This window comes from Chryseotalea sanaruensis, from assembly GCF_003990915.1.
In the GTDB taxonomy this organism is placed as follows: Bacteria; Bacteroidota; Bacteroidia; order Cytophagales; family Cyclobacteriaceae; genus Chryseotalea; species Chryseotalea sanaruensis.
The window spans coordinates 57,672-288,357 of record NZ_BHXQ01000002.1; the positions used below are offsets into that span (position 1 = coordinate 57,672).

198 protein-coding genes, 1 tRNA gene and 1 riboswitch (1 of these 200 running past the window's edge) are annotated in these 230,686 nt (G+C 39.2%); of the genes, 85 read left to right on the forward strand and 114 right to left on the reverse strand.

Translation table 11 applies throughout. The features are described 5' to 3' along the window. Positions 1–209, reverse strand: partial view of an MBL fold metallo-hydrolase gene (locus SanaruYs_RS04730; protein WP_246011843.1) — the 5' end (the start) only. 463 nt of this gene lie to the left of the window's left edge; 209 of the gene's 672 nt are visible here — the first part of the coding sequence; the start codon lies at positions 207–209; the stop codon falls past the left edge of the window. Between the two features lie 34 nt (positions 210–243). On the opposite strand from SanaruYs_RS04730, the gene SanaruYs_RS04735 reads away from it, so the two are divergent. The 6 genes from SanaruYs_RS04735 to SanaruYs_RS04760 all read left to right on the forward strand — a co-directional run bounded on the left by SanaruYs_RS04735 (position 244) and on the right by SanaruYs_RS04760 (position 9,314). Continuing rightward, on the forward strand, positions 244–1,332 hold the full coding sequence (locus SanaruYs_RS04735; protein ID WP_160118582.1) for an NAD(P)/FAD-dependent oxidoreductase: 1,089 nt from the start codon (positions 244–246) through the stop codon (positions 1,330–1,332). After that, on the forward strand, positions 1,329–4,646 hold the full coding sequence (locus tag SanaruYs_RS04740; protein ID WP_127121390.1) for a PD40 domain-containing protein: 3,318 nt from the start codon (positions 1,329–1,331) through the stop codon (positions 4,644–4,646). Before SanaruYs_RS04735 ends, SanaruYs_RS04740 begins: the two co-directional genes overlap by 4 nt. Before the next feature lie 75 nt (positions 4,647–4,721). Next, on the forward strand, positions 4,722–5,588 hold the full coding sequence (locus SanaruYs_RS04745; RefSeq protein WP_246011844.1) for a YicC/YloC family endoribonuclease: 867 nt from the start codon (positions 4,722–4,724) through the stop codon (positions 5,586–5,588). Then, a complete protein-coding gene (locus tag SanaruYs_RS04750; RefSeq protein ID WP_127121392.1) occupies positions 5,588–5,812 on the forward strand; it encodes a CDGSH iron-sulfur domain-containing protein in 225 nt (74 codons plus the stop codon). The genes SanaruYs_RS04745 and SanaruYs_RS04750 overlap by 1 nt, the downstream gene beginning before the upstream one ends. A gap of 261 nt (positions 5,813–6,073) precedes the next feature. Beyond that, complete coding sequence (locus tag SanaruYs_RS04755; protein WP_127121393.1) at positions 6,074–8,395, forward strand: prolyl oligopeptidase family serine peptidase; 2,322 nt, start codon at positions 6,074–6,076, stop codon at positions 8,393–8,395. 529 nt (positions 8,396–8,924) lie between these two features. After that, positions 8,925–9,314: a fibronectin type III domain-containing protein gene (locus tag SanaruYs_RS04760; RefSeq protein ID WP_127121394.1), complete on the forward strand. Its 390-nt coding sequence runs from the start codon at positions 8,925–8,927 to the stop codon at positions 9,312–9,314. A 127-nt stretch (positions 9,315–9,441) separates the two neighbouring features. On the opposite strand, the gene SanaruYs_RS04765 is transcribed toward SanaruYs_RS04760, so the two are convergent. From SanaruYs_RS04765 to SanaruYs_RS04810, 10 genes are all read right to left on the reverse strand, one after another. Then, a complete protein-coding gene (locus SanaruYs_RS04765) occupies positions 9,442–10,578 on the reverse strand; it encodes a formimidoylglutamase (RefSeq protein ID WP_127121395.1) in 1,137 nt (378 codons plus the stop codon). A 59-nt stretch (positions 10,579–10,637) separates the two neighbouring features. Continuing rightward, positions 10,638–10,979 (reverse strand): DUF6970 domain-containing protein, encoded by a 342-nt coding sequence (locus tag SanaruYs_RS04770; protein WP_127121396.1) that lies wholly within the window; start codon positions 10,977–10,979, stop codon positions 10,638–10,640. Positions 10,980–11,088: 109 nt separating this feature from the next. After that, the gene (gene nqrF / locus SanaruYs_RS04775) at positions 11,089–12,384 is read right to left on the reverse strand and encodes an NADH:ubiquinone reductase (Na(+)-transporting) subunit F (RefSeq protein ID WP_127121397.1); all 1,296 of its coding nucleotides are present in this window, start codon (positions 12,382–12,384) and stop codon (positions 11,089–11,091) included. Between the two features lie 173 nt (positions 12,385–12,557). Beyond that, complete coding sequence (locus tag SanaruYs_RS04780) at positions 12,558–13,784, reverse strand: homoserine dehydrogenase (RefSeq protein WP_127121398.1); 1,227 nt, start codon at positions 13,782–13,784, stop codon at positions 12,558–12,560. 21 nt (positions 13,785–13,805) lie between these two features. Continuing rightward, complete coding sequence (locus tag SanaruYs_RS04785) at positions 13,806–14,846, reverse strand: homoserine O-acetyltransferase family protein (RefSeq protein ID WP_127121399.1); 1,041 nt, start codon at positions 14,844–14,846, stop codon at positions 13,806–13,808. A gap of 83 nt (positions 14,847–14,929) precedes the next feature. Beyond that, a complete protein-coding gene (locus SanaruYs_RS04790; RefSeq protein WP_127121400.1) occupies positions 14,930–16,252 on the reverse strand; it encodes an O-acetylhomoserine aminocarboxypropyltransferase/cysteine synthase family protein in 1,323 nt (440 codons plus the stop codon). A gap of 293 nt (positions 16,253–16,545) precedes the next feature. Then, a riboswitch (SAM riboswitch) is annotated at positions 16,546–16,659 on the reverse strand. A gap of 99 nt (positions 16,660–16,758) precedes the next feature. Then, entirely contained in the window at positions 16,759–17,223 is a 465-nt protein-coding gene (locus SanaruYs_RS04795; protein ID WP_127121401.1) for a DinB family protein, read from the reverse strand. Positions 17,224–17,290: 67 nt separating this feature from the next. Beyond that, positions 17,291–17,599 (reverse strand): DUF3566 domain-containing protein, encoded by a 309-nt coding sequence (locus SanaruYs_RS04800; protein WP_127121402.1) that lies wholly within the window; start codon positions 17,597–17,599, stop codon positions 17,291–17,293. Positions 17,600–17,644: 45 nt separating this feature from the next. Further along, entirely contained in the window at positions 17,645–18,391 is a 747-nt protein-coding gene (gene fabG / locus SanaruYs_RS04805) for a 3-oxoacyl-[acyl-carrier-protein] reductase (protein ID WP_127121403.1), read from the reverse strand. Continuing rightward, positions 18,372–18,560: a hypothetical protein gene (locus tag SanaruYs_RS04810; protein ID WP_127121404.1), complete on the reverse strand. Its 189-nt coding sequence runs from the start codon at positions 18,558–18,560 to the stop codon at positions 18,372–18,374. The genes fabG and SanaruYs_RS04810 overlap by 20 nt, the downstream gene beginning before the upstream one ends. A 98-nt stretch (positions 18,561–18,658) precedes the next feature. On the opposite strand from SanaruYs_RS04810, the gene lpdA reads away from it, so the two are divergent. Further along, positions 18,659–20,050: a dihydrolipoyl dehydrogenase gene (gene lpdA / locus SanaruYs_RS04815; protein ID WP_127121405.1), complete on the forward strand. Its 1,392-nt coding sequence runs from the start codon at positions 18,659–18,661 to the stop codon at positions 20,048–20,050. 75 nt (positions 20,051–20,125) lie between these two features. Here lpdA and SanaruYs_RS04820 read toward each other — a convergent pair whose 3' ends face one another. After that, positions 20,126–20,668: a fasciclin domain-containing protein gene (locus tag SanaruYs_RS04820; RefSeq protein WP_127121406.1), complete on the reverse strand. Its 543-nt coding sequence runs from the start codon at positions 20,666–20,668 to the stop codon at positions 20,126–20,128. 681 nt (positions 20,669–21,349) lie between these two features. Here SanaruYs_RS04820 and SanaruYs_RS04825 point away from each other — a divergent pair. From SanaruYs_RS04825 to SanaruYs_RS04835, 3 genes are all read left to right on the forward strand, one after another. Beyond that, entirely contained in the window at positions 21,350–21,853 is a 504-nt protein-coding gene (locus SanaruYs_RS04825; RefSeq protein WP_306307928.1) for an RNA polymerase sigma factor, read from the forward strand. Continuing rightward, positions 21,850–22,653, forward strand: coding sequence for an anti-sigma factor (locus tag SanaruYs_RS04830; protein ID WP_127121408.1), 804 nt, complete (start codon positions 21,850–21,852; stop codon positions 22,651–22,653). Before SanaruYs_RS04825 ends, SanaruYs_RS04830 begins: the two co-directional genes overlap by 4 nt. A 291-nt stretch (positions 22,654–22,944) precedes the next feature. Continuing rightward, positions 22,945–27,132, forward strand: a complete 4,188-nt coding sequence (locus SanaruYs_RS04835) for a tetratricopeptide repeat protein (protein ID WP_127121409.1) — start codon at positions 22,945–22,947, stop codon at positions 27,130–27,132. Positions 27,133–27,194: 62 nt separating this feature from the next. On the opposite strand, the gene SanaruYs_RS04840 is transcribed toward SanaruYs_RS04835, so the two are convergent. The 5 genes from SanaruYs_RS04840 to SanaruYs_RS04860 form a co-directional block, all read right to left on the reverse strand. Beyond that, the gene (locus SanaruYs_RS04840) at positions 27,195–27,410 is read right to left on the reverse strand and encodes a hypothetical protein (protein ID WP_127121410.1); all 216 of its coding nucleotides are present in this window, start codon (positions 27,408–27,410) and stop codon (positions 27,195–27,197) included. Between the two features lie 9 nt (positions 27,411–27,419). Next, on the reverse strand, positions 27,420–27,941 hold the full coding sequence (lptC, locus tag SanaruYs_RS04845; protein WP_246011845.1) for an LPS export ABC transporter periplasmic protein LptC: 522 nt from the start codon (positions 27,939–27,941) through the stop codon (positions 27,420–27,422). Between the two features lie 61 nt (positions 27,942–28,002). Continuing rightward, a complete protein-coding gene (locus SanaruYs_RS04850) occupies positions 28,003–29,325 on the reverse strand; it encodes a tetratricopeptide repeat protein (protein ID WP_160118583.1) in 1,323 nt (440 codons plus the stop codon). A gap of 20 nt (positions 29,326–29,345) precedes the next feature. Continuing rightward, entirely contained in the window at positions 29,346–30,623 is a 1,278-nt protein-coding gene (bamG, locus tag SanaruYs_RS04855) for a BamG family beta-barrel-assembly machinery protein (protein WP_127121412.1), read from the reverse strand. Beyond that, on the reverse strand, positions 30,610–31,332 hold the full coding sequence (locus SanaruYs_RS04860; RefSeq protein ID WP_127121413.1) for a type III pantothenate kinase: 723 nt from the start codon (positions 31,330–31,332) through the stop codon (positions 30,610–30,612). Before SanaruYs_RS04860 ends, bamG begins: the two co-directional genes overlap by 14 nt. A 5-nt stretch (positions 31,333–31,337) precedes the next feature. Between SanaruYs_RS04860 and SanaruYs_RS04865 the strand changes: the two genes are divergently transcribed. Then, on the forward strand, positions 31,338–32,435 hold the full coding sequence (locus tag SanaruYs_RS04865; RefSeq protein WP_127121414.1) for an anhydro-N-acetylmuramic acid kinase: 1,098 nt from the start codon (positions 31,338–31,340) through the stop codon (positions 32,433–32,435). A 127-nt stretch (positions 32,436–32,562) separates the two neighbouring features. Next, the gene (locus SanaruYs_RS04870; RefSeq protein ID WP_127121415.1) at positions 32,563–33,789 is read left to right on the forward strand and encodes a Glu/Leu/Phe/Val dehydrogenase dimerization domain-containing protein; all 1,227 of its coding nucleotides are present in this window, start codon (positions 32,563–32,565) and stop codon (positions 33,787–33,789) included. A 52-nt stretch (positions 33,790–33,841) separates the two neighbouring features. On the opposite strand, the gene SanaruYs_RS04875 is transcribed toward SanaruYs_RS04870, so the two are convergent. Continuing rightward, positions 33,842–34,444, reverse strand: a complete 603-nt coding sequence (locus SanaruYs_RS04875; RefSeq protein ID WP_127121416.1) for a 2OG-Fe(II) oxygenase — start codon at positions 34,442–34,444, stop codon at positions 33,842–33,844. A gap of 52 nt (positions 34,445–34,496) precedes the next feature. Here SanaruYs_RS04875 and SanaruYs_RS04880 point away from each other — a divergent pair, with 52 nt between their 5' ends. Together SanaruYs_RS04880 and SanaruYs_RS04885 are read left to right on the forward strand one after the other, a co-directional pair. Next, positions 34,497–34,949 (forward strand): hypothetical protein, encoded by a 453-nt coding sequence (locus SanaruYs_RS04880; RefSeq protein WP_127121417.1) that lies wholly within the window; start codon positions 34,497–34,499, stop codon positions 34,947–34,949. Between the two features lie 109 nt (positions 34,950–35,058). Next, a complete protein-coding gene (locus tag SanaruYs_RS04885; RefSeq protein ID WP_218022374.1) occupies positions 35,059–36,786 on the forward strand; it encodes a hypothetical protein in 1,728 nt (575 codons plus the stop codon). Here SanaruYs_RS04885 and SanaruYs_RS04890 read toward each other — a convergent pair. Further along, complete coding sequence (locus SanaruYs_RS04890; RefSeq protein ID WP_127121418.1) at positions 36,783–37,412, reverse strand: hypothetical protein; 630 nt, start codon at positions 37,410–37,412, stop codon at positions 36,783–36,785. The genes SanaruYs_RS04885 and SanaruYs_RS04890 overlap by 4 nt on opposite strands. A gap of 95 nt (positions 37,413–37,507) precedes the next feature. Between SanaruYs_RS04890 and SanaruYs_RS04895 the strand changes: the two genes are divergently transcribed. After that, positions 37,508–38,035: a DinB family protein gene (locus SanaruYs_RS04895; RefSeq protein WP_160118584.1), complete on the forward strand. Its 528-nt coding sequence runs from the start codon at positions 37,508–37,510 to the stop codon at positions 38,033–38,035. A gap of 40 nt (positions 38,036–38,075) precedes the next feature. Next, positions 38,076–40,589: a M14 metallopeptidase family protein gene (locus SanaruYs_RS04900; RefSeq protein ID WP_127121420.1), complete on the forward strand. Its 2,514-nt coding sequence runs from the start codon at positions 38,076–38,078 to the stop codon at positions 40,587–40,589. A gap of 40 nt (positions 40,590–40,629) precedes the next feature. Here SanaruYs_RS04900 and SanaruYs_RS04905 read toward each other — a convergent pair whose 3' ends face one another. Continuing rightward, positions 40,630–40,917, reverse strand: coding sequence for a TIGR03643 family protein (locus SanaruYs_RS04905; protein ID WP_127121421.1), 288 nt, complete (start codon positions 40,915–40,917; stop codon positions 40,630–40,632). Between the two features lie 367 nt (positions 40,918–41,284). On the opposite strand from SanaruYs_RS04905, the gene SanaruYs_RS04910 reads away from it, so the two are divergent. Then, entirely contained in the window at positions 41,285–41,884 is a 600-nt protein-coding gene (locus SanaruYs_RS04910; RefSeq protein WP_127121422.1) for a GNAT family N-acetyltransferase, read from the forward strand. A gap of 35 nt (positions 41,885–41,919) precedes the next feature. Here SanaruYs_RS04910 and SanaruYs_RS04915 read toward each other — a convergent pair whose 3' ends face one another. The 11 genes from SanaruYs_RS04915 to SanaruYs_RS04965 form a co-directional block, all read right to left on the reverse strand. Continuing rightward, on the reverse strand, positions 41,920–42,495 hold the full coding sequence (locus SanaruYs_RS04915; protein ID WP_127121423.1) for a hypothetical protein: 576 nt from the start codon (positions 42,493–42,495) through the stop codon (positions 41,920–41,922). A 95-nt stretch (positions 42,496–42,590) separates the two neighbouring features. Beyond that, the gene (gene atpG / locus SanaruYs_RS04920; RefSeq protein WP_127121424.1) at positions 42,591–43,478 is read right to left on the reverse strand and encodes an ATP synthase F1 subunit gamma; all 888 of its coding nucleotides are present in this window, start codon (positions 43,476–43,478) and stop codon (positions 42,591–42,593) included. An 81-nt stretch (positions 43,479–43,559) separates the two neighbouring features. After that, the gene (atpA, locus tag SanaruYs_RS04925) at positions 43,560–45,134 is read right to left on the reverse strand and encodes a F0F1 ATP synthase subunit alpha (RefSeq protein WP_127121425.1); all 1,575 of its coding nucleotides are present in this window, start codon (positions 45,132–45,134) and stop codon (positions 43,560–43,562) included. A gap of 80 nt (positions 45,135–45,214) precedes the next feature. Further along, complete coding sequence (gene atpH, locus SanaruYs_RS04930; RefSeq protein ID WP_127121426.1) at positions 45,215–45,775, reverse strand: ATP synthase F1 subunit delta; 561 nt, start codon at positions 45,773–45,775, stop codon at positions 45,215–45,217. 4 nt (positions 45,776–45,779) lie between these two features. Next, a complete protein-coding gene (atpF, locus tag SanaruYs_RS04935) occupies positions 45,780–46,274 on the reverse strand; it encodes a F0F1 ATP synthase subunit B (RefSeq protein ID WP_127121427.1) in 495 nt (164 codons plus the stop codon). Between the two features lie 63 nt (positions 46,275–46,337). After that, the gene (gene atpE, locus SanaruYs_RS04940) at positions 46,338–46,583 is read right to left on the reverse strand and encodes an ATP synthase F0 subunit C (RefSeq protein ID WP_127121428.1); all 246 of its coding nucleotides are present in this window, start codon (positions 46,581–46,583) and stop codon (positions 46,338–46,340) included. 34 nt (positions 46,584–46,617) lie between these two features. Further along, entirely contained in the window at positions 46,618–47,655 is a 1,038-nt protein-coding gene (gene atpB, locus SanaruYs_RS04945; protein ID WP_127121429.1) for a F0F1 ATP synthase subunit A, read from the reverse strand. 87 nt (positions 47,656–47,742) lie between these two features. Then, positions 47,743–48,096, reverse strand: a complete 354-nt coding sequence (locus SanaruYs_RS04950) for a hypothetical protein (protein ID WP_127121430.1) — start codon at positions 48,094–48,096, stop codon at positions 47,743–47,745. A 1-nt stretch (position 48,097) separates the two neighbouring features. Next, on the reverse strand, positions 48,098–48,313 hold the full coding sequence (locus tag SanaruYs_RS04955; protein ID WP_127121431.1) for an AtpZ/AtpI family protein: 216 nt from the start codon (positions 48,311–48,313) through the stop codon (positions 48,098–48,100). Then, a complete protein-coding gene (locus tag SanaruYs_RS04960; protein ID WP_127121432.1) occupies positions 48,282–48,701 on the reverse strand; it encodes a bactofilin family protein in 420 nt (139 codons plus the stop codon). Before SanaruYs_RS04960 ends, SanaruYs_RS04955 begins: the two co-directional genes overlap by 32 nt. Positions 48,702–48,726: 25 nt before the next feature. Then, on the reverse strand, positions 48,727–49,590 hold the full coding sequence (locus SanaruYs_RS04965) for a M23 family metallopeptidase (protein WP_246011846.1): 864 nt from the start codon (positions 49,588–49,590) through the stop codon (positions 48,727–48,729). Positions 49,591–49,683: 93 nt separating this feature from the next. Here SanaruYs_RS04965 and porW point away from each other — a divergent pair, with 93 nt between their 5' ends. Genes porW through uvrC form a run of 3 tightly spaced genes read left to right on the forward strand, consistent with a single transcriptional unit; the run spans position 49,684 to position 56,328 of the window. Next, entirely contained in the window at positions 49,684–52,263 is a 2,580-nt protein-coding gene (gene porW / locus SanaruYs_RS04970) for a type IX secretion system periplasmic lipoprotein PorW/SprE (RefSeq protein WP_160118585.1), read from the forward strand. Then, complete coding sequence (locus SanaruYs_RS04975) at positions 52,214–54,541, forward strand: transglycosylase domain-containing protein (protein ID WP_127121434.1); 2,328 nt, start codon at positions 52,214–52,216, stop codon at positions 54,539–54,541. Before porW ends, SanaruYs_RS04975 begins: the two co-directional genes overlap by 50 nt. A 2-nt stretch (positions 54,542–54,543) precedes the next feature. Further along, positions 54,544–56,328, forward strand: coding sequence for an excinuclease ABC subunit UvrC (gene uvrC / locus SanaruYs_RS04980; protein ID WP_127121435.1), 1,785 nt, complete (start codon positions 54,544–54,546; stop codon positions 56,326–56,328). A gap of 52 nt (positions 56,329–56,380) precedes the next feature. Here the strand turns inward: uvrC and porN are convergent, their stop codons facing one another. The 7 genes from porN to SanaruYs_RS05015 all read right to left on the reverse strand — a co-directional run bounded on the left by porN (position 56,381) and on the right by SanaruYs_RS05015 (position 63,939). Next, entirely contained in the window at positions 56,381–57,277 is an 897-nt protein-coding gene (gene porN, locus SanaruYs_RS04985) for a type IX secretion system ring subunit PorN/GldN (protein WP_127121436.1), read from the reverse strand. A 6-nt stretch (positions 57,278–57,283) separates the two neighbouring features. Beyond that, positions 57,284–58,873, reverse strand: coding sequence for a type IX secretion system motor protein PorM/GldM (gene porM / locus SanaruYs_RS04990; protein ID WP_127121437.1), 1,590 nt, complete (start codon positions 58,871–58,873; stop codon positions 57,284–57,286). Positions 58,874–58,931: 58 nt separating this feature from the next. Beyond that, complete coding sequence (porL, locus tag SanaruYs_RS04995) at positions 58,932–59,759, reverse strand: type IX secretion system motor protein PorL/GldL (RefSeq protein ID WP_127121438.1); 828 nt, start codon at positions 59,757–59,759, stop codon at positions 58,932–58,934. Positions 59,760–59,820: 61 nt separating this feature from the next. Then, positions 59,821–60,903 (reverse strand): T9SS ring complex lipoprotein PorK/GldK, encoded by a 1,083-nt coding sequence (porK, locus tag SanaruYs_RS05000; protein ID WP_127121439.1) that lies wholly within the window; start codon positions 60,901–60,903, stop codon positions 59,821–59,823. A 91-nt stretch (positions 60,904–60,994) separates the two neighbouring features. Further along, on the reverse strand, positions 60,995–61,951 hold the full coding sequence (locus tag SanaruYs_RS05005) for a PorP/SprF family type IX secretion system membrane protein (RefSeq protein ID WP_127121440.1): 957 nt from the start codon (positions 61,949–61,951) through the stop codon (positions 60,995–60,997). A gap of 110 nt (positions 61,952–62,061) precedes the next feature. Further along, a complete protein-coding gene (locus tag SanaruYs_RS05010; RefSeq protein ID WP_127121441.1) occupies positions 62,062–62,838 on the reverse strand; it encodes a uroporphyrinogen-III synthase in 777 nt (258 codons plus the stop codon). An 18-nt stretch (positions 62,839–62,856) separates the two neighbouring features. Then, positions 62,857–63,939: a DUF4271 domain-containing protein gene (locus tag SanaruYs_RS05015; protein ID WP_160118586.1), complete on the reverse strand. Its 1,083-nt coding sequence runs from the start codon at positions 63,937–63,939 to the stop codon at positions 62,857–62,859. Between the two features lie 60 nt (positions 63,940–63,999). Between SanaruYs_RS05015 and hemW the strand changes: the two genes are divergently transcribed. The 3 genes from hemW to SanaruYs_RS05030 are packed head-to-tail and all read left to right on the forward strand — an operon-like array spanning position 64,000 to position 66,289. Further along, a complete protein-coding gene (gene hemW, locus SanaruYs_RS05020) occupies positions 64,000–65,130 on the forward strand; it encodes a radical SAM family heme chaperone HemW (protein WP_127121443.1) in 1,131 nt (376 codons plus the stop codon). Continuing rightward, positions 65,127–65,891, forward strand: a complete 765-nt coding sequence (locus SanaruYs_RS05025; RefSeq protein ID WP_127121444.1) for a cyclase family protein — start codon at positions 65,127–65,129, stop codon at positions 65,889–65,891. Before hemW ends, SanaruYs_RS05025 begins: the two co-directional genes overlap by 4 nt. A 26-nt stretch (positions 65,892–65,917) precedes the next feature. Then, positions 65,918–66,289, forward strand: a complete 372-nt coding sequence (locus SanaruYs_RS05030) for a hypothetical protein (RefSeq protein ID WP_127121445.1) — start codon at positions 65,918–65,920, stop codon at positions 66,287–66,289. Positions 66,290–66,294: 5 nt separating this feature from the next. Here the strand turns inward: SanaruYs_RS05030 and SanaruYs_RS05035 are convergent, their stop codons facing one another. The 4 genes from SanaruYs_RS05035 to SanaruYs_RS05050 all read right to left on the reverse strand — a co-directional run bounded on the left by SanaruYs_RS05035 (position 66,295) and on the right by SanaruYs_RS05050 (position 70,800). Next, entirely contained in the window at positions 66,295–67,017 is a 723-nt protein-coding gene (locus SanaruYs_RS05035) for a LytR/AlgR family response regulator transcription factor (RefSeq protein WP_127121446.1), read from the reverse strand. Then, entirely contained in the window at positions 66,995–68,062 is a 1,068-nt protein-coding gene (locus SanaruYs_RS05040; RefSeq protein ID WP_127121447.1) for a sensor histidine kinase, read from the reverse strand. The genes SanaruYs_RS05035 and SanaruYs_RS05040 overlap by 23 nt, the downstream gene beginning before the upstream one ends. Before the next feature lie 63 nt (positions 68,063–68,125). Next, the gene (locus tag SanaruYs_RS05045; RefSeq protein ID WP_127121448.1) at positions 68,126–68,374 is read right to left on the reverse strand and encodes a hypothetical protein; all 249 of its coding nucleotides are present in this window, start codon (positions 68,372–68,374) and stop codon (positions 68,126–68,128) included. 26 nt (positions 68,375–68,400) lie between these two features. Continuing rightward, positions 68,401–70,800 carry a penicillin acylase family protein gene (locus SanaruYs_RS05050; RefSeq protein ID WP_127121449.1) on the reverse strand — a complete coding sequence of 800 codons (2,400 nt, stop codon included), beginning with the start codon at positions 70,798–70,800 and terminating at the stop codon, positions 68,401–68,403. Positions 70,801–71,119: 319 nt separating this feature from the next. Here SanaruYs_RS05050 and SanaruYs_RS05055 point away from each other — a divergent pair, with 319 nt between their 5' ends. Both SanaruYs_RS05055 and SanaruYs_RS05060 read left to right on the forward strand, forming a co-directional pair. Next, positions 71,120–71,797: a DUF8737 domain-containing protein gene (locus SanaruYs_RS05055; protein ID WP_127121450.1), complete on the forward strand. Its 678-nt coding sequence runs from the start codon at positions 71,120–71,122 to the stop codon at positions 71,795–71,797. A 212-nt stretch (positions 71,798–72,009) separates the two neighbouring features. Next, entirely contained in the window at positions 72,010–72,795 is a 786-nt protein-coding gene (locus tag SanaruYs_RS05060) for a sulfite exporter TauE/SafE family protein (RefSeq protein WP_127121451.1), read from the forward strand. Positions 72,796–72,813: 18 nt separating this feature from the next. Here SanaruYs_RS05060 and SanaruYs_RS05065 read toward each other — a convergent pair whose 3' ends face one another. Continuing rightward, positions 72,814–72,996: a hypothetical protein gene (locus SanaruYs_RS05065; RefSeq protein WP_127121970.1), complete on the reverse strand. Its 183-nt coding sequence runs from the start codon at positions 72,994–72,996 to the stop codon at positions 72,814–72,816. Positions 72,997–73,141: 145 nt separating this feature from the next. Here SanaruYs_RS05065 and SanaruYs_RS05070 point away from each other — a divergent pair, with 145 nt between their 5' ends. The 8 genes from SanaruYs_RS05070 to SanaruYs_RS05105 all read left to right on the forward strand — a co-directional run bounded on the left by SanaruYs_RS05070 (position 73,142) and on the right by SanaruYs_RS05105 (position 82,029). Continuing rightward, on the forward strand, positions 73,142–74,596 hold the full coding sequence (locus SanaruYs_RS05070) for a BatD family protein (protein ID WP_127121452.1): 1,455 nt from the start codon (positions 73,142–73,144) through the stop codon (positions 74,594–74,596). Between the two features lie 68 nt (positions 74,597–74,664). Beyond that, a complete protein-coding gene (gene aroC, locus SanaruYs_RS05075) occupies positions 74,665–75,735 on the forward strand; it encodes a chorismate synthase (RefSeq protein ID WP_127121453.1) in 1,071 nt (356 codons plus the stop codon). A gap of 11 nt (positions 75,736–75,746) precedes the next feature. Continuing rightward, a complete protein-coding gene (locus SanaruYs_RS05080; RefSeq protein WP_127121454.1) occupies positions 75,747–76,169 on the forward strand; it encodes a DUF1801 domain-containing protein in 423 nt (140 codons plus the stop codon). Positions 76,170–76,440: 271 nt separating this feature from the next. Further along, positions 76,441–77,028: a helix-turn-helix domain-containing protein gene (locus SanaruYs_RS05085; RefSeq protein WP_218022376.1), complete on the forward strand. Its 588-nt coding sequence runs from the start codon at positions 76,441–76,443 to the stop codon at positions 77,026–77,028. 27 nt (positions 77,029–77,055) lie between these two features. Continuing rightward, positions 77,056–79,056, forward strand: a complete 2,001-nt coding sequence (locus tag SanaruYs_RS05090) for a PAS domain-containing hybrid sensor histidine kinase/response regulator (protein ID WP_127121455.1) — start codon at positions 77,056–77,058, stop codon at positions 79,054–79,056. Beyond that, positions 79,053–79,484: a response regulator gene (locus SanaruYs_RS05095; protein ID WP_127121456.1), complete on the forward strand. Its 432-nt coding sequence runs from the start codon at positions 79,053–79,055 to the stop codon at positions 79,482–79,484. Before SanaruYs_RS05090 ends, SanaruYs_RS05095 begins: the two co-directional genes overlap by 4 nt. Positions 79,485–79,818: 334 nt before the next feature. Then, positions 79,819–81,210, forward strand: a complete 1,392-nt coding sequence (locus SanaruYs_RS05100) for an ice-binding family protein (RefSeq protein WP_127121457.1) — start codon at positions 79,819–79,821, stop codon at positions 81,208–81,210. Between the two features lie 69 nt (positions 81,211–81,279). After that, positions 81,280–82,029 carry an ice-binding family protein gene (locus SanaruYs_RS05105; protein WP_127121458.1) on the forward strand — a complete coding sequence of 250 codons (750 nt, stop codon included), beginning with the start codon at positions 81,280–81,282 and terminating at the stop codon, positions 82,027–82,029. A gap of 328 nt (positions 82,030–82,357) precedes the next feature. On the opposite strand, the gene SanaruYs_RS05110 is transcribed toward SanaruYs_RS05105, so the two are convergent. Continuing rightward, positions 82,358–83,455: a BamA/TamA family outer membrane protein gene (locus SanaruYs_RS05110; RefSeq protein WP_127121459.1), complete on the reverse strand. Its 1,098-nt coding sequence runs from the start codon at positions 83,453–83,455 to the stop codon at positions 82,358–82,360. A 160-nt stretch (positions 83,456–83,615) separates the two neighbouring features. Between SanaruYs_RS05110 and SanaruYs_RS05115 the strand changes: the two genes are divergently transcribed. Together SanaruYs_RS05115 and SanaruYs_RS05120 are read left to right on the forward strand one after the other, a co-directional pair. After that, on the forward strand, positions 83,616–85,019 hold the full coding sequence (locus tag SanaruYs_RS05115) for a dicarboxylate/amino acid:cation symporter (protein ID WP_127121460.1): 1,404 nt from the start codon (positions 83,616–83,618) through the stop codon (positions 85,017–85,019). Positions 85,020–85,081: 62 nt separating this feature from the next. Then, a complete protein-coding gene (locus SanaruYs_RS05120; RefSeq protein WP_127121461.1) occupies positions 85,082–85,660 on the forward strand; it encodes a NifU family protein in 579 nt (192 codons plus the stop codon). A gap of 15 nt (positions 85,661–85,675) precedes the next feature. On the opposite strand, the gene SanaruYs_RS05125 is transcribed toward SanaruYs_RS05120, so the two are convergent. Continuing rightward, positions 85,676–85,891 carry a VF530 family protein gene (locus tag SanaruYs_RS05125; protein WP_127121462.1) on the reverse strand — a complete coding sequence of 72 codons (216 nt, stop codon included), beginning with the start codon at positions 85,889–85,891 and terminating at the stop codon, positions 85,676–85,678. After that, positions 85,892–86,365, reverse strand: a complete 474-nt coding sequence (locus tag SanaruYs_RS05130; protein ID WP_127121463.1) for a hypothetical protein — start codon at positions 86,363–86,365, stop codon at positions 85,892–85,894. It lies immediately after the preceding gene. Positions 86,366–86,588: 223 nt separating this feature from the next. On the opposite strand from SanaruYs_RS05130, the gene SanaruYs_RS05135 reads away from it, so the two are divergent. From SanaruYs_RS05135 to SanaruYs_RS05180, 10 genes are all read left to right on the forward strand, one after another. Beyond that, positions 86,589–88,553 (forward strand): tetratricopeptide repeat-containing sensor histidine kinase, encoded by a 1,965-nt coding sequence (locus SanaruYs_RS05135; protein WP_127121464.1) that lies wholly within the window; start codon positions 86,589–86,591, stop codon positions 88,551–88,553. Positions 88,554–88,585: 32 nt separating this feature from the next. Next, on the forward strand, positions 88,586–89,224 hold the full coding sequence (locus tag SanaruYs_RS05140; protein WP_127121465.1) for a response regulator: 639 nt from the start codon (positions 88,586–88,588) through the stop codon (positions 89,222–89,224). 162 nt (positions 89,225–89,386) lie between these two features. Continuing rightward, the gene (locus SanaruYs_RS05145) at positions 89,387–90,799 is read left to right on the forward strand and encodes a right-handed parallel beta-helix repeat-containing protein (protein WP_127121466.1); all 1,413 of its coding nucleotides are present in this window, start codon (positions 89,387–89,389) and stop codon (positions 90,797–90,799) included. Positions 90,800–91,079: 280 nt separating this feature from the next. Further along, complete coding sequence (locus tag SanaruYs_RS05150) at positions 91,080–98,708, forward strand: PKD-like domain-containing protein (protein ID WP_127121467.1); 7,629 nt, start codon at positions 91,080–91,082, stop codon at positions 98,706–98,708. 9 nt (positions 98,709–98,717) lie between these two features. Beyond that, positions 98,718–99,149: a hypothetical protein gene (locus SanaruYs_RS05155; RefSeq protein WP_127121468.1), complete on the forward strand. Its 432-nt coding sequence runs from the start codon at positions 98,718–98,720 to the stop codon at positions 99,147–99,149. 108 nt (positions 99,150–99,257) lie between these two features. Continuing rightward, on the forward strand, positions 99,258–100,103 hold the full coding sequence (locus SanaruYs_RS05160) for an endonuclease/exonuclease/phosphatase family protein (protein WP_127121469.1): 846 nt from the start codon (positions 99,258–99,260) through the stop codon (positions 100,101–100,103). A 181-nt stretch (positions 100,104–100,284) separates the two neighbouring features. Then, complete coding sequence (locus SanaruYs_RS05165; protein ID WP_127121470.1) at positions 100,285–102,705, forward strand: efflux RND transporter permease subunit; 2,421 nt, start codon at positions 100,285–100,287, stop codon at positions 102,703–102,705. Between the two features lie 186 nt (positions 102,706–102,891). Next, positions 102,892–106,365: an isoleucine--tRNA ligase gene (gene ileS / locus SanaruYs_RS05170; RefSeq protein WP_127121471.1), complete on the forward strand. Its 3,474-nt coding sequence runs from the start codon at positions 102,892–102,894 to the stop codon at positions 106,363–106,365. 104 nt (positions 106,366–106,469) lie between these two features. Then, a complete protein-coding gene (locus tag SanaruYs_RS05175) occupies positions 106,470–107,159 on the forward strand; it encodes a lipoprotein signal peptidase (protein ID WP_127121472.1) in 690 nt (229 codons plus the stop codon). Positions 107,160–107,257: 98 nt separating this feature from the next. Then, positions 107,258–108,706 (forward strand): amino acid permease, encoded by a 1,449-nt coding sequence (locus tag SanaruYs_RS05180; RefSeq protein ID WP_127121473.1) that lies wholly within the window; start codon positions 107,258–107,260, stop codon positions 108,704–108,706. 297 nt (positions 108,707–109,003) lie between these two features. Here SanaruYs_RS05180 and SanaruYs_RS05185 read toward each other — a convergent pair whose 3' ends face one another. Next, positions 109,004–109,834 (reverse strand): maleylpyruvate isomerase N-terminal domain-containing protein, encoded by an 831-nt coding sequence (locus SanaruYs_RS05185; protein ID WP_127121474.1) that lies wholly within the window; start codon positions 109,832–109,834, stop codon positions 109,004–109,006. 175 nt (positions 109,835–110,009) lie between these two features. On the opposite strand from SanaruYs_RS05185, the gene SanaruYs_RS05190 reads away from it, so the two are divergent. From SanaruYs_RS05190 to SanaruYs_RS05200, 3 genes are read left to right on the forward strand one after another with little or no spacing between them, the layout of a single operon-like run. After that, positions 110,010–111,032 (forward strand): DUF3667 domain-containing protein, encoded by a 1,023-nt coding sequence (locus tag SanaruYs_RS05190; protein ID WP_127121475.1) that lies wholly within the window; start codon positions 110,010–110,012, stop codon positions 111,030–111,032. A 2-nt stretch (positions 111,033–111,034) separates the two neighbouring features. Beyond that, positions 111,035–112,306, forward strand: coding sequence for a replication-associated recombination protein A (locus SanaruYs_RS05195; protein WP_127121476.1), 1,272 nt, complete (start codon positions 111,035–111,037; stop codon positions 112,304–112,306). A 42-nt stretch (positions 112,307–112,348) separates the two neighbouring features. Beyond that, positions 112,349–114,394 carry a VWA domain-containing protein gene (locus SanaruYs_RS05200; protein WP_127121477.1) on the forward strand — a complete coding sequence of 682 codons (2,046 nt, stop codon included), beginning with the start codon at positions 112,349–112,351 and terminating at the stop codon, positions 114,392–114,394. Between the two features lie 178 nt (positions 114,395–114,572). On the opposite strand, the gene SanaruYs_RS05205 is transcribed toward SanaruYs_RS05200, so the two are convergent. Continuing rightward, positions 114,573–115,211, reverse strand: coding sequence for a hypothetical protein (locus tag SanaruYs_RS05205; protein ID WP_127121478.1), 639 nt, complete (start codon positions 115,209–115,211; stop codon positions 114,573–114,575). A gap of 99 nt (positions 115,212–115,310) precedes the next feature. Between SanaruYs_RS05205 and uvrA the strand changes: the two genes are divergently transcribed. Further along, on the forward strand, positions 115,311–118,160 hold the full coding sequence (uvrA, locus tag SanaruYs_RS05210) for an excinuclease ABC subunit UvrA (RefSeq protein WP_127121479.1): 2,850 nt from the start codon (positions 115,311–115,313) through the stop codon (positions 118,158–118,160). Here the strand turns inward: uvrA and SanaruYs_RS05215 are convergent. The 11 genes from SanaruYs_RS05215 to SanaruYs_RS05265 all read right to left on the reverse strand — a co-directional run bounded on the left by SanaruYs_RS05215 (position 118,154) and on the right by SanaruYs_RS05265 (position 125,872). Further along, positions 118,154–118,690, reverse strand: coding sequence for a hypothetical protein (locus SanaruYs_RS05215; protein WP_127121480.1), 537 nt, complete (start codon positions 118,688–118,690; stop codon positions 118,154–118,156). The genes uvrA and SanaruYs_RS05215 overlap by 7 nt on opposite strands. A gap of 281 nt (positions 118,691–118,971) precedes the next feature. Next, positions 118,972–119,319 (reverse strand): endonuclease domain-containing protein, encoded by a 348-nt coding sequence (locus tag SanaruYs_RS05220; RefSeq protein WP_246011847.1) that lies wholly within the window; start codon positions 119,317–119,319, stop codon positions 118,972–118,974. 62 nt (positions 119,320–119,381) lie between these two features. After that, entirely contained in the window at positions 119,382–119,621 is a 240-nt protein-coding gene (locus SanaruYs_RS05225) for a hypothetical protein (RefSeq protein ID WP_174842761.1), read from the reverse strand. Positions 119,622–119,684: 63 nt separating this feature from the next. Continuing rightward, on the reverse strand, positions 119,685–119,894 hold the full coding sequence (locus SanaruYs_RS20295; protein WP_246011848.1) for a TSUP family transporter: 210 nt from the start codon (positions 119,892–119,894) through the stop codon (positions 119,685–119,687). A gap of 130 nt (positions 119,895–120,024) precedes the next feature. Continuing rightward, positions 120,025–120,258 carry a hypothetical protein gene (locus SanaruYs_RS05235; protein ID WP_127121481.1) on the reverse strand — a complete coding sequence of 78 codons (234 nt, stop codon included), beginning with the start codon at positions 120,256–120,258 and terminating at the stop codon, positions 120,025–120,027. 32 nt (positions 120,259–120,290) lie between these two features. Next, entirely contained in the window at positions 120,291–120,716 is a 426-nt protein-coding gene (locus SanaruYs_RS05240; RefSeq protein WP_127121482.1) for a hypothetical protein, read from the reverse strand. A gap of 440 nt (positions 120,717–121,156) precedes the next feature. Next, entirely contained in the window at positions 121,157–121,405 is a 249-nt protein-coding gene (locus SanaruYs_RS05245) for a hypothetical protein (protein WP_127121483.1), read from the reverse strand. Between the two features lie 103 nt (positions 121,406–121,508). After that, positions 121,509–122,219, reverse strand: coding sequence for a hypothetical protein (locus tag SanaruYs_RS05250; RefSeq protein WP_127121484.1), 711 nt, complete (start codon positions 122,217–122,219; stop codon positions 121,509–121,511). After that, the gene (locus SanaruYs_RS05255) at positions 122,176–123,636 is read right to left on the reverse strand and encodes a hypothetical protein (protein ID WP_127121485.1); all 1,461 of its coding nucleotides are present in this window, start codon (positions 123,634–123,636) and stop codon (positions 122,176–122,178) included. Before SanaruYs_RS05255 ends, SanaruYs_RS05250 begins: the two co-directional genes overlap by 44 nt. Positions 123,637–124,126: 490 nt before the next feature. Then, entirely contained in the window at positions 124,127–124,804 is a 678-nt protein-coding gene (locus tag SanaruYs_RS05260; protein ID WP_127121486.1) for a DUF4386 domain-containing protein, read from the reverse strand. 459 nt (positions 124,805–125,263) lie between these two features. Further along, positions 125,264–125,872 carry an endonuclease domain-containing protein gene (locus SanaruYs_RS05265; RefSeq protein WP_246011849.1) on the reverse strand — a complete coding sequence of 203 codons (609 nt, stop codon included), beginning with the start codon at positions 125,870–125,872 and terminating at the stop codon, positions 125,264–125,266. Positions 125,873–126,344: 472 nt separating this feature from the next. Here SanaruYs_RS05265 and SanaruYs_RS05270 point away from each other — a divergent pair, with 472 nt between their 5' ends. Next, positions 126,345–126,764 carry a TerB family tellurite resistance protein gene (locus SanaruYs_RS05270; protein ID WP_127121487.1) on the forward strand — a complete coding sequence of 140 codons (420 nt, stop codon included), beginning with the start codon at positions 126,345–126,347 and terminating at the stop codon, positions 126,762–126,764. A gap of 307 nt (positions 126,765–127,071) precedes the next feature. Here the strand turns inward: SanaruYs_RS05270 and SanaruYs_RS05275 are convergent, their stop codons facing one another. From SanaruYs_RS05275 to mltG, 4 genes are all read right to left on the reverse strand, one after another. After that, complete coding sequence (locus SanaruYs_RS05275; RefSeq protein WP_246011850.1) at positions 127,072–128,193, reverse strand: MBL fold metallo-hydrolase; 1,122 nt, start codon at positions 128,191–128,193, stop codon at positions 127,072–127,074. 76 nt (positions 128,194–128,269) lie between these two features. Continuing rightward, positions 128,270–129,247, reverse strand: a complete 978-nt coding sequence (locus SanaruYs_RS05280) for a YihY/virulence factor BrkB family protein (RefSeq protein WP_127121488.1) — start codon at positions 129,245–129,247, stop codon at positions 128,270–128,272. After that, positions 129,244–129,651 carry an acyl-CoA thioesterase gene (locus tag SanaruYs_RS05285; protein WP_127121489.1) on the reverse strand — a complete coding sequence of 136 codons (408 nt, stop codon included), beginning with the start codon at positions 129,649–129,651 and terminating at the stop codon, positions 129,244–129,246. Before SanaruYs_RS05285 ends, SanaruYs_RS05280 begins: the two co-directional genes overlap by 4 nt. Beyond that, the gene (gene mltG / locus SanaruYs_RS05290; RefSeq protein ID WP_174842762.1) at positions 129,651–130,712 is read right to left on the reverse strand and encodes an endolytic transglycosylase MltG; all 1,062 of its coding nucleotides are present in this window, start codon (positions 130,710–130,712) and stop codon (positions 129,651–129,653) included. Before mltG ends, SanaruYs_RS05285 begins: the two co-directional genes overlap by 1 nt. Before the next feature lie 195 nt (positions 130,713–130,907). Here mltG and SanaruYs_RS05295 point away from each other — a divergent pair, with 195 nt between their 5' ends. Together SanaruYs_RS05295 and SanaruYs_RS05300 are read left to right on the forward strand one after the other, a co-directional pair. Continuing rightward, positions 130,908–131,297, forward strand: a complete 390-nt coding sequence (locus SanaruYs_RS05295; RefSeq protein WP_127121491.1) for a hypothetical protein — start codon at positions 130,908–130,910, stop codon at positions 131,295–131,297. A 41-nt stretch (positions 131,298–131,338) separates the two neighbouring features. Beyond that, entirely contained in the window at positions 131,339–132,280 is a 942-nt protein-coding gene (locus tag SanaruYs_RS05300) for a hypothetical protein (protein ID WP_127121492.1), read from the forward strand. Between the two features lie 17 nt (positions 132,281–132,297). Here the strand turns inward: SanaruYs_RS05300 and trhA are convergent, their stop codons facing one another. Next, positions 132,298–132,951 (reverse strand): PAQR family membrane homeostasis protein TrhA, encoded by a 654-nt coding sequence (gene trhA / locus SanaruYs_RS05305; protein ID WP_127121493.1) that lies wholly within the window; start codon positions 132,949–132,951, stop codon positions 132,298–132,300. 29 nt (positions 132,952–132,980) lie between these two features. Next, complete coding sequence (gene era / locus SanaruYs_RS05310; protein ID WP_127121494.1) at positions 132,981–133,865, reverse strand: GTPase Era; 885 nt, start codon at positions 133,863–133,865, stop codon at positions 132,981–132,983. A gap of 219 nt (positions 133,866–134,084) precedes the next feature. Between era and SanaruYs_RS05315 the strand changes: the two genes are divergently transcribed. The 4 genes from SanaruYs_RS05315 (at position 134,085) to SanaruYs_RS05330 (ending at position 136,577) form a co-directional block, all read left to right on the forward strand. Then, a tRNA-Met gene (locus SanaruYs_RS05315) sits at positions 134,085–134,157 on the forward strand. A gap of 118 nt (positions 134,158–134,275) precedes the next feature. Continuing rightward, entirely contained in the window at positions 134,276–135,586 is a 1,311-nt protein-coding gene (der, locus tag SanaruYs_RS05320; RefSeq protein ID WP_127121495.1) for a ribosome biogenesis GTPase Der, read from the forward strand. A gap of 72 nt (positions 135,587–135,658) precedes the next feature. Beyond that, positions 135,659–135,850 (forward strand): PG1828 family lipoprotein, encoded by a 192-nt coding sequence (locus SanaruYs_RS05325; RefSeq protein WP_127121496.1) that lies wholly within the window; start codon positions 135,659–135,661, stop codon positions 135,848–135,850. An 88-nt stretch (positions 135,851–135,938) separates the two neighbouring features. Beyond that, on the forward strand, positions 135,939–136,577 hold the full coding sequence (locus SanaruYs_RS05330) for a transcription elongation protein SprT (protein WP_127121497.1): 639 nt from the start codon (positions 135,939–135,941) through the stop codon (positions 136,575–136,577). Between the two features lie 277 nt (positions 136,578–136,854). Here the strand turns inward: SanaruYs_RS05330 and SanaruYs_RS05335 are convergent, their stop codons facing one another. The 4 genes from SanaruYs_RS05335 to SanaruYs_RS05350 form a co-directional block, all read right to left on the reverse strand. After that, the gene (locus tag SanaruYs_RS05335; RefSeq protein ID WP_127121498.1) at positions 136,855–137,421 is read right to left on the reverse strand and encodes a hypothetical protein; all 567 of its coding nucleotides are present in this window, start codon (positions 137,419–137,421) and stop codon (positions 136,855–136,857) included. Beyond that, positions 137,414–138,220 carry an N-acetylmuramic acid 6-phosphate etherase gene (murQ, locus tag SanaruYs_RS05340; protein ID WP_127121499.1) on the reverse strand — a complete coding sequence of 269 codons (807 nt, stop codon included), beginning with the start codon at positions 138,218–138,220 and terminating at the stop codon, positions 137,414–137,416. The genes SanaruYs_RS05335 and murQ overlap by 8 nt, the downstream gene beginning before the upstream one ends. 132 nt (positions 138,221–138,352) lie before the next feature. After that, complete coding sequence (locus SanaruYs_RS05345; protein ID WP_127121500.1) at positions 138,353–139,201, reverse strand: N-acetylglucosamine kinase; 849 nt, start codon at positions 139,199–139,201, stop codon at positions 138,353–138,355. Positions 139,202–139,415: 214 nt separating this feature from the next. After that, a complete protein-coding gene (locus tag SanaruYs_RS05350) occupies positions 139,416–139,667 on the reverse strand; it encodes a cytochrome b5 domain-containing protein (RefSeq protein ID WP_127121501.1) in 252 nt (83 codons plus the stop codon). A 64-nt stretch (positions 139,668–139,731) separates the two neighbouring features. On the opposite strand from SanaruYs_RS05350, the gene SanaruYs_RS05355 reads away from it, so the two are divergent. The 10 genes from SanaruYs_RS05355 to SanaruYs_RS05395 all read left to right on the forward strand — a co-directional run bounded on the left by SanaruYs_RS05355 (position 139,732) and on the right by SanaruYs_RS05395 (position 155,196). After that, positions 139,732–140,976 (forward strand): dipeptidase, encoded by a 1,245-nt coding sequence (locus tag SanaruYs_RS05355; RefSeq protein WP_127121502.1) that lies wholly within the window; start codon positions 139,732–139,734, stop codon positions 140,974–140,976. A 95-nt stretch (positions 140,977–141,071) separates the two neighbouring features. Further along, entirely contained in the window at positions 141,072–144,356 is a 3,285-nt protein-coding gene (locus tag SanaruYs_RS05360) for a T9SS type A sorting domain-containing protein (RefSeq protein WP_160118587.1), read from the forward strand. A 117-nt stretch (positions 144,357–144,473) separates the two neighbouring features. Beyond that, a complete protein-coding gene (gene carB / locus SanaruYs_RS05365) occupies positions 144,474–147,290 on the forward strand; it encodes a carbamoyl-phosphate synthase large subunit (RefSeq protein WP_127121504.1) in 2,817 nt (938 codons plus the stop codon). A 338-nt stretch (positions 147,291–147,628) separates the two neighbouring features. Then, positions 147,629–148,633, forward strand: a complete 1,005-nt coding sequence (locus SanaruYs_RS05370; RefSeq protein ID WP_127121505.1) for a hypothetical protein — start codon at positions 147,629–147,631, stop codon at positions 148,631–148,633. Next, positions 148,630–149,625, forward strand: a complete 996-nt coding sequence (locus SanaruYs_RS05375) for a DUF3592 domain-containing protein (RefSeq protein WP_127121506.1) — start codon at positions 148,630–148,632, stop codon at positions 149,623–149,625. Before SanaruYs_RS05370 ends, SanaruYs_RS05375 begins: the two co-directional genes overlap by 4 nt. A 155-nt stretch (positions 149,626–149,780) precedes the next feature. After that, positions 149,781–149,912, forward strand: a complete 132-nt coding sequence (locus SanaruYs_RS20395) for a hypothetical protein (protein ID WP_262708664.1) — start codon at positions 149,781–149,783, stop codon at positions 149,910–149,912. A gap of 32 nt (positions 149,913–149,944) precedes the next feature. After that, positions 149,945–150,163: a hypothetical protein gene (locus SanaruYs_RS05380; protein ID WP_127121507.1), complete on the forward strand. Its 219-nt coding sequence runs from the start codon at positions 149,945–149,947 to the stop codon at positions 150,161–150,163. Positions 150,164–150,184: 21 nt separating this feature from the next. Continuing rightward, positions 150,185–150,961, forward strand: coding sequence for a diaminopimelate epimerase (dapF, locus tag SanaruYs_RS05385; RefSeq protein ID WP_127121508.1), 777 nt, complete (start codon positions 150,185–150,187; stop codon positions 150,959–150,961). A gap of 185 nt (positions 150,962–151,146) precedes the next feature. Then, positions 151,147–154,494 carry a preprotein translocase subunit SecA gene (gene secA, locus SanaruYs_RS05390; protein ID WP_127121509.1) on the forward strand — a complete coding sequence of 1,116 codons (3,348 nt, stop codon included), beginning with the start codon at positions 151,147–151,149 and terminating at the stop codon, positions 154,492–154,494. 186 nt (positions 154,495–154,680) lie between these two features. After that, positions 154,681–155,196, forward strand: coding sequence for a hypothetical protein (locus SanaruYs_RS05395; protein WP_127121510.1), 516 nt, complete (start codon positions 154,681–154,683; stop codon positions 155,194–155,196). Positions 155,197–155,222: 26 nt separating this feature from the next. On the opposite strand, the gene SanaruYs_RS05400 is transcribed toward SanaruYs_RS05395, so the two are convergent. From SanaruYs_RS05400 to SanaruYs_RS05440, 9 genes are all read right to left on the reverse strand, one after another. Then, entirely contained in the window at positions 155,223–156,098 is an 876-nt protein-coding gene (locus SanaruYs_RS05400) for an aldo/keto reductase (protein ID WP_218022379.1), read from the reverse strand. Between the two features lies 1 nt (position 156,099). Beyond that, positions 156,100–156,411, reverse strand: a complete 312-nt coding sequence (locus tag SanaruYs_RS05405) for a hypothetical protein (RefSeq protein ID WP_127121511.1) — start codon at positions 156,409–156,411, stop codon at positions 156,100–156,102. Between the two features lie 2 nt (positions 156,412–156,413). Beyond that, positions 156,414–157,229: a purine-nucleoside phosphorylase gene (locus SanaruYs_RS05410; RefSeq protein ID WP_127121512.1), complete on the reverse strand. Its 816-nt coding sequence runs from the start codon at positions 157,227–157,229 to the stop codon at positions 156,414–156,416. 74 nt (positions 157,230–157,303) lie between these two features. After that, positions 157,304–158,275, reverse strand: a complete 972-nt coding sequence (gene arsM / locus SanaruYs_RS05415; RefSeq protein WP_127121513.1) for an arsenosugar biosynthesis arsenite methyltransferase ArsM — start codon at positions 158,273–158,275, stop codon at positions 157,304–157,306. Positions 158,276–158,313: 38 nt separating this feature from the next. Further along, entirely contained in the window at positions 158,314–159,369 is a 1,056-nt protein-coding gene (gene arsS, locus SanaruYs_RS05420; RefSeq protein ID WP_127121514.1) for an arsenosugar biosynthesis radical SAM (seleno)protein ArsS, read from the reverse strand. Positions 159,370–159,455: 86 nt separating this feature from the next. Continuing rightward, positions 159,456–159,791 (reverse strand): arsenosugar biosynthesis-associated peroxidase-like protein, encoded by a 336-nt coding sequence (locus SanaruYs_RS05425; protein WP_127121515.1) that lies wholly within the window; start codon positions 159,789–159,791, stop codon positions 159,456–159,458. Positions 159,792–159,886: 95 nt separating this feature from the next. Beyond that, the gene (locus SanaruYs_RS05430; RefSeq protein WP_127121516.1) at positions 159,887–160,822 is read right to left on the reverse strand and encodes a lytic transglycosylase domain-containing protein; all 936 of its coding nucleotides are present in this window, start codon (positions 160,820–160,822) and stop codon (positions 159,887–159,889) included. A gap of 22 nt (positions 160,823–160,844) precedes the next feature. Beyond that, positions 160,845–161,603 carry an LOG family protein gene (locus tag SanaruYs_RS05435; protein ID WP_127121517.1) on the reverse strand — a complete coding sequence of 253 codons (759 nt, stop codon included), beginning with the start codon at positions 161,601–161,603 and terminating at the stop codon, positions 160,845–160,847. A gap of 59 nt (positions 161,604–161,662) precedes the next feature. Further along, the gene (locus SanaruYs_RS05440) at positions 161,663–162,577 is read right to left on the reverse strand and encodes a TIGR01777 family oxidoreductase (protein WP_127121518.1); all 915 of its coding nucleotides are present in this window, start codon (positions 162,575–162,577) and stop codon (positions 161,663–161,665) included. Between the two features lie 47 nt (positions 162,578–162,624). On the opposite strand from SanaruYs_RS05440, the gene SanaruYs_RS05445 reads away from it, so the two are divergent. Beyond that, a complete protein-coding gene (locus SanaruYs_RS05445) occupies positions 162,625–163,308 on the forward strand; it encodes a hypothetical protein (RefSeq protein ID WP_127121519.1) in 684 nt (227 codons plus the stop codon). A 97-nt stretch (positions 163,309–163,405) separates the two neighbouring features. On the opposite strand, the gene SanaruYs_RS05450 is transcribed toward SanaruYs_RS05445, so the two are convergent. From SanaruYs_RS05450 to SanaruYs_RS05460, 3 genes are all read right to left on the reverse strand, one after another. Further along, entirely contained in the window at positions 163,406–166,258 is a 2,853-nt protein-coding gene (locus SanaruYs_RS05450; RefSeq protein ID WP_218022381.1) for a TonB-dependent receptor, read from the reverse strand. A gap of 173 nt (positions 166,259–166,431) precedes the next feature. Then, positions 166,432–167,907, reverse strand: a complete 1,476-nt coding sequence (locus tag SanaruYs_RS05455) for a beta-helix domain-containing protein (protein WP_127121521.1) — start codon at positions 167,905–167,907, stop codon at positions 166,432–166,434. Positions 167,908–168,182: 275 nt separating this feature from the next. Continuing rightward, complete coding sequence (locus SanaruYs_RS05460; RefSeq protein ID WP_127121522.1) at positions 168,183–169,172, reverse strand: AAA family ATPase; 990 nt, start codon at positions 169,170–169,172, stop codon at positions 168,183–168,185. Between the two features lie 199 nt (positions 169,173–169,371). Between SanaruYs_RS05460 and SanaruYs_RS05465 the strand changes: the two genes are divergently transcribed. The 7 genes from SanaruYs_RS05465 (at position 169,372) to SanaruYs_RS05495 (ending at position 180,898) form a co-directional block, all read left to right on the forward strand. Then, positions 169,372–169,680: a YtxH domain-containing protein gene (locus tag SanaruYs_RS05465; RefSeq protein WP_127121523.1), complete on the forward strand. Its 309-nt coding sequence runs from the start codon at positions 169,372–169,374 to the stop codon at positions 169,678–169,680. A gap of 19 nt (positions 169,681–169,699) precedes the next feature. Next, positions 169,700–170,227, forward strand: coding sequence for a DUF1573 domain-containing protein (locus tag SanaruYs_RS05470; protein ID WP_246011851.1), 528 nt, complete (start codon positions 169,700–169,702; stop codon positions 170,225–170,227). A gap of 142 nt (positions 170,228–170,369) precedes the next feature. Next, the gene (gene prmA / locus SanaruYs_RS05475; RefSeq protein WP_127121524.1) at positions 170,370–171,200 is read left to right on the forward strand and encodes a 50S ribosomal protein L11 methyltransferase; all 831 of its coding nucleotides are present in this window, start codon (positions 170,370–170,372) and stop codon (positions 171,198–171,200) included. Between the two features lie 103 nt (positions 171,201–171,303). Next, positions 171,304–176,094 (forward strand): hypothetical protein, encoded by a 4,791-nt coding sequence (locus SanaruYs_RS05480; protein ID WP_127121525.1) that lies wholly within the window; start codon positions 171,304–171,306, stop codon positions 176,092–176,094. A 47-nt stretch (positions 176,095–176,141) separates the two neighbouring features. Continuing rightward, the gene (locus tag SanaruYs_RS05485) at positions 176,142–177,497 is read left to right on the forward strand and encodes a dipeptidase (protein ID WP_127121526.1); all 1,356 of its coding nucleotides are present in this window, start codon (positions 176,142–176,144) and stop codon (positions 177,495–177,497) included. A gap of 51 nt (positions 177,498–177,548) precedes the next feature. After that, positions 177,549–179,624, forward strand: coding sequence for a protein-disulfide reductase DsbD family protein (locus tag SanaruYs_RS05490; protein ID WP_127121527.1), 2,076 nt, complete (start codon positions 177,549–177,551; stop codon positions 179,622–179,624). A 185-nt stretch (positions 179,625–179,809) separates the two neighbouring features. Next, complete coding sequence (locus SanaruYs_RS05495; protein ID WP_127121528.1) at positions 179,810–180,898, forward strand: efflux RND transporter periplasmic adaptor subunit; 1,089 nt, start codon at positions 179,810–179,812, stop codon at positions 180,896–180,898. A gap of 56 nt (positions 180,899–180,954) precedes the next feature. On the opposite strand, the gene SanaruYs_RS05500 is transcribed toward SanaruYs_RS05495, so the two are convergent. The 7 genes from SanaruYs_RS05500 to SanaruYs_RS05530 all read right to left on the reverse strand — a co-directional run bounded on the left by SanaruYs_RS05500 (position 180,955) and on the right by SanaruYs_RS05530 (position 186,129). Continuing rightward, positions 180,955–181,620 carry a hypothetical protein gene (locus SanaruYs_RS05500; protein WP_127121529.1) on the reverse strand — a complete coding sequence of 222 codons (666 nt, stop codon included), beginning with the start codon at positions 181,618–181,620 and terminating at the stop codon, positions 180,955–180,957. A 567-nt stretch (positions 181,621–182,187) separates the two neighbouring features. Further along, the gene (locus SanaruYs_RS05505) at positions 182,188–182,637 is read right to left on the reverse strand and encodes a hypothetical protein (protein WP_127121530.1); all 450 of its coding nucleotides are present in this window, start codon (positions 182,635–182,637) and stop codon (positions 182,188–182,190) included. Continuing rightward, a complete protein-coding gene (locus SanaruYs_RS05510; RefSeq protein ID WP_160118588.1) occupies positions 182,634–183,776 on the reverse strand; it encodes a DUF4221 family protein in 1,143 nt (380 codons plus the stop codon). Before SanaruYs_RS05510 ends, SanaruYs_RS05505 begins: the two co-directional genes overlap by 4 nt. A gap of 134 nt (positions 183,777–183,910) precedes the next feature. Beyond that, complete coding sequence (locus SanaruYs_RS05515) at positions 183,911–184,144, reverse strand: hypothetical protein (protein ID WP_127121532.1); 234 nt, start codon at positions 184,142–184,144, stop codon at positions 183,911–183,913. 289 nt (positions 184,145–184,433) lie between these two features. Then, the gene (locus SanaruYs_RS05520) at positions 184,434–185,570 is read right to left on the reverse strand and encodes a DUF4221 family protein (protein WP_127121533.1); all 1,137 of its coding nucleotides are present in this window, start codon (positions 185,568–185,570) and stop codon (positions 184,434–184,436) included. After that, the gene (locus SanaruYs_RS05525) at positions 185,552–185,755 is read right to left on the reverse strand and encodes a hypothetical protein (RefSeq protein ID WP_127121534.1); all 204 of its coding nucleotides are present in this window, start codon (positions 185,753–185,755) and stop codon (positions 185,552–185,554) included. The genes SanaruYs_RS05520 and SanaruYs_RS05525 overlap by 19 nt, the downstream gene beginning before the upstream one ends. 149 nt (positions 185,756–185,904) lie before the next feature. Then, on the reverse strand, positions 185,905–186,129 hold the full coding sequence (locus tag SanaruYs_RS05530; RefSeq protein WP_127121535.1) for an HTH domain-containing protein: 225 nt from the start codon (positions 186,127–186,129) through the stop codon (positions 185,905–185,907). Positions 186,130–186,370: 241 nt separating this feature from the next. Here SanaruYs_RS05530 and SanaruYs_RS05535 point away from each other — a divergent pair, with 241 nt between their 5' ends. Further along, complete coding sequence (locus tag SanaruYs_RS05535) at positions 186,371–189,391, forward strand: efflux RND transporter permease subunit (protein WP_127121536.1); 3,021 nt, start codon at positions 186,371–186,373, stop codon at positions 189,389–189,391. 127 nt (positions 189,392–189,518) lie between these two features. Here the strand turns inward: SanaruYs_RS05535 and SanaruYs_RS05540 are convergent, their stop codons facing one another. The 7 genes from SanaruYs_RS05540 to SanaruYs_RS05570 form a co-directional block, all read right to left on the reverse strand. Then, positions 189,519–192,599 carry an efflux RND transporter permease subunit gene (locus SanaruYs_RS05540; protein ID WP_127121537.1) on the reverse strand — a complete coding sequence of 1,027 codons (3,081 nt, stop codon included), beginning with the start codon at positions 192,597–192,599 and terminating at the stop codon, positions 189,519–189,521. A gap of 74 nt (positions 192,600–192,673) precedes the next feature. Then, a complete protein-coding gene (locus SanaruYs_RS05545; RefSeq protein WP_127121538.1) occupies positions 192,674–193,141 on the reverse strand; it encodes a MaoC family dehydratase in 468 nt (155 codons plus the stop codon). A gap of 155 nt (positions 193,142–193,296) precedes the next feature. Then, entirely contained in the window at positions 193,297–196,080 is a 2,784-nt protein-coding gene (gene infB, locus SanaruYs_RS05550) for a translation initiation factor IF-2 (protein ID WP_127121539.1), read from the reverse strand. Between the two features lie 71 nt (positions 196,081–196,151). Next, positions 196,152–197,396: a transcription termination factor NusA gene (nusA, locus tag SanaruYs_RS05555; protein ID WP_127121540.1), complete on the reverse strand. Its 1,245-nt coding sequence runs from the start codon at positions 197,394–197,396 to the stop codon at positions 196,152–196,154. Between the two features lie 8 nt (positions 197,397–197,404). After that, on the reverse strand, positions 197,405–197,875 hold the full coding sequence (gene rimP, locus SanaruYs_RS05560) for a ribosome maturation factor RimP (protein WP_127121541.1): 471 nt from the start codon (positions 197,873–197,875) through the stop codon (positions 197,405–197,407). A gap of 138 nt (positions 197,876–198,013) precedes the next feature. Next, positions 198,014–199,006, reverse strand: a complete 993-nt coding sequence (locus SanaruYs_RS05565) for a UDP-glucuronic acid decarboxylase family protein (protein ID WP_127121542.1) — start codon at positions 199,004–199,006, stop codon at positions 198,014–198,016. Continuing rightward, positions 198,996–200,312, reverse strand: coding sequence for a UDP-glucose dehydrogenase family protein (locus tag SanaruYs_RS05570; RefSeq protein WP_127121543.1), 1,317 nt, complete (start codon positions 200,310–200,312; stop codon positions 198,996–198,998). The genes SanaruYs_RS05565 and SanaruYs_RS05570 overlap by 11 nt, the downstream gene beginning before the upstream one ends. Before the next feature lie 138 nt (positions 200,313–200,450). On the opposite strand from SanaruYs_RS05570, the gene SanaruYs_RS05575 reads away from it, so the two are divergent. From SanaruYs_RS05575 to hpf, 4 genes are all read left to right on the forward strand, one after another. Then, a complete protein-coding gene (locus SanaruYs_RS05575; protein WP_306307924.1) occupies positions 200,451–201,620 on the forward strand; it encodes an acyl-CoA dehydrogenase family protein in 1,170 nt (389 codons plus the stop codon). Positions 201,621–201,674: 54 nt separating this feature from the next. Next, the gene (rpsU, locus tag SanaruYs_RS05580; RefSeq protein ID WP_127121544.1) at positions 201,675–201,869 is read left to right on the forward strand and encodes a 30S ribosomal protein S21; all 195 of its coding nucleotides are present in this window, start codon (positions 201,675–201,677) and stop codon (positions 201,867–201,869) included. A gap of 99 nt (positions 201,870–201,968) precedes the next feature. After that, positions 201,969–202,847: a phage lytic cycle repressor MrpR family protein gene (locus tag SanaruYs_RS05585; RefSeq protein ID WP_127121545.1), complete on the forward strand. Its 879-nt coding sequence runs from the start codon at positions 201,969–201,971 to the stop codon at positions 202,845–202,847. A gap of 103 nt (positions 202,848–202,950) precedes the next feature. After that, positions 202,951–203,253 carry a ribosome hibernation-promoting factor, HPF/YfiA family gene (gene hpf, locus SanaruYs_RS05590; RefSeq protein WP_127121546.1) on the forward strand — a complete coding sequence of 101 codons (303 nt, stop codon included), beginning with the start codon at positions 202,951–202,953 and terminating at the stop codon, positions 203,251–203,253. Positions 203,254–203,323: 70 nt separating this feature from the next. Here hpf and SanaruYs_RS05595 read toward each other — a convergent pair whose 3' ends face one another. The 3 genes from SanaruYs_RS05595 to dxs all read right to left on the reverse strand — a co-directional run bounded on the left by SanaruYs_RS05595 (position 203,324) and on the right by dxs (position 206,928). After that, positions 203,324–204,070, reverse strand: coding sequence for a hypothetical protein (locus tag SanaruYs_RS05595; RefSeq protein WP_127121547.1), 747 nt, complete (start codon positions 204,068–204,070; stop codon positions 203,324–203,326). A gap of 163 nt (positions 204,071–204,233) precedes the next feature. Then, a complete protein-coding gene (locus SanaruYs_RS05600) occupies positions 204,234–204,998 on the reverse strand; it encodes an alpha/beta fold hydrolase (protein WP_127121548.1) in 765 nt (254 codons plus the stop codon). A gap of 1 nt (position 204,999) precedes the next feature. Beyond that, a complete protein-coding gene (dxs, locus tag SanaruYs_RS05605) occupies positions 205,000–206,928 on the reverse strand; it encodes a 1-deoxy-D-xylulose-5-phosphate synthase (protein WP_127121549.1) in 1,929 nt (642 codons plus the stop codon). Positions 206,929–207,099: 171 nt separating this feature from the next. On the opposite strand from dxs, the gene SanaruYs_RS05610 reads away from it, so the two are divergent. The 3 genes from SanaruYs_RS05610 to gwsG all read left to right on the forward strand — a co-directional run bounded on the left by SanaruYs_RS05610 (position 207,100) and on the right by gwsG (position 210,271). Next, entirely contained in the window at positions 207,100–207,879 is a 780-nt protein-coding gene (locus SanaruYs_RS05610; RefSeq protein ID WP_127121550.1) for a segregation and condensation protein A, read from the forward strand. Positions 207,880–207,968: 89 nt separating this feature from the next. After that, complete coding sequence (locus SanaruYs_RS05615; RefSeq protein WP_127121551.1) at positions 207,969–209,237, forward strand: HlyD family secretion protein; 1,269 nt, start codon at positions 207,969–207,971, stop codon at positions 209,235–209,237. Positions 209,238–209,299: 62 nt separating this feature from the next. Continuing rightward, the gene (gene gwsG / locus SanaruYs_RS05620; RefSeq protein ID WP_127121552.1) at positions 209,300–210,271 is read left to right on the forward strand and encodes a grasp-with-spasm system ATP-grasp peptide maturase; all 972 of its coding nucleotides are present in this window, start codon (positions 209,300–209,302) and stop codon (positions 210,269–210,271) included. A 17-nt stretch (positions 210,272–210,288) separates the two neighbouring features. Here the strand turns inward: gwsG and gwsS are convergent, their stop codons facing one another. The 16 genes from gwsS to SanaruYs_RS05685 form a co-directional block, all read right to left on the reverse strand. Continuing rightward, positions 210,289–211,317 (reverse strand): grasp-with-spasm system SPASM domain peptide maturase, encoded by a 1,029-nt coding sequence (gene gwsS / locus SanaruYs_RS05625; protein ID WP_160118589.1) that lies wholly within the window; start codon positions 211,315–211,317, stop codon positions 210,289–210,291. Continuing rightward, entirely contained in the window at positions 211,304–211,528 is a 225-nt protein-coding gene (locus SanaruYs_RS20060; RefSeq protein ID WP_160118590.1) for a hypothetical protein, read from the reverse strand. The genes gwsS and SanaruYs_RS20060 overlap by 14 nt, the downstream gene beginning before the upstream one ends. A 5-nt stretch (positions 211,529–211,533) precedes the next feature. Then, positions 211,534–212,196 carry a hypothetical protein gene (locus SanaruYs_RS05630; RefSeq protein WP_127121554.1) on the reverse strand — a complete coding sequence of 221 codons (663 nt, stop codon included), beginning with the start codon at positions 212,194–212,196 and terminating at the stop codon, positions 211,534–211,536. A gap of 64 nt (positions 212,197–212,260) precedes the next feature. Continuing rightward, a complete protein-coding gene (locus SanaruYs_RS20065; RefSeq protein ID WP_160118591.1) occupies positions 212,261–212,428 on the reverse strand; it encodes a hypothetical protein in 168 nt (55 codons plus the stop codon). A gap of 15 nt (positions 212,429–212,443) precedes the next feature. Beyond that, positions 212,444–212,602, reverse strand: coding sequence for a hypothetical protein (locus tag SanaruYs_RS20070; protein ID WP_160118592.1), 159 nt, complete (start codon positions 212,600–212,602; stop codon positions 212,444–212,446). A 66-nt stretch (positions 212,603–212,668) separates the two neighbouring features. Further along, a complete protein-coding gene (locus SanaruYs_RS05635; protein WP_127121555.1) occupies positions 212,669–213,007 on the reverse strand; it encodes an HTH domain-containing protein in 339 nt (112 codons plus the stop codon). A gap of 30 nt (positions 213,008–213,037) precedes the next feature. After that, positions 213,038–215,239 carry a peptidase domain-containing ABC transporter gene (locus SanaruYs_RS05640; protein WP_127121556.1) on the reverse strand — a complete coding sequence of 734 codons (2,202 nt, stop codon included), beginning with the start codon at positions 215,237–215,239 and terminating at the stop codon, positions 213,038–213,040. 284 nt (positions 215,240–215,523) lie between these two features. Beyond that, on the reverse strand, positions 215,524–216,837 hold the full coding sequence (locus SanaruYs_RS05645; RefSeq protein WP_127121557.1) for a TolC family protein: 1,314 nt from the start codon (positions 216,835–216,837) through the stop codon (positions 215,524–215,526). After that, positions 216,827–219,934, reverse strand: a complete 3,108-nt coding sequence (locus SanaruYs_RS05650) for an efflux RND transporter permease subunit (protein ID WP_127121558.1) — start codon at positions 219,932–219,934, stop codon at positions 216,827–216,829. Before SanaruYs_RS05650 ends, SanaruYs_RS05645 begins: the two co-directional genes overlap by 11 nt. Before the next feature lie 87 nt (positions 219,935–220,021). Further along, entirely contained in the window at positions 220,022–221,071 is a 1,050-nt protein-coding gene (locus SanaruYs_RS05655; protein WP_127121559.1) for an efflux RND transporter periplasmic adaptor subunit, read from the reverse strand. Between the two features lie 26 nt (positions 221,072–221,097). Then, the gene (gene coaE, locus SanaruYs_RS05660) at positions 221,098–221,712 is read right to left on the reverse strand and encodes a dephospho-CoA kinase (protein WP_127121560.1); all 615 of its coding nucleotides are present in this window, start codon (positions 221,710–221,712) and stop codon (positions 221,098–221,100) included. Positions 221,713–221,744: 32 nt separating this feature from the next. Continuing rightward, positions 221,745–222,689 carry a YbbR-like domain-containing protein gene (locus SanaruYs_RS05665; protein WP_127121561.1) on the reverse strand — a complete coding sequence of 315 codons (945 nt, stop codon included), beginning with the start codon at positions 222,687–222,689 and terminating at the stop codon, positions 221,745–221,747. After that, entirely contained in the window at positions 222,690–222,998 is a 309-nt protein-coding gene (gene yajC / locus SanaruYs_RS05670) for a preprotein translocase subunit YajC (RefSeq protein ID WP_127121562.1), read from the reverse strand. It lies immediately after the preceding gene. A 71-nt stretch (positions 222,999–223,069) separates the two neighbouring features. Then, positions 223,070–223,837, reverse strand: a complete 768-nt coding sequence (gene tpiA / locus SanaruYs_RS05675; RefSeq protein WP_127121563.1) for a triose-phosphate isomerase — start codon at positions 223,835–223,837, stop codon at positions 223,070–223,072. Between the two features lie 23 nt (positions 223,838–223,860). Continuing rightward, positions 223,861–224,865, reverse strand: coding sequence for a gliding motility lipoprotein GldB (gldB, locus tag SanaruYs_RS05680; RefSeq protein ID WP_127121564.1), 1,005 nt, complete (start codon positions 224,863–224,865; stop codon positions 223,861–223,863). A 53-nt stretch (positions 224,866–224,918) separates the two neighbouring features. Continuing rightward, on the reverse strand, positions 224,919–225,404 hold the full coding sequence (locus SanaruYs_RS05685; RefSeq protein ID WP_127121565.1) for a DUF6702 family protein: 486 nt from the start codon (positions 225,402–225,404) through the stop codon (positions 224,919–224,921). Between the two features lie 120 nt (positions 225,405–225,524). Between SanaruYs_RS05685 and SanaruYs_RS05690 the strand changes: the two genes are divergently transcribed. The 3 genes from SanaruYs_RS05690 to SanaruYs_RS05700 all read left to right on the forward strand — a co-directional run bounded on the left by SanaruYs_RS05690 (position 225,525) and on the right by SanaruYs_RS05700 (position 230,678). Further along, positions 225,525–226,112: a HupE/UreJ family protein gene (locus SanaruYs_RS05690; RefSeq protein WP_127121566.1), complete on the forward strand. Its 588-nt coding sequence runs from the start codon at positions 225,525–225,527 to the stop codon at positions 226,110–226,112. A 29-nt stretch (positions 226,113–226,141) separates the two neighbouring features. Continuing rightward, complete coding sequence (locus SanaruYs_RS05695) at positions 226,142–228,376, forward strand: M1 family metallopeptidase (RefSeq protein WP_127121567.1); 2,235 nt, start codon at positions 226,142–226,144, stop codon at positions 228,374–228,376. Between the two features lie 88 nt (positions 228,377–228,464). Further along, positions 228,465–230,678, forward strand: a complete 2,214-nt coding sequence (locus tag SanaruYs_RS05700) for a M1 family metallopeptidase (protein ID WP_127121568.1) — start codon at positions 228,465–228,467, stop codon at positions 230,676–230,678. The last annotated feature ends 8 nt before the right edge of the window (positions 230,679–230,686 follow it).

Sequence of the window (230,686 nt, forward strand, 5' to 3'; positions counted from 1 at the left end):
TGGCAATGCGTGTTTAAGACCTGCACCACCTTTAGCTTCTTTGCCTGAATAAAATTCGCAAGTTCCTCTTGTTCATTTTTAGAATAACAACCCGGATCGATGACAAAGCATAGTCCATTCGTATCGTATAGAATATACGTGTTCTCTGCTAAATCATTAAAAGTAAATCGTTGAAGTGTCAGCATAATAGGAGTCTGCAAGTTAGGCATTGCAGAAGAGTTAACAATAAGCCTATTTTGCAGAGTGAGTGAAAAAAAGGTTTTTGATTATCTGATTGTTGGTAGTGGTTTGGCAGGTAGTGTGCTGGCTTTTGAGCTTGATCAGCGCAGAAAACGTGTGTTGCTTATTGGCAACAAGCAAAATCATTCCTCTGTTATAGCTGCCGGATTGTTTAATCCTATAACCGGCAAAGTCCTTTCAAAAACCTGGCAGGCAGAAGAGATTTTTAGTCAGTTGCAACGCTTTTACTCTCACGCAGAAAGAGAAATGGGGCAAAAATTCTTTTACCCCATGCCTATTTACAGGCCATTTCTTTCAGTAGAAGAGCAAAATGAATGGATGGGTAAAAGTGCATCACCCGATTGGGCCATTTTTATAGAAAAAATCTATACAAAAAGTGGTGGGTGGTACGGTGTTAAAGATTTACTTGGGGGGCTGTTACTCAAACAAACTGGTTTCCTGAACACAAATGTTTTCATGGAGGCCATCAGGAATTATTTTGTTGAGAAACAGCAATTTCAGGAGCATACTCTAGCTTATGACAAACTGAGTATCACAACAAATTCTATTGTGTATGGGGAATACCAATCGGAGAAAATAATCTTTTGTGAGGGAACAAATACTTTTCAAAATCCCTATTTCAACTGGCTGCCTATACGCCCATTAAAAGGTGAAACATTAACCGTACAATCCAATCTTCCTGAAAACGTAATTGTTAACCGTGGCATTTACGCGGTGCCCTTAGAAAAAGGTATTTTTAAACTCGGTGCTACCTACGAAACCAAGGATTTATCTCAAGCTATTACCATAAAAGGATTAGAAGAACTAAAGGAGAAATTCAAGGAAATCATATCCCTCCCCTATAATGTGGTAAATCAGGAATGGGGTTTTAGGCCCACTACCCCCGATAGAAGGCCTATCATCGGGGAACATCCTGAATATAACAATGTTATAGTGTGCAATGGCCTTGGTACAAAAGGTGTAAGCCTTGCACCATTTGTTTCCAACCTATTGGCTGAATTTTTAGTTAAGGGAATACGTTTAAGCACATACGATGCAGTGGATGTAAGTCGTTATTATTCTTTATATTGGAAAGCTGTAAACAAGAGATGAAAAGACGTTTTTTACTAATAGGCTTCACATTAATTCTGGCGCTTGGAAGCGCTTTTGCCCAGCAATCCCGTGAAAGCTTTGGTAAAAATCGCTTTCAGTATCGTCCATTCGATTGGCAATACATAAGTGGAGAGAATTTTGACATTTATTATTATGACAATCGCAAGGGGAATGCCTCTGAGGCCCTTACTTACCTGGAGTCAGAATTTGATCGTATTACAGATCTTATTGGTTTCCCGCCTTACTTTAAAACCAAAGTATTTTTATACAACTCGCTTACCGATTTACGCCAAAGCAATGTTGGCTTAAACCACAATGCACTAAATGTAGGAGGCGAAACTGAATTCATTAAACCTTATATAGAAGTTGCCTACACTGGCACTGCACAGGAGTTTAAAGAAGAACTACTCTTCAAAACTTCTGAATTGTTGATTAATGAAATGATGTATGGTGGCAATTTGAAAGATATATTTCAGAATGCACTATTGCTAAATCTACCTGAGTGGTTTGTGCAGGGCGCAATTCACTATGTATCTAAGGGCTGGAATGCCGAGATGGACGATTATGTGCGAGATCTGGTCCAAACAAAAAAAGCACAACGTTTCACTAAACTTTCCGGAAAGGAAGCTGCACTCGCAGGGCAATCATTCTGGAATTTTATTGCTGAGAAATATGGTAAAAGCAGTGTTCACAATATTCTAAACTATACAAGGGTAACGCGCAATGAAGAAAAAAGTCTGCTCATTACATTAGGCATTAGTTATAAAAGACTGATGAATGAATGGGAAGCTTATTATAAAAAAATGGCAGACCAGGCGAACAACTCTTATGTAGTTGCACCAAAAGATAATCAGTTTACCAAACAGCCACTACATACCGTTTACTACACTTCTGTTAAAGTTAGCCCCGATGGCCGTCATGTTGCATATGCAGAAAATGATAGAGGTAGATTTTCTGTTACTGTAAAATCTTTAGAAAGTGGAAAAGAGAAAAACATTTTACGTGGTGGAACACAGGTAATCGGTCAAAGAGTAGATTATACCGTCCCGCTTATTGGTTGGTCCGATGCCAATACACTGGGAGTTGTCGGTGTTAAGCAGGGAGAATATTGGTTCTGGCTATACGATCTTACTACACAATCTAAACTGCCACGCCAGCTTGATAAGTTTAATAATATCCGAAGCATCAGCTTTTCGGCCAATGGTCGTCTTGCGATTATGAGTGCAGACTTCGAAGGCAAGAATGATCTTTACTTACTCAGCACAAGACGCGACAGAACGAGAAGACTCACCAATGATACTTTTGATGACCTTGACCCTTCTTTTATTCCGGGAACCAACCGAATAGTGTTCTCTTCTAACAGACCTGATGATTCTTTACGCTCTGGAAGAAAAGTTGCTCTGGCCGAGCTCACAAATCAATATAATTTATTCATGTACGACCTGGACAGTACTAGAAATAATTTAACCCGAATCACCAATACACTTAGTAAAGATTTTGCCCCACAAGCACTAAACAACAATGTTTTCTATTACCTGAGCGATCAAAGAGGCATTATTAACTTATTTAAGTTCGACCGATCAACGGGTATCTATTCGCAAATCTCAAATTATAATTCCAGCATCATAAACTACGATTTAAACATCGAAAACAGAACCCTTGCTTTTGTTACAAGTAAAAGTCTTGAGCAAAATATCTATGTTGATAAAGCTTTTGATTTTAACCGCCAGGTATTTACACCATCTACAAGAAGAAAAGAATTATTGCAGGCACGCACTATTCGCGAAAGAAAGGTAGCCACCGAAAATAAAAACATGAGCGTGAAAGAATTACTTAACGCCCGCCTTAAAGCTGCTTCAAGTGATACAACAAGTGTAGTGGTAGATGTAAACGACTCATTGTCAGCTAAGACGGATAGCATAAGTGTGAATCTGGATAAAAATCCTTCGTTGGCAAAGGATACAACCCCTGTAGTAGTAAAAGAAAGGCCTCTTAACACTGACGACTATACTTTTGAAGACGAAGTGATAAAAAAAGAACCAACAACTACAGAGAGTTTCCTTAGCCGCTATGCGCGTGCCCGTGAACGCGAACGTGTTACAGGCCCCTTTCCTTACGATCCGAAATTTAGTGCCAGCAACCTTGTAACTTCGCTTGTAATTGATCCTATACGAGGGCTGGGCATACAACTCGAGACGCAGATGAATGATATGCTGGAGAACTACCGAATCTACGGTGGTGTTATGCAGTCTTTCGATTTTAAAAGCGGTGATGTTTTTGGAGAATTTCAATACTTACCGCACTATATAGATTTCAGTGCCCGATTTGACAGAAAAGTTATTTATTGGGAAACCTTATCGTCCAGCGACAATGGCACACCACCCGATAATTACAACTACTCACTTAATAAACTAGAATTTGGCGCTTCGCTTCCCCTTAACGACAGAACACGTTTCACTGTAAAGCCTTTCGCTACAATCGCAAGATCTGTTAATGTTGGGCCTAGTGGTTTAAGTCTGACTTCACCTACAGCCGCTCCTTTGAATGTCTATTATGCAGGCGTAAAGTCTGAGTTAATTTATGACAACTCGATCATGACTGGCGCAAATCTTATGGAGGGCTCAAGAGGTAAAATTACTTTTACCCATCATGAAAACTTCGGCAATAATCAGCTCAATTTTAGTCAACTCTCCATTGATCTTAGACATTATCAAAAACTTTATAAAGAAATTGTGTTGGCTGTTCGTGGCTTCGGTGGAAGCTTCTTTGGAAATTCTCCTAAACAATATTTATTAGGTGGCATGGATAATTGGGCATTTAACCGTTCGCGAATTGGCGGAAGCAGTGCTACAGGCCAGGTAAACCCATTAGGTGCATCAGGCCAAAATCAGGAGTTGCTTTTTGTAGAGTATGCTACGAGTCTACGCGGATTTAACTATGCTACTTTATTTGGGAATACTGTTATGCTTGCCAACGCAGAACTTCGTGTACCCTTAGTACGTGCATTGAGCGATGGCCCTGTTGCTTCTAACTTCTTCAGAAATTTACAACTTACTGCTTTTTATGATATTGGTACCAGCTGGTCAGGCGAGCCCCCCTTCACATCGGGCAATAGTGTTAGTTATGATGTAATAAAACAACCACCGTTTGAGGTCGAGATCAAAAATTACCTCAATCCATGGTTATACAGTTATGGCTTTGGTATGCGCTCTGTTATTCTAGGCTACTATATGAAGTTTGACTTTGCATGGCCAGTAGAAAACTTCGAGCGTCAGGATCCAAGACTTTTCATAACGTTGGGTTACGATTTTTAAGGCTAAAAAGCTGTTGTTATTCATTGCCGATACTAAATAGTATCTTGCCTCTTTATTGCTCCTATGATTAAATCCATGACAGGCTTTGGCCAGGCCTCTTTTGAAGGTGGTCACTTTCAACTCAACATTGAGGTAAGAAGCCTTAACTCAAAGTTTCTTGATTTAAACCTTCGTCTTCCTAAACTCTTCACCGAGAAGGAGCTTGAGATTAGAAATCTCATTACCGAAAAATTGGAAAGAGGAAAGGTTTCTATTTCAATTGATTATCAGCAACAAGGGCAGCAAGAGCCACAAATTACCTATAACAAGGACTTATTTAAGGCTTACTATATCCAATTACAAAAATTAGCAAATACCGTAGAAGCATCTCAGGATTCTCTTTTTCAGCTTGCCTTAAACTCTCCCGGTGTAACTGAGAACAAGTTCGATGAAACACTTACAGAAGAAGATTGGAATAATCTTAAGAATACGCTTTTGAAAGCAATGGCCGATTGCGAAGTTTTCAGGGTAAAAGAAGGCGCAATCCTACTACAGAAATTTCACGAATACATCAATACCATCAGCAAAGGATTAGCTAGTGTAAATGAGATTGACCCAAAGAGGGTACAGCGAGTAAGAGAAAAATTGAAGGGTGGAATTCATGATTTTTTTGGTGATGAGGGCTTCGATAAAAACAGACTGGAACAAGAAATTATTTTCTACATAGAAAAACTTGATATACAGGAGGAGATTGTTCGTCTGGGTACGCACCTTGAGTACTTTAAACAGGTGTTGGATGACAAACAATCGAATGGAAAAAAACTCGGATTCATCGCTCAGGAAATTGGCAGAGAGATCAATACCATTGGCAGCAAAAGTAATGATGCCGACATGCAAAAAGTAGTAGTAGTAATGAAAGAAGAATTGGAAAAAATTAAAGAACAACTGAACAATATACTCTAATGGCAACAACAAAAATTATAGTTAATAATAACGGCTCACTAAAAGTAGAAGGCGATTTCGAAATTGTAGATGCGCAGGGAAACACTTACGGCCTACAAGGCAGAACAGTTCTTTCACTTTGTCGTTGTGCCCAATCGAAAAACAAACCCTTTTGCGATGGATCTCATAAAAACGGTTTCGAGCATGAGGCAACTGCTTTTGAGCTCCCGCCACGCAAAGTGTAGTGCTTCATGAAACTAAAAGAGTGCCCATCATGCGCAATGGAAATTGACGAAAAGGCGAAAGTGTGCCCTATTTGTCAATATGAGTTTACAGGTTACAGCGCTGGAATTAAATGGACTGCGGTACTACTGGTGATTGTCTTTATTCTATATCTCCTCCTCAATATCTTTTAGGTTATGCATCTCATGGACAGTTATAACTGTTCATGTAATTATGTTTAAGCAGATTGGCTACATGCTTATCTTAGCTTAAAATAAATTTGTATGCTAAAACGCTTCCTTTTCATTGCTTGCCTTTTCATTGTTAGCCTTGCACAGGCACAAACACTTGGTGAGCTAACTGTCGAAAAAATTATGCGCGATCCTAAATGGATTGGTACAGCCCCAAGCAATGTGCGTTGGTCGCTGGATAGTAAAACCATTTATTTTAATTGGAATCCTGATAAAGCAAAGGCTGATTCTCTTTACAAAATAACGCTAACTAATAGAACACCTCAAAAAGTATCGAAACAAGAGCGTTTAAATTTACCCTCTGGTAACGGCACCTTCAATAAAGCCTATACTTCTTATCTGTTTGAAAAAAATGGGGATATCTTCATTTTTGATATCATCACTTCAAAAAGCAGGCAAGTTACCAATACAATAAATAGAGAAAGTAATCCTTCATTCTCAAGTGATGAGCGTAAAATCATTTTTACAGCAGATCAAAATTTATTTAGTTGGGAAATTGCAAATGGCAATCTGACACAATTAAGCGATTTCAAAAAAGGAAAGAAAAACTTGTCTACTCCTTTAAATGAACAAGAGAAATGGTTGAAGGAGGACCAGTTGGCAATCATTCAAATTTTAAAGGAGCGCAACGATGATCGCGAAGAAACTGCGAGCATCAGAAAAGCAGAACAAGTAAAAAGACCTAAAGAAATTTATCTGGACGATAAAAACGTAGATCAGGCAAGGCTTAGCCCTGATGGCAACTTTATTACTTACAGACTAACAAAAAATAGTAGTGCCAAAAATACTATCGTACCCAATTATGTAACAACCTCTGGCTTTACTGAAAATATTCCGGCACGTACGAAAGTAGGTGCCGCCCAAAATACATCAGAACTTTTTGTATACGATATCAAACGCGATACTGTACTGCAAGTAAAAGTAGATGAGCTCCCTGGCATTACTGAAAAACCTGTTTTTGTAAAGGACGACTCAAAAGATAAGAAGCCTGTAAACAGAGCAGTTTCTTTCTTCGGTCCTATCTGGTCTGATGATGGCAAGCAAGCAATATTAATGTTGCGTGCTGCAGATAATAAAGATCGTTGGATTGTTCTATTAGATGTGGCTACACAAAAACTAAACCTTGTTCATCGTTTACATGATGATGCATGGGTTGGAGGACCAGGCAGTTATAGTATGGGTTGGATCAATAACGCAAGTTTATGGTTTATCTCTGAAGAAACCGGTTATTCTCATCTTTACAGTTACGACACAAATAACAAAACACAAAAGGCGCTTACCTCAGGTAAGTATGAAGTGCAACAAGTAGAGTTGTCCCGTTCTAAAAAACATTTTTATATTACGACAAATGAAGTACATCCTGGTGAAAAGCATTTTTACAAATTACCTGTAAGTGGTGGTAATACTGAAAAAATTACATCTGTTATTGGTGCGCATGAGGTGGAAATATCGCCTGATGAAAAAATGTTGGCTTACCGTTTTTCGTACAGCAATAAACCTTGGGAATTATTCTTTAGCGAAAACAAAGCAGGTGCTAAAACTCAACAGATTACGCAATCACTTACTACAGAATTCACTTCTTACAACTGGCGCGATCCAGTTGTCACCACTGTAAAGGCCCGTGATGGCGCTGACATTTACACACGCTTGTATAAGCCAACTAAACCAAATGGCGCTGCAGTAATTTTTGTACACGGTGCTGGTTATTTACAGAATGCACACAAATGGTGGAGCAGTTATTTCCGCGAATACATGTTCCACAATTTATTGGTTGATAAAGGTTATACTGTAATCGACATGGACTATCGAGCCAGTGCTGGTTATGGTCGCGATTGGCGGACTGGCATTTATCAATTTATGGGTGGTAAAGATTTAACAGATCATGTAGATGGTGCGGAATGGTTGGTGAAAGAGCATGGTATAGATCCTAAACGAATTGGCATTTACGGTGGCTCTTATGGTGGATTTATTACCTTAATGGGTATGTTTACTACACCTGATGCCTTTGCAGCTGGTGCGGCTTTACGCCCGGTTACTGATTGGGCACATTATAACCATGGTTACACTTCTAATATTTTAAACACACCTGTGCTAGATAGTCTTGCGTATGCAAAGAGTTCTCCTATTTATTATGCTGAGGGCTTAAAAGGATCATTGTTGATCTGTCACGGCATGATAGATGTGAATGTACATTTTCAAGATGTAGTAAGATTATCGCAGCGCTTAATTGAATTGAAGAAGGAAAACTGGGAACTGGCTGTATATCCAGTAGAAGATCATGGCTTTGTTGAGCCTAGCAGCTGGACAGATGAGTACAAACGGATATTAAAATTATTTGAGGAGAAACTTAAGTAATAAATTTCTTCTTTTAGAAAGTCAATGGCTTGTGAAATCACAAGCTCCGCTGTTCGACATGTTAGCGTAGCGCATGTCGAACTAATAATACTGCCGGATATATATCCGGTTTATTAAAAGTTCCAGATGCCCTGCGGAACATCTGGAACAGCGTAGTATTAAAATTATTTGAGGAGAAACTTAAGTAATAAATTTCTTCTTTTAGAAAGTCAATGGCTTGTGAAATCACAAGCCATTTTTTTCACCTTCGATGAAATGTTTCTGTCTGTGAAGACACAGACTAAGAAGAGTAGATCAAGAAAGTAAAAATCAACTAGAACGTTAGTATTACAAAATCAGTATACGTAATCTGTTTTAAATTTTCTTTGCGTCCAGTATCCAACCGAATGACTGCTCTAGGTGTCTATACTTGATTATTCACGTATAAGAATAGCAACTGCAGAATAATTTCTAAATTATTTCTACGAAGGCTCACAACCTATCTATACAACGTAGTGTCTATCGGTCATTAAACAAAATAACTTTAAAAATGAAAAGAGTAATTCAAAACACGCTGTCAAACCGTTTATCTATGTTGTTGCTTTTATGTGCTGTGCTATTTGTTACAGCAAGTTGCAGTGATGACGATGATGCAGTTATTATTGCTGCGCCTACACTTGGTAATACCTCTGCTATCACTGCTACGGGCTTTACTGTTAACTGGACTGCTGTGACCGGAGCTGACAAGTATTTATTAGACGTTTCTACTTCTAATAATTTTGCTACAACTGTGACCGGATTTAGTAAAAAAGAAGTAACAGGAACTTCTACAAATGTGACCGGCTTAACCGCTCAAACGAAATACTATTTCCGTTTGTATGCAAAAAAGGGAACCGCTACTTCTGTTGCTTCCACTACTAAAGATGCAACTACACTGTAGTTAAATTCAATCCTATAGGCTTTTGTGCTGCAGAACAAAAGCCTGTTTGATTATAGCCAAACAGCAATCAACTAACATAGAAACAGCTAATTATATTTCCTCTTTTGAAAACTTTTTCAATAAATTATTAAATCAATTTAGCCAACGTACTAATGTACCTTTCCGGCACCTCACCCTTTGTAGCAGCTTGGTAATCGCTATAGCTACAAGGAATAATACTATTTCTGGAATAACGTTTCTTACCATTTGGATTAGGTACTTCTAGCCACCACTTCTCACTCATCTTACTTTTATAGAAAGAAATGGTTTCAGGATCGGATGGCATAGACACTGTGTACTTTGTAAAATCGTTGCCTTTAAAATTCTGTTCATTCTTGCGGTTATAATACCCTTCAATAAAATACCAGATCATAGTAGCAATAACAGAAGCTGTCTTTTGATGTGCATCATCCAATTCAGGATGATATCCGTAAAAACCGACTGAACTCAACTTCTCATTCAACCCTGCATACCAACAAATCTGACACGCTTCTTCTCCTGTTAACCCAAAGGGTTGAGCATAACGGTTACCAGGCGCATCACTAGAACGAATAGCAGTAATATCAAAAGAAAGTAAATCGGCATGGCGAATGGCTGGTTCCATCTCCTGCATATTGGTACGCATTTGCCCGATGCGAAAAGCTTCAAAGTAAAGTTTCTCCAACACAGACACCGACAAAGGATCGATCAAATAACTCTGATAACCTAAATGAATATAATTAAAGAGGAAGTTTGGTTCGTGAAGTAATATCTTATGTACATGTCTCCGTTCAACGCTGACTTGTGGATCGTCTTCCAGATCTAAGAAAGCATCAACATTTAAAAAGCTAACCAGCTTCTCAAAAGTTTCGTAGGCTGCATATTGACCAAAGTCTAAATCATGACCTCCCCCAATAATTATTGGTAGTACGTTTTGCTCCAGCACAATGCGACAGACTTCGCTGATGCGGGTGTACATTTCATCCCGATCATGACCGGGATTCAAATTTCCTAAATCAACAATTCTGAAAGCACCTTGACCTCGTTTGAGGTTATACAATTTTTTCCGAATTTCATTAGCTGCTTTTGTGTCTGGATCACTCACACCAATTAACACAATATGTGCATCACGGTAGTCGGGCATCTTATCGCCATACACACGAATGTTTTTATAGAATGAAGAGGTAGACGAAATGTTCTCGTAAATGCTTTCGTCAACGGGTGAAAAGAAAATGGTTAAGTCCATGCTGGCCGGAATGAAGTGTGAATATAATCATTCCAAATCTGAACTTGAACACCTCCTGGTTATGACTTAAAAATTACTTTTATAAATTTCGCTTTAACCGAAAAATTTGGGCAGTCATTATAGCCCGCAATACCGCCAAACTTACATAATTCATTACCGGAACAGTCGTAGACTACTGTCATTGCATCTGCGCAACCAACACAGTTATTTACCGAAATCACAACCTGCCCCTCGTACTCATATTGTTCTATCAGTGCTTTCTGCGATCCGGATTTTTTCAGCTCCTTCACTTTTGTCTGTAACCAGTCGTTGTTATCACATGGTAAATCAAGTGAGTCTTCGCAGGTAAATGCCGAAAGCGATAGGCCAAGCGTAAGTAGTATAACTATTCCTTTATTCATATCCGTGCTTTTCATTTAGACACATATCCGTGTCATCAAGTTGGAATCTACTATCCTATAACAAAAAAGCCCTCCGATATGGAGGGCTCTTTGTATAGTTTGGTGAAGATTAACCACCGAAATCGTCAAAGCGAATATTTTCTTTTGGCGTGCCCATTTCATCGAGCATTTTCAATACCGCAGCATTCATCAACGGAGGTCCGCATAAGTAGAATTCGATATCCTCAGGTGCTGGGTGATTCTTCAAGTAATTATCAAATAAACACTGGTGAATGAAACCAACATAACCATCAGCCTCTCTGTCTTCAAGGTTTTTCTTTACTTTCCAATTGTCTTCCGGTAATGGTTCACTCAAACCAATGTTAAATTGGAAGTTTGGAAACTCCTGCTCGATTTTACGGAAGTGCTCAACATAGAACAACTCTTTCTTAGAGCGACCACCGTACCAGTAAGATACTTTACGGTTTGTTTTTTCTGTATGGAACAAATGGAAGATCTGTGCACGCAATGGAGCCATACCAGCACCACCACCAATGTACACCATTTCACGTTGTGTCTTATTGATGTGGAATTCACCGTAAGGTCCTGAGATAGTTACTTTATCTCCAGGCTTGCGGGAGAAAACGTACGAAGAACAGATACCAGGATTTACATCCATCCATTTATTGTTGGCACGATCCCATGGTGGCGTAGCAATGCGAATATTCAACATCACAATATTACCTTCAGCGGGGTGGTTAGCCATTGAATAGGCTCGGAAGATGGGCTCATCGTTCTTCATCTTCAGATCCCATAACTTGAACTTATCCCAATCACCTTTGAATACATCTTTGCTGCTATGGCCCAATTCCGGGTGAGGCGTGATGTCCATCGTTTTGAAATCAACCGTCAAAGACGGCACATCAATCTGGATATAGCCACCCGCTTCGAAATGCAATGTTTCTCCAGGAGGTAGTTTTACTACGAATTCTTTAATGAAGGTTGAAACGTTATAGTTAGAAACCACCTCGCACTCCCACTTCTTGATACCGAAGATTTCATCAGGAATGCGGATGTTCATATCCTGCTTAACTTTTACCTGGCAACCCAGGCGCACATGACCCAATTTCTCAGCACGGCTTAAGTGCCCCATTTCTGTTGGCAATACATCGCCACCACCTGATTCAACCACGCACTTGCACATGGCGCAGGTACCCCCTCCACCACAGGCAGAAGGCAAAAATATTTTTTCATTTGCCAAAGTTGACAACAAGGAGCTACCGGCAGAAACAGTGATCTCTTTTTCACCATTAATCATAACCTTTACTGGTCCGGATTGCACCAATTTAGCCTGAGCAAAAATAAGAAGCGCCACCAGCAAAAGGATAACAACGGTGAACGCCAGAATGGAAGAGGTAATAACCATAACAGGTAAAATTTAAGTCCACAAATATAAGGCAGGTCACGAATTTTTGCTTCGTGAAGCCTATAATTTTTGATTGGTTAAATATTTGATTATTAATGGTTTAAGTAAATACTAACCACAAGCCTTTACCTTCTGTCAGACTAAGTCATTTTTGCTGGTCAAAAGCGCCACTTTCAGGACGCCAACAGGTCTTCCGGGACTGACTCAGCAATGGGACTAAAGGTGGCATTTGCAGCTAATAAAACACTTACGCCATCACGTTCACTTAACGCTTTAAACTGCGCTAATGTTAAGATGCCTTGCAGTAATTGTTTACCATTTGCGGCATACCCTGACTTAAAAGTCTCAAAATCCTTAATGCTTACCGAGTGTTGATCTTCAAAAGTTACAACCGCCTCTACCCGCAAATCATTTGAAAAGGAGAGTGCTTCATGTTGTGCCCGCTTTTTGTACTCATACGCATAACCATACGTTAGTGCCGAAACATCAGATAGTACGGCCGAACCTGTCGGGTAACTCCCTGCACCTTTGCCTACAAAGGTTTGTTTTTCAGCAAAAGCACCCTCTACCAAAACAGCATTGTATTCATTCCGAATAGAGGCCAAAGGATGGTGGGCTTCAATAAACTGGGGGGCAACAAAAGCAAAAACTTTATCACCTTGCTTAAATGCGCGCGCTACAAGTTTTATTGAAAGGTTATTTTCTTTAGCATACTTCAAATCCGTTGCCGAAATTTTATCGATACCTATGTTAATGACATCTGCAGGTTTTACAAAAACACCAAAAGTGTGTGCGATGGCAATAACCAGTTTAAACTTAGCATCGTACCCTTCTACATCAAGTGCCGGATCAGTTTCAGCAAACCCCAATTCTTGTGCTTTTAACAAAGCATCGGCATAGGATTTCTTCTCTTCAAATACTTTTGTTAAGATGTAATTAGTTGAGCCGTTAAATATTCCTTCTATGGAGGTTAAGAGATCGTTATCATAATACTCTTCAAGGTTTCGGATAATAGGAATACTTCCACAAACTGATCCCTCATATAGAATTGATTTTCCATAACGTTGCTGTAATTCGTAAAACTCTTCAAGATTCTCAGCCAACATTCTTTTATTAGCTGTAACCACATGCTTACCTTTTTCTATTGCTTCTTTTACAATAGCATAAGCCGCTTCATGATCGTTGATTAACTCTACGACTATATCTATAGAAGGATCATTGAGAATTTCAGTCTTATCAGTTGTAAATAATTCCTGAGGTAAAGTTCTGGTTTTACTTTTATCCTTGATGGCTATTCGCTTTATCTCAGCTTTTACTCCATGTGTTTGGCTGAGTACGTTATAGAGACCCTGCCCTACTACACCAAATCCAAATAGTCCAATTGTCAATTTCTTTTTCATTGTTAGAATAATTTATCTCTTTTATTTTTCATTTAATACATCAGTCTCCTGGTAAAATTTGTTGATGTACTTAATCAACTGATCATACTCAATCAGGAAACCATCATGCCCATAAAGTGATTGCATAATGGCAATATCTGCATGAGGAATTTTCTCTGCCAGGAACAGTTGTTCCGTTAAAGGAAACAGTACATCGCTGTCAATACCAATAACCAGTGTTTTTGCTTTAATCTTTTTCAACGCATCCTCAGTACCTGATCTGTCGCGACCAACTTGCTGACTGTCCATCATTTTAGTTAATGTCCAGTAGGCAAAAGCATTGAATCGTTTTACGAGTTTTACTCCCTGATATTGCTGATATGTTGCAGCTCTGAAAGCATCGGTTATGTTGTTGTTGCCCTCTCCTTGTGTTTGGCCGTAGGTGTCGTATGTTCTGTAGGAAAGCATGCCAATTGCTCTTGCCGCTTTTAGTCCTTCCGCTCCTGCCAAGTAGTCGTTGTTTTTCCAAGTAACATCTGCAGCAATAGCCATACGTTGTGCTTCATTGAATGCAATGCCCCAAGGTGAGTGTGCAGCATTTGTTGCAATAGGAATAATGTGTTCAAAAACATCAGGTTCCTGAATAGCCCACTCTAAAACGTGTTGCCCTCCCAACGATCCTCCTATGAGCGTATGCACTGAATGAATACCTAGTGATCTGCGTAATAAATCAAAGGCCCTAACCACATCACGGTTAGTCAGCGTGGGGAAATCATGAAAGTAAATGCGCTCTGTTTCTGGATTAATGGAGAAAGCATTGGTTGAACCATAGCAACTACCCAGAATATTGGCGCAAACAATAAAGTATTTATCAGGACTGTATACACCTTCTTTAGTAAATAATTTTCCCCACCAATCCGTAAAGTCTGAACTTCCTGTTAATGCATGACAAACCCAGATCACATTATCACGTTCTGCATTAAGCTTACCTAAAGTGGTATATTGAAGTTGAAAGCCGGGCAAATAATCGCCCAACTCCAACTCAAAGGATTCATTGAAATAATATGTGGATGTCTGTTTCATAAAAATCGCCCCGCTCGTTCCTCATTGAAGAGTGAACGGAGATTAAAAAACCCTTATATGTTACTGTTTTTATACATCAGTGATTAGGCGTGAACCGTGTCCAGGCTAAAAACTTTTTCGAGTGCCTGAACAAAGTCGGCTTTAATGTCATCGATATGTTCAATACCTACCGACACGCGAAGCAAGGTTGGCAATACACCTGTTGACAATTGTTCCTCTTCGCTTAATTGCTGATGCGTAGTGGCGGCAGGTTGAATAATGAGTGTTTTCGAATCACCCACATTGGCCAAGTGACTTACTAACTTCAACGAATCTACAAACTTAGTTGTATGTGTTTTGCTGCCTTTTAGTGTGAAGGAGAGTACTCCACCAAAACCATTTCGTAAATACTTCTTGGCTAATTTGTGGTAGGTACTGCTTTCAAGACCAGGGTAGTTCACACTTTCTACCTGCGGATGCTGCTCTAGCCATTGAGCCAAAGCCAAGGCATTATCTACTGTGCGTTGCACACGCAGCGATAAGGTTTCAAGGCCTTGTATTAACAAGAAAGAATTGAACGGGCTAATAGCTGAACCAAAATCGCGTAAGCCTTCTACTCTTGCACGAATGATGAATGCAATGTTGGGTAACCCAAGAGGATTGTTAACACCAAATACTTCGGCAAACTTTAATCCGTGATAACCCTCTGATGGTTCAGTGAACTGTGGAAACTTGCCATTACCCCAATTGTAATTTCCACTGTCGACAATCACGCCACCAATAGAGGTGCCGTGGCCACCAATCCATTTCGTAGCCGACTCTACCACCACTGCAGCACCATGTGCAATCGGTTTGAATAAAAATCCGCCAGCACCAAAAGTATTATCAACAATCAATGGAATGTCGTAGCGTTTGGCCAATGCTGATAAGGCATCAAAGTCGGGAATGTTAAAACCAGGATTACCGATGGTTTCGAGGTAAATCGCTTTTGTTTTATTGTCAATTAGTTTTTCAAATGCTTCAGGCTTATCTCCTTCTGCAAATCTTACTTCAATTCCCAGGCGTTTAAAAGCAACTTTAAATTGGTTATAGGTACCACCATATAAAAACGAAGTGCTTACAAAGTTATCGCCTGTTTGTAAGATGTTGTTAAGTGCAATAAACTGTGCTGCCTGGCCACTGCCTACTGCCAGGGCCGCCACGCCACCCTCTAAGGCTGCAATGCGTTTTTCAAACACATCGGTGGTGGGGTTCATAATACGCGTGTAGATGTTACCAAACTCTTTTAAAGCAAATAGATTGGCACCGTGCTCAGAGTTTTTAAAAGTGTAAGAAGTAGTTTGATACAAGGGAACTGCACGTGAACCTGTAGCATCAATTTCGTGACCAGCATGTAGCTGAAGTGTTTCAAAATGTAAATTAGACATGATAATAGTATTTAGATTGTTAAAAAGATTTTGAGAAATAGTATAAAGCGATGACAGGACTTGTCAAGCCTTGAATATTGTGTTACGAAAAAAGATTAATCGTTAACAACAACAACCTGCCTGTGCGGCAGATATACGCATACAACATGTGCATGACGTATTTGCCTCCGGCTGCATGGCAACGGGAAGACAACAACAAATAATGGATTGAATAAAGTCGCGAATAGAAGTCTCAAGGCTTAGATTACCCTGCTTTGTGATGTTAATGAAGTTAATTGTTTTCATTTTCAATCGTTTTATAGTTCTCCTCAACACCTTGTTGGGAGCAGGATTTAGCACCTTTCCACATTTTGTGGCGGTTGCTAGTGCTTCTTTGAGCCTGTTCTCTCAGCACTTCTTTATAAATCGATTGGGCGAATGGCCTTCTCGACTATGATGACACAAACGTATACTGGTTTAGTAGAGTTTCCAAATACTTAAAGAAATATTTTAAAATATCTTTTGCCTTACAGCTGTTCGTTATGGTATTTCTTCAGCAACATAATCTGACCGGTGTGATATAAATCATGGTGAATGATACCGTTTAACATGACTTTAAATTTGAAAGGACGCCCCGGAACTTTTTCTTCTAATTTCTCAACAGGTGTTTGTTCGAGCAATGTTAACAATCGTTTCTGACTCGCTTTTAATTCCAGTATTGCTGTTTTCAGATTTTTTGTGCCCGGAAAATTCATTTCATCTGTATCAATATCAAAGGCAGCATTCCCTTCCAGTTTTTCGCAAACAAAATTTCTCCACGCAGTCATGTGCGCAATCAATTCTATAATACTATGCGAGTTCCCAATTCGTTGATCAGCTTGTACATCACGCAAGTCCTCCAGTGCTTCCAACACGGCAGGCCCATGCCAGGCATTCTTTTCAAAAGTATGCGATAGCGTGTCAACAAGATTTTGAATTTCAGTTTTTCTCATATATCAATAAATAAAAATGACCAGTACAAGACTGGTCATTAATTATAATTTTACGAAGTGAATAAGTTTACTCACCTACTTCAATCATTACGCCACCTACCCAACTTGCTACTAAATTATAAAGTGCCGCTGTAATTACACCTGCAACCAGCCCAATGATGCCGTAAAAAATCGGGAAGAAAATGATACTGCCAATGCCAAAAAAGCTAAGGATGGTTTTCGTTGTCTCATCACTTTCTGCCATATGCAAATTTGACATCACAGAGCCCCAGGCAGCGAACATCAAACCAATAATTACGCCCAGTAACGCATAAAGAATACCTAGTACTTTCGCCAGTGAAAAAGGATCTACTTTTTTAATTTCTCTTTTAGCCATGATCTTTTAATAATTGACAATTTACAATGGACAGTTGACAATTGATTAAGTGAGCATTCCGCCATCAACCTGCAACACCTGTCCGGTAATGTAAGCCGACATATCTGAACCTAAGAAAACACAAGCATCTGCTACATCATCAGGACTACCACCACGTTTCAATGGAATGGCATCTCTCCAGCTTTGCACCGTCTTTTCATCCAATTTACCTGTCATTTCTGTTTCAATAAAACCAGGTGCAATCGCATTGCTGCGCACGCCACGAGAACCCAACTCAAGGGCTACTGATTTTGTAAATCCTATAATGCCTGCTTTTGATGCCGAATAATTTGCCTGACCCGCGTTGCCTTTTAAGCCCACCACGGAAGTCATGTTAATAATAGAGCCGCTTTTCTGCTTCATCATTTGCTTGGTGGCAGCCTTCACCGTATTAAAGCATGATTTCAAATTAACGTTGATCACACGATCCCAGGCTTCTTCATTCATGCGAAGCAAAAGGTTGTCCATGGTAATGCCGGCATTGTTTACTAAAATATCTAATGAACCAAAATCAGCAATTACATCAGCAATCAGTTTATCGGCTTGTGCGAAATCAGAGGCATCCGAGCGATAACCTTTTGCCTTTACACCTTTGGCCGCCAGTTCTGCCTCCAGTGCTTGTCCCTGTTCCACACTTGATAAATAGGTAAAAGCCACATTTGCACCCTGCTCAGCATACTTTAAAGCAATGGATCTTCCGATACCCTTAGAGGCTCCGGTAACCAAAGCCGTTTTATTTTGAAGTAGTTTCATTGTTGGATTTTAGGTGTTTATAAAATAGGATGATAAATACGACTAAACCGACCAGTCCTGCATCGCGCACAAAAAGTCCTTCAACCATGTGGAATTTCAAATTCATGAAAGTACCACCCACTATGGCTAGCGAGCTTATAGATAAAAGTACAATGTGGACGATCTTCATTTTGTCAAAAGTAAGCAAAAGCCGTAAATCTGTTAAATTTTGAGTTTTGAAAGCGCAAATGCAGGCTTATCTTTGGCAGCGAATTTAAAAGCATAGCTATGTCTAAATATGATTTAATCGTTATTGGCAGCGGGCCTGGTGGGTATGTAGCCGCTATCCGTGCCTCTCAACTGGGCATGAAAGTGGGTGTGGTAGAAAAAGCAGAATTAGGCGGTATCTGCCTGAATTGGGGCTGTATTCCTACAAAAGCGTTATTAAAGAGTGCCAACGTTTTTGAATATATAAAGCACGCCAAAGATTACGGAGTAACGGTAGGCGAGGCCAAAGCTGATATTAAGGACATGGTAAAACGCAGTCGCGATGTAGCGGCAGGCATGAGCAAAGGCATTCAGTTTTTATTTAAGAAAAATAAAATCGACCATATTGTTGGCTTCGGTAAAGTTAAAAAAGGTGGTAAAGTAGAAGTAACAGATGCCGAAGGCAAAAAAGTTGACTATGAAGCCAAGCATACCATCATAGCAACAGGTGGTCGTTCACGCGAGTTGCCTTCTATGAAATTCGATGGTAAAAAAATTATCGGCTACCGCGAAGCCATGGTACTACAAGAGCAACCCAAAAAATTATTGGTGGTAGGTTCAGGTGCTATTGGTGTTGAGTTTGCTTATTTCTACAACGCAATAGGTACGGAAGTAACTATCGTAGAATTCATGCCACGTATTGTACCTGTTGAAGATGAAGAAGTTTCTAAACAATTAGAAAAGTCCTTCAAAAAATCAGGTATGACTATACATACCAGCGCTGAAGTAACTGGTGTAGATACCAGTGGTAAAGGTTGTGTTGCAACTGTTAAAACACCAACCGGTGAAATCAAGATTGAAGCTGACATCGTATTATCGGCAGCCGGAGTGGTGACCAACCTGGAAGGTATTGGTTTGGAAGAAACCGGTGTGAAGCACGAGAAAGGAAAAATCATAGTTGATGATTATTATAAAACAAACGTACCGGGCATCTACGCCATTGGTGATGTCGTAAAAGGCCCTGCACTGGCACACGTAGCTTCAGCTGAAGGCATTATTTGCGTAGAGAAAATTGCAGGACAAAACCCTCATCCACTTAATTATAACAATATTCCTGGTTGTACTTATGCATCGCCTGAAATTGCTTCAGTAGGTTATACTGAAGAAGCAGCCAAGAAAGCCGGATATGAAGTGAAGGTAGGCAAGTTCCCATTCACGGCATCAGGAAAAGCGAAAGCTGCCGGTGCTCCTGATGGTTTTGTAAAAGTAATTTTTGATGCCAAGTATGGCGAGTGGTTAGGCGCACACATGATTGGTGCTAACGTAACTGAAATGATTGCGGAGGTGGTGGTAGCTCGCAACCTGGAGACTACTGGTCACGAAATTGTGAAGTCGGTGCACCCACATCCTACCATGAGCGAAGCCATTATGGAAGCGGCTGCAGCAGCGTATGGTGAAGTGATTCACCTCTAGGCTTTATAAATTTATATTAATAGAAAAAGCTCACCAAAATGGTGAGCTTTTCTATTTTCCAATAGTGCTTACCAATTATTTTGGCAACACTACTGACTCTACTACGTGAATCACACCATTTGACTGGTTCACATCGAAGATAGAGATTTTAGATGTGTTCCCTTTTTCATCTTTCAACAATACATCCTTGCCACTCATCATCGCTTGAAGTTTACCACCTTGTACTGTGGTTAGCGTTGCTGTGCCCTTGCCTGCTTTAATAGCGTTCGCTACATCAGCTGCACTTAATTTACCAGCCACTACATGGTAAGTTAATACTGCTGTAAGTGTTCCTTTATTTTCAGGCTTCAACAAATTTTCAACTGTGCCTGCAGGTAATTTTTCAAATGCTGCATTCGTTGGTGCAAACACTGTGAAAGGACCAGCACCTGATAATGTTTCGACTAAACCTGCTGCTTTTACTGCTGCCACAAGCGTTGTGTGATCTTTTGAGTTTACTGCATTCTCAATGATGTTTTTTGTCGGATACATCGGTGCGCCTCCTACAGTAACTGGTTTCTGTGCATATGCAGCAACAGATAACAATAAACTAAATGATGCAATCAATACTTTTTTCATAAAATGATTTTTGTTTGTTTAATTAACATCACTTACGTACGATGGTTATTGATTGGATTTTATTAAACCAAAAAAAAACTCATCACACCGTTAAAAGGTTGTTAACGGGTGACCAGTAACATTTTAAGCACATCGAAATATTTTGTTTAACGTAATATGATTTTTTCATCACTTTATACTTTGAAATCAGTACTTAAGCTGAAAATTGAAGTAATCATCTATACACGAAAACGACACTTTTATTTAAAATCGAACTTTTGTAACATCATTCATTTTGTTTAAGGTCTACTCTATTTTGATCCATCTAACTTTTTTAACAACACTTTAGGATCCTTATTATTACGAGAACTAACGCCAATCGTTACTTCTTTGAAGTCTAAAAGACAGAGAACAAACTCGACTGTCAAACCTACTGCTTTCAATATAGACTTCGTGCAAGAAATTTTCGATAATAACTCAATGCTATGTGATAGTTAATAAGGATTTTATCTCCATCAACAATCGAGATACGTTTGGTGCTTCATTCGACATCCTAATCTATCCCGTTTAAATACCTCACTTAATTTTTAAATGCTTATCGCAAACATTCTCAATATGATTCTTTTTTAATAATTTGAGCTTTTAATCAATACTACCATCACTTTAAGGATACATATAGAGGAAGAAGAACTAGTCAGCCGCCTGCGTGCTAAAGACAAGTCAGCTCTATCATATCTCTATGATCATTATTCAGGTGCTTTATATGGTGTAATCCACCGAATTCTTAAACATGAAGACATAGCTGAAGAGGTTTTGCAGGACATCTTCCTGAAAATCTGGGATCGCATCGATCAATACGACTCCTCTAAAGGCAAATTATTTACCTGGATGCTCAACATTGCCCGTAATCAGGCAATCGACAAAACCAGGTCTAAAGAAATTTCCAAAGATCAGAAAACCAAAGGCATTGATTCTCTCGTACATACAATAGACAGGCAGGATGCTCTTGAACAAAATATAGACGGCATCGGTCTGAAAGAAGTTTTAAACAAATTAGTGGCAGAACAACGCTTTGTTGTGGAACACCTTTACTTTAAAGGCTATTCCCAATCCGAGCTGGCAGAAGAGTTTAATATTCCGCTGGGTACGGTTAAAACAAGATTGCGTTCGGCCATGCAACAATTACGATCAATAGTAGGCGCTTGAATTTAGAAGAATACATATCGAGTGGGGTTTTAGAGGCTTATGCTGCTGGCTTGCTTGCGGAAAATGAACGCAAAGAAGTAGAGCAGAATGTGCAACTATACCCAGCGCTAAAAACTGAATTGGAGCAGATAGAAGCAACGCAGGAGCTACTGTTAATGAAGGGAGCAATACAACCGGCCTCCAATGTAAAAGCGTTGATTTTCGAAGCGCTCGATCAGCAAAATGATAAAAAAGTAATCCCTTTAAAATCTACCAACAATCAAACGCGCTTTTGGCAATTCGCTGTAGCCGCCTCTTTAAGTCTGGCGATTATCAGTTCGTTTCTGGCTTACAACTATTACAACAAGTGGCGCACAACTGTTATCAGCTTCAATGATCTGCTTACACGCAACCAACAAATAGCAGAGGACTACAATACTGTAAACAACCGCATCAGTGAAATTGAAACTGACTTGCGCGTGATGAATAACCCTGACTTCAAACGTGTTGTAATGAAGGGTACTGACAATGCTCCGCAAGCTTTAGCGGCTGTCTATTGGAATGAAAATAGTCAGGAAGTGTACCTCAGCCTTCAGAATATGAAGGCGCTTTCAAAAGAAAATCAATATCAACTTTGGGCTATCATTGATGGGAAGCCGGTTGATGCTGGTGTTTTCGATGGAAATCTGGCCGGTCTTATCAAAATGAAGAATATTGGACAAGGTGCAGCAGCATTTGCAGTAACCATTGAACCAAAGGGCGGCAAATCAAGTCCTACACTTGAAACCATGCAAGTTATAGGCAACACAACAGCAGTCTAATGTCTGCCAAATGACTTAAATCACCTTGTTTTTTTGCCTTTTCACAGCCTTTTTAGACTTTTTACCTGAACAATGGTTTACTAAAGCGTATCTTTGATCATTAATTTAAAGTGAAAAAAAATCTACCCGTACAAGGCTATTACAAAAGAGCGAAAGTTTTTGGCTTGATGCTGATCGCTATTTTGGCCATTCTTACAGCCATCTACCTCTACAATTGGTATAATTCCTGATCTGATTGCCTTCAGATAAGCGCTGTTTTTTGATAATTTAGCAGACTAAACAGCTTCAACCATGAAGGCATACACTATAGGCATTTTTCTCCTTTTCAGTTTAACACTGCACGCGCAAAAGCAAGACTCAATCATGCAGGTGCAATATGCTTCTGCATTAAAAAAACTGGAGGCTAATGATTTGAATGATGCCATTCTCCAATTCACCCAACTCATTAACTCTGGCTTCAGCAATAAAGAAGTGTTTGTCAAAAGAGGCGTTTCGCATGCTAAACAACAGCAATATGACAAAGCCAGGTTAGACCTGGATGAAGCGATAAAAGCACGCATCAATACTGCCGAACTTTTTGAATACCGTGGCATAGCCAAATATAATTTGAATGATGCTACTGGTGCCGCTACTGATCTCGAAAAAGCCACAAGTATGGGCGCCAATAATTTTGATGTCTTTGCTACACTAGGTAATGCTAAATTTAAACTGGAAAGTTATAAAGATGCCATTGCTAATTACGACAAGGCCATAGCGCTTGGTAAAGCAGACCACATACTTTACAACAACCGCGGTAAGGCCAAATTCAACTTACAAGATTTTCAAAATGCTTTACCCGATTTCGATAAAGCCTTAGCATTGAAAAGCGACTATGATAAAGCCCTTGAAAACAGAGCGGCCACACGTTATGCTTTAAAAGATTGGAAAGGCAGTGTAGAAGATTTCGAAAAAATGATTGCGGCCGGAAAAACTGAAACAGAACTTTTTCAGAAAGCAGGAACAGCTAAATATGAATTGAAAGATACCAAAGGCACCATAGATGCACTCAGTAAAGTTACAGTCAAAGGTGTTCGCGATAAAGATGTATTCCAGATGCTTGGGCTTAGTTTGGCTACTTCAGGTGATTGTACAGAAGCACAAAAAAACCTGAGTGCTGCTGTTGCTATGGGTAGCACTGATAAAGATGTATTTCGTCAGCTCGGCACTTGCCAGTTTAAAAATAAAGAGTTTACACCAGCTATCGAGTCATTAAGTCGCGCCATCACAGCGGGTGTTAATGAAGTAGATGTATTTGTAATGCGTGGCCATGCTTACTTCAACACTAAAAACAATGAAGCTGCAGCTAAAGATTATGAAAAAGCTATTTCGCTTGGTGCCAAAGAGTATGATGTTTTCAAAAATATGGGAGATATCAGTTTCCTGAAAAATGATTTTCCTGCTGCCATAAAACATTACGATGCCGCACTTTCACTAAACGACAAAGATCCAATTGTTTGGAATAATCGTGGCAAGGCTAAAGCAAATACACAAGACTTAAAAAATGCCATCCCTGATTTTGATAAAGCTATTGCACTAAAAGAAGATTACGACAAAGCCATTGAAAATCGTGCTAACACACATTATGCTCTACAAAACTGGAAAGAGGCTTCTTCTGATTTTGATAAATTGATTGCCTCCGGAAAAACCGAAACAGAATTTCTGCAGAAAACTGGAACTGCCAAATACACACTTAAAGATTTTAAAGGAAGTGCTGATGCTTTAAACAAAGTAATCGCTAAAGGAGTAAAAGATAAAGATGTTTATAAAATGCTTGGCTTAAGTCAGGCACAAAATGGCGATTGTGTAGAGTCTGCAAAAAATCTGACAGCAGCAGTAAACATGGGGATTAGTGATGCAGAAACACTCAATCAATTAGGAACATGCCAATACAAGAATAAAGATTTCAGTGGCGCATTAGAGTCATTAAGCAAAGCGGTAACAGCGGGCGCCAGTAGTGCAGATTTATTCTTAATGAAAGGTCTGTCTGCCATCAACCTGCAAAAGCCAGATCTTGCTGAACCTGATCTTGAAAAAGCCATAGCTATGGGGGCCAAAGATTTTGATGCCTTTAAAAATTTAGGTGATATCACTTTCAAGAAAAATGATTTTCCAAAAGCCATCTCTTACTATAATGAAGCATCAGTGCTTAATGATAAAGATCCAGTGCTCTTCAATAACAGAGGAAAAGCAAAAATGAATAGCGGTCAAATACCCGCATCAATTCCAGACTTCGACAAAGCTATTCAGTTAAAAAATGATTATTCAAAGGCTTACTTAAATAGAGGTACTGCTAAATACAACACAAAAGATTATGCAGGTGCTTTACCTGATCTGGAAAAAGCAAAAGTAGCAGAAGGTGAAACAGCCGAATTGCTACAAATGCTTGCGCTGGGTAATTACAACATGGCGAAAAAAGATGCAGCCAAAGATTACTTGGAGAAAGCCATTAAGGCTGGAGTAAAAGACGCAAAGGTTCTCCTCTATGCCGGCTACCTGCGCTACGATACAAAAGATTATAAAGGTACCGTTGAAGCACTTACAGCAGCTGAAGTTGCTGGTGAAAAAGAAGATGGTATCTATGAAAAAAGGGGGAAGGCTTCATTCCAATTAAAAGATTATGCGGCTGCAGAAATTGATCTTCAAAAAACAATTACAAAAAATACAAACGACCTACTCGCCCACGAAAACCTTGCCCTAAGCAAACTGCAACTAAAAAAAGAAGAAGAGGCTCAACCCATACTGGAAAAAGCAGTTACACTAAACTCTCAAAACAAAGAAGTTTACTATGCAGCAGGTAATGGACGCTTCAAACAAAATAATTTTACGGGAAGTATTGAGGCTTATGATAAGGCAATTACACTAGGGCAAAACGATGAGGTGATTTACAACAACAGAGGGAAAGCTAAAGTAAATGCTGGATTAGTTAAAGAGTCACTTACCGACTTTGATCGTGCCATCGGACTCAAGAATGAATATACGCTTGCCTTCAACAATCGTGGTAAAGCACGTTACGCTCTAAATGATTTTAAAGGTGCCGGTGCTGATATGGCTATTGTTGCATCTCGCAATCAGGCCGGAACAGATGAATTCGCCATACTTGCCATCTCAAAATATAAAACTGAAGATTACAAAGGCACTCTCGATCCTGCTACAAAAGCTATTGATGCAGGTTCCACAAATGCCAAGGTGTATGAGGCCCGAGGAGGATCACAATTTAAACTAAAAACTTATGATAAGGCTATTGTCGATTTAGCCAAAGCAATTGAATTAGGCGAGAAAACCGCTGAAGTTTATTATCAACTTGGTACAGCACGCTTTGAGCTAAAAGATTTCACTACTGCACTAACTGATTTAGACAATGCCATCAATAGTGGCATTAATGATGCTATTGCATATGATATGCGCGGTGTATGCAAACTAGAAACTAAAAGATATGATGAAGCACAAAGTGATTTTACAACAGCTATAGAAAAAGATAGTAAACTAGCCGTTGCGTTCTTTCACCGTGGCGATGCCCGTTACTGGCTAAAAAATGCTACTGGCGCGTTAGATGATTACACTCAAGCCGTTACGCTTGGTCACCGTGATCCAGCACTTTATAATAATAGAGGCCGCATTTATCTGGAAATGGAAAATTATCCTGATGCACTTAAAGATTTTAACACTGCACTTACCAGTAATAAAGAATACGTAACTGCTTACCAGAACAGAGGTTCTCTTTATGTTAAAACAAATAAGTTTGATGAGGCTGCAAAAGACTTCCGCATGGTTGAAAAAATCACCCAAAAGCCTGATGCCGAACTTAATCGCCAGCTGGCAGATGCCTACTACAATGGAAACAATTATGTAGCTGCAGAAGAATATTTAGAAAGATTGATTGCTTCAGGTATTAAAGACAAAACCGTTTTTTACAGAAGAGGCCGTGTAAGTTTAGAACAAGAGATGTACAGAGAGGCCATCAAAAATTATGATGAAGCTCAGAAAGCCGGTGAAAACTCACCATTGCTTTTTGCAGATAAAGCCAAAGCTTATTTAGGACTTGACGATACAAAGTCTGCTATAGTTGAACTGGGCAACGCGGTTAACGCTGATCCTAAAAATCCTGACAATTATTTTAATAGAGCTTTGATTAAAGAAGAGATTGAAGATTTTGAGGGAGCAATATTAGATTACAACCGTGTTATTCAACTCAACCCTGAAGATGGTATAGCCTATTATAACCGAGCAACTTGTAAAGCTAACAACGATGACGTAGGTGCTGCTATTTCTGATATGGATGAAGCTATTCGTATTGAACCTAAAAATGCTTCTTACTTTAAACAGCGTGGTAACTTTTATTATCAAATGGAAGACAAACAAAAAGCTTGTGTTGATTGGAGACGTGCTGTTGAACTTGGAGACTCTAAAGCCAGATTCTCAATTGATTCTTATTGTAAGTAGGATCAGGATTGGATCAGGCTTTAAAGATTTACTGGATTTCAGAAATTCTAAATTCTAAATACTTATTTTCTAACCTTCCCTTTCTTCTTCTTAACCTCTGCCGGTTTTTCGGCAGTACGTTTACCCGTTACGCGTCTATAGATGAGGGTAAAAAAAAGAACAGTAGAGATCATGACTGCCCAATAGCCGTTTGCAAAACCAAAACTCATGATCTGATGTAGCCCCATGATAAAAAATGCTACGGAAGCGGATAAGAGAATTGCATCAACTAATTTCATAAGATCTTATTAATCCTCATTTACTTCAATTACTCCAGTAACATGTTTGATCTCAAAATCAGATAGATCTTGATTCGCCTTCATCCCCTCTCCGTAAATTACGTTTCCTTGTTCGCGAATGGTTACAAACTTATCTGTGAATATTTTCTGATCTGCTGGTGTCCAGAATAATTCTTCAGTATTTAATTGTTCATGCTTTATCACATTTTTAACCACTACGTTACCTCTACCCCGCCATTTATTCTCCTCCTTAAAATAAAAAGCGTGATCAGCTGTCAGGGTGCTTTCAAGATTGCCTGCTATATCATAGAACTCCAGGTATAAACCCTCTGGAAATTCCTTGTCATCGTTTTTAAACTCATGAACCAGTGGTGTTTTCATTTTTACCTTAACGGTACTGTTCTGGCTATAGAACATTTCCATGTCCTCCATCTCACGCAAAGGACCTTCGTAAATGATTGGCTCTCTTACCTCAGTTTTTCCACAGGCAATTAGTAAAAGAGAAAAAAAAAGAACTTTTGCTTGATTCATTTTCTATTAAATAAAAAAGCCATCCTGTGCATGCAGGATGGCTCTTATAGATTAGGTGAACTTAATCACGAGTTCTGATTGTCGTATTTTCATTAATCCAGCAATCAACTCGGATGCTTTGTCCTTGTGAATAATTCTTAAGGAAGATATCTTCTTTTGAGGGGAAGTTAGATTTCGCAGCGCTCATCTTCTGGGTAGCACCTGCTTTTGCATAATAATCGTAAGCGATTAAGTAAACAGCTCGGTCATCTGCTTGACTATCCATTTTCTTACAATCATTGAAGCTATTAAGGTACAAGTCACCGATTCGCTCAAAGGCATCTTTGTTAGATGGATCTGCTGCTGCTGCTTGTCTGAACAATTCTCTTGCGTCACTTTTTGATCCTTTTCTTGAAGCCATTGATCCTTGAAGAATTAACATTTCAGCTTTTGCAGCATTGTCTGGTGCCAGAGCAAGTGCTTCACTGAAATAGAATTCAGCCTTTTCAAAATTGTCCATAGTAAAGTAGCGAAGACCAAGATTTTTAGCAAGTCCATAATCTTTCTGACCATCTGCTGCATTGTGAATAGCCTCACCAGCCTCTAACCAAAGTGGATCATCAGTACACTTACCTTGCAACATAAATCCAAAGATTTTTTTAGCAAGGTTAATATCAGAAGGGTTTTGCTTAAACTTTGGAGCAAGTGTTGATTTTACACGGTCGCAATCAAAAGATACTAAAGTCAATAATATCGCATCGATTTCATCTTTAGTTTTCTTCAGTTTATCAATTGGTTTGGCTTCGCTTTGCGCCTTCTTAATTTTGGCATCAACCACAGCGCTTACCATATCATATTTTTCAAGGATCTGGTCTTCTGTCAGCTTCTTAAATTTAGCAGCAGAAATACGCACGGACTGCATGTAGGGCACCAACAAGCCATCCATAATATTATTACCATTCAATTCGAAGGCTTTGTCCATTACTGGTAGCACTTCAGCGCCTTTTGCTCCATTGATATTGAACTTATAGTAAGAGAGTGCCTTGCGGGCCATTACTGATGCTTCTTCACCACAGTTTTTGATACGCATATCATATATGATCATCAGCGAGTCAATAAAAATCTGCTTTTTGGTAGCATCCTTTTCTACATCAGCTAACTCATCAAATATCTCAGCTCCTTGAATGTATATGCTGGTATTGAGATTGGGTGCATTAGTTAATAACCACTGATGAGGAGCAATAGCCTGCTTATAATGCTTATTTCTAACGGCATCACCGTAAAGCACATTTTTTTCTTCAGCCGTGGCTTTGTCTTCAGGCCAAGTCCAGTCTTTGCACTGTGCAAAGCTGCTCAGGCTACCAACAGATAAGGATATTACCAGAATCGCTTTGAGAACATTCATTTTCATCTTCTTTATATTAACTAGTCAAACTTCCTTTTAACAAACCATCTGTCATTGAGTGTGACTCCCAAATAAACTTTAAGATAATTTTCTTTAAGTCCATTTTCTTGAACACTACCTCGTTGACCGGCTTTAAAGGCCAAATCAATGCTTGATTGTCCTGTTGGTAAAGAGAGGCCAAAATTAATGCCAAAATCATTAACCTTCTTACCGTTTGCGAAAAAAGGCGCCTGACTGAGGCCAATTCTATAGGTTACACGCTTAAAATAATTCAAAGAACTATAATCCGGAGTAAATTCACCTCCCAGAGACCAGCGCCATGTTTGTCCCAAATCATCATCTACAACATTTAACGAGCGGAAAGTGCTCCAATCCTGGTAGTAATAATCAATGCCAAACGACCACTTAGCATCTTTTGCAAAAGAAATCCCGCCTCCAAATCCTGAAGGAAGCTCAAGCTTACCTTTTCTGGTAGCCAACACATCATTGTCAAGGGTATCTAAAGTGCTGCCGTTAAGTCTGAAATATTCAACATCTCTTTCAGCGTTGAGACGGCCATTAAAATCGTACACAGCACCAAAGTTTAATCTATAGTTACCATTGAAAAGCGAATCTATACTATATGAAATGCCTCCACCCAATAGAAAGCCTTTGGAGTAAGTCGATTCATCAACACCAGGAATAAAAGGAACTAGCTGATTATCAAGTTGAATTTCATTTAAGGTAAGTGTATTGACTGAGCCGAAAATATAGCTGGCTTTTAGACCTACCGACAAGCCTTTGTAAATTCTAAAGCCATTTGACCAATACAACTGTGTAAGTCCCCCCGAACCCTGCTCTGTAACTTTGGTTGTATCAATTAGCTGATTGTTATTGTCAAAAACCTGCAAATCATATTGAAGACTGTAATCAACATTGGTATAAGGCATTAAACCAACTGAGGTAGTTATTTTTCTAAAAAGTACAGGAAATGCAATAGCCAGATAGTTTAGGTTACCTGAACGAATACTTTGGTTGTTAACCCCATCTGTCAGATCAAGTTGCTCTGCAACTAAACCCACCTGAAACACAGTCAGGGTGTTATATACCAACAGGGCTGGATTTTGATTATTTAGGTGCAGAAACTGTGGTTGACTAAAGCCTAATCCCCCCATTCCCTGATTGGGTGCAAGGGCATTTCCATAGCTTTCGCCAATACCAAAAGTTGAATATGGGCTTTTTGCTGCCTGCCCTAAAACATTACTGCCCGTCAATAAAACCAACGAAAAACAGAAAAAAATACTTCTACTGACTGACATTGTGTAATAAAATGCTGTTTAAACCCTTCAAAACCAGATTTGGGACCGCAAATATGGCCCCTTTCAAACTGTTTTCAAAAAAATGCGTGTCTCCTCCGCATAATATCACCCTCATTTGGGGGTAATGCTGCCTATAACGCTCAATTGTGCCTTCTATTTCAACGCACATCCCATTAAGAGCCCCACTTTGCATGCAAGATTTTGTGGTATTGCCTATAAGTGGAATATCCCCCTCAATTGCAACCTGCGGAAGTCGGGCGGTAAACTCATGCATGGCGCGTAAACGCATGTTCAGGCCGGGGGAAATGGCGCCTCCCAGATACTCGGCATTTTGATTGATGAAATCATAGGTAATGCAGGTGCCACTGTCAATCACCAGACAAGGTTCAGCTGGAAACATTTGCACTGCGCCACAAACACCAGCCAGGCGATCTACCCCTAAGGTTTCTGGCGTGGCATATAAATTAACAATAGGCAAAGGCAAATTATGCGTAAGGGTAATTATACTGGGTATATGAGTTAATGAAGGAAGGATTGTATCGTAAGTTTTACTCACTGAAGCAACAATGACGGCTTGCACCCGAACACCAAGCAGGTATTCTCTTAAAGCGGCATGATCGGCAAACACCCTTTCTTCTAACAAATTGTGCTGTTTGAAAATACCTACCTTGCTGCTTGTATTTCCAATATCCACCACCAGATTATCCATATCGTATGAGCAATATCAAAAGTAAAGATTCTGTCGCCAAGTATAAAGTAATTGGACTTATGTCAGGCACCTCTCTGGACGGGCTGGATATCGCCCTCTGTGTTTTTAACAAGCATGAAACAGGTAAATGGTCATTCTCCATTGAAATAGCGGAAACCATTCGTTATGCTAAGAACTGGCAAAAGTTATTATCAAGCGCACATCAGGTTAAAGCTGAAGAGCTTTTGATTTTGAATACTGCCTATGGTAGGCTGATTGGTGAAGAGGTCACAAATTTTATTGCAAAGAACAAAATCAAGGGTGTGGATTTCATTGCTTCACACGGCCATACTATTTTTCACCAACCTCAAAAGGGTTTCACCTTTCAATTGGGTAATGGAAATGCTTTACATCAAGCTAGTAATCTACCAACGATTTGGGATTTCAGAACCATGGATGTAGCGCTTGGTGGCGAAGGTGCGCCTTTAGTACCAATAGGTGATCAGTTGCTTTTCGCTGATTATGATGTTTGTCTCAATCTCGGGGGTATTGCCAACCTCTCTACTGAGCAAAAGAGCAAGCGTATTGCTTATGATATTTGCTACACCAATATGACGCTAAACTATCTGGCTCAAAAAAACAATAAAGCTTTTGATAAAAATGGCGGCATGGCTTCTGATGGTCAGGTTCATGTCGGTTTACTAAAAGCATTATCAAAGGTGTACGCAACATTAAGAAAGCCAAGGCCTTCACTAAGCCGAGAAATTTTTGAAAAACAAATAAAACCACTTCTCGACAACGAGAAAATTAATTTGAAAGACAGACTCCGCACCGTTACTGAAAGCATGGCAGCAGAAATAATCAGTGCTATCGGTACTGAAAAAGAAAAAAATGTGTTGATAACCGGAGGTGGTGCGCACAATAGCTTTTTACTTTACCGATTGGTCGAGCTGGGTGGCGATCAGCTAAGATTTATTAAACCTGATGATCCAATTGTAAATTTTAAGGAAGCACTGGTCTTTGCTTTTTTAGGTGTATTAAAGGTAAGGGGAGAAGAAAACGTACTTAAGTCCGTGACGGGGGCATTAAAAAATAGCAGCAGTGGGGTGATGACTGGATTCTAAACACAAACCCCTCTACTCTCTCATAAAACATTTTATAAAAAATACTTTATTGGCTGTGAGGACACAGCCCAATGAAAGTAGTGTGATGACAGGTTTTTAATAGATTTGTATTTTATTTTTTTACTTCATGAAAGATTTACTTCAAAAATTTGAAAATAAGCGACCTGAAATAGTTTTCGAATGGAAAGATCCTGAAACTGAAGCAGTGGGTTGGGTTGTCATTAACTCACTAAGAGGTGGCGCTGCGGGTGGTGGTACTCGCATGCGTGCCGGTTTGGATAAACGTGAAGTAGAATCGTTAGCTAAAACAATGGAAGTAAAATTTACTGTGTCTGGTCCGCCTATTGGTGGCGCCAAATCTGGTATAAACTTCGACCCTGCTGATCCTCGCAAATTAGGTGTTTTACAGCGTTGGTACGCTGCAGTAATGCCACTGCTAAAATATTATTATGGTACAGGTGGTGATTTAAATGTTGATGAGATTCATGAAGTCATCCCTATCACCGAAGACTCAGGTATCTGGCATCCACAAGAGGGTGTATTTACCGGCCACTACAAACCAAGCGAAGCACAGAAAGTAAATCGTATCGGGCAATTACGTCAAGGTGTGGTTAAAGTTATTGAAGATGCTGACTTCGTACCCAATTTGGAGAAGAAATACACGATAGCGGATATGTGTACAGGTTACGGTGTGGCCGAGGCTGTAAAACATTATTACGAACTCTGGGGTGGCAAACTGGAAGGTAAGCGTGCTGTTGTACAAGGTTGGGGAAATGTAGGCGCAGCTGCAGGATTCTATTTAGCTAAGATGGGGGTAAAAGTTGTTGGCATTATCAGTCGCGAAGGTGGGTTGATTAATAAAAATGGTTTCTCTCAGGAAGAAATAAACAAACTGGTGCTCGATAGAAAAGGCAACAGAATTATATCAGATAAGCTTTTATCTTTTGATGAAATCAATTCAAAAATATGGGATGAGGAATTTGAAATCTTTATTCCAGCTGCAGCTTCACGCTTAGTTACACGCGATCAGGTAGATCGCATGATCGCTTCAAAGCTGGAAGTGATTTCATCTGGAGCTAATGTTCCTTTTGCTGATCCGGAAATATTTTTCGGTTCAACAGGGCTACATGCAGATCAGCAAGTATCAATTATTCCAGACTTTATTGCTAACTGTGGTATGGCGCGTGTGTTTGCTTACTTTATGGAACGTGAAGTGAGTATGACAGATAATGCAATCTTCAACGACATCTCTGCGACTATTAGAAAAGGCTTAGAGAAATCTTTCAAAAAGAGTACAGCCAAAACTAATATTGCGCAGCATTCATTTGAGATTGCTTTGCGACAGTTGGTATAACCATTTGTTACACATCTGGCTCTCTGGTTTCACATCTAAAGGGATAAATGAGTTACATGATTTGTTGATCCAAAATCCAGCCTGTCAAACTTAAACGCTGCCGTGTAGCGGGTAACACCTCATGTTCCAAAACATCACTGCGAAAACACACCAACCTTCCGGCTACTGGCAACACATCAAATGAGTCATGGTCTGTATAGATTCTGAGTTGACCGCCTTCTTCTTCCTTCCAATTAGTATTCAAATAACAGATAACAGAAAGTTTGCGGTGGTCGTCTTTTTTAAATTGATCCAGATGTCTTTTGTAATAAGTGCCTACCGGATAAACAGTCATATGCACTTCATAATCTTTCATGCTTAAAAACAAACTTCTATTAAGATGTTGTATTAACTCATTAAGTCTGTTTAGGTAAACCATTGCGGCAGGCGGTGCGGTATTTTTATCCAGCCACAAAATATAATCTCCCCTAATCGCTTCGTTTATCTGTAGGTCAGCATTTTTACCAATACCTGCCTTTTTAAACAATTGTTCATGCTGATTAAAATGAGGTAAGGTTAGAATCTGAGCTACTTCGTCTGTTGTCAGGAAATTGTCGATAATTGCATAACTTTTGTCGACCAAACCATCAGCTACCGAATCAAAAAGTTCGTTCATGTAACAAAGTTACGCGATGTCTGTCTATACTAAAGCACTTCACTTAAAATCCATGAAAAACAGCACTAACTTTATTCTTTTCCTTTTTCTGATAATAACGCTTACCGCCTGTGGAGACTATGAGGCAGTTGAGCTTCGTCAGATTAAAAGTGTGGTGGCTGACGTTAGCGATGACCCGATGTTAAGGACGGAAGCCATTTTTTACAACCCCAATAACAAAAGCGGAAAACTTAAAGCCGTTAATGTTGATGTTTTTGTGGAAGGGAAAAAAGCTGCCATTGTAAAACAGAAGATGAAAATCAAAGTGCCAGCCAGAGGTGAGTTCAGCGTTCCTTTAATGGTTAAAATAAATCTTAAAGAACAAGGACTAATGAATACCCTCTTAAGCGTGCTAGGAGCAAAACGCTTAAAAGTGCGTTACAAAGGTCATGTGCGCATCAGTTATCACGGCCTACCCATCATTGTCCCTGTCGACCACGAAGAAGAAGTCAGAATCAGATTCTGATTATAGATTTACTAGAGTTTGAGAAACTTAAATTATCCCAAAGCCATTCATCATTGATTTATTGTTACTGAGAAAACAGCTGCTTATCTTAAGCAATAAACCAATAGATATGAAAAGGTTCGTCTACCTGTTTATGTTAAGCACTTTACTGCTTAACTGTAACCTGGAGCAAAAAAATAAAAATACTTTTAGTATCACCTTTACCGATTCACTGAGTAAAGACGTTCAAGATGGTCGTCTGCTTTTGTTACTTGCCAAAGACGATAAAACAGAGCCACGTTTTCAAATAAGCGATGGCTTAACTACGCAACTTGTTTTTGGTATTGATGTAGAGGGCATGAAACCCGGTGACGAAATTATCATCGATGAAAAAGCTTTTGGCTTTCCTATTAGAAATATCAATGATTTACCTACTGGGGATTATGTGGTTCAGGCACTCATCAATAGATACGAAACTTTCAATTTAAAAACAGGACACACTGTAAAGCTGCCTCCCGATCAGGGCGAAGGGCAGCAGTGGAACAGAAAGCCAGGTAATTTTTACAGTAAACCAGTTAAGGTTAGCCTGGATAATACTAAAACACAACATACGACCATCACACTGGATCAAATCATTCCGGCTGTTGAAGAACCTAAAGACAGCAAGTACATCAAGCATATTAAAATTCAAAGTAAACTCTTAACTGAGTTTTGGGGACGTCCAATGTTTTTAGGTGCACACGTTTTACTTCCTGAAGGCTTTGATGAACACCCGGAATCACGTTATCCTTTAATGGTATTTCACGGTCACTTCCCCGATGATTTCGGTGGATTTAGTGAGACACCACCCCCGGCAGATATGGATACTACTGATTACAGTGCGCGCTTTGGTATTTATGGTTATAGAAAATTTCAAGCGCAGGAGTCTTATAATTTTTATAAGCAGTGGACAAGTAAAAATTTTCCACGCTTTCTCATTATTGAAATTCAGCATGCTAATCCCTACTACGATGACTCCTATTCTGTAAACTCGGCTAACCTCGGCCCTTACGGAGATGCCATTATGCAAGAATTAATTCCTGAGATTGAAAAACAATTTCGCGGCATTGGTGAGGGTTGGGCTCGCTTTACTTATGGCGGTTCCACCGGTGGATGGGAGGCGCTTGCTGTACAGATGTTTTATCCTGATGAATTTAACGGTTGCTTCGCTGCCTGCCCTGATCCCATAGATTTCCGCGCGTATTGTCTGGTCGATATCTACAAAGATAAAAATGCTTACTGGTATGAAAGTGACTTTAAAAAAGTACCTATATCCTCCCACCGAAATTATCTCGGACAAATACAATCTACCATGCAGGAAAGCAATTATTATGAACTAGCACTAGGAACAAAATCGAGAAGCGGCCAGCAATGGGATATATGGGAAGCAGTGTATTCACCACAAGGTGAAGATGGATATCCGAAAAGAATTTTTGATAAGGAAAGTGGTGAGATTAATAAAGAAGTAGCTGCTTATTGGAAAGAGCATTATGATCTACGCCATATTTTAGAAAGAGATTGGTCAACACTTGGCCCAAAGCTGCAAGGGAAAATTCATATCTATTGTGGAGATATGGACAACTACTATCTAAATAATGCTGTATATCTGATGGAGGATTTTTTAAAGAAGACGAACAATCCTTTTTATGCCGGTGAAGTAGCCTATGGCGACAGGGCGGAACACTGCTGGAATGGCGATGCTGTCAATCCTAACTATGTTTCAAGGTTGCGCTACAACAGCATGTATCTCCCTAAAATATTAAAACGCATACAAGAAAGCGCACCAAAAGGTGCGGATACCAAAAGTTGGAGGTATTAAAGATCACAATCTTCATACATGCGATTAAGTGCTTTTTTTATGGCCTTTTTGTGAAGCACCGAGAGTGATCCTGTATTGACAACATGAATACCCCCTTTATTGTCATCTATGTTGGTTGCAGATCTATTTGCTCTTGCAATATTTTCGTAAATGAATTGCCTGCTCTTTACACTATAAAGCCGAAGGAGTATTGTTAATTTCATATCTGCCCCCGGTACTATGTACGGCACAGATGTATCGTGTTTATTCCCTAACTCAATCTCTCTATAGTGTTCCCACAAGTCAGCGTTTTGTATAGAGGTCAGTTGGAAAAATAAAAGGTATCCAAATCCTGCATCCAATAATCGTGTGTAGGTAGATGTATCTTCTAACACTACACCTAATCGCTTCAACTCCCATTCCAAAGATGGCTCATGATGGACACTAATTTTATCAGCTGTGCTGGGCTTTACAATATTTTCAAAGAAATTTTCATTCTCTCTAACCGTCATTGATTGCAGGGGGAAAACAACAACAGCCTTCTCTCGCTCTACTTTTTCAAAATTGGGTTTTTTAACAATAACTTTTACTGTCGTACACGCCAATAGTAAAAGAGAGAACGCAGTTATTAATATTCTAAAACTCATAGTTGGCTTAATTCTGTTTTTATAATCAAATTCTTTGCCAGAGACTATTATCCATAATAGTTGTATTTACTTATCTTTATACAAATACGAATATTGTGAATTCTCAATTAGAAAAGCATTTTCATAAGCTTGAAGAGCAGAGGACTGAAATTCTTAATAGTTTACTATCAAAGTCTGCTACGGAACTCTCAGCACCACCCGCACCCGGAAAGTGGTCTGTGCTTCAGATACTCACCCATCTTTACGCTTCGGAAAAATTATCTTTTGGCTACATTAAAAAGAAATCTTTAGGCATTCAGGATACGGCTAATGCAGACTTAAGGCAAGCCATGGTCTTAACTGTTCTTAAAATATCGCAGCGTTTACCATTTCGTTTTAGGGCCCCAAAAGTTGTGGTGGAAAACACACCTGAAACTATGTCTTTAGAACAACTTGTTAACCATTGGAATTTATTGAGATTAGAGCTAAAAGCACATCTTGAAAATGTCCCTGATGGACATTTACATAAACTAGTGTATAAGCATCCGATGGCTGGCCGATTAAGTTTACCACAAGCACTGCAATTCTTTGCCGAACACATCAATCACCACAAGCCTCAAATAAAAAAGGCCTTAAAATTCTAAAACAAATAGTAGTATTCAACCTTACAACCATCCTACCTTCATGAAAAAACTATTGACCGTCCTGTTCACTTTTATAATAGGATTAACCTATGCCCAATCGGTAAAAAGCCCAGATGAGTTTTTAGGATACACCTTAGGTGATCGCTACACACGCCATCATGAAATGATTGATTATTTCCGCTATGTGGATGCACAACTTTCCAATGTGCAAATCACGCAATACGGAAAAACGTATGAGGACAGGCCACTTATTTACACAATAATTACCTCTCAAGAAAACTTTGCGAAGCTAGAAGATATCCGAATGGATAATCTAAAGCGCACTGGTTTAGCCAGTGGCACTCCATCTGCAAATAAAATTGCCATTGTTTGGATGAGCTATAATGTGCATGGCAACGAAGCCAGTGGTATGGAGGCAGCACTAAAAACTTTGCATGAGTTGGTGAGCACAACACGAGGGCAAGAATATTTAAAAAACACTGTCGTGATTATGGATCCCTGCATCAATCCTGATGGTAGAGATCGTTTCACCAACTTCAACAATCAATACATTAATGTAATTCCGAATTCAAGTAGTGATGCCGCTGAAAATAATGAGCCATGGCCAAGGGGAAGAGCCAATCATTACCTCTTCGATTTAAATAGAGACTGGGCATGGTTACAACAAACAGAATCGCAGGCACGCTTAAAAGCATACAACCAATGGATGCCGCATATCCATGTTGATTTTCATGAACAGGGTTTTAACAGCCCCTACTACTTTGCTCCGGCTGCAGAGCCTTTTCATGCAGTGATCACAAACTGGCAACGCGAATTCCAGACAACCATTGGTAAGAATAATGCTAAATACTTTGACGAAAAGAGTTGGTTGTTTTTTACTAAAGAAAACTTTGATTTACTCTATCCAAGTTATGGAGATACTTATCCAACCTATAACGGTGCCATCGGCATGACATACGAGCAAGGCGGCCAGCGTGGCGTGAGTATTATGACCAGAGAAGGCGTGCCGCTTACTTTAGAACAGCGCTTACTACATCACCACACCACTGGAATGAGCACTGTTGAAGTTGCCTCTAAAAACGCCATCAAACTTGTAGATGAGTTTGAAAAGTATTTCAAAGAAAACCTAAGCAATCCTTTCGGTACTTATAAAAGCTATGTGATTAAAGCTGATAACAATACTGATAAAATTGAAGAGTTAACCAGCTGGATGGATAAGCATGCCATTAACTATGGATTTGTGGGAAGTTCAAAAGCAGGTAAAGGTTTCGATTACCAAACACAAACACAAGGCACTTTTACACTTAATGCTGAGGACATTGTTGTAAATACTTTTCAACCGAAGTCACGTTTTATCACCACCGTTTTCGAACCACAATCAAAACTGTCTGATTCTGTCACTTATGACATTACTGCGTGGAATTTGTTTTATGCCTACAACTTAAAAGGATACGCTTTAACGGAACGCCTTAATGCAGGAAAAGCTTACGAAAAGAAAAAAACAGATGCTCCAGCCATTACCAACGCCTACGCTTACATTTTTAAATATGAATCTGTTAAAGATGCTGAGTTTTTGAGTGAACTGCTTAAACGTAATTTCAGAGTCCGCATTGCTCAGCAAGCCTTTACTGTAAATGGTAATGCCTTTAATGCAGGAACTATAATTGTTACTAAGACTAACAACGAAGGGATAATCGATTTTGATAAAGTAGTTCAAACCCTTGCTACAAACTACAAGAGAACACTATACACAAGTACTACAGGCTTTGTTGATAAGGGCAAAGACTTTGGTTCCTCAGAAGTTGCTTATTTAGAAACGCCAAAAGTGGCAATGTTGATGGGCGATGGTAGTTCATCTCTATCTGCCGGAGAAGTATGGCATTATTTTGAACAACAGCTTCACTATCCACTAACACAAATCAGAACTAACCAACTAAAACGAACTGACCTCGATCAGTACAACGTGTTAATTGTGCCGGAAGGTTACTATGATATTTTTGATGATGCACAACTTGAGCGCATCAACACATGGGTAAGCGCAGGCGGCAAACTTATTGTGATTGGTGATGCACTTGAATCATTCTCGGATAAAAAAGGATTTAGTCTGAAACATTATAAAAATGACGAGGCTAAGAAAGCAATTGAAAAACTAGATGAAGAATGGAAGAAAAAAGACGGATTGATTCGCTATGAAGATGCCGAAAGAAAAAATATTTCTGAAAACATCTCAGGTGCTATTTATAAAATAGCCGTAGACAACTCGCATCCATTAGCCTTTGGGTTGGGTAACCATTACTTCACTTTGAAAACCAATACCATTCGCTACGACTTTATGGAAGACGCTTGGAATGTTGGCGTTTTAAAAGGTAATGCCAAACCAGTTCAGGGTTTTGCTGGTTACAAGGCCAATAAAAAAATGGACAACACACTATCATTTGGTGTACAGCAAAAAGGCAGAGGTAACATTGTTTATTTCGTGGACAATCCTCTATTCCGGTGTTTCTGGGAGCAAGGTAAGTTTGTATTCGGCAATGCAGTATTTATGGTTCTTTAGGCTTCTTTTAATATAAATTCGAAAGCCTGTGAATATCTATTTACAGGCTTTTTTTATTAACTCGCTTGGCTATTCTGTTTGAGGATATTACCCTTTGTCTTGTGCATTTAAAACGATCGACTTCTTCTACCCTTTGCGCAACGTGCTTTGTCTTACGCCCCTGAACGCGAGTACGCCAGCGTTCCCAACTTTTGCGCTGAAGGTTATTGCGCATCAATTCAATTACTTGGCGTTCGCTTAAACCGAACTGAATTTTAATCGCGTCAAATGGTGTACGATCCTCCCAGGCCATTTCAATAATACGATCTGTTTCTTCTGTTGAAAGCATATTATTACAACAGTAAAACAAAGAATTGGTTGAGTTTTATTGCTGTTTATTTAAGATTTCTTAATTGAAAAATCCCCCATTATAAATTAAATGAGCAAATGTTTAAACAGCATAACAAAATGTAAGTGGTGCAAAATATTGTTATCCTAAGCTGAAAATGACCAATGCAGAGTTATGTTCAGAAAAGAATATGAACCACAATATTTATATATCTGCCCTATACAACATATTGGTTACTTTCAATACTTTGGAAGAATTAATATTTTTCATTCCAAATTTGTTAGCACTGATGCAGAGATCAAGTAATTAATCAATGCAATTTGACTGATTACTAACAGCATAGATTCATTAAAGCTTCAATATAGCCATGACAAAAATAAATAGTAGAAATGATTTACTAAACAGCCTCAGATTCGAGCCATTAACTAAAGCAAATTGGAGTAAATTTGTTGAACTTTTTGGAGTGAAGGGGGCCTGTGGTAATTGTTGGTGTATGTCATTCCGATTAAGTAAAGCGGATTTTGACGAAGGGAAATCGAATGATGGGAACAAAGATGCAATGAAGCAACTTGTTTGGGATAACCAGCCCATAGGGCTTATTGGTTTCTATAAAGATTTACCTATTGCGTGGAGTGCATTTGCACCAAGAGAAAAATTTATCAAACTTCAAAAATCCAGAGTTCATAAACCCATTGATAGCAAACAAGTATGGTCTATTCCTTGCACCTTTATTGCAAAAGACTTTAGACGGCAAGGAGTTTCTGTTGCTCTTTTGAAAGGAGTAATAGGCTATGCCAAGGAAAATGGCATTAAAATAATTGAAGCCTATCCAACTATCCCAACCCAAGAAAGCATTCCTGATGCCTTTGCCTGGATAGGTTTATTTAAATCATTTGAAAGAGCTGGGTTTAAAATCGTTGACCAAACATCGAAAAGCAGGCCCATGGTTCGTTACTATATTGATTAGAAAAAATACCGATCAGTTTTTAGCTAGCTATAACTTTACTGCTCTTCGTACTTATCTTTATTAAGCCTGAACAAATAGCTTAAACCAAATACAATACCTCCCGGTCGGAGAAATCTCAATACCTGGATACTAACAGGGTCAAGTTGAGAGCCGTCCTTAATAGTGTAAAAAGTTGAGCTACTTATATTAGTTGAATAACCAAATTCAATATTAAAAGCATTCCCATTGCTGAATGAAAATTCTCGTATAGCTGTTACGTTAAAAAGCCCTTGTCTATTAAGATCCATAAGCACGACCTGACTATTACCGCCATTAACTTCAAACTCAGTTTCAAAATCCTTTAAGCCAGAGGCTGAACTATATCCTAAACCAAATCTCCACTTACCGTCAGCATTTGGTTTAAATAAAAAGCCCAGACCCACCTTTGTCCCCCAGGTGCCTATACCTGCCCCTACTCTTACTCCGTATTGATCATCTAATTTAAAATCACCACTAAGGCCCAAAAGACCATTGTGTTGATTAACACCTATACCAACACCCAGATAATATTTTTGAGCCAAGCAGGTCACAGATAAACATGACACGCACAACAGGAGGAGTAATTTTTTCATGATGGCTTTATATAATGATAAAAGTTAAGAATAAGTTATAAAAACAAAAAGCCCACCAATTACGGTGGGCCTTCAAATACCTGTTGTACTATTAATTAAGCTGATTTCAAAGCTTCTGCACCAGCAACGATTTCCAAAATCTCTTTGGTAATAGCTGCCTGACGTGTACGGTTATAAGTCAGTTTAAGTTCTTTCAATAACTCACCGGCATTCTCTGTTGCTTTGTCCATCGCGGTCATACGTGCACCATTCTCTGAGGCGTTAGAATCCAACAAGCCTTTGAATAATTGCACCTTCAATGACTTAGGAATTAAGCCAGTGATAATCTCTTCACGATCTGGTTGATAAATGTAATCCACCTCTGACGTTTTCTTTCCCTCTTGGGCCGGTGGCTTAACCGGTAAGAACTGCTCAGTGCGTAAAATTTGAGTAGCTACATTCTTAAATTCGTTGTAAACTATTTCAATTTTATCATAACGACCAGCTTGAAACTCAGTCATTAGAAATTCAGCGGCTTTAGCAGCTTGTTCAAAAGTAAGGTTAGAAAATAAAGTTGAGTAATCGCCTACCAAGTTTACTTTACGCTTTCCGAAAAATTCAAAAGCTTTTCTGCCAATAGGCAAAATAGTAACGTTGCCTTTATCGTACTGTGACTGATACTTTTCTGCAATCACTCTCAACACACCTTTAAAAATGTTGCTGTTAAAAGATCCACACAGTCCACGATCAGAGCTTATCGCAACAATCAAAACCTTTTTTTCTTCACGAACCTGGCTGTACCAAGCATCGCTTGAATTATCGCCTTGCGCTGAAGAAAGATTCTGAAGAATAGAAGAAAGCTTTTGGGCAAAGGGGCGCATTTGGGTAATGCGATCCTGGGACCTGCGCAACTTGGCTGCCGCAACCATTTTCATGGCCTTGGTAATCTGCTGCGTAGAAATCACAGAGGTGATTCGTCCTTTTACTTCCTTTAAGTTAGCCATATCTTCAATTAGTCGATTTGAAAATTTGATGATTTGAAAATGAATTCATCTTCAAATCACCAAACTGAAATAATTTTCAAATTAATATTTTGATGCTAAATCTGTAGCTACCTGCTTAATAATGGCCACGTCTGCATCTTCAAATTTACCAGCGCGCAAATTGTCAAGCACGTTACGGTGACTTGCATTCATCAACTCAGCAAATTCTTTTTCAAACTGTCTTACTTTATTTACAGGCACTTTATCAATAAAGCCACGTGTTGAAGCGGTGATGATAGCCACTTGTTGCTCTACAGAAACAGGTGCATACTGATCTTGCTTTAATATCTCTTGATTTCTTCTACCACGCTCGATTGTCAATTTAGTAGCCGCATCAAGGTCAGAACCGAACTTAGCAAAGGCTTCCAATTCGCGGAACTGTGCCTGATCAAGTTTCAAAGTACCCGCTACTTTCTTCATTGATTTAATCTGAGCCGAACCACCCACACGTGATACAGAGATACCTACGTTAATCGCAGGACGGATACCAGAGTTGAAAAGGTTTGTTTCAAGGAAGATCTGACCATCAGTAATTGAAATTACGTTGGTAGGAATGTAAGCTGAAACGTCACCAGCTTGTGTTTCAATTATAGGAAGAGCAGTTAATGAACCACCACCTTTTACCAAATGCTTGATAGAGGCCGGAAGGTCATTCATATTTTTCGCGATCTCATCGTTGTTGATGATTTTCGCAGCTCTTTCCAATAAGCGAGAGTGTAGGTAGAATACATCACCAGGGTAAGCTTCACGTCCCGGAGGTCTTCTCAATAGCAAAGAAACTTCACGATAAGAAACTGCCTGCTTAGACAAGTCATCGTAAATAACCAAAGCAGGACGACCGGTATCGCGGAAGAACTCACCAATGGCTGCACCTGTAAAAGGAGCAAAGAACTGCATAGGTGCAGGATCTGAAGCAGTTGCCGAAACAATAACTGTATAAGGAAGAGCACCAGCCTTTTCAAGTTCGGCAGCAACAGAAGCTACTGTAGAACCCTTCTGACCTACGGCTACGTAGATACAATAAACAGGCTGACCTTTTTCGTAAAATTCTTTTTGGTTGATAATTGTATCAATCGCTACAGCAGTCTTACCTGTCTGGCGGTCACCAATGATCAATTCACGCTGACCACGTCCGATAGGAATCATCGCATCAATCGCCTTGATACCTGTCTGAAGTGGCTCATTTACCGGCTGACGGAAAATTACACCAGGAGCCTTACGCTCTAGTGGCATATCGTAAAGTTCTCCAGCAAGCGGTCCTTTACCATCAATAGGATTACCTAATGTATCTACTACACGACCAAGCACGCCATCACCTACTTTTACAGAGGCAATTTGCTTCGTGCGTTTTACTGTATCACCTTCATGAATGTCTTGAGAATCACCCAACAATACCGCTCCTACGTTATCTTCTTCAAGGTTCAATACCAGGGCCTTCAAGCCATTGTCAAACACTAAAAGTTCACCAGCTTGTGCTTGTGTTAAGCCGTAAATACGAGCTACACCATCACCAACTGTTAGTACAGTACCAACTTCTTCAAGTTGTGCTTCAGTGCGTGAGTTGGAAAGTTGCTCACGCAATATTGCTGATACTTCTTCTGGTCTTATCTCTGCCATATGTCTTAATTCAAAATTTCAAATTCAAAATTGTCTCTCTGTTTCAAGCCTTCTCATCAGAGGAAGGATTGTGGTGAGGTTTATAGTTCTTTTATATAAGGGTTGTAGCTAAACTTCACTTTCAATGCCTTCAGTTTGTTTTTCATGCTGGCGTCAATCTGGCGATCACCAACATTTAATACGAAACCACCAATCATATCAGCATCTACTTTTTCAATCAACTCAACTTCTTTTTTGTCACTTATCTTCTTCACCATCTCGCCAAACTCTGCACGCAACGATGCATCAATAGGTACAGCTGTTGTTAAAGTAGCTTTGCCAATGCCCTTGTAAACATTAAAGGCATTATGAAACTGCTTGGAGATATCAATGAGTATACCCTCACGATTTTTACGCGTAATGATATCGAAAATAGCGAGTGTCAATGGATGAACCTTTCCTTTAAAAAGTTTTTCAAGAATATCTCGCTTCTTCTCGTGTCTGATGATCGGATTTTTGAGCATAAGCGCAAATGCACGGTTCTCGTCAGCTACTTTGGCAAACAACAACATATCGTTGTGCACTGCATCAACGGCATTCTGCTCTACTGCTAATCCAAGCAGCGACTTTACATATCTGGAGGCAACACGGGTTTCGGCCATGTGCTTAGTTTAGTTTTAGTTCTTTAATATAACCGTCAACAAGATCCTTCTGTGCCTTATCACTAGAAAGGTTCTTCTTCATGAGCTTTTCAGCAACTTCTAATGAGAACATCGCCACTTGCGTACGAACATCCTTCATCGCTGCCTGCTTTTCAATGTTAATGGCCTGACGCGCATCTTCAATGATTCTATCTGCTGTTTTTTTAGCATCGGCTGCTGCTTCATCTTTCATGCGGTTAACAGCATCTCTTGCATCTTTTAACATTTTGTCACGCTCTTCACGTGCCAGTTTTAAAAGCTTTTCGTTATCAGACTTTAGCGTAGCAATCTCCAAACGAGCTTGCTCTGCTGTATTCAATGCTTCTGTTATTGATGTTTCACGTTCTTTTAATGAAGCAAGAATAGGTTTCCAGGCTAAGAAATATAGCAATACAACTAGCGGGAAGAATATAATGGCTTGCCAAATGATCAGGCCAGAGCCGGGGGTTAGTAATTCCATACGATTTCGATCGTTACGTTGTTAAAGAAAACGAGTTCCGCCAAGTGCGGAACTCCGTTTTTTTTACTTCAAGAATGAGATAAGCAGGCAAATAACCAATCCGAAAAGAGCGGCTACTTCAATAAGCGCTGCAATAACAAGCATCGCTCCCTGAATTTTACCAGAAGCTTCTGGCTGACGAGCCATACCCTCCATGGCAGCAGCACCGATTTTACCAATGCCAAGGCCTGCGCCAATTGCTACAAGACCAGCACCGATTCCAGCGCCCATAATTGCAAGACTCATGTCTGCTAAAAGTGCTAACAACATAAACTATTTATTTAAAGTGAAACAAAAACTACTCTTAATGGTGGTCATCGTGAGCGTGCTCAGCAACAGCCATTCCTATATACAATGACGAGAAGAGCGTAAATACATACGCCTGAATACCCGCCACTAATAATTCAATTAAGTTAATGAACATCACAATCAGTGATGAACCAATACCAACATATGCACTGCCAAATACGAAAGCCAAACAAATTAAGCTTAACAATACTATGTGCCCAGCAGTAATCGCAACAAACAAACGTATAGTCAATGAAATAGGCTTGGTGATAATACCCAGAATTTCAACAGGCAGGATAACCAACCTTAAAGGAAGAGGCACACCAGGTGTCCAGAAAATATGCCCCCAATATCCTTTGTTACCGCTTACATTGGTGATCACAAATGTACCTATCGCCAACACTGCCGTTACCGCAATGTTCCCCGTAAGGTTAGCCGCACCTGGCAATAAACCTAAGAGGTTACCAAAAAGGATAAAGAAGAAAAGCGTTAATAAATAAGGGAGATATTTCTCGTATTTGGGACCAATGTTTGGCTTTACTACTTCGTCACGAACAAATACAATAATGGGCTCAATAAATGCCTGAATACCTTTAGGTGCCTTCCCTGCATTTTTCTTGTAGCCACGCGCTACTGCAGACAAAATCAAGATCATTAAGGTAGCATTGATAAACAGCATCGCTACGTTCTTGGTAATAGAAAGATCTAAAACCGACTTTCCTGAATCTGCTAGGTAAATATGATTATGATCTAGCTTGTAGCCGTTGTACTCAACAATATTGTGGTGCTCATCATAAAAATTGTGTGATGAGAAAGACTCCAAACCACGCTCGGCTGAATAAACAATAACAGGTAGATATAATGTGCCATAATGGCCATCGAAGAAATGCCAGATATGGTCGTCCAATACGTGGTGTAAAATAACCTCGCTGGCATTAAAAGCCTTGGTAGAATCGTTCGATTCAGCAGCAAAAGAAGCCTGCGATAAGCCTAAGAAAAGCACCACCAGCAAAAGCTTCGAAAACACCTTTATTTTATCGAAAAAAACGCTCATTTTGGCCTAAAGGGGGTTAAAAACGACCGCAAAGGTATGAATTAAAGCATGCTGAAAAAATGTTTTGAAAAATATTTGGTAAGGGGCTTATCTGCCCCTTTTCAGGAAGAGGTATAATACCTGTATGGTTATGAAAATCAGGCAGTTAATGAGGAAATATACAGCATTTGCCTTAATCCCTTCCTGGTCTGCATAGAATACAAAGGCCAGGTAGCCCAACCAGACCAAAAGTTGCAGGATTATGCTCACCAAATAGATAGTGGTAAAAGTTTCCGGAGCCTGTATCGCCATCAGTTTTCTTACCGACACCCAAATACTAATGGACAGTAGTAAGGTCGTTTGCAAATAATAAGAAGGCTTCCAGGTATCTGGAATCATAAACGTACTCACTAGGAGTACAGCGCCCGTAATAAAAACGAGAAGCAGGATAAATCTAAGCACTTCAGTCCTTATTTAGGGATCGGTAAATTTGGTAAAGCATACCACCAAAGGCCAAAAAGCCGAAGATGAGCATGAATGCCGGAAAAGTGATGGATAAGTATTGATCTAATGTATACCCTAACCAGCCTGCCAAACCAATACCCAGCAAAAGCTGCAAGGCAAGGTTGCTATACTTTAAATAGCTGTTAGATGGATTTGGCTTGTTGGCTGAACCCATTATCGGCCATTATCTTAATTTCCTTGATGGTAGCGCCCATTTTACAAGTCCCATTAAACACCGCTCCAGGCTCAACAATCAATTTTCCAGTGCTGATATCGCCATTAATCACGGCTGTTGCTTTAAGCACTAAGACCTCTGAAATCTCCAATCTTCCTTTTACCTCTCCCTCTATATCAGCATTTTGTGCTATAACATTGCCTTCCACATGCGAAAGATTGCCCAAGGCTACTTTAGATTTTGACTTTACGTCACCCTTTATCTTACCCTCGATACGGATGTTTCCGTAAGTCTCAATATTACCTTCCAGGTAAGTGCCCTTACCGATAGTGTTACTGGAACTGCTTAGTTCTTCAGCTGCGCGTTTTTGTTCTTTAGTGTTTAGCATGGCTTTGCAAATAGGGTTTGTTAGTTTAAAAAGTAACGAAATCCTCCGGGTTAAGGGAGTTTCCGTTGTACCATAATTCAAAGTGCAGGTGCGGACCGTTTGTCAACTCACCGCTATTGCCAACGATAGCGATGATTTCACCAGCATTAACAAATGTACCAACTTTTTTATATAGATGAGAATTGTGCTTATAAACCGAGATCAGGTTGCCTTTGTGCTGCAGCATAATAACATGCCCGCTGTCTTGCGTCCATGACGAAAAGATCACCATCCCATCAGCTACATTTTTAACAGGTTCGTTCACTTTGGCTACTATATCTACACCCAAATGGGCTTTTTTAGCATCGTACTTATCTGAAATAAACCCGTCAATCGGAGTGAAGAAAAACATGGATTGTAGTTCCTGGTATTTAACTGCCGTGTTGGTTATTAATGATAATTCCGATTGCTCAAAATTTCTTCTAAAACTCGAATCTGTCGAACTTATTGCGAGGGTCGAGGGCCTCACCAAAGGTTTATTTTCATTTCGAAGCGCTTCAGCCGGGTCGTTAAAAGTACTAGTATCACCGCTCAATACGCGTTGAAAATTAGCAATGAATTGATCTTTTCTATCCACCTCTAAGGCAAGTGAATCTACTCTCATTGCAAGGGAAACCAACTCACGGTTGGCCTGTGCCTGAGCAAATTCAGGATCGAACCACTTAGCTAGAATTGTTTTGCTAAGAAAAAGGCATAGTGCCAACAATAGCACAAAAAGTATGACTGAAAAAAGAATAACTTTAGAGCCCGTTATCCCTATGGCATGACGCTCAGCAAAGTTTTCCTCATTGCGAAGAATTAGCTGATAACGTGTGGCCAGGCGGTTAGATAGGGTTTTACGTGCTTTCACTATGCTCAATTTTTTGACAAAATTAGTTATTCCTGCTTATTAACATACTCATCTCTTCGGCCAATGCGTTTTGTAACCAATAAACGACTTCTTGTGAAGATTAATATAGCCTCACTTTGCATCGCTATTGGATTACTCCTGTCTGGCTGTTCTGCCGAAAGAAATACTGTAACCAGTAAAGCCTTTCACAACCTGGCTTCACATTACAATGGCTATTTCTATGCTGAAGAAGAAATGACAAAGGTGGAGCTGGGTTATGCCAAAAGCATGACTGACGATTATAATCGGATTTTGCGTTTATACCCAAAACTCGACTCTACTCAATCTGCATCATACGACAAAGAATTGAAAGAGGTTGTGAAGATGGCCTCTCTCGCCATTCAATACCATAAAAATAGTAAGTGGGTTGACGACAGTTATATACTAGTAGGTAAAGCAAGACTCTACGCACTAGATTGGGGTAATGCCATTCAAACTTTCAAATTTGTTAACACTAACAGTAAGGATAAAGATGCACGCCACCAGGCCATCATAAATCTAATCAGAACTTTTACTGAACATGGCGAATACAATAATGCAAAAGCTGCAGCTGATTTTCTACAAAAAGAAGAGCTTAACACTGAGAATAAAAAGCAGTTGTTTTTAGAACGCGCATACCTGGCACAAACCCAAAATGATTTAGATAAAATGGTGTTTAACCTTACTCAGGCTGCTCCCTTACTTCAAAAGAAATCAGACAGACCAGGAAGAATTTATTTCATTATTGGCCAGGTGTATCAGAAACTTGGCTTTGAAGCACAAGCCTACAATTATTATAGAAAATGTTTGGGTACTCACCCTGAATATGAGGTGGATTTTTATGCTCGTCTCTACTCAGCCCAAGTAACTGAAATCTCCAGAAGTAGAGATATTTCTACAGCCCGAAAATCTTTTAAGCGTTTGCTGAAGGATAGTAAGAACAGAGACTTCAAAGACAAAATTTATTATGAAATGGGGCTCTTTGAGCGAAAGCGTGGCAACATTGAGCAGGGTGTAGAATATTTAAATCAAGCTATTAGAATTGGCAACAACAAAAGAGTTGATGGAGAAGCCTACCTGCGTTTGGGTGAAATGAACTACGACAAAAAAAAGTACGAATTGTCGCAAGCCTATTATGATAGTGCTGTTAAAACACTACCTGTGGATTATGAAGGTATTGCCAGTATAAAAAAGCGACAAGAAATTTTGAACGAATTTGTTCAGCACCTTACCACAATACGTTGGCAGGATAGCTTACTCGTCCTCTCTCAAATGGACACTGCCGCACTACGCTTGCAAGTTGAGGCAGCAGTAAAAGCCAGCATGAAGCCTGAGTTAGAGGGGAAGAAAAAGAAAAAATCTAATAGAATTAATATCGAACAAGCACCCACATCAATTTTTGCTACAGATCCTAACGATGCCGGTAATGAAAACAGCACTTGGTATTTTGCAAATGCCACCGCAGTTGCACTTGGACAAACTGAATTTGCACGCGTGTGGGGTAATATTGCGTTAGAAGATAACTGGAGAATTTCGCAACGGGCCACCGCCAGACCTCAAGCATCTATCAATGATGTAGAGGCCCCTCAATCAAACAACAATGCAAACGAATCAACCAATAGCCAGGCAAGCAACATTGAAACAGCTCTTGTAAAAATTAAAGAACAACTCTTAGATACAGATGAGAAAAAAGAAGCGTCATTAAAGATGATTGAAGAGGCTTACTATATGCTAGGCGATATCTATTCGCTTAAACTTGAGGAACCAGCCAATGCTATTGAAACATATAACACCTTATTGAAACGGTTTCCAGAAACAGATTACAGAGCCGAAGTACTTTATCGATTATATATACTGAATAAAGAAAGTAATCCAGATGGAGCTAATGCCTTTGCGAATATTCTCAAAAGCGATTTTCCCGAATCATCATGGACCAAAATCTTGTTAAACCCTGATTACCTTACAGAAGCTGGTAAAGTGGCTGTGAGACAAAAAGCTTTATATGCTGTTGCCTACAATTACTACACAGGTGACGTTTACGATTCTGCCAATGTAATCCTTCAAAATGCAAAAATGCTTGGACTAAGCACCTTCACTCCCAATCTTGAATTGTTGGAAGCCCTTGTTAGTGCTAAAACGGAAGGTGTTGAAACCTACAAACAAAAACTGCAGACTTTTACTGAAATCTACCCGGAGCACCAACTGTATGCTTATGCTAAGAAGCTTTTAGAAGCTGCAGAAAAAAAGTTGATTTCAGAATCAACAACTACCGCAATAAAATACGAAACTGAACTACTGGGACAGCATGTTTTTGTTATTGCCTTCAATAAACAAGAAGGTCTTTCAGATGCATTACAAAATGCATTACAGGCTTTCAATAAACAGCATTATACACAGCAAAACTTTAGCATGAGCAATACTAAGCTCACTGAAGACAAATTTATATTCATGATATCTGGCATTTCAGACCGTTTAGCGGCAAAAGCGTATATCAATTTGTTTAATGAGAAGTTAGCCGCAATGAATGCACTTAAAAATTATAATTTCAATAATTTTGTTATCTCAGAAGAAAATCTTGACACACTAAAGCGAACCCAGGCACTAAATGAGTACCTCATCTTCTATAAGCAAAACTATCAAACAGAAAATCAATAGCTTCCTGCTTCTTGAAAAAAGCTGGTTGAAAAAACTATTTACATGGTTTTGGATATTGTTCCTGGCTGCTATGATAGGATTCCCTATCTACATCTATTCCGTAAGTATCGACTTATTCGGACTTTTTGGAGGTATGCCTAGTCTTAAAGCTATTGAAAACCCTGAAAACGATCTTTCTTCAGAAATCATCTCAGCAGATGGTACTTCTCTAGGCCGATATTTCCGCTACAATAGAAGCCAGGCTAGCTATCATGATTTATCTCCCGAGCTAGTAAACACACTGATTCTATCAGAAGATCATCGCTTTTACCAACACAGCGGTATGGACTTTGTAGCCTACCTCCGTGTTTTGTCGGGAATACTTACCCTTAATCCGAAGGGTGGTGGAAGTACAATCACACAACAACTCGCAAAAAATTTATATACACAGAATCCAGATATGGGTCTGGATGGTACTTTTTCAAAATTAGGAAAGTATCCACGAAGGGTAATTCAAAAAACTAAAGAGTGGATTATTTCTGTTTATCTGGAACGCAATTTTACCAAAGAAGAAATTCTGGCCATGTATTTAAATACAACCACGTTTGGAAATAACACCTATGGTATTAAGGTGGCGGCAGAAACCTATTTCAATAAATCTCCAGATAGTTTAAACATACAAGAGTCTGCAGTGCTTGTTGGAATGCTCCAAGCAGTAACACGTTTTAATCCTGTTTCAAATCCGGAGAATTCATTTAAGAAAAGGAATGAAGTATTGGCCAAGCTTTTCAGATATGGCTACATCAAAACAAGAGAAGAATACGATTCTATAAAAGAACTTCCAATAGAATTAACTTATAAGGTGCAAAATCAAAATGAAGGACTAGCCCCTTACTTCCGTACAGTTATACAAAATGATCTGATGCGTTGGTGCAAAGAGAATGGTTATGACTTATGGGATTCAGGTTTAAAAATTTATACAACCATTGACAGCCGCATGCAGCGCTATGCCGAAGAGTCGATGAGAGAACACATGACTTATCTGCAAAAAGATTTTGCACAAAGCTGGGAAGGCAGGGATCCGTGGATAGATGATAACTATGCACCTATCAAAGGTTTTCTCGATTCACGGATTAAACAAACCGAAACTTATAAAAGTCTGGTGGCACGTTATGGTGAAAACTCTGACTCCTTAAAAATAATGCTGAAGCTTAAAAAACCTATGCGTGTTTTTTCATGGAATGGAGAAAGAGATACTTTGTTTAGCTCAATGGATTCGCTTAACCATTATAAAAGGTTTTTACAAGCTGGCTTCATGTCAATGGATGCACATACAGGCGCCATTAAAGCATGGGTTGGTGGCATTGATCACAAATACTTTAAGTACGATCACGTAAAACAAGGCAGACGCCAACCGGGATCAACTTTTAAAGCATTCGTTTATGGAACAGCTATTGAAACAGGTTACACACCATGTCAACGTCTGCCCGATATTTCTCCGAGTTTCGATTTGCCGAGTGGAACCTGGAGACCATTGAATGCTGAAGGTGGTTATGGTGATGGCACACGTTACACCTTGCGTCAAGCAATGGCACGCTCAATTAACTCAATCTCTGCACAACTTATTCAAAAAGTAGATCCTGTAAATGTTGTTGACTTCGCTAAACGTACTGGCATAACAAGCCCATTAGAAGCTGTACCCTCTTTATGTCTGGGTGTTAATGATGTTTCACTTTATGAATTAGTTGGTGCTTATTCAGCGTTTGTAAATCAGGGAATTTATACAATCCCCTACTATATAACACGTATTGAAGACAAGCACGGAAATGTTATTGAAGCTTTTACACCAAAAACACGCCAAGCAATGAACGAGCAAACTGCCTATAAAATGGTTTACATGTTGCAAGGCGGTATTCAAGAAGAAGGTGGTACTTCAAGAGGTTTGCCAAGAGAGCTTAAGATTGATAACGAGATTGGTGGTAAAACCGGTACAACCGACAATGCCTCTGATGGTTGGTATATGGGTATCTCGAAAGATTTAGTATCAGGTTCATGGGTAGGTGGAGACGAGCGCAGCATTCACTATCGCTCATGGTCAAGTGGTTCGGGTGGTAAAACTGCAAGACCTATCTGGTCTAACTTTATGATGAAGGTTTATGCAGATGCATCACTTCCTTATAAAAAAGGGAAATTCAAAACGCCTGACTCGGGTATAGACATTACGTTGGATTGTGAACAATACGAAGTGGTTGAAGATCCTGAGAATACAGAAAGCTGGTCTCAAGATGATATTCGTTAACAATGAATGACGAAAGTGCAAGAGCGTTAATCAATATCCTGCCGGAATCACCAGGTGTCTACAGATATTATAATGATGTAGATGTACTCATCTATGTAGGTAAGGCAAAAAATATTCGCAAGCGAGTAAGCAGTTACTTTTCCAAAACAGCTGGCATTAGTAGAAAAACATTAAAGCTTGTTTCTGAAATTGAGCGAATCGAGTATACCGTTTCTAACAACGAGTTTGATGCATTATTACTCGAGAACAATCTCATTAAACAAAATCAGCCTAAGTATAATATATTATTAAAGGACGATAAAACCTTTCCTTATCTCTGCATACTTAAGGAGCGCTTCCCAAGAATTATCTACACAAGAAAATACATTCCACAACAAGGAGAGTATTTTGGGCCATTCTCTAGTGTTGTCGCTATGAAGAGTGTCCTGGAACTTGTCCAAAAACTTTATGCCATTCGAACATGTTCACTGTTATTGAGTGAGCAGAATATTAAATCGGAAAAATTTAAAGTCTGCCTCGAGTTTCATTTAGGCAACTGTAAAGGCCCCTGTGTAGGCAATCAGCAAGAGCATGATTATTTGGAAGACATTGCACAAGCCAGACATATTCTAAAAGGCAATCTAAGTATTGTTGCCCATTACTTCCAAGAACAAATGGAAGCTTTTGCGGCAGCAATGAATTTTGAGCGTGCTCAATTTTTTAAAGAGAAGATTTTGTTATTGGAAAAATACCAGAGCAAATCTCTAGTGGTGAACCGCGCAATCACTGATGTTGATGTTATTACCCTGGTGTCCAACGATAACACGTTATACATTAATTTCTTATTGCTGAAAGAAGGCGCCATTATATTTTCTAAAACAGTATTTGCACAGAAACGTGTTGATGAAGCAGATGAGGAAGTGTTAAGCACAGTTGCTCAGGAACTTCGTGAGCAGGCTAATAGTCAAAATAAAATTATTCTGAGCAACATACCATTAAGCTTTGTAGCAGAAGGTGTAGAGAATACAGTGCCTCAGATAGGTGACAAAAAGAAACTAATCACTTTGTCCGTAAAAAACGCACTTGAATTAAAGCGTGAAAAAGAAATATCAAAAGAAGGTCGCAAAACCAAAAACAGAGAAGTACTTGAAATTCTGCAAAGTGATCTTCAGTTAAAAACATTGCCCATTGTAATTGAGTGTTTCGACAACTCGAATTTTCAGGGTACATCTCCCGTTGCCTCCATGGTACGCTTTGTCGATGGAAAACCTGATAAAAAAGGTTATAGGCACTTTAATATTAAAACCGTAGAAGGCCCCAATGATTTTGCATCGATGAAAGAAATTGTTGGCCGTAGGTATAAAAGATTAATTGAAGAACAAACTGCCTTGCCTGACCTGATAATTGTTGATGGGGGTAAAGGGCAACTCAGTAGTGCAGTGGAGGCACTTAAAGAATTGAGCGTTTATGGACGTGTACCCATTGCAGGCATCGCCAAAAGACTGGAAGAAATATATTTACCAGAAGACACACTTCCGCTTCTCATCAACAAAAAATCGCCAGGATTAAGGCTCATCCAGCAAATGCGAGATGAGGCGCACAGGTTTGCCATCACTTTTCATCGATTGAAAAGATCTAAAGTGAATAGCAGTTCATCATTAGAAGAAATAGAAGGGCTTGGAAAAAAGACAGCTGAGAAACTATTGAAGCATTTCAAATCGCTGAAGAAAGTAAAAGCAGCAAGTGTAGAGGAGCTAACGGCACTGGTAGGGCCCAGCATAGCAGAAAAGATAAAACAAGTGCAATAAAAAAGGGAGTGAAATCACTCCCTTTTTCTTTATACCTATTATAACTATGGGATTAATACTCCCAAAGATTATGTTCCTTTTCCATTAAGAGATTTTCTTGGCGGTATACTTCATAAACACCCTCAAATCTATTTCCACCACTTGCCTGAATCATACCAATGATATCGATATCATCTGGGTTTTCAACTTTGGTAATGTAACCATGGAATAATCTTAACAAAATAGCGTCTGCGAAGTTTTTGTTTTGTGCAGTGTTTTGGCGGTTAAACCAAACTGCCTTCTCCGGATACTGACGGAACTTTGCTTCCAGGTCTTTATATCTAACAATACCTACTTGCTTGTAGAAGCCAGCTATATCATCAAACACTTGCATAGAGATTGATTGAATATCGTAATAAAGTCTTGATCTTCTTTTATCGAAAATCAAATCTTCGTTAACAACCAAACGAGTTACATCTCTGGCTTCAAAAGTAAGGGCCATACCTTGTTGTGTAACAGCCCACTCACCGTTAGGAGACTCCTCAGGATTTACACCTGTATTATCCACTTGTGCTTCGTAGTTTTTACCGTTAAACTTTCTGATATCACCCTGATAGGTAGCTTCAGAAGGATTCCATTCCGGATACTCTATCGCCTGATTTCTAACTAGGTTAGCAATTGCTTCCTCCTTTGTAAACTTAGTCTTGAGAGAATCATCTTTATAAAGCTCTAACTCACCACTCTTTACTAAGTCAAGCATAAGTTTAGTTACCTCACCATTTCTGGCGAAGAAACCTTTATTTTGCTTTTCTAATAGATCGACCTGTCTCCACACCTTTACCTTATAATGTTGCTCATAAAGCGCAATAGGGTCAAGTGAATTAGGGTTATACTGTTTTTCCTCAGGCTGCGCTAAAGCAGCACCCGAAGAAAGGGCTAGAACAGCGACAGCAAGAATTCTCTTATTCATAATTTATTATTTAACCAATATCTGAACCATGTCAGATGTATTTGTAGGAACAGTTTCGTCTCCTCCTTTGAAAGTTCTGCGTACAATAGTTTTTGGTTCTATTGAAATAACATCACCAGGACGCAATGCACCAAGACCTTTCAAGTCAATAATTTCACTTGAGTAATTAGGAAGCGTACCCACTGCAGTACCACCTCTTACTAAGTAAACATTCATCTGACGAATTCTGAAGTTAGCGTCTTTAGGAACTTCTTCCTTAAAGTTTGCTTCAGCCTCTGCGTTTACCTTAATCTGAGGTGAGTTTGCACGGATACCTTGCTTAGGATCAATATCACGGCCAGATGCGTCCTTTGCTATTACACGCGGACGTGGAATAGGCTTCGCTTCAAAATTTACTGAGCCTAGACCAGCACCACCATTAGCCACATTAACTGCGAACTTACGCTGTGAAGGAATGATAGTAACGATACCGGGCTTATTACCTTTTTGAATTTCAGAACCTGTGCTACTAAAAGTAGGATTGAAAGCTGGGCCAAGGCCACTTACTTCAAAAGTTACAGCATTACCACAGTTCATATAGAGGCGTGGAGCATTACCTGTAGTTACTTTAATGATAGGTTCAGCCACAAAGTATTCAATTGTACTAGAGAACGTAGTGTCTGCTAGTTTAATATCAGCCTTAAATGATTTTTTAGCTAAGCCGGTGGATTTATCATATCCGCCACCACTCGCTACAAATTCCACTTTACCAATTGGAATACCTGAAGCAGAAGTAGCGTTGGCCAATTTCGTGCCATCGCGATAAAATTCAGGTGTTACTGCAGATGCGGCTCCAGTGATAAACATTTCAGCTTCGTACTTAGTACCTGCTACAACTGTAGAAGACTTTGGTAATACCATTGGAACGAATTTATCGAAACGAATAGTACCAACATTAGCATCCGCTGCCAGTCTGGATAAAGCTTTACTTTCGTACTCCAATACTTCAGTCTGGATCTGGGTAACAGAAGCCAAGGCTGCAATAGGAGGTGTGTTTTCGAACATGAAAGTTCTGAAGTCTTTATTCGCATGCTTATCGTTGCCTTTAAACATATCAATTTCTTCAGGGGACTTAGTTAGTTTCTCGAATTTTTCTTCAGGACACAATGAGCTGATTTGCGCAACGTAATCATTAAGAAGCTTTTCAAAACCAACACCATGCGGTGAGCGAGGGTCAATCATCATAGTGGCCACTTTAGAACCGTGGTTATTGATGAAATTATCATCGATCTTATCAGTGCCCGAAGCCTTCAGCATTTCTGCCTTAAGGTTGTCGATGCTAGCAAGAGTTGTTTTGGTTAACTCTCTTACTTTACCTGCATTTTCCTTTGCTTTAAGAACTTTAGGGTTTTGACTTTTCCCTGCTTCTTCGATAATATTATTAAACGTAGTTTGGTTTTTAATATTACCATCAACAATAAGTTCGTCAAGTGTTGCGTGGATGATGGCAAATTTCTCTAATACGGCACTACTTACCTGGAGAGCCAAAAGGGCTGTGAGCACCAGGTACATCATACCAATTAGTTTTTGCCTCGGGGTTTCCTTACCACCTGCCATATTTAATTGAGTTTAGATCTTGTTAACTAAAAATACTAAGACAATGAGCAATGAAATATTACTGACCGCTACCTTTCATGGCAGTTAACATGCTGCCGTACACTTTATTAAGTGAAGTCAGGTTGTCAGTTAATTTTCCTAATTCGTTGGTGAACTTGGCGGTGTTATCACCTACTTTAGAAAGACCATTCATAGCACCTGTTAAGCTTTCATAGAACTTGTTCATGTTCTTAACGTGGCTATCCGCATCCTTTAGCTCCATCTCATATACTGAGTTAAGCGCTGCAAGGTTCTTGGTAACTTTCTGTACCTGAGCGTGGTATTCGCCAGTATCTTTAGAAGCATCTGCCATTGCAGAAACGGCCTTCATGGCTGATCCGTAAGAGGCATTCATATCTGACAATGATTTTGAAGCAGTTTGTACGTTTTTAGCGTAATCGTTCGTTGCTACAGCAGCATTTGCCAAGTTAGACATCTGTGAAGCAGACGTAGCCAAGTTTGTCAAACCTTTTCCAAGGTTATCCAATAAGCCTTGATCAACTTTTGCATTCTTCAGCATGTCATCTATTCTTAATAGAGCAGAATCACCAGCAGCAGGGGCACCAGCTTTACGCACAGTTGGCGTTGCAGGAGCACCTTCAAAGTCTTCAGACAATTCAGGGTAAACTTTTGACCAATCTGGTTCTTTGTGAGGCGGTTCAAAGGCGCTCAGGAAGAAGATCGCTGCTTCAACAAGTAGACCGACCATCAACATTTGGTCAGCACCTGTTAGGTGAAGAATTTTAAATAAAGCTCCGACAATTACCACGGCTGCACCAATACCGTAAACTTTGGGCATAATGGTTTTAAAGAGAAGCTCAACAAATCCGCCTTTTTTCTTGCTCATTGTAGTATGGGTTTAAATCTGATGTTTAACGTTTTTTAAATATAGAGAGACTTTTTAAATATTAAAATTCTTGTCCGGAAGAGCGACCCAAGTGAGTCATTGCGCAACGGAATCCTATGTAAGCACGTGTTGAATCTTTGAATTCGAAAGTACGTGTACCGGTTTCAAGGTAGTATGCCACATCCTTCCATGAGCCACCACGAATAACCTTTTTAGGTGCAATTTTCTCGTTGTATTTTTTACTATTCGGATCAGTGCGCTCATCAATATACTGCGGGTTCAAATCCCAAACAGTAGGAACTGAGGCAGCATAGAAATCGTCCAGGCACCATTCTGATGCATTACCTGCCATATCATAGAGGCCATAATCATTAGGAAAATATTGGGCAACGGGTGCTGAATAGGCAAAACCATCATCAAAGAAGTTACCTCTGCCAGGCTTAAAGTTAGCCAACATACATCCCTTTGAGTTACGGATGTAAGGGTTACCCCAAGGATATTTTGCTAAATCGCGACCACCTCTTGCTGAATATTCCCACTCAGCCTCTGAAGGCAGACGGAAAGCAGGCATTGGAGGCTCACCATTTGTTTTGCGGAATTCATTCCAATAAGCAGTTCTCCACTCGCTGAAATAAGTTGCTGCATCCCAGTTAATACCTACAACAGGATAATCATCGTAGGCTGGGTGCCAGAAATAATAATCCTGAATAGGGTCGCCCATGTGGTGAGCAAAGTCTTTTACCCAAACTGTTGTGTCGGGATAGAAACTCTGTCTGAAATCTTCAGTTGAGGGTGATTCAAAGCCTTCAATAGCTCCGTTTTCGTACAAATGCCAGTTTACGAACTGACGGTACTCATTATTAGTAATCTCGGTATCGTCCATAAAGAACGGACCAATAGTTACTTGTTTGTTATAGTTAATCTGAGTTGAGGCAGGGTCTTCATCAGCCTGACCCATGTGGAAAGTTCCGGCAGGAATAGGCACCATACCGAGGGGTATTACCATTGCCCAACCTTCACGGCCGGCAACGCCAATTACCTGACCTTCATCTCCTCCACTTTGCCCCAAGCCTAGCAGGCCGCAAGCTCCTGCCACGAATCCAGCAAGAATTAAAAAAATCCTTCCGAGGGTTGTCTTATTCATAGTACGCAATTTGATAGTCGAAATAAGTTGTTTCTAAATAGGTTCACAAATTCTACAAAATTGAACGAAATCCAAAATTAAAAAAAAGCACTTAGTGCCTATACCTTGGCGTTCGAACGATTTTTTTACTTGTACCGGGGCTAACGGGTAAGTCATAGCTAATCATAACCTCGTGAGATGTAGGCTGTTTAGCTGCCTGATCTTTAACCACATAGTCCATTGAGTAGCCTAATCTTAATGATTTATCTTTTAATAAGCTGTAGCCTAATAAAATAGAAACAGCTTCTGATTGCCTGAACGACAGGCCACCCCACATCGTATTTTTATAAAATGCCAATCCCGATAGATCGACAGATGTCTCGTTAAGATCCGTTTTTACCCATGTAGTGAACAGGAAAGTAAGATCGAAACTCATGTCATAGTAATAGCCACCGGTGAAATTCACGTGGTTTTCTAACGCAGCCCTTGTTGCATCAGCGCCAAAATCAAATTCAGACTTAAGCAAGTGGTTAAATCCAACACCAGCATAATATTTTTCGGAACGATAAAAAAGACCAAATCCAAGATCCGGTTTAATTTGAGATTCTTTGCCTTCGGTAATGTTTGGGTCGCCCCCATCTACGTAACGATAAATTCTGCCATTAACTGTTTGCGAAAACATGCCAACCTTGATACCAATGCTTAATTTATTGTCTTTAATACCTAAATGGTATGCATAATTAACTTGTGCTTCCAGGCTGTTTAGTGGACCGCTGATATCGTTCATGATGTAAGTACCGAAGCCACTATGTAATTTGAATATAGGTGTATTGAAGCTAACTAATTGAGAAACAGGCGCATTTCCTTCACCAAAACTTGGTTGGTATCCTAGCCATTGGCTTCTGTGTACTGCAGAAATACGCGTAACACCATCAACCCCTGCAAATGCAGGTGTTAAGTACATGTTATTAAACATGTAATGCGTAAACAGTGCGTCTTGCTGAGCTTGAACACTGAAAGCCGCAAAAAATGTTATCGCGAGAGCGGTATAAAACGACTTCTTTGACATGTATTACTAAAACAGATGCTAAAGTAAATGTTTTTTATCGATACAATCAACATTGAGGTGTTAAAGTATTTTAAAAAACACTCAATTCTAAAACACCGATAATGAATGAGTTATCGAATTCCGTTAGCCTTCTTTATATATATTTCGAGCGCTCCTGTCATGCTTGGGGCATTTGGAAGCGGGGCTTCAATATCTAAAATCAAGCCCGCATCGCGTGCTGCCTGGGCCGTTGTAGGACCAAACGCTGCAATTCGGGTGTTATTTTGTTTGAAATCAGGGAAGTTTTGAAATAGTGAAGTAATGCCTGAAGGGCTGAAAAAAGCCACTATGTCATAAAAAACCTCTTTCAGGTCGGAAAGATCAGATGCAACAGTATTATATATTATTGCTTCCGTAAAAGAATAACCATGCTGTTTAAAAAAATCAGGGATATCGTTTTTACGAATGTCTGAACAGGGAAAAAGATATTTCTCGTTTTTATGCTTTTTCACTAGTTCCAGTAAGTCGACAGCAGTTTTAAGGCCTGTGAAAATCTTACGCTTTCTGATTACGATATATTTCTGCAGGTAGTTGGAGGTCTGCTCTGATACGCAGAAATACTTCATATCAGCAGGCATTTCAATTTTTAGCTCACCACAGATGGTAAAAAAGTGATCAACAGCGTTTCTGCTGGTAAAAATGATCGCTGTATGCTGTAGTATGTCTATCTTTTGTTTCCTAAATTCCTTAACAGGAACCGGTTCAACCTGAATGAAGGGTCGAAATTCTATCTTAAGGTTAAATTTTTCAGCTAACTTAAGGTAAGGAGAATTTGTATCTGCTGGAGCCTCTTGTGTAACCAAAATGCTCTTCACTTTTCGCATTCTGTCCGTAGCAATTTCACTCATATCAACACCTGGGTAGTACTAGTAATACAGAATTTTTAAAATAATTAGAGAGGGTATTATTTCTGTGGCACAAAGGTACGAAAATAAATGGAATGGACTTATGCGAGCTTTTGCCGCGATTTTGAAAAACGCCAAAACAATCCACATAACCAGTACAGAGCCAGTGGCCATGTAGAAAAAATTAATCCAGCCTGGTCCTGCTGTGCGAGTAAGTATACTAATAGTTAATAGAGAGACGGAGAATCCAACAAATAAGAAAAATAATCTTGTCCAGTTAAAAAATTGCATTCCGGCCACATCGCGTAGCTGAAAAAGTGTGGCGAAAAGGTAGATGGTCAGCATTTTAACGCTAAAAATCAAAATCACTAACAAGCTTAGCAAAAGCCAATCACGCATAAGATCAGGTAAGGAATCTGGCTTGATTAACAGCTTATCTGGAAGATGTACAAACAAGAGAAGCAAAAAAAAGGCAATAGTGAGGCTGCTAAATCCAAAAAATAAAAAATTGCCACTGCTTGTAATCCTTGTGTAAACAATATTGTCTTCACTTTCACGCATGGAAAATATTTTGCTAACGGAAAAATAATCTGAAGCCAGCTTAGGATTGAGCTTAACAATGAGAATAAGCAATAGCAAAATGATGCTTGCTCCAATTAGAACGAAATTGGTAAGAAAAGCAGAAGGTCGTTTTTCGTAAATAGATTTTGAGGCTACCAAAGGGTATCTGACAAGCTGGGTGAGCAGCGAAGTCTTCTCTATCTTTTCTTTACTATAGATACTGATGGTGAAAGTTGTTTTTGCAAGGGCCCGTCTTAAGCTATCTATCGAAATCAGTAATGACTTTTGATCTGCCCAAAGCAGTTGCTGGTCAACAAATAGGGAAAAAGGTATTGTAGATTTTACCTTTAAATAATCACCACTTCCTAAAGAAGCCTTTTGTTGAATATGAACAGATTTTGCTTGCAGCGCCTCATCGAATTTAACATAACCGGAATCAGTGTATACAAACCAGTCCTGCTGCAAGTCACGGCTTACTTGTTCGTTTTGGGCAAACAGGCTGAAGTGAAGAAGAATTGCTAAAAACGGTAAGAGTTGCTTCATGGAATGAAGTGCAAAAATAGGACACTTTCGGCAGCCGCAAAATGCATGTAACTTTGCTGCATGGCAGGCGTTTATTTTCACATTCCCTTTTGCAGGCAAGCGTGCCATTATTGCGACTTCCATTTCTCTACCAATCAGGGGCTTAAGGCTGAGATGGTTGAGGCAATACTGCAAGAAATGGTGCTACGGAAAGATTACCTTATTGAAGAAAGAATAGACACAATCTACTTTGGCGGTGGTACACCCTCCTTACTCGCGGCAAGCGAAATTGCAAAACTCTTAGCAGCGATTCAAAAACATTTTATAGTTCTACCAGGTGTTGAAGTTACCCTTGAGGCCAACCCTGATGATCTGGATTTCGACACACTTGTTGCTTTTAAAAGCGTTGGCATAAACAGGCTAAGTATTGGTATACAATCATTTCACAGTCACCATTTACAGTTTTTGCATCGTGTACACAATGCCGATCAAGCCAAAAACTGTGTTCAGGATGCAAGAAAGGCCGGCTTCGATAATATTAGTATTGATTTAATTTACGCCCTTACCAACGAGACTGATGAGGAGTGGCGCGAGGATATTAGACAAGCCTTACTTTTAGAGCCTGAACACATTTCGAGTTATTCCCTTACTATTGAGCCTCAGACTGTTTTTGGAAAGTGGGCAAAGACAGGAAAGTTACGTGTGACTGATGATGACGTGGCCGCCCGACACCTGGAAATATTAATTGAACAACTCGAGGCTAGTGGTTATGAACATTACGAAGTTTCAAATTTTGCCAAAGCCGGATTTCAATCAAAGCACAACAGCAGCTATTGGAAAGGCGCGAAATATCTTGGGCTGGGCCCGAGCGCACATTCTTATAATAAAGTGAGTCGTCAGTTTAATGTTGCTAATAATCATGCGTACCTGCGTTCCATTAAAAGTGGGGAAGTTCCATTTGAAAAAGAAATTTTAAGTCGTGCAGATAAGGTGAATGAATATATACTTACCAGCCTGCGAACCAGCTGGGGTTGTAATTGTGACTATCTTAAAAATGAATTTGATTATGATTTGCTTCTTGAGCAGTCTGCCTATATTCAGGATATAATTAAAAATGAATACGCCCGACTTGACAATGCAGTGCTTTCATTGACCAAGAAGGGGAAATTGCTGGCGGACAAAATTGCTTCAGATCTTTTTATAAGTTTATGATCATCTCGTTTACATTTAATAACAAACACTACCGTGCAGATTTGCAGGATGGCATTGACATCTCCATTCCATTAAAGAGCGGTGAAGAAAATCCGAACTGCTATTATGCTGATACACCTCATTTTGAAGTAATCCGGGCCGGAAATTTTGTTGGTAGTGTAAAGGAAGGTGGTGTAGTTAATCACAGAAAAATAACTTTTACACCGCATGGCAACGGCACCCATACTGAATGTTACGGTCACATCGATGCGGATGAAACTGCTACAATTAATAAAAGACTGAAAAATTCGCATGCACTTGCAGCTGTTGTTAGTTTAACGCCTGTAGTATCAGCAAATGGCGATAGCATACTTACATTAGATACCTATAAAGAAAAAATGAGGTATGAAGATGCTTCCGCAATAGTTATTCGAAGTCTGCCAAATGATACCAGTAAACTAACAAGGCAATACTCAGGTACAAACCCACTCTATATTGATGCTGCGCTTGCTGCTTATCTAGCCGAAAAAGGCGTTGAGCACTTATTGCTAGATTTACCCAGTGTAGATAAAGAAGTGGATGAAGGGAAGTTGGCTGCACATAGGGCTTTTTGGAAAGCTGGTAATGAGAGTCGAAAACATTGCACCATCACTGAAATGGTGTATGTACCGAATCATGTGCAAGATGGGCTTTACTTATTGAATTTGCAGATCGCGCCCTTTGAAAATGATGCAAGCCCAAGCAAACCCGTTTTGTATAAAGTGACAGAATTTCTACCTTGAACATTACTTAGTGCTGAGTGCCCCTTATGGAAAAATCATCGGAAGAGAAGCGAGTTTATTTATTATTGAAGGCTGTTATCTTTCATTATCACGGACTTGATGAAACTGAGAAGCGAGACCTTGATAAGACTGCTGAAGATTTGCAGGCACCTGAAGAATATAAGTGGGCCTTGGATTTTGTGGCCGAAGATTACATTACCGCCTTTGATCGCGCCCGCGATTATTTGAATTTAATTATCAGCGATTACACTAAGGATAAACGTGTTGAACTCATTAACATGGTCTGGCAAGCCAATAACTTAAAGGGCTACGTAACCGAAATGGAAGCTACAGCTATGCTGAAGCTCGCCAAAGATTGGAATGTGCAGAAAGAGTTGGTTGATCTGGTGTTGAAATAAGTCCTTTACAAAGACATCATATCCTTAAACTTAGCTGCTTGTCTGCGGCTTACTTCCACTTTATCACCTCCACGCAAACGCACCATCAGGCCTCCGTTGAACCAGGGCTCTATACCTTCTACCCAACTTAAGTTTACAATGTGTTTACGGCTGGCGCGGAAGAATGCTCTTTCATCAAGTTTTTCGTCCAATGCGTTAAGCGATTTATGGATCATTGGTTTATTCGTATCAAAATAAACCTTGATGTAATTGCCGTCCGACTCGAACATGCGCACGTTGGATAAACTTACAAACCAGCAACGGTCTCCATCTTTTACAAATACCTGATCATTAAGGCCAAGCTTTTTATCACCATTGGCAATGATCTCTTTTTTCTCTTTTTCTTTTTGAAGTATTTTTTGGATAGTCTCTGATAAACGTTCAGGCTGAATAGGTTTCAGCAAATAGTCCAAAGCACTTACATCAAAAGCTTTTAGCGCATATTCATCGTAGGCCGTTGTAAACACCACCAGTGGCACTGAATCGAGCATTTCAAGTAATTGAAATCCGGTTTTGCCGGGCATTTGTATATCTAGAAAAAGAAGATCAGGATTAAGCGTTTCAATCATTTCAAATGCCTCATCAGCATTTTGCGCCTCTCCTACCACCTCAATTGCCGAATGATCTTCCAGCAATTTCATCAACTCTTTACGGGCTAGGCGTTCATCATCTACGATCAGGGCTCTCATGCGAATGCGGGATTATAATTTCAGTTAGTACAAAAGTATCGTTTTCATTCTCTATTTTGAAAGATGCATTTTCACCATAGAGCAATTTAAGGCGTTGAGCGGTATTTTTAAGGCCTAAGCCGCCCTTTCTTTTGATTCCATTTACGTGGTATTCGTGATACTGACCACTATTGCGGATCTGAACGTGCAGCTTATTTTGCTCAACAAAAGTTTTTACTTCAACAATACCTCCTTCAGTTAACTTGGCAATGCCGTGTTTAATTCCATTTTCAACCAAGGTTTGGATCATTAATGGTGGCACCAGAAAGTCTTTGGAGTCAGGATGTATGTCGAACTCTGTTTTAAGCCGCTCTTCAAAGCGAATGGTTTCCAGGCTTAGGTAGTCTTTCACGATTTTCAATTCATCATCGAACTTAGTAAGCCCGATCCGATCTACTGCCAATGAATTACGTAAAATGTTAGAGAGGTGGTTGATTGCTTGTTTTGATTTTTTCGGATTCTCATCCACCAATGCTCTTATACTATTTAGTGCGTTGAAAATAAAATGTGGGTTAAGTTGTGATTTCAGGTTCTGCAACTCAATCTCGATACGCGATGTTTCGTACTTGAGTGATTTATTATATTGCTCTACAAAATAGTAAGCGAAATAAAATACAGACCACAGAAAGAAGAAGATTGTAAAGGATGACCATCCATAAATAATCTGAGATGGATTAAGTGTTAATTCCGGATTATATTCTCTTCCGGAAATAATAAAGGCTAAGGGCTGCAATGCATACGCAAGCAGTGCCATTATCACTACAGTAAGTAGTACGCGTGGAATAAGTGCGGGGAGTGGCAGCTTCATCCAGCGAAAGCGAGAAACCAAGAGGTAGCGAAGCAGATGGGTAAGCAGCAAACATAACAATGCTTCTAACAAAAAGAAGACTATACGTTTACTGTTAATTGCTCCGGAAAAAATGGTGAAAAAGACAATCTGAAGAATGGCATAGAGTATCCATCCTCCAATTTGTAAAGTCCAATATAGTCTTTGTTTATTCACCATGTTTTTAAACCACAGTTAAAAAGGCAATATGTGTATGGTGAAATTTTATACTTGAGGATTCTATTATAGATAATTAAACTGCAAAAGGTAAAAGAAAGTAAGTCCGGTTGCAATGATAAAAATCCAGGTGGTAATGACTAAAGATTTTTTATGCTGTGCAAGCTTTGGTTCACTTGCCAGCTGATTAAAAATGAAAGATAATCCCGCCAGAGAGTATAATGTAAATTCGAGCATTCGTTGCTGATACAATTGAAATATACCAAAAGCTAAAAATATGGCTCCAAAGAGGTATTGTCGTTGTTGTGCGTTCATGTTACAAAAATACAGGTTAATTCAGATTACTTTACTTTAAGTAATAATCTGTTTTTGCTTTTTGATTCAATTGCTGGTCTGTTCATGAGCATGCCCCTAAACTTGCCTGTTGCAAACATTAAAGCCTGATCATCGTAGTGGGGGCTCATCACATTACCCGACTGACCGGTTGGCAATATTGTCTCACCATTTTCTATTGCAGAGAAGTCTGTGATTTTGCGCAAAGCCGGACCGACACTTACCGGAAAATAGCCTGTGGTGTCTAAGGAGAAGGTTAAGTTATTGATTACTTCTTGTCCTCCTTCTACTTCAAAAGGCCCTACGTTGAAAAATTTATCTAAAGGCTTAACTGTACCCAAGGGATGGTTATGTGTGAGTGTATGAATCTTACCCCAGGGCATGGCAAAATCTTCTGTTGCTCCTGCTTGGGTTAAAGCGGAAAGTGTTTTAATGGCAGCTTGCTCAAAAATATTGGCGCGTGTTTCTATAACCTCTTTTGTCAATACATTATCCCACCACGGTGAGTTTTCATTGCTGATTAAGCTCAAGTATGAGTTTTTAGGAACGGATGTTTCCATAAGTGTTTTAAAAGCTGTTTCTCCCAATTCATCCTTCATAGAGAGAAAGATGACTTGCGAAAGTAAATTGTAATAAACAGATGGAGAGCTGTTATAGCTTTCGTGGTTACCATTCCAAGTTTCCAACTGCAAAAATAAAACATCAAATTCCGGTTTATCTAGTCCTCTTAGAATAGTAGCCATTGTTTTTGCAACTTCCCCCTGTGGTTTACCCACTACGTCCAGATTTACTTTCTTCATGTCTTCTGTCGTCCACTTCTTGTTCTCTGCCAACAATTCATTCACTCTACCCGCTCGTGATTTGGGGTAGTAATATCCAGGATACAAAACGCCATCTACTGAATCGGGTTGATTGTTGCAAGAATACACATAACCCCATGGCGGGTTAATTGATTGAGGATTTTTTTCGAAGGGATAAAAACCTAAGTACTCATCGTTGCCGCTGGCACCATCTAAAAACAATTTAGAATTTACATGTGCTGGTCGTATTGGTAATTTTGCTACGGCCCACCAGGCAATATTTCCATCAACATCACCATACATAACGTTTAAACCTGGAGCAGAAAAAAGAGAAACTGCTTTTTGTGTCTCCGCAAAATTTGCGGCATGATTTAAACGGTATGCTGCTTCTATAGCCTCATTTGGTTGTTGCGTTAACATCCACCACATAGCTATTGGTTTTTCTTCAGCTGGAATATTATCGATACCCCCATTTACAATTGGTCCGTGGCGTGAGGATTTAATTTCTAATACTATGTCCTCCTCGCCTTTTACTTTAATTATCTCATTTCTTATTGATAAATTTTCCCATTGATCTTTAAACTTAACCTGATTAGCATTTTCAGGATTTAGTTCTTCAACAAAAAAATCCATGTCATCATTCTCAAACATGGTAAGTCCCCAACCGATTTTGTCATTATTACCTAATAAGCCAAAAGGGATACCTGCCAAATGGTGACCATAAAAACGAAACCCAGGATACTCTATATGTGCTTCATACCAAACAGCAGGTTGACCAAAACCAATATGGGTATCGTTGGCCAATATTGGGGATGACGAAGCTGTGCGCGAGCCCGATATTACCCAACCATTGCTGCCTTGAAAACGTGGAACTGGTAAATACTCCAAAGCTTGCTGGACGGCACTTATTAAAGAGTCCATTCCTGCCGGTTTTATTTCTCCATTAAAGTTTTTTATCAACTCAGCATTGGCGGGTGTTTGAACAGCAAGGTCTTGCAAATAGGCTGCGCCTAATTCATTTTTAATTTTCTCCAATACAGGATCCACCTGCAAAGCTTCGGCAAACCCAAACGACATAAAACCGATAGCCAGGTAAATATCTTCAGGCTTAAACTCAGTTTTTGGAATGCCCATGATTAAAAATTCGATGGGGGTATCGCCAGTTTTTATAAATTCATTGATGCCCTTTTGGTAGGCAACTGTTCCTTTCTGATAAGCACTGGTATCGCTGCTTAGAAATTGTTGAGCGCTTTCACTGGCAAACTTGTTAATGCCTAATGTCCGGAATAGTTTGTCAACTTTAATCAGGTCGGGCCCCAACACCTCTGATAACCTCCCTCCTGCTGCTCTTCGCAACATCTCCATTTGAAAAAGTCTATCTTGCGCATGCACATAGCCTAAAGCATAATAGGCATCGTGTTCATTGTTGGCATAAATATGCGGCACGCCATAATCATCATACAATACTTCCACATTTTCATGTAAACCGTTTAACGTAAGCTCACCGTTTAGTGTAGGCTTTGACACTTGTAAAAAGGTAAATACGCCAGCGAAGATCAGGATCAATACGATAAGAAGGCCGAAAAAAAAGCGTTTTAGGATTTTCATGCAATAATTCGATTTTTCAAATAGGATTATAGGTAGATGTCAATTTCTGTAAAAACGAAAGATAAGTAAATTAAGGATTCAATAGAGGGTGGGTTGTAATTGGTATTAAAGACAGTCCGGCACAATGTAAAATTTGGATACCAATGGTTTGTAAAACACAGATGATAAAACTAAGTTCTGATTAAGTGAGTTTCGGTGATCTGCGAATTTAATTTCATCAACAATCGTATTTAAACCAGCCATTGATAATTTCAAGCGGAGCAGTACCTTTAAACCATATTTTGTGTAAAGCACTACTCGCCAAACATTTCCTAAAGTCATGATAGCTCCCGTACCTGAATATGTTAACTATTTGTTCATATTTACAACTATGCTAACGCTTTGGTTTTTTTACAAAGCGAGTCAGTCGAAGCTGGCTGTATTTATTTTACTTGGCTGGATTGCGCTGCAAGGTATCATAAGCGATAGTGGTTTTTATATAATTACGAATACTGTACCACCCCACTTTGTTTTCTTAGTATTACCACCATTGGTACTGATTGCCTACGTCCTGCTAAGTAAGCCAGGTCAGCATTTCATCGATTCTTTAGATACACGTTGGCTTACATACCTGCATGTAATCAGAATACCAGTAGAAGTGACATTGTATTTTCTTTTTGTTAATAAGCTGTTACCTGAGCTAATGACTTTTGAAGGAAATAATTTTGATATACTCTCTGGCATCACCGCACCAATTATTGCTTACTTCGGATATTCAGCTAAGAAGTTGTCGAAGGGAGTTTTACTTGGCTGGAATTTTTTATGTTTGGCGTTACTCTTTAATATCGTTACAACTGCCGTGTTGAGCGCACCTTTTCCTTTTCAACAGTTTGCCTTCGAACAGCCAAATGTGGGGGTGTTATACTTTCCTTTTAGCTGGCTACCCGGTTTTGTGGTGCCCATGGTTTTGTTTTCTCATGTAGTCAGCATTCGGCAGTTGCTAAAAGTCAAACTTTAATAACCCTGTTTGTTCAACTTTGTGTAATGAGCATCATTTGCTTTGTCCATTTTTTAAAAACCACCGTTGTAAAACGTGGCGTTACTGATTCATTTGTACCTCATGCACTTAGGTTCTACTCTCTCTACTCCAACTTCCATCTTCTAACTTCTATTCTCTACTCAGACGCTAGGCTAATTTCATTTCTCATTAAAAAGCATTCTCTTTGAAGCATGGAACTCGCAGGTTATCTCGCTTCTATTTTTGTGGGTGTAGTTTTAGGTCTTTTGGGCGGGGGCGGATCCATTCTCTCTATCCCTATATTGGTTTATCTATTTAACATTGAGCCCGTTTTAGCTTCAGCCTACTCCTTGTTTATTGTTGGGATAACTTCCTTTGTTGGGGCAATACCAAAGTATCGTCAGCAGTTAGTGAATCTGCGTACTGGTATTCTATTCGGCATACCCTCTATTGCCAGCATATTTACTACACGCAAGTGGATTGTGCCCGCTATACCAGATATCATTTGGGACGCAGATGGTTTTGTGCTAACAAAGCGTGTACTGATACTGGGCATTTTTGCCATACTAATGGTGCTGGCTTCTGTATCCATGATAAGAGGAAAAAGAGAAATCAACTCAGATCAACAAAATTTCAGATCGTTGTTGGTTGTTATTGAAGGTTTACTCATTGGCTTTTTAACCGGCCTAGTAGGGGCAGGTGGTGGCTTTTTAATTATCCCTGCGCTGGTTTTTCTAACTGGTTTAAAATTTAAAACTGCCGTTGGCACTTCTTTATTTATTATCGCCATCAACTCACTCAGTGGTTTTATGGGCGATATATTTAGTTCAACTATCGATTGGACTTTTCTATTGTCAATAACTGCCCTAGCTGTTACAGGTATTTTTATTGGAAATATTTATGCTGACAAGATTTCAAGCACTGTATTACGTAAAGCCTTTGGCTGGCTTACGCTAGTTATGAGTGTTTGGATTTTAGTAAAAGAAACCTTGCTTTAAATTATGGGCGAAGTACATCTAAGTGGTGAAACAGCGTTGAAGCACCGGCTCGTATTGCTGTTTAAATTTTTGATAGCACCATTCCTTCAAAATTTCAATTTCATCATTCACCAATAGGTTTATGGCTTTGCGCAATTCCTTTTCAAAAAGGATGGCATCAAAGCTTACGCGAATCAATATGCTTTTTACATATTTTAGCATGCTGCTTGTTTTCTTTAAGAAAGCTGTCATACGTGTATTTTATTACTTAAATATTAAACTCTTGTTGTAAATTTCGCACTTACCATTGTCAGGTTGTGACACAAACTTGAGGGTGAAACGTAAAAACCCATGAACAGGGTGTGATATGAGACAACTTTTTTCGATTAGAATCCTCTTAGCTCTTTTAGTGGTGCTTTGCGCTCAAAATCTTGTTGCGCAACAGGTTCAGATTACGTTAGGCCCTGATGAAATTGGCGAAAATCAGACATGGACGGTAACGGTCACTGTTCAAAACGACCGCTTAAAGAGCTATGACAATTTTCCAGACATTCCCGGATTACAAAAAAGGGGCACTTCATCGCAATCCAGTACCAATATCGTGAATGGTCAGGTGTCTTCTTCGCAAAGTATTATTATGACATACCTGCCTCAAAAGCAGGGCACCATAACGGTACCATCTTTTACCATGACCATTAATGGAACAAAAATTAATGTGCCTGGAAAGAAAGTAAAAATTGGTGCTCCGGTGCAACGACAGCAAGCCACAGATCCATTCAGTCGTTTTTTTAACAGAGATCCCAAAGAGGATTTTTTTGGCAGAGGAGAAACTGAGTTTGTTGATATTAAAGACGATGCATTTTTTGCCTTAACCACAAATAAAGATAATGTGTATGTAGGCGAAGGTTTTACTGCAACATTGGCTTTTTACGTAAGCGATGGTAATCGTGCGCCTTTACAATTTTATGAGTTAGGCAAACAGCTTGGAGAAATACTTAAAAAAGTAAAACCAGCTACCTGTTGGGAGGAAAACTTTAATATCGAAAATATTGAAGGTGAAGGCATTCAAATAAATGGCAAAGACTACACTCAATATAAATTATATCAAGCGGTATTTTATCCACTGAATGCTGAGCGCATTGTTTTCCCAAGCGTTGGGTTAGAAATGATTAAATACAAAGTGGCAAAAAACCCATCGTTCTTCGGACAAAACAGACAAGAAGATTTTAAAACATTTTACTCTAAAGAAAAAGTGGTAAGGGTTAAAGAATTGCCACCCCACCCTATGCGTGATGGTGTGGCAGTAGGCGACTATCGACTAGATGAAAAAACGACCACGAATAATATAGAGACAGGTCAAAGTTTTTCTTACCAGTTTAATGTTTACGGAGAAGGTAACATATCGTCAATAGAAAAACCTAAACTAGGCAAGCCTGATGCTTTCGAATTTTACGAACCAAATGTAAGGCAAGACATCACCCGCGATAAAGGAAGAGTAGCGGGTACTAAATCTTTTAGCTACTTTATGATACCACGCGAGCCCGGTCAATATAACTTAGGAGATTATTTTCAGTGGATATTTTTTAATCCAAAAACAGCTAAGTACGATACATTAAGTAGTAGTATAAAACTTGCCGTTACGGGCGAAAGTCTTAAAGACGAAGCTATTAGTTCAAACGATTTGGGTAGTTTTTATGATAAGATTGGTACGGTGGACAATTCATTAAATAAAATGGGTAAACCGAATTGGCTTGCTGTATTTGTTTACGGATTTGTTGCTTTTTCTTTAGCACTATCTGCCTATTTGTTTTTTAAAAAGTAACTATTCATAAAATTTGAAATTTCAAATTCATAACTCCACCCATCTAAATTTTGATTACTGATTAAACCATGAACACATACGGCACACTTTTTCGCATCACTACTTTTGGTGAATCTCACGGACCCTCTATTGGTGTAGTGGTAGATGGTTGCCCGGCAGGCCTACCTGTTGATGAAGTATTTATTCAGCAAGAATTAGCACGCAGAAAGCCAGGACAATCAAAAATTACCACACAGCGCAAGGAAGATGATGCTTTCAAAATTTTGTCGGGTGTTTTTGAAGGGAAAACAACTGGAATGCCCATTGCACTTGTCATTGAAAATCAGGATCAACGCAGTAAAGATTATAGCCATGTTGAGAATGTATTTCGTCCTTCTCATGCGGATTACACTTACGAGGCTAAGTATGGTCATCGCGATCATAGAGGTGGCGGAAGAAGCTCGGCTCGCGAAACAGCTGCACGTGTAGCTGCGGGTGCCATTGCTAAATTATTTTTACGATCATACGGTGTTACCATACAAGCTTTTGTTTCGCAGGTTGGCGATATTAAAGCAGCGCACTACACAACATTAGATTTATCTAAAACAGAAGACAACATTGTACGCTGTCCAGATGCAACAGTGGCCGATAAGATGATTGAATTAATCGATGCAGTTCGTTTAGATCGTGATACCATTGGTGGACTTGTTACTTGTGTTATTAAAAATACACCAGTGGGTTTGGGCGAACCTGTATTTGATAAATTACACGCAGAATTGGGCAAAGCTATGCTAAGCATCAACGCAGTGAAAGGTTTTGAGTATGGAAGCGGATTTGAGGGAATTACCCTACGCGGCTCAGAACACAATGATCTGTTTTATACTGAAGAAGGACAAGTAAGAACTAAAACTAACTTTTCAGGGGGTGTGCAAGGTGGTATTAGCAATGGAGAAGATATTTATTTTAATGTTGCTTTTAAACCTGTTGCTACTATTATGCAAGATCAAGAAACTGTAGATAAGGATAATAATCCTGCAGTAGTATCTGGCAAAGGCAGACACGATCCGTGTGTAGTACCCAGGGCTGTACCTATTGTTGAAGCTATGGCAGCATTGGTAATTGCCGATTTTGTGTTGAGAACTCGAACATCAAAACTTTAAACAGAAACAGTATGGCGAAGGAACTTAAAACTAAAAAAACCGATGCCAACGTTAGAAAGTTTATTGACACTGTTGAAGATGAACAGAAGCGAGACGATGCCTATACGGTATTAAAGCTAATGCAAAAAATTACAAAGGAAGAACCAAAAATGTGGGGTTCAGCCATTGTAGGTTTTGGAACATACAGTTATAAATATGCCAGTGGGCAACAGGGCGATTGGCCGCTTGTGGGATTCTCGCCCCGCAAGCAAAATCTTACGCTCTACATCATGCCTGGTTTTGAAAAATATGATGATCTTATGGAAAAGCTGGGGAAGTATAAAACAGGTAAATCATGCTTGTATATAAAATCGTTACAAGATATTGACATGAAGATATTGCAGTCCATTATTACACAATCAGTGGACTACATGAAAGAGAAATACGGTAAATAGGATCTGTTGAATAAGTTGCTTTAGCTACTTCTTTCTCTATTACCGAAAGTATTGTGTATCTTGTGTAGTTAGATTATTGCTCCCTTCTATTAAGTTACGTTCACTAACAGACTATTTGCCTCAATTCCTCTCTAAAGGCAAGTAAAATCGACTTTAGCATAACGTTTCGCAGTTTAAGAATCTGTGATTTATGTAACATTCTGAATTCAGTGTATAACGCATTGGCCTTTTAATGTTACCAGTTTTGTCCGTTTCATTAGAAAAAATTTGCTTGAAGATATTTATTAAATACATGGTGAGCAATCGCTGTAAAATGGCGGTAAAGGAAGAGTTGAAGAAACTCGGGCTTCACTTTATTGTAGTTGATTTAGGAGAAGTAGAGATCATGGAAAACATGACCCTTGCCCAGCAAGAACAACTGCAACGTGCCTTGCTAGTCTCTGGCCTCGAATTAATGGATGACAAACGTGCTGTATTAATTGAGCGCGTAAAAACAGTAATTATGGAGATGATTCATCACTCAGATGAATTACCTAAAATGAATTACTCGGATTTCATCAGTGAAAAACTTGACTACGATTACACCTACCTATCAAATCTGTTTTCAGAGGTAAAGGGTATTACAATACAACAATTCATTATTATTCATAAAATTGAAAGAGTTAAAGAACTGTTGTTGTATGATGAGTTAAGTCTTACCGAAATTTCTTACAAACTTCATTATAGCAGTGTGGCACACTTGTCAAATCAATTTAAAAAGGTAACAGGTTTGTCACCCTCAAGATTTAAACAACTTAAATATAGAGGCCGAAGTCCTATTGAGGACATTGGAAATCTAAATGAACGTAGTGAAGCCTAATACAATTACAAACTTTAAATCGATTAAATGCAAATAGAACAAGAGTCAAGATATGCGAGAAGTCTGATAGAAGCTAGCCTTGATCCATTGGTAACAATTAACACTGAAGGTAAAATTACGGACATGAATAATGCTACCGCAAATATTACCGGCTTAACTCGTGAGGATTTAACTGGTACTGACTTCTTTGATTATTTTACTGAACCACAAAAGGCACGAGAGGTATATCAGGAGGTTTTTGCAAAAGGTTCTGTCGCGGATTCTCCACTCACCTTACGACATGTTGCTGGTAAGTTAACGGATGTATTATTTAATGGATCGGTCTATAAAAACGAGTCGGGTGATATACTTGGTGTTGTAATTGTGGCACGTGATGTAACTGAGCAAAAGCGAATTGAAAAAGAAATAATTGAGGCAAGAGTATTGGCGGAGCAAGCCACGGGAATTGCTGAAGAGGCAAAAAACAAAGCTGAGAAGGCTACACGCATTGCTGAAGATGCTGTAAAAGCAAAACAGCAGTTTCTCTCAAATATGAGCCATGAGATTCGCACTCCCATGAATGCCATTATTGGATTTACTAAAGTATTGTTGAAGACAGATCTATCTTCAAAACAACATGAATATTTAACAGCCATTAAACTGAGTGGTGATGCGTTAATAGTATTAATCAACGACATTCTGGATTTAGCCAAGGTAGATGCAGGAAAAATGACATTTGAAAAAACGCCATTTAAAATGGCTATGTCTATTGCCGCAATGATTCATTTGTTTGAAGCAAAGATTTATGAGAAGAATTTAGGATTGGTTAGAGAATACGATACAAGAATTCCATCTGTGTTGGTTGGAGATCCTGTTCGCCTACATCAGATTATTTTGAATCTCATTAGCAATGCAGTAAAGTTTACAACACAGGGAAAAATTACCGTTAGCGTAAAGCTGCTTAGTGAAGATAATGAAAAAGTAAACATTGAGTTTGCAGTAGCTGACACCGGCATAGGGATACCTGCCCAAAAATTGAGTAGAATATTTGAAAACTTCCAACAGGCCACAAGTGGAACTTCTAGATTATATGGAGGTACCGGTCTGGGGTTAGCTATTGTAAAGCAACTAGTGGAACCTCAGGGTGGTGTTATTCAAGTGACAAGTAAAGTGGATGTTGGTTCTACTTTTAGTTTCACACTTAGTTTTCAAAAAACTAATAAGGAAGCTGAAACAGACTTTGGCTTTGCGGAAATTGATGGTGCTGTTAAAAACATCAGGGTACTGGTTGTGGAAGACATAGCCTTGAATCAACTTTTGATGAAGACTTTGCTTGACGATTTCGGTTTCGAACGCGACATTGCCACCAACGGCAGAATTGCCATTGAGAAACTTGAAAAGGATTCTTACGATATCATTTTGATGGACTTACAAATGCCGGAAATGAACGGCTTTGAAGCTACTGAGCATATTCGAACCATCATGAAATCTACTATACCCATTATTGCATTAACAGCCGATGTAACAACCGTTGACTTGGCAAAGTGCAAAGCAGTGGGTATGAACGATTACATTGCCAAGCCAGTAGATGAACGAGTATTGTACAGCAAAATAGTTTCGCTGGTAAAGAAAGTTTCTACAAAAATAGTCGAGCCTGAAATTATCAGTGAGCAAATAAGTGACAGAGAGCCATGCATAGATTTGGCCTATCTTAATCAGCGCACTAAATCAAATCCGGAATTGATGAAGGAAATGATTTCACTCTACTTAATGCAAACACCTCCATTGGTAAATGCAATGAAACAAAGTTTTCTGGATAAAGATTGGGAAGGCTTATATAATGCTGTTCATAAAATGATACCATCTTTTTCTATAATGGGGATTAGTGTTGATTTTGAAAACATGGCAAAAAAATTACAAGATTATGCAAGCTCACAGCAAAAGTCTGCAGATGTTCCTGAATTAGTTAAGGAACTGGAATACATTTGCTTGCAAGCATGTAACGAGTTAGAAGAAGAGGTTAATCGAATAAAATTTGTTACAACATGAAAGCTGAAAAGATAAAAATTTTTCTGGTAGACGATGATGCATTATTCTTGAAATCACTCGAGATCGAGTTTACACACCATACAGATTTTATTGTTGAGACATTTGCAACTGGCGAACTCTGTCTTCTGCACCTGGAAGAACATCCGGATGTAATCATATTAGATTATCATTTGAATGGTGTTGATAAAAACGCCATGAATGGTATAGAAACTCTAGATAAGATTAAGGATTTCGATTCCAAAATTCTGGTGGTCATGCTCTCCGCTCAAGATAAAATTGAAGTAGCCATCAGTTGTATGCACCACCATGCCTTTGATTATGTGGTAAAAAGCGAAACCGCCTTTATGCGATTACAGAAAAACATTACAGCTTTCTTTCATTACGAAAAAATTGAAAAGGAATTAAGCTGGTATATGTCTAGAATGTAAAATTTAAATTATGATCTTCAATGGATTATTTGGAATTCCTGCACTCAGGAATGAAATTAAACTAAACTCAATTACTTGCTATGGCCTTTTCAGGCCAATTTCTGCTACACTTAATCTTAATGTGTGATAAGTGTAACTCTTCAATTCTGAAGTGTAACACCGTCCCTTTTTAAATCCCCACCTTTGATCCTCAGTTAAAAATCTGCTTCTACAACTCATAGCCTGGTGAGTGTCAATATAAGCCAGCCTTAAAAGTTTGATTAAAACTGAGGACAATAAAACAGTCGCGCATTGTCTTTTGCAATAAAAATTTTGCGATTTAAACAAACTACAAATGAGAATAATAAAAAATGTTTTTGCGGCTGTGGCCGTGCTTATGATGGCCTTTTTATCAGGTTGTGATAATGAAAAGGATCCTGGAGTGCGCCCTACAGTTGAATCAACAAACCCTGTGGATGGTGCAAGCAATGTTGCAGTAAACAGTGCCATCACTGCAACTTTTAGTGTTGCTATGGATCCTTCTACAATAAACACTACAAACTTTACCGTAACCCAAGGTAGTACGGCAGTAGTGGGTATTGTTAGTTACTCTGGTACAACAGCTACTTTTACACCAACCAATTTGTTGGCAGAATCAACACTTTTTACAGCTACAATTACAACTGGCGTAAAGAATACAAACGGTGATGCGCTTTTAATCGCTGAAGCATTCAGTTTTACCTCGGGTCTTATTCCTGATACGACTGTACCTGTGATCAGTGCAACAAATCCATTGAGTACTGCTACCAATGTGGGTCGTAACAATACAGTTTCAATCACTTTTAGTGAAGCGATGGATCCTGCAACTATCAACACATCAACCTTTACACTTAAAAAAGGCAGTACTGCTGTTGCAGGTGAGGTGATTTACTCTGGAATGGTAGCTTCTTTTAATCCAACAAACACATTAGATGCATCTGCAAATTATACTGCATCAATTACAACGGGAGCAAAAGATCTAGCTGGTAATGCGTTGGCCTCTCTTACAACATGGGCATTTACTACTGGTGGAAGTACTTCTACCTTAGCGGTAGTTGATTTGGGTGCCGCAGGAAACTATTTGTTACTGGCTAAAACCGCTATCAACAATGTATCTACATCGGCACTTACAGGTGATTTGGGTCTGAGCCCTGCTGCAACTTCGTATATCACTGGTCTGTCTTTAATAAATGCAACAGGTTTCGCAACCTCAGCGCAAGTAACAGGAAACATTTATGCAGCAGATATGGCTGATCCTACTCCAATTAATCTTACAACAGCCGTTAATAATATGACTACTGCTTATAATGATGCTGCAGGTCGTCTTTCACCAGATTTTCTTGAATTAGGTACAGGAAACATTGGTGGCAGAACCTTGACACCTGGCTTGTACAAGTGGACTACCTCAGTAACAATTCCTGCCAGCATTACCATATCAGGTGGCGCAGATGATGTTTGGATTTTTCAAATCTCTGGAGACTTATTGATGAGTAACGCAGTAAATATGACCCTATCAGGCGGTGCGCAAGCAAAAAACATTTTTTGGCAAGTAGCAGGTCAGGCCACCTTTGGCACAACCTCACATGCTGAGGGTATTATTCTGTCAATGACCGGTATCACTTTACAAACCGGAGCATCTATGAATGGTAGAGCCTTGGCTCAAACAGCCATCGTTTTAGATAGTAATGCGGTAACACAACCACAATAAGCAATTCTATTAAATAACAAAAGGAAGCTGCCTATTGGCGGCTTCTTTCACGAAAACAAAAACTGAAATATGAAAAAACTTAAATTATTTACCATTCTTTCTTTCTTGTCTTTAGCATTCGTTATCGGATGTAATGATGATGACGCAACACCCGGTGGAAACACACAGGTAATTCCAGTACAAACTACTGCTCAGGCAACAGTTGCATCTACAACTACGACAAGCTTAATTGACATGGCTATTCTTGCTGGGTCATCAATAACCAACACGGGTGCTACAACTATAACAGGCGATTTAGGTTTAAGCCCAGGTACTTCAATTGGTGGTTTCCCACCGGGAATTTTGAATGGCACGCAACATATCAACACTGCAACAGCAACTCAGGCAAAACTTGATTTAACTGCTGCTTACAATGATGCTGCTGGTCGTACCAGCACAGATATTGTTACCCTATCGGGAAATATTGGTGGGCTAACACTTACGCCAGGTCTATACAAGTCTACATCCTCATTAGCTATATCATCTGGAGATTTAACCTTTGATGCAAAGGGTAACGCTGATGCAGTTTTTATTATTCAAATTGCTTCTACACTTACTACTACATCAGGTCGTAAGGTAATATTGAGTGGTAGTGCAAAAGCTTCCAATATTTTTTGGCAAGTTGGTACTTCGGCAACTTTAGGAACTACTTCGGTTTTTAAAGGAACCATTATGGCCATGCAGTCGATCACTTTTAATACAGGTGCAACATTAAATGGTAAGGCACTTGCAAGAACAGGTGGTATTACTTTGGCCGGTAATACAATTGTGAAGTTTTAGAACCTTCGATAACTTACTGAAAAAGGTTGCTCAGAAAACTGAGCAACCTTTTTTTGTCTTTTAGTATTTGAATTTCAAATGCTTACTTACAGCATGCTCAGGCAAGGCATTATGCTATCTTTGGTCTGGAAGTGTCTGTGTGGATAGCATACAGCCTTGAATGAGTATGCGAGGCCCAGTGGCCTGAGAGCGAAACTCCATGGTTCCAGCTAACTTAAATGATTTTAATTATTCACGGGCTCTTTGTAGGTGCTGTATAACCAGAATATATATCGTTCTTAATTTATGATTAGCCTATTTGAAGCAATCAAAAAAATGTTCACTATATTTAGTAAGCCTCCGCAATGTCTAAATAAAAGCCTTGTTGTTGCTGCTTACCAAAACCCTGATCAACACGAATATTTAGTTGATCTTTTTTATTAATCATAAAGCGTAAACCAATACCTGCATTGGGTTTAAAACTATTATCTCCTACCCTATACCAACTCTTGGGTGTAAGCGCACCACCAATCCAAACATCAATACCAATAAATCTCCAGAGTCCTGCACGATACTCTGCCTGAAGAGCATACAAATTATTATACCGATAATAGCCAGTGTAATATCCGCGCATTACATTACCACCACCTATATCAGCCATATCTTTAAAAGGAACATCGCCTGAATTAATATTGATAAAAGCCTGCAGCGCTAACACATCTCGATCGCTGATTATTTTTAGAGGAATGTATTTACGTGCATCAATTCTTAGATTAAAAAACCCATAGTATCGATCTGACCATTTAGGATAAGGCATTAATACTACTTCAGCAAAAATTCCCCGTTGCGGGTAAGTCTGACTGTCACGACTCTCGTAGGTAAGCGCAGGCGCAAAGCCAATTAAATTGTATCCTTGATATCCGCGTGGCTGATCAATTTGAAATTGCCCACCTGTAGGTGAGTCGATATCATAAATTTTATTATGACGCACTGCAAATCCCGCATATAAATTTTTATTGAGCCGCCAGTAAAAACGCAAGTCAGTAGTGAGTTTATTATAAGCAATGGTGTCCTTTTTAAGGAGTGGTGTCTCTGTTTCTATGCCGTAGTAAAATTCAGGAAAATATGTAAAACTGAATTTGCCCTCGAAGATGAATTTATTTTGAGGTGAATAGTAACGAAGCTTGTTGCCCCAGTCATATTGATTATTGGCAGTGTATAAAATATAAGTTTGTGCATAGGAAGCAGTTGTGAGGGAATCGTTGGCAGCATTAAAACTGCCAGCAACCAGTGCCCCAAATCCAAAGCGCGTTTCTGGCGAATAGTAAATAACGGGCAGGGGGGTGATGCGTATCTTTTTTGGCTGCGCAGTGGTATCATGTTGAGCTTTAAGCGTAACGCTGATAAACAAAAAGCTACAGGTGTAAAGCAGGGTCGATCTGATCACAGATGGTTAGGTATAATAATTAAAGGTACATAGTTAGCACATCCCTAAGCTATCCTTTTAACCTTTTTTACAAGCCCAGTCTTGATTTTTCACTTATATTGCGAGCCTTAAACAAACGATTGCGAAATATTGTGGATTTTCGCCCACTTAGTTTTACGTTATGGAAGTGAATACGGCTCCTGCAAAAAAATCTCGTCTTACTTTATACATTATTATAGCCCTTGTGCTGGGAATCCTTGTGGGCTTCGGGCTTAACAAGAGTTACGTAGAAGAAGAGAATGAAAAAATCGCAAATTTTGATTCGTCTATTAAAGACTTTAAGGAGCTGATTAAAATAGAAAAAGACAGTGCTACGCTTGCAGGATATCATTCGACAGTAAACACGATGAACAATGAGCGTAATGCTACGTTGACTTCCCGCGATAAAAAGGTAGAACCTTTTGCATTATTAGCTGATATTTTTTTACGTCTCATTAAAATGATAGTAGCACCACTTGTATTCACCACCCTGGTAGTAGGTGTTGCTAAGTTGGGAGATATTAATTCGGTAGGGCGTATTGGTGGCAAAACGTTATTGTGGTTTCTGGCTGCCTCTTTTATGAGCTTGCTCTTGGGTATGTTGATGGTTAATATTTTTCAACCCGGTCTGGCTATGAATTTACCATTACCCACTGTTAATGAAACGGGCATACAGGCTGTGGGTCTTTCACTGAAAACATTTTTATATCATATTTTTCCTGCAAGCGTATTTGACGCGATGGCCAAGAATGAGATTCTGCAGATTGTCGTTTTCTCATTATTCTTTGGTATAGCCACAGCTGCCATTGGTGAGCAAGGTAAAATTGTGATCAAAGCCATGGACGCGATGGCGCACGTTATCTTGAAAGTGACCACCTACGTAATGAACTTTGCACCGGTAGCTGTATTTGGTGCTATGGCTGCCATTGTTGCCAAACAGGGTGTAGGAATTTTAAAGACCTACTCAATTTTTATTGGAGAGTTTTATTTCAGTCTTGGTCTCCTTTGGATTTTACTAATATTGGCCGGCTTCATAGTAGTCGGAAAGCGAATTATTACACTGATAAAAAGTGTAAGAGAACCTATCATTTTGGCATTCAGTACTTCCAGTAGTGAAGCAGCTTTCCCTAAGACTATGGAATTGTTGCAAAAGTTTGGCTGTAAGGATAAGATCGTAAGTTTTGTATTACCGCTAGGTTATTCATTTAACCTTGATGGTAGCATGATGTACATGACTTTCGCTTCATTGTTCATTGCACAATCTTACGGCATTGATTTACCCCTAGCCACACAATTTAGCATGTTGCTGGTGTTAATGATTACCAGTAAAGGTATTGCTGGTGTGCCGCGCGCTTCTTTGGTGGTGATTGCCGGAACACTTGTAACCTTTAATATTCCTGAAGCAGGTCTTGCTTTATTGTTGGGTATAGATCCATTACTTGATATGGGTCGCAGTGCAACCAATGTAGTGGGTAATAGCGTGGCTACAGCTGTAGTCAGTAAGTGGGAAAATGCCCTGGAAAAGCCTGTTGAAGAAGATTTGTAAACAGTTGTTCTATAGGAACTATTCCTGTGTAAATTTGTTCTTTCAATTCAACACAGAAGTCTATGTTAAAAGCAACGCCTAAAAACGTAAGTATATATCTGGAGTCAAATCCAAACCCTAATTCACTGAAATTTGTCGTAAACGACATGCTAGTGCCAGAAGGCATGAGCTTCGATTTTCCAGATAAGGCCAGTGCTGCCAAGGCTCCCCTTGCGCTCGAGCTTTTCGACTTCCCTGAAGTTGAGCGCGTTTTTTACATGAGTAATTTTATAACGGTATCGAAAAAAGACGGAGTTGAGTGGCTTGAAATTCAACATGCGATTCGTGACCACATCAAAAAATTCCTGGAGTCGGATAAGGCTATTATTGAAGTAAGTGATGCCGACTTTGCTCCTGAACAAGAGGAGACTGAAACCATCAAGAAAATAAAAACCATCTTGGATGAATACATCCGCCCTGCGGTTGAGCAAGATGGTGGAGCTATTACCTTTCACTCATTTATAAACGGCATTGTGAGTGTTAAGCTACAAGGCTCATGCAGCGGTTGCCCTTCATCTACCATTACATTGAAAGCAGGTATTGAAAACCTTTTTACCCGTATGATGCCCGATGAAGTAAAATCTGTCGAGGCTTTAGGCTAAGTGTAGTTATTTTAATTATTCAATAGATTCAAGGTAGAGATCCTCTACCTTTTTTCTTGCCCAAGGTGTTTTTCTAAAAAAAGTCAAACATGATTTAATACTGGGATCATACCGAAAACAATTTACGGGTATTCGATCACCTAACTCTTCCCATCCATATTTATCCACTAAAAATTCTAAAATAGCAGCTAGTGTTTTTCCGTGTAACGGATTGTTTTTCTGTTCACTCATTTATGCAATTTTTTTAATAGCTCTTGTATAATCCCCTTGTTCATCTTCAGGTAATTTAGCCAGCACACTAGCAATCTTTTTGAGTTGCTGTTGGTAAAGATTATAAAGTACAGTGCCGGTAGTAAGTGGCAGGTTTTGTGCAAGCATCCTCTCGCAAAAGTAAATGCGTATTTCCAATTCAGTTTGTGGCAAGCCTGAATATTTAATTTGCCGGTTCGCATAACGAAGTATCTTTCGCAACACCTTCTTAGCCAGGTAAAGATTTTTGTTGGCTACATCGGTAAACAGGTCATCAATTTCAGTCTTTATAGATTGAATATATCCAGCCTCATCCTGTGCTTCAAATAGCAAATAGTTGAGTAACTCCTTATTCTCCTTTTTGTAGCGGGCTAGTCTTAAGCACAGCAGCTGAATGTCTTTCGAACTTATATTAACCAGCTCCTTTCTGATATCATTTACAGATGCACTAACCATGATTTTTCTTATATTTTATTATAAAGGGGGCTTAAACCCAATGTCGTTTAGTTAAGACTTTTTTTGGCCTCACCTCCAGTCCTCTCCAAAGGAGAGGATGAATATGGAAGCTTAACTAACCGACATCAGTTTTAAACCGGGAGTTGATAAAGCGCTCAATTTAAAGAAAGGTTTTTTGTTTAAAGACCTTTTGTTAAATTGAAGTAACCAACCTGCCCCCCTCGTGAAGTATTTGTCTGTATTGCTATGCCTTTTTGTGGTGACTCATTTATTGGTTGCCCAGGACTTTAAAAGCGAAAAAACAATTAATGATTTATTAATAGCGCTACCCACCCTACTGAAAACAGATAGAGAAGCTTCTATTTTAAAGATTAATGACGCATTGCGACTTTCTGAGCGAAATGGACATTATAAATTCGGTCAACTTTGCTATTGGATGGGGGAATCATTGTTGAGTCATTCGCGCTATGATAGTGCAGGGCAATTCTATCAAAAATCAATTCCTTATCTGGAGAAGGAACAAGATGAAGCTATTTTAGGAAGAGCCTATATCGGAGCTGGCTATGTGCTAAACTTTCAAACTCGTTTCACAGAGGCGCTGGCATTTGATCTCAAAGCAGAGAAAATTTTCAGGAAACTGAATGATCAACGCATGTTGGCCCGTAGCCTGAAGCGAATTGGCGATGACGTCTATTATCATGATGATTCCCGTGCTCAAGAAGCATTGCCTTATTATCAGGAATCGATAGCGATAAGCCAAGCTGAGAAGGATACTTTAAACAGCATAAGGGCACTCAATGCCATTGTAAGTATTTATACCGAAACACAGGAGTATGCCCGTGCCGATTCAGCCATGGCAGATGCTATTCGTTTAGGCGAATTAATAAAGTGTTACCGCTGCTTGGCTATCAGTTATTCTCAATGGGGTATTAATGATCATAAGCAAGGAAAATTTGAGAGCGCCATTGCCAAATACAAGAAGGAGTTTGAAATGAACAAGCGCTTGGGAGCAGATTATGATCAGTTTTTTGTGTTCCAGAATATTGCCGAAGCATTAATTGGTCTGAAGCGTTACGATGAAGCATTAACTTACTCTGAGCAATCGTTGAAAATTGCTCAAAGCGATGTGTCCTGGAAACATCACTACGATGCCTACAAGGCTAGATATCAGGCTTTAAAAGGCAAAGGCGATGCGGCAGGAGCTCTGCTAGCCTACGAAAAGCAAATGCAATTTCGCGATTCACTGTTCTCTGAAGAAAAAGAGAAAATACTTGGCGGTCTACGGACTACTTATGACCTGGAAAGAAAGGAGCTGCAAATTGCCGACCTTGAAAAGCAAAACATCATTAACGAATTGGAAGCTACTACTGCACGACAGTGGCAAATAGGTCTCATAGTATTTCTAGTCTTATTAAGTGTTGTAGTGGCTGTTCTAAATAACCGATATCGACTAAAACAGCGAACTGCTAAAGTGCTGGATGAGAAAAACAGTGAACTCCAAAAGCTGAATGGTTTTAAAGATCGCATGTTTGCAGTAATATCACACGACTTGCGCAATCCTGTAAATGCTTTTAGTATGCTAATGGAAAGTCTGCACCAGAATGTACAACACGCAACAAAAGAAGAACTTCAGGAATTTTTACAAAGTACCTTGCAGTCAGCACGCGATTTGCAAAGCTTACTTAATAATTTGTTAGAGTGGGCCTTGGTGCAGATTGGCAGACTTCCCTATCAACCTCAGACAATTAAACTTTCAGAAGTGATTAGCGAAAGTAGCAGCCATGTTGAGTTAATGGCTGATCAAAAAAAGATTAAGATTACAAATGAAACAAATGGAGAAATTATTTTTGCGGATAAAGCTATGATTACTATTGTCGTGCGAAATATTCTTTCCAATGCTATTAAATTTTCTAACGTAAGCAGTTGTGTTAATATTAGTGTAAAGGAGTCTGCCAATACCATTAAAATGGCCATTCGCGATCAGGGTATGGGTATGATGCCCGAAGAACTAAACAAACTTTTTAAACAAGAAGAAAGCACACAAGATATTGGCAACTCATTAGAGAAAGGTGCAGGCATAGGCTTGTTGTTGTGCAAAGATTTAATGGATAAAAATAATGGAAGGATTAGTGTAGAGAGTGTGCAAGGAGAAGGGTCAGTTTTTTACCTTGAGTTGCCTAAGCCTTGATAAGCAAGAGTATTGATTGACTATTTATAAACATGAGTGCTGCCCTTAAAATTTTTTTAGTTGATGATCATAAACTAGTAAGAGATGGTGTGCGAGCCATGTTGCTGGGTAATATCGGTTTTAAAGTTGTGGGTGCAGCTGGTAATGCCGATGAATTCTTTAGTCAAATGGACGAGGCTAATCCGGATATTTGCGTGTTGGATGTGCAGCTGCCAGGCAAGAGCGGGATGGAAATAGCTGAAACCCTAAAAAGCAAACATCCTAAAATTAAAATCTTAATTCTCACTGCTTTAAAAGATGATGCCCCGGTTAAGCAGTGTCGTGATATAGGTGTAGATGGAATGATCTCTAAAGATTCTGGCAAGGATACCTATCTGGAAGCATTAGAAGCTTTAAAAGCTGGGCGCACTTTTTATGCAGGACAGTTTACAGAATTATTATTAAAAGCATCGCAAGGTAAAAGTGATGCGATGGCTTCTCTCTCTGATCGAGAATTAGATTTTGTAAGAGCCTTTGCTAAAGGTTTGTCGCATAAAGAGATTGCAGATCAGTTAAATATTTCACCACGAACTGTAGAAGTTCATAAGAAAAATGTAATGGATAAGTTGAAATTCGGTAATGATGTCGACTTGATCAAGTTTGCAATTAGAGAAGGACTCTCTACTCTTTAGTTGTTGGTGATTAGTTGTTCGTTGTTTGTGGGTTACCAATTTTCTATTCGAACAACGACCAACTAAGTACATCCCCTCATCACCTTTACGGTATTTCCCTACTACCGATGCGTAGTGTTTAAGGGCAGCTTTGCGTTACCTTATTCACTAAACCCTCGCATAATGAAATCATTAAAAAAACACCTGATTCCAGCAGGAATCTTTGCGTTGATTATTACAGGAATATGTATTTCGACTGTTTCTTTTGGACAGTTGGATAAATTGAAAAAGACAATTCCTAAGCAAGCAACACCAGCGCCAAAAGCCGAAACGAAATCGTCTGCACAGCCTAATCAGCAAACAGCAGCACCAACTGTCATGGCTGCTGGAAAAACAATTTATGTAAACCCTTCCGGGAATAACTCGAATGAAGGCACCGACAAAGCCGCCCCTATGAAAAACCTCGATAAAGCGCTGGCTAAAGCAGTAGCGGGCGATCGCATTAATATGAGCGAGGGCACCTACTTCGGAACATTTGGTGTTGGGTATTGGGAAATAAACGTGGCAGTTCAAATTTATGGTGGCTATTCATCAGATTTTTCAGCACGAGATCCATTTAAGTACTTAACTGTTTTACAGCCACCCGTTGATGCTTTTGACAAGAGCGCTAACCGGAATGTACTGGATATGAAGAAACCCTTAAGCGGTGTTGTTATTGATGGTTTGATCTTCGAAGGAGGATTAAAAGCGCCTTATAATAATGACCCCGATCCAAAAAAGTCAGGACGCTGCGAAGGTTGCGAATCTGGAATGATGCTGGTAGGGCCGGGTCAGAAAAACCCTGAAGGTGTAATGCTTGTATTACATGGTAATAATCATGTGGTGCGTAATTGTGTTTTTGTTAACTCCAGCTTTGGAGGTGTGCGTGCAAAAATTGGTCAGGCAGGTGCTGGCGATATTGAAATAGCCAATAACATTTTTGTTGGTAATCGCATGTTTGGTATTGAAGGTTTCGGTTTGAAAGGACAAAAGCCGGTGGAGGGCCAGATCAACATTCATCATAATACTATTTTATTTTCGTGGAGTAGATTGAAAGATTTAGGAGACTTTGGTTACGGTATTAATGTACAGAATGATGCAGCCTTTAAAATACATGATAACATCATAGGCCTCAATATTTCAGCGGGCATTTCATCACAACGTTTTAATAAGGATTTGTATATCGATAATAACCTGTTTATGGGTAATAAGAAAAAAGATTTTTGGTTTACACCAGCCAGCAGTGTAAACATTGTTATTGACGCAACAGAGTTTGGTGATGTAGAGATACCGAGTGCAAGGGGTAATGTTAACCAAGCCCTGAAACTACCACTGAACACGGCATATTTCAATGGTTTTATAAATGTACAGTATAGTGAGAAAACAGATTATGATCCTAATTCACAAGCTAATCAGTTGCGTGCGGCATTAGGTCAAAACAAACAAGGCACTATTCAATCTACGGTAAGTATGTTTGCCAACCGTTATCCATGGAAGGAGACGTTGAAATTAGTAGGCGTGGATGCCACACATGGAGTTCAAGCTTTTAAGGAATAGATAAACCGGCATCACAATTTTTTAGGTCTTTTCGCTTAAGTGGAGAGGCCTTTTTTTACGCCCTAATTTTCAAGGAATAGTTGGATGAAGGACTTGCTTCGATTTGAATTGTTGTTTGTTGCCAGTTATAGATTGTTCAGGGTCAATAATACGAACAGCAACCAACCAATAACAAACAACTACGTAATCGCCCCCATCATATTTACGGTTTTGCCCTACTACTCTTGTCTTTAATTAAAAGGGATTTTTACAACGCCTTATTTCACTAAACCCCTCACTAATGAAACTTTTTGCACAAACAAGATTAACATCTTCTATTAAAATGAAGCAATTCGCCCGATCAAAAATTAAGATCGGGATACTACTACTTCTACTCGTAGTTAGCAATAGAATAAATGCCCAGCTTTTGCCTGGTACTTATAATCCGGTTATTAACTCAAATGTCAATCCTGTATCGGCCGCTGGCCTCCGTTACTTTACAAATGCTTCTTTAACAAAAGGCTCTGGTAATATTGTTGTATCAACAAGCCCTGGGGGAGTATGGGAGAATATTGCTGTTTCAAGCACTTCTGTTACAATAACTCCGATAGCTAGCCCGGCAGGTTTCTACGTTGATATTAAATTTAGAAGACCAGTACCTGATGGTGTGCAGGTAAGTATAAGTATTCCATCCTCTGCCTTTAACACAAGCGCAGTTGGTGGCTTCGGAGGTATTAATGCATGGCAATTCAACACCAATCCTTCTGGCCCTATTTTATATAGTCGTACTCCGGCAATTGGTGCTCAATTAACGGCATCTCCTTCAAACATCGTATTAGATTTTCATGAGAATATCTTCAAAGGTTCTGGTTCCATATTGTTAAAGAATAGAAATTCGGGAAATATTATTCAATCAATAAATGTAACATCGTCTGATGTTACTATCCTTACAGGTTCCGGGTCTCCCAGAACGGCTGTAATCAATTTACCTACGGCCTTACCTGAGGGGTCGGATATAATTTTAGAAATGCCTGCTGGCGTTTTCAAAGATGGTGGTAATGTAAATTCTATCGCTGTAAACGATACTCAATCTTGGTTTAGAGTAGTTGACTCAACGCCACCCACGTTACTGTCAGTAACGCCAGCCCACCAGTCTACCATTAACATTACAGATCGTCAGATTACCTTGACCTTTAGTGAGCCTGTATTTCGTTATCCAGGAAGTATTTTTTTCTTCAATAGAAGCACAGGTGCAGTGATTTATCAAGCTACAGCTTCCTCACCCGATGTTGTTCAAACTGGAAACACACTGACTATTACAAGACCAAGCAATTGGCCATTAGGTATTACAATTGCTGTTCGTATTGGTTCAAATTATTTATCGGATTTAGCTGCTAATTTTTGGCCAGGGTTTTCAACTAATAATGATTATTATTTTACAACCTGCTCTCCTGTGACTCCGGGCATTTCTATCGCGCTTACTGCAGGTAGTAGCCCCGCGTGTGCCGGACAAACGCATACATTTACAGCAACACCCACTAATGGAGGGACTTCACCAAGTTACCAATGGAAAGTAAATGGGGTTAATGTGGGAACCAATAGCCCCACGTTTACAACTTCAACATTATCTGGTGGGGTGAATGGTATAACCTGCGTGCTAACCAGTAATGCAGCTTGTGTTTCTACCCCAACCGCCACATCTGGTAATATTTTTGTATCTATTCAAAATCCACTTACACCATCAGTTTCAATAACATCAATACCTGCCAACACAACCATTTGCGCAGGCAACTCAACAACCTTTTATGCAAATCCCGTAAATGCAGGTGCTTCACCGACTTACCAATGGAAGGTGAACGGAGCGAACGTTGGAACAAATCAAAACAGTTTTACAACTACTTCGTTAACCAACGGCCAGGTAGTAACGTGTGTAATTACACGTGATGATAATGGGTGTGTAACATCCACAACCGCAACCTCCAATACTATAACCATGACTGTTGGATCATTGCCTGCACAGCCTAGTGATATTGTGGGTAACACTACTGTATGTCAGGGAAGCAGTAATGCTTATAGTGTTACAAATGTGAGTGGAACTACTTACACATGGGATACGGGAAATGCAGGTACTATTACCGGTAGCGGTAACACTGTAAACATAACATGGAATTCATCCGGAGCTAAAACCTTAACGGTTTACGCTTCTAATTCTTGTGGTACAGCCATTGCCAGAACCTTGGCTGTAACAGTAGATGCAACCCCTGCACAACCAAGCGGAATCGTGGGTTCAACTGCGCCTGGACAAAATCAATCCACTCAATATTCTGTTACCAACGAGTCAGGAATAACCTATGCTTGGAATGCTGGCTCAGGCGGAACGGTTACCGGTAGCGGCAATGCAGTAAGTATTCTCTGGACAACCGCGGGAGCAAAAACCATAACAGTTACGCCTTCCTCATCGTGTGGTTCGGGTACAGCCAGAACGTTGAGTGTGACGGTTGGTGCAGCCTGTACCATCCCTGCACAACCTAGTATTATTACAGGAAGTGCCACCGCATGTACAGAAAGTAGCGGAACGTATAGCGTAACCGAAGTAGGTGGTGTTAGCTATACTTGGAATGCTGGTGTGGATGGTAATGTTTCCGGTTCAGGAAATTCAGTGAACTTAATTTGGACGTCCATCGGCACAAAGACCGTAACGGTTACACCATTTACAGATTGTGGCACAGGAACGCCAAGAACGCTGACAGTAGTTGTTTCATCATTGCCGGCACAACCGTCAGCCATTACCGGAAACACAACTGCGTGCATTAATTCATCTAACACTTATAGTGTTACTAACGTAAGTGGTGTATCCTATATGTGGGATACCGGAGGCAAAGGAACAATTACCGGATCGGGCAACAGTATTAGTGTACAATGGACTGCAGCAGGAGCCAACACACTAACTGTAATACCATCGAATGGTTGTGGTGCTGGCTTGGCACAATCTTTATCTGTAATTGTAAACACGTTACCTGCAGGTACAAGTGCTATTGCCGGATCAAATTTAATGTGTACCGGAGCATCCAGTACCTATGATGTTACGAACGTAAGTGGCGTAACTTATACATGGAGTGCAGGTGCTGGCGGAGCGGTGAGCGGTTCAGGAAATTCTGTTTCTATTAGTTGGTCAACGGGTGGTGAAAAAGTAGTACAAGTCACTCCTTCCAATTCTTGTGGTAGCGGTTCACCTACAACTTTTTCTGTTTCTGTTACGCAAGCTGTTACGCAACCTAGTACGATCACAGGTATCACTTCCGTAGATGCTGGTGCAACCACTACTTATTCCGTTACGAATGTTCCGGGTGTAAGTTATGCATGGTCAACCAGTGCCGATGGTGCTATTGTTGCTAATGGTAATTCAGCGCAGGTTACCTGGACAACCGGTGGATCAAAAACATTAACGGTTACCCCTTCTAATCTTTGTGGTAATGGAACTACCAGGAACTTAACAGTAACTGTTGCAACCCCGTGTGTGATTCCTACAACGCCTGTTATGATAATTTTGAGTGGTACTGCTAATACGCAAGTAGGGCAGACTATACGGTTTCAGGTTAGTAGTTCAATAGGGGCTACTTCGTATGATTTAGCAGTTACTCCTTCAACAGGAGTTACATTAACACCAATCGCGGGAGGAATTACCTGGGATGTTACTTTTACAACACCTGGAGCGTATTCGATATCAGGTAAGGGTGTAAGTGCCTGCGGAACCAGTGGTCCTGTATTGCTCAATGTAAATGTGTGTGGATTAACAATTGATCCACCAGCTTCTGTAACAGGTGCTACTGAAAATATTTGCCCTGGTTCAACTACCCGCTATACAGTTAACTCACCACTAGAAGGATTTTTCTACGACTGGTCATTGGGTGGGGTACCCGGAGTTACTATTGAGTACTTAAACGCACAACGTAGCATAGCTGATATAACTTGGGATACAGATTGGGGAGGTGTAAATGTTACAGTGCGTTCACGAAATGCCTGTAACAATACCAGTGCTTTAGGGACAACACTTTCTGTAAGTTTAATTGCGAAGCCACTCGGAAGAACAATTTCTCCGACACCTGTTGGGAACACCTGTGTCGGCTCAGGCTCAATCATCTATACAATAAATGTCCCTGAAGTAGGTGTTGATTATAACTGGATTTTGAATGGCGCAGGTACTGTGGCAGGAAATAAATTGAGTGCTACCATTCCATTGGATGGACAATCCAGAATTATTAAAGTGCTGGGAACGAACTCTTGTTTTGCTAATGAAGAAGTGAATTCAATTAGCTTTAGTGGAGGTACACCAGTTCCAACTCAACCAAGCCCTATTGTAGGACCTTCCACAATTGACTTTAATGTAGATGGTACCTTTACCGTGGAGGCTCAACCAGTTGGTGTAAATTTCTCCTGGGACGCAGGTCCAGATGCCACTATTACTAACACAGCATCTCAAACTTCTAAATTAATCCGCTGGTCAACTGGTGGCACTAAAACAATTAGTCTCAACACCTCAAACGGCTGCGGTATAAGTACAATAAGAAGCTACTCGCTGTATGTAAATGGTCCCTGCACTGCTCCAGAAATACCCGACCCAATTACGGGGGGGACTAGTGGCTGCGCTAATGTTGAGTATATATTTTCTGTACCCTTTCAACCCAATACAACCTTTAACTGGAGTGCAGGTGCAGATGCAACGATTACGGGAACGGGCACAACACGAAGCATTAAATGGTCAACTCCGGGAGCTAAAAATATTACAGTTTCGGCTACTAATGGCTGCACAACTTCAGCAAGTCAAACAAAACCTTTTACGGTTATTCCTACCCCAGCTCAACCCGCTGGGTTGACAGGCGGAAATCTTGCCTGCTCCGGATCAACAGAAGAATTTGCAGTGAATCCAGTAACTGGAGGTGTTATGTATGCGTGGGAAATTCAAGGAGGAACATTTACAACATCTGGATCACAAAATGAAATTGTGAGCATTACCTGGTCGTCTGCTGGCTCTAATATTATTAAAGTAAAAGCTTCGAATGCTTGTGGCTTTGGCCCTGAACGTTCCATTACCCGTGATATAAGCACTACTCCACTACAACCGTCCATCATTACCGGAGAAGCAGATGTTTGTATTGGCATCGCAAAACCATATAGTATAACCAACGTGCCGGGTACAACTTATATGTGGAATGGAGGGGCAGGTGCAACAGTTACAGGGTCAGGAAATGCGGTAACGATTTCCTGGAGTTCAGCGGGTGCAAAAACCATTACAGTTACCCCTACAAATAGTTGTGGAAGCGGAACAGCGCGTACATATAGTGTGAATGTAATTGGTGTTCCTGCGCAACCTGCAGCAATAACAGGTAATGCCTTACCCGTATTGGGAAGTGCAGTAGCGTATACAGTAACAAATGTGGCAGGTGTAAACTATGCTTGGTCATTAACAGATAAAGGATTGCTTACAAATTCAGGCAATACCAGCTCAGTTTCCTGGAACAGTTTAGGCAGCGCAACACTCAGTGTAACGGCATCTAATTTGTGTGGAGTTAGTGCGGAGCGTACGCTGGCTATAACGGTTAACAAAATTCCGCAAGCCATAACATTTACCCTGGCAAGTCCTATACTCGCGAATGAAGAGATTACACTTGAGGGTGTTTCAAATGCTGGCCTTCCTGTTTCGTATACAAGTTCTAATACATCTATTGCAGCAGTTGAAGGAAATAATTTAGTGATTAACAGCAGCGGAACAATCATGATTACGGCCTCACAATCCGGTGATGCCACCTATGCAGCTGCCACAAATGTAGTACGCTCACTAATTATCGATAAGGCAAGCCAAGTCATTACTTTTGCAGCATTATCAGAAGTATCATTTGGAGATCCAGCATTTAATGTCGGGGCAACAGCTAACTCGCTGCTCCCGATCTCATTCACTAGTTCAAATACTTCAGTAGCAACAGTTGATAACGATGGGACGATTTCGATTTTAGGAGTTGGTTCAACTAACATAACCGCTTCACAGGGAGGAGACGCTAAATATAATTCAGCCACATCGGTTGTCCGTGATCTAACAGTGACTAAGGCAGATCAAACCATCACGTTTGAGCCATTGGCAATTAAGAATATTAGTGATCCTCCCTTATTTTTAGAAGGTATAGCATCGTCTGGATTAGCTTTGACCTATTCAAGTTCAAATACTTCGGTTGCTACAGTCAGCGATAATATCGTTTTTATTGTGGGTGAAGGAACTACCAATATCACAGCTTCGCAGCCTGGAAATGAAAACTATAATGCAGCGAGCAATGTAGTACAGGAGCTTGTCGTTAATGGTAAGCAAAATCAAAGCATTGAGTTTAATTCGTTAACTACAAAGACCTTTGGTGATGAAGCATTTGATCTTACAGCTTCGGCTTCATCTGGATTGACAATTAGCTACACAAGTTCAAATACAGCTGTGGCTACTGTTAGTGGAAGTACAATAACCATTGTAGGTGCAGGATCAACAACCATCACAGCTTCACAAAGTGGTAATGAAATCTTTAACCCTGCCACATCTATTCCACAAGTTTTAACGGTGAATAAAGCAGATCAGATTATCAACTTTGCTGCAATCCCTGAGCAGCTCTTAAGCACAGGTACTCTTGTGTTGTCAGCCACCTCATCAGCTGGTCTGGATATTAGCTATAGTAGTTCCAATACCAGTGTAACAACAGTAACAGGTGCAACACTTACTTTCCACAGTGCAGGGGTAACAACTATTACAGCTTCACAAGCCGGAAATAGTAATTTCAATGCTGCCATTGCAATTGATCAGTCACTCACCATTACGACTAAACAATCTCAGACCATAAATTTTGCTTCACTTTCATCAAAAGCATTCGGTGATGCGGCTTTTGATCTGAGCGCTTCGGCAAGTTCTGATCTGCCTGTACAATTTGTAAGTTCAAATATTTCAGTGGCAACCATTGATGGTAATGTGGTGAGTATTGTTGGCGCTGGTACAACTACTATTACTGCCAAACAAGCAGGAAACGAAAGCTTTGAAGCAGCTCCAGATGTATCGCATGATTTAGTAGTGGCTAAAGCAAACCAAACAATTACTTTCTCAACACCAGCTTCCGTTAATTTCACAACAAACACATTGTCGCTGGAAGCAACAAGTAGCGCTGCGTTAGCGGTTAGCTTTGCAAGTTCGAATGCATCACTAGGCACAATAGATGGGAACATGCTCACATTTATAGCAGCCGGTACTTTGGAGATAACCGCTTCGCAACCTGGTAACGCAAATTACAATGCAGCCAGTAACGTTATTGCATCCATTACAATTGTTGACGACCGTCAGACCATCTCTCTAACTGGCGCACTAGATTTCGGAAATGTATTGCTAGGTGAAACTAAAGTCAAAACAATAACCATAGCCAACACTGGAAATGCAGCATTGCAAATAAGTGCAATAACACTTCCTGAAGGGTTTACCAGTTCAATAGAAGCAACAACAGTAAATGCAAATGCAAGCATTACAGCAGAGATAACTTTTATGCCAATCGAGCTTAAGGATTATGAAGGTTCAGTTGTTATCAGCTCCAATGCTGCTAGTGGTAATAATGCTTTAACACTAAGCGGAACAGGCGTAACCATTACTGGTTTCAATGAACCTGGTCAAGCAAGTGGTGATTTAGATGTTTACCCTAATCCAGGCACTGGTGTTTATATAGTAAAGAGTAAAATGACACGTAATAAATCAATTGCTGTAATGGATATGTCAGGTAGAGCACAATACAGAATACTCAAATCACTTGATGAAGAGTACCATGAGTTAGATCTTTTGGATTTACCCAAAGGCATCTATTACCTGAAAATAGAAGAGAAAGGTTCAGTGGCTGTGAAACGTATTGTTAAACTTAACTAAGATATGACTATGAAAAATATTCAAAGAATTTACCTATTGCTGATATTGGGTATTCTCGCTTCCTGTGGTGGCGATGACCCTAAACCACTAACAGAAGAGGAAAAGCAAATAAAAATGCTTGCAAAAACATGGAACCTTAGTACGGCTAGCGTAGATGGACTGGATGTTGAAGAATGGTTTAGTGGTTTGCAACTTTCTTTCACCGAAAGCAAATCATTTACTGTAGAAAATGCGGTCCCTCCTATCTGGATTGCTTCTGGTACTTTTGAATTGGAGAAGTCAGGATCAAACTACGTAATCAAGCGAAGCGATGGAGTCGATTTATTGATTACAACACTCAACGAAACAAGTGTAAGCATAAATATGAGTTACGTGGCAGATGATAATGCACGAACTGCAGGTATCACTGGATCTTACACTTTTATTTTTTCAGCTGATTGATAATCATATTCCCTACTTTGAAGGCTATCTCAATTTTTTTGAGATAGCCTTTTTATTTTAAGTGCACATATAAGATGCAATTTGTAATTTTAATACTTATTGTAGTTTATGCGCATCCTGATCATTCTTTCAATTCTCGCTGCCACGCTATGTGAAGCACAAAGTCAATCCTTAAAAGTAATGACTTACAACATCCGCCTGAACACCACAAGTGATGGCGTAAATAGTTGGCCCAATAGAAAAGAGAAAGTGGCAACGCTGATTAAGAAAATTAATCCGGATGCTTTTGGTGTGCAAGAGGCTTTACACGATCAGATGCAGGATCTCCTTAAAGCCTTGCCTGATTACACATTTGTGGGAGTTGGCCGAGACGATGGCAAAGAAAAAGGCGAGTACACCGCCATCTTTTATAAAAAATCAAAATTGAAAGTACTGAAGAGCGATTCATTTTGGTTATCAGAAACACCAACTGTGCCGGGCAGCAAAGGTTGGGATGCAGCCATAACACGCATGGTAACGCATGCCCATTTTAAAGATTTTGATTCAAACATGGACTTTTTAATGGTAACAACACATTTTGATCATGTTGGTAAGCAAGCAAGATTAATGAGTGCTTCATATATAGAGGGTTGGATCACTGGAAATAGTGCGCCAAAAAACAGACCTGCTATTTTGTGTGGCGATTTTAACTTTCAACCTGATGAAGAACCTTATGCTAGTCTGGTAAAAAGCACAAATCCTCGACTGATAGATGCAAGACCTGTTGCTGATAAAAACGGTACATTCTGTGGCTTCGAAAAAGACAAAATGGAATGTGTCATCATCGACTATATCTTCCACACGCCTAACATCACAATAGAGAATTTTGAGGTAATTCAGGAAAATGATGGACAATACTATCCTTCCGACCACTTGCCGGTAGTGGCAACCATAAAACTAGCCTCAAAAGATTGATATTTCTTGAGGTCTCCTTAGTAAAAATAAATGTCCATTAACTAAGCTTTTTTTCCAGGCCTCACCTCCTGTCCTCTCCAGAGGAGAGGGTGAATAAGGATGCTTAACTAAACGACATTGTATTAGAAAATCCTTAGTTTTACCCTTCATTTTTGGATATAAGGATTTTGACTGATTAACCATGTGGACATACCTCGCGCGTTTCATCATTAAATTTAAACTTCCACTCATTCTTGTAATTGCAGCCATTACGGTGGTGATGGGCTACTACGCTCAATTTGCCGAAATGAGCTACGATTTTCGTGGAACGGTACCAGCAAACGATCCTGAACAGATCTATTTTCAGGAATTTAGAAAACAGTTTGGTGAAGATGGTAACATCGTGGCTGTTGGTCTTCAAGACAGCGCTATTTTTGAATATAAGAACTTTGAGAAGCTGCGTGAGTTTTGTGTAGCGGTAAAATGGATTGATGGTGTAAAGGAGGTAATCTCTTTACCTCAAATTAAAAAGCTTGAGAAGGATACTGCCAAAACCCAGTTTGTATTAACAGATGTTTTTGCCGGAGGTAAAATTACAAATCAATATGTACTGGACAGCTTTCTGCGTGAAGCATCAAAACAGCGTTTTTATATTGGCCAGATTGTTAATGAAGAAAATGGTGCAATTGCTATACTTATTTCAATCAAGAAAGAAACACTCAATTCCTCAAAGCGTGTTGACCTCACCAACGAGATTGTAACACTCGGAGAAAAGTTTACTCAAAGTACAGGCATACAATTGCATTACGCTGGTCTTCCTTTTGTACGCTCCGTTATCGCGCAAAAAGTTGGACAAGAGTTAAAAGTTTTTCTAGGCTTATCTGTACTGATCACCGGTATTATTTTATTAATCTTTTTCCGTTCATGGCGTGCTACTGTTTTTCCGCTGATCATCATTGGCATTGTAGTGGTTTGGGTTTTAGGTTGTATTGAACTCTTCGGCTTTAAAATCACACTCCTTAGTGGCATGATACCACCGATTATTGTTGTAATCGGTATTCCAAACGCCATTTATCTTCTAAATAAGTACCACACTGAATGGGTGTCGCATCGCGATAAAGAAAGAGCCATAAGCGAAGTAATTAAAAAAGTTGGCTTAGCTACTTTCTTAACTAACCTGACAACGGCAATCGGCTTTCTTGTACTGCTCACTGCAGATATTACCATACTCCGTGAATTTGGTATCGTAGCCGGTATTAATGTAATGGCCACTTTCGTGGTAAGTCTTATTTTGATTCCAAGTGTTTTCTCATGGATGCCACCCCCTTCACCCAAGCACCTGAAACACCTCGATATAAAAGTTTTTGATAATGCTTTATCTTTTGTAGATGTGATGGTGCATCGCCACCGGATGTTTATCTATTCTATCGCTGCGGTAATAGTCACTTTTGCTATAATTGGCATGTTTCGATTGCACTCTGTTTCTTTCATGGTAGATGATTTACCTGAAGAAAGCGTAGTGAAAAAAGACCTGCATTTCTTTGAAGAAAACTTTAGTGGTGTAATGCCATTGGAAATTGTAATAAACACTGGCAAACGCAGAGGCATTATCGATGTTAAAAACCTGCGCAAGGTTGATGAGTTTGAAAGTTTTCTCGACTCACTCAAACCGGTTTCAAGACCAGTGTCTGTGGTGAGTTTTGTTAAGGCTGCCAAACAAGCCTTTTACAACAATAACCCTAAGTATTATTCACTACCGGATAGTCGTGAGCGCAATTACATTTTACCCTACTTAAAAGGACAATCAGATAATTCTGGGCTGTTCAAATCTTTTGTTGACAGCACCTTGCAAACTATGCGTATTTCTTTACAGGTGGCAGATATTGGTTCCGACAAAATGGATTCGCTGATAAACGGTGTTATAAAACCCCGTATGGATTTAATTTTTGCTGATACCGACATTACAGCAAAAATTACAGGCACAACACCTTTGTTCATAAAAGGAAATGCCTTCCTGATCGATAATTTAAAAGGCAGTTTAATTCTGGCTTTTGTGTTGATCGCCCTTACCATGGGTTTGCTTTTTTCGAGCGTGCGTATGATCATCATTGCACTAGTTCCAAATTTTATTCCAATGGCCATCACTGCGGCCTTGATGGGTTATTTTGGTGTGCCCCTTAAACCTAGTACTGTGTTAATCTTCAGCATTACTTTTGGTATTTCTGTTGATTACTCCATTCACTTTTTAGCTAAGTACCGACAAGAATTATTTTCCAAAAACTTCTACGTGCCATTGGCGGTGAGTAACACCATTCTGGAAGTAGGAAAAAGTATGGTCTACACCTCTATTGTATTGTTTTTTGGTTTCATCATTTTTGCCTTCTCCTCTTTTGGTGGTACAGTAGCCCTGGGATTATTAACCTCCACTACTTTATTGCTATCTATGGTTACAAACCTTGTATTGCTGCCTGCACTTATTTTAACATTTGATACAGGTAAATACAAGCGTGGCGATGCGCCCATGATAGAGCAGCTCGAGCCAGACTTTTACACAGAGAACGAAGACGAGGAAATTGACCTGACTAAGATCAAAATCCATAACAGGCATTCTTCAGCCGAGTAAATTTAGTTGCTGATTGTTCGTTGCTGGTTAATCGCTGGTTTTCGACCAACCAACAACTAATAACCATCAACCTTCCTACGCTCAAGTCATTTTTTTCAGCTCACATTGTCAATTGGCCATTGTTCATTGTCCATTGATTTCTCATCTTTGCCCCCTTATTATCTGTAAATCAGCATTTTTAGAACCATGTCGGCAAAGTACAAAGAGCAGAAGGATGTGAATTATGCCCAAATCGCCAGCGAAATACTGGACTTTTGGGATAAGCAGCAGATTTTCGAAAAATCAGTCAGCAACAGGGAAGGTGCGCCTTCTTTTACCTTCTATGAAGGTCCTCCCTCAGCCAATGGAACTCCCGGTATTCACCACGTAATGGCGCGTACCGTAAAGGATATTTTTTGCCGTTACAAAACACTTCAGGGTTTTCAGGTAAAACGTAAAGGCGGCTGGGATACACACGGCTTACCAGTCGAACTACAGGTAGAAAAAACCCTGGGCATTACCAAAGATGATATCGGTAAGAAAATTTCTGTAGAGGAGTACAATCAGAAGTGCCGCGAAACGGTAATGATGTACACAGACCAGTGGGATGACCTAACGCGCAAGATGGGTTATTGGGTGGATTTGAAAAACCCATACATCACCTACGAGAAAAATTACATTGAAACATTATGGTGGTTGCTAAAGCAACTCTACAATAAAAAATTATTATACAAAGGTTATAGCATACAACCTTATTCACCAGCGGCAGGTACCGGCTTAAGCTCACACGAATTAAACTTACCGGGTTGTTACAAAGATGTGAAGGACACCTCTGTTGTGGCTCAGTTTAAAGTGAAACAAGAGAAGTTAGCAGATTTTCTTTTTGGGAAAAATAAAGGTGATGTATTCGTTTTAGCCTGGACAACCACACCTTGGACTTTGCCCTCTAACACAGCACTGACTATTGGCGAGAAAATTACTTACGTTCAAATTAACACTTTCAATGCATATACCCACAAGGCAATCAGTGTGGTGTTGGCAAAAGATTTAGTTGGTAAATATTTCTCTGAAAAGAATAAAGAACTTACGCTTGAAGATTACAAAGCCGGAGATAAAAATGTTCCTTTCGAAATTGTTCAGGAATTTTCAGGTAAGCAACTCGTGGGTATCCGCTATGAACAACTCATGCCTTACCTGGAACCTTTACATGATGCCGACAAAGCATTTCAGGTAATAGCCGGAGACTTTGTTACTACTGAAGATGGTACTGGAGTTGTGCATACTTCACCCACTTTTGGTGCAGACGATTTTCGTGTAGCTAAACAAAACGGTGTACCAGCGCTAACGGTTAAAGATGAGCTCGGCAACGAAGTGCCTACGGTAGATAGAAAAGGAAAATTCATTGATGCTATTGGTGAGCGCTTGAAAGAAGGTGTCTCGAAGTACAATATCAAAACACATAAGCCACTAGGTGTTGATGATTTTTACGTTAAGAATTATACAAATGAAGATGAGGCACATCCTGATTATAAAAACACAGATGTTATTATCTCTATCATTTTAAAAGAAGAGAACAAAGCTTTTAAAGTAGAAAAATACGAACACACTTACCCACACTGCTGGCGTACTGATAAACCGGTGTTGTACTATCCTTTAGATTCCTGGTTCATCAAAACCACTGAGAAGAAAGACCGCATGGTTGAGCTTAATAAAACCATCAACTGGAAACCAGAATCGACAGGCACAGGCCGCTTCGGTAATTGGTTAGAAAATCTTGTTGACTGGAATTTATCACGCTCTCGCTATTGGGGAACACCACTGCCAATCTGGAGAACAAAAGATGGTAAAGAAGAAATTTGTATTGGTTCAGTAGAAGAATTGACAAAAGAGGTTCAGAAAGCTGAACAGGCTGGAATCAAAAACAAATTTGCAATTGACAATGGACAATTGACAATTGATCTGCACCGCCCTTATGTTGATGAAGTAGTTTTAGTTAGTGCATCTGGTCAACCGATGTACCGCGAAGCAGATTTGATAGATGTATGGTTCGATTCTGGTGCTATGCCCTACGCACAATGGGGGCTTGATAAAACCAAGTTAGAAAATAACGATCCAATGCCTTTTGCTTCGGGTTGGGAAGGTGCATATCCAGCCGACTACATTGCAGAAGGAGTTGATCAGACACGTGGATGGTTTTTTACATTGCATGCCCTGGCAGTAATGCTGTTCGACAGTGTAGCCTATAAAAACGTAATTTCTAATGGCCTGGTACTCGACAAGTCTGGCAATAAAATGTCGAAGAGTAAGGGCAATGTGGTGAACCCATTTGAAACCCTGAGCAAGTACGGCCCTGATGTTGTGCGCTGGTACATGATTGAAAACGCGCCACCTTGGGACAACTTAAAATTCGATCTTGAAGGTATAGCAGAAACACAACGCAGATTTTTCGGCACCCTCATCAATACCTATTCTTTCTTTGTGATGTATGCCAACATTGATGGTTTTGTAAAAGATGAAATGAACAATGTTCCTTTTGATCAATTAGCACCATTGGATCGTTGGATTATTACCAAAGAACAAACCCTGATTGAGGAAGTAACAAAAGCATACGAAGAATACGAGCCAACAAGAGCGGCTCGTGCTATTCAGGAATTTGTAAACGATCATTTGTCGAACTGGTATGTGCGCCTTAACCGCAAGCGTTTCTGGCAACCATCCAATAGAGGTGAATTAGGTCAGGACAAGCGTGCGGCATACGAGACTTTATATGAATGCTTAATGGTAACAGCACAGTTGATGTCACCTATTGCTCCATTCTTCAGTGAGTGGTTATATAAAAATCTGACAGATAATATTCGCGATCGTGCTAAACAACATAATACACCGTTGCAGTTTGAATCAATTCACCATACTTTCCTTATAAAGGCAGCGCCTCAGCGTAAGGATGTTGAGTTGGAATTAGCCATGGACTATGCTCAACGCATTTGTTCGTTGACACACTCTATCCGCAAGAATGCCAAGATTAAAGTGCGCACGCCATTGCAAAAAATATTGCTACCTGTGCTAGATGAAAAATTTGCACAACGTGTACGCAGTGTAGAAGACATAATTAAGAGCGAGGTAAACGTAAAAGAGATTCAATACATTGATGATGCTTCTGGTTTGCTGGTGAAAAAGGTGAAACCAAATTTTGCTAAGTTGGGTAAACAATATGGCCCTAAGATGAAAGAGGTTTCAGCAGTAATCACCACGTTTGAACAAGCTGATATTTCTGTGATTGAAAAACAAGGCACCTTAAACAAAGGTGGTTTTGATATCACGCTAGAAGATGTTCTTATTTCTTCGGAAGACATACCGGGTTGGGCTGTGGCTAACGAAGGTGGTGTAACCGTGGCCTTAGATATTACGATTACAGAAGAATTAAAGCGTGAGGGTATTGCCCGTGATTTTGTAAACCGTATTCAGAATTTACGTAAAGATCAGGGCATGGATGTCCTTGATAAAATTACTGTAGAGGTGGAAGCGGTTAACGGATTTGCAGAAGCGCTTCAGGAACATAAAGACTACATCAGTAAAGAAGTTCAGGCCGTATCATTAGAATTTAAGAATTCAATAGTTGATGCTGTTGAAGTCGATATGGATGAAGCAATGTTGAAGGTAAAAATCAATGTGAAAAGGTAGTTGATCGTTTTTGGTTGTTGGTTGTTCGTAATTGGCAGCCAGCAGTTAACAGCCAGCAGTTAACAGCCAACAACGAACAACTAGCAACGAACAACTAAATAAGAATGAAGATCTATAAATATTTTCTGATTGCCTTACTGATTATTTGTATTGATCAGGCTTCAAAACTATTAGTACATGAATATATGTACCTGGGTGAAACAGTTCATTTAATAGGAAATGAAGACTACGGTTTCAAACTACATTATTTGCTAAACCCCGGTATGGCCTTTGGCCTAAAGTGGGATAACGAATTTGGTAAACTGGCACTCACCATCTTTCGCATTTTTGCCATGTTCGGGATTTCATATTATCTGGTGCGCATGGCAAAGCAAGGTGCGCATAATGGATTTTTGGTTTGTATGGCGCTCATTTTAGGTGGAGCTATAGGTAACGTAATTGATAGTACTTTTTATGGGGTGTTTTTAGAAAATGCACCTTATGGCTCACCAACCCCCTGGTTTCATGGACAGGTAATTGACATGCTCTTTTTCCCACTATTTAGCGTTCATTGGCCGGAGTGGATACCCTATTTAGGAGGAGGAAATTTCCTATTTTTCAGCCCAGTATTCAACATTGCCGACTCTTCCATTTTCATTGGGGTTTTAATAATTCTGATCATGCAGAAAAGATTCTTTAAAGAGGAGCAGGAAATAACTACCGTTGAGCTTACGGACACACCTTCTCCGCAATCAACTGAAGGTTCGCCACCTACAGAGCCATCTTCCACTGAAAAATCTGACACAGCCGCCTAAACAAATCTTATTGGGTATTAGACCTTTGCAGTAGGCAAATACATTATTCTTGTTAGTTTTGGGGCTTATAAAATTTGTCCACCTAACCTTACTTTATAATGAGTTTGTTTATTAGAAAGCCTCTTGCGCAACTGATGGCCCAGGCCGTAGATAGTGACAAAGGGCTCAAGCGTACACTGGGAGCCGGAAATCTCATTGCCTTAGGCGTGGGTGCCATTATTGGTGCAGGTCTGTTTGTGCGTACTGCCGCTGCTGCTGGTGAAGCAGCAGGCCCAGCTGTCGTATTATCGTTTGTGGTTGCTGCTATTGGCTGTGCTTTTGCCGGTCTTTGCTACGCAGAGTTTGCATCGATGATACCTATTGCGGGTAGTGCTTATACCTACGCTTATGCAACTATGGGTGAGTTTGTCGCCTGGATCATTGGTTGGGCTCTCGTACTTGAATACGCACTTGCGTCAGCAACAGTGGCCATCGCATGGAGTGAATACCTAAATAACTTGCTGGGGGGGAGTATACCGTATGAGTGGTGCCACTCACCTTTCGAAACATCCGTGAATGGTGTAAGCGGTATCATGAATTTACCAGCCTTATTAATTCTTTTAATACTTACACTTATCTTAATTAAGGGTACACAGGAATCAGCAACAGTAAATGCAGTCATCGTATTTGTTAAAGTTGCTATCGTATTACTCTTTATAGGTCTAGGATGGAGCTTTATTAATCCGTCTAACTACACACCATTCTTTATCCCTGAAGGAACTCCTGGTCATGAAGGCTGGAACGAATGGGGATGGGGTGGCGTATTTGGTGGTGCTGCCATTGTGTTCTTTGCCTTTATTGGTTTTGATGCCGTATCTACTGCTGCGCAGGAAGCTAAAAATCCTAAGCGCGACATGCCTATTGGTATTTTAGGTTCATTGTTAGTTTGTACAATTCTTTATGTATTGTTCTCTTATGTGCTAACAGGCATGGCTAACTGGGAAGAGTTTAAAACTGCTGGTAAAGAAGCTTCTGTTGCATACGCGATTAATACATACATGGAAGGTTACGGTTGGTTAGCGACACTAATCTCTGTTGCTATTCTTGCAGGTTTCTCTTCTGTTATTCTGGTAATGCTTATGGGGCAGTCTCGTGTATTCTACTCTATGTCTAATGACGGCTTAGTGCCAAAAGTTTTCTCTGAACTGCATCCTAAATTCCGAACACCTTATAAGTCAAACATGATCCTCTTCATTTTTGTAGGATTATTTGCAGCATTTGTTCCTGGTAACGTAGCCGGTGACTTAACAAGTTTTGGTACCCTGTTCGCATTCGTTTTAGTGTGCGCAGGTATTTGGGTAATGCGTGTTAAAAATCCTGAGTTGGTGCGTCCTTTCACTACACCGCTTGTACCACTCGTTCCGATTTTAGGTATGTTGGTATGTGGTGGTCTTATCGCATCTCTTGATCAAAATACTTTATTGATTGCTTTCGGCTGGATGGCCTTTGGTTTGGTCTTGTATTTTGGATATGGAAAATCACATAGCTATTTGAGAAAAGGCAAATAGATAAAAGCTAACAGGTATTTAATGTAAAAAAGACCGCCTCAAAATACTGAGGTGGTCTTTTTGTTTTTCATTGGTCCTGTGCCCTGGTCTGTGTCCTCATAGACCTGCATCAGCTCCAAGTGTCGTCTCCCTTTTCGGGGACGATACGAATAATAAAATACGGCAATTAAAACTTGCAGATATACTCTCTACATTGGTCTGTGTCCGCACAGACCAGCATCAAAGTAATTTATATAATAAATATCTGAATGATTCACCTCACCTATTTCGGGCTGTGAAGACACAGCCCGAGGAAATTCAAGCCATAAAAGAAACAAGCGTCAACACCTGCTCACCTAAAAACTGGTCACCTTCCATTTTTACAAAAGCTCGGATATCTTCTGCTCTCCAACTTTTTGAAAACAACTTCCATGCAGCATGGCCCTCAAGCTGTACATGAGCCATAACAAGTGCTGGTTTTTCTTTTAACAATTCCCATCCTGTCTCACGCTTCACCAAAAACCAGCTGTCTACAATTTCATGTGCAACATCAACCTGAATGGCTGTATTCACAGCTGCATCAATATCTTTAAACGTAAAGGGTAAAGCACGCATTACAGTTTCCAGAAAAGGACTGAAGTACTTTTGATTCAATATGCCTGGTTTGTTAACAGCATCCCTGATCTGTTGTTGATGCAACCATTTCTCTGTGTACTCTCTGGCAATGTGAAACCAATTTTGTGATTCTGCTTCGCCCGCCCATGCAACAGAAAAAATAGCTTTTGTATTTAAGTCAACCGATTCAAAGTAAGTGCAGGTTTGGTGGCTTGTTGCTTCATGCAGCAAGATCATAACCTTCGGACTGATACGTTTGCTGGACTTTACCCAATCAGCATTTAGTTGGTTGAGCCAAGTAACAAGGTCTTGATAGGATTGTATATCACCAGGCTGTTCTCCGAAAAACACATCCCTTTGTATTGACAGCGTTCTAATATTACCATCTAATAAGTGTGCGGCTACATCTTTTACCTTCCAAAGTTTGGCCACTGTCTGTGCTTGCCACTCGTCAGCATTTAACGATTTCAGTAATTCAATAAGACTGGCATCTAAGGACCTGAATAAATGAGAAACACGAATGGGAACAGACATTCTAACACATTTAATTTTAACTACTTCGGCAATTTACCGCTTTCATTCTATCTTTAGCAATTAGAAATCAATGCCGTTTAGTTAAGTCTCTATATTCATCCTCTCCTTTCGAGAGGACTGGAGGTGAGTCAATATAAATGCTTAACTGAGCGGCATATAATTAGAAAATTTCCCCATGGAAGATCTTGGAAAATCCCTACCGTTCGCTGAAGGTTTTATTGATGCTGAACGTGCAGGCAAAAGCGCTGGTGAACAACATTGCCTCAACTGTGGTACACCATTAACGGGCAAGTATTGCGGAAACTGCGGTCAGCGTGATTTACCAGCCCGACAAAACCTTGGCGATTTGTTGATCAACTTCATCAGTTCTTTCTATAGTTTTGAATCTAAATTTTTTAAGACTTTTAAATACCTGCTTTTTTATCCAGGAAAGATTACAGCCGAGTACAATGCTGGTAAACGAGAAAGTTTTTATCACCCAGCCAGAATGTATGTATTTCTGAGTTTTATATTTTTTCTGCTTTTCTCTACAGTATTTTCAACCGATGATATGGATCTCGAAGAGAAGGGAGATTTTAAAACGGTACAAGATTCACTTAATGTTGATTCATTGGTTAGAGAAAATACCAAAGGCTTGAAATTCGGGTATCAACCTGTAGAAATAAGTACCGAAAGCAAAGTGGCAAAAACACTAGCCCAATACGATTCTTTACAAAATGCTTTACCCGCTGAAAAACGTGATGGATACATTAAACGATATTTTGAGCGGAAGGGAAGAGAAGTTGAAGCAGGAGCCACTCAGGGTCAGATAGCAAAAGCCTTCATGAATGACATGATGGAAAACACACCCAAGATGATATTTATTCTCATGCCCTTCTTCGCCTTACTACTCAAACTCTTTTATGTCAGGCGTGATTTTTACTATTCAGAACATCTGATCTTCACCATATTTTTTTACGATTTTATATATCTCATCGGATCTTTAATTATCCTTGCAAGTAAAGTAGAGTGGCTATGGTGGCTAGAATTGGGTTTATACATGTGGATTTTCATTTATCTATACAAAGCCATGCGTAAAGTATACAAGCAAGGAAGAGCAAAAACAGTTATTAAATTTTTATTGTTGAATTTCTTATTCCTTTTCGTTGTTAGTTTTGGTATTGCAGGTTTGGCCTTAATAGCCTTTATAAGATTATAATCATGTTATCAGAATCATCTGCACCATTAGCTGAACGTCTCCGCCCCTCTACGTTAAACGATGTAGTGGGTCAGCAACATTTAGTTGGTGAGAAGGGTATGCTGCGCACAGTCTTACGTTCAGGCACAATACCTTCCATGATTTTCTGGGGGCCACCGGGTGTAGGTAAAACAACACTGGCCAATATTATTGCCAACGAAGCAAAGAAGCCCTTTTACATATTAAGTGCCATCAGTGCCGGAGTAAAAGATATACGTGAAGTTATTGAAAAAGCGAAAGCCTCTCCACGTTCAATTTTATTTATAGATGAGATCCATCGTTTTAATAAAGGACAGCAAGATGCACTATTGGGTGCTGTAGAAAAAGGAATTATCACCTTGATTGGTGCTACAACGGAGAATCCATCTTTTGAAGTGAATGCAGCCTTGCTCTCGCGCTGCCAGGTATATGTATTGAAGGCATTGGAAGAAAAAGAATTGCTTCAGCTGATACATCAAGCCATTGCAAAGGATGACGTGCTGAAGAAAAAAAAGATAGATGTTCAGGAGCATGCAGCGCTCTTTCAATTGTCGGGTGGAGATGCACGCAAAGTGTTGAATCTATTGGAACTGGTCGTTGAATCCTCGGAGACGCCAGATGTTGTAATCACGGATGCACTAGTAATGAGTGTGGCGCAAAAGAAAATTGCCATTTACGATAAAAGTGGTGAGCAACATTATGATATTATTTCAGCCTTCATCAAATCCATTCGCGGCAGCGATCCCAACGCAGCCATTTATTACCTGGCTCGCATGATTGAAGGTGGCGAAGATGTAAGCTTCATTGCCCGTAGAATGGTAATATTAGCGTCAGAGGACATAGGCAACGCTAACCCTACTGCTTTAATAATGGCTACCAACACCTTTCAGGCCGTTAATGTGATTGGCTATCCTGAAGCGCGCATCATTCTCGCCCAATGTGCGGTATATTTGGCCAGTTCGCCAAAGAGCAATGCCGGTTATATGGCTATCGAAAATGCTTTACAGAAGGTAAATGAAACAGGTGATTTACCCATACCTTTATCGGTAAGAAATGCACCGACCAAACTAATGAAGAATCTTGGTTATGGTAAAGATTACCAATATGCACATAGTTATGAAAATAGTTTCGTGAACATGGAGTTTCTACCCGATGCCATTAAAGGAATGAAATTTTATGAGCCGGGTAAGAATGCGAGAGAAGAAGAAATGCGTAAACACCTTCGCACCCTGTGGAAAGAAAAATATGGCTATTAAGGTTTTTTGAAATTTGAAATATTGAATCTGAAATAATTCTTAATGAGTAGAATAATTTTTGAATCCTCACCTTTGTATTTAGTGCTGTGCCTGCTACTTGCGCTGGGTGCTGCTTATCTTCTGTATAAAATAAAATATCCCTGGAGCAAAAGAATCAATCAAGTGCTTTTTGTAACCAGAACTCTATTAATTTTTCTGCTGGCACTACTTTTATTAGAACCCATTCTAAAACAAGTCAATAATTTCTTTATCAAACCTGTTATTGTTGTATTGCAAGACGATAGCGGTTCGGTAAACGAAGTAACAGACTCCATAAAACAACAAGCGATAACGCAACAGCTAGGTAAATTACAACGTGATCTTCAAGAACAAGATTACACAGTTGAGTTTCGTACACTACAAGATCCTAACGGAACCTCCGATTTTACATCGGCCATTAAAAAAGTCAGCAACGACTACGAAGGACAAAAAGTGGCCGGCTTAGTATTTATCTCAGACGGTATTTACAATGCAGGTATTTCACCTTTGTACTCAACCTTCAATTTTCCCGTGCACACAATCGGAGTGGGCGATACAAGCAAACGCATAGATCTTTTTATTAAAAATACTGTCTTTAATAAAATTGCCTATCAGGGTAATCGTTTTCCGGTAAGAATAGAGTTGAGCGCAAAAGGATTTTTAGCTAAAATTGTTGATGTCTCTTTGTTGAACAAAGGCAAACTACTTGAAAAGAAAGCTGTCAACATTACCAATGAAGCACTGACCCGTGTGGAGTTTTTACCGCTCGCGGCAGATCAGGGGTTACAGCGTTACGAAATTGTAATTACCCCACAAGCTGAAGAGTGGAATACAACCAATAATAGAACTACGGTTTTTGTGGAAGTTGTATCCGGTAAAAAGAAAATACTGGCTTTAGCTTCTGCGCCACATCCAGACATTAAAGCCCTGAGAGCCGTAGTAGAGCAAAATGAAAATTATGAGTTTGATCTACACATACCGGGAACCACCCAAAATGATTTCGGTAAGTTGAGTAAAGAGGCAGATTTAATTATGCTCTTTCAGGTACCGGATCTTAAAGGGCGAACAAGACAATTATTGCAACAGGCACAAGCTACAAAAGCCTCTTTGTTTTTTGTGTTAGGCGAACAAACCAATTGGCAGGAATTGAATAAAGATGGAATTGTAAAAATTGAAGGAGGCATACGTCAATTCGATGATGTAGTGCCTGCTTTTAATACTGACTTTTCAGTGTTTACTGCAGAAACAAATCTTGCAGGTGTTTTCCAATCTTTTCCACCAGCCTCGGTGCCATTTGTAAAAATGCAAATTCCTCCATCAGCTACTCCGTTACTTTTTCAAAAAGTAGGAAGCTTGGTAACAGACAAACCACTTTTATACCTTGATCAGTTAGAAGAAAGAAAAGTGGCCTTTATGCTGGGTGAAGGTTTGTGGCGTTGGAGATTACAGGAATTTAGTAGAAATGAAAATACAGAAAGCTTTGACGAATTGTTTGGTAAGCTGATTCAATACTTATCCACCACCGATGATCGAAGGAAATTCAGAAGCTACCCAATAAAACAAGAGTTTCTGGATACAGAATCTGTTCAATTCGAAACACAGGTGTATAACGATATTTTCGAACCAGTTTATGGCAAAACTATTGAGATAGAACTAACCAGCGAGACAGGACAACGTAATACATACCGATATACAACCAACGAAGGAAACACACGCTACACCATTGGCGGTTTGTCGGAAGGTGTATACCGATACAAGGCTTCTACTACACTGAAAGAGAAAGAGGAAGTGAGAGGAGAATTTTTGGTAAGTCGCCAGCAAATCGAACTGCAAAACCTTACTGCCGATTTTGATTTACTAAGAAAACTTTCTGTGCAAACGGGAGGATTATTTGTAAGCGCTGAGAACATCGAAACATTAAACACATCGCTTACACAGCAAAAAGCCACTGCTTTAATCCAATCAGAAGAAAAGTATGATAACCTGATTAACTTAAAGTGGACATTCTTTTTACTCTTAGTCCTCGTAAGTAGCGAATGGTTTCTGCGTAAGTATTATGGTTCATACTAAATCCTATCTCAAAATAAGAGGACTCGTCATTGCTTCTCCCAATAAAATCGGGAGAAGCAATCCAGCTGGCTGCTTTAAATTCTCCTAAATAGATTGCTTCTTCACCCAGCACACGTTCAACGCTTCGTTCATCGCAATGACGCGATTATTTTGTTTCTAAGTATTTTTGAGATGGCTTCTAGCTAGCCAATTTTCTTTTGTGTTTTAGCATTACCCAAATAAAAGCAATAATACCTGTTGCCAACATAGACACAACCCAGGTTATTGCATAAGTGCCCCCCGAGAGTTGAAAGGCAACAGTAAAAAAAACGAAAAGCATACCGGCAGCTATCCATACAGGATCATTCATTAGTCTATCTTCCGGTTCATTACGCAAGTCCAAATAAATGGTGTGATCCTTTTTAAATAGAATGATCCATTTTTTATAATCCCAGAACACCAGAAAGATTGTGCCCAACAGCATTAAAGTGGTGATGACAGGCGTGCCTGAGCCGAAATCTACTGAATGAGTAATGAGACAGACATTAGTGATAACTGGAAGAAAGACGAGCGCTCCAATAGTCGAAAAACGCTGCGACATCAGCAAGGCTCCGGATATAAACTGCGCCCAGCCAAGGAAATTCCAGTAAAAACCGCTTTGATACATGGCTTCAAAAAAATAACCTACAGGTTCCGTGGGCGGAATCAGGGTAAAACGCTCACCCTTAATTTTAATTATAGAAGCGAATACAAAGGCAAAACCAGTCAGGTAGCGCAGGTAAATAACAAATAATCTTACCAGGAATTGCTTTTTCAGCCAATCGATGATCGTAATCATATTAGCTAAGTCGTTATTGTCAGGTTTTTGTTACAATTTTGATTTGTTCTGAAACAATCAGCCGCTCATTTTTGTATTCTTTCTTTAACTCTTTAATTAATGGCCAAAGCCACTTCTGTACTAAAAAAGACCGATGCCACAGGTCACGATAATATTGAGGTAATCGGAGCACGCGAGCACAACCTTAAGAACATTTCTGTATCCTTTCCACGCAACAAATTGGTTGTTATTACCGGTATCAGCGGCAGCGGAAAGTCATCTTTGGCATTTGATACCATCTATGCAGAAGGTCAAAGAAGATACATGGAGAGTTTTTCGGCTTACGCCAGAAGCTTTTTGGGTAATTTGGAAAGACCTGATGTTGATAAAATTAACGGACTCAGCCCCGTAATTTCCATTGAACAGAAAACAACATCACGCAACCCACGCTCTACTGTAGGCACCGTTACCGAAATCTATGACTTCATGCGTCTGCTTTATGCAAGAGCTGGTGAAGCATTTTCATATTTATCAGGTGAAAGAATGGTGCGCCAATCAGAAGATCAGATTGTGGATGCATTACTTCAAAATTTTAAAGGAAAGAAACTTACCCTGCTGGCACCAATTGTAAAAGGCCGCAAAGGACATTACCGCGAACTATTTGTGCAAATACGCAAACAAGGCTATACTAAAGTGCGTGTAGATGGTGAAGTGCAGGAAATTGCTGCGAAAATGCAGGTAGACCGTTTTAAAATTCACGACATTGAAGTAGTTATTGATCGCATTGTTGCAGATGCCAAAGACAGGGTGCGCATTGCGCAGTCGGTAAACAAAGCGTTGAAAGAAGGCAAGGGTGTAATCATGGCACTGGAAGAAAATGGAAAACTTCATCACTTCTCTAAATTTCTGATGGACCCAACTACAGGTTTATCATACGATGAACCTGCTCCTAACACTTTTTCATTTAACTCGCCTTATGGTGCTTGCCCTGTGTGTAATGGACTCGGGCAAATTGAAGAGATTACCGAAGAGTCAGTAATTCCTGATAAGACATTAAGTATTAGTCGGGGTGGCATTTTGCCATTGGGTGAGTATCGCGATATATGGATATTTAAAAAGATTGAAGCCATACTCAAACGTTATAAGCTAACCCTAAGCACACCATTAAACAAAGTACCCAAAGAGGCAATCAAAACCTTATTGTATGGTGATGATGAACCAGTAGCTGTGGCTTCAGTTAAATACCCTGGCACAGAATGGAACACTAAGTTTGAAGGGATTATTAATTTTTTAGAAAAGCAAAAAGAAGAAGGCTCTGAAAGTATTCGCAAATGGCTGGAAGATTTCATGATTGTAAGAACATGCCCGGAATGTAATGGAGCACGCTTAAAGAAGGAATCACTTCATTTCAAAATTGCAGATAAAAATATTTCAGAACTTTCGCATCTCGATATTCAGCAACTCCATAAATGGTTTGATAAGCTTGAAAACAGACTTAACGCCAAACAGAATGTAATTGCAACGGAAGTACTAAAAGAAATTCGTAAGCGTATTGGATTTTTATTGGATGTTGGTTTGGATTATCTAAGCCTAGACAGACCACTGAAAACTTTGAGTGGTGGCGAAGCGCAACGCATTCGCCTTGCCACACAAATTGGCACACAGTTAGTTGGTGTATTATATATTCTTGATGAACCAAGTATTGGTTTACACGCGCGCGACAATGTAAAACTGATTAAAGCCTTAAAAGATTTACGCGATTTAGGAAACTCAGTTGTTGTAGTGGAGCATGACAAAGACATGATGTTAGAGAGCGATTACGTTATTGACATCGGTCCTGGTGCAGGCAGACATGGCGGCCAGGTGGTTTCAGAGGGTGATCCAAAAACTTTTTTAAAGAACAACAGCACAACCGCCAAATACTTGTCGGGTAAGCTGGGAATAAATGTTAAGAAAGAAAAACGTAAAGGCTCTGGTAAAAAACTTTCCATTACGGGCGCACAAGGTAATAACTTAAAAAATGTTGACTTACATGTGCCGCTGGGTACTTTCACCTGTATCACAGGTGTGTCAGGTAGTGGTAAGTCAACACTTATTCACGAAACACTTTTTCCTATTCTCAACAAACATTTTTATCATTCCCGAACGGAGCCCAAGCCTTACAAAAAAGTTGATGGCTTAGACGAGTTAGATAAAGTTATTGAAGTAGATCAGTCACCGATTGGTCGCACACCAAGATCAAATCCTGCTACGTATACAGGTGTATTTTCCGATATCCGTGATTTATTCTCACAATTGCAGGAGTCGAAAATACGTGGCTACAAACCAGGACGTTTTTCATTTAATGTAAAAGGTGGTCGCTGCGAAACATGTGAAGGAGCAGGGTTACGTCTCATTGAAATGGAATTTTTACCGGATGTATATGTGCATTGTGAAACATGCAAAGGCAAACGCTATAACAGGGAAACACTTGAAGTAAGATTTAAAGGTAAATCAATTTCAGATGTGTTGGATATGACGGTAGAAGAAGCAGTAAACTTCTTTGAAAACCAACCGAAAATTTTACGAAAAATCGAAACACTGAATGAAGTTGGCTTGGGCTACATTTCACTAGGCCAGCACGCTACTACACTTTCAGGTGGAGAGGCACAGCGTGTTAAGTTGGCTACAGAATTATCGAAGCGCGATACCGGAAAAACATTTTATATACTAGACGAACCCACAACGGGTTTACATTTCCAGGATATCTCTCATTTGCTGGATGTTTTGCAAAAACTAGTCGATAAAGGAAATACCGTGCTAGTAATTGAGCACAACATGGATGTGATCAAATCAGCAGATTATGTTGTCGATCTAGGACCTGAAGGCGGTGGCAAGGGCGGACAGATTATTGCGCAAGGTACACCTGAGCAAGTGGCGAAAAATACAACTAGCTATACTGGTAAGTTTTTAAAAATTGAACTTCAGTAAATTTTTGTAAGGTTAACACCATTTTTTTCTACGAATAATTTCTTTCCCTCGTAGGGATCAAAGGTGTAACTATTCGTTTTGGACTCAAGACTTCCTCCATATTTAAGTTCGTACGAATCATTAACATACGCTATAAAAATAACACTTTCGTTTGGGGGAAGCTGAATATTCATCACAGAACAATTATACTCATTGTCCAGAGGCCTGTCGTTAAGAACATCTGCATAGAGTGTCTCACCAGTTTTATTAATAATAATAATACTTCTAAAGAATTTTGGCATGTAGGTATAAGTGTCCAGTTGTCGTGGATGGTTGAAAGAGTTTCCCACTCCATCAATCATACTAACACCAATGGAAGCCTGTGTATAGTTACTCCGCATTGCTTGCATTTTTTGCTGGGCAACTCTGCTATTAAAATCAAAAATGTACCGATACCGTTCGTCACCCAAACTTGTGAGTGCAATTTTGCGTGGAGAGCTGCAAGAATAAAAGCAAAGCGCTAAAATGAATAAGACTGAAACTTTTTTCATAATAAAGTATTAACAAATATTTTGCCAAGTTTGTTTACAATCACTTGATAATCATGTGTACAATGGTTAAAAATTAAAATAAATGATTTCGGCCTTATCTGCAAAGCTAATTTTATACTACGCTGATTCATTCTGTGAAGTTCGCAGCACTGTCCCCCCGCCAGAGAGGCGGGGATAGGGGGTGGTGATTGCCGTTTTAGTTTCCGCACTCTTCTTTTCTTAATAGGCTCTGTAGCATTTCGTTCTATTTCTTCAATAGTCTTCTCAATCGATTCATTAACTCAATTTATTTTCTTTAACACATCTTCATCAGTAAATCGAAGCACATGAAATCCTGCAGCTGTTAACTGTTCATCTTTTAGTCGATCTTTTTTAATTGTTTCTTCCCATGTGTGGGTAATACCATCAACTTCTATTACCATCATTAATTCTTTGCACATAAAGTCTTCAATAAAATTTAGCACCAGTCTTTGTCTTCTGAAACCTTTTCGTTTACCTGTGCGCAAAGCATACTTCCTTAAACAAGGTTCCGCCTTGGTCATGGTTTTTCTTAATTGATTGGCAAAGGGTTGCAGTTTAGGATTGTAAGCGTAAAAGTTTCTATTGTTTGCTTCTATACTGTTTTCCACACCTAGCCTCTGTGTACATCTTAAATATCGGTTATGTAGTCCTTCATCTTAACGCTATCTTTTTATAATCTACTAAAAGACATATACCAATTCCACTCCCATGTTTTTCCCATGTCTTCCGTAAATGCCTGACTCCAGATTGGATTTTCTCTGTTTCGAACATCCCAACGAAAAACCACTACAATATTTTTGGAGTTAAATGTGTCTTTAGTAAAAAAGTGAGCCACATTATTTTCAAATGAACCTACAACAGCAGGCTGGAGCACGCCTTCATTAGAATCAGCCCAATAAATACTCCACAACTTTGTTTTAGGATTAAAAAGTCACCTTCCCATATAAGGTCTGGTATAGCAGGTACTATCCATTTACGCGTTGTAAATATGCTGGCGATACTTTGGTACTGCGCCAACAAGAGAAGTAACACCAACAATAAACAACGAGTAGGCTGAAGCCAAAACAGGTTCCACATTAAAGAGATAAACTAAAATTGGTATGGATAGAATAGAACCACCCCCACCCAGAAGCCCTAATACTACACCTACAAAAACAAAAGCGAGATAACCTGCCAGTTCCATGGCTCAAAGAGAATGCTTTTTTACTGAGAAATGAAATTAAGCTAGTTGAGGGGTAGAGAATAGAAGTTCGAGGTTAGATGCTGGAGGTTGGAAGATAGAATTTAGAATATATAAATGTAAGACAGGGTTATTAAACTTTGATTTTTAGCAGCTGTCGAATGCTGACTAAATGCGCAAGCAATACCATGGGCAGCACGAAGCCGGGTAACCAGGCAAATGGAAAATACAACACACCTACATTGGGCTGTTCAAAAGCCAATTGCTGACAAGGAAAAGGTGCACTCAGCACAGCTGTAATCATGATATTAGCCAGCAGGGCAAGGCATAAGAAATTCCAGCCAAGTAAAATTCCTCTCGATAACATATACTGGCATGGATTGAACGTCTCATATTATTTTACTTAAATTCTTCACAATTTATCAATGCCCTATCATCCTGAACTAGAAAAAAGTTAATGTTAAGAGAATCACCTCTTTGTAGCTTAAAGAACTCAGTTTCAATTGATTTTTGACCAATCGATACACAAGTTAAGAAGGTCGTTTCACTTCCAGCCTTTCCTTTAATCTGATAATAACCGGTAGAATCAGGTAAAACGGATACACAAGCAATATTTATGTTTGCAATCGGAATTGAATTAAAAGAGTCATACTGTTTAACATACCCATAAATTATTGCGCTATCACCTTCAAGCAACTCGTTGCTTGTATACTTGTTAATAGTATAACCACCTTTATTATTCGTTGGTTTTAATTTAGTGTCCCTTTGAATTGTGCAGGATATTGCAAAAACAAATACGATCATGAATAAAATAAATTCTTTCATACAAATTGAGCTTCAACACGCTGTCTTTTTCCACTCTCTGCGAATCTTTACTGGTCACCTGATATTCACAGTAAAGTCATATAGGCCATGCTAAGCTACTATGTATAGTTTAGGAAATTTCAAATACCCTAACTTTAATTAATCATTCATGTACAAGCTCATCGAACCAAGTATGATAACTTCGCTATTACCATTAACTAGTAACTCGTTAAAAACTTCCCAGCATTGTGATCCGGTAAGTTTGGATGTTGAACATTTATCACGAGAAATATAAACAGGAAAAATCAGATTAAGATTTTCAGTATTAGAATAATTAACCTCACTTAGAATCTTTGACCAACTTATCCTGTTTTGTTTAATCTTTTTTGCAATAATTTCTCTCAACTGATCGTCAACCGATTTTGAAAAGATTATTGTGTCACATTCAAATGATTTTGTGTTTATGACAAACTTAATCGAAAAAAAGTTAGGTCGCAGTTAAGTTTCTTTTTATCGGCTTCTCTGATAAACAATCTTATCTCTTTTTTAATCGGATCTGCCAACTCATAGGCAATTAAATCAACAGCTTCACCTGACCATTGCGCTTTGCTTTGCAAAGGCATTAGCGTAAATAAAAGTAGTAAAAGACTATTGACAAATCGTTCCTTTGTTACCATTTGCATGATCATTATTGGTTTGTATGATTTCATTTGCTTTAGTTGGATTTGTGTTAACGACCTTAACTTAGTGAAAGCCCATTAAGCGTACTGGTTAAACAAATCAGAGGAACGATATTATCAAAGCATTTAAATACTACTTACCTAGATTTAGAATTTCACTGCTATCTAAGTTTTTAAGGGAAAACCTCCCCTTTCTTGAGCGCATAATCAAATACTTCTCGCATCCAGTTTGCGTGCTTCTTTTGTAACCCTTCGTGGTTAATTTTATGGTTACAATACTTTCATATCCGGCATAGTCAACTAATTTAAAATTTTCTTCATCACTAAGCCAAGAGCATAGTATATTATCAACATCTGTAAGTGGTGAAAGATTAATATCCACCACCCCACGCTGATCAGTAACCAGCCCTTTCAAAATTTCATTATCTTGATTACGAAGCAAAACATTAACTCCTGGCATGAAGTGTCCAATTTCATTAACAATATTTAACCTTATTTTAGTACTAAAAGTAGGGGCATTTAACAAGTCTAAATATTTAACTTTTTTCAATGTTACAATTCGGTCATCTTCAATTTTATTCACATGAAATAGCAAAAGAGTATCTCTAATTATTAAGTAATATCCAGTGCTCAGGGTAATAAGGCCGAAGTCACCTGAGTACTTAGCTGTAAATTTGTTCTGATATAAATCAATCTCCTTACAACTACTTCCAGATGGGTCACAATAAAAATATTTACCATCAATTTTCTGGCTAAATGTTTTTAAGCTTATTATCACAAGGGAAAAACATAAAATATACTTAACAGCCTGCATTATTCCCCTTTTTTGCAACAGAGTTTCCATAAAAGTCCTTGCCTGACAGTTCAACAACAATTGTATTTAAAATTCTATTACGATCTGTAACGTTGGGTATTTTTTGTAGAAACAAAGAAGTTTCGTTATTGGGGGGAGTTTGATAATGTGTCAAGCCACCCCATGCTAAATCATCATAGAATTGCCTGCTAAAGTTATAGCCTTTACTTTTTCCATAAAGCTCAAGAGCATCAGCAATTGGTATCAGGTAATTGTTTGTTATAAAATCATGTCCATAGTTGATAGCCACAGTTAGCCAATCTGGACCAAGAAGTTGAGCACGTTTGGTTGGATCGGTCAACGTATTAAAGGTAACTGCAACAACGTAAGCGTGTATCGACTCATGAAGTAAAGTCCTTGCAATTGATAGGTTAGATGCGTTTGAGAATTTGTTTGAATCGAAGATGGTTGTTACTGTCCCAGTTAATGTATTGAATTGAATTAAAGTGTTAGCATTTTCTGCACCTGGAAGCGTTCCATTTTTTACTTCCCAGTTGTAACCTGGTATGTTCCCTGAGAATTTTTGAATAATCTGCCCAACTGAACCTTGTGAAATATTCTTTAAATCTGAAATTATAATCTGCATACAGGGCTTAAGTTGTGCATCATTAATTTGTTCCTCCCATTCATTAATCGCTAATATGTCGTCAATTGATGGATATCCACTATTACCTGAACCACTACCACCTCCCTCTGGAGGATAGTCTGACCAATCATCGGAAGTTCCTCCTCCACTATAACAGGTTGTTTCTGAATATTCAAGTACACAATTAACGTAACTTCCATAGGGTGTATCAACAGCTGTACAAGAATAATATTCTATTGTTTCACAATAAGGAAGAGTTTCTGTACGAGCATTAAGTTCACCTTCGCCATTTTTTATCATCTGTCGAACTTCTCCGTTCTTATGAATGAAGCCTTTAACAAAGTCACCATTCCAGTCTTCAACCAATACAACTCCTGAAAACGCTACATCCCCAATTGCATTTAAGTAAGTACTATCGGGGATCGAGGTCACGATGTCGACTTTGATTTTACCTCCTTCATTCTTATTAAATATAAGGTATGTAAGGTCACTTAGTGCTATAGATGTTTTTCCCTTTGGGATATAGAGTTCTTTTTCAAATTTAACCGGAACAATGACGGCTTCGCCAAAGCTTAGTTGCCTGACGTTCGCCTTGTGCCACTGAGGATTCTTAATTATTTTCTTTCTGAATCCCCTAGCCTGATGTTTATTATTTTCTTGTTGCTGCTCCAACTCACTTTCAAAAAAGGATCTTGCTTCGCTAATTAATGGATTTATGTAATTTGGTTGAAAGATATCAGAATCTTGATTACATGAGTTTAGCACCACAATTGTAATAGCTGTTATTACTAAAGTAGCGAGAGTTTTAATCTTTACCTTCATAATTAAATCTATTTGATCAGTTCCAAAAAATTACAAATGAAGCTCTTGTGAGATAGTTAATCTGGCAGTCAAAATACAAACGTCATTCAATTAATTTATCCTTTTTTCTGCAAACGTTTAATTTCTTCACACTTTTCTCTGAGCCCATTCTGTAGTTATAATACCAAAATAGGTATTTTTTTTAATTCTTCAGTCAAATAAGTAAAATTGAACAATCTAATGCCTACCATTTATAACCGTTTAAGATCCTACAAAAATAGTGGATACTGGAAAAGCTAAATAATTCGTAAAAAATTTAGATTGCCTCAATCATACCTTTTTCGCATACCTTCAAAAATAATTTTAAGAGTCTTTTCGGATACTCTTAGTTAAAAAGAGGCACTATCAATTTGAATAAATTGAATATAACTTCAACAGCTACCGTGTAGAGGTCAGTAATAAAGACTTAATGATTTAGTTTTTGTAATAAACAAGAATTGAAAAAATTATGCTAGTTACTTTGTGGACGTATGCCGAAAATAAGCAGATATCCGATCATCCAGAATTCACCAACGGTAGCCGGTATGGTTAGCATATCAATCCAGGATCCACTCAATCCACCATACACTAAAAAAGCGCTGGCGATGTAACCGACACCACCTATTTGCAATACACGTCCCAAACCTATCGGCATCCGCTTTGAGCTGACAACAGCATACCCCATGGGAATGAGCCATAAGCCAAAGAAGAGGCTGCCTATCGCCCATGAACCTTTAATGAGCAGCATAAAAACCTGAAGCATGATCAGCTTTTCATTATCTGGCAGGCTTAGACTGGCCACGTTAATAGATCCGCCCATGGCTATGGCGCTAATCATAATGATGCCCGCGTTCATCATGCCCCATGCGGCCAAAGCCCATGCAGCGAAATGATTAATATCTTTGAATAGTTTGAAAAAATAAACCGCAGCCAGCGCTTGCGAAACAATGATGGCAAACTCAGCCAAGAGACGCATCCTCGCGAGGCTTTCTTGTTCTTTCAGGTTTAACAGCGTTTTTGGCAAGTCGTCTGAAACATAAATTTGTGCGTGCAGTAGTAGAAAACCGAGTACCCCTGATACTGCCAGTGCCAAATACCAAACTCCGGCTTTCCGGGCGGTTGCGACTAAGTCTGCATGTTGTTCATTCATCTTTGAGGTGTCTTAAATACTAGGACGATTTTGATGGCATAATGTTACTTCTCTAAGCTGTTGTTGGTATTGCGCATGGTGAAATTTCCACTCAACCAGTAATCCGAAACACTGTCCCTCGCCAGCGAGGCGGGGGTAAGTGGGTGGAGATAACCATTATGGTTTTCTTTGGCTTGGATAGATTACCTCCCCCTACCCCCTCCCAATGGAGGGGGACAGTGTACCCATTAAAAAATCAATTAAAGAAATACTCTACAAATAAAGTCGCTATCATCTTAATCTACTCATAATATTATTCGTAGCACTGTCCCCCACCAGCGAGGCGGGGGTAAGGGGGTGGAGATAACCATTAATTTCTTTGGTTTGGATAAATTGCCTCCCCCTACCCCCTCCAATGGAGGGGGACAGTGTACCCATTAAAAAATCAATTAAAGAAATACTCTACAAATAAAGTCGCTATCATCTTAATCTACTCATAATATTATTCGTAGCACTGTCCCCCACCAGCGAGGCGGGGGTAGGGGGTGGTGGTTGCCGTTTTAGTTTCCGCTCTCTTCTTTTCTTAATAGGCTGTGTAGCATTTCTTTCAATTTCATCAATGGTCACCTCAATCGATTCAATTACCCAATTAATTCTCTTTAACACATCATCATCGGTAAATCGAAGTACATGAAATCCTGCCGCAATTAATTGTTCGTTTTTTAGTCTGTCTTTTTCAATTGTTTCTTCCCATGTGTGGGTAATACCATCCACCTCTATAACCAGCATTAATTCTTTGCACATAAAGTCTGCGATAAAATTTAGGACTGGTCTTTGTCTTCTGAAACCATAACCTTTGCGCTTGCCGGCTCGCAAGGCATACTTCCATAAACAAGCTTCTGCTTTGGTCATGGTTTTTCTTAACTGATTGGCGAAGGGCTGCAGTTTAGGATTGTAAGCGTAAAAGTTTTCTTTATTTGCTTCCATAATATTTTCCGGCCCTCCGAGGAGGAGAACAGTGTACCCATCTAATAGATAGAGTGGAACAATATACTCAATAGAGAGTAGACTGTAAACCATGTACTCCATCTTCCTCGTGATGATTTATTCAACTCACAAATATCATTCGAAGAATTGTCCTGAGTCAGCGAGGCGAGGTAAGGGTGATGATAACCATTAAAGTTTTGTTGACTTAAATAAGAGGCCTCCCCCTCCCCCCCCCTCCAATGGAGGGGGATAGTGTATCCATTGCAAATTCGAAATGCTACACTCATATATAAAAGTCGTTGTTATCTTGATTCATTTCACCCTATTACGCAACTCGAACAGGAGGTGCTTATTATTACTCATACCCGTGCCCAAGCTAATTCTAGTATGGCACTCATCTTTTTCAAAAAAATAGCGTATAATTGAAAATACTTACATCGGTCTTCCCCTAACCAAGCGTAAGTTTTCCCAATCTGGAACAGTTAAAGAATTAAAAAGCTTTATTTATCTTGTTTTTGCCCATTTTTACTTTGGCACTTTATTCTCAATACCCTGTTTATATTACATTTCCTATATGGACTACAAGACAACCCTGACCAGCCTTTACTACCTGCTTATTTGTGCCGATGGCAAAGTAGATGAACGCGAACTTGCTTTAGGACGCAAAATGATGGAAGCGGAAGGCTTAGGCTTAGCCACCTTTGATAGTCAGCTGGAGGCGCTGAAGGCAAAAGATATTTCGGCACTCTACAATGATTGTTTGGCAGGTCTAAAAAAGCTAGACAATAAGCAACAAACCAGGGCCATTGCCTGGTTGTGTGTTATTGCCAACTCCGATGGTTTTATGGACAAGGCTGAGTGGATATTGATTTATAAAATATACCACACCGAACTAAAGCTCTCTTTAGATGAGGTAATGAAAACCCAAAAGGAACTCAACAAGATTATACACGGTAAATCTTTTCAGTCACTTGGTGTGCGGGTGGCGAAGTAAACTTTCATTAGCTTCGAGCCACTAGCCTCCGGCTGCGAACTGCTCTTCTCCTATTATACCCACTTTCGTCTACCGAAAAAAAGAAGCGTTAAACTCAGCATTCTTATTTCTCCTATTGGTCTCTTCAGAGAGACATTAATCTGTAAAATCAATTAGTTGCCTTTTTTTGCTACACGGTGCTGGCAGCTCGTAGCTCCATCCCGGACTAGTAGCTCGTGGCTGACAGCTAGCAGCTCATTGCTCTTTGTTAATCATCAAATTTTCAAATTAACAAATCAGCACATCATCATATTAGCACATCACCGAATCAACGAATCAACACATCAACTTCCCTCCACCACTTCTCCACAGGCAACGTATCCCCTAAGCGCACGGGCTCTCCTATTTTAGGTGTGGTCATTACTACTTTCCCTTCGCCACTCGCTATTAATCGCTCAATGGGTTCTGTCCAGGCGTGGTTTGATAAAGCAAACTTTGCCCAATGCACCGGTAACAATACGTTGGCTTGCAGGTCTTGAGCAGCATTTGCTACTTCTTCGGGCATCATGTGTATAAAGGGCCAGTTTTTACCATACTGTCCTGTTTCTAGCATGGCAATTTCAAATGGGCCGTATAGATCACCTATTTTTTTAAACTGATTGTCATAACCAGAATCGCCCCCAATAAAAATGTTGTGCCCCTGCAGGTTTAATACAAATGATGACCACAATGTTTTGCCCCGCGTAAATCCTCTTCCCGAAAAATGACGTGAAGGTGTAGATGTAATAATTGTTGAATCATTCAACTTGTGCGTCTCCCACCAATCCAAGCTTTTAATTTTTTCGGCAGGTACTCCCCAATGTTTTAAATGCGCATCTACACCCAATGGGGTAATAATATTTTTTACGGAAGTATGTAGTTTTATTAAAGTAGCATAATCGAGGTGATCGTAATGATCGTGTGTGATCACTAATAAATCGATGAGAGGCAAATCATCAACACTAAACACATCGGTTCCCTCAAATGCTTTTCCGAAAATACCAATGGGCGATGCATAGCCGCTCATAACCGGATCGACCAACACTGTAAAGTCTTTGTACTTTATTAGATAAGATGAATGACCAAACCACACAATGGTTAGTTTATCGGAAGCTAAATTTTTCAAATCGGTTTTTACTGTAGGCAAAGGTTTGCTCGGTTCAACTGTAGACGGTTTGTTCAGCATTTCGCGCATAACCCTAAGGGTAGAAACTTCTTTAAGCATTACCTCGGTAGGTTGCACATTTTGAAAGGAGCCGTCCTTATAATTGGTGGATTTTTCGATGCGCGCTAAATCTTCGCCTGTAGTATGCTTGCCAAACACAGGCAGTTGCATAAACAGCATTAAGCTAACAGCCAGTATGGCAATAACTACCGCAGTAACTATCATTATTTTTTTAAAAGTTTTCAAGTGCAGATATTTTTAGGGCTAGTAATGCATGCAAGCATGTAATACTGGTGGAGACGGGATAGTGGGGAAAATATTGTCAGGCATTTTTCTTTCTGGCCTCCCACAATGCTGCCTTTGTTTTTGCCTCATGTATGCTGGCATCTATTTCATAGCCGAAAAGCAATACAGTCGTCACTAGCTGCACCCATATCATTAATGCAATAAGTACACCAATGGAGCCATAAATTTTATTGTAACTACCAAAATGTGTGATGTAGTACGAGAATCCATATGAAACACCCATAGTACCCAGCGTTGCAATAAGTGACCCTAACGAAAAGAAACGCCAGTCGTAATGGATTGCCGGACCGAAGTAATAAATGGTGGCTATTGCCAAAAAGAAAACAATAAAAATAACAACAAAACGAAGCACGAAGAGGAGATACAAAGTATATGTATCAGCATTAAGCCAGGCAAATTCCGGCAGGTAAGCCAATACGTAATCTAATACTAACTGCCCTACTACGAGCAGTATAACTGCCAGAAATAAAACCAACGATAAATTCAAAGTAAGCCCTGTGGCAATAAGTCTTGTTTTTATCAAGCCTCTTTTTTCTTGTGTATTATAGCAGGCATTGAAAGCACGCATCAGCGCCATCATACCATTGGTAGCTAAAAAAAGTGCAAAGAGTACACCAAATGTCAATAAGCCTCCTCGCGAATTACCTATAATATCCTCTATAGTGGAAGCCACCACTTCATACATACTTTGTGGCATCATACTTCCCAAAAACTCCATAATGCTGTTGGTGTTCACATCTGGAATTACGCTGCTGATGTAGGGAATAAGTGTGAATAAAAAGATAATGGTGGGGAAAATGGCTAGTATGAAGTTGTAGGCTACGCCATTGGCACGGTCCAGTATATCATCTTCTTTTATATTCTTAAAAAAAATCTTGATGACACTATACAGTGAAACCTGTCGCTTCTTACTCATGTGCACGCGCCTGAGCAGGTCTACAAAGCGTTGCCCTTGTCCGTATTTAAAAAGATATTTTTTATGACTGTACTTCATTCAAAATAAGGTTTCAATACATTTACCATAGCTTGTGGTGCACGGCATGGTCGGTTGCTTTTCATATCTACAAACACCAATTGTGTTTCGCCTTCGTTAATCAGTTTTTGCTGCTCGTTAAATATTTCGTAATAAAAACGAATGCGTACACCTGGCATTTCTTTAATGGTGGTGCGTAATGTCAGCAACTCATCATACCGTGCCGGTGCTTTGTAGCGTGTGCTGTGTTCCGTTACGGGCATCATTACACCCATGTCTTCTAATTGCTTATAGGTCAATCCAAGCTGTCGCAGACTTTCCACACGTGCCACTTCGTAGTACATGGCGTAGTTGCCATAGTATACGTAACCCATCTGGTCTGTTTCTGCATAACGTACTCTAACACTTGTTTCTGATACGTACATTACTTTTTTGCTCCTGCTCTTCGCAATTGTTTTCCCTTTTCTATTTCAATTTCCAATGCTCGCTGGTAGCGTTTAGCATTGTTTATTTGCTGGCGATAATTATCTGTAAAATTGTGATATCCGGAAAAATCTTCCTTGGCACACATGTACAAATAGTTATTTACATCATGGTTCAATACTGCATCAACACAATTTACCCTTGGCATGTTTATAGGACCAGGCGGTAAACCGGCATACTTATAAGTATTATAAGGCGAATCTATTTCCTTATGCTCATTTAACACACGCTTCAAACTAAAATCTCCCGAGGCAAATACAAGTGTTGGATCGGCCTGCAAAGGCATGTCTTGTTTTAACCTGTTCAAATAAAGACCGGCAATTACTGGTGCTTCATCTTGCTTCATGGCTTCTGCCTGCACAATTGAAGCCAAAATAGAAACCTCCACTGGTGAAAGTCCTAATTGTGCTGCTTTGGCTTTGCGTTCATCATTCCAAAATATTACATACTCATCGTACATTCGTTCCATCAATGCATCGGGCAATATGTTATAATATACTTCGTAGGTATTGGGTATAAACATACACATGAGGTTGTCTTTGTTGAAACCGTATTTGTTGTTCATCGAAAATTTTACCGCTGCTGCTTCAAACTCATCGGGGCGCATGCTCAGGTTGGTGGTTATCTTCTCAGCCAAATCTTTAAGCAAGCGCACATTGTTAAAAGTAATGCGCACAGGTTCTTGTTTCCCCAAACGCAATAATCGTATAGCCTGCAGGTTGGTCATGTTGGCTTTTAATATAAAACGACCCGGCTTTACTTTTTTATCGTAGTCCATCATTCTGGATAAAAAAGCGAAGGACATTAAGTCTTGCACATAATCGCCTTCATGTAAGATCTTTTGCACAGTTTTAAAGTCAGCATCGTTAGGTATTACAATCATCCTGTCTTCTTTACCCACCAAAAAATTAGGCGTGTAAATGATCTGATAGGCGTAAAAGCCAAAGGAGATCAGCAACATGGAAAATAAAAGAAAGAAAATGAGCTTTTTCTCAGGCTTCATAACAAACATTAAAAGTCAAAAATACACAATACAACTAGTCCCGGAAACAACCTTCTAACGATCTGGTACAAAACTTGTTCCTCCAAAAACAGACTAAACAATTACGTAATTGACCATTTGGGCCTTCTACAATTACAGCATTTGGCTTACCTTAGTTGAACAATTACCGATAACTCAGCTCCACACAATAAACCTATGATCTTTTTCAAAAAAATTCTGCGCTGGGCGCTTATCATTTTCTTGGTTGGCTTTACCGCCCTTTATACTTTCTATTATTTCGCTGTATTTGAAGAGGGGGTAATGGCCGGAAGGGTATTAAGTATTACCGAAAGGGGTATGTTTTTCAAAACTTATGAGGGTAAGTTAAGTGTAGAATCCTTCGGCTCGCTTAAAGGGGTGAGCCCCATAGCTGAAACACGTGATTTTTCTGTGGAGTCGGACGAAACCACTGTTATTAAAGATCTGGAAAGTGCGGCTGCCGCTGGTGAACGTGTAAATTTGCGTTTTATAAGAAGGTACAGGACCTTTCCATGGCGGGGTGAAACGAAGTATTTTGTAATTGGCGTTGAGAAAACCAAACCTTGATTTTAGCATATTGCTAACTTACGCCCTGTCTGCCCCAAGTTATGGACTTCAAAAAATTATTCGGTGCTCATCCCTGGCTACAGGAGCTTGCTTTTGTTTGCCTCTTTGGATTGCTCTCAGCCCTTATGGGAATGGTGGAGTTTCAGATGCCAGGCTTTAGCGGTAATGCAACCGACTTAAGGGAAATTCCTATCCTGATCAGCGTTGTATACTTGCGTCATTTCATCTCCATAATAGGCGTTATACTTTTTTCTGTGCTTAGCATGCACGAAGAGGGCGCTTTTATTTCGTATTTTCTAATGCACTTTGCTGCTGCCATTTTTTTATGGTTTGCTTATCAAAAAATCAAAAGCAATCATAATTTCAACAACTTTAAAGTGGGTGTTAGCTGGTCGTCTATAACGCTTGTTTACTACGCCATCATTATTCCTGTTTACATCATATCAGAAAATATTTTCCAGAACAATTCTTTACCTTTCTATGCTTCTGTAGTATCAATGACAACTACTGCAAAGTTTGAAATCATCACAACTGGTTTGGTTACATCCTTGTATATCATTCAAAATAATATACGTAAGCAGTTACGGGAGCATAAAATTAATCTTGAACGCATTGTTAAAGAAAGAACAATGGCACTGACTGATAGCAATCAACAATTATTAACACTAAATGAAGAGCTCACTTCATCTACCGAAGAAGTAAGGGCATTAAATGAAAACCTTGAAAAGATTGTTCATAGCAGAACGGAAAAAATCAATACACAACTTAAGCAGTTGGAGAAATATGCACACATGAATTCGCATGAGGTGCGCGGCCCGCTGGCAAGGGTTCTGGGCCTGGTTGGTTTAATAAAAATAGACAAGCAAAATGGTGCCGATCCAGCGATTATCGACAAACTTGAGGTGGCAGCAGAAGAACTTGATGAGGTGGTGAAGAAAATGAATTTGCTGTTGGAGATAGAAGTTGATAGAAAGAATATTTAGAATTTAGAATTTAGAATTTAGAATTTAGAATTTAATAAATTCAGTACCGAAAAGAAGTGCAGCACACTTCCACCCAATACAAATAAATGCCACACACTGTGGTTATACTTTACCTGATCGCGCAAAAAGAAAATAGTGCCAAGGGTATAAGAAACTCCTCCCACAATTAAAAATAGAAAGCTTGTAAAACTAATGGCTTCATACAAAGGCTTAATCGCTATTATTATAACCCAACCCATCAATACATACAGAATAGTAGAGAGCCGAACTTTACTGCCTACAGAAATTGCTTTCACTATCGCACCAAGTACTGCACAAGCCCAGACTATACCAAATACTGTCCAGCCTATCCAGCCGCGAAGGGCTGTTAAGCAAAAAGGTGTGTAGGTTCCGGCTATTAACAGGTAAATAGAAATGTGATCGAATTTATGAAATAAGTGCTTGGCGCGACCAGGTGTAAAACTGTGGTATAGAGTAGACGCAAAATAGAGTAGCACAAGGGTGGTACCGAAAACTGAAAAACTGACCACGTGCCATGCTGTACCATGCATAGCCGCCATAACAATAAGCACTACTAATGCTGCAATGGCGAGTAAAGCACCAATACCGTGTGTAATGGCATTGGCGATTTCTTCACCTGTGCTCATTTGTTTATCCTGCTTGATAGCCATTTAAAACACTTTTAACTTACAATGTTATACTACTCTAAATATCCGAATTGCTTCAGCTTAAATCTTTCTTTGCGCCAGTTATCAGCAACTTTTACATGGGTTTCCAAATGGATTTTTTTCTTGAAGAATGACTCCATGTCCTGTCGTGCCTCGATGCCTACTTTTTTTAGTGAGCTTCCGGCTTTGCCAATTAAAATGCCTTTTTGCGAATCGCGCTCTACATAAATCTGTGCACGTACCCGGATAATGTCTTCGGCTTCTTTGAAAGATTCAATCACCACCTCGGCACTGTACGGGATCTCTTGTCCGTAATTATAAAATATTTTCTCGCGAATAATTTCGGCTGCAAAGAATCGCTCCGAGCGATCCGTTAAATCATCTTGTGGAAAATAAGGTGGGTGGACAGGCAACACACTTTGAACCACCGGCAAAATCTTATCTACATTTTTCTTTTTAGCAGCACTAACTGGTATCGCTTGCTGTATGTTGGTAAACTTTGTCTTCCAGAAATTAATTTTTTCTTCTACCGATTCCTCCTTTTTTGCCAGGTCTATTTTGTTAAGGATCAGCACAACCGGACATTTAACTCTATTGATCCGGTCGATCATGTATTCTTCAATAGTGTCGTCCCAGGCAATCACCAATAAAACCAAGTCAGCATCTTCAAGCGATACTTTTACAAAGTTCATCATGGCTTCGTGCAAAGCATACTTAGGTTCTAACATGCCCGGTGTGTCGCTATACACAATCTGCATTTCCGGTGTGTTGATCATACCCATAATGCGGTGCCTGGTGGTTTGCGCTTTGGGGGTAACAATAGACAACTGCTCACCTACCAGTAAATTCATGAGGGTGGACTTACCTGCATTGGGCTTACCGATAATGCTTACGAAACCTGCTTTAAATTCTGTCATGCGGTAGATTTAACAATAATAATTTGCTTAAAGTATCGAATGACTTCGCTTGCTATGTTGATCGCAAACAAAACCATTTTTTACAGTGCAAAACAAAGGTACGATTTGTTTTTGTGGGCATATCGTTCTACTTTTGTGCAACAATCGAAAGATAGTGTCCCATTTGAAACCGGGAGCCGTTCGTTAGTTATGTTTCGAACTACGCTATTGCGATAAAATCGCGGGATGGAGCAGTTGGTAGCTCGTTGGGCTCATAACCCAAAGGTCACAGGTTCGAGTCCTGTTCCCGCTACTCGATCAAAGAGCGATATTTCGGTATCGCTCTTTTTATTTTGTCAGGCTTCTACCTGCTGGGTCTGGCAGCAGTTTTAACCAAATGGTTAAAACGCTTTCAAAACCTTAATTAACTCATGGCAAACATCGTTGCAATCGTAGGCCGCCCTAATGTTGGCAAATCTACCTTCTTCAATCGTCTCATCGAAAAACGTGAGGCTATTATGGATGACGAGTCGGGCGTTACCCGCGATCGTCACTATGGCTATGCCGAATGGACTGGCCATTTCTTTACAGTAATTGATACCGGAGGATATGTAACCGGATCGGAAGACAAGTTTGAATCGCAAATCAGAAAGCAGGTAAAACTGGCTATTGATGAAGCTTCGGCTGTTATCTTTTTAGTAGACATCCGCGATGGTGTAACTGGCATGGATAAAGATTTCGCCAATGTATTGCGCACCTCTAAAAAGCCGCTTTTTATCGCTGCCAACAAAACAGACACGCCAGATAAAACTATGCTGGCAAATGAGTTTTATGAATTAGGGCTTGAAGCTGAAATCTTCCCTGTTTCGGCTGAAAATGGTAGTGGAACTGGGGAATTACTAGATGAATTGGTTAAAACTTTTGAAACCCCAGGTGTAGAAGATCCGAATGCAGGCATTCCTAAAATCTCCATTCTTGGTCGTCCTAACGTGGGCAAGTCTTCATTGATCAATGCTTTATTAGGTGAAGAAAGAAGTATAGTAACGGATGAAGCTGGTACAACCCGAGACTCTATCCACTCACATTATAAAATGTATAACAAACATTTTATCCTGATTGATACTGCTGGTATTCGTAAAAAGGGTAAGGTTAGAGATGATATTGAGTTTTATTCTGTACTCCGTTCGCTTCGTGCACTCGAAGAATCGGATGTTGTAATAATTGTGATCGATGCCCAACAAGGTATGGAATCACAGGATGTAAACCTGATCAGTTTGGCCGAACGCCAGGGTAAGGGTATTGTAATTATGATTAACAAATGGGATTTGATAGAAAAGGATTCCAAGACTGCAGAAAAGTTTAAGCAGGATATGATGGAACGCTTGGCCCCCATCGATTACATACCCATGATTTTTGCCTCCGTACTGGAGAAGCAGCGTATTTTCCAAGTCGTAGAAAAAGCCATGCAGGTGTTCGAAAACAAGAGTAAGAAAATTCCAACCAGTAAATTGAATGATATTTTGCTGCGTGAAATCCAGCATAACCCTCCCGCATCGGTACGTGGAAAGTTTGTTCAGATAAAGTACGTTACTCAGGTAAACGCACGATATCCATCGTTTGCATTCTTTACCAACATGCCACAATTCATTATGGAGTCGTATGAACGCTTTTTAGAGAACAAAATCCGCGATCATTTTGATTTTGAGGGGGTTCCGGTAAGATTAATCTTTAAGAAAAAATAATTTTTATCATTCTTTTGCATAGTTCCTTTAATAAAGGCTTATCTTTGCGGCACATTAAAATACCTGTATACTATGAAAAAATTATTCGCACTTGTAGCTGTAGCAGCTTTTGCAGTTGCTTTCACAGCTTGTGGTGGAAAGAAAGTTGAAGAAGCCGCTGCTACTGTAGATTCTACAGCTGCTGCTGTTGTTGATTCAGCTACTACTGTTGTTGACTCTGCTACTGTTGTTGTAGATTCAGCTGCTGCTGTTGTAGCTCAGTAATCAATCGACTTCGATTGCATTTCCCGGGAAGGCTTTAGAAATCTAAAGCCTTTTTTATTTTCCTAACACTTGTTTTCTTTGGCAAAACATGCCAAAAGCCAGCGACTCATCTAGCATTCAAGCTATTCTTACGCAGCACTTGCCCCCACAGGCAGTTGCTTACGCCTATTTACTCTGGCAACAAAGTCCATTTCAACTTAAGCTTACTAAAAGCAGACAAAGTAAAGTCGGTGATTTCTCTTGCCGTCATAATTCCACTCAGGTGCAAATCACACTTAACCACGACCTGAACCCTTATTTGTTTTTGCTAACGTATGTTCATGAGGTTGCTCATTTAAGGGTTTACCTGGCTCACGGAAGCCGAGCAGAAGCACACGGAAGTGAATGGAAGGATTCATTTAAACAACTGTTAGCACCGCTACTGCAAGAAACCATTTTCCCTGACGACATTTTATTGGAGCTAAGAAGGCACATGGTTAATCCGAAGGCTAGTTCTTTTGCGGACGTAACGCTAACGCAACGGCTACGCGCATACGATGCTAACCGAAAGTCGATGCCCTTGCTATCTTCTTTGCCTGAAGGGAGTATTTTTAAACTGCAGGGTCGCTATTTTAAAAAGGGTAAGCTTCGCAGAACAAGAGTGCTTTGTCTTGAAATGAAAACTAAAAGAAATTATCTGGTACCAGCAGAAGCAGAAGTAAGTGATGTGCAGTTGGCCTTGTTGTAGACCCTTGATGTTCACGGTGAGGCTAGTGTAGAGATGCAATGTTCAAAGCAAAAGGAGTCAATAAAAGTGCGAAGTGTTAAGATGCGAAGTGTTAAAGTACAATGTTAGAGGTTCGAAAAAAGCAAGACTTTACACTATGCCTGAAGCTTGTGGCCTGGAGCGTGAAGCCTTTATCAGAGGATAGAAGTCCTCGCAAAGACTACCCTTCATCTTCAAATTTTCAAATCATCAAATTTTCAAATCAATCAGCTAATCACCACATAACCGAATTAGCACATCAATTAAGTCTTCGCTGAATAAGCTTATCTACCAATTCAAAAAACAGATTGGGCTGTAATGTTCTCCACCGTTCTATTTCCAGTGTGCCACCCATGTTTATATAGCGATCAATACCATAGCGTTCCATCTCTTGCCTGATAAACTCTGGAAATGAAACAGCTGCAATCCAACCCTCTTCTACATCGTCAAACCACTCTTCGTAATAGCTGTCGTCCGAACCGTGAAAGTTGAGTATGTTCTCTCCTATCAAAATGTATTTGTTAATGCCTTCTGCTGCCAGTAGCTCAATCACGTTACGCTTCAAGTGCATAATGTCGTTGTTGATGGCATCGTTCCATTCACCAATGAACTCAACAATGGCAAAGCCTTTTTTATAACTGGCAAAGAGAATTTTTATATAAAGCGTTTCCGAGCCCATAAAATCCCAAGCCGGATCGATGTAATACCCATAAATATTTTCAGAATATACATCGTAGTTATATTCCTTGCCGTGAAATGGCGAGCGTTCATCCAACGCAGGATCATAAAGTGATAACCACCGTTCGTAAGGAAGGATGTTATGCATGCTTCTGACTTTCTATGGCTTTGCGCACAGCACCATGTTCTTTCAATAATTTTTCTGCTGTAGCCTGATCTGTCTTCAATTCATCCATAATCATGCGCACACCACGATCTACTAACTTATCGTTAGTGAGCATCATGTCTACCATTTTATTTCCTTTTACCCTGCCGAGTTTAATCATCACAGCAGTACTGATCATGTTAAGCACTAACTTCTGTGCTGTACCCGCTTTCATGCGTGTGCTGCCGGTAACAAACTCAGGGCCTACAACTACTTCAATAGGATAATCTACATGCTTGCTTAACTCACTTCCGTTATTACAAGTAATACAGGCAGTAACAACACCATTTGCCTTTGCTTCTTTTACACCACCAATTACATAAGGTGTTCGGCCAGAGGCTGCAATGCCAACCAATACATCATTGCGATTAATCAAATGCTCTTCTAAATCTTTCCAGGCTTGTTGTGCATTATCTTCTGCATACTCAACCGCTTTTCGTATGGCGCCATCACCTCCGGCAATCAGGCCAACTACTTTACCATGTGGCATGCCATAGGTTGGTGGAATTTCAGAGGCATCTAAAATTCCTAGTCTTCCACTCGTGCCTGCTCCGATATAAAATAATCGTCCACCCTGATTCATTTTTTCAACTATCACGTTTACCAGTGCTTCAATCTGTGGCAAAGCCTTTTCAACGGCAAGCGGAACAGACTTGTCTTCGCGATTAATGTTTTGCAACAAGTCTTGCACAGACATCTGTTCAAGATTGTTGTAGTGCGAGGATGATTCAGTGGTCGACAAAGTAATTTGTTTAAAGTATTTATTTTAACTGCTTTTAACTTTACTAACAATCAGCGTACCTAAAATCCATCTGACCGCTATTTACTTCCACATTCAGCGAGCTGACGGATTAGCAAATTGCTTTATCTCAAATCAATTGTTCAAGTCCTTTTTATGGTAAAGCGTTAGTCCGGCAATCGGGCTTTCCAAAATATGCTGAACCGTAATGTTTTTTTCTTTCGCTACTTGTCGTAACAAGTTACTGAAGTAAAAAGAAACTGATCCTGTAAAATGAACTTTCAGTTTTTCGTACCCCTCATACTTCATCACATTCTTTTCAAAAAAATCAGAAAAACTTTTCCTTACCAACTGGTCGCAATACGGTTCGTTCAAATGCTGAAAAATAAAATGAGAGAAACTTCCCAAAAACCTGCTCGGCATCTCCTGATTATAAACCCTGTCCAAAAACTCATCACGTTCAAAAGGAAAGCGCTGTTTAAACTGATCCCATAATTTTTCAGGTAAATCTCTTCGCAAATAATCAGCAACTATACACTTACCAAGGTATGCCCCGGAACCTTCATCACCCAAAACATATCCAAGCGATGTTACATTATCTGCAATATTTTTGCCATCGTAATAACAGGAGTTTGAACCTGTCCCTAAAATACAGGCTATCCCCTCTTCAGTTCCACACAATGCACGTGCAGCAGCCAGTAAATCGTGCCACACTTCAATGTGTGCATCCCTGAAAAACTTTTCAAATACATTTCTGATCAGCTTTCTGTTTTTATCGGATGAGCAACCCGTACCGTAATAGTAAATTTTTAAAGGATTGAATTTTACCTGGGGCATCAGCACCTCACGTACTTCTTGCTCAAATTGTTCAATTGGTTGATAGTAAGGATTAAACCCTATGGTTTGCGCTTGTTCAATTTTTCCTGAATCATCAATCAGTCTCCAATCTGTTTTGGAGGCACCGCTATCGGCTATTAAAATCATGCTGCAAAAGTAATGCTAATTTGTAATACAAAATCGCTACAGGCTTTAAGTGATACAGACCAAGTTTAAAATCACAGTGCTCCGTTTAATGTTTAGTTCTTTTGCGTTTACTATAGACCAACAGAAAGGTAGCAGTCTTAACTTAAGGATCATATTCGCGTGAAGCGTGTGGCGTACAGCCTGAAGCATATCCGGTGCAGCGAAAAGCCTACATTCATGGTTTCAGTTTTCCGATTACCACAAACTTCTCAAACACTTTCTCGGTATGCGGAGCATCTTTCAGCTCGTCAGTTAAATCTTGGCCCGCCCAATGTTCATAATGCTTACCATTTCGCCATAACCTGGATATAGTTACGTCATAAATTAACCCATTTAGGGCTACCCAAATAGCTGGTTTATCCTGCCCATTGCGTAAAGCCAATTGTGATTTGGTGTACTCTGGTAGCTCCTGTGGTAGATTACTCATGTTTAGAGTGGAGAAACTATAATTATTGAATATCTTTTGGCTTGAATTTACTAACACTAAACCGATGAAGCGAATTTTATCTTTTCTGAGCCTGGTATGTATCATGGCCTCTTGTGGAACCAAGGAAACAATTAATTATGCCAACATGGCTGATGAACAACTTAAAAAAGTTGCGGACTCTTTGGCGCATGCTTATATCATTACCGATGGACACGTTGATTTACCCTTTCGCTTAAAAGTTAAAAACTTCAGATTAGAACAAGAGTTTTTGGGTATTCCCATTAGCACCACTGAAGGCGACTTCGATTTTGAACGTGCCAAAAAAGGTGGTTTAGATGCGCCTTTCATGTCTATCTATATTCCTTCACGCTACCAATTACAAGAAGACAATGGAAAAGCACTAGCCGATACATTGATTACTATGATTGACGGTATTATTACCGCCCATCCGGATAAGTTTGGTAAAGCCGGCAGCCCTGCTGATGTAGAAGCTAACACAAAAGCCGGTAAGGTGTCCTTGCCTATGGGTATGGAAAATGCCGCTCCGGTAGGCAATGACCTGGCAAATATTCAATATTTCTACGACCGCGGTATTCGCTACATGACACTCACGCACGGAAAAGATAATCAGATCAGCGACTCTTCTTATGATACTACACAAACCTGGAAAGGACTCAGCCCATTTGGAGAAGAGGTGGTGCGTGAAATGAATCGTGTAGGTGTGATGGTGGACATCTCACACGTATCTGATAGCGCTTTTTACGATGCTTTGAAAATTACAAAAGCGCCCATGATTGCTTCACACTCATCATGTCGCTATTTCACTCCGGGCTTTCAACGCAACATGAGTGATGACATGATTAAAGAACTTGGAAAAAATGGAGGTGTGATACAAATAAATTTTGGCGCGAGCTTTCTGGATTCAGTAGCGCGTACTAACAGCAAGCTGTTGGATTCACTTGAAAATATTTTAGCTGAGAAAAAACTTACTTCACGCGATGCGGAAGCACAACCCATTATTGACCAGTTTGTAAAAAATCATAACGAACTTTTTTCTGATGTTGAAAAGGTAGCTGATCACATTGATCGTGTAAAAATGCTGGCTGGTATTGATCATGTAGGCATAGGATCGGATTACGATGGTGTTGGTGATAGCTTACCTGTTGGCTTAAAAGATGTAAGTCAGTATCCTAACTTAATTTTTGTCTTGCTGAAAAGAGGTTACACTCCAGAAGAAATAGAAAAAATTTGTTACAAAAATGTATTCCGAGTATGGAACAAAGTGATAGATGTAGCATCAACCAATTAATCGATTGAAATTATTTTATGAAGCCCCAAAAAATACTTCTCCTGTCTCTATTCCTTATTGCCTCGTCAGGCTTGGATGCACAACACATAATGTCAATGAAGCCCAAACGGCCAATTGTATGTTATGGTAAAGCTGTAACAGGAACCAGTCATATTCCCCTTTCGTCCGATATTCAGAAAAAGTTAGAGGAAGGGTCAGCCAATCGCACTAAAACTTCAAATTTTGTAGTGCAATATGTTGGTTTTACCACTGACGCACGCGAAGCATTTCAAAAAGCTGTTGATATATGGGAGAGTATATTAGTGTCCCCTGTTGATATTCATGTAAGAGCCGTATGGACCCCATTGAATAATGGGGTGCTCGGATCAGCAACTGCCGGAACTTTTTTTGCCAATTTTGATGGTGCACAGCAAATCAATACCTGGTATCCTGTTGCACTGGCCGAAAAAATAGCCAGGCAGGATTTAAACGAACCTGATGACATAGATATTTTTGCACAGTTTAACAGCAATAATAGCTTTTGGTACCTAGGCACTGACGGAGTTACGCCTTCGGGTATGTATGATCTTACCACTGTTGTGCTACATGAGTTAGGACATGGTCTTGGCTTTTTAGATTCATACAATATAGATAGCGACATTGCTTCTGTAGGACTTGCAGGTACGGGTGTGCCCATTATTTATGATTTGTCACTTGAAAATGGTCTCGGAGAAAATCTTTATCTGACAACATCTACCGGTTCGGATGATCTTAAAGATCAACTTACCGGAAACAGTCTTTTTTACAACTCTCCTTCTACTAACGCTGCCAATGGCAACGAGCCTGCGCGTGTTTATGCCCCACAAACCTTTAGCAGTGGTTCCAGCATTGCGCACCTTGATGAAGGCACTTTCCCTGAAGGTCTGGACAATTCGTTAATGACTCCGCAGATAGGTACTGGTGAATCCATATTTGATCCCGGAGAGATTGTAATCGGCATGTTTGGCGACATGGGATGGGTATTTACCTACATTGACCATCAACGCCTGCCTAATGTTGAAGATGTGAATACTTCCTTTGTGGTGAAGGCTGTTGTTACCACCGATGCAGAATCAGTGAGTTCAGTAGTGCTTGTCTATAATACTGGAGGGGCAGATACTGAGGTTGCCATGACACCAACTGCTGTACCAAACGAATATGAGGCTTCAATTCCCGCAACAGGCGTACCCGACACTTACAAATATTTCATCAGCGTAAATGATAATACCGGCAGAACTTATACTAAGCCAGGTAAGCAAAGCATACCTTTAGGTTCGCAAACGCAAGCTTATTTTGTATTCGAAACCGGTGAAGATAACAAGGCGCCTATAGTAAATCATACTGCTCCTGGTTTTATTTTGGCTGCTGACACAGAGTTATTAATCGAAGCATATATTACTGATAATATTGGTATTGCCTCGGCTGAGGTTGAATATTTTATTGATGATGTAGCGCAGTCACCTGTAACTTTTGTGATACAGGATCCTCCTCAGGATTCTGTTTACCATGCAGTTATTGATCTTAATCAAGGGCTACCAACCGGAACCGTACTCAAATACAAAATAACAGTAACCGATAACTCTTCAAACAGCAACCAGAAAGTACTTCCCGAAGTTGGTTTTTTTGAATTAGATGTACAAGGCCTCGGTGAACCCATAGAGGCATATAGCAATAATTTTGATGAACCTTCTGATGATTTTTTCGGAAATGGTTTTACCATATCAACGCCCACTGATTTCGACAATCCCGCCATTCATTCAGAGCACCCGTACATAGGCGGAGAGGGCTTTCCGAATGATGAACGTCATCTTGTTTACCAGATGAAGTACCCGATTAAAGTTGCCAGTAAAGACGCATTCATTCAATTCGATGAAATTGTACTGGTTGAACCCGGTGATGATGGTACCGTTTTTGGTGATGCCAGTTTCTGGGATTTCGTTATTGTTGAAGGATCTTTAGATGGGGGCGAAACGTGGATTCCATTTATTGACGGCTATGATGCCCGAGCTGAGTCAGTCTGGCTGACTCGTTATTTAAGTGCCTCTGATGGAAATCAAAATTCAACCGCTGTAGGCGAGCAATCTCTATATAGAAAAAGAGTTATTAATATGCTTGATGCATTTAATGCAGGTGATGAAGTTGCCATTCGTTTTCGTCTCTACATTGACCTTGCCGCAAATGGTTGGGGATGGGCTATAGACAATTTACAAATTCAAACTGATATTACCCCTCCATTGCTTCTGCACAATCATATTAACTATGTAAAAGCAGGAAGTGATTTTCCTGATCCACGTTTGCTTGCGCGGGATGACGGAGGCATAAGCAGTCTTGCTATTCATTACATTATCAATGAGGGAACTGAACTGAGTGTGCTCGCAGCAGACTCGCTTGATAATACATTCACTTTATCAATTGGCGCTCTTCAATCTGGGGACATTGTCCGCTACAAATTCTCTGCAATTGATACTACCGGAAACGAAACCACCTTGCCGCCAAATGGATACTTTGTTGTAAAAGCAATCGATTTTCAACCACCAGCTGATCATTATGCTTCGACATTTGAAACCGCTACTGATGATTTTGTTGGAAACTTTTTTGAAATATCACAACCTTCTGGCTTCTTAAACAAGACACTGAGGACTACTAGTCCGTATAGTCTTGGTTTTGGCTTAGACAGTACAAGCAACATTACCACCACCTTGCTGAGACCAATACGCATTGCCGAGTCAAATACTATAATAAGATTTGATGAGGTAGTCCTTGTACAGGATCAGGACTCTACCATCCCATTTGGCTCAGATGCATTCAATGATTTCTGTATAGTTGAGGGGTCAAAAGATGGTGGCCTGACATGGCAGCCATTTACAACCGGTTATGATGCAAGTGCCTATTCAACCTGGGTAAATGCCTTTAATACGAGCGGAGTTGGTTCGCAAAATCTATTTAAGTCCCGTTTAATTGATCTAACTGAAAATGAAAACTTCTTAGCAAATGATGAAGTCATCATTAGATTCAGGTTGTTTACTGATGCAACAATTAATGGTTGGGGATGGGCTATAGACAATTTATATATTCAAGATCCTGTAACAGGGCTTGAGTCAAAAACGCTATCAACAATATCAGTGTACCCAAATCCAATTAACGATTTTGTTAACATTAGCAGTAGACTTGGTGCAGGAGAAAAGCTGTCACTTCAATTAATGCAACAAAATGGGCAAATAATAACGAGTGAAGTGCTTGGCGGAAGTGATGGTGAAGTCAACCACCGATTAGATTTATCACATCTGCCAAATGGTATGTACCTACTCAGGATAAGTAACGGTGAAACTAACGAGGTTCGAAAAATAGTGAAACTCAACTAACAAAAAGCCCCGCTACTTAGCGGGGTTTTTTATTTCCTGAAAAAATGAAAAATAAGGCTGCAAATCCAAAATTCAGGACTTACTTTTGCCCAATTTTAACCATAGCACTTCAGCCTTATGCCACGCGACAGAAGTATTCGCTCCGTACTCATTATCGGTAGCGGCCCAATTATTATCGGTCAAGCTTGTGAATTCGACTATGCTGGCTCTCAAGCCGCCCGTTCCCTACGTGAGGAGGGAATTGAGGTTATCTTGATCAACTCGAATCCGGCCACCATCATGACGGACAAAGTGACAGCTGATCATATTTATCTTAAGCCGCTTACGAAAAAATCGATCCGCGAAATTCTAGAAAAACACAATATAGATGCGGTGCTCCCCACCATGGGAGGACAAACAGCACTCAATTTGTGTATTGACTGCGATAAGGCGGGAATTTGGCAACACTATGGCGTGCGTATTATTGGTGTAGACATTAAAGCCATTGAAACTACCGAAGACCGCGAAAAATTCCGCTTGAAAATGTTGGAGTTGGGTGTCGGTGTTTGTAAGGGCCGTACAGCCAAATCCTTTTTAGAAGGCAAAGAAATAGCACAAGAAACAGGCTTCCCACTGGTTATCCGTCCTTCATACACACTGGGAGGAACAGGTGGTGGCTTTGTGAATACGCCAGAAGAGTTTGATGAAGCCCTCAACAGAGGCTTGCATGCCTCTCCCGTTCACGAAGTGCTTGTAGAGCAGTCCATTTTTGGCTGGAAGGAATATGAACTTGAATTGCTCCGCGATAATGTAGGAAACGTCATCATTATCTGTTCGATCGAGAACTTTGACCCGATGGGTATACACACGGGTGACTCAATCACAGTAGCGCCTGCCATGACTTTGCCTGACACTGCTTATCAGCGCATGCGCGACATGGCCATTAAAATGATGAATGGCATCGGGCAATTTGCTGGTGGCTGTAATGTACAGTTCTCACTCAACCCTGATAATTACGAGGAGGTTATCGGAATTGAAATCAATCCACGTGTGTCGCGCTCATCAGCACTGGCCTCTAAAGCAACCGGTTATCCCATTGCTAAGATCGCGGCTAAACTCGCTGTTGGTTTTAATTTAGATGAATTAAAGAATGCCATAACTGGTACAACCACCGCATATTTCGAACCTGCGCTTGATTATGTAATCGTAAAAATTCCTCGTTGGAATTTCGATAAGTTTCAAGGTGCCGATCGCAGACTTGGTTTACAAATGAAATCGGTAGGTGAAGTAATGGGCATCGGCAGAAACTTTCAGGAAGCTTTGCAGAAGGCCTGTCAGTCGCTCGAGATCAGAAGAAACGGTATTGGTGCAGATGGTCAGGAATTGAGAAATCAGGATGAGTTGTTGCACTCATTGGCCAATCCAACCTGGAACAGACTCTTCCACATTCACGATGCGATTAAAGTCGGTATTCCTTTAAAGACAATCGGTAAACTTACCCGTATTGATAAATGGTTCCTGAAACAAATTGAAGAGCTGGTTCAAATTGAAGAACAACTTGAAGAGTACGATATCGGTAATATTCCTACAGATTTGCTGCGAACAGCTAAAGAAAAAGGCTTCGGTGATCGTCAGATTGCGCACTTATTACATTGCTTTGAAAGTGAAGTCTTCAATAAAAGAAATGAACTTGGCATCAAACGCGTCTACAAATTAGTTGACACTTGTGCGGCTGAATTCGAGGCAAAAACACCTTATTACTATTCAACTTTCGATACAGAAAACGAATCAATTCCATCTAATAAAAAGAAAGTAATTGTATTGGGATCCGGCCCGAACCGCATAGGTCAGGGTATTGAATTTGACTACTCTTGTGTACATGGTGTATTGGCTGCAAAAGAAAGTGGTTATGAAACCATCATGATCAACTGTAATCCAGAAACAGTTTCAACTGATTTTGATATAGCTGACAAACTATACTTCGAACCTGTTTTCTGGGAACATTTGTACGACATTATTCAGCATGAAAAACCCGAAGGTGTAATTGTACAGCTAGGCGGACAAACCGCCTTGAAGCTGGCGGAAAAACTGCACAAATACGGTATCAAAATAATTGGCACTTCTTTCGATTCACTTGACCTTGCCGAAGACCGAGGCAGATTTTCCGAATTACTGAAAGAGCAAAACATTCCTTATCCTGAGTTTGGTGTTGCTACCGATCCAGATGTGGCACTCGAAGTTTCTAAACAAATCGGTTTCCCTTTATTGGTTCGCCCTTCATATGTACTTGGTGGCCAAAGCATGAAGATTGTGATCAATGAAAAAGAACTTGAGTCGCACATCATCGACATCTGGAAACACTTACCAGATAACAAAGTACTCCTTGATCATTATTTGGATGGCGCTATTGAGGCCGAAGCAGATGCCATTTGCGATGGTGAGAATGTATACATTATTGGTATCATGCAGCACATAGAACCTGCCGGTATCCATTCTGGAGATTCATACGCAGTGTTGCCACCTTATAATTTGGGCGACTTCATCATCAAGCAAATTGAAACTTACACTACGCGTATAGCACAGGCATTGAAAGTAAAAGGTCTGATCAACATTCAGTTCGCCATACAGAAAGATAAGGTATACATTATTGAAGCCAACCCACGCGCTTCACGTACTGTTCCTTTCATCTGTAAGGCTTACGATGAACCGTATGTTAACTACGCAACCAAAGTTATGTTGGGCGCGAAGAAGGTAACAGACTTCAAATTCAATCCTACTAAAAAAGGGTACGCTATTAAAGAACCTGTTTTCTCTTTCAATAAATTCCCTGAAGTAAACAAAGAGCTTGGTCCTGAAATGAAATCTACAGGCGAGGCCATTTACTTCATCGATGATTTGATGGACGATTACTTCTTGAATATTTATAATGAAAGGAATTTGTACTTAAGCAGATAGCATTTCCCAACAATACTAAAGGTGCCGCAACGGATTCGGTTAAACAACCGTTTCCTTTGTGGTGCTGCTAAAGATATTCAGTTAGCAAACAACGTTGTGCTGATGGCCAAACAGGCAAACAAGAATTGGCAGGGGCCGATGCTTCTCAACCTATTTAAGTGAAAAAGGAAATGGCGCATTTTAGAGAACCAAAAACTGGATTTTTGAAAATGACCAAAGTTTCTTTAATTTCCCAAACTACTTATATAGACTTACCAAAAAAAGAGAACATCAACTATTTAAAGATTAATTAGAAGTAATAAGTAAAATTGATATCTACGTAACAGAATTTTTTCAAAATGATAGTTTTTGGGCACAACTCGTTTACACTAAATTCATGTAAGCCTTCTCAACTCGGGCTGCCGGATCACCTCGATGCAGAATTCACGATTGAACGAAGACAACGATACGCGCACATTTTCTGGATACCAACGTTTGGCATTGGTAAGATTTGGGCATTACGAAAGAAAAATAGCGACAATCTTTTTCAGCCAAGCCCGGAACTGGCGAGTTTCTTACAGTCTTTGCCGCTGCAAGAGAAAACTCCCTGGTATACTTTTTCATTGCCTCTTCTCATCGTTGCTGGATTCATTTTATTTAGCATATACATACCTATCGATAGTTATCTTTCCAAAAAAAGAGCGGAAAAATATCTGACAGAGAAAATTCAAGGACTTGAAAATGCTATTAATAATCCACTGCCAAGTCAATATTTTGAATTAAGCTATCCCGAAGGGAAAACTTACCTCAAGGTGCTTAGTCATACACCAAATGATCTTACCTGTTTGTTCAGAGACGTAACAACTGGTAATTACTCTGATGATCGAATACTAGAGGCATTTGCGTGGGATACTACCTACCAATACTTTGATACAGTTAATATCAAAAAGAGCGAGCTTCTATCAGCCATCAACAGGAATGATTCTTATAGTTTTAAAGGCTCAGATTTCAAAGACTTAGGAAAAGAACTCGTTTTGCAGAATGCTGTTACCTACTCTTTTCCGGTTTTCAAAAAGTTAGAGACAGGATACGAAGAGGGTCGTTTTGTTCTATTGGTGCAAAATATTGGTGCAGCTGGGCAAATCAAAAATTTATCTACAACCAAATCGAATGTCATTTTTTCGCAGGGGTTATTTCCTATATCCGTTGAAACCAGACAACAGATTCTGTTAGTTGGAACGTATGATGGGATCGAGCCTTCCCTCTCCGGTAAGGTTAGCGTGTTAAACGCTGAGGGTGATTCCGCAAAATATAGTGTTCGCATCAGCGGGTTAAGGTTTTATCTTGAACAAGACAAGAGATGAATATCAAGAAAATAATACTTCTAGGTGTCTGCGCACTAGTCATTTTGATTTTTTGGGTCATTATTCCCATAGATGTTTATGAGAATAACAGTCTTTTCTTCAGCTTTTTATGTGGTGGTCTATTCTTTGTGTTTTTGTTTTTGGCTTTAGGCGATTTTGAATCTCTAGAAGAAATATTCGAGAATAAGAAAGTGGATCAGGGGACTCATCCAACTCGGTACCTAGCGCCTTTTGCGATAATCCCTGGTGTAATCATAGTTTTTCTATTGACTTTCCATCAATCGAATCGTAAAAGCAAAGAGTTGGAAGCAAATGGTGTTTTGACAAAAGGTCGTGTGATTGATGGTCAATCACAGAAAACAACCAGACGGTTTCAAACCAATACATCGTACAGCATAAAAGTGCTTTACCAAGATAGCAAGAAAACAAAACATAAATTTGAAGCAAGCGTAAGCTCATCAACATTTAGAAATGTGTATAAGGGTAGCGTAGTTGATGTTGTCTATTCTAAAAACTATCCTGGTCTTGCAAAAGTGATTTCTGATATTGATGAACTTAGTAAATACAAATACATACCAAAAGAAACGGTAAAAGCCGAAAATCTAATCGCCATTTTAACCAGTAAGATTAGACCCGATTCTGTTCTTCAGTACTTAAATTCCATAAACTATGAATGGGAAAAAGGGAAAGAGGCAAATTACTACCAAAATGAACGACTGAATCTTGCTGTTAAAATATTCCCAGACGAAGGAGAAATTGTATACGTTGAGCGAACACTTCTTCTAATGGCTAATCAGTCTGAAACGTTTGAAAACTCATTAGGTAAGTCAGGCTTTAATAAAAAAGCACAAGAGGTTAATGGTAAGAGTGAAGAAGTTTATTATAACGATAAATACTTAATAACAAAGGAACCCATGAAATCAGATATCAATAGTGCTGACTTTTTATCCTCATCCTCATTTATGGTTTATCATTTAATAAAACTGGAGTGATTCTGACCTCTTCCTTATACACTAACAACTTACTGGGGCTTGAGTTTAGCACAATATTTCTTCTCGACAAACCGACTTAATAGCTAAAGGAACCTCTTTCACTGCTTTTTCCGTTTAAAATATGGATCTTTGGAAAATCATTAAAAACCAAAAAAATGAGCACGATTGAAATACGAACATTTGCGGAGAAGGCAACGCATGGTTTTAATCTTGCGAACAAAAGCTCATTGAATTTATTAAGAAAGAAGATGGAGAGTTGGTTATCACAAAAGATGGCAAACCTGTAAGAATAAAAGCCCGTGATTTAAAATAGAGCATCATGTTTAAGTTTCTTATCATTTGTGTTTTGGTTGGCTACGTGTTGTATAAAATCGCCAGCTCAATTAAAGTGTTTGTGCACACTAATAATTATCAGCGTCCGCCACAGTACAAACCTCCTGGCAGCAATGTTAATATCGAAACACCACCACCTTCTAAGAAAAATGATGGAAAAGATTTTAAGGGCGGGGAGTACGTTGACTACGAAGAAATAAAATAATGTTTATTCAAATCTGAAATTTTGAATCTAAAATTTACCAAATACCAGGCAACAGGCAACGATTTTATCCTTATCGATAATAGAGATGGAAAAATTATTTTGTCGCAACAACAGATCGTACAGTTATGCGATCGCAAGTTTGGTATTGGTGCTGATGGTTTAATTCTCATTGAACCTTCTGATGTAGCTCCCTTTAACGTTAACTATTACAACAGCGATGGCTCCCAAAGTTTATGCGGTAATGGTAGTCGTGCCGCTGTAAGTTTTGCCGCCAGCCTTACGTTGTTAAAAGATAAAACGTCCTTTATTGCATACGATGGCCTGCATGATGCCGAGTTAATGCCTTCTGGAATTGTTCGTTTGCGAATGAATGATACAAACGCTGTTGATGCAAGTCGTGAAGATTTGTTCGCTAACACGGGCTCCCCGCATGTTATTCGTTTTGTAAACAACATTCAGGATTATCCCGTTTTTGAAGAAGGTAAAAAAGTCCGTTATAATGATGCTTATAAACCGGGAGGCACGAATGTGAATTTTGTTGAACTGCAAGACAACAATGCCCTATTTGTTCGCACCTACGAGCGTGGTGTAGAAAATGAAACACTGTCGTGTGGAACGGGTGTAACAGCCGCTGCATTAGCTGCCTCTACAAAGGGTTATACTTCCCCTATCCAAATCAAAACACTAGGCGGAGAGCTTTCCGTAACCTTCAAAAAAGGTGTTAATGGCGAATTTACCGATATCTACCTGATCGGTCCCGCCCAAAAAGTATTCGAGGGCGAGATTGTATTGCCATAATTGGCAGCAATCAGGCCATATTTACCTCTCCTTTACTGCCAAAACTGTGCTTAAGTGCTTAGAGATGCTTCTGAAGCCAATTGGTGCTATAATTGACACGATCATTTCCCAAAAACAGATTAACTTTAAAGCCATTTTGTCGATGATGCGAATCATTGATTGGGCAAACTGACCATTGTTGTTTTATGTTAAAATTAATTGCTAAAATTTTCGGTACTAAGTCTCAACGCGACATCAAATCCATTGAGCCCCTTGTAAAAGAAACCCTTCAGGAGTTTGATAAACTGGCTGGTCTTTCCAACGACCAATTGCGTGAGCAAACCCAGCAGGTACAAAACGCCATTAATGAGGCATTGTCTTCTATAGATTCTGAAATAGCGGCTTTGCATAAACGCATTGCTGATCAGCCTGAGATGGACATCAATGAAAAGGAGGCCGTTTTTGCTGAAATTGATAAGCTTGAAGCTGATCGCAATAAAGACCTTGAAAAAGTATTGCTAAAAGTATTGCCAAAAGCATTTGCGATTGTTCGCGATACAGCAAGACGCTTCAAAGAGAATGATTATCTGGAAGTAACCGCTCTAGATTATGATATAAAAATTGCCGCAACGCACACCAACGTTACCATACATGGTGATAAAGCCAGATGGGCAAGACAATGGATGGCAGCTGGTAATATGATTACCTGGGATATGATGCACTATGAAGTGCAGATTATCGGGGGTATTGTTTTACACCAAGGTAAGGTTTCTGAAATGGCAACTGGTGAGGGTAAAACACTGGTGGCTACCTTTCCTACTTTCTTAAATGCACTTGCTAAACGTGGTGTTCACCTGGTAACAGTAAACGATTACCTTGCTAAACGCGATAGTGAGTGGATGGCGCCTCTCTTCCAATTCCATGGCCTCACAGTTGATTGTATTGATAAGCACGAGCCTAACTCTATTGCCCGCAGAAATGCCTACCGTGCCGATATCACTTACGGAACAAATAACGAATTTGGTTTCGACTACCTACGCGATAACATGTCGCGCGAAACGGATGAACTCGTGCAACGCGGCCATCACTATGCTATGGTTGATGAAGTTGACTCTGTACTGATTGATGAGGCACGTACGCCCTTGATCATCTCTGGACCTGTACCTAGAGGTGACCAACATGAATTCTACGATTTAAAGCCTCGCATTTTTAAATTGGTAGAGGCACAGAAAAAATTAATTACACAATACCTGGGTGAAGCCAAGAAACAACTGGAATCAGGAAATGAAAAAGATGGTGGCCTTTCAATTTTCCGAGCGCATCGTGGTATGCCAAAATACAAACCGGTTATTAAGCTCTTAAGTGAAACTGGTATCAGGGCAACCATGCAGAAAACAGAAAACTATTATCTGCAAGACAATAAGAAGATGATGCCGGAGGCAGACGCTCCGCTTTATTTTATTATTGATGAAAAAGATAACAGTGTAGACCTGACCGAAAAAGGTATTGACTTAATTACAGGAGAAGGTGAAGATGCTAAATTCTTTATCCTCCCTGAAATTGGCACTGAACTTTCTAAAATAGAAAAAGACAACAGCATGAGTGATGCTGAACGTCTTGCCAAAAAAGAAGAACTTATAAAAGACTATCAGGTGAAGTCGCAACGCATTCACAGCGTGAATCAGTTGTTGAAGGCTTACACTATGTTTGAAAAAGATACTGAGTACATCATTGTTGATGGAAAAGTAAAAATAGTTGATGAGCAAACTGGTCGTGTGCTTGACGGAAGACGTTATTCAGATGGTTTGCACCAGGCGATTGAAGCAAAGGAAAATGTAAAAGTTGAAGACGCTACACAGACCTACGCTACCATTACCTTACAGAATTATTTCCGCATGTACCACAAGCTTGCAGGTATGACAGGTACAGCTGAAACAGAAGCAGGCGAATTCTGGGACATTTACAAACTTGATGTTGTTGTTATTCCTCAAAACAGAACAGCCGTAAGAAAAGACTCCGATGATTTAGTTTTTAAAACCATTCGTGAAAAATTTACAGCGGCAATTGAAGAGATTGTAAAACTTACGGAAGCAGGTAGACCAGTGTTGGTGGGTACAACTTCAGTTGAAATTTCAGAATTGATAAGCCGCATGTTACAAATGCGCAAAATCAAGCACAATGTATTAAACGCTAAGCAACACCAACGCGAAGCAGAAATTGTTGCTGAAGCTGGTAAGCCAGGAACTGTAACAATCGCGACAAACATGGCAGGTCGTGGTACTGACATTAAGTTAACACCAGAATCGAAAGCTGCCGGTGGTTTAGCTATTATTGGTACTGAGCGCCACGAGTCAAGACGTGTAGACCGTCAGTTGCGCGGTCGTGCAGGACGTCAGGGCGATCCAGGTTCATCGCAATTCTACGTATCACTTGAAGATAACCTCATGCGTTTGTTCATGCCGGAGCGTATTGCACGCATCATGGATAGATTGGGCTTGAAAGAAGGTGAAGTAATTCAGCATTCTATGGTAACAAGCTCTATTGAGCGTGCCCAGAAAAAAGTAGAAGAAAACAACTTTGGTATTCGTAAGCGCTTGCTGGAGTACGATAACGTGATGAACTCACAGCGTGAAGTAATTTATAAGAGAAGAAAGAATGCGCTTTTTGGAGAACGTTTAGAGTTAGATATACTCACCATGATCTTCGACACAGCAGAAGAATTGGTGATTAATGCCAAAAATGCTGCCGACTATGAAAGCCTGCGTTTAAATACCTTAAGCACTTTCGGCATAGATTACGAAGTATCTAAAGAAGATTTCGATAAGTGGGATCAGGCGAAGTTGACTAACAACTTATACGAAAAAGCACTTGATCATTATCATCGCAAAAACAAAGCAGTAGCCGCAAAGTCCCTTCCTATTGTAAAAGACGTTTATCATACAAGAGGCGCTACTGTAGAAAATATACTAGTTCCTTTTACAGATGGCGTAAAACAAATCGGTGTTGCTGCAAATCTTGCCAAGTGTGTAGAGTCTGAAAATGGAGAGCTGATTAAATCAATGGAGAAAATGATTGCTTTGGCTATCATCGATCAATTATGGAAAGAACACTTGCGTGACATGGATGACTTGAAGCAATCTGTGCAAACAGCAGTTTACGAACAGAAAGATCCTTTATTGATTTACAAGTTCGAAGGCTTTGAAGCTTTCAAAAAACTTGTGGCCAGGGTAAATGAAGAAACGGTTTCATTCTTAATGAAAGCAGATATTCCTGTGCAACAATCAGATCAGGTACAGGAAGCAAGAGCCAGCAGAGCGAGAGTACGGTTAAATGAGAATAAAGAAGAATCTAAATCGTTATTAAGTGGTGGCGGACCGCAGCCGCAAGCTAACCGTCCTCCACAAGAAAAAATAATGCCTGTTAAGTCTGAAAAAATTGCCAACAGAAACGACAAGGTGAATGTTCAATATCCTGACGGGCGTGTTATGCGCGATGTTAAGTACAAGAAAGTGGAAGATGATATTTTGAACAATCGATGTATTGTGATTGAATAGTCTTTAAGCATATTTCAAGGTCTATTCCTCGGTCTGTGTCCGCACAGACCGAAATTACATTAGCAAAATGGTTTGTGAAGACACAAACCATGGCGTGAAAGCTGAAAACAAAATTTACTAAACAACTAAATACAGTATTGGCTTTACTAAACGAAAACGACTTAGTGGAACTAACTGGATAAAGCGATGAAAAGAATGTTTGAGTTGTCACACTACCTGGTTTACATGATTATGATGGGCTGTGCCTCTAGTCAGGTGAGCACCTCTGCTACACCAACACGTTATACCGAAGACCTCACTTATTTACGTCCATCTTTTGAAGAGGCAAAACCAAATCCGGAAACAGATCCGAATGAGAATGTAACGAAACCTGTATATCAGGAACCGCGCTATGCAGTAAATGAACAACTGCACGAAGTGCTGGATAGCATTGATCGTATTAATCTTAGTAAAAAACTAGTGGACGGTTTTACCATACAAATTTATGCGGGTCAAAAAAGAGAAGATGCGCTAAATACTAAGCGAACAATGGATTTAGCCCTACCAGAATTAAAAGCAGAAATGACTTATGTTCAGCCCACTTTTCGCATCAAAGCAGGCAAGTATTATACTCAACTAGACGCGCAAAAAGACTACGTAGCAGTAAAACGTCATTTCCCTAACGCTATTCTTGTCCCAGATAAAATAGCCGTTCCGCATTGATTTGAAATTTGAAATTCTGAATAGTCTTACGCTACATCAAATCCTTTGATGATCTTCAGCATCGCAAACCAATCTTGTTGGCCTAGCTTTACATCCAAAGCAGCAGCGGCCTCCTGAATACGCTCAGTTTTTGTTGTACCTGTAATGGGGAAAAGATTTGCAGGATGCGCAAGCAACCAAGCGAAAAGCAATTTAGCAGTGCTCACTTTATATTTATCTGCCAACACGCCAAGCGTTTGCATTTTTTCCAAGTCATCAAAATATTTTCCATTGCCTAGTGGTGACCAGGCCATAATGCCAACATGATGTTTCATCATTACATCACTTACACCATTAAACAAGTAATCACTTTTAAATAAGGATACTTCCAGCTGATTGGTGACCAAAGGCATGGGTAAAAACGATTGCAGCATTTCAAATTGTGTGCTGGTGAAATTCGAAACACCAAAATGCAAAACCTTACCCTTTTCATATAAATCCTCAAAGGCTTTTGCTACCTCCTGTGGGTTTAACAAAGGATCAGGTCTATGTATTAATAATAAATCAATTCTATCTGTACCTAAATTTTTAAGTGAAGTTTCCACAGACTGAATGATGTGTTCGTAGGTTGTATCGTAGTGTTTAATCCTGTGTTCAGGCTTGTTATCAACTTTTAACTTAATACCACATTTAGTAACCAATTGCATTTTATTACGCAAACCTGGATGTTGCTTGAGGATACGACCAAATAATTCTTCTATGGTATACCCACCATAAATATCGGCATGATCAAATGTTGTAATGCCACAATCTAATGCTGCTGCAATGCAACGTTCATTAATAGTTTCGTCAGCCCAATTCCAAACACCCGCTATGATGCGCGAAAACTCCGGACCTTTAGGATGAATCCTCTGATATTGCACCCTATTTAGCAGTTTGGTGTTGGTAACACTTCTTTCCCTTACTTGCTGTCATTCGCTTGCAGCGCACTCCCTCTTTTGTTTTTCCCTCGCACTGTTTTAACGCAGCCTTTCCCAATTCATTAGGTTTGCAAACATCACAAGCTTTTTTTCCAGCCTTCTTTGCCTTATCAATGTTAATACCCTCCGCATCACCTGAAAGACGACAATCTGCAGTATGGTATTTTTCTCCCTTTGCAGAAGAGTAAACAGTTTGTGCTTGGGCAGCAAGTACGAATCCAAACACCAGTAAAACACTCATCAATAGTTTTTTCATATTCATAATTGTTTAATCAGTTCAACATATAATTCAGTAAGCTTCGCTTCAGCCTTACCTGCTATTTCAATAATTTCTTGAATATTAGCTGGCTGAAGATTATCTGGGTCGCAATCATCGGTAAGCACAGAAATAGCACAGCATGGTAAACCAGTGTGATTTGCTACTATAACTTCAGGCACGGTGCTCATCCCTACAGCATCCGCTCCAATGCGATGTAAGAAACGATACTCGGCCCTGGTTTCAAGATTAGGGCCCATCACACCAACATAAACACCTTCATTTAATTTTATACTCTTCTCTTTGGCGATTGCTTTTAGTTTTTTATTTAAAGTTAACGCATATGGCTGACTCATATCCGGAAAACGCGATCCCAACACCTCATAGTTTGTTCCCCTCAAGGGATTATCCGGTTGTAAGTTAATGTGATCATCAATCAGCATAAGTTCACCCTTTTTCCAATTCAAATTCATATTGCCTGCTGCGTTGGAGATAAGCAGGTTTTTTACGCCCAACATTTTCATAACGCGCACAGGTAGTGTAATCTGTTGCATGCTGTAGCCCTCATAATAATGGAAGCGACCCTGCATGGCCAACACTTTCTTCCCCTTAATCTCACCGTAAATCAATTGCCCTTTATGAAATTCAACCGTTGATATTGGAAAATGCGGAATCGAATTATACGGGATTTGAATTGGCTTCTTAAATTCCTTAACAAATAAATTTCCTAACCCAGTGCCTAGTATCACTCCTATTTCGGGCGCCTCAACACCTCGGCTTCTAATGTAGTCGCTTGCTTCTTGGATTTCTTTTAACATAAAAATAAAATAGAGTAGTGAAGGTAAAAAAAGAAGCCGGAATTACCCGCTTCTTTTCAAATTGTTGTAGTCAACTAACAACAACCACCTCCATCATAAAAATACGTTGAAGGTGAAATGAAAATATCCTGCCTGTTAAGTGCGGCAAGTGCACCTGCTGTTTTATCGCAAATGGCAAGTGGTTGGTTTTGCATAAGTACATGTCCCTTCTTATCATCGAAGTACTCATCACCACCAAAATAAATTGCTGTTCTTCCTGTAAATACACATGCACCATCTGCCGGCATGGGGTCTTTAATGGCACAAACTTCCACGCTTTCAATGTAAATCATTTTGTTGGTTTGATAATGTGCAGGATCTAAAATTCGATAAGGACGCTTCGCACGAATTTCTACTGTGCCAAAACCTGTATCTGTAATGAGCTTAATGTATTCTTTTAATGGAAGTGCCCCGCTTAAACATAGCGCGCGTAGCCTTTCATCTTGTTTCAAGGTTTCCGGCATTTCAGTCTCGCAAGTAGGATCAGATAAGACTAGGCGACCATGTGGTTTCAATATTCGATACATCTCCGCCAATGCGGTTTTTAAATCTTCTTGAGTAAAAATGTTAAACAAACAATTTTGAGCTGCAACATCTATCGAGTTATCTGGAACCGGAAGATTAAGCGCATCACCTTTTCTAAGGTCAATAAAATCAGGCTTAAACCATGGATTTTGCTTTTCAGCCTCAACAAAATTTTCCCTACTCGCCTGCAACATCTCATCCACTACATCAATACCTATTACGCCACTACTACGTCTGCTGAAATAGGAAAACTGTAATAACTCCATGCCTCCACCAACACCAACATAAAGAATTGCAGGATCATTAACTAGATCTCGGGGATTTACGGTGCTGCCACAACCATAATTCATGTCGAGCATTTTCTTTGGAATTTTTAATCCTGGCAGTTGCCAGACAGGTGTTGTTGTGCAACACAATCCTTTTTGTGGATTTTCCGCTGCTTCTTTATAAACGTTACGGGTGGTCTCTAAATAAGTTTGCATGAATTAATGATTTCAAATTCCAAGTTTCAAATTCAACATTAAGCTGTTGCTCCCTGGCAACTTGAGCCTGCGCCTGCTGTGCAAGCATAACAATGCTGGCTGATGACGATATCGCGTGATTCCAATTCAACAACATTAAATGTACTAATATGTTGCCCTTTGCGTTCATCTGTTTTTAAACCCAGCATTTGATTAAAATCGCAATCATACAAAAATCCCTGCCAGTCGATAGAAACAGTATTACGACACATAACACCACTCACTGCCATCGGATTAAAAGCAGTGATTAATTTCTCCATATACTCTTCGTAGTTTCCACTTTCAATTAGAAAATCCAAAAAGCGGCTAATAGGAATATTGGTAATAGTAAATAAGCTGTTAAACTCAATAGAGAAATGCTCTTTCAATTCTTTTTTAAAATCTCTCTCCAGCTGACCTTGATCGCCTGGTAAAAAAGCACCACTTGGGTTGTAAACTAAGTCTAAAATTAAACCACTCCCTGATTTTCCATAACCAACTTCATTAAGCATTTGTAGCGCCTTTATTGAAGTTTCAAAAACGCCTTCTCCACGTTGGCGATTTGTTTTCTCTGCACTATAAAAAGGTAGGGATGAGCAAATGCGCACCTTGTGCTCTTTAAAAAATTGCGGCAGATCATGATACTTAGGATTAGCTAAAATGATGGTTAAGTTTGACCGAACGATGATCTCTTGCGCACCTCTTTTTTTTGCTTCTGTTACAAACCATCGGAAGTCAGGATTCATTTCAGGAGCGCCACCAGTAATATCAAGTGTGTGAATTTTTGTCTGCTCCAAAACATCCAGACATTGTTGCATGGTTTCACGCGTCATGATTTCTTTGCGGTCAGGACCAGCATCTACATGGCAGTGCTTGCACACTTGATTGCACATGTAGCCAATGTTCATTTGGAAGATTTCAATCTTCGATGGTTTTAAAGGAAAATAACCAACAGCCTCAATCTTGGATTTAAATGTTGGAAGTTTACCTTCCTTAAAAATCCCATTATTCAAAAACTCAACTTGCTTTTCTTGTTGAGCTAGTAGGTGATGGCGGGCATGCAAGCTTTTAATCATACGTAATAGTTGTTCGTTGATCGTTGTTGGCTGTTCGATAAAGTTTTCGAATAACGAAAAAACAACAACCAATAACGATTATAAAATCACATCGATAACTTTTTGGCCTTGTTCATCATCATTACACCATGTACAAGTGAAGCACCACCCCGTATAGCTGCGGCTACATGTACTGCCTCCATCATCCCTTTTTCAGTGGCACCTTTCTCAAGTGCATCTTGTGTGTAGGCATCAATGCAATACGGACATTGAACAGTGTGCGATACGGCTAATGCGATTAATGATTTTTCACGGGCTGTTAATTCACCATCTTTAAAAACCTCTCCATAATAATCGAAAAATTTTGCAGCAAGCGTTTTATCCCACTCTGCAATGTTTCCAAATTTTTTAAGGTCTGCGGGGTTGTAGTAAGTATTTTCCATAGTAAGATTTACGGTAATATAGTGGTTTTACATGAGGTGAATAATCGTCCTCACGACAAAACAACATACCTACGAATAAAGTTGCGACTGCGGATTTAAGCAGGAAGGGCTATTCTGTAAATTTTGCCCTTTTTTATTTTGAGGTCTTCGTCTCGTAACCAAGGATTGAGGCGCTTAATGGTTTTGTAATTTGTACCTTTTGATAATGAAAAATCAACCAGACTTTTAATTGATTCTTTTACTTCCACATATTGGACTTTCTCTTCGTTGTAGAGTTCTTCTTCAGCTAATACAAAGCCGTACTTTAACGGGTTTTGCATTATCTCTTTCATGGCAATGAGTCGGAAGATATAACGTGAGGTTTCATCATTCAAAAACAAGTCGTAATAGGAATCAACCTTTTGATTATCTAATGCTTTTTGCATGCCCGTCATTCCTCGATTGTATGAAGCTGCAGCAAGCGTCCAGTTACCAAATTTGCGATGGGCATCTTTAAGGTATTTACATGCAGCATAAGTAGATTTAATAGGGTCGTAACGCTCGTCAACCTGCTTATTAATTTCTAACCCGTAAGCTTTGCCCGCATCGGGCATAATTTGCCAAAAACCAGTCGCTTCTCGGGGCGAAACCTGATTCAGCAATGCGCTTTCAATCAAGGGCAGATATTTAAAATCATCAGGTATACCATTCTCTTTAAGAATTTTCTCCATTTGTGGCAACCAGCGATTTGCCCGTTTAATAATAAATAATGTGCTACTGTGTAAGTAGCTGTTTACCTGCAACTCTCTGTCTAAGCGCTCGCGTACATCATTGATATGAAGTGGCACTTCTTCTTGTGCAAAATCCAGCTTTTCCGGAATACGAAATGGTTTTGCTACAAAACCAGAAGGAATTTCGGCAACTAACGCTGTTGCATTATCTGAAATGGCCTCTACAGCTACGTTACGACCCAAACTGCTTCCATTGTAGGTTATATAACCTAACAAAATGACTAGTGTAGCTACTGATACATATATTGAAAGATCCTTCATCCCCACATCCGGTAAAAAGTGTTTAGAAATTTGGCGAAAGTAGATACTTCGAATAAAAGTCATCAATCACTTTCACTGCCTCTTCTGGTGTATCTACAACGCTGAATAACTCAAGATCTTCTACGTTGGCATTCTTTTCTTTTCCAATCAACACCTTGGTAACCCAGTCAACAAAACCCTTCCAATATTCCTTGCCAACCAATACAATAGGAAAGCGACCAATTTTTTTGGTTTGAATTAGGGTAAGTGCTTCAGTTAATTCATCTAATGTTCCAAATCCACCTGGCATTACTATAAAGCCCTGTGAATATTTCATAAACATTACTTTGCGAACAAAGAAATAATCAAAGGTTATTAACTTATCAGGGTCAATATAAATATTACCCTTCTGTTCAAATGGTAAAAAAATATTAAGTCCTACTGATTTACCTTTGGCACGATGCGCCCCGCGGTTACCCGCTTCCATAATACCGGGCCCACCACCTGTAATAACACCATAACCATGCTGCACCAATTGATAAGCTATATCATCGGCCATTTTATAATAAGGGTTGGTGGGCTTAGTTCTGGCAGAACCAAATATGGTTACACAGGGACCTATTTTGGCCAGCTTTTCAAAACCTTCAACAAACTCACTCATGACTTTAAAAATCACCCATGAGTCTGAGCTTTTTATTTCTGCCCAATCTTTATCAACAAATGCCTTTCTTATTCTGTGCTCTTCTTCAATGGCTTGCTTAAGCAGGTCATCATCCACTTTTTTTAATTTCTTCTTTGCCATAACAATACTAAAATTACAACAAGGTAGTAAAACGATGAGAATTACAAATTAGTTGTAGTTTACTTCTTATCAAGTAGATTTTGCAAACTTTCTTCCAGGGTATTAAACTGAAACTGATAACCACTGGCTTGTATTTTTTTTGATGAAACATCACTTCCGTAAATGATCAGGTTAGCCATTTCGCCTAATACCAGCTTGAGAAAAAATGCAGGAACTTTAGGAAGGAAGAGTGGTCTCTTAAGCTGCCTGGCTATGGCTTTGGTAAAGTCTTCATTACTTACAGCATAGGGGCCTGTACCATTGTAAGCACCTTGTAACGATTCATTCTCTACCAAGTGAATAAACATATTACAAAGGTCGTCTATGTGTATCCAACTCAACATCTGCTTACCCGATGCCAGCGGAGAACCAACAAATAATTTTACCGGAACAACCATAGGCTCCAATGCTCCGCCTTTATCACTTAACACTATGCCTATGCGCAATTTAGCTACACGCAAAGGAAGTTCAATTAATTTGTCAATCGACTCTTCCCATTGCCGGGTGACCGAGGCAAGGTAATCCGTGCCTGGCGCACTTTGCTCGTCATATAATTCGCCTTTTAAGTCGAAACCATAGTAACCAATGGCTGAAGCTGAGATAAAATGTTTTACCTCATTATTTGTGTTTTTTAGTGTGGCCTCTAACAATGCTGTCGATTGAGTACGACTTTCTAAAATCTCTTGCTTGCGCTTTTCCGACCATCGTTTGTCGGCAATGCCTGCACCAGCCAAATGAATAACAGTATCTATACCTTTAAGGGCACTTACATCCATTTGCATTTGTTCTACATTCCAGACAAAAGATGGAATCTCACCCTTTTTTGCACTTCTACCTAAATGGGAAACGTTGTGCCCCTTTTGTAATAAAAATTCGGTAAGCCTTTTGCCTATAAGTCCGGAGGCACCCGTTATTAAAATGTTTTTTTTAGTCACGGTGCTGATTTTAGTAGTTTTGAATACAATTAAGAAACATTATTGCTATGAAAAAGTTTGTTCTACTCGCATTTCTCCTGATCTCTGTCATGTCTTTTGGCCAGACGGTGATGGTGAGACAGGAAAAACAGAAAATAAAGAACGACAATATTTACAGCTTTGCCACTACACTTGATGCCAGTGTCGAAGATGTAAATGGTGCGTTGTTGAAGTTTTTGAAAAATTACGGTAAGCCAAAACAACAGGATGAAGCCATTGTATTAGCAGAATGCATTGTGAATGGGAAAGCTTTCAGCAAAGCACTATATGGTAATACTCGCCAGGCTGGCGCTGCAACATATGCGTGGATTGGCGTAAATCTTAATGAGTGGGCAGCAGACTCTGCTATGGTTGTTGGTCGTCTTGAGGCTATGGTAAAAGAATTTGGCGTTAACTTTTATCGCGATAAAATACAAGTGCAGATTGATGAAGCGCAACGTGCGGTGGACATCGTGAGCAGGCAGCAACAACGAACATTGAATGAACAGCAAAGCATTCAGCAAAAAATTGAGAGTAATAAAAAGGAATACCAGCAATTATTAAAGGCCATACAGAAAAACCGTAGCGACTCCGTTGCATTGGTGTTGCGCCTCAATAAAAACACAGCCAGTACAGACTCGCTACGCACTGTGGCTGACAAAGTAAAGCAAGCAGTTGTGTTTCAGAAAGAAAGACAGGGGAAAGTTAACTAATTTGAGCTATGTGTGTTGAAGATCAATCTGGTAGAAAGTTTTATAAAAAAGAAAGGCTGTTCTCAGAACAGCCTTTCTTTTTATATTCAACTATTACTTAGTTAAGATTATATTTTAATCCAAGACTGATGGATCTTCCTGGGTTTAGTCTGCTGTAGTATTGATCCTGAGCATTAAAGCCAACAAAGAAGTTTTCCCTTACATCATCTAAAATATTAGAAACATTAAAAGTAATGCTGGTCTTTTTATCGGGGCCAAAACTTTTGCTTAAGTTAAAGTTCAAGCTGTTGAAAGGTTCAGCATAAACATCTGGGAAGAGACCTCCACCAACTACAGTAAGCGTAGGACCATTAACATTGTAGAATAAACCGCCATCAAAGCCGTTTTCAGGATCTTCGTAAGACAAGCCTACATTTATGATGTAGGGTGCTTGTCCTGCCATTTCTCTTGTGCGCTTTAATTCCTGACCATTTTTCTGATAAGCTTTGCGCACATTGTACTCCTGATCGGTCATATCAATTCTTGAGTCAACAAATGTTAGGTTACCACTTGCAAATAATTTTCTGAAAACTGGTCCGGCAAAGTCAAGCGACTTTCTGAATTCAAACTCAGCACCAAGAATTTGTCCATCACCTACGTTACGTGGTTGGAATTCGTTCGTAGTTTGTGCCACTGAAAGTCGTACCAGTTCTATTGGATCAGCAAATTTTTTGTAAAACACACTAACTGAAAACAACTCACCCTTCTTCATGTACTTTTCCCAACGGATGTCGAAGTTGTCTATCAAAGTTTCTCTTAAGTTTCCATCCCAATCAGGAAATTTAAACAAACCACCATTAAATGTTCTGTTCGATACAGGATCAAGAATCTGAGCGAATGACAACTCTTTGAATGAAGGTCTGGCTATAGTTTTAGAATAAGAAAGTCTCAGGTTCTGATTATCTCTGTAGTTATAGATAAAATTACCGGAAGGGAAGAAATGAAGCGCATCAAGTACTATAGCGTCATCAAGATTTCTTCCGTTAACAACATCTCCATTAGCATAAACACCATCACGTCCGGTATGTCTTTGAACAAAATTTTCAGCACGCACACCAATAATTGCTTTAAGCTTATCGATTATCTGAAAATCGTTTGAAACATAAAATGCTGTATTGCTTACTGTAGAGTTAAAGCTGTTAGAATTTGGATCAGGGTTACCCGAAGAGAAATACACAGAACCATTTGGGTAAAGAAACTGATCATCCATGATTACGTTTGAGTTGCCGTTGAACTCTGGCTGTGAGCCGAAAAACTGCATGTTGTAAGTAAGGATCTCAAAATCTCTTTCCTTAAAAGTATGGCTTGCACCAAACTTAAGCGATGCCGCCTTATTGAATAATTGGTAATTCTTTTTGAAATCTACTTTTGAAACAAGGTTGATTTCATCAAGGTATCTCCAAATACGTGATGGATTGCCTGCAGCACCTGAACTAAAAACAGTATCAGAAGAAGTGTAGGTAAATGCAGTTTTTCTGATGTCTGGTTCAACAATTTTGGAAATCGTTGGCGATACTTTCCAATCAATGCTCCAACCTTTATCAGAAGTGTGGTGTTCACCACTCAATAAAATGTTGGTTACACCTCTCTGACTAAATTCAAGGTTTTCGGATCCGCCAAAGAAACCAGACTTACCAACAGCAGAACCGTTGTCGTCAATAAAAAATCTAGCCGCTCTCTTCTCACCGTTTTGAAGATGAAGAGCTGACAACTTATATTTTGAATTTTGTGTTTTGTAAGCTAAACCTGCTAAACTTCCCCATAAGGAGTTTCTTTCAGTAATTGCTCCCTCTTGAGTAGTGGCATATATTAATTCATATTCGTCAGCAAAAGCCGGGCGCTGATATTCTCCGTAAAAGGCATCGTCATAGAATACAGTTGAGCTTTTATAAGTTGTGGAAAAAATATAGCCTAGACTTGTGCCATTGTCAAAGTTCTTTTGGTTTGCTGACGAAATACCAAAGCTATAATCCATTAAGCTTTTTTGATCTTGCGTACCCATGGTCTTATTGAAGCCCTTTAGAAAACTATTTACATCTTGTGAGGTTACACCTGGAGCACCTGGACTAGGGAAAACAGAATTGGTTGCACCAGCAGGTAATTGTCTTGTGCCGTCATCAAAACCTAACCAATCGTTCTTACCTCCCTTATAGGTAAAATGATCATCTCTAAAGTGCATGGATGGGTTATAGCCAACACTTGCCGAAACATTGAAGGTTTTAACTTCTGGAAAATCTTTTGTTTCGATGTTTACTACACCACCAGTAAAGTCTGCTGGAAGATCTGCAGATGATGACTTAAGCACCATCATGTTCTCAATAAGACTGGTTGGGAAAATATCTATCTGAATACTGTTTCGATCTGGATCTAGACCGGGAACATCCACTGAATTAAGGGTTGTTTTTGTGTATCGATCACCAAGTCCTCTTACGAAAACATACTTACCTCCCTCTACAGAGACACCTGTAACACGTTTAACTGCCTCCGAAGCGTCCGAATCACCGATTTGACTAAACTTAGCGGAGGAGATTCCATCAACTAAAATTGGAGCTTTTCTTTTTACGGTAAGTATGGCAGATTCCGAATTGCGTATGGCTTCGGCTGTTACAACAACACTCTCTAAAGTTTGCACGTCTTCTTGTAATCTGATATTCTCTACCAAGGTTACACTTCCTGATTTAACCTCAACACCGGTAACAGTAGTTGTCCTATATGAAACATAGGAAATTATCAAATCATAAGTGCCCGGAAGAATGTTGATATTAAATTTACCGTCAAAGTCTGTTACTGACCCTGAGGTATTGTTTTTTACCTGAACAGTTACCCCAATCAGGGCCTCTCCGCTCACATCATCGAAGACGGAACCTCTGATTGTACCCTTTTGATCTTGTGCATTTGATGAAAAACTCAAACAACATAGGCTTAAGCTCAACAAAAACAGCTTTTTTATCATAATTTTTGCGTTTTCGGTTAAAAGGACCGGGTTTGATTGGCCACGCAAAAATAGATAGAGCTTGCCCTATGTCAGGGGCAAGCTCTATTATCAAATTGTTCAAGGTCTATTATCAAATTGTTACGTACTTTTTACAGTCCGATACCTGCCAAAGCGCCTGATTGACGAGCCCAAGTCCAGGTAAAGGAAGTAAGGTTAGCACCCAGGGTATTGGCGTTAGCGGCTACAGCCGTTAATTTATCTGCAGGAATACCAGCAAATACAGTTGCCGCGGATTTTTCAGCAGGCAAAGTATATTGGAAGCCGGCAACGCTGCTTGTGCTGTTGGCAAAAGCAATCATGGCAGCATACTCTTTAACGTCAGTATTATTGGAAATACCGTAGAAGTAGATATTGCTCATCTGCACATTGGTGTTTGCGTCAAAGTCAATAAGGTCGGCTATGTTAGCACCTGCATACACAGTACCATTCATAAATTTATGATCACCATCCTTATAAGTTCCTTCAGGACCATCTAACTCAAAGCCACTACCGGTATTTGGAGCAACAATAACAAAGTTACTAACTGTACCATTATAGGCTTGATCAGTATCTAAAGCATCATCAAAAGAATTCCAAACAAGTGCATTTGTTACGGAAACAGTACCACCAAAAAACTCGATACCGTCATCCTGATTAGCAACTACCTCAATGTTTTCAATAACTGTGCCTGAACCTACTCCACCAAGTGTTAAACCATTGATTTCGTTACCTGATCCAATGTTTGCACCGCCATGGCGTATTGAAACATAACGAATAATTCCAGAATTATCGGTCTTGTTGTTACCACCATATAAACCATTGGCATCAGTTGCTGGTATACCTTCAATTTGAACTTCTGACAACTGACTTCCTGAGCTTGAAGCTGAAATAGGTGCACTACCTAAAACAATAACCCCTCCCCATAAACCATTTACTGTAGGCTCCAGGTTAGGGCTTACAATTTGGCCTGGTTGTAATTCATCAGCAACAGATGTAAAAATAATTGGGCTGGCTGCTGTTCCTTCCGCCATTAGTTTTCCACCACGTGCTACCAATAATGCAGTGGCATTTGCGCCTGTACCTGCCTGACCTTTAATTACAGTACCCGGCTCGATAGTTAATGTTACACCATTGATTACAGTAATGCGGCCACCAAGTACATAAACAACGCCTGTTTTCCAGGTTGTATTTGCTGTAATATTTGAAGTAATCGTTACCTGATTACCTTTTGTAACAACAACTTCCTTTAAATCTTCTTTATCGTTATTATCAATTACCGTTAAAGAGATGGTTGCATCACCTGCCTCTTCGTTGGCGGCAAAAGTAACCACGATGTCTCCAGAAACTGCTCCGGCTGTCAAAGCGGCAGAAACCTCCGCTTCACCACCAGTTGCTGTAACGCTTGCTGATTTAAAACCACCAGGAATAGAAACGGTAAAAGTTAAATCAGTTGATTCGCCAATAAGTACGTCCAAAGCAGCAGGTGCTGTGATGGTAGGGCGATCTGGTGTAGCTTCTTCATCATCGCAAGCCCATGTAAACGCTAACACGGAGGCGATGGCAATCATTGATAAGAATTTTTTCATGATTAATGTTTTTGGTTTCGAAATTTAATTCTGCGCCAAAGGTGAACATCTAATGTTATCTGAAGCGATCGTGTCTTTTAACAAATTGTTAAAGAGGTTAGGGACTATGTTACTTCAATATTAAGGCTGTCTATATTATAAAGAACGAAAACAAGCTTTGCATAAGAAATGAAATAGCGGAAGATCATTTACTAAGATATTGGATTCCCGTAGTGTCAAAAAAATAACCTGGCCGCTTCGTGCAACCAGGTTATCTATACCATTATTAACTTCAACTATTTTGATATAGGCACTTTGTTTAAGATGGCCTTTATGATATCGGTAGTCTTCACACTATCTGCCTCCGCCTCATAATTAAGAATGATGCGGTGGTTCATCACATCTAATGCTACTTCCTTAATGTCTTCTGGCAATACATAATCCCTGCCTTCAAAGTAAGCTACTGCCTTAGCGGCCAGATTCAAATTTATACTGGCGCGTGGTGAAGCACCAAATTGTATGTATTGTGCCTGCTCATCCAGTTTATATTCTTTTGGTTTGCGTGTAGCAAACACCAGTTCTATAATATAGCGTTCCAACGATTCGCTGATCTTCACTTTATTCACCTGCTCACGCACTGAGAAAATATCTTCTTTAGTAAGCACTGTGTTCACAGTGAAATCAAATTTCATATTTGAAATCCTGCGCATCACCTCAAGTTCCTGCTCTTTTGTAGGGTAATCAACAGAAACCTTCATCATAAAACGGTCTACCTGTGCTTCCGGAAGTGAATAGGTTCCTTCCTGATCAACCGGGTTTTGGGTTGCCAACACAAGGAAAGGTTTATCAAGCGTAAATGTTGTCTCACCAATAGTCACTTGCTTTTCCTGCATGGCCTCCAACAAAGCGGATTGTACTTTGGCTGGCGAGCGGTTAATTTCATCTGCCAGAATAATATTCGCAAAAATAGGCCCCTTCTTTACCTCAAATTTACCTTCGCGCTGGTTGTAAATCATCGTTCCAACAAGGTCGGCAGGCAAAAGATCGGGGGTAAACTGTATACGGGAAAAATCGAGGTGCAACACCTGCGCCAACGTACTCACGGTAAGCGTTTTCGCCAGACCTGGCACTCCCTCTAACAATATGTGTCCATTAGTAAATAAGCCCACCAGTAACCGATTCACCATATACTCCTGGCCAACCACTACTTTGCCTACCTCGTCTAATACTTGCTTAATTTTGGCTTTATGTTCCTGATGGATCTCTGAAGAAGCTGTTAATGACATATAAAAAAGTTTTACAGACCAATTAAACGACAATTTTAATGAATCGGGGTCAATTTTTGTGATGAATCATGATCATAGTTCTTTCGAAGGCACTTTATTCAGTTTGAGTTGTTCTTTTTGTACCTTATTACGGATTATGCTTGTTAAAAAACGTTAATTTTTTGATTTTGCGCACCCTCAACTCTAATTTTGATACGATATGAGCAAACACAGCGGAAACACGCTATTAGCCTTTTTACTGGGCGCAGCTGCAGGAGCAGCCATCGGCATACTTTATGCCCCCGAAAAAGGTTCGGTTACACGCGAGAAGCTTTCATTTAAACTGGATAAGTACCGCAAAATGCTTCAAGATCTGGTTAACGACCTTATCGAGGGCAGAGAAACACCACTGACCAGCGAGGCAAAAAGTCAGGGACAGAAGGTGGTAGACGAAACTAAAAATAAGGCTGAGCAGTTATTGGATGACGTAGACACTTTGCTTGAGCAGTTAAGAAATTCAAAAGGTTAAGATTAAAAAAACAATTAATATGAAGTTGATTATGAGAAATGTGGCCCTGGCATTATTAGCGTTAGCCTCTCTAACCGCTTGCGGAGATAAAGACGCAGAGAAAAAAATAGCAGCACTTGAGGCGCGTCTTAGCGAATTGGAAGGTAAAAAATCACCTGCTGCTTCACCGGCTGTTCAAGCACAACCCGTGGAAGAAGTAAAGCCTGAAGGCCCTATTGCTGCGCTTCAGTTTGAAAAAATTGAACATGACTTTGGCACTATTAGCGAAGGGCAAAAAGTTTCTTACACCTACAAATTCAAAAATACGGGTGATGCTCCTTTAATCATCCAAAGTGCTCAGCCATCTTGCGGCTGTACAGTTCCTGAGTGGTCTAAAGAACCAATTCCTGCTGGTGGTGAAGGATATGTAAAGGCTGAATTTGATAGCAAGGGAAAGCCTAATGCGCAAAATAAGACTATAACTGTTACTGCCAATACTTTCCCGAAACAAACCACACTGCGCTTTAAGGCCATGGTAATTCCAACTGTAACCGCACCTGTGCAATAAGTTATAAAATAAATAGCTATAAAAAAGCCCGAGCTTCAAAGCCGGGCTTTTTTGTGCCTAATTCGTAATTTGCGTATTAGAACTTGAAGCTAAGAGCTTGTGGCTAGTTGCTAAAAGAGAAAAATTAACCGAATTCACTCCCATGTACCATACCCGCCTTGTTGTTATCTGTGAACCTGATTTTTCTGAAATACTGATGGCCGAAATAGCTGAAACCGGTTTCGATACCTTCATGGAAAATGATAAAGGCTTTGAGGCATATGTTGAAACTGAAAATTTTGACAAACAAATGCTCGAGGCAATACGGGAACGCTACAGCCAGCAGACCTCCGTTGTATTTTACCAGGATCGGATTCAGAAAAAGAATTGGAATGAAGAATGGGAGAAAAATTATGAGCCTGTAATAGTTGATGATCAGTGTATAATCCGGGCAAGTTTTCATCAACCAAATAAGCAGTATCCTTACGACATCGTGATAACGCCTAAAATGTCATTTGGCACAGGGCACCACGCTACAACTTATTTGATGGTTAAAAATCAGCTCGATATTGATCATACCAATAAACGTGTAATGGATGCCGGTTGTGGCACTGCCGTGCTCAGTGTAATGGCATGCAAACGAGGCGCAGCCTTTGTAGATTCTTTTGATATTGACGCATGGAGCATTGAGAACGGAAAAGAAAATGCTGAGGTAAATAACTTTCAGAACATTCGCATCCGACAAGGCAAAATAAGCGAACTGAAATTTGATGAGCCCTTCGATATTATATTGGCAAACATCAATAAAAATATCTTACTCCTCGAAATGCCTTATTATTTTGCCTACCTGAAACCAGGTGCACTATTGCTATTAAGTGGTTTTTATGAACACGACATACCAGACTTACTAGCCAGGGCTGAAAAAGAGGGCTTGAGCAAAGTAAAGCAAGTCGTGCACGAGACTTGGGCTACGTTACTGCTACAAAGAAAATAAGCGCCTTAAAATTACCCATATTGTTTACCGACTCCCCATCGTTATACAAGGGCAAAACCAAAATCTTGATTAACTTGTCTTCATTTTAGTAACACGCGAAAACTTGAAACGCATATCGGCATTCGTACTCCTTTTTATGTTGCTGTCGGCATCATTGCTGGCGCAGCAGACAATGCCAATTCCATTTCAAGACAGTGTGCGAAATGCACTAGCAGCATCCAAAAATGTTGAATCTATTGCAATAGGTGACGGTTTTGTTCAGGTCTGGTCTTCTTATGGCATGACAGAACAAAACAGCATTAAAAAACAAATTACATTAATGCGTAAAAAGGGCTACAAATTACGACCACATGTAATACAATACGTGAGCGCTCTAGTGCATGCTAAACAAACTGAAAACGCTGATAATCCTACCATCACTTCCTTTTTAAATACTGCGCAAAAAGTTATTGAGAATTATAGTGCCACTCAGGCGAATAATTTTTTAAACGCCAGTAAGATTTTTTTTCAACACCACGCCATTCATTTTGATAAGGGCTTTCAATTATACAGTTCCAATGATACTTACTTCTTTGATTTCATTGAACCACCTAAGCCCATTGAAATTATTGAAGACGAAACTCCTTCACTAGACACCATCCCAACTGATTGGGGTGATGACGAGTACACTGACGACACACAACAGGATGACTGGACTGAGGATTCTTACAGTCAACCTCAAAATAATAACCCAATTTGGATGAACATGGTACAGGCTCCGGTTCCGCCAATTGTTGAGGGGCCGGTTTTAGTTTTCGAAAAGGCTACTTTAAACTTTGTAACACGCTACGATTCTGTTTTTCTACAAAACACTAAAGGTTCTTATGCCTTCAACCTTGACACTTTCATAGGTGAGGGTGGTTCTTTTGATTTCACAGCAGCGCTGCTTGCTGCTGATTCAATTTTTTGTGAACTACCTGTTGGTTATTTTTTTAAGGCGAACAAGGCAGAGTTAAAATCTGAATACACTAAACTAACTTATAAAGGCAAGTTAGACGAGCCAATTTCTGGGCGCTTCGAGTTTAAATCAGTTGCTCATGCAGATTCAGTAGCTTCTGTATATCCTCGTTTTACATCTTATGAAAACACCATTATTTATAAAGGTGTAGGTTTAAGCAACACAAGTTTTAGTGGAGGCTTTACACTTATTGGCAATAAAATATCAAGTGCTTCTGTATTTAATGGAAATTCAACACTTCAGGTTAGCAAAGCAGGTAATCCATTATGGAAAGCCACCTCACCAGGCTTTAACATTTCAAAGGATATTATCACAACGGAAAATGCAAGAATAACCATCTTTCAGGAAAACGATTCCATAACACATCCTATGGTTCGTTTATCTTATAAATTTCCAAGCGATAGCGCACAACAGCTTCTATTACTGAGCTCCAAAAGTTACATGCGCTATGCGCCTTTCTCTTCTTCATTCTTCAATGTCGATTTTATGGTAAACAAAATCGATTGGAGATTTATGAGCGATAGCCTAAATCTTTCTATAGAAGGTAACCGCAGTACTGTACCCATGATTGTGGAGTCGGCCAACTACTATGATCCGGATGATTACCATGCCCTGCAAAGTGAAGCTTTCAATTTTCATCCCCTTGTAGTTGTCGCTAATTACTGTTTAAAAAATAACGTACGTGAATTTTATGTGGGTGACTTAGCCTTATATACTAAACGTGAAGTAGCTGAAATGCAAAATGCAGTCGACTTCCTCGCGCAAAAGGGAATGGTGGTTTATTATCCGCGACAAAACTTTGTTCGTGTTAAAGAGAAGGCAATACAGGTTTATAGATCACAACAAAAGAAAACTGATTATGACAATTTAAAAATTCATTCTGTTATTGACACGTTACCAAATGCCACATTGAATTTTGCTAAAAGAGAGATGACCATTCGAGGTGTGGAAGGTTTTAATGTAAGCGACTCACTCAATTGTACAATTATACCTGATAGTTCAACAATAGTGCTCTTGCAAAACCGCGATTTAAAATTTGATGGCCGAATCAGTGCCGGTAATTTTGAAATTGTAGGTAAAGAGTTTACGTTAAAATATGATAGCTTCTTTATCAGCATGAAACAAATCGACTCCATCGGTTTTTTTGTGTTAGAGAAAAATGCTCAGGGTCAGACGGTACGCAGGCGTATTGATAATACTATGCAAGGTGCCGACTCTGTGCATGCTGCAGCAGCCGGTATCACGCGTGTACGTAGCTCCGGTGGCACACTATACATCAGTAGACCAAACAATAAATCCGGAAGAATAAAAACTGCCGACTACCCAAGACTAGATGCCACCAATGGTGGTGTAATCTATTTCGACAGAAGAGAAATTTTAAATGGCGCCTACGACCGATCGGTTTTCTTCATGGTACCACCTTTTAAACTCGATAGTTTAAATGACGCGGATCCATCCACCATTAACTTTGATGGTACTTTTGCCAGCAATGGTATGTTTCCGAATTTCCAAGAGAAACTGCATACTATGCCCGATAAAACGCTGGGATTTGAACACACTATTCCTGGTGATGGCTACCCGCTCTTTAAAGGTGATGGTAAAATTTATGGTAATATTCATTTAGACAAACGCGGTATCCGTTCTGCTGGTAATATTGATTACCTCGCTACTAACATCAGGTCTGATAATTTCGTTTTCTACCCCGACTCTGTAACAGCAAGAGGTCAGCATGCCACCATGGTTCAACAACAATTCGGAAGTGTCATTTTCCCTCAGGCGTCTTTTCCAAACTACCAGATGAATTGGAAACCGAAACGCGATGAATTAAAATTAAGTACAACCAATTCTGATTTCCACTTTTATGATTCTACCGCTCAGCTAAAGGGAAGTGTAATCGTTTCAAAAAAAGGTGTAAGTGGTGATGGTGTGTTAAAGACGCGCGGCACAGAATTGATCTCAAAGGAAATGAGTTTTGTCTCTGATCAATTTGCAGCACGTCATGCCACTTTCAACGTATTATCAGAAGATCCAGCCAAGCCTGCACTGGCAGGTAAAGATGTGCGCTTGCGTTTTAACCTGACTGAAAACGTAGCTGACATAGGCCCGGAAGTAGCAGGTGATGCAGCGATAGAATTTCCTTTTGCACAATTTAAAACTTCCATTCCACGTGCGCATTGGGATTTGAACACGCAGAAAATTACCATGTCCAAAGATAAAGATGTACCCATTGAAGATTCTTATTTTTATACAACGCGTAAAGACCTGGATTCACTTCGTTTTAACGCTGAAAAAGCTGAGTACGATATAAAGAAGCAAGAACTAAAAGTAAGTGGTATACCCTATATTATTGTCGCTGACGCAAAAATTACACCTGCCGGTAATGAAGTATTGATTCTTGAAAACGCCCAAATTGGTACACTTAAGAATACTACCATTATTATAGACACCTTAAATGGTTACCACAGTTTAACAGATGGCGTTATCGATATTAAATCAAGAAACGAATTCTCTGGTTACGCAACTTATCAGTACATCAACTTTTTAAAAGATACTTTCGAAATAAAACTTACTGATTTTCACCTTGAAACTATTGTTGCAACAGATTCACTTAAGCGCACTAGTCGCAGAAAAACAGAAGCTTCACAACAAACCGTAGCTATAGGCTCAGTTGATGAAGCCAAAAAATTAGTATTGGGTGCAGGTATGTTTTACAAAGGCGACATGAAAATGTATGCTACCAGACCAGCACTTGAACTTGAAGGATACATAAAACTTGACATCAAAAAAATAAAAGATTACAATTCATGGATTCGTTACCAGCAAAGTGGTGAAGAAACAGAAGTAATTATTAACTACGATAACGCCCTTACAGAAGAGGGAAAAAAAGTAGATGCAGGCTTACATTTTGATGCAACTGATAATACGCTTTACATATCGTTTCTTAATGATAAGCGTAATGAAGATGATGAAGATTTCTTTATTCCGAGCGGATCATTATTCTACGATGCAGAAGCAACAGATTATAAAATTGAAGATCTTGAAAAAGCTGCTGGCAATAAACTATCTGGTAAAGTATTTACTTACAATGACAACAATCAGAACATCCGTTTTGAAGGTCCAGTAAATTTATTAAGTGGAAATAGTTCTTTCAATGTTACAGCCACTGTCATTGGCCAAGGTAATCTGGAAACGAATGATATTCGCATGAATTCAATGGTGTTAGTGGATGCAAAAGTACCGAGCACCGCTTTTGATGCCATGGCACGCGACATACAAACTGTTATTGCGAATGAAGGTGTGGGAGAAGGTCTTGGTGATTTAACTGAATTGCTTTATAAGGTTGCCGACATTGTGGGTGAACGTGAAGCCAGAGCATACGAACAAGCAAGTCAAAAAGCTTATGTTTCTTTAGCCACATTAGCCGCAACTGCCAAGCCACTTAACTTTGCCAATGTTAATTTTAAATGGTCGCAAGGTTTCAAAGCTTTTTATAGCGAGGGAAGTTTAGGTGTATCAAATATTGGCCGCAATGACATAAATGGAGCATTTGAAGGATTTATGGAGGTGAAGAAAAATGAAGACGGACTTCCTGTTTTCAATGTATTCATTAAAGCTTCGCCTGAGTCATGGTATTCATTTAGTTATGAAGATAATCGTTTACTAGCGCATTCATCGAATCAACTTTTCAACAGTATTATCTCGAAGAAAACCAATTCCGGAAAAGCGAAAGTAGGCGAACTCATTTTTGTGCCAGGAAGCGATGATGAGACCCTTGCCTTTATTAATCGTTTTAGAAGAGATTATTATGGCATTGAAGTACCCTACAGTTTAAGTGCCGGCAGCACAGGTGCTAAGAAAAAAGAGGAAGAGAAGAAGGTGGAAGATGATGGGTTTTAGAATTTTTTAATAATAATCAGACGAAGTACAAATTTCAATATTCAATCATGGTAAAAGAATACATAGCATCCAATCAGGAGAGATTTTTAAATGAGTTGTTTGATTTACTGCGCATACCTTCAGTAAGTGCCGACAGCAAGCACAAAGATGATGTGCGTAAAGCAGCCAACTATGTAAAAGCAAAATTAGAAGAGGCTGGTGCTGATACTGTTCAATTAGTAGAAACTAAAGGTCACCCGATTGTGTTTGGCGAAAAGATTGTAAATCCTTCTTTGCCCACTGTTTTAGTCTATGGTCACTATGATGTTCAGCCCGCAGATCCATTAAACCTTTGGCACTCACCTGCTTTCGAGCCAGTTGTAAAAGATGGAAAAATTTATGCGCGTGGCGCCTGCGATGATAAGGGTCAATTCTACATGCACATCAAAGCCTTCGAAATAATGATGAAGCAAGATGCCTTGACATGCAATGTAAAGTTTATGATTGAGGGCGAGGAAGAAGTGGGCTCGGATAACCTACCCATTTTTGTAAGAGATTATAAAGACAAACTAAAAGCAGATATCATTTTAATTTCTGATACTTCTCTCATATCCTTAGATCATCCTTCCATTACAGTGGGCTTACGAGGCTTAAGCTATATGGAAGTAGAAGTAACAGGCCCTAATCGCGATTTACATTCAGGTGTTTATGGCGGTGCTGTAGCAAATCCTATCAACGTACTGGCTGATATGATTGCTTCATTGCATGATGAAAAGGGTCGTGTGTCTATACCTGGCTTTTATGATAAAGTAGTAAACCTTACACCAAAAGAAAGAGAAGCACTTAATAAGGCACCATTTGTACTTGAAAATTATAAGAAAGATTTAGACATCGCAGAAACACAAGGTGAAGACGGATACACTACGATTGAGCGTACAGGAATTCGTCCAACACTTGATGTTAATGGAATCTGGGGAGGTTATACCGGTGAAGGTGCCAAAACAGTTTTACCTTCTAAAGCATCAGCTAAAATTTCAATGCGTTTAGTTCCTAATCAGGATAGCGCTGAAATAACTGAGTTATTTACGAAACATTTTCAATCAATTGCTCCGAAGTCTGTAAAGGTAAAAGTAACTGCTCATCACGGTGGACAGCCCGCAGTAACCTCTACAACATCTAAAGCATATAAATCTGCTGAGAAAGCATTTGAACAAGTGTGGGGTAAAACACCCATTCCTACCCGTGATGGTGGAAGTATTCCTATTGTATCACTATTTAAAAAAGAACTTGGCTTAGAAACGGTATTAATGGGCTTTGGTTTAGATAGTGATGCTATACACTCACCTAACGAACATTACGGAATCAAAAATTTTACACTAGGAATCGAAACAATAGTGGCCTTCTATCAGCATTTTGCAAAGTAGAGAACCATTCGAAATTAATTTTGGTTTAAGAAAGATTAGAATTTAGTAGATATGCGTTTTATCATTTTTGTAGTATTACTGCTCTCTTCATTTAGCGGATCAGCGCAAATTTTACAGCCAGCTAAAATTACTGCGGGTACTGGTACTACCCAAGCGAAAGTGGGTGATGTCATCGATCTTATTTTTAAAGCGCAGATCGATCAAAACTGGTATATCTACTCTTTAGGTTTCGATGAGGATTGTGGGCCTATACCCATATCCATCACGCTTGATAAACATCCAAGCTTTGAATTAGTGGGTGGTGTTGTAGCTATCAATGATGAAGCCAAACACGATAAAATTTTCGATTGTGATGTACGCATTTTTAAAGTGAGTGGTGAGTTTCGTCAGAAAATAAAAATACTTAGTAAAGACCTTGTGCTAAAAGGAATTTATGAAGGCCAGGTTTGTACTGAAGTTGACGGTAAATGTGTTTTGTTTGATGGTGATCTGGCCTTCGGAAAAATCTCAGTTACCGGAGAAGATAAAAAGCAAGACGTTCAAAAACCAAAAGCTGAGGAGAAATCCGTTATCAATACTACACCAGTAACAGAGGACGCAATCGATACTGTTAAAAGTGTAATTGAACCAGCAAAAGTCTATAGCGATAAAGTAACGGGCCCAGTACTGGACGAAGCGCTTATTCAACAAAGTGCTCAGCAACAATCTTATTGGTTATTCTTTGCACTGGCCTTTGTGGCCGGTCTTGCTGCGTTGCTTACACCTTGTGTGTTCCCCATGATCCCCATGACGGTGAGCTTCTTTACTGGTCAGGGTAATTCGAAATTTAAAGCGTTGATGTACGGCTTCTTCATCATTGCCATTTACACATTAATTGGTGCAGCCTTAGCTCCACTTATGGGCCCTGAAACAGCCAACCATTTATCAACTGAGTGGATTCCTAATTTAATTTTCTTCGCAGTATTCATTGTGTTTGGTTTATCTTTTCTGGGTCTCTTTGAAATTACCCTACCAAGTTCAGTAGTCAACGCTGCCGACAGACAAGCAGACAAAGGTGGACTCGTTGGTATTTTCTTTATGGCCTTTACCATTGTATTGGTTTCATTCTCTTGCACCGGCCCAATTGTTGGCAGCATTTTAGTTTCGTCTGCCGGTGGAGAGTTTATTAAGCCTATCGTGGGTATGTTTGGTTTCTCTTTGGCCTTTGCCATTCCCTTTACTTTGTTTGCCTTCTTCCCAAGTTGGTTAAGCTCTTTGCCAAAATCAGGTGGTTGGTTAAATAGTGTTAAAGTTGTACTAGGCTTCTTAGAAATTGCACTTGCCTTCAAATTCTTAAGTATTGCTGATCAGGCTTTCCATTGGGGCATACTTGATAGAGAAATAAACATTGCTATTTGGATTGTGATTGGTCTGCTGATTGGCGCCTATTTAATGAAATGGTTTTTATTACCTGGTGATACAGGAAAAGATGTTGAAGAAAAAAGAATTGGTATTCCACGTTTATCGATGGCGATGATCACTTTCATTTTTGTGGTGTATTTAATTCCTGGTATGTGGGGTGCGCCTTTAAAAGCGTTGGCAGGTTATTTACCTCCCCTCTACACACATGATTTTAATTTATTAGCTGCATCAGCATCGACTACTGAAACCTGCGATGAACCGCAGTACGGAGATTTTCTGCACTTACCTCATGGCCTAAATGGATACTTTGATTATAAGCAAGCCTTGGCCTGCGCACGCCAGCAAAGCAAGCCATTGTTTATCGATTTCACAGGCCATGGCTGCACCAATTGTCGCGAGATGGAAGCAGTAGTGTGGAGCGATCCGCAAGTGTTAGAGCGCTTGCAAAATGATTATGTAGTGGTGGCTTTATATGTAGATGATAAAACGGAATTGCCGGAGAGCGCCTGGTATACCTCCACCTATGATAACAAGGTGAAGAAAACTATTGGTAAACAAAATGCCGACTTACAGATTACCAACCTTAAAAATAATGCACAACCATTTTATGTGCTAGTGGGCAATGACGAAAAAGTATTGGTTGCGCCTTACGGTTACGATAAAAGCGTTGAAGGATTTGTGAAGTTTTTGGATGAGGGTAAGAAACGATTTGCGGAAAAATTGTGATATCTGTTTCCCTAACAGACTTAGTACTTATATTTTGATTTACTCGATTTAAGAAACTTTAACAAAAAGGGTTTATCTTCTATCACTTGATATTACTTCTTTTTTGAGTAAATTTCCATTAGAATTAGTGCAGTAAGGGCAAGTTCAGCCATGTCTCATTATCCTTTCTGCGTAACCTACTTTCAATGAAAATAATTTTAAGTGACTTATTGTATACGCTTGTCACTCGCTATGGTTATATATTTTGCCTTGGGTTAACCATGGCCTGTGGCAGCAAAGCTGAAGTTACAGAACAAGATCCTGCAAGTCTTCGCGGACAAGTGCCACCTACAGAAGTTGAGGTTACAAAGGCCATAAAAAAACCATTTGAATATTTAATACGAACCAGTGGTAAAATAGAAGCAGAAAAAGAGCTGGACATTGTACTTAAGGTTGATGGCACAATTAACCAACTGAATATTAAAAATGGAGATCAGCTCAAGGCCGGCCAATTATTGGCAACCCTAGATAACCAGCGCTATAAGTTGGATTTAGATAAAGCCGAAATTCAATTGAGAGAAAAGAAAATAAGTTATGAAGATCAGCTTATTGGTTTTAAATCACAAGACGAAGCTAAGCTTAAAATTATACAAGAGAATATACGATTCTCCAGTGGTTTAGCCGCGGCAGAAAATGCTTACGAGCAAGCCCATTATATTTATAATAACTCACTTATAAAGGCACCTATTAGCGGCATCGTTTCTAATCTCAACTTTAAGGAAGGAAGCAGTGTAAAAAATGGAGATGTACTTTGTAATATCTATCAACCTAACAACCTCGTTGTTTCTTGTGACATTTTGGAGTCTGAGGCTTTTATGCTTGCCAAGACCCAACCAGCTTCTGTGCAATCACTTTTTGAAAAAGATAAGATCTATGATGCAAAAGTTAAGCTTATCAATCCTCGTGTTGATAACAAAAGCGGAATGCTCAATGTAAAAATCAGTATCACCTCTTCTGCAAAACTTTACCCGGGCATGAATGTCAGCGTTACCATTAAAGTGCCTTCACAAAACAACATCGTATTGCCAAAAGAAGCGGTTATCGTACGCTCGGGTAAACAAGTAGTTTTTACGGAGGAGGGTGGATTAGCTAAATGGAATTATGTAACAACGGGCAGAGAAAACGGTAAAGAAATTGAAATACTTGGCGGGTTAAAAGAAAATTCGAATGTTATTACTACCAATAACTTACAGTTGGCACATGATGCTCCAGTAAGTGCGGGTGGTGGTTTGTGAATTATCGATTAGTTACACTGACTTTAAATTAATTTCACCGCCAAAATATCACCTTATCATTGAACCCCTTCTTCGGTAATTGTATACTTACATAAAGTCATATTTTCAAAAAGTACAACCATCTCACCAGCGGTATTAATTGTAAAACTCACTGGAAGTTGTCCATCTTCAAGCGCATCAATTCGCAAAGATGAAACATATTGCTTCATTTCAATATTATAAACATCTATACAGCGATGATTACTGTTACTTAAGTTACTTAACACGAAAGCTTGTCCATTGTGTAACCTTGCATCAAGTACTGTTGGGATAGAAGGCTTCGTTTGATATGCTCCACCAGGACCAGAAAAGCCTACGGGTGCTGGAGTTTCGTCTATTGTCTCGATATGAAAAAGGTAATTACCGTTAAGATCAAAAAAAAGTAGCTTTCCTACCTTAATAAAATAAAACATGGCGTAATGCTCATCCCTTACTAGCTGTCCATCGAATACAAAGTCTACAAAGCTGTCTTTCTTTTCAAGTTGTAAAATTTCTGAAAGATTAATTTTGTTTGTAATTGTATCATCATAAAAATCATATACTAGGAACACCTTATCCGTTTCATCTTCTGCTTCAGAAGAGAAAAAATATAATCTGTCATTTATCTTTTGCAGTGAATTACTAAAGAATGATAACCGTCTATATTGCAGCAAGGAGTCATTCTTTAAAAACTTCTTTAGCATTGACCTATTAGCATCATAAACCTCGTAAGTGCTATCACCAATAAAATAATGAAAATACTTTTCGTTTTCATCTTTGCCATTGCTACCAACTTTTCCGAGTTGTAAGACGGGATTAAACTTATAATCGAACTTAATCAGATGCCATGTTCTCGAATCAATTACCCATAGTGTGTCTAAAAAAAATTGATGGATACAATTTGACTTGCTTCATATTCTTTTGAGTGAAGAAGGGTTAGATTTTTCTCAAACTTTCTATCGAAGATCCATCAGCTCTTTTGATCCTTTGTTTCAATTCTATACTCCTGTAGCCCCTTATCTTTTTGGTTTGGTTGGCAACCTAAGTTGATTAGGGTTAAGTAGATGAAAAATAAATATTTAAAGTGCTTCAAAATTTTTTAAGTTAAAACAAAGCGGGGTAGATTTAACCTACCCACCCTAATAAGCATTAAAACTCTTATAACTGATTTCAGAGCTTGTGGCTCCCTTTTATTTTACATTTTGTTGTATAAGCAATAGACTGAAGTAGAATTTGAATGTTATTCTCATACACAACATTGCTTTAACGGATCAAGACCAGCCAAAATGCTTTTTGATAATTGATTTCTTGTCATCCGTTGTTTCCGAATGAAACACACACTTACCATCTTTAAAATGAAATATCATTGGCGCGACTATACCCATTTCATAGCGCTCATAGTTGTTCATTGTGTCGTGATGTATTCGGTTTTTCGGCAAATCCAACTTATCAAGACCAAATTTCTTTATAGTATCATTATCCTTTGTTGATACAACGATGTCAAGATTATTCGCTTTACTTTCCATCAGCATCTTTACTGTTCCTTGCAAACAAGGGTTACATCCATCAAGTGGTAAAAATATCAGAATTGTTTCTTCTTGTGGAATAGTATAATTTACCTCTTTGGCTAAAAATTTGTCTAGGGTTTCTCTGTATGGATAATCGCATGAAGGGGTGCATGAAAAACAAAAAAGAATGAGCAGAACATATATGATTTTCATAGTTTTAGCGGTTTATAGGCAATGAATTTTAAACTATGCTCTTCATTCATAGGGTTATTTGGATGGTTGATATTTATCCACAATAATCCATCAGACACAAAACAAAAATCGTCCATAAACACATTAGCTGGCAATAGCACTTCTCCGGCTACACCAAAGTCACGATCTAGTATCAGCACTGATAAGTCGTTTGTAAGCTTGCCATTCATAAGACCATCAGCTGCCAGTAGTTCTTGCGGGTGTCGAACAAACCGATAGAAGATGCTATTGTCTTTATCAAATAATAATCTGTCGTATCTTCCATTTGTGATATTGTAGTTGCGTTGCTTTTGTAAGGGCATAGACTCATTACCTACCTTTGTTGATGCTTCTATACGTGCTGGCAAATATTTGCTTCTAGCATAAACAGTTTTAACAAGTTCCTTTGTTTGTGGGTGATAGAGATACATGTTATGGTCTGCATCAAAATAATGAATATCATAATCATCAGTTAGTAATCTTTGCAAATTCGATCGAAGGAAATAAATGTCGTCACCTTTGAAAAAATCAGGGTAGTAACCATAATTTCTAATAATCATTTTCTGCTTAATGTCATAATCAACCGCTAACGGAAACTGGTAATATGCGGAGGTTTGCTGACGAATAAATGGAGAAATCCAAAAGGTAAGCAAATTAGTAGCTGGAATGTAGGATGGATCAAAATAATCAACCATCATAGCCTCATAGTTACTGCTACGATCAAGTTGATTATCCACATTATAGTTATCAGTTACCTGGCCCAAGGAGTCAACCAACTGTATATTATTGTGATTAAATGTGAATAGAAAAATTGAATCTTTTTTGTGTAGATGGAATCCTTGCAGTTGAGGCACAGCATGCGGCCCTTCGTTTTGCAAAGCAATGGTTTGGAAGTTTTGTTGAGTTGCAAAATTGTAAAGATAGATCCGATGTGCATTGCTGCTATAAATGGCAAGTACATTTTGTCCACTAAACTGCCTAAATTGAAAAAGGGGATAAAAATTTGATGTGAGTGAATCAATTGGTACACTCAAAGTGTCATATGGTACAAGCGTGTACTTTTGGGTTGAAATAGTATTATGTTGTAGGTGCTGTTCCGTTTTAGTATTTGAGCAAGCCATACAGGCTAAAAAAAGAAAAGCCAAGAAGCTTATATTTTTCATTGAGTTAGATATTTCGGGGAGAAATTAAGATCAAAAAAGGCATCCAGCCAGAGCGATCGAGGATGCCTTAAATGTTTAAGAATTACTAAGTATCACTGCAACTCCATTACACTAGCTCCTCCACCGCCTTTACACTCCTGCTCAACACCACATTGGTTGCCGGACTCGGAACATTTACTCCCACTGGGTTGACAATCAACCACCTTTCTTACACAGGGTCCATTACATGGGTCACTTGCTTCAACAGCATACACAGCATCTACACCTAGTGCTAGTACAAAAGTAATTACACAAAGGGAAAGAATTTTAATCAAGCTTTTTCTCATAAAGATTTTTGTTTTGGTTAAAGAATATATTTTAGATTAAACAAAATAATCGCTTGTTTAATCATTGAATAAAACTAGAGGAAGGTTTTTAAAAGCGTAAATTCACTATTGTGATTTGTATACCATTAAAAGTTCTTTGTTGATTGCTTAAAGTCCAGCGTAAACTTTCACATCCCTAAAACTCAACTAGCAGGATTTTATAAGTATATAAATCAAAGTAATTTTTTAATGCGTATAAATTAATGTAGAAGCTTCGCAGCTAGTAATATTACTAAATAAAAAAACTGAATTATTTTTGATCAACCTTTATAGTATAAAAAGAAAGATAACTCTCAGACTTAATATTAGCTTGATTGTACAGAAAAACAAGTCCCTCTCTGGTTACATCATATATTGGTGTTAACTTAGAACTTAGTTTTATGGAATCTAAGTATTCAAACTCACTATTGAAGATCATGAGGTAGCTCTCTTCATGTTTTTTTTGAAGGCTTTCTGTTTTATTCTTCCTGACCATGTAATATAATTCCCTATACGGATCAAATATTGGATAAAAGTATCTGGGTGAATTGAAGAAATAATTCACTCTTTCGCCAGTACTATAGGAAGACTTACTTAATGGTGGAATATCAGTGTCGTCTGTCTTATTTAACTCAATAACATTATGAGTTGATGAATCATCATTCTTGGCTATTTGATATACAGTAGAACTTATCGGAAAATTATAGACGAGTTTTCCATTACTTCGATCAACGTAAGGCAAATCAAGGTCTCCATAAAAATTATCTTTGAATAATGATGGAAAAGAACAGGTTATAAGCGTATTGGCAATATTTAAGCCATCGAAATGGATATCTAATATATAAAGTTGTTCATAGAAATCATCATTTAATCGTTTTACTGCCTTATAGACGGGTAGTGTTAATACATTATCATCACTAAACGACAATTTAGAATAGTTACCGTAGGTCAACTCTAGAGGAGAAAGGCTTAGTCCCTCCATACCTTCTAATTGATCAAACTTTATCTTTTTTAATACAGTCCCTTCATGGTTCAAAAAGTATATAAATGCATTACCATAGATTATAGTTATAAAGTCTTTATTAACTGCAAAACTCCCCGCAGTAGGAATAGCATTGGGCCCCTCCTTTTGAAAAGCAATTGATTTGAGAAATTTCTTGTTTGTAAAGTCAAAAAAATCTAAGGCATGCGTTGTATGATTATAACCAACGAATACGTCTTTTCCATCCATTTGTAGAAAATCTGTAACATAGTATAAACTAAGTTGTGATGTGTTTATTGGTACACTGGTTTCGGAATAAGTATAATCTATTGAACTATCTGTCTTTGTTCCTGAGCAACTAACTAATATAACAAAAATAAATAGGAACCCGGTTGGGTTCCTATTTATTAACAACCTTCTATCCATATAATCGTACCTGTTAAACAACCATCACAATTGTCTTCAACATCCTGAATCACTTCATTTCTCCAAGATTCACAAAAATAATAGTCATCTGTGCAACACGCTAGCAAATCAGAAGCAAGGGGTCCAGCAACTAAACCAAAAATCATTAATCCAGAAATCAAAATTTTTTTTGTTCTGCTTTTCATAATATAAAAATTTAATTTTCTGTCACTATTGACATTAGTACCAATTAAGACATCGAGCGTGCAATTTCATTGCACTCTGAAGATTTCTTAAAAAAGAAGTTATAAAATTTTCAAAAAGCACCTTAAAATTAAGGTATATTGATTTATTGTTACGGGTTAGGACTTTCCGGAACATTTTGATATAGATAAGTCTTTTTTCTTTTGCAATAAATAATAGTAACTGCTTTTTCGCTTACCAGATACTCGAGATAGTTAAAAACCATCCGTCTTGAAACACCTAACCTTTTTGCTAATTCAACCGGTGACCCCGTTGCCTCCTTCTGAATAAGTTCATCTAAAAATTCAAGTCGCTTGCTAATTTTTTCAAACTGCATTGATCTCAATTAATTTCGACAATAGTGCTTTTTTTATTCGCTACACAACATAGCAGCTATTGCTACCTCATTTCAAATAAAGAAATAAATGACCAACATGCAAGCACTATTTTAAAATTAAACCCCATTGTCTGTGAGCTTACACACTAGCTAACATCCACTCAAAAAACATTCAAATCCTCTAATTGAGTTCGGGTAGCAGAATATCTCATGACTAATATTATATTGGTCTTTATTTTTAATGCTACGCTTCTTACTTCAACGACCTATTGCCATTACTATGTGTTTGATTGTCTCCGCGGCAATAAGCATAGTGGCATTCTGGCAACTACCTGTTTCTTTACTCCCTGCTATTGATGTACCTGAAATCACTATCTCCGTCAAATCTCCAAATAGCTCCGCTCAGGAAATTGAACAAAATATACTTAAAACCATACGGGAAAATATGCTTAGCCTCAATGGTTTAAAAGCCGCAGAAAGCATAGCACAAGACGAAACAGGGCGGGTGTCTCTGCACTTTGAGTATGGTACCAATATGACTTTGTCTTATATAGAAGCCAATGAAAAAATTGATCGGCTTACACCTCAGCTACCGCAAAATCTTGAAAGACCCATTGTAATAAAATCCAGTACTGCGGATCTTCCCATTGTACGCATACAGGTTTCGCCCAAAAACGAAAATGATATACTTCAATTATCAGAGCTTACCAGCAAAGTTTTAAAACGAAGGCTTGAACAGCTAGCTGGTGTTGGCCTTGTTGATATTAATGGAACAGTTAAGCGGGTTATACGCATAGCACCTAACTATGAGGTGCTAAAAAGTTTAAACTTAAGTGAAAGTACTATTGCACAAACCATTGAAAACGCTAACCTCGACCTGGGCTCTGTCTCTGTGAAAGATGGTAATTATCGCTATTTTTTAAAACTAAGTGCTAAGGTTACAAATCCCGAAGACGTAGAGAATCTTCCCATTCTATTGCCTGAAGAAAAGGGTGTTATTAAACTAAAAAATGTTGCAAACATTTATTACGAGGCCGAAAAACCATTGGGCTTTCATTTGTATGGTTCACAACAAGGCTTGGTTATAACGGTGCATAAACAGATGCAGGCTAAAATGCCCGAGCTGATGCCCGTCTTATATAAGGTTGTTGAGCAGTTTAAAGCAGACTATCCACAATTTGAATTTGATGTAACTCAAGATCAATCGCTATTGCTTACACTTAGTATTAATAATTTGTCGCAGTCGCTTTTGTGGGGTGGGCTTTTTGCTTTTGCTGTACTTTTTCTTTTTATGCGTGGCTGGCGCGAGCCGCTGATTATGGGTATCGTACTTCCTGTTTCATTATTACTGGCCTTTTCATTATTCTACGCATTTAACATCTCGCTAAACATTATTTCGCTCAGTGGTTTGGCGCTAGGGCTAGGCATGTTGGTTGATAACTCTATAGTTGTTATCGACAACATAATGATGAAACGCAAGGAGGGATGTGATCTTCTTGATAGCTGTGTGGTGGGCACCCAGGAAGTAATAGTACCCTTATTAAGTTCTGCGTTAACCAATATGGCTGTTTTCATTCCGCTTATTTATATGAGTGGAATAACAGGGGCTTTATTCTTCGATCAGGCCTTATCGATTGCTGCCATATTGAGTGTTTCGATACTATGCACTTTTATTGTTGTACCATTAATATACATTTTATTCTTTAAGAATAGAAAATCAGAATTACAAGCTGATAGTTTCTTTTTTGAAAAAATGAAGGATGCCTACGAGCGTTCTTTTCTATTTATCTGGCAACATAAAAAGTTAAGTTTGTTATTGATGAGCATGCTTATTCCAATAGCCGTTGCTTTACTCTTTTTATTACCTAAACAAGGATTTCCTGAAATAGAAAGAACAGAAACAATTATTGAAATAAATTGGAATGAACCCATAGATGCTGTAGAAAATAAACAACGCACCATAAAGTTTATAGATTATTGTACGGAATTTACGAAACAGGCCGAGGCAGATATCGGTCACCAACAATTTTTGCTAAGTACTGAAAATTATTCTGTGCAGCATGCATTAGTATATTTAGCTTACCATAATGCCAACGATAAAATTAAATCAGATCCACGATTTATCGAATACTTCTTAACAAATTATCCACTGGCTAAAATAAAGGTCTCTGCAGCCCCTAATTCTTTCGAGCAATTATTCCAAACATCAAGACCTGTATTAGAAGCCCGCTTCCGTGACAATGAAAAAACAATTCAGCTATCTGAAGATCAAGTCAATGATTTATTGCAGATTACTGAAGCAAAAGCAATTGCAGTAAAAGGCAAGGGTCTAGAGACTGAAACAATGGCCTACATTTACATTGATTTCGATAAACTAAAGTTATATCAACTCAATTATCAAGATGTTATCAGGCAGCTAAAAATTGCTTTTGGGGAATATCAAATTACTGATTTTAAAAGTTTTGGAGATGTAACACCGGTTTTGTTTAGCCAATACAATATTGATTTTGAATCAGCCTTACGTGCTATAGAAATAAAATCAGTAAGTGGCATTAATTATCCACTTAAGGATTTTGTGACTTACGAATTTAAAGACAGCTTCAAGAATATAACAGCTGATGCAGCTGGTGTATATCAATCTATTTCACTTAGCAATTTCGATGATCCGTCAGTATTAGAACCAATCTTCACAACCTTTGCTAAGCAACAAAATCTTGTCGTAGATTTAACAGGCACCTGGTTCGAAACCAAAGAAAACCTGAGCAGCCTGATACTCATTTTACTTGTTTCAGTTCTTTTAATGTATTTCATTCTAACTGCTGAGTTCGAATCATTGAAACAACCCTTTCTTGTTATGCTTACTTTTCCACTAGGTTTTGCCGGAAGCCTGATGCTGCTTTGGATTAGTGGTGGTTCGCTTAACATTATGTCTGGCATTGGTATGATTGTGGTGTTGGGTATTTTAGATAATGATGCTATTCTGAAAATTGATAGAATAAATAAACTCAGAGAAACACTTCCTTTGGAGAAAGCTATTAAACAGGCGGGTCTAGACAGGTTGAAACCAATTGTGATGAACACCTGCACTAACGTGTTGGCCATTACCCCTATTATATTTTCATCAGGTATAGGCGCTGATCTACAAAGACCCATAGCCATTACAACTATTGGCGGGCTAATTGTTGGCACTTTTACTGCACTATATTTTGTGCCATTACTCTATTGGTTTAGTTCATCTAAAAAGAATAAAGCTCTACAATAGCAGATCAATAAAGTTCTTTGCTGACTCTTTACATATTGAAATAGCGCTAGAGATATTCTTTTTAGTATGCACATACTATGCTACTGATCTTAATAGCTATTGCATTTGTTCAGAAAGAATTTAGACGTTATGATTTATCTACCATAAGTATTGGTTGTACTAATGCAATCGAAATTACTGATACAATTAGGCCGCCAATTGTTCCAGCTGCCAGAGAAAACCAGAAAATTTCATGCTGGCCACCAATTAAAAATGGCACCAGCCCCATGCAAGTTGACAATATAGTGAGTGTAATAGGTCTTAGTTTAATAAATGTGCTTTTAATGAATTCTCTTCTGTTCTTTTTTCTTTTTTGATTGAAATCATTCAAAATAAAAATGCTTGAGTTAACTACTAATCCACCTAACAACACAAATGCTGCATAACCTCCCTGATCGAAATACAGATCAAATAATGAAAAGCTTAGAAAGAGACCAATAAATGATATAGGTATACTTATAATTACATAAAAGGGTTGCTTTAAACTTTCAAATAATATTGCAGATATACAATAAATACCAATAATTAAGAGAAGTAGTAAACTATACTGTCTTTTTGTTTTTTCCCACGAAAATGACCAATTCAGTTTTTCTGCTAAATAGCCTGGCGGCATAATTGTGCTGAGTTCAGTTAAAACTTCAGTTAAGTATTTATCCCCGAACTGATAGCTTCCATAATAATCAAAACCAACTTGGCGAATGTATTGTTTGTTTTCTTTATGAATGGCATTTGCTGTTTTCTCCTTGATTAGTTCAGCAGTATTTGTAAGTTGATATTGTACTTGATCAGACCTTTGATAATCGTTCAATACATCAAAAGTGGAGTAGGTTTCGCCATTAGCTGGCGCTACATAAAGTGGTATAGATTTACCATTCAAATTTAAACTACCAGATGCATACTCAAGTGCTGTTTTCTCCTGCAGATTTAGAGCAATTCTGGCAGGTGTCAAAGCCAAACCGCTTAGTTTATCTTTATCAATACTTAAAACGAAATGCTCAATAGATCGATCGTTCCAGCTAAGTCTTTCATTTGTATTAACTTTTTGAATGCGCTTATGTTTTAGAAGTTTATCCGATAAAATCTGAGACTGGGCTTCAAGTTCTTCATAATTATAACCCTTCATACTTACCTTGAAGTTTGGTAGAGACTCCCCTGAACTATTACTAAAAGCTCTTCCAACACCATAAATATTCCAGTCCACACCACCCCAATCTAATGATTGGGCAATAAGTCTGCTTTTTAGCTGGTAAGGCAACGATCCATTCTCAACCTTCTTTTCAAAAAAAATTACTATTGAACCTCTTTGTCCGGAATTTACATTTGTAATAAATTTTTTAATGCCTTGTACCGACTGGAGATAAGTCTCCATAAAACGGATAACTCTATCCATATCATTAAGCGTGTTGCCCTGAGGAAGCGATGCCTCAATGTAAAGCGCAGTTCTTTGTGGATCTCTATAGCCCGACCTTTCATAAACGTCTCTTATAAAAAGTCTTAATGCACCACCCAAAATTTTATCAGTTACAGGTCTTATCTGATCCTGATAAAGTTCACTTCCTACTGTGCTGTTGTACCACTCGTGGTCATCCCACTTTGCAGGTAATAGAAAAATAGGAATACCAAAGCAGAGCACTAAAAGACCAATGACAACTCTTCGGTAACTTGAAAGTATTGTTATTAGAGTTGAGTAGTTATTAAAAAATTTAATTCTCATCCTCGATGCTGAACTGAATAACTTATTGTTATACGATGCGCCTGAACGAGTAAGCTTATAAAGTGCTGGTATATAAAACAGCGACACCAAAATTGAACAGAAAAGACTTATGGCAACTATTATACAAAACTCCGTCAAGTTTTGTCTTTCTTGTTCTGGCAAAAAGAGCACCAATAACAAGGCCATAATGGTCGTCATCGTGGCTCCTAGTACAGCGCTGTAAATACTTTTACCCGCCCTTCTTTCCAATTGATCTAACACTACAATAGCATTGTCAATAATGAGACCGAAAGAAATTGTGATACCTGCAATGGTATAAAGGTGAATTGAGATTTTTAAAAAATAGCCGATCAGTGAAGTAATACTTAAAGTAACCAATATTCCCGTAAACAGAATTAATAAATGTCTCCAGTTTCTATATGCAATCAGTATAAAAACTAAGAGTATTAATACTGAAAGTAGTGCTCTTGTATAGTTTTTCTCAATTTCTTTTGTTAAAAACTCCGTATCATCGTAGTCTAACTCAATAGCATAATCCAAAGGCAACTTTGCCTTAAGTTGATCCACACTTTCTTTTATTGTATTTGCAAGATCTAACCTGTTTACTCCCTCATCAGCAAATACTGATAATGAAATTGAATTTAATCCATTTACACGCTGATAATTTCTCTGCTTACTTTCTTGAATTGAGATAGTCGCTAAATCATTTAACTGTATTAATCCTGATGTTGTTGGTAGTTTTATATGCTCTATTTCCTCAATGGATTTCAAATTGTTATCAACTTTGATAGCCAACTTTTGTCCGGAAGCTAAGAATAAAGCACCAGGAAAAAACGAACTAAACTCATCCTGAAGAATCGCATGGATTTGTGATGGCGCTATATTATGTATGCTCAGCTTATCAACATCATAATCAACACTAATTTGAAGACCCTCTGCCCCGTAAACACTTACCTCTCTGATTCCCTGTATTAAGGAAAGTGAATTCACGAATATTTTTCCGACAGTCTCTTTAATTTCGAAGGAAGCATACGGTGCATTGATCTTATACAGTAATATGGGTTGTTTGCTGACATCTGTTTTGCCTCGTTGTTCAATTTGAGGGTATGTTAATGCTTTATGTAACTTTGGATATAACTGACGAATACTTGATGAGACTTCAAATTTTTTAAAATCCAAATCTACATCCCTGTCAAAAGTTATTTCTATTGTTCCGCTATACAGTGATGATATTGAGTAAATATTTTGTATTCCACCAATTTGAGATAATACTGATTCCAAAGGTGAAGTTGCTTCTTGTTCAATCAACTCAGGGGTAGCACCGGTAAGTTGGTATGTTACAACGAGCTTTGGGAGATTGTTATCTGGATTGAGGTCAACAGAAAATTTAGGCAAAAGCAAAATGCCAATAGCCGAGGCAAATATAAATGCAACGAGAATCTTAAAATGGCTCAATGAGTTAAATTATAGAAATCAATATACTAACAAATTAGTCAATCTCTGATTACCTAAAGTTTAGTTTGTAACAACTAAGATTGATTAAAATGATATAGAAACACAATTGTCCCAGTAAATGCAGGCTTAGGATTATCTTTGATCTCAAGCGTAACTTCCATTTCAGTTTTAGCTATGCCTCGTAAATTGGTTAACGCCGAAAGCTTTACTCTTAGTCGAACCTCACTATTGACTAATACGGCCTGATTGAACTTAAGCTTTTCGATGCCATAGTTCACCAACATTTTTACATTTTTAATATCGGCTATCTCCTCCCACAAATATGGAACCAGCGAAAGAGTTAAATAACCATGCGCAATGGTTGATTTAAACTGACTTTGGGAAGCTCTCTCGGGATCTGTATGTATCCATTGGTGATCTAGGGTGGCATCTGCAAACTTATTAATCTGCTCTTGTGTAATGGTCAGGTAATTGGATACACCCAACTCAAGGCCTATGTGCTTTTCAAATTCAGCGATACTACCAACAGAAAATTTACTCATTTAGGGAAGTTTGTATAAGTAAGGTAGCAAGTTTTTAATTCAGATTAAACTTTGCCGTATAATAATTGCATCACTTGTAAGGGGGAATGAATATCTAAAAATAAAAAAGCCTTTCTGAAAAATCAGAAAGGCTTTTACTTTTATAAAAACTGAGATTATAACGTTCTCTTCACTTCTCTCATTTCGTAGCTTTCAATTACATCGCCTACGAGTATGTCATCAAAACCATCAATACGGATACCGCAATCAAAGCCTGTACGTACTTCGCTTGCATCGTCTTTCATACGCTTCAATGAACTTAGTTTACCGGCATAAGTAACTATACCATCTCGAATTAATCGCATAGGATTACTACGCTTGATAGAACCATCGGTTACCATACAACCTGCAATGGTACCTACTTTAGAAATCTTGAATACCTCACGCACTTCTGCATTACCCACAATGACTTCTTCTTCCTGAGGTGCCAACATGCCTTCCATCGCAGCCTTCACTTCGTTGATGGCATCATAGATGATTGAGTACATACGTATCTCAATCTCTTCATTCTCAGCTAAACGTTTAGCTGAACCTGAAGGACGCACCTGGAAACCAATGATGATCGCATCAGAAGCTGAAGCTAACAACACATCAGATTCTGAGATCTGACCAACACCACGGTGGATGATGGCTACTTGTACTTCAGCTGTTGATAATTTCAACAATGAATCTGACAAGGCTTCAACTGAACCATCCACGTCACCTTTAACAATAACATTCAATTGCTTGAACGAACCTATTGCTAAACGCCTACCAATTTCATCAAGTGTAATGTGCTTACGTGTACGTATGCTTTGTTCACGCTGTAATTGTGAGCGCTTACCTGCTAATTCTCTTGCCTCACGGTCAGTTTCCATGATCTGGAATTTCTCACCTGCTTGTGGTGCCCCTTCCAAACCAAGTACAACTACCGGTGTAGATGGCCCTGCCTCTTTTACCTTTTTACCAGTGTCGTCAAACATCGCTTTTACACGACCGTAATTCGCACCGGCAACCATAATATCACCAACCTTTAAAGTCCCGGCTTGCACCATGATGGTGGCAACATAACCACGGCCTTTATCCAATGAAGCTTCAACAACTGAACCAACCGCTGGTTTGTCAGGGTTTGCTTTCAAGTTTAATATTTCTGCTTCCAGTAAAACTTTCTCTAATAGATCTTCAATACCTTGTCCGCTTTTCGCAGAAACTTCCTGGCACTGATATTTACCACCCCACTCCTCTACAAGAATGTTATTCTTCGAAAGTGATTCACGAACCTTATCAGGGTTTGCTGTTGGCTTATCAATTTTATTAATCGCAATAACAATAGGTACACCAGCAACCTGTGCGTGGTTAATTGCCTCTTTTGTTTGCGGCATCACATCATCATCAGCAGCCACTACAATAATAGCAATGTCAGTAAGTTTTGCACCACGGGCACGCATCGCTGTAAAGGCTTCGTGACCTGGAGTATCAAGGAATGCAATTTTGTTACCCTTCTTAGTTATAACATCATACGCACCAATGTGCTGCGTGATACCACCTGCTTCCGATGCTGTAACTTTTGTTTTACGGATGTAGTCAAGCAAGGATGTTTTACCGTGATCAACGTGACCCATGATGGTTACAATCGGTGCTCTGTCTTGTAAATCCTCTTCAGCATCATTTGATTCCTCAACACCTGTTTCATCTTCAGTAGAGATAAACTGAATTTCATATCCAAATTCATCTGCAATTACTGTTATCGCTTCTGCATCCAGACGTTGGTTAATAGATACGAACATGCCCAAACCTAAACAAGTTGAGATAACATCGTTAACAGAAACGTCCATCATTGAAGCAAGGTCATTAGCAGAGATAAACTCTGTCACCTTTAGAATTTTTGATTCCTTTTGTTCTTCAATGGCACGTTGCTCTGCTGCATCTGTATAAGCCTGACGCTTTTCCTTTCTATACTTAGCACCTGTTGCTTTTTTAGCACCACCTCCACTAAGTTTAGCAAGGGTTGCCTTAATTTTTTCCTGAATTTCCTGCTCTGTAGGTTCTGCCTTAGGGGTACGTGGTGACTGCTGTTGTTGCGGTCTGTTACCACCTCCACGCTGAAATTGCTGTGGTCTGTTGCCACCACCTTGTCCTTGCTGATTTGGTGGTGCATTAGAAATTCTTTTACGCGGACGCTTATGTTTATCATCGCGCACATCAGATGATGCGACAGGATCTTTTTTCTTTTCAGAAGGTAATTGAATTTTACCCAATACATTCAAGCCTTGAAGTTTTTCTGCTGTTGCTTTTATAACCTCTTGCGGTTTCTCTTCAGGCGCTTTTTCAGCGACAACCGGCTTAGGTGCATCCGGTATTTTTTCTTCTTTAACTTCTTTAGCCTTCTCGACAACTGGTGGTACAACCTTTACTTCTGGTTTAGGTTTTACCTCAGCTACTGGTGCAGGTTCTGGTGCCTTCTCTTTCTTAACAGGCTCTTCTTTCTTCGCCTTCGGTTTAGGTTCCAGGTCAATTTTATCAACAACCTTTAATCCTTCTAATTTAGGTTTCTCAACCTCTACCTTGGTAGATGGTTGTGGCTTAGGTTCCTCCTTAGGCTTCACCTCTTTTGCACCAATATTCTTTATCAGAATACTTTCTTCGTCTTCAGCCTTCTTTTTATGAACTTCCTTCTCAGGCTCAATTACTACATTCTCGATATGCTTGATACCAATTTGCAAATTGGATGCTTCGAGTTTTTCAGTTGCAGATGAGGCATACTCTTTAGAAAGCAATGCATATTGCTCAGGAGTAAGCTTAGCGTTAGGGTTGTTTTCAACCACATGGCCTTTATTCGCCAAAAACTCTATTATGGTGTGCAATCCCACGTTGAGTTTTCGCGCTGCCTGGCTCGCCCTTATCATCTTATCTTCTGCCATACTGTAAGTTTGCTCTTTTTTCGCGTAAAGCGGTTTTGTTTTTGTTAAAAATCGATGGATTATCTAAAAATCTATTCGAATTCTTTCTTCAATACTCCAAGAACCTGCTCTACAGTTTCTTCTTCTAAATCTGTTCTGCGCACTAGCTCTTCTTTTGATAGGGCTAGTACACTTTTTGCTGTGTCTAAACCGATGCGTTTTAATTCATCGATAATCCAGCTTTCAATTTCGTCAGAGAATTCAACAAGATCAACATCTTCATCAAGCATGCCTTCTTCAACATCTCTGAATACATCTATCTCGTAGCCAACCAAACGGCTTGCCAACTTGATGTTTAAACCACCTTTACCAATAGCCAATGACACTTGATCGGGCTTAAGGAATACAGAAATACGTCCGTTCTCCTTATCCGCTTTTATACTGGTGATCTTAGCAGGGCTTAATGCACGCTGCACGTAAAGCTCCAGGTTTTCTGTATAGTTAATAACATCGATATTCTCATTCTGCAATTCACGCACAATAGAATGAATACGAGATCCCTTCATACCCACACAAGCACCTACGGGATCTATGCGGTCATCGTAAGATTCCACAGCAACCTTGGCACGCTCACCTGGCTCACGGACAGCATTCTTAATGGTGATTAAACCATCATACACTTCTGGCACCTCCTGCTCAAATAAACGCTCGATAAAAACAGGCGATGTTCTTGATAAAATGATTTTAGGATTACCATTTATCATTTCAACTTTATGAACAATTGCACGCACGTTTTCACCCTTGCGGTAGCGGTCTTTATGAATTTGTTCGCTACGCGGAATAGCAATTTCGTTACCTTCTGCGTCAATCAACAAAACCTCGCGGCTAAGAACCTGGTATACTTCCCCAGTGATGATTTCGCCAACCAGATCTTTATATTTCTGAAATAAAATATCTTTTTCAAGGTCTTTTACCTTCTGAATTAAGGTTTGACGGGCAGTGGTAACTGCTCTTCTTCCAAAATCCTCAATGTACATTTGTTCAGAAACCTCTTCACCCACTTCAAAATCAGGCTCGATTTTACGTGCATCTGTCAGGCTGATTTTATCGTGATCCCAGATGTCTTCAGAATTATCGTCAACAATTTCGCGGACACGGTAAATCTCCAAGTCACCTTTATCGGCATTGATAATGATATCGAAGTTGCTATCCTCTACAAATTTCTTGCGAATCATGTTACGGAATACATCTTCCAGGATACGAATCATCGTAGGTCTGTCAATGTTTTTCTGCTTCGCGAATTCTGCAAATGATGAAATTAATTCATGCGCGTCCATTGCTGTTTTTATTTAAAGGAAACTGTCACAAATGCTTTATCTATTAATTCAAAAGGAATGGTTAAATCCTTCTCTTCTGCTTTTTTTCCTTTACCACTTTTTTGTGAAAGGGTAATGGCACTTTCTGTTACCGCTGTAAGTGTACCTTCTGCAGGTGTATTTTCTTCTTTCACCTTAACTTTTAGTGTACGGCCAATATTTTTCTTGTATTGTCGGTGTAACTTCAGCGGCTGATCTAGTCCTGGAGTAGTTACCTCAAGTAAATAATTCTCATCTACCTCAGGTTGTTCATCCAGGCTTTCAGAGAGTTTTCTGCTCAAATTAGCGCAGTCCTCAATAGAAACTCCGTCATCACCATCCAACACAACCAATATTTTACCTGGCTTACGTTTCATAACAGCGCTTACCTCAACGATAAATAAACTATCGTTGCTCAATAGGCCTTCCGCAAGTTGTCGTATGTTATCTGCCAGATCCATAAAAGTTGAAAATCAAAGAGGGGACTTTAAGGTCCCCTCTTGACAATTTCATAGAAAGTGCTGCAAATGTAGCTCTTTTTTCATTTATGGCAAAATTATGCCAACTAAAGTTCTGCTGTTACCAGCCTATTTCTAGTGTTATCGAATGTATTTATCAAAATCCTTATGCTCCCGCTGGTACAAAACTTCAGTTGGCAAGGTTTTAAAATACTCATAGGTAATTTTCAAACCTTCAGCACGCGAAACTTTGGGAGTCCAGCCAAGAAGACTTTTAGCAAGTGTTATGTCCGGTTGGCGCTGCTTGGGATCGTCCTTTGGTAGTTCCTTAAATATTATTTTTTGATCCGTGCCCGTAAGTTTAATAATCTCCTCAGCAAACTGAAGAATGGTGATTTCATCAGGATTACCAATGTTAACTGGTAAATGATAATCAGACATAAGTAAACGGTAAATGCCCTCCACCTGATCGTCAACATAACAGAAAGACCTGGTTTGTGAGCCATCACCAAAAACAGTAAGGTCTTCACCCCTTAAAGCCTGTCCAATAAAGGCTGGCAACACTCGCCCATCATTCAGGCGCATGCGTGGACCGTAAGTATTAAATATGCGCAGTATACGCGTGTCTACTTTATGATATGTATGATAAGCCATCGTCATCGCTTCTTGAAAACGCTTGGCTTCATCATAGACACCACGTGGGCCTATAGGATTTACATTACCATAGTACTCTTCAGTCTGAGGATGTACTAGTGGATCCCCATATACCTCAGAGGTTGATGCAATAAGAATTCTCGATTTTTTATCGCGAGCCAAACCCAATAGGTTGTGTATTCCCAATGATCCAACTTTTAAGGTCTGAATTGGAATTTTCAGGTAATCAATCGGGCTTGCTGGCGAAGCAAAATGAAGAATGTAATCCAATTGCCCAGAAACATGTACAAAGTTTGAAACATCGTGATGATAGAATTCAAAATCAGGGTGTTTAAACAAGTGTTCTATATTACGCAGATCGCCTGTTATCAAATTATCCATGGCAATAACATGCATGCCCTCTTTAATGAACCTTTCGCACAAATGCGATCCTAAAAAACCGGCTGCGCCCGTTATGAGTATTCTTTTCTTATTTGCCATTGATAACCTCTCTTCCTATGCTGTAATATGTATAACCTAACTCACGCATTTGCTGTAAGTCGTAAAGATTTCTTCCATCAAAAATTGCCTTATTATTAAGCAGCGTTGATAGTTTCTCAAAATCCGGTGTTCTGAATTCCGGCCATTCAGTTGCTATAAAAAGTGCATCAGCATCTTTAGCTGCCTCATAAGGATTTTCGCAGAACTGTATCTTACTACCAAAAATTGTTTTCACATTCTCCATCGCTTCAGGATCACTTACCTTTACAATAGCTCCTTCACTTAAAAGTGATTCTATATTTTCTAAAGCAGGTGCCTCTCTTATGTCGTCAGTATGGGGTTTAAAAGCCAATCCCCAAACAGCTACTGTTTTACCTTCTAAACTGTTTTTAAAATAATGCTTGATGGCTGCTATCAGTTTAGTTTTTTGAGATGCGTTAACATCCATCACAGCATTTAATATTTTAAAATCGTACGCGGCATCTTTAGAAGACTTGGCTAAAGCCTGCACATCTTTTGGAAAGCAGCTGCCACCATAACCTATACCTGGAAAAAGAAAGCGTTTACCTATTCTGCTATCAGTTCCAATTCCCTTTCTAACAGCATCAACATCTGCACCCATTAACTCACAAAGATTAGCAATCTCATTCATGAAAGTGATTTTGGTTGCCAAAAAGGAGTTAGCTGCATATTTAGTAAGCTCTGCAGAACGTTCATCCATAAAGATGATAGGATTGCCCTGTCTTACAAATGGTGCATATAATTGCTCCATTACTTTTTTTGCCTTCTCTGAGGTTGTACCGATGACAACACGATCAGGTTTCATAAAATCTTCAACGGCTACCCCTTCTCTTAAAAACTCAGGGTTAGACACTACGCTAAACTCAACTTTTGCATTAGCAGCAATACGGTCGCGAACCCTCTCTGCTGTACCAACCGGAACAGTGCTCTTGTCAACAATTACACTAAAAGATCTTAATAAAGGCCCTAAATCATCAGCAACTTTCAATATGTATTTTAAGTCAGCTGATCCATCTTCACCTGGAGGAGTGGGCAGTGCTAAAAAAATTATTTGAGCATCCTTAATGCCTTCAGCCAGGTCTGTGGTAAAAAATAGTCTTTGTTGCTTAAGATTTCTTTCAAATAGCTGCTCAAGGCCTGGCTCGTATATGGTAATCTTTCCTGATTTGAGTTTCTCTACTTTATTAATATCTATATCGACACAAGTGACGGTGTTGCCTGTTTCTGCAAAACACGTACCTGTCACCAGTCCAACATATCCTGTTCCTATTACCGCTATTTTCATTTTATCAGATTTGAGGTGCGAAAATACTCATTAAGGCAATGATTTTTAGTGATGAACATCATCAGTTACTGACCAAACTAACATTCGTTTGTAAAACAACACAATATCTATACCTTTGAAGTCTATTTATTAAAGAACATGGAAACACTTGTTGAGAAAGAAAAGACAATAAGCTTTGAAGAGACTGAGAATCAGCGAATGATCGCCCAAATGATTCGCGATTTTGGAGCTAAAGAAATTAAACCTAAAATGATGGAGTGGGATGAGTCTCAAGAATTTCCGGTTAAGCTTTTTAATAAGCTCGGGGAACTCGGACTTATGGGAGTGCTGGTGCCACAAGAATACGGTGGAGCCGGGTTTGGCTATTTAGAATACGTTACGGCAATTGTAGAGCTCTCAAAAATAGACGGATCTATCGGTCTATCCATGGCAGCGCACAATTCATTATGTACTGGTCATATACTAAGCTTTGGAAATGAGGCTCAAAAGCAACAATATTTACCCAAGTTAGCTTCCGGTGAGTGGATTGGAGCCTGGGGTTTAACGGAGCCCAATACAGGCTCTGATGCAGGAAACATGAGAACTGTTGCCGTAAAAGATGGAGATCACTATATTATTAATGGTGCTAAAAATTTCATTACACACGGTAAATCGGGTAATGTGGCTGTAGTCATTGTAAGAACAGGTAATGTGGGTGACTCTCACGGCATGACTGCTTTTATTATTGAAAAGGGTACACAAGGCTTTACTTCTGGTAAAAAGGAAAACAAATTAGGCATGCGTGCCTCAGAAACTGCAGAACTTATTTTTCAAGACTGTCGTGTGCATAAGTCACAAATGCTTGGAAATGAAGGTGAGGGATTTATCCAAGCCATGAAAATTTTGGATGGTGGTCGTATTTCAATAGCCTCATTAAGCCTAGGTATTGCCATAGGTGCTTTTGAAGCCGCTTTGAAATATTCCCAAGAGAGGCATCAGTTTAACCAAGCTATCTCCAAGTTTCAGGGCATTGCTTTTAAACTTGCCGATATGGCTACAAAAATTGAGGCCGCCAAGCTTTTGACCTACCGAGCTGCTGATATGAAAAGTAAAGGCTTTAATGTTAATAAGGAGTCTGCCATGGCCAAGCTTTATGCCTCAGAAATTGCTGTTGAAGTAGCAAACGAAGGTGTGCAGATTTTTGGTGGTTACGGTTATACTAAAGACTTTCCAGCTGAGAAGTACTATCGCGATGCTAAACTGTGTACTATTGGCGAGGGGACATCAGAAATTCAAAAATTGGTGATTTCAAGAGCAGTTTTGAAATAAATTTGCAGAAGTTATACCAGAAACCCTATATTTGCAGCCCTAATACATAAGATCATGTTAGTTATCAACATCAAAGAAAACGAGTCAATTGATAAAGCTCTTAAGCGCTTTAAGAAGAAGTTTGAAAAAACTGGCGTTTTGCGTGAATTACGCAGTCGTACAGCTTTTGAAAAGCCATCTGTGCGCAGAAGAACACAAATTATTAAGGCTGCTTATATTCAGAACTTAAGAGATCAGGAGGCTCAATAAGCCGCCTTTTTTATTAACAATATTTCCACAATCCCTGGAAGGTATTTCCTTTCGGGGATTTATTTTTTACATTGCTCTGGTAGCCGTTGAATCCAGAGCATGATAGATCCTTTCCTACGTTATCTTGAATTTGAAAAACGTCTCAGCAAACACACGCTGATTGCATACAAAGGAGATCTCCTGCAATTCAAGTCCTTCCTTAAAGAAACTTATGAAACTGAAGATTTAACCTCTGCTAACTATGGCATGGTGCGCTCATGGATTGCACAATTAGTAGATGAGAAAAATGAACCCAGGTCAGTAAATCGCAAAATTGCTACCTTAAGAGCTTTTTTTAAGTTTTTGATGCGACAGGGGAGTCTCTCAAAAGATCCTTTGCTTAAAATTATGGTGCTTAAGACCCAAAAACGGCTCCCCTCATTTGTGCGCGAAGAAGAAATGAATCAAATGCTTGACCATGTAGTTTTTGAAGATTCTCTTGAAGGTCACCGCGATAGGTTAGTTATGGAGCTATTTTATGGTAGCGGTATGCGTTTGGCAGAGTTACTCCAATTGGGCGACAAGTCCATTAATTTCAAAAATAGAACCCTTAAAGTTTTAGGAAAAAGAAATAAAGAGAGAGTTATCCCTTTCAGCGAATCTCTCGTTCAAATAATTAAGCGGTATCAACAGGCACGCGACAAAGTGCTTGTAAAATCCGAACACGGATTATTAATAGTAACTGATAATGGTAAACCTGCCTACCGAATGATGGTACAACGCATTGTGAAAAAATATCTTAACACAACGAGCTCTGATAAAAAAAGTCCTCACGTATTGAGGCATACCTATGCAACGCACTTATTAAATAAAGGTGCGGAAATAAATGCCGTAAAGGATTTACTTGGCCATAGTAGCTTGGCGGCAACGCAAGTCTATACGCACAACACCATGGAGAAACTGAAAAAAACTTTTGAGCAAGCTCATCCAAAAGCCTGATATACAACTAAAACCAACGCTTATGTAAAATTTAGTAAGAGCAACCCAAAGCCGATGGGTAAAAGACAAAGGCATCTTATGTTCAACCTTAAATTTTAGTGCTATGAAGTTACAAGTTCATTCTATCCACTTTGATGCAGACAGAAAACTGATTGATTTTATTCAAAAAAAGGTCACAAAGCTGGAAACGTTCTACGATCGTATGGTAGATGGAGAAGTCTTTCTTCGATTAAACAATGAGGGTATTGATAACAAAACGGTTGAAATAAAGCTAAATGTACCTGGCAATAATCTCTTCGCAACGGAGAAAGCAAAGTCGTTCGAAGCTGCTGCTGACATGGCTACTGAGGCGCTCCGGAATCAGTTAAAAAAATTCAAGTCTAAAGTAAAAAATGGAAGAGCTTAAGGATTATTCTCATACAATAAAAAAAGGGCTTCAAATGAAGCCCTTTTTAGTTTAGGAGGTTTTGTAAAGTTTAAGCTGTTGCCGACTCTAATTTAGTGGCTGCCTTAAGGTGTACTGTCTTTTTGCCCTTATAACCGCAGTACCCGCATTGGAAATGCTTTAAAAGCTCACCTTCCTCCATTGCTGTGGGTACTTTAATAATTTCTTCTTTTACCACCTTGAAAGTCTGGTAATTACATTCTGGGCATTGCAATGCATGTAAGTGACCTGAGTAGCGTTCAATTTTAATGAAACCAGTTTCTTCATCTTTCCACACATCGTAGTCAACAGAGAAAACATTTTCTTCAGCGATCATACCTTCATCCAGGTAAGCATCTTCTTCTTCTTCGCTAAGCAACTTCATTGCCTTGCCAGTTTTAGGAGAAACGCGCGGCTTATAACGTAAAGCGCGCAAACGCTTTTCAATGTAGAATGGGTAGTAAAACTTAAGTAAGTTCTGGAAGATAAGGGCTACAATAAGACCCATCGAAACAGTTGTGAATACGCGAACTACGATCCAAAGAGCATTCAACTCTTCCACATTAGAATTTGCCAGGAAGCAACCCCCAATAACCGCAATTATAACGGCTATCCAAAGAATGCGGATTTCATGACGGTTAATAAAGTCGTACTTGTCTTTAGCCTCTCCTACGGCAGCTAATCTTACTAGATATCCAAGAATCAGCAAAGCAGTTGCCGCCCAAAAAGCGTAAGCAATCTGCATGGCTGCCTGGTTCCATTGGTCATAGTGGGCTGAATGATCGTAAAGTGGATCCATATTTTAAGGGTTGGGTGTTTGGGTTTCTTTTGTAAACAAATATAAAAGTTCGATAATTTACTACCTAATGTGGTGGTATTTGCCACAAAACAGAACTCAATTTACTACTGTTTTTTAATATTTGACAACTGAGTTCTTAAAAATGATGCAAGCTTTGTCTGAACTAGTGAATATGCGATAAAAACTCCTTAATAATGGTGAGGCATTCCACAGGAGATTCAACCATCCCCATATGGCCAACATCGGTTAAAACATGAATAGTGGCCTTCTTAGGTAATTTAGACTGCTCAATCAGGGCTTTTACGGGTATAACACTGTCATTCTCTCCTGCTAAAAATAATATGGGATTTGGAAATTTTTTTAACAAAGAAATTCGTTCCGGGCGGTCGCGCATAGCCCCCAGGTAGTGTGTAACTGTTTCTTCTGATGTAGCAATAGCCATTTGCTTAACTGCACTAACAGCCGTATGGTTAGGGTCTGCAAACAATGGAGGCACAAAATTGCTGGTAAATGCAAGTGCTCCATTCTTCTTTACAAAGTCAATTGTCTTAGTTCTTGCTTCTTTTTTCTCCTCAGAATCTGCCAATGCCGAGGAATGAAAAAGGCAAAAGGCTGAAAAAATATCGGGGCGTGCCTCAACCATGGCAAGACTTACATAGCCTCCCAACGAATGCCCTATAAGAAAAACATCATTCAGTCCTAGATTAACCAGCACATCGTTAATCTGCCCAGCTATTTCATTAAGCGTGAAAGGGCTTTTTTCGGGTAAAGGACTTTGACCAAAACCGGGTAAATCGAACGCCAGTATCCTATAATCGGCTGAGAGATTTTCAGAGAATTCTTTCCAGATAACATTTGTCTCAAGAAAGCCATGTAGTAAAACTACCGGCTGACCATTTCCCGAATCGCTGTAGAACAGCCTCGTCATTTTATAGCGTAATTTTTGAAACCAGCTCTAACATTTCAATTACGGTTCGTTCAATTCCCTCCGGATCAAAACCACATTCTTTGTGCAACTCTAATTGCTCACCATGCTCTACAACTGCATCAGGAATACCAAGTAATTTGACTTCTGCCTTATAGTTGTGCTCTGCCATAAACTCTAGTATTGCACTGCCAAAGCCTCCTTGCACACAACCATCTTCAACCGTGATTATCTTGGTGTAGTTGCTAAAAATTTCATGCAGCATAACTTCATCCAAAGGCTTTACAAAACGCATATCGTAGTGTCCAATATGAACGTTTTGTTTTTCCAGCTTATCACAGACTTCAACACCGTAGTTTCCAATGTGGCCTATTGTAAGAATAGCTAGATCCTCTCCTTCTCTTAATTTTCTGCCTTTGCCTATTTCTATTTCCTGCATGGGTAAGCGCCAGTTAGGCATTACACCTTGTCCGCGAGGATAACGAATGCTGAAAGCATTTTCCTTTCGTGGCTTTGCAGCAGTAAACATGAGGTTACGCAACTCCTCTTCATTCATTGGTGAAGCAATAATCATATTGGGAATGCAGCGCATGTAGGCAATATCATATGCACCATGGTGTGTAGGGCCATCAGCACCAGCAAAACCAGCTCTGTCGAGGCAGAAGTTTACTGGTAAATTTTGAATGCAAACGTCATGCACAACCTGATCAAACGCGCGTTGCATGAAAGAGCTATAGATGTTACAAAAAGGAATAAGGCCTTGGGTAGCCAGGCCGGCAGAAAATGTAACCGCATGTTGCTCAGCTATACCCACATCAAAAGCACGGTCAGGCATCTCCTTCATCATAATATTCATGGAAGAACCTGAAGGCATAGCCGGGGTAATACCCATGATTTTATCATCGGCCTTAGCCAATTCTACCAAGGTGTGACCAAACACGTCCTGATATTTAGGCGCTTGAGGCTTTTCGTAAGTTTTCTTATGAATTTCTCCAGTTATTTTATCGAAAGTGCCCGGTGCATGCCAGGTTGTAGCATTACCCTTTTCAGCAGGGCCGTAGCCTTTTCCTTTCACTGTAACACAGTGTAGTAGTTTGGGGCCTTTTATATTTTTCAGATCATTTAAAACATGCACCAAATGGTCCACATCATGACCATCTACAGGTCCAAAATAACGGAGATTAAGCGATTCAAAAAGATTACTTTGACTTAGTAATGTTGATTTGATGCCATTTTCTACTTTGCTCACAATTTCCTGAGCATTTTTCCCAAGGTTAGGGAGTTTGCCAAGCATATTCCAAACCTCATCTTTTAATTTATTATAAACCTTTGAGGTTGTAATGTCTGTCAGATAATCCTTTAATGCACCCACATTTGGGTCAATCGACATACAGTTGTCGTTCAGGATAATCAAAATATTGGAGTCAGATACGCCAGCATGATTCATGGCTTCAAAAGCCATACCTCCTGTCATAGCACCATCGCCAATAATGGCAACATGCTGTTTATCTTCAATACCCATGTATTTGGAGGCCATGGCCATACCTAAGGCGGCAGAAATTGATGTAGAAGAGTGACCTACACCAAAGGTGTCATACTCACTTTCTTTACGCTTTGGGAAGCCTGAAATACCGCCATAAACTCTGTTTGAATGGAAACTATCTCTGCGTCCGGTTAAAATTTTGTGCCCATAAGCCTGGTGGCCTACATCCCAAACTAATTGATCGTAAGGTGTCTTAAAAACGTAATGAAGGGCTACTGTTAACTCCACAACGCCCAAACTGGCGCCAAAATGGCCTCCATAAACAGAAACATTATCTACAATGAATTGGCGCAACTCCTCGCATAACTGCACAAGTTGTACCTGATCAAGTTTTTTAACGTCATCGGGTGAATTAATACCAGAAAGTAGCGGACCAGGAGTAATTAACATGTTACCTCATTTTGTATTTATGTTAAACAGATAATGAAAGTAAGTGTTTTACCCTGAAATTCAATATCTGAGCAACAATAAGGGTACAAAGGTATATAATTACAGAATCTCTATCTTCCTAAGGGCAAAAGCTGAAAATACTGCTTAATTTTGCCCTCCCAATTGGCTGCTATGACACAGGAAAATTTTGAGATAAAACTACCACTTTTCGAAGGCCCCTTCGATTTGTTGCTATTCTTCATTGAAAGAGATGAATTAGACATCAATGATATTCCTATTTCAAAAATCACGAATGATTTTCTAGACTACATACGTCAATTGGAAGTGTTGAATATAGAGGTAGCAAGCGAATTTATTTTGGTAGCCGCAACGTTAATGCGCATCAAATCCAAGATGCTTTTACCACGCCCTCAAATTGACGAGCAGGGCAATGAAATTGACCCACGTGAAGAATTAGTGCGCCACTTGATGGAGTACAAAAAGTATAAATCAGTAATGGAGAATTTTCAAAAGATGGAAGAGACCGAACTACTGAAAGAGAGACGTGGCAACCTAACAAAAGAATTAAGAGCTTTAGCAGAGAGCACCAATGTAGAAGCCGAGCTGCAAGATGTTGATGTATTTAAGTTGATGAGTGTATTTGAAAAAGTGTTAAAGCGCTTTGATGCAGAAAAAAATAAACCTGTTCACCAAGTGATTCAATATCCCTACACGATGGACGGGCAAAAAGATTTTATTTTGAACGAAGTGAAAGCCAGACAACGCGTGCCCTTTATAGAGTTGATTGAAAAATATAGCAATTCACGCATCGCGCTTATCTTTAACTTTCTTTCTATTCTTGAAATGCTGGCTGCTGGTAAAATCGGCATACAAGTAGGTGAAGGCTTTAATAATTTTTGGGTGACGGATAAGGCTTACGAAGAAACAACTGAAGGCAGCGTTACACAATAATAGAACGTTTTACAATATCAATAGACTCAATTAGAAGGCGCAAAATCTTTTGAGTCCTGTATTTTCCCACACTTTATACAAGTGTCTTTATGGAAGAATTTAGCAGGGCTCAACAAAACGAAATACGTAGTGTTGAAGTTCAAGAAATTATCAGCACTATACCTGGCGGTTTAATCAGAGTTGGTACTAGCATTATTTTTTGTGCACTCATATCTCTACTAGGCATTTCGTGGTTTATTCGCTACCCTGATGTGCTACAGGCCACTGTTGTTATTACTACGGATCCATCGCCTTACAGTTTGGTTAGCCGACAAAGTGGAAACATTACCTTATTAAAAAAAGATAATGAAACAGTAGTAGCAGGCGAGCCTATTGCTTACTTAAAAAGTAATGCTGATCCTTTTGCTGTGATTGGGCTAGAAGCAGTGCTAGAGCAGCAACAGAAGCTGATTATTAACTCAGATCATGTTAATCTTGGCGATCTGCAAAATGCTTATGCCAACACCATAAAGGCTGAAATTGCTTTAGATAATTTTCTGAATAATAAATCATTTGATCTTCAACTTGAACAACTTAATAGACAACTAAAGACTTACTCCAGGCTAAAAAGTGTTTTAGCAAAACAACAAGTGCTTGCTAGTCAAGAGTTAACATTGGCGCACGAGCGTTTTAAAACAGACTCTATTCTTTACAAAAAGGAAGTGCTTTCAACACTTGATTTTACAAATGCGAAAGCAACCTGGGTGCAGCAGCAAAGGCTCGCACAAAATGCGTATAGCGCATTGGTTAGTAACGAAATCCAGATGAATGATTTACGCAAACAGCTTGATGATACAGAGATAAAGAAACGTGAGGAAAATTATAGACTTGAGCAAGACGTACTGAGTACCCGCGAAATACTTCTCGGCCAGATTAAAACCTGGAAGGAAAATTACTTGTTTATCTCACCCACTGAAGGCCGCTTGTGTTTTAATGGGATTTTAGAGAACAACCTTTTTGTCAGTGCTGCAAAGGAGATTTTTAGCATTATTCCCCATGAAGGAAAAGTTATAGCAAGAGCACAGCTGCCCATACTGGGAGCGGGAAAGGTAAAAGAAGGGCAAGCGGTAAACATACGCTTAGACAATTATCCCTTTGCAGAATTTGGTATGCTAAAGGGAAAGGTGGCGCACATTGCAGAGCTGCCAGTTGAGGGTAAGTACCAACTTATTTTAGAAATACCACAAACATTGGTGACCACTCAAAAAAAACAGTTGGCATTCCGCCAGCAACTTAGTGGTACTACAGAAATTATTACTGAAGATTTGAGGTTGCTGGAAAGGTTTTTTTATCAGTTTAAGAAGATAATAAGTTTTTAATTGATCGACAATAAGTTAAAAATAATAAAAGTGTACAAGGTAGTTGACTTAAAAAACTAAAAATGATATTAATTTTTTCAGAAGAACAGGATTTTTCCACATGTGAGGTCATTGACTGGCTTAATTACTATGAGGTATCTTGGATACGACTAAATGATAATCAAATTGAAAATTTGATTATCATTCAAAATTTAAACCAAACTAAATTTACAATTGATTTAACAGATCATAAATTCAATTATAATCAAATCAGAGCCTACTGGTATAGACGTGGAAATCTGAAATATAAAATTAAAAACACAAAAGGTATTGATCAAAGCGTACTTACATATTTAGAAACAGAATGGAATTCAATAAGAACTTTCATTTACAATTTTATATTTGAAAATCTTCCCGGTATTGGCAATCCTAAAATATTGGACGACCTAAATAAAATCATAATTCTAGAAAGAGCAAAAAGCGTTGGACTATTTGTCCCTTCTACAATGATAACCTCAAAAAAATTTGAGCTTATTAATTTCTACAATTCCAAGGGTAGTATTATTACAAAAGGAGTACATAGGACAATAGAACTTAATTTGAACGAAGCAACCTACAGCTCATTAGCAGAGGAGTTATTAGAACAAGATATCGACAATATATCAGATACTTTTTTTCCTTCGCTTTTCCAAGAAAAGATAGATAAGGAGTACGAAATTAGAAGCTTTTATCTTAATGGAAGTTTTTACTCTATGGCTATGTTTTCACAACTTAATAAAGAGACTCTCACTGATTTCAGAAGCCCTTCAATAAAACCTCTAAGATCCGTTCCATATTCAATACCAAACAATATTCAAAATAGGCTTGGAAAACTTATGAAAAGTCTGAAACTAAATTCAGGATCAATTGACCTTGTTGTTGACAAAAAAGGAGATTTCTATTTTCTTGAAATTAATCCTATAGGGCAGTATGATAATTTATCAAAAAAATGTAACTACCACCTTGATAGGAAAATTGCGGAGCACCTAATAGAAATATCCAACAGCAGGACTTAGTGATTAAAATTGGCCAATTAAATCCATTTCATTTTATAAGGATCGTACCTACACTTTGAAGGTTTACTATAAATGTCATTTGAGTCAGTGATGTATGCTCTACAATCTGTACATACGTATCTGAATTCACAGTCTTTACAAACATCAATTTTATCTTTGTTTATTTCCCATATTGCTTTAAAATTTTTTCTTAATAAAGCAGAATGAAGGGATGTGTCATTGATATTACCATAATCTACAACCATAGAAGGACAATTTTTTATGTATCCCTTTGAGTCTACGGAAATCTTTCTGTTTAGGCAACTGTTAAAATTAACGGATTCGCTATAGGTTTCTATATTAACACTAAAATTAGAAACATGAATTGCACCACAATGATTTGAAGAATCAACTTCACTTGTAGAATAAATTATTCTGCCCATTTCCCCAAACGATCCCTTATGACCATTTATTATTCGACCAAAAGGGGCCGAATGCACTAAGATTCTGTATAATCTTGGATTTCTAATAATAAGGTTAGTTAAGTTTTCATCTCTTTCAAACTCACTTTCATACTTTATAATTAATTCGACTGACTTCAATGCAGTGTTCTTAAGAAGATAAAGTATTTTATCAATCTCTGAAACTGATTTAATCGAGAAAAACCTTAATTCAAGATCCTTACACCCCAGTTCATCTAATTGATTAAATAATGACTCGAAATCATGTCTTGAGTGAGAATCTATATCAATAATTGCATTAGTTATTTGGGATGGTGATTCCCATTTAAAATCTATGTCTAAGAAGCGCTCCGGTTCAAAAGTCCAAAATCCTAGTTCTTCAGTAATAAGATTTTCAATATATTCTTTAATAATGTTCCTCGTTTCAATCTCATAATCAATCATCACAAGCTCAAAATTTTTAATCCTACAATCTAGAATTATATCAATTATCTCATTAGGTATAGCCATCAAGACATTCCTCTGCAAATCACAAATCATCCCTCTAGAGGCTCCCTTAACAGGCATGCAGCAGGCATATAATAAAAAATATTTATTCCTGTTCATCTGGTGAGTCAACATTAAACGAGTCCTCAATAACTATCTTTGATATTGGCTTGTAATGACTATGAACAGGATAATTATTTGTGGAATATTTTTTCATTGGCACAAAGATAGAAAATTCAATCCTTTTAAGTTTTGGATAAACTCTTAGAAATTTAAAACTCACTGGTAAGGAAAATAAATTTTTGTCGAATATTTCTCTTTCCTTTTCCATAATCCTTATTTTAATTTTAATGGCTTCAGGCCTATTTCAATCCTTGCTTTGTTAGTTGCTTCAATATCTTTCGGTAAAGACTTGGCTATTTTTCCATCCTTACCAAGCAGCAATAGAGTATGATAAAGTTCTGGTTGATTATTTCTTAAAAGAAATTTGTCATACAAATTGGCAAGGGTTAAAGGATTCATTTTATCAGACTTAACTTCAATTAACAATATTGGATACATCTCTCTGATCCACGAATCATTCATGTGATACAAAACAGTGGTCAGTTTAGAACTTAATTTTTCTTCAAGAGGCCAACCAAATTCAATAATTAAGTTCTTTAAGTATATAGCGTTACACGAATCTATTTTCGTCTGTTTAAGACTAAGTTTTTGAAGAGCAGTGTCTTTTTCAATCAGATTTCTATCTAACCCTAATGTATATTTGTAGATTAATTTTCTAGGTAATTTGTTTAAAGAATCTAATTTCTCCTTACTTGTTACGCCAAATGCAAGGAATCCCCTATACTTCTGATCATTTTCATACATTAAGCTTATTTGTTTAGAAATATGTTTTGGTTCCGATTTCGGTTTTAAATTTTGTGAATTACACACATGCCCCTCTAATATTAAAAAGCATAAAATAGATTTCCCAACTGTTGATAAGCTCAGTCTGATCATTTTTTTAAGATAAAAAATTAGGGCTGTTCGCAAAACCAGCCCTAATGAAATAGTTGGTAAATTATTACTTTTCAACGAGTATATTACCATTTGGACATTGGTGATCACGAGAACCTTGTTGAGTTTGAGAGTCTACATACCAAGTATCCCAATATTCACCACCGCGAATACTTCTTAAATTTCTAATTTCGAATTTTTCGAATTTTTCAATTGATTTAATCCTTTTTTTCATAAAATTATTTTTTTGTTATTGTTCAATCAACACATTTCCATTAGGACAAGTATGATCTCTCTTTACCTCTCCATTAAGAGTAGTAGAAGTATCCCAATACTGACCACCTCGAATACCAAGTTGATTTTTAATCTCAAATTTTTTTAGTTCTTCCAATGATTTAATTTTTTTCATTTTCCTAAATTTTAATTAAACATTCCAGTGTCATTTTAACAATGGATCGATTTAATGTTGCGATCATTAAATAGATTGAACTAAATTAATATATGGGTGTCCGGTGGCATCGGACTGGTAAAATTTTCTTGCGTAATTATTATATAATTCTGCATCGCCCCCCTTTATATTGTCTAAACTTCTATCTCCAATTAGTAATTTAAAATCATTAGAATAGAAGTAGGTCTTCCTATGGTGACAAAAACATATTTCAGCCCCTAGTGCCCTCATCTCGGCAAGATTCTCCATTAAAGTACTTCTGGAAATTCCGAGCTTATTAGCAAACTCGTTCGCTGTTCCCGTGGTTTTTGTTCGGATAGAATAGTCTAGCCTCTGTAATCTATCGATTGCCTTTAAAAGACTCATTACTTAAAATATTTATGTTACACTAAATTTCTAATTCCCTAACTCCAATTGATTCTTTACTAACTCATAGTAAAAACCTTTTTTGGTTGTTAATTCTTCGTGAGAGCCTACCTCTACTATTTTACCCTTTTCTAATACCACTATCTGGTCGGCATTTTTAACTGTACTTAGTCTGTGTGCTATTACCAATACTGTTTTGTCTTTAAAAAACTGGTTCAAATTTTCCATAATCGTTTTTTCGTTGTTGGCATCCAGCGCACTGGTGGCTTCATCAAAAAATATGTATTGAGGATTTTTATATACTGCCCGTGCTATTAATAAGCGTTGCTTTTGCCCTTGGCTAAGGCCCACACCATTACTACCAATTTTAGTATTATAACCCAAGGGTAAGCCTTCTATAAAACTTTCTATGTTGGCTATTTGCACGGCATGGCGCAGTTTTTTAGCGTCTATTTCTTCATCCGCCAAGGATATGTTGCGTGCAATGGTATCGGAGAAAATATATCCGTCTTGCATAACGGTGCCGCATATTTTTCGCCACTCCGCAGTACGTATATTCTCCATGTTTTCAGCGTCAAGGTTTATCTTTCCGTCTGTGGGTTTATAAAATTTGAGTAGGAGCTTCATTAAGGTAGTTTTACCACTACCGCTTGTGCCCACTATGGCGGTAATTTTCCCTTCTTGTATAACTAAATCAATATCATCTAATACCTTAGGGGAATGTGGGCCCTCATATTGAAAGGAGACCTTATGGAGTATTAATGAAGCGTTAGCAGTGGTATTAAAAGTAAAACCTGTATGGACTGAGTCGTCTTGTTCATTTTTCTCATGTTGAATTTCGTTAATGCGCTCTAAACTTATTTTAGCATCCTGGTAGGCGCGGGTAAAGGCAATAAATTCTTGTATGGGTGCATTCAGTTGGCCGATAATATATTGTATGGCCAACATCATACCCAGGGTTATGCTGCCCTCTATTACCGCAAAGGCCGCCATAACAGTGATGAGCATGTTTTTGCTTTCGTTTAAAAATAAGCTGCCTGCATCCTGATACTGTTGTAATTTTGTAGAAGCTACGTTAATGTGAAATAGTTTTGCCTGTATGCGTTCCCACTCCCAGCGCTTTTGTGTTTCGCAATTGTTCATTTTAATTTCACTCATGCCCTGCACAGTTTGTATTAATGAACTTTGGTTGTCAGCCATCTGCTGAAAGCGTTTGTAATCCAGTGCTGCTCGTTTTTTCATAAACAAAAGCACAAAGACTATGTAGCAGGCACTAAAACCAGCAAAAACCAAAAACATGGGTATGTGGTAAATGGCCAACACAATACTGAACACTATAAAATTGAAAAACGAAAACAGGATGCTCAGCGATGAGGTGCTGATAAATTGTTCGATGCGTGTATGATCTTCTATGCGCCTTAGTATATCGCCTATCATTTTACCTTCAAAAAAAGGCATGGGTAGTTTAAAGAGTTTTACCAAAAAATCTGAAATAAGAGAAATGTTAATGCGTGTACTTAAATGCAAGAGTATCCACCTGCGAATAAAATCTACGGCCATTCTGCTAAAGAATAACATGAACTGACCGGCTAACACCAGATAGATAAACTGAACGTTCTGGGTGTTAATACCGATGTCAATAATAGACTGCGTTAGAAAAGGCAGGGTAAGCGAAATTAAACTGCCTGTGAGTAAACCTAATACCAACTGAAGCATGAGCTTTTTATGCAGGCTGAGGTAGCCAAACAGCAGTTTGATTCCACCCTTCTGTTCAGCTTCTGTCTCTATTCCGTTTTCAAAAAACTTTGGTGTAGGTTGTAGGAGTAAGGCAATGCCCGCATCTTGTCCGCTATCGATTGTAGAAAACCAACCTTTCAAAAAATCGTTTTTACTATATGTCAGCAAACCGGAAGATGGATCAGCCACAAAAACTTTATCATTTGTGATTTTATACACCACTATAAAGTGTCGCTGATACCAGTGAACAACAGAGGGAAGTGGGGCTTCGGTTAGGAGTTGGTGGTAGTTTATTTTTACCCCAAGGGTACGAAAACCTATAGCTTCTGCTGCATCGCTTATGCCTAACAATGAAACGCCTTCGCGTGTAATGAAAGATTTCTTTCTAAGCGCTCCTATGGTGTATGATCTACCATAATGTTTTGCAATCATTTGCAAACACGTAGGACCGCAGTCCATTTGGTCTAGTTGTGTGTAGTGTGGAAATTTGCCCATCTAAAAAGGATTAAAAAGCATAGTGTAGCTTTGATAAACCTGATAGATAGTAAAAAAGTATGCATCAGCATATACCTTATAAATTAGGTGTGTGCTCTATTACTTAAAAATAACTCTATTGGCCCTTTTGTGATAAACTTTGAGCGGGGATTGATACAAATAAATTATATCTGGATCAGGATGAAAGGGATTTTAAGATTTGCAGGATTTTGATTGTATGTTTTTTTTAATCTGTTTGACGCTTATCAATAGGAAAAAAGCTACTCAAAATACTGCAATAAATGCTATTTCAATAAGGCTCCACTTAATCTTAACAACTCTGTCTCTGATACTTTAGCATTGTAGCGTGCGTTAATTAAGCGGTTGTAGGCTAATTCTAAACTTTGTTGGGTTGTGCGTAACTCAATCATGGTGGTACTGCCTCTTTTAAAACTTTCTAAGGCAATGCTGACATTCTCTTTAGCCAATAAAATATTTTCTTCTTCAATAGCTAAAATAGTTAGTGCATTCTGGTAATTAATGTAAGCATTGCGCGCAGCAGCACTTACCGTGGTACGTTGTTGATCGTATAGTAATTGCTGACGATCATAGACAATCTTAGATTGTTGTACCAGTCGTTGTGTATTAAACCCATTTAAAATTGGAATATTCAATGTTAGTCCATAATTAAAACCCTGGAAATCGCTTTGCAGCGCTGAGAATGGATTAATTAAACGAACATTATCGTTGTGCGTAATATTATATGAGCTTACAAAATTTAAGATAGGCAAACGCTCAGCTTTACGTTCGCGCATAGTCAACTGAGAAATGAATAAACTTCTTTGTGTAGCTAAAAGACTGTAATTACCAGTGTTCACCTTATCAAAAACTTCTTCTCGTTGCAGCGAAGTGTTAATTAAAATCGTATCAGCTACATCATAAACAACTGGGAGCTTCATGTCTAATAGGGTATTCAGATTCTCCTTTAGTTGTACAATGAGGGTCTGCTGTTGTACAATGCTGGCGCGCTGTGCATTCAAATCAACACGTGCCTGGAGCAATTCTGGTTTGGCACCAATACCAACCTCAAGTTTACGCTCTGCCAATTTTACGCGTTCTTCATTTACCAACATCTGCTCCTGTATAGCGCGGAGCTGTTGTTTCTGCCTGATAACATCATAATAGTTAGTAATAATGGCAGCAATGGTATTTACCATCTGCTCTTTTACTTGTAATGACCCCTGGCGTTCGAGCTGTTCAATCCGCTCACGTGTTGCAAACATGCGTGTGCCATCAAATAAAGTCCAAACGAGTTGTAAAGAACCTCCGTAAGAAATGCTTTTTGCATTACCACTTCTGTTATTTGCCGCATTCTCAAATCTGAATTCCTGATCTGTGTCATTAACCGTATAGTTGCCAACTGCATTGAGCTGTGGTAAAAACGCAGCAAAAGAATAATCATTATCTGTTGCTGCTGCTTTTAAATTAGTCTGGGCAATACGTACATCATAGTTATTCTCAAGCGCTAAAGTAATGGCTTGCTCTAGTGTAACTACATCCTGCGAAAAACATGAAGTAAAAACGGAAACTAAAAATATTACTATAAAACTACGCTTCATAAACCAATGTATTTTTTTCAGGCTCTGCTACTAACTTATCAAACTCAACATGAGCACGCTTGCGCGATAAGAAAGTATACATGGCAGGAATAACAAATAGTGTGAGAATAAGTGAAAACAAAATGCCGCCTACAATAACAATACCGAGTGGTTGGCGGCTTGTCGATGCAGCGCCCAACGATAAGGCTAGTGGCAACGATCCTAATGCCATGGCAAGACTCGTCATTAAAATAGGTCGTAAGCGCATGCGTGAAGCCATTAAAACTGCTTGAATACGATCTATACCTTCTTCACGTTTTTGGTTGGCAAATTCTACAATTAGAATACCATTTTTTGTTACTAAACCAATTAGCATGATCATACCAATCTGTGAGAAAATATTTAAAGTCTGTCCAAATATGTAAAGGGAAATTAATGCTCCGCAAATGGCAAGGGGCACTGTAAACATAATGGTAAGTGGATCGATAAAGCTTTCGAATTGTGCAGCTAAGATTAAGTAGATAAGAATAAGTGCAAGCACAAAAGCAAAGGCTATATTGCCTGAACTTTCGGCAAAATCGCGCGAACTACCGGCCAGAGCAGTTGTGAAGGTGTCGTCCAGCAATTCAGCTTTAATCTCCTCCATTACTTTAATACCATCGCCAATGGTTTTGCCTGGTGCCAACCCCGCAGATATAGTTGCAGACTTGAAACGATTAAAGTGATAAAGGGTTGGTGGTGTTGTGCTTTCTTCTACCGTAACAAGATTATCAATTGATACTAATTGACCTGAGCGTGTTCGCACATACAAACTTTTTAAATCGGCTGGATCATCGCGGTTGATGCGTGTTACCTGACCAATAACCTGATATTGTTTACCCTCGCGTGTAAAATAACCGAAACGCAAATTGCTGTAGGCTAATTGAAGTGTCTGGGAAATATCCTGAACGCTAACACCTAATTGCGTTGCTTTTAATCTGTTGATCTGAACTTTTAATTCAGGTTTATTGAATTTCAAATCAACATCAACCGTTTGTAAAACCGGACTTGCATTTGCCCTTTCTAAAAACTGAGGGAGCACGGTACGCAACTTCTCAAAGTTATTATTCTGTATAACAAAGGCCACAGGCAAACCTCCTCTTCTATCAGCTGAAATGGTTTGCTCTTGCAAAGTAAATGCTCTGCCCTGCGGGTAATTTTTTAAGTTACTGTTCACCCTATCAACTATTTCTTGCTGCGAGTATTCACGATCTAGCGGGTCTACTAGTGTTACTCGCACGAAACCAGTATTAACAGAACCTGAACCTGTAAAACCTGGTGCTGTAACAGAAAGAGCTGTGCGATATTCAGGAACAGAGTCCATAATAAAGTCTACAACTTCCTTTACATAAGTATCCATGTAATCGTAAGCAGTGCCTTCCGGTGCCGTAAGTGAAATTCTGAATTGATTTCTATCTTCCATAGGCGCTAATTCAGATTGAATGTTAGTGCCTATCAGGTAAGCTGCGACAAAGCAAACTAAAATGATAACAAGTGCTACCCATCTCACTTTCATGAAAGAACTAAGCCATCGACTATAACCATTCTCCATACCTGCAAAGAAGGGTTCGGTAACATTGTAAAACCAGGAGTGTTTGTGATTTGAACGTGTAAGCTTAACACTGAGTACTGGTGTAAGTGTTAACGACACAAAAGCTGAAACTAAAACCGCTCCTGCCACGACCACACCAAACTCTGTGAATAACCGCCCTGTAAAACCTTTTAAGAACAAGATCGGCAAGAATACAACAGCTAGTGTAACTGAGGTAGAAATAACGGCAAAGAAAATTTCTTTTGACCCTTCAAGTGCAGCCTGATATTTATTCATACCTCCTTCAAGCTTCTTGTAAATATTTTCTGTCACCACAATACCATCATCTACCACCAAACCAGTAGCCAGCACTATACCCAACATGGTTAATACGTTGATTGAGAAGCCCGACAAATACATGATGAAGAAAGTTGTTAACAGCGAGACGGGAATGTCAATAAGTGGGCGAAAGGCAATAATAGCATCACGGAAGAATAAGTAAATAATAAGTACAACCAACAGGAAAGAAATGATTAGTGTTTCTTCTACTTCGGTAATTGATCTCTTAATGAATACTGTTTGATCTAGTGCGATATTTAGGGAGATATCTTCAGGAACATCACGTTTAATCTGTTCTAGTCTTTTATAAAATTCGTCAGAGATAGATACATAATTGGCACCAGGCAAAGGAACAATTGCAAGACCCACCATGGGAATGTTACTTTCACGCAAAACAGATTCTTCGTTCTCAGGACCCAACATTGCTTGCCCAACATCCCTTAAGCGTATATCACCTTCTGGAGTCGAGCGAATCACAACATTACTGAAATCTTCCTCTGTATATAATCTGCCGAAAGTTCGCACAGTTAACTCTGTGGAGTTTCCGGATATTTTACCTGATGGTAGTTCAACATTCTCTCTATTCAACGCCTGCTGTACTTCTAACGCAGTCATATTATAAGCACTAAGCTTAGCCGGATCTAACCATATCCTCATAGCAAAGCGTTTCTCTCCCCAAATTTGTATACCACTTACACCTGGAATAGTTTGCAATCTTTCTACCAAAACATTAGTTGAATACTCTGTGAGTTGCAGTGGATTTCGGGTAGTGCTCTGCACTGTCATGGTAATAATTGCTCCTGCATTAGCATCTGCTTTTGATACTACTGGTGGGCCAGGTAAATCATCTGGCAAAGACCGTGTTGCTTGTGATACTTTATCCCGTACATCATTTGCTGCTGCCTCCAGGTCAACGCCCAATTCAAACTCTACATTAATATTACTTCGGCCTACGCTTGACGAAGATGTTATATTTCTAATACCCGGTATACCATTAACAGCCTTCTCAAGTGGTTCAGTAATTTGTGACTCAATAATATCTGCATTTGCTCCAGGATAAGATGCATTTACACTAATAATTGGTGGATCGATGGCCGGATAATCGCGCACACCAAGTGAGTTAAATCCTATGATCCCAAACAACACCAAAACGATGTTCATGACAACTGCCAACACCGGTCTCCTCAAACTTAATTCCGAAATATTCATAGTATATATTTTGAAGCTTTGCGCTACTTCTTTGTGTTTACTGCTAAGCCATCATGCACAGTTATACATCAAAGATGAAGCCCCTAGCTATTGGTACTTATTTAACTTACCTACCTTCACTTTTGCATTTGGCCTTATGGCCATTAAACCCGTGGTAATAATTGTGTCTCCTGCTCTCAGTCCTCTTGTGATTTCTACAAAAGCAGAATCGCGCAAACCTGTCTCAACAATAGTAAATGTGGCACTGTCGCCTCGAAGTAATATTACTTGTTTGTTTCTTGCTTGAGGAATTACTGCCTGCGATGGAACCAATAGTCCTTTAGTTGCACTTCCCATTTGCAATTGTACTTTAGCAAAAACACCTGGCACCAGTTCCGGATTGTTGCCAGTTACAAGTGCCCTAACCCGTAGGGTACGGGTTGCTTGATCAACACCACTTTCTGTTGCCATCACAACACCGGTGTGTTCCTCAAGTCCACCGTCTACTGTAAACTTAACTTTATACCCTTTGTCAATGCTTCTAGCATATTTTTCCGGTACTGAAAACTCTAGTTTTAATTGATTAGTCTGTCGGATAGTAGCCACCACATCGTTGGTTGATAAATAGGCACCCAGACTGACATTTCGTAATCCTATCTTACCAGTGTAAGGTGCTCTTATTTCTGTTTGAGAAATTGAAATCTTAACTGCTTCGATATCTGCATTCAAATTATCAACCTGCAAAGCAGTGAGGTCGTACTCCTGCTGACTTATACCATTAATTGCCAACAGTTCTTTTTGACGTTCTTCGGTTTTTATAGCAATTTTAAGTTGAACTTGAAGCTTATTCAATTGCGCTTGCAAATCGTTATCAAATTGTTTTACAAGCAAGGCCCCCCTTTGCACATTGGCACCTTCATTAATGTTAAGTTGCACAATTCGTCCGCTGACTTCACTTCTCAACTGTGTTTCTTCTGCTGGCAATAGCGTGCCGGGCACTTCAATATTATCCGTCAATATTTCGGCTGATACCAAAAATCCATCTACTACGAGTGGTCCAGTTTGCCGGTTATTTGCTGCTGGCCCCTTCGCTTTTTCGCCACAGGCGTGAAGAACAATGACTAGTGCAATAAAAAAAATCGATCTTAAAATGCTCATGCTCTAAAAAATAATCAAATGGTGATTTATTGTTCTCTTTTTGATGTTCGTAAAAATTGATCGTGTAGTTTCAACACTTGTTCCAGCAATGAATGATTTCCATCATTATTTATTATGAAATCTGCTAATGTTATTTTCTCAGTCTCGCTTAACTGATTTTTTATAATCTCTTTCACTTGCTCTCTGTTTCTATGCTTATCTCTTGCCAAAACCCTCTCAATTCTTTCATGCTCGGGGGCGGTGACAAGAAGCAGATAATCTAAAGTCTTGTATGAACCAGATTCAATTAACAAGGCAGCCTCTTTTAACACATAAGGTGCACCGATTTGTTCCTTCAACCAATTTTCATAATCGAGCCCAACCCTTGGATGAACCAGTGAGTTGAGCTTTTTTAACTTTTGCTCATCGCTAAAAACCTCAGTCGCCAAGTACTCCCGATTCAGTTCACCACTTGTTTTAAAGGACAATGTTCCGAATTCTTTTTTAATGCCCTCCATCAGTATTCCATCGGTGGTCATAAGTGCTTTCGCTCGGCTGTCTGCATCGTATGTTGGTATACCCAAAACATTAAAAATTTTACAAACCGTGCTTTTGCCTGCACCAATACCGCCTGTAATACCTATTTGCAAGGGCTTAATCATAATAACGAATGTATAAAGGGGTTGTTCCGCTGTTAATACGATACCTCAACAGTATCAACACGAATAATTTTTGAGAACGGTGGAATACCAGTGATGATCGGGGCAATCCTTGATTTTCCTGCCTGCGTTTGCTTGAAGTCGAGTATGGCTGTTATACTTTCTTTGGTATAACTGGTGTGTATACTGCTTTCTGGTAACAACACTGTAAAGTGTATTTGATCGATACTTATGGCAGGGCGTACCCTTGCCGGCATATTTATTAAAGCCACTTTGGCTGAGTCTTTTAGCTCGACCAATTTATCAACGCTAAAAGATATGGATACCTGTTGTGGTTCGCCAACTAGTTGTTGATGCTTGAACTGGACAAGGGCTGTCCCCTCCTGGTTTTCATCAATGTTGTTTCTATCATAAACAACGGGATAAGGATGTGGGAGCCCCTGAACAATTCTGCGTGGCCCTTGTACAAAAACACTGTCAGGTGTTAAGGTTACATTGCTTGCCATACCATAGCCGTCTCTAATATTCTTACTCAAATCCGGCATCATTAGCTTAAGCCAACGACCATCTATGGGTTCTATATCAATGTGTAGCGTATCGGTTGCCACAAAATTAATTTGCAGGTCTGGGAGTTGCGATGCGAAAACAATTGGAAGTGAACTGCCTACTACTTTTTTTACATCTGTGGGCCGCTCGAGGGGCATTAATAATGAAGGTACCTTTACCCCTGCACTTCTACGTAAAAGTGACCAGCCCATACCTGTAACATTCATTTTTACTTCACGAGGTAAATTTTCAACAGGTATAAAGGTTTCCTGATCGTACTGAAACTCAATCGGAAATGCCAGAATGGTTGTGTAGGTTTTATTTAGGGAATTAAAAAACCAAAAGACTGTCGCTGCCATCAGGCAAAGCACAACAGCCTTCCAGTTTTTTTTATTGAATCGTAATACGTTTAATATCGATCCTATTATGCTCATTTATTTCTTACCAGAAGCAGCTTTTGTTGCTTCCATGTTAATTGCTGTTTTTGAAAATTTAATGCGACCACCTTTTTCTACTTCAAGAATAAAGGTATCGTCTTCAATTTCTGCAATACGACCGTGTGCACCACCAATGGTTACTACGTAATCGCCTTTGCCAATTTCTTCCTGAAATTTCTTAGCATCCTTTGCCTTTTTCTGTTGCGGGCGGATCATAAAAAAGTAGAACACTAAAATAATGGCTCCGAAAAATATGAACTGCATATACGGGTTGCCTTGCTGTGCTTGTAAAATAATTGTGAACATGTCTGTTAAATTTTGTGCAAAGTTAGTTGATATTCCTTTAAGGCCTTCAGTTAAATCCAGAAGAAATTGCTTTAAGCCTTCATGGCCTTGATTATGTCGGTAAACTCTCTTGATTTAAGAGAGGCACCCCCCACCAAACCTCCATCTACGTCAGGGCAAGAGAACAGCTCATTGGCATTGCCTGCGTTTACGCTTCCTCCATACAAAATGGTAATTGTATCAGCAATTGCTTTACCGTACTTTCCAGCCAAATGTTGTCTGATAACTGCATGCATGTCTTGCGCCTGCTGTGCTGAGGCTGTTTTGCCCGTACCAATTGCCCAAACAGGTTCATAAGCAATTACCACCTTTTGTAAAGCTTCCGCAGATAAATGAAATAAGCTTTCTTCTACTTGTTTGCGGACGAGTGCTTCATGTTCATTGCGTTCGCGAACTTCCAGTGGCTCGCCACAGCAATAGATAGGTGTAAGGCTATTTGCTATTGCCATGTCAACTTTCTTCGCCAGTAAGGCTCCTCCCTCATTAAAATATTGTCTGCGCTCACTATGGCCAATGATTACATAAGGAATATCCATTGATTTTAACATCGGTGCTGCAACCTCCCCTGTATAGGCGCCCGAAACATGTTCGCTGCAATTTTGTGCTCCCACTGCGATGCGTTTATGTGTGCCCAACATGTTTTGCACAGCATCCAGGTAGGGAAAGGGAACACATAGTACCACTTTTACATTTCCCTGTACTTCATCATTTATCATTCCAAGCAACTCGCTGGTCAGGGCTTTCGCTTCCTGAAAGTTCTTGTTCATTTTCCAATTACCGGCTACAATTTTTGTTCTCATCTTATTTGTATTTCAAATTTACATTAACGCTTTGTCGCTTTATACTTCGATTCTTTGAAGAGTTTATCTGCATCCTGGTTTTTCATTAAGTCTTGCAGTACAACATCAGGGTGGTTTTTCATATAACTGTTTACGATCTGCCAACCTACCCATTGCGCAATTCTTCCCGGACACTCAGGTCCCACTTCAACAGTTTTGGGTCTTTCGCCTAAAAAGCGTTGCTTCATTATGTTGGCTGTTGAATAGAGTACTTCATCCTCTACTAACCTGAACCAAATAAGATCCTGATTTTTTCTAGCGCCTGCTATTTCTCCTGCTGAGTAATTCATCAGAATGCTATCGGCTTTACATGGCAACATTTGTTTGGCGAAATAATATGACTTACCATAAGCAATCATATCTGCCAACACTGTTTTATCGTTCATGTTGGTGGCATTAACCTTTGTATCAATACCATATAAAAGCATTACGGATGGCACTATATTTTCAGGTATATATTGTCTTAAAATATATTCATACATACGTGGCCTGTACTTAGCACCTGCACCTAAGTAATGGTCTACACCTACAATAATTAACGAATCAGATAAATACAAATCTCCATCGAGACCTGTGATTACAAACTGAATTTTTGGTTGTGGATATTCAGGATAGTAGTAATAAAGGTTGGTGAAAGCCTGTTCAAACTCTTCTCTTAATGCCTGTAAATCTCCAAAAACTCTCTGCGTTTCGAAATAAAGTGAGTCGAAGTAGGGATTAGTAAAACGTTGATATAGTGTGTTGATAAAAGTTGAATCGTCAGGATATTCGGAACGGTGCAGGAATTGATCGCGGAACACTTGGTGCTTTCCTAAAATATCAACGAGTGATTGTTTGTCTGTAATTGTATGAATGACTTCCCTTAAGTCTTCCGTTTGCAGTTCTACCTGCACACTAACGTTTGGTGCATCCACACATTCTTTGCTTTTGTTGGTACAGGCCACAACAAAAGCACATAAAACTAAAAAAGTAAACAGATGTCGCATCATAAATTCAGGCAACAAAGAAACAAAGAAATATGATATCAGGAGGTTGCTGAGTGTTAGTCGAATTGAAGTTTATCTGTAGGTAAGCTTCGCATAAGGCGCATGCTCTTGGTTTCTCCCTCCCGGGTTACATGTATCAGGTTAGACTGATCTTCATAAAGCTCAGTAATGGTAGTATGCGTTACCTCTATACCTTTAATTTTTTTAACCCCTGGCGCATAGGCATAAACAATGACAGCGTCCCCCTCAATTTCATGCCCTAAAAAGGTGATTTTAACCGCTTTGTCATCCGCTTTAATTTCCAGCTTTTTTGTCAGATATTCAACCAGCAATTGATCTGTCGTTAATCCGGCACCAGGTTGGGTAATATCCAGGTTCGGTTGTTTACGTTCCCTCCTGATGGCTTCCTCTAAATCATCCAAAAAAATGCGTGTTGTTATCTCTAATTCTTTGTCTTTAGCATCGAATTTTATTTCGGTTACACTAACATGGAGTGGGTGCAAAAAAGTTGAAAATCCAGCAATCAAAAAAGAAAATAGCATGACGTAAAAATCAAGATTTAAAATTCAATATTCAAGAATACAGCAAAGCAAAAGCCAATATTTAGAATATATCAATTTTAGGAGCCAAATGCTTATACTTGCCAGCTTTTATACACCAATATGTCAGAGTTTCAGCTTTATTTCATGCTTGGCAAGGAACACATCCTTGATTATGCCAATGGCTATGATCATATTTTATTTGTGCTGGCCTTATGCGCCATGTACCTCATGCGTGATTGGAAAAGATTACTTATCCTTATCACCGCGTTTACGGTAGGTCATTCCATTACCCTGGCTTTATCAACACTGGATATTGTTTCAGTAAATTCTGAATTGATTGAGTTTTTAATTCCCCTAACTATTTTCATCACGGCTGTATCTAATATTTTCAGAAAAGAAGAAAATCGGTCAACCCTATCGCTTCAATTAAACTACGGCTATGCCCTCTTTTTTGGTCTTATCCACGGTCTTGGTTTTTCAAACTACTTAAAAAGTATATTGGGTAAAGATGAAAGTATTATAACCCAGCTTTTAGCCTTTAACATTGGATTAGAGTTCGGTCAAATAATAATTGTTGCAATATTTTTATTTGCTGCGTTTATTATAGTTGATCTGATGGGGCGTAGCAGAAGAGATTGGAAAATCATTTTATCTTCCGCTATTGCAGGAATTGCTCTTGTGTTAATGAAGGACAAGATTTTTTGGTAAAAATTAAAACAACGAACATCCATACAACTATGAAAATTAAACTTCTATTCTCTCTGCTGCTTTTGTCGGCAGTAGCTTATGCGCAAAGTCCGGGCTGGCAAGGCAAGTTTGAACAGCTTGACCAATTGTTGCCCACACCCAATGAATACAGGAGCGGATCAGGCGCACCAGGGCCACGCTACTGGCAACAGAGAGCCGATTATGTTATTAATGCCGAGCTCAATGATGTTAACCAAAGTATTACAGGGAGTGAGACCATTACCTACTTCAACAACTCACCTGATGTGCTAAAATATCTTTGGTTACAACTAGATCAAAACATTAACGATAAAGAGAGTAACACTTTAAAAACTGCTACCAGCACGGTACGCGATTCAATTGATACCAAATCTATCGCCAGCAGTCTTGTTTTACACGATTTTGATGGTGGCTTTAAAATTAAATCTGTAAAAGATGCAACTGGTAAAGCTTTGCCTTATACCATCAATGCTACCATGATGCGCATTGATCTGCCACAAGCATTGGCTCCAGGACAAAAATTCTCTTTCTCTGTTGAATGGTCTTTTAACATTAACGATCGCGTAAAGGGCTATACCACGAATGATGGCAGAAGTGGTATGGAATATTTCCCAAAAGATGGCAACTACCTCTACATTATTGCTCAATGGTTTCCACGCATGTGTGTTTACGATGATGTTGTGGGATGGCAGAATAAACAGTTCTTGGGTCAGGGCGAGTTTACGCTTACTTTCGGTAACTACGTGGTTAACCTGACAGTGCCTGCCGATCATATTGTAGCGGCAACAGGTATGGTGCAAAACGCAAAAGAAGTTTTAACACCGGAACAATACGCGCGCTTTGAAAAAGCGAAAACATCTTTTGACAAGCCTGTGATTATTGCTACCCAGCAAGAAGCTGAACAACGTGAGAAGACAAAATCTACTGCTAAAAAAACATGGAAATTCTATGCCGAAAATGTACGTGACTTCGCCTTTGCTACTTCACGTAAATTTATCTGGGATGCACAGGCAGTAAAGATCGGAGACAAAACGCCATTAGCGATGTCTTACTATCCTAAAGAAGGCAACCCACTATGGGAGCAAGAATCTACCAAAGCTGTTAAATACACTTTAGAAACTTATAGCAAATACACCATCGACTATCCATATCCACAGGCAACATCTGTACATGCTGCATCATTAGGTATGGAGTATCCAATGATTTGCTTTAACTACGGTCGTCCGTTAGAAGATGGCACCATTCCTGAACGCACCAAATGGGGAATGATTGGTGTAATAGTGCATGAAGTAGGTCATAACTTCTTCCCGATGATCATTAACAGTGATGAGCGTCAGTGGACATGGATGGATGAGGGCTTGAATACTTTTGTGCAATACAGAACTCAGGTTGAAAATTATCCTGACATGCCACAACGTAGAGGCCCTGCTTCAACTATCGTCCCTTACATGAAGGGCAATGCAGATTTACAACGACCGCTTATGGTGAACTCAGAATCGGTAGTACGTGCCAACTTCGGAAACGAACAATACGCCAAGTGTGCTACTGGTTTAAATATGCTGCGCGAAACCGTTATGGGCCCTGAATTATTTGACAAAGCTTTTAAAGAATATGCAAGTCGTTGGGCATTTAAACACCCTAAACCTGCTGATTTATTCCGCACAATGGAAGATGCCTCTGCTGTAGACCTGGATTGGTTCTGGAGAGGATGGTTCTATACGACAGATGTGTGTGATCAATCTATTGAACAAGTAAGATGGTTGACTGTGCGCACAGAAAACTCTAAAGTTGAAAACAAAGGCGTTAGTGCCAAGCGAGGTGATCTTGCTTCAGGCAGCAGTACTAACCAAGCGAATGATTTCAGCAATGGTCCACAACCTATTACCGTATTACCAACGCCTGATTATTTTTATGGTGAATTCAGAAGCCGTGTTGACGATAAAGCTGTATTGGCCAAGTTAGAAAACAAGAACCTGTACGAGGTAACCCTTACAAATAATGGAGGTCTAATTATGCCTGTTATCATTGAATGGACTTACAAAGATGGTAGCAAGGAACTTGAGCGCATACCTGCAGAAATCTGGCGCACAAATGAACAACGCATTACTAAAGTGTTTGTAAAGGATAAAGAGGTTACTAAAGTTGTATTAGATCCTAAAATGGAAACAACTGACATAAGCCTTGAAGACAACGTTTTTCCTAAAGTGCAAAGCCCATCTAAAATTGATCAATTGAAGAAAAAATAGAAAGAAGCCGTAAATAACCATTTAAGTGCCGGTTGGGGTGTTTATCCTAACCGGCATTTTTGCTTTATTGCATATCCAAATTACAATTATGAAGAAATTATTAATAATTGCCCTGTTCGCTTCTTTTGCTGTTCAGGCTCAAAACTGGAAAGGTAAGTTTGAACAACTTGGCCCTAACGAGTTACCTACACCCAATGCTTATCGTTCAGGTTCAGGTGCCCCTGGCACTGAGTACTGGCAACAACGTGCCGACTACGTTATTGATGTAGAGGTTAATGATGAAACGCAGGTGTTAACAGGTAAAGAAACCATTACTTACCATAACAATTCTCCTGAAACACTTACGTACCTGTGGATGCAGCTCGATCAAAACATTTTGGCCGATAACAGCATGACTGCCCAAACGCAACAAGGCGGCTTGCGCGATTCTTCTGCTACGCGCATACTTGGGTTTATTGGTGTTAACACGAGCGACTACAAAGGTGGCTATAACATTACGGCTGTTAAAGATGCGGCCAACAAAGCACTAAAGTATACCATCAACAATACCATGATGCGTATTGAACTTCCGGCACCTCTTAAAAAGGGTGAGAAGTTTGTGTTCTCCGTTGATTGGAATTATCAGGAATACGACCGCATGCAGTTTAGCCAACGCGGTGGCTATGAGTTTTTCCCTGAAGATGGTAATTATGTTTACACTTTTGCCCAGTGGTTCCCACGCATGTGTGTTTTCGATGATTATGAAGGCTGGCAAAACAAACAGTTTTTAGGAACTGGTGAGTTTGCACTTGCTTTTGGTGATTACAAAGTACGCATTACAGTTCCTTCAGATCATATTGTTGCTTCAACTGGTTGGTTGCAAAATCCTAAGGCCGTATTAACTGCTGAACAACAAGAACGCTATGCCTTGGCACAAAGAACTTTTGATAAGCCAGTATTTATTGTAACCGAAGAAGAAGCTAAAAAGAAAGAGAAGGAACGCGCTACTAAAAAAAGCACTTGGGAATTCCATGCTGAAAACGTACGCGATTTTGCATTTGCTCATTCTCGCAAATTTATCTGGGATGCTCAAGCCGTAAAGCTTGCTACCAAAACACCTTTAGCGCAATCATTTTATCCTAAAGAAGGTAATCCGTTATGGGCTAAAGAATCAACTAAAGCTGTTAAAAACACACTTGAGGTTTACTCTGCAAGAACATTCGATTATCCTTATCCGCATGCTACATCAGTTCATGCTGCGAATCAAGGTATGGAGTACCCTATGATCTGTTTCAATTTTGGACGGCCAAATAAAGATGGAACTTACTCAGATCGTTTACTTCAGGGTATGATTGGTGTAGTTGTACACGAAGTAGGTCACAACTTTTTCCCGATGATTATAAACAGTGATGAACGTCAGAGCACATGGATGGATGAAGGCTTGAATACTTTTATGGAAGGCGAAACTATCCGTGATCGTTATCCTGCACTAAACTATACTACGGCTACACCTAAAAGCATGATTCCTTTTATGAAAGGTGATCGTACGCAGATGCGACCTATTATGGCAACTGCAGATAACCAGGGAAGAAACCACGGCCCTAATGGTTATACAAAACCTGGCACTGGTTTAACTATCCTGCGCAATACTGTTATGGGGCCTGAATTGTTTGACAAAGCCTTTAAAGAGTACGCCACACGTTGGGCATTTAAACATCCAAAGCCAGCAGATTTCTTCCGCACTATGGAAGATGCATCAGCTGTTGACCTTGATTGGTTCTGGAGAGGTTGGTTCTTTACCACTGATAACACAGATATTGAGTTAGCTGAAGTAAAGTGGATGAAGGTAAAGAGTACACAGGTTGATCCTGAAAAGAAAACACCTAAAACAAAACAAGGTGATCTTGCCTCAGCCAAGAGCAACAACCCAACTGATTTCTCAAATGGCCCTGAAGAATTTACCTTAATCAATACCCCTGATAATTTCTATGGTGAATTCCGCAGCCGCATTAATGATGATGATGTGAGAAAGAAACTCGAGGGTAAAAATATCTATCAGGTTAAACTTAAAAATGTTGGTGGTTTGGTGATGCCAGTCATTATCGAGTGGACGTTTAAAGATGGCAGCAAAGAGATTGACCGTATACCGGCAGAAATCTGGCGCCTAAATGAAAATGAAGTAGTTAAAGTATTTGTGAAAGAGAAAGAGGTGGTAAATGTATTGGTTGATCCTAATTTCGAGATTGCCGATGTAAATGCTACAAATAACAATTTCCCTAAAAAAGAAGAACCTTCAAAGGTAGATCAGTTGAAGAAGAATTAATCTGATTA

Coding starts and splice junctions, on each gene's coding strand:
- SanaruYs_RS04740 (WP_127121390.1), top strand. CDS start 1,329: ATGAAAAGACGTTTTTTACTAATAGGCTTCACATTAATTCTGGCGCTT.
- SanaruYs_RS04745 (WP_246011844.1), top strand. CDS start 4,722: ATGACAGGCTTTGGCCAGGCCTCTTTTGAAGGTGGTCACTTTCAACTC.
- SanaruYs_RS04750 (WP_127121392.1), top strand. CDS start 5,588: ATGGCAACAACAAAAATTATAGTTAATAATAACGGCTCACTAAAAGTA.
- SanaruYs_RS04755 (WP_127121393.1), top strand. CDS start 6,074: ATGCTAAAACGCTTCCTTTTCATTGCTTGCCTTTTCATTGTTAGCCTT.
- SanaruYs_RS04760 (WP_127121394.1), top strand. CDS start 8,925: ATGAAAAGAGTAATTCAAAACACGCTGTCAAACCGTTTATCTATGTTG.
- SanaruYs_RS04765 (WP_127121395.1), bottom strand. CDS start 10,578: ATGGACTTAACCATTTTCTTTTCACCCGTTGACGAAAGCATTTACGAG.
- SanaruYs_RS04770 (WP_127121396.1), bottom strand. CDS start 10,979: ATGAATAAAGGAATAGTTATACTACTTACGCTTGGCCTATCGCTTTCG.
- nqrF (WP_127121397.1), bottom strand. CDS start 12,384: ATGGTTATTACCTCTTCCATTCTGGCGTTCACCGTTGTTATCCTTTTG.
- SanaruYs_RS04780 (WP_127121398.1), bottom strand. CDS start 13,784: ATGAAAAAGAAATTGACAATTGGACTATTTGGATTTGGTGTAGTAGGG.
- SanaruYs_RS04785 (WP_127121399.1), bottom strand. CDS start 14,846: ATGAAACAGACATCCACATATTATTTCAATGAATCCTTTGAGTTGGAG.
- SanaruYs_RS04790 (WP_127121400.1), bottom strand. CDS start 16,252: ATGTCTAATTTACATTTTGAAACACTTCAGCTACATGCTGGTCACGAA.
- SanaruYs_RS04795 (WP_127121401.1), bottom strand. CDS start 17,223: ATGAGAAAAACTGAAATTCAAAATCTTGTTGACACGCTATCGCATACT.
- SanaruYs_RS04800 (WP_127121402.1), bottom strand. CDS start 17,599: ATGGCTAAAAGAGAAATTAAAAAAGTAGATCCTTTTTCACTGGCGAAA.
- fabG (WP_127121403.1), bottom strand. CDS start 18,391: ATGAAACTACTTCAAAATAAAACGGCTTTGGTTACCGGAGCCTCTAAG.
- SanaruYs_RS04810 (WP_127121404.1), bottom strand. CDS start 18,560: ATGAAGATCGTCCACATTGTACTTTTATCTATAAGCTCGCTAGCCATA.
- lpdA (WP_127121405.1), top strand. CDS start 18,659: ATGTCTAAATATGATTTAATCGTTATTGGCAGCGGGCCTGGTGGGTAT.
- SanaruYs_RS04820 (WP_127121406.1), bottom strand. CDS start 20,668: ATGAAAAAAGTATTGATTGCATCATTTAGTTTATTGTTATCTGTTGCT.
- SanaruYs_RS04835 (WP_127121409.1), top strand. CDS start 22,945: ATGAAGGCATACACTATAGGCATTTTTCTCCTTTTCAGTTTAACACTG.
- SanaruYs_RS04840 (WP_127121410.1), bottom strand. CDS start 27,410: ATGAAATTAGTTGATGCAATTCTCTTATCCGCTTCCGTAGCATTTTTT.
- lptC (WP_246011845.1), bottom strand. CDS start 27,941: ATGAATCAAGCAAAAGTTCTTTTTTTTTCTCTTTTACTAATTGCCTGT.
- SanaruYs_RS04850 (WP_160118583.1), bottom strand. CDS start 29,325: ATGAATGTTCTCAAAGCGATTCTGGTAATATCCTTATCTGTTGGTAGC.
- bamG (WP_127121412.1), bottom strand. CDS start 30,623: ATGTCAGTCAGTAGAAGTATTTTTTTCTGTTTTTCGTTGGTTTTATTG.
- SanaruYs_RS04860 (WP_127121413.1), bottom strand. CDS start 31,332: ATGGATAATCTGGTGGTGGATATTGGAAATACAAGCAGCAAGGTAGGT.
- SanaruYs_RS04865 (WP_127121414.1), top strand. CDS start 31,338: ATGAGCAATATCAAAAGTAAAGATTCTGTCGCCAAGTATAAAGTAATT.
- SanaruYs_RS04870 (WP_127121415.1), top strand. CDS start 32,563: ATGAAAGATTTACTTCAAAAATTTGAAAATAAGCGACCTGAAATAGTT.
- SanaruYs_RS04875 (WP_127121416.1), bottom strand. CDS start 34,444: ATGAACGAACTTTTTGATTCGGTAGCTGATGGTTTGGTCGACAAAAGT.
- SanaruYs_RS04880 (WP_127121417.1), top strand. CDS start 34,497: ATGAAAAACAGCACTAACTTTATTCTTTTCCTTTTTCTGATAATAACG.
- SanaruYs_RS04885 (WP_218022374.1), top strand. CDS start 35,059: ATGAAAAGGTTCGTCTACCTGTTTATGTTAAGCACTTTACTGCTTAAC.
- SanaruYs_RS04890 (WP_127121418.1), bottom strand. CDS start 37,412: ATGAGTTTTAGAATATTAATAACTGCGTTCTCTCTTTTACTATTGGCG.
- SanaruYs_RS04900 (WP_127121420.1), top strand. CDS start 38,076: ATGAAAAAACTATTGACCGTCCTGTTCACTTTTATAATAGGATTAACC.
- SanaruYs_RS04905 (WP_127121421.1), bottom strand. CDS start 40,917: ATGCTTTCAACAGAAGAAACAGATCGTATTATTGAAATGGCCTGGGAG.
- SanaruYs_RS04910 (WP_127121422.1), top strand. CDS start 41,285: ATGACAAAAATAAATAGTAGAAATGATTTACTAAACAGCCTCAGATTC.
- SanaruYs_RS04915 (WP_127121423.1), bottom strand. CDS start 42,495: ATGAAAAAATTACTCCTCCTGTTGTGCGTGTCATGTTTATCTGTGACC.
- atpG (WP_127121424.1), bottom strand. CDS start 43,478: ATGGCTAACTTAAAGGAAGTAAAAGGACGAATCACCTCTGTGATTTCT.
- atpA (WP_127121425.1), bottom strand. CDS start 45,134: ATGGCAGAGATAAGACCAGAAGAAGTATCAGCAATATTGCGTGAGCAA.
- atpH (WP_127121426.1), bottom strand. CDS start 45,775: ATGGCCGAAACCCGTGTTGCCTCCAGATATGTAAAGTCGCTGCTTGGA.
- atpF (WP_127121427.1), bottom strand. CDS start 46,274: ATGGAATTACTAACCCCCGGCTCTGGCCTGATCATTTGGCAAGCCATT.
- atpE (WP_127121428.1), bottom strand. CDS start 46,583: ATGTTGTTAGCACTTTTAGCAGACATGAGTCTTGCAATTATGGGCGCT.
- atpB (WP_127121429.1), bottom strand. CDS start 47,655: ATGAGCGTTTTTTTCGATAAAATAAAGGTGTTTTCGAAGCTTTTGCTG.
- SanaruYs_RS04955 (WP_127121431.1), bottom strand. CDS start 48,313: ATGGGTTCAGCCAACAAGCCAAATCCATCTAACAGCTATTTAAAGTAT.
- SanaruYs_RS04960 (WP_127121432.1), bottom strand. CDS start 48,701: ATGCTAAACACTAAAGAACAAAAACGCGCAGCTGAAGAACTAAGCAGT.
- SanaruYs_RS04975 (WP_127121434.1), top strand. CDS start 52,214: ATGAGTACCTCATCTTCTATAAGCAAAACTATCAAACAGAAAATCAAT.
- uvrC (WP_127121435.1), top strand. CDS start 54,544: ATGAATGACGAAAGTGCAAGAGCGTTAATCAATATCCTGCCGGAATCA.
- porN (WP_127121436.1), bottom strand. CDS start 57,277: ATGAATAAGAGAATTCTTGCTGTCGCTGTTCTAGCCCTTTCTTCGGGT.
- porM (WP_127121437.1), bottom strand. CDS start 58,873: ATGGCAGGTGGTAAGGAAACCCCGAGGCAAAAACTAATTGGTATGATG.
- porL (WP_127121438.1), bottom strand. CDS start 59,759: ATGAGCAAGAAAAAAGGCGGATTTGTTGAGCTTCTCTTTAAAACCATT.
- porK (WP_127121439.1), bottom strand. CDS start 60,903: ATGAATAAGACAACCCTCGGAAGGATTTTTTTAATTCTTGCTGGATTC.
- SanaruYs_RS05005 (WP_127121440.1), bottom strand. CDS start 61,951: ATGTCAAAGAAGTCGTTTTATACCGCTCTCGCGATAACATTTTTTGCG.
- SanaruYs_RS05010 (WP_127121441.1), bottom strand. CDS start 62,838: ATGAGTGAAATTGCTACGGACAGAATGCGAAAAGTGAAGAGCATTTTG.
- SanaruYs_RS05015 (WP_160118586.1), bottom strand. CDS start 63,939: ATGAAGCAACTCTTACCGTTTTTAGCAATTCTTCTTCACTTCAGCCTG.
- hemW (WP_127121443.1), top strand. CDS start 64,000: ATGGCAGGCGTTTATTTTCACATTCCCTTTTGCAGGCAAGCGTGCCAT.
- SanaruYs_RS05025 (WP_127121444.1), top strand. CDS start 65,127: ATGATCATCTCGTTTACATTTAATAACAAACACTACCGTGCAGATTTG.
- SanaruYs_RS05030 (WP_127121445.1), top strand. CDS start 65,918: ATGGAAAAATCATCGGAAGAGAAGCGAGTTTATTTATTATTGAAGGCT.
- SanaruYs_RS05035 (WP_127121446.1), bottom strand. CDS start 67,017: ATGAGAGCCCTGATCGTAGATGATGAACGCCTAGCCCGTAAAGAGTTG.
- SanaruYs_RS05040 (WP_127121447.1), bottom strand. CDS start 68,062: ATGGTGAATAAACAAAGACTATATTGGACTTTACAAATTGGAGGATGG.
- SanaruYs_RS05045 (WP_127121448.1), bottom strand. CDS start 68,374: ATGAACGCACAACAACGACAATACCTCTTTGGAGCCATATTTTTAGCT.
- SanaruYs_RS05050 (WP_127121449.1), bottom strand. CDS start 70,800: ATGAAAATCCTAAAACGCTTTTTTTTCGGCCTTCTTATCGTATTGATC.
- SanaruYs_RS05055 (WP_127121450.1), top strand. CDS start 71,120: ATGATAGCTCCCGTACCTGAATATGTTAACTATTTGTTCATATTTACA.
- SanaruYs_RS05060 (WP_127121451.1), top strand. CDS start 72,010: ATGGAACTCGCAGGTTATCTCGCTTCTATTTTTGTGGGTGTAGTTTTA.
- SanaruYs_RS05065 (WP_127121970.1), bottom strand. CDS start 72,996: ATGCTAAAATATGTAAAAAGCATATTGATTCGCGTAAGCTTTGATGCC.
- SanaruYs_RS05070 (WP_127121452.1), top strand. CDS start 73,142: ATGAGACAACTTTTTTCGATTAGAATCCTCTTAGCTCTTTTAGTGGTG.
- aroC (WP_127121453.1), top strand. CDS start 74,665: ATGAACACATACGGCACACTTTTTCGCATCACTACTTTTGGTGAATCT.
- SanaruYs_RS05080 (WP_127121454.1), top strand. CDS start 75,747: ATGGCGAAGGAACTTAAAACTAAAAAAACCGATGCCAACGTTAGAAAG.
- SanaruYs_RS05090 (WP_127121455.1), top strand. CDS start 77,056: ATGCAAATAGAACAAGAGTCAAGATATGCGAGAAGTCTGATAGAAGCT.
- SanaruYs_RS05095 (WP_127121456.1), top strand. CDS start 79,053: ATGAAAGCTGAAAAGATAAAAATTTTTCTGGTAGACGATGATGCATTA.
- SanaruYs_RS05100 (WP_127121457.1), top strand. CDS start 79,819: ATGAGAATAATAAAAAATGTTTTTGCGGCTGTGGCCGTGCTTATGATG.
- SanaruYs_RS05105 (WP_127121458.1), top strand. CDS start 81,280: ATGAAAAAACTTAAATTATTTACCATTCTTTCTTTCTTGTCTTTAGCA.
- SanaruYs_RS05115 (WP_127121460.1), top strand. CDS start 83,616: ATGGAAGTGAATACGGCTCCTGCAAAAAAATCTCGTCTTACTTTATAC.
- SanaruYs_RS05120 (WP_127121461.1), top strand. CDS start 85,082: ATGTTAAAAGCAACGCCTAAAAACGTAAGTATATATCTGGAGTCAAAT.
- SanaruYs_RS05125 (WP_127121462.1), bottom strand. CDS start 85,891: ATGAGTGAACAGAAAAACAATCCGTTACACGGAAAAACACTAGCTGCT.
- SanaruYs_RS05130 (WP_127121463.1), bottom strand. CDS start 86,365: ATGGTTAGTGCATCTGTAAATGATATCAGAAAGGAGCTGGTTAATATA.
- SanaruYs_RS05140 (WP_127121465.1), top strand. CDS start 88,586: ATGAGTGCTGCCCTTAAAATTTTTTTAGTTGATGATCATAAACTAGTA.
- SanaruYs_RS05145 (WP_127121466.1), top strand. CDS start 89,387: ATGAAATCATTAAAAAAACACCTGATTCCAGCAGGAATCTTTGCGTTG.
- SanaruYs_RS05150 (WP_127121467.1), top strand. CDS start 91,080: ATGAAACTTTTTGCACAAACAAGATTAACATCTTCTATTAAAATGAAG.
- SanaruYs_RS05155 (WP_127121468.1), top strand. CDS start 98,718: ATGAAAAATATTCAAAGAATTTACCTATTGCTGATATTGGGTATTCTC.
- SanaruYs_RS05160 (WP_127121469.1), top strand. CDS start 99,258: ATGCGCATCCTGATCATTCTTTCAATTCTCGCTGCCACGCTATGTGAA.
- SanaruYs_RS05165 (WP_127121470.1), top strand. CDS start 100,285: ATGTGGACATACCTCGCGCGTTTCATCATTAAATTTAAACTTCCACTC.
- ileS (WP_127121471.1), top strand. CDS start 102,892: ATGTCGGCAAAGTACAAAGAGCAGAAGGATGTGAATTATGCCCAAATC.
- SanaruYs_RS05175 (WP_127121472.1), top strand. CDS start 106,470: ATGAAGATCTATAAATATTTTCTGATTGCCTTACTGATTATTTGTATT.
- SanaruYs_RS05180 (WP_127121473.1), top strand. CDS start 107,258: ATGAGTTTGTTTATTAGAAAGCCTCTTGCGCAACTGATGGCCCAGGCC.
- SanaruYs_RS05185 (WP_127121474.1), bottom strand. CDS start 109,834: ATGTCTGTTCCCATTCGTGTTTCTCATTTATTCAGGTCCTTAGATGCC.
- SanaruYs_RS05190 (WP_127121475.1), top strand. CDS start 110,010: ATGGAAGATCTTGGAAAATCCCTACCGTTCGCTGAAGGTTTTATTGAT.
- SanaruYs_RS05195 (WP_127121476.1), top strand. CDS start 111,035: ATGTTATCAGAATCATCTGCACCATTAGCTGAACGTCTCCGCCCCTCT.
- SanaruYs_RS05200 (WP_127121477.1), top strand. CDS start 112,349: ATGAGTAGAATAATTTTTGAATCCTCACCTTTGTATTTAGTGCTGTGC.
- SanaruYs_RS05205 (WP_127121478.1), bottom strand. CDS start 115,211: ATGATTACGATCATCGATTGGCTGAAAAAGCAATTCCTGGTAAGATTA.
- uvrA (WP_127121479.1), top strand. CDS start 115,311: ATGGCCAAAGCCACTTCTGTACTAAAAAAGACCGATGCCACAGGTCAC.
- SanaruYs_RS05215 (WP_127121480.1), bottom strand. CDS start 118,690: ATGAAAAAAGTTTCAGTCTTATTCATTTTAGCGCTTTGCTTTTATTCT.
- SanaruYs_RS20295 (WP_246011848.1), bottom strand. CDS start 119,894: ATGGAACTGGCAGGTTATCTCGCTTTTGTTTTTGTAGGTGTAGTATTA.
- SanaruYs_RS05235 (WP_127121481.1), bottom strand. CDS start 120,258: ATGTTATCGAGAGGAATTTTACTTGGCTGGAATTTCTTATGCCTTGCC.
- SanaruYs_RS05240 (WP_127121482.1), bottom strand. CDS start 120,716: ATGAAAGAATTTATTTTATTCATGATCGTATTTGTTTTTGCAATATCC.
- SanaruYs_RS05245 (WP_127121483.1), bottom strand. CDS start 121,405: ATGAAATCATACAAACCAATAATGATCATGCAAATGGTAACAAAGGAA.
- SanaruYs_RS05250 (WP_127121484.1), bottom strand. CDS start 122,219: ATGGAAACTCTGTTGCAAAAAAGGGGAATAATGCAGGCTGTTAAGTAT.
- SanaruYs_RS05255 (WP_127121485.1), bottom strand. CDS start 123,636: ATGAAGGTAAAGATTAAAACTCTCGCTACTTTAGTAATAACAGCTATT.
- SanaruYs_RS05260 (WP_127121486.1), bottom strand. CDS start 124,804: ATGAATGAACAACATGCAGACTTAGTCGCAACCGCCCGGAAAGCCGGA.
- SanaruYs_RS05265 (WP_246011849.1), bottom strand. CDS start 125,872: ATGGAGTACATGGTTTACAGTCTACTCTCTATTGAGTATATTGTTCCA.
- SanaruYs_RS05270 (WP_127121487.1), top strand. CDS start 126,345: ATGGACTACAAGACAACCCTGACCAGCCTTTACTACCTGCTTATTTGT.
- SanaruYs_RS05280 (WP_127121488.1), bottom strand. CDS start 129,247: ATGAAGTACAGTCATAAAAAATATCTTTTTAAATACGGACAAGGGCAA.
- SanaruYs_RS05285 (WP_127121489.1), bottom strand. CDS start 129,651: ATGTACGTATCAGAAACAAGTGTTAGAGTACGTTATGCAGAAACAGAC.
- mltG (WP_174842762.1), bottom strand. CDS start 130,712: ATGAAGCCTGAGAAAAAGCTCATTTTCTTTCTTTTATTTTCCATGTTG.
- SanaruYs_RS05295 (WP_127121491.1), top strand. CDS start 130,908: ATGATCTTTTTCAAAAAAATTCTGCGCTGGGCGCTTATCATTTTCTTG.
- SanaruYs_RS05300 (WP_127121492.1), top strand. CDS start 131,339: ATGGACTTCAAAAAATTATTCGGTGCTCATCCCTGGCTACAGGAGCTT.
- trhA (WP_127121493.1), bottom strand. CDS start 132,951: ATGGCTATCAAGCAGGATAAACAAATGAGCACAGGTGAAGAAATCGCC.
- era (WP_127121494.1), bottom strand. CDS start 133,865: ATGACAGAATTTAAAGCAGGTTTCGTAAGCATTATCGGTAAGCCCAAT.
- der (WP_127121495.1), top strand. CDS start 134,276: ATGGCAAACATCGTTGCAATCGTAGGCCGCCCTAATGTTGGCAAATCT.
- SanaruYs_RS05325 (WP_127121496.1), top strand. CDS start 135,659: ATGAAAAAATTATTCGCACTTGTAGCTGTAGCAGCTTTTGCAGTTGCT.
- SanaruYs_RS05330 (WP_127121497.1), top strand. CDS start 135,939: ATGCCAAAAGCCAGCGACTCATCTAGCATTCAAGCTATTCTTACGCAG.
- SanaruYs_RS05335 (WP_127121498.1), bottom strand. CDS start 137,421: ATGCATAACATCCTTCCTTACGAACGGTGGTTATCACTTTATGATCCT.
- SanaruYs_RS05345 (WP_127121500.1), bottom strand. CDS start 139,201: ATGATTTTAATAGCCGATAGCGGTGCCTCCAAAACAGATTGGAGACTG.
- SanaruYs_RS05350 (WP_127121501.1), bottom strand. CDS start 139,667: ATGAGTAATCTACCACAGGAGCTACCAGAGTACACCAAATCACAATTG.
- SanaruYs_RS05355 (WP_127121502.1), top strand. CDS start 139,732: ATGAAGCGAATTTTATCTTTTCTGAGCCTGGTATGTATCATGGCCTCT.
- SanaruYs_RS05360 (WP_160118587.1), top strand. CDS start 141,072: ATGAAGCCCAAACGGCCAATTGTATGTTATGGTAAAGCTGTAACAGGA.
- carB (WP_127121504.1), top strand. CDS start 144,474: ATGCCACGCGACAGAAGTATTCGCTCCGTACTCATTATCGGTAGCGGC.
- SanaruYs_RS05370 (WP_127121505.1), top strand. CDS start 147,629: ATGATAGTTTTTGGGCACAACTCGTTTACACTAAATTCATGTAAGCCT.
- SanaruYs_RS05375 (WP_127121506.1), top strand. CDS start 148,630: ATGAATATCAAGAAAATAATACTTCTAGGTGTCTGCGCACTAGTCATT.
- SanaruYs_RS20395 (WP_262708664.1), top strand. CDS start 149,781: ATGAGCACGATTGAAATACGAACATTTGCGGAGAAGGCAACGCATGGT.
- SanaruYs_RS05380 (WP_127121507.1), top strand. CDS start 149,945: ATGTTTAAGTTTCTTATCATTTGTGTTTTGGTTGGCTACGTGTTGTAT.
- secA (WP_127121509.1), top strand. CDS start 151,147: ATGTTAAAATTAATTGCTAAAATTTTCGGTACTAAGTCTCAACGCGAC.
- SanaruYs_RS05395 (WP_127121510.1), top strand. CDS start 154,681: ATGAAAAGAATGTTTGAGTTGTCACACTACCTGGTTTACATGATTATG.
- SanaruYs_RS05405 (WP_127121511.1), bottom strand. CDS start 156,411: ATGAAAAAACTATTGATGAGTGTTTTACTGGTGTTTGGATTCGTACTT.
- SanaruYs_RS05410 (WP_127121512.1), bottom strand. CDS start 157,229: ATGTTAAAAGAAATCCAAGAAGCAAGCGACTACATTAGAAGCCGAGGT.
- arsM (WP_127121513.1), bottom strand. CDS start 158,275: ATGCAAACTTATTTAGAGACCACCCGTAACGTTTATAAAGAAGCAGCG.
- arsS (WP_127121514.1), bottom strand. CDS start 159,369: ATGATTAAAAGCTTGCATGCCCGCCATCACCTACTAGCTCAACAAGAA.
- SanaruYs_RS05425 (WP_127121515.1), bottom strand. CDS start 159,791: ATGGAAAATACTTACTACAACCCCGCAGACCTTAAAAAATTTGGAAAC.
- SanaruYs_RS05430 (WP_127121516.1), bottom strand. CDS start 160,822: ATGAAGGATCTTTCAATATATGTATCAGTAGCTACACTAGTCATTTTG.
- SanaruYs_RS05435 (WP_127121517.1), bottom strand. CDS start 161,603: ATGGCAAAGAAGAAATTAAAAAAAGTGGATGATGACCTGCTTAAGCAA.
- SanaruYs_RS05445 (WP_127121519.1), top strand. CDS start 162,625: ATGAAAAAGTTTGTTCTACTCGCATTTCTCCTGATCTCTGTCATGTCT.
- SanaruYs_RS05455 (WP_127121521.1), bottom strand. CDS start 167,907: ATGAAAAAATTCTTATCAATGATTGCCATCGCCTCCGTGTTAGCGTTT.
- SanaruYs_RS05460 (WP_127121522.1), bottom strand. CDS start 169,172: ATGTCATTAACAGCTTCTTCAGAGATCCATCAGGAACATAAAGCCAAA.
- SanaruYs_RS05465 (WP_127121523.1), top strand. CDS start 169,372: ATGAGCAAACACAGCGGAAACACGCTATTAGCCTTTTTACTGGGCGCA.
- SanaruYs_RS05470 (WP_246011851.1), top strand. CDS start 169,700: ATGAAGTTGATTATGAGAAATGTGGCCCTGGCATTATTAGCGTTAGCC.
- prmA (WP_127121524.1), top strand. CDS start 170,370: ATGTACCATACCCGCCTTGTTGTTATCTGTGAACCTGATTTTTCTGAA.
- SanaruYs_RS05485 (WP_127121526.1), top strand. CDS start 176,142: ATGGTAAAAGAATACATAGCATCCAATCAGGAGAGATTTTTAAATGAG.
- SanaruYs_RS05490 (WP_127121527.1), top strand. CDS start 177,549: ATGCGTTTTATCATTTTTGTAGTATTACTGCTCTCTTCATTTAGCGGA.
- SanaruYs_RS05495 (WP_127121528.1), top strand. CDS start 179,810: ATGAAAATAATTTTAAGTGACTTATTGTATACGCTTGTCACTCGCTAT.
- SanaruYs_RS05500 (WP_127121529.1), bottom strand. CDS start 181,620: ATGCTAAAGAAGTTTTTAAAGAATGACTCCTTGCTGCAATATAGACGG.
- SanaruYs_RS05505 (WP_127121530.1), bottom strand. CDS start 182,637: ATGAAAATCATATATGTTCTGCTCATTCTTTTTTGTTTTTCATGCACC.
- SanaruYs_RS05510 (WP_160118588.1), bottom strand. CDS start 183,776: ATGGCTTGCTCAAATACTAAAACGGAACAGCACCTACAACATAATACT.
- SanaruYs_RS05515 (WP_127121532.1), bottom strand. CDS start 184,144: ATGAGAAAAAGCTTGATTAAAATTCTTTCCCTTTGTGTAATTACTTTT.
- SanaruYs_RS05520 (WP_127121533.1), bottom strand. CDS start 185,570: ATGGATAGAAGGTTGTTAATAAATAGGAACCCAACCGGGTTCCTATTT.
- SanaruYs_RS05525 (WP_127121534.1), bottom strand. CDS start 185,755: ATGAAAAGCAGAACAAAAAAAATTTTGATTTCTGGATTAATGATTTTT.
- SanaruYs_RS05530 (WP_127121535.1), bottom strand. CDS start 186,129: ATGCAGTTTGAAAAAATTAGCAAGCGACTTGAATTTTTAGATGAACTT.
- SanaruYs_RS05535 (WP_127121536.1), top strand. CDS start 186,371: ATGCTACGCTTCTTACTTCAACGACCTATTGCCATTACTATGTGTTTG.
- SanaruYs_RS05545 (WP_127121538.1), bottom strand. CDS start 193,141: ATGAGTAAATTTTCTGTTGGTAGTATCGCTGAATTTGAAAAGCACATA.
- infB (WP_127121539.1), bottom strand. CDS start 196,080: ATGGCAGAAGATAAGATGATAAGGGCGAGCCAGGCAGCGCGAAAACTC.
- nusA (WP_127121540.1), bottom strand. CDS start 197,396: ATGGACGCGCATGAATTAATTTCATCATTTGCAGAATTCGCGAAGCAG.
- rimP (WP_127121541.1), bottom strand. CDS start 197,875: ATGGATCTGGCAGATAACATACGACAACTTGCGGAAGGCCTATTGAGC.
- SanaruYs_RS05565 (WP_127121542.1), bottom strand. CDS start 199,006: ATGGCAAATAAGAAAAGAATACTCATAACGGGCGCAGCCGGTTTTTTA.
- SanaruYs_RS05570 (WP_127121543.1), bottom strand. CDS start 200,312: ATGAAAATAGCGGTAATAGGAACAGGATATGTTGGACTGGTGACAGGT.
- SanaruYs_RS05575 (WP_306307924.1), top strand. CDS start 200,451: ATGGAAACACTTGTTGAGAAAGAAAAGACAATAAGCTTTGAAGAGACT.
- rpsU (WP_127121544.1), top strand. CDS start 201,675: ATGTTAGTTATCAACATCAAAGAAAACGAGTCAATTGATAAAGCTCTT.
- SanaruYs_RS05585 (WP_127121545.1), top strand. CDS start 201,969: ATGATAGATCCTTTCCTACGTTATCTTGAATTTGAAAAACGTCTCAGC.
- hpf (WP_127121546.1), top strand. CDS start 202,951: ATGAAGTTACAAGTTCATTCTATCCACTTTGATGCAGACAGAAAACTG.
- SanaruYs_RS05595 (WP_127121547.1), bottom strand. CDS start 204,070: ATGGATCCACTTTACGATCATTCAGCCCACTATGACCAATGGAACCAG.
- SanaruYs_RS05600 (WP_127121548.1), bottom strand. CDS start 204,998: ATGACGAGGCTGTTCTACAGCGATTCGGGAAATGGTCAGCCGGTAGTT.
- dxs (WP_127121549.1), bottom strand. CDS start 206,928: ATGTTAATTACTCCTGGTCCGCTACTTTCTGGTATTAATTCACCCGAT.
- SanaruYs_RS05610 (WP_127121550.1), top strand. CDS start 207,100: ATGACACAGGAAAATTTTGAGATAAAACTACCACTTTTCGAAGGCCCC.
- SanaruYs_RS05615 (WP_127121551.1), top strand. CDS start 207,969: ATGGAAGAATTTAGCAGGGCTCAACAAAACGAAATACGTAGTGTTGAA.
- gwsG (WP_127121552.1), top strand. CDS start 209,300: ATGATATTAATTTTTTCAGAAGAACAGGATTTTTCCACATGTGAGGTC.
- gwsS (WP_160118589.1), bottom strand. CDS start 211,317: ATGAACAGGAATAAATATTTTTTATTATATGCCTGCTGCATGCCTGTT.
- SanaruYs_RS20060 (WP_160118590.1), bottom strand. CDS start 211,528: ATGGAAAAGGAAAGAGAAATATTCGACAAAAATTTATTTTCCTTACCA.
- SanaruYs_RS05630 (WP_127121554.1), bottom strand. CDS start 212,196: ATGATCAGACTGAGCTTATCAACAGTTGGGAAATCTATTTTATGCTTT.
- SanaruYs_RS20065 (WP_160118591.1), bottom strand. CDS start 212,428: ATGAAAAAAAGGATTAAATCAATTGAAAAATTCGAAAAATTCGAAATT.
- SanaruYs_RS20070 (WP_160118592.1), bottom strand. CDS start 212,602: ATGAAAAAAATTAAATCATTGGAAGAACTAAAAAAATTTGAGATTAAA.
- SanaruYs_RS05635 (WP_127121555.1), bottom strand. CDS start 213,007: ATGAGTCTTTTAAAGGCAATCGATAGATTACAGAGGCTAGACTATTCT.
- SanaruYs_RS05640 (WP_127121556.1), bottom strand. CDS start 215,239: ATGGGCAAATTTCCACACTACACACAACTAGACCAAATGGACTGCGGT.
- SanaruYs_RS05645 (WP_127121557.1), bottom strand. CDS start 216,837: ATGAAGCGTAGTTTTATAGTAATATTTTTAGTTTCCGTTTTTACTTCA.
- SanaruYs_RS05650 (WP_127121558.1), bottom strand. CDS start 219,934: ATGAATATTTCGGAATTAAGTTTGAGGAGACCGGTGTTGGCAGTTGTC.
- SanaruYs_RS05655 (WP_127121559.1), bottom strand. CDS start 221,071: ATGAGCATTTTAAGATCGATTTTTTTTATTGCACTAGTCATTGTTCTT.
- coaE (WP_127121560.1), bottom strand. CDS start 221,712: ATGATTAAGCCCTTGCAAATAGGTATTACAGGCGGTATTGGTGCAGGC.
- SanaruYs_RS05665 (WP_127121561.1), bottom strand. CDS start 222,689: ATGAGCATAATAGGATCGATATTAAACGTATTACGATTCAATAAAAAA.
- yajC (WP_127121562.1), bottom strand. CDS start 222,998: ATGTTCACAATTATTTTACAAGCACAGCAAGGCAACCCGTATATGCAG.
- tpiA (WP_127121563.1), bottom strand. CDS start 223,837: ATGAGAACAAAAATTGTAGCCGGTAATTGGAAAATGAACAAGAACTTT.
- gldB (WP_127121564.1), bottom strand. CDS start 224,865: ATGATGCGACATCTGTTTACTTTTTTAGTTTTATGTGCTTTTGTTGTG.
- SanaruYs_RS05685 (WP_127121565.1), bottom strand. CDS start 225,404: ATGCTATTTTCTTTTTTGATTGCTGGATTTTCAACTTTTTTGCACCCA.
- SanaruYs_RS05690 (WP_127121566.1), top strand. CDS start 225,525: ATGTCAGAGTTTCAGCTTTATTTCATGCTTGGCAAGGAACACATCCTT.
- SanaruYs_RS05695 (WP_127121567.1), top strand. CDS start 226,142: ATGAAAATTAAACTTCTATTCTCTCTGCTGCTTTTGTCGGCAGTAGCT.
- SanaruYs_RS05700 (WP_127121568.1), top strand. CDS start 228,465: ATGAAGAAATTATTAATAATTGCCCTGTTCGCTTCTTTTGCTGTTCAG.